Annotated in this window: 159 protein-coding genes, 2 tRNA genes, 1 other RNA gene, 1 pseudogene and 2 riboswitches (1 of these 165 only partly in view); of the genes and pseudogenes, 86 read left to right on the top strand and 77 right to left on the bottom strand. The window is 47.3% G+C overall.

Going from position 1 to position 180,582, the window contains the following annotated elements; all coding sequences use genetic code 11:
• Positions 1-206 precede the first annotated feature (206 nt).
• The 8 genes from PHG53_04000 to PHG53_03965 all read right to left on the bottom strand — a co-directional run bounded on the left by PHG53_04000 (position 207) and on the right by PHG53_03965 (position 9,878).
• Complete coding sequence (locus PHG53_04000) at positions 207-1,349, bottom strand: hypothetical protein (GenBank protein ID MDD5380788.1); 1,143 nt, start codon at positions 1,347-1,349, stop codon at positions 207-209.
• Between the two features lie 196 nt (positions 1,350-1,545).
• Entirely contained in the window at positions 1,546-2,631 is a 1,086-nt protein-coding gene (locus PHG53_03995; protein ID MDD5380787.1) for a hypothetical protein, read from the bottom strand.
• Positions 2,632-2,701: 70 nt separating this feature from the next.
• On the bottom strand, positions 2,702-3,772 hold the full coding sequence (locus PHG53_03990) for a hypothetical protein (protein ID MDD5380786.1): 1,071 nt from the start codon (positions 3,770-3,772) through the stop codon (positions 2,702-2,704).
• Between the two features lie 110 nt (positions 3,773-3,882).
• Positions 3,883-5,001, bottom strand: a complete 1,119-nt coding sequence (locus PHG53_03985) for a hypothetical protein (protein ID MDD5380785.1) — start codon at positions 4,999-5,001, stop codon at positions 3,883-3,885.
• A gap of 370 nt (positions 5,002-5,371) precedes the next feature.
• Positions 5,372-5,671: a hypothetical protein gene (locus PHG53_03980; GenBank protein MDD5380784.1), complete on the bottom strand. Its 300-nt coding sequence runs from the start codon at positions 5,669-5,671 to the stop codon at positions 5,372-5,374.
• A gap of 422 nt (positions 5,672-6,093) precedes the next feature.
• The gene (locus PHG53_03975) at positions 6,094-7,134 is read right to left on the bottom strand and encodes a hypothetical protein (GenBank protein ID MDD5380783.1); all 1,041 of its coding nucleotides are present in this window, start codon (positions 7,132-7,134) and stop codon (positions 6,094-6,096) included.
• Positions 7,135-7,192: 58 nt separating this feature from the next.
• Complete coding sequence (locus PHG53_03970) at positions 7,193-7,954, bottom strand: hypothetical protein (protein MDD5380782.1); 762 nt, start codon at positions 7,952-7,954, stop codon at positions 7,193-7,195.
• A 19-nt stretch (positions 7,955-7,973) separates the two neighbouring features.
• Positions 7,974-9,878, bottom strand: a complete 1,905-nt coding sequence (locus tag PHG53_03965) for a tetratricopeptide repeat protein (protein MDD5380781.1) — start codon at positions 9,876-9,878, stop codon at positions 7,974-7,976.
• Between the two features lie 423 nt (positions 9,879-10,301).
• Here PHG53_03965 and PHG53_03960 point away from each other — a divergent pair, with 423 nt between their 5' ends.
• The 5 genes from PHG53_03960 to PHG53_03940 are packed head-to-tail and all read left to right on the top strand — an operon-like array spanning position 10,302 to position 16,684.
• Entirely contained in the window at positions 10,302-11,720 is a 1,419-nt protein-coding gene (locus PHG53_03960) for an efflux RND transporter periplasmic adaptor subunit (protein ID MDD5380780.1), read from the top strand.
• Positions 11,701-12,459: an ABC transporter ATP-binding protein gene (locus PHG53_03955; protein ID MDD5380779.1), complete on the top strand. Its 759-nt coding sequence runs from the start codon at positions 11,701-11,703 to the stop codon at positions 12,457-12,459. Before PHG53_03960 ends, PHG53_03955 begins: the two co-directional genes overlap by 20 nt.
• A gap of 2 nt (positions 12,460-12,461) precedes the next feature.
• Complete coding sequence (locus tag PHG53_03950) at positions 12,462-13,757, top strand: ABC transporter permease (GenBank protein MDD5380778.1); 1,296 nt, start codon at positions 12,462-12,464, stop codon at positions 13,755-13,757.
• Complete coding sequence (locus PHG53_03945) at positions 13,750-15,057, top strand: ABC transporter permease (protein ID MDD5380777.1); 1,308 nt, start codon at positions 13,750-13,752, stop codon at positions 15,055-15,057. Before PHG53_03950 ends, PHG53_03945 begins: the two co-directional genes overlap by 8 nt.
• Positions 15,050-16,684, top strand: coding sequence for a TolC family protein (locus PHG53_03940; protein MDD5380776.1), 1,635 nt, complete (start codon positions 15,050-15,052; stop codon positions 16,682-16,684). Before PHG53_03945 ends, PHG53_03940 begins: the two co-directional genes overlap by 8 nt.
• A gap of 162 nt (positions 16,685-16,846) precedes the next feature.
• Here the strand turns inward: PHG53_03940 and PHG53_03935 are convergent, their stop codons facing one another.
• A complete protein-coding gene (locus PHG53_03935) occupies positions 16,847-17,650 on the bottom strand; it encodes a hypothetical protein (protein MDD5380775.1) in 804 nt (267 codons plus the stop codon).
• A 524-nt stretch (positions 17,651-18,174) separates the two neighbouring features.
• Between PHG53_03935 and PHG53_03930 the strand changes: the two genes are divergently transcribed.
• The 3 genes from PHG53_03930 (at position 18,175) to PHG53_03920 (ending at position 22,037) form a co-directional block, all read left to right on the top strand.
• Positions 18,175-18,849 (top strand): hypothetical protein, encoded by a 675-nt coding sequence (locus PHG53_03930; protein ID MDD5380774.1) that lies wholly within the window; start codon positions 18,175-18,177, stop codon positions 18,847-18,849.
• The gene (locus PHG53_03925) at positions 18,827-19,846 is read left to right on the top strand and encodes a phosphoadenosine phosphosulfate reductase family protein (protein MDD5380773.1); all 1,020 of its coding nucleotides are present in this window, start codon (positions 18,827-18,829) and stop codon (positions 19,844-19,846) included. Before PHG53_03930 ends, PHG53_03925 begins: the two co-directional genes overlap by 23 nt.
• Before the next feature lie 733 nt (positions 19,847-20,579).
• Positions 20,580-22,037 (top strand): bifunctional folylpolyglutamate synthase/dihydrofolate synthase, encoded by a 1,458-nt coding sequence (locus tag PHG53_03920; protein MDD5380772.1) that lies wholly within the window; start codon positions 20,580-20,582, stop codon positions 22,035-22,037.
• 67 nt (positions 22,038-22,104) lie between these two features.
• Here PHG53_03920 and PHG53_03915 read toward each other — a convergent pair whose 3' ends face one another.
• Complete coding sequence (locus tag PHG53_03915; protein MDD5380771.1) at positions 22,105-24,477, bottom strand: M56 family metallopeptidase; 2,373 nt, start codon at positions 24,475-24,477, stop codon at positions 22,105-22,107.
• A 36-nt stretch (positions 24,478-24,513) separates the two neighbouring features.
• Complete coding sequence (locus PHG53_03910; protein ID MDD5380770.1) at positions 24,514-24,903, bottom strand: BlaI/MecI/CopY family transcriptional regulator; 390 nt, start codon at positions 24,901-24,903, stop codon at positions 24,514-24,516.
• A gap of 165 nt (positions 24,904-25,068) precedes the next feature.
• Between PHG53_03910 and PHG53_03905 the strand changes: the two genes are divergently transcribed.
• From PHG53_03905 to PHG53_03850, 12 genes are all read left to right on the top strand, one after another.
• A tRNA-Leu gene (locus PHG53_03905) sits at positions 25,069-25,152 on the top strand.
• 148 nt (positions 25,153-25,300) lie between these two features.
• A complete protein-coding gene (locus tag PHG53_03900) occupies positions 25,301-26,149 on the top strand; it encodes a hypothetical protein (GenBank protein MDD5380769.1) in 849 nt (282 codons plus the stop codon).
• Between the two features lie 107 nt (positions 26,150-26,256).
• Positions 26,257-26,943, top strand: coding sequence for a hypothetical protein (locus PHG53_03895; protein ID MDD5380768.1), 687 nt, complete (start codon positions 26,257-26,259; stop codon positions 26,941-26,943).
• Positions 26,944-27,091: 148 nt separating this feature from the next.
• Complete coding sequence (gene ffh, locus PHG53_03890) at positions 27,092-28,519, top strand: signal recognition particle protein (protein MDD5380767.1); 1,428 nt, start codon at positions 27,092-27,094, stop codon at positions 28,517-28,519.
• 35 nt (positions 28,520-28,554) lie between these two features.
• The gene (locus PHG53_03885; protein MDD5380766.1) at positions 28,555-28,842 is read left to right on the top strand and encodes a hypothetical protein; all 288 of its coding nucleotides are present in this window, start codon (positions 28,555-28,557) and stop codon (positions 28,840-28,842) included.
• Between the two features lie 147 nt (positions 28,843-28,989).
• Complete coding sequence (rpsP, locus tag PHG53_03880) at positions 28,990-29,520, top strand: 30S ribosomal protein S16 (protein ID MDD5380765.1); 531 nt, start codon at positions 28,990-28,992, stop codon at positions 29,518-29,520.
• Between the two features lie 30 nt (positions 29,521-29,550).
• A complete protein-coding gene (gene trmD, locus PHG53_03875) occupies positions 29,551-30,288 on the top strand; it encodes a tRNA (guanosine(37)-N1)-methyltransferase TrmD (protein ID MDD5380764.1) in 738 nt (245 codons plus the stop codon).
• A 125-nt stretch (positions 30,289-30,413) separates the two neighbouring features.
• Positions 30,414-30,791, top strand: a complete 378-nt coding sequence (gene rplS / locus PHG53_03870; protein MDD5380763.1) for a 50S ribosomal protein L19 — start codon at positions 30,414-30,416, stop codon at positions 30,789-30,791.
• A 57-nt stretch (positions 30,792-30,848) separates the two neighbouring features.
• On the top strand, positions 30,849-31,247 hold the full coding sequence (locus PHG53_03865; GenBank protein ID MDD5380762.1) for a YraN family protein: 399 nt from the start codon (positions 30,849-30,851) through the stop codon (positions 31,245-31,247).
• Between the two features lie 3 nt (positions 31,248-31,250).
• Positions 31,251-32,021: a TatD family hydrolase gene (locus PHG53_03860; GenBank protein ID MDD5380761.1), complete on the top strand. Its 771-nt coding sequence runs from the start codon at positions 31,251-31,253 to the stop codon at positions 32,019-32,021.
• A 1,255-nt stretch (positions 32,022-33,276) separates the two neighbouring features.
• Positions 33,277-33,567, top strand: a complete 291-nt coding sequence (locus PHG53_03855) for a hypothetical protein (protein MDD5380760.1) — start codon at positions 33,277-33,279, stop codon at positions 33,565-33,567.
• Positions 33,568-33,583: 16 nt separating this feature from the next.
• Complete coding sequence (locus PHG53_03850; GenBank protein MDD5380759.1) at positions 33,584-34,117, top strand: hypothetical protein; 534 nt, start codon at positions 33,584-33,586, stop codon at positions 34,115-34,117.
• 58 nt (positions 34,118-34,175) lie between these two features.
• Here the strand turns inward: PHG53_03850 and PHG53_03845 are convergent, their stop codons facing one another.
• Positions 34,176-34,430 carry a hypothetical protein gene (locus PHG53_03845; protein ID MDD5380758.1) on the bottom strand — a complete coding sequence of 85 codons (255 nt, stop codon included), beginning with the start codon at positions 34,428-34,430 and terminating at the stop codon, positions 34,176-34,178.
• Between the two features lie 197 nt (positions 34,431-34,627).
• On the opposite strand from PHG53_03845, the gene PHG53_03840 reads away from it, so the two are divergent.
• From PHG53_03840 to rpoD, 3 genes are all read left to right on the top strand, one after another.
• A complete protein-coding gene (locus tag PHG53_03840) occupies positions 34,628-35,107 on the top strand; it encodes a hypothetical protein (protein ID MDD5380757.1) in 480 nt (159 codons plus the stop codon).
• A 305-nt stretch (positions 35,108-35,412) separates the two neighbouring features.
• A complete protein-coding gene (dnaG, locus tag PHG53_03835; GenBank protein MDD5380756.1) occupies positions 35,413-37,209 on the top strand; it encodes a DNA primase in 1,797 nt (598 codons plus the stop codon).
• Positions 37,210-37,327: 118 nt separating this feature from the next.
• Complete coding sequence (gene rpoD / locus PHG53_03830) at positions 37,328-39,019, top strand: RNA polymerase sigma factor RpoD (protein MDD5380755.1); 1,692 nt, start codon at positions 37,328-37,330, stop codon at positions 39,017-39,019.
• Positions 39,020-39,066: 47 nt separating this feature from the next.
• Here the strand turns inward: rpoD and PHG53_03825 are convergent, their stop codons facing one another.
• Positions 39,067-39,981, bottom strand: a complete 915-nt coding sequence (locus tag PHG53_03825) for a fumarylacetoacetate hydrolase family protein (protein MDD5380754.1) — start codon at positions 39,979-39,981, stop codon at positions 39,067-39,069.
• A 120-nt stretch (positions 39,982-40,101) separates the two neighbouring features.
• Between PHG53_03825 and PHG53_03820 the strand changes: the two genes are divergently transcribed.
• The 5 genes from PHG53_03820 to PHG53_03800 all read left to right on the top strand — a co-directional run bounded on the left by PHG53_03820 (position 40,102) and on the right by PHG53_03800 (position 45,286).
• Positions 40,102-40,857 carry a hypothetical protein gene (locus tag PHG53_03820; GenBank protein MDD5380753.1) on the top strand — a complete coding sequence of 252 codons (756 nt, stop codon included), beginning with the start codon at positions 40,102-40,104 and terminating at the stop codon, positions 40,855-40,857.
• A gap of 68 nt (positions 40,858-40,925) precedes the next feature.
• Positions 40,926-41,163, top strand: a riboswitch (cobalamin riboswitch).
• A gap of 224 nt (positions 41,164-41,387) precedes the next feature.
• On the top strand, positions 41,388-42,920 hold the full coding sequence (locus tag PHG53_03815) for a PQQ-binding-like beta-propeller repeat protein (GenBank protein MDD5380752.1): 1,533 nt from the start codon (positions 41,388-41,390) through the stop codon (positions 42,918-42,920).
• A complete protein-coding gene (locus PHG53_03810; protein MDD5380751.1) occupies positions 42,893-43,756 on the top strand; it encodes a type II secretion system protein in 864 nt (287 codons plus the stop codon). Before PHG53_03815 ends, PHG53_03810 begins: the two co-directional genes overlap by 28 nt.
• 35 nt (positions 43,757-43,791) lie before the next feature.
• On the top strand, positions 43,792-44,451 hold the full coding sequence (locus PHG53_03805) for a diphthine--ammonia ligase (protein ID MDD5380750.1): 660 nt from the start codon (positions 43,792-43,794) through the stop codon (positions 44,449-44,451).
• Between the two features lie 82 nt (positions 44,452-44,533).
• Entirely contained in the window at positions 44,534-45,286 is a 753-nt protein-coding gene (locus PHG53_03800) for a ComF family protein (GenBank protein ID MDD5380749.1), read from the top strand.
• A gap of 17 nt (positions 45,287-45,303) precedes the next feature.
• Here the strand turns inward: PHG53_03800 and PHG53_03795 are convergent, their stop codons facing one another.
• The 13 genes from PHG53_03795 to PHG53_03735 form a co-directional block, all read right to left on the bottom strand.
• Positions 45,304-46,062, bottom strand: a complete 759-nt coding sequence (locus tag PHG53_03795; protein ID MDD5380748.1) for an XRE family transcriptional regulator — start codon at positions 46,060-46,062, stop codon at positions 45,304-45,306.
• A gap of 78 nt (positions 46,063-46,140) precedes the next feature.
• Positions 46,141-47,217: a DUF362 domain-containing protein gene (locus PHG53_03790; protein MDD5380747.1), complete on the bottom strand. Its 1,077-nt coding sequence runs from the start codon at positions 47,215-47,217 to the stop codon at positions 46,141-46,143.
• A 60-nt stretch (positions 47,218-47,277) separates the two neighbouring features.
• The gene (locus tag PHG53_03785; protein MDD5380746.1) at positions 47,278-47,838 is read right to left on the bottom strand and encodes a manganese efflux pump MntP family protein; all 561 of its coding nucleotides are present in this window, start codon (positions 47,836-47,838) and stop codon (positions 47,278-47,280) included.
• Between the two features lie 33 nt (positions 47,839-47,871).
• Entirely contained in the window at positions 47,872-48,708 is an 837-nt protein-coding gene (locus PHG53_03780) for an Ada metal-binding domain-containing protein (protein MDD5380745.1), read from the bottom strand.
• A 43-nt stretch (positions 48,709-48,751) separates the two neighbouring features.
• Positions 48,752-49,060 (bottom strand): DUF1805 domain-containing protein, encoded by a 309-nt coding sequence (locus PHG53_03775; protein ID MDD5380744.1) that lies wholly within the window; start codon positions 49,058-49,060, stop codon positions 48,752-48,754.
• A gap of 14 nt (positions 49,061-49,074) precedes the next feature.
• Complete coding sequence (locus PHG53_03770) at positions 49,075-50,445, bottom strand: phosphomannomutase/phosphoglucomutase (GenBank protein MDD5380743.1); 1,371 nt, start codon at positions 50,443-50,445, stop codon at positions 49,075-49,077.
• 103 nt (positions 50,446-50,548) lie between these two features.
• A complete protein-coding gene (gene arsB / locus PHG53_03765) occupies positions 50,549-51,751 on the bottom strand; it encodes an ACR3 family arsenite efflux transporter (GenBank protein MDD5380742.1) in 1,203 nt (400 codons plus the stop codon).
• Between the two features lie 42 nt (positions 51,752-51,793).
• On the bottom strand, positions 51,794-52,495 hold the full coding sequence (locus PHG53_03760; GenBank protein MDD5380741.1) for a cytochrome c biogenesis protein CcdA: 702 nt from the start codon (positions 52,493-52,495) through the stop codon (positions 51,794-51,796).
• Entirely contained in the window at positions 52,492-52,788 is a 297-nt protein-coding gene (locus tag PHG53_03755) for a thioredoxin family protein (GenBank protein MDD5380740.1), read from the bottom strand. The genes PHG53_03760 and PHG53_03755 overlap by 4 nt, the downstream gene beginning before the upstream one ends.
• A gap of 149 nt (positions 52,789-52,937) precedes the next feature.
• The gene (locus PHG53_03750) at positions 52,938-53,258 is read right to left on the bottom strand and encodes a GIY-YIG nuclease family protein (protein MDD5380739.1); all 321 of its coding nucleotides are present in this window, start codon (positions 53,256-53,258) and stop codon (positions 52,938-52,940) included.
• Positions 53,255-53,488 (bottom strand): thioredoxin family protein, encoded by a 234-nt coding sequence (locus PHG53_03745; protein ID MDD5380738.1) that lies wholly within the window; start codon positions 53,486-53,488, stop codon positions 53,255-53,257. Before PHG53_03745 ends, PHG53_03750 begins: the two co-directional genes overlap by 4 nt.
• A gap of 11 nt (positions 53,489-53,499) precedes the next feature.
• Complete coding sequence (locus PHG53_03740; protein ID MDD5380737.1) at positions 53,500-54,807, bottom strand: permease; 1,308 nt, start codon at positions 54,805-54,807, stop codon at positions 53,500-53,502.
• Between the two features lie 23 nt (positions 54,808-54,830).
• Complete coding sequence (locus tag PHG53_03735; protein MDD5380736.1) at positions 54,831-55,160, bottom strand: metalloregulator ArsR/SmtB family transcription factor; 330 nt, start codon at positions 55,158-55,160, stop codon at positions 54,831-54,833.
• A gap of 250 nt (positions 55,161-55,410) precedes the next feature.
• On the opposite strand from PHG53_03735, the gene PHG53_03730 reads away from it, so the two are divergent.
• From PHG53_03730 to PHG53_03660, 15 genes are all read left to right on the top strand, one after another.
• Positions 55,411-56,547: an SDR family oxidoreductase gene (locus tag PHG53_03730; protein MDD5380735.1), complete on the top strand. Its 1,137-nt coding sequence runs from the start codon at positions 55,411-55,413 to the stop codon at positions 56,545-56,547.
• 150 nt (positions 56,548-56,697) lie between these two features.
• A complete protein-coding gene (gene pyk / locus PHG53_03725; GenBank protein MDD5380734.1) occupies positions 56,698-57,729 on the top strand; it encodes a pyruvate kinase in 1,032 nt (343 codons plus the stop codon).
• 183 nt (positions 57,730-57,912) lie between these two features.
• Positions 57,913-59,163: a tetratricopeptide repeat protein gene (locus tag PHG53_03720; GenBank protein ID MDD5380733.1), complete on the top strand. Its 1,251-nt coding sequence runs from the start codon at positions 57,913-57,915 to the stop codon at positions 59,161-59,163.
• A gap of 22 nt (positions 59,164-59,185) precedes the next feature.
• Positions 59,186-61,972: a cysteine peptidase family C39 domain-containing protein gene (locus PHG53_03715; GenBank protein ID MDD5380732.1), complete on the top strand. Its 2,787-nt coding sequence runs from the start codon at positions 59,186-59,188 to the stop codon at positions 61,970-61,972.
• A gap of 10 nt (positions 61,973-61,982) precedes the next feature.
• Positions 61,983-63,803, top strand: coding sequence for a hypothetical protein (locus PHG53_03710; protein MDD5380731.1), 1,821 nt, complete (start codon positions 61,983-61,985; stop codon positions 63,801-63,803).
• Positions 63,804-63,825: 22 nt separating this feature from the next.
• Entirely contained in the window at positions 63,826-64,305 is a 480-nt protein-coding gene (locus PHG53_03705) for a hypothetical protein (GenBank protein MDD5380730.1), read from the top strand.
• A gap of 109 nt (positions 64,306-64,414) precedes the next feature.
• Positions 64,415-65,101 carry an RHS repeat-associated core domain-containing protein gene (locus tag PHG53_03700; protein MDD5380729.1) on the top strand — a complete coding sequence of 229 codons (687 nt, stop codon included), beginning with the start codon at positions 64,415-64,417 and terminating at the stop codon, positions 65,099-65,101.
• A gap of 11 nt (positions 65,102-65,112) precedes the next feature.
• Complete coding sequence (locus PHG53_03695; protein MDD5380728.1) at positions 65,113-65,787, top strand: hypothetical protein; 675 nt, start codon at positions 65,113-65,115, stop codon at positions 65,785-65,787.
• A 56-nt stretch (positions 65,788-65,843) separates the two neighbouring features.
• A complete protein-coding gene (locus PHG53_03690) occupies positions 65,844-66,482 on the top strand; it encodes an RHS repeat-associated core domain-containing protein (GenBank protein MDD5380727.1) in 639 nt (212 codons plus the stop codon).
• Between the two features lie 319 nt (positions 66,483-66,801).
• Positions 66,802-67,365, top strand: a complete 564-nt coding sequence (locus tag PHG53_03685; protein ID MDD5380726.1) for an RHS repeat-associated core domain-containing protein — start codon at positions 66,802-66,804, stop codon at positions 67,363-67,365.
• Entirely contained in the window at positions 67,329-68,075 is a 747-nt protein-coding gene (locus PHG53_03680) for a hypothetical protein (protein MDD5380725.1), read from the top strand. The genes PHG53_03685 and PHG53_03680 overlap by 37 nt, the downstream gene beginning before the upstream one ends.
• A gap of 96 nt (positions 68,076-68,171) precedes the next feature.
• Positions 68,172-68,981, top strand: coding sequence for an RHS repeat-associated core domain-containing protein (locus PHG53_03675; protein MDD5380724.1), 810 nt, complete (start codon positions 68,172-68,174; stop codon positions 68,979-68,981).
• 322 nt (positions 68,982-69,303) lie between these two features.
• Complete coding sequence (locus tag PHG53_03670; protein MDD5380723.1) at positions 69,304-69,909, top strand: RHS repeat-associated core domain-containing protein; 606 nt, start codon at positions 69,304-69,306, stop codon at positions 69,907-69,909.
• 340 nt (positions 69,910-70,249) lie between these two features.
• Entirely contained in the window at positions 70,250-70,888 is a 639-nt protein-coding gene (locus tag PHG53_03665) for an RHS repeat-associated core domain-containing protein (protein MDD5380722.1), read from the top strand.
• A gap of 11 nt (positions 70,889-70,899) precedes the next feature.
• On the top strand, positions 70,900-71,091 hold the full coding sequence (locus PHG53_03660) for a hypothetical protein (protein MDD5380721.1): 192 nt from the start codon (positions 70,900-70,902) through the stop codon (positions 71,089-71,091).
• A 286-nt stretch (positions 71,092-71,377) separates the two neighbouring features.
• On the opposite strand, the gene rpoN is transcribed toward PHG53_03660, so the two are convergent.
• Both rpoN and recR read right to left on the bottom strand, forming a co-directional pair.
• A complete protein-coding gene (rpoN, locus tag PHG53_03655) occupies positions 71,378-72,838 on the bottom strand; it encodes an RNA polymerase factor sigma-54 (GenBank protein ID MDD5380720.1) in 1,461 nt (486 codons plus the stop codon).
• A 175-nt stretch (positions 72,839-73,013) separates the two neighbouring features.
• Complete coding sequence (gene recR / locus PHG53_03650) at positions 73,014-73,616, bottom strand: recombination mediator RecR (protein ID MDD5380719.1); 603 nt, start codon at positions 73,614-73,616, stop codon at positions 73,014-73,016.
• A 270-nt stretch (positions 73,617-73,886) separates the two neighbouring features.
• On the opposite strand from recR, the gene PHG53_03645 reads away from it, so the two are divergent.
• The 14 genes from PHG53_03645 to phoU (PHG53_03580) all read left to right on the top strand — a co-directional run bounded on the left by PHG53_03645 (position 73,887) and on the right by phoU (PHG53_03580) (position 86,446).
• Complete coding sequence (locus tag PHG53_03645; protein ID MDD5380718.1) at positions 73,887-74,591, top strand: response regulator transcription factor; 705 nt, start codon at positions 73,887-73,889, stop codon at positions 74,589-74,591.
• Between the two features lie 3 nt (positions 74,592-74,594).
• Positions 74,595-76,016 (top strand): ATP-binding protein, encoded by a 1,422-nt coding sequence (locus PHG53_03640; GenBank protein ID MDD5380717.1) that lies wholly within the window; start codon positions 74,595-74,597, stop codon positions 76,014-76,016.
• Between the two features lie 125 nt (positions 76,017-76,141).
• On the top strand, positions 76,142-77,428 hold the full coding sequence (locus PHG53_03635; GenBank protein ID MDD5380716.1) for a putative porin: 1,287 nt from the start codon (positions 76,142-76,144) through the stop codon (positions 77,426-77,428).
• Between the two features lie 34 nt (positions 77,429-77,462).
• A complete protein-coding gene (locus tag PHG53_03630; protein MDD5380715.1) occupies positions 77,463-78,347 on the top strand; it encodes a PstS family phosphate ABC transporter substrate-binding protein in 885 nt (294 codons plus the stop codon).
• Positions 78,344-79,216, top strand: a complete 873-nt coding sequence (gene pstC, locus PHG53_03625; protein MDD5380714.1) for a phosphate ABC transporter permease subunit PstC — start codon at positions 78,344-78,346, stop codon at positions 79,214-79,216. The genes PHG53_03630 and pstC (PHG53_03625) overlap by 4 nt, the downstream gene beginning before the upstream one ends.
• Positions 79,216-80,067, top strand: a complete 852-nt coding sequence (gene pstA, locus PHG53_03620) for a phosphate ABC transporter permease PstA (GenBank protein ID MDD5380713.1) — start codon at positions 79,216-79,218, stop codon at positions 80,065-80,067. Before pstC (PHG53_03625) ends, pstA (PHG53_03620) begins: the two co-directional genes overlap by 1 nt.
• On the top strand, positions 80,061-80,843 hold the full coding sequence (gene pstB, locus PHG53_03615) for a phosphate ABC transporter ATP-binding protein PstB (GenBank protein MDD5380712.1): 783 nt from the start codon (positions 80,061-80,063) through the stop codon (positions 80,841-80,843). The genes pstA (PHG53_03620) and pstB (PHG53_03615) overlap by 7 nt, the downstream gene beginning before the upstream one ends.
• Before the next feature lie 12 nt (positions 80,844-80,855).
• Positions 80,856-81,536: a phosphate signaling complex protein PhoU gene (gene phoU, locus PHG53_03610; protein MDD5380711.1), complete on the top strand. Its 681-nt coding sequence runs from the start codon at positions 80,856-80,858 to the stop codon at positions 81,534-81,536.
• Positions 81,537-81,666: 130 nt separating this feature from the next.
• Positions 81,667-82,551 carry a phosphate ABC transporter substrate-binding protein gene (locus PHG53_03605; GenBank protein MDD5380710.1) on the top strand — a complete coding sequence of 295 codons (885 nt, stop codon included), beginning with the start codon at positions 81,667-81,669 and terminating at the stop codon, positions 82,549-82,551.
• Positions 82,535-83,404 carry a phosphate ABC transporter permease subunit PstC gene (pstC, locus tag PHG53_03600; protein ID MDD5380709.1) on the top strand — a complete coding sequence of 290 codons (870 nt, stop codon included), beginning with the start codon at positions 82,535-82,537 and terminating at the stop codon, positions 83,402-83,404. The genes PHG53_03605 and pstC (PHG53_03600) overlap by 17 nt, the downstream gene beginning before the upstream one ends.
• On the top strand, positions 83,401-84,249 hold the full coding sequence (pstA, locus tag PHG53_03595) for a phosphate ABC transporter permease PstA (protein ID MDD5380708.1): 849 nt from the start codon (positions 83,401-83,403) through the stop codon (positions 84,247-84,249). Before pstC (PHG53_03600) ends, pstA (PHG53_03595) begins: the two co-directional genes overlap by 4 nt.
• Positions 84,243-84,998, top strand: coding sequence for a phosphate ABC transporter ATP-binding protein (locus PHG53_03590; protein MDD5380707.1), 756 nt, complete (start codon positions 84,243-84,245; stop codon positions 84,996-84,998). Before pstA (PHG53_03595) ends, PHG53_03590 begins: the two co-directional genes overlap by 7 nt.
• Positions 84,999-85,000: 2 nt before the next feature.
• Entirely contained in the window at positions 85,001-85,765 is a 765-nt protein-coding gene (pstB, locus tag PHG53_03585) for a phosphate ABC transporter ATP-binding protein PstB (GenBank protein ID MDD5380706.1), read from the top strand.
• Between the two features lie 18 nt (positions 85,766-85,783).
• Positions 85,784-86,446 (top strand): phosphate signaling complex protein PhoU, encoded by a 663-nt coding sequence (gene phoU, locus PHG53_03580; protein MDD5380705.1) that lies wholly within the window; start codon positions 85,784-85,786, stop codon positions 86,444-86,446.
• Positions 86,447-86,455: 9 nt separating this feature from the next.
• On the opposite strand, the gene dnaX is transcribed toward phoU (PHG53_03580), so the two are convergent.
• Together dnaX and ffs are read right to left on the bottom strand one after the other, a co-directional pair.
• The gene (gene dnaX / locus PHG53_03575; protein MDD5380704.1) at positions 86,456-88,126 is read right to left on the bottom strand and encodes a DNA polymerase III subunit gamma/tau; all 1,671 of its coding nucleotides are present in this window, start codon (positions 88,124-88,126) and stop codon (positions 86,456-86,458) included.
• A gap of 14 nt (positions 88,127-88,140) precedes the next feature.
• Positions 88,141-88,238, bottom strand: an RNA gene (ffs, locus tag PHG53_03570) — signal recognition particle sRNA small type.
• Positions 88,239-88,356: 118 nt separating this feature from the next.
• On the opposite strand from ffs, the gene PHG53_03565 reads away from it, so the two are divergent.
• Positions 88,357-88,539: a ferredoxin gene (locus PHG53_03565; protein MDD5380703.1), complete on the top strand. Its 183-nt coding sequence runs from the start codon at positions 88,357-88,359 to the stop codon at positions 88,537-88,539.
• Here PHG53_03565 and proC read toward each other — a convergent pair whose 3' ends face one another.
• On the bottom strand, positions 88,540-89,349 hold the full coding sequence (gene proC / locus PHG53_03560) for a pyrroline-5-carboxylate reductase (protein MDD5380702.1): 810 nt from the start codon (positions 89,347-89,349) through the stop codon (positions 88,540-88,542).
• A 440-nt stretch (positions 89,350-89,789) separates the two neighbouring features.
• On the opposite strand from proC, the gene PHG53_03555 reads away from it, so the two are divergent.
• Positions 89,790-91,877: a hypothetical protein gene (locus PHG53_03555; protein ID MDD5380701.1), complete on the top strand. Its 2,088-nt coding sequence runs from the start codon at positions 89,790-89,792 to the stop codon at positions 91,875-91,877.
• Positions 91,878-92,456: 579 nt separating this feature from the next.
• Here PHG53_03555 and PHG53_03550 read toward each other — a convergent pair.
• Positions 92,457-94,151, bottom strand: a complete 1,695-nt coding sequence (locus PHG53_03550) for a sigma-70 family RNA polymerase sigma factor (GenBank protein ID MDD5380700.1) — start codon at positions 94,149-94,151, stop codon at positions 92,457-92,459.
• A gap of 74 nt (positions 94,152-94,225) precedes the next feature.
• Positions 94,226-94,852 carry a corrinoid protein gene (locus tag PHG53_03545; GenBank protein ID MDD5380699.1) on the bottom strand — a complete coding sequence of 209 codons (627 nt, stop codon included), beginning with the start codon at positions 94,850-94,852 and terminating at the stop codon, positions 94,226-94,228.
• Between the two features lie 237 nt (positions 94,853-95,089).
• Here PHG53_03545 and PHG53_03540 point away from each other — a divergent pair, with 237 nt between their 5' ends.
• Together PHG53_03540 and PHG53_03535 are read left to right on the top strand one after the other, a co-directional pair.
• Entirely contained in the window at positions 95,090-97,186 is a 2,097-nt protein-coding gene (locus PHG53_03540) for an FAD-binding protein (protein MDD5380698.1), read from the top strand.
• Positions 97,187-97,189: 3 nt separating this feature from the next.
• The gene (locus PHG53_03535; protein ID MDD5380697.1) at positions 97,190-98,860 is read left to right on the top strand and encodes an electron-transfer flavoprotein:ubiquinone oxidoreductase; all 1,671 of its coding nucleotides are present in this window, start codon (positions 97,190-97,192) and stop codon (positions 98,858-98,860) included.
• Positions 98,861-98,921: 61 nt separating this feature from the next.
• Here PHG53_03535 and csrA read toward each other — a convergent pair whose 3' ends face one another.
• Together csrA and PHG53_03525 are read right to left on the bottom strand one after the other, a co-directional pair.
• The gene (csrA, locus tag PHG53_03530) at positions 98,922-99,113 is read right to left on the bottom strand and encodes a carbon storage regulator CsrA (protein ID MDD5380696.1); all 192 of its coding nucleotides are present in this window, start codon (positions 99,111-99,113) and stop codon (positions 98,922-98,924) included.
• Positions 99,114-99,408: 295 nt separating this feature from the next.
• Positions 99,409-100,365, bottom strand: coding sequence for a hypothetical protein (locus PHG53_03525; protein MDD5380695.1), 957 nt, complete (start codon positions 100,363-100,365; stop codon positions 99,409-99,411).
• Positions 100,366-100,522: 157 nt separating this feature from the next.
• Here PHG53_03525 and purD point away from each other — a divergent pair, with 157 nt between their 5' ends.
• Together purD and PHG53_03515 are read left to right on the top strand one after the other, a co-directional pair.
• Positions 100,523-101,800, top strand: a complete 1,278-nt coding sequence (gene purD / locus PHG53_03520; protein ID MDD5380694.1) for a phosphoribosylamine--glycine ligase — start codon at positions 100,523-100,525, stop codon at positions 101,798-101,800.
• Positions 101,801-101,838: 38 nt separating this feature from the next.
• A complete protein-coding gene (locus tag PHG53_03515; GenBank protein ID MDD5380693.1) occupies positions 101,839-104,919 on the top strand; it encodes a hypothetical protein in 3,081 nt (1,026 codons plus the stop codon).
• A gap of 81 nt (positions 104,920-105,000) precedes the next feature.
• Here PHG53_03515 and PHG53_03510 read toward each other — a convergent pair whose 3' ends face one another.
• On the bottom strand, positions 105,001-106,224 hold the full coding sequence (locus PHG53_03510) for a hypothetical protein (GenBank protein MDD5380692.1): 1,224 nt from the start codon (positions 106,222-106,224) through the stop codon (positions 105,001-105,003).
• A 163-nt stretch (positions 106,225-106,387) separates the two neighbouring features.
• Positions 106,388-107,575, bottom strand: a complete 1,188-nt coding sequence (locus PHG53_03505) for a rhomboid family intramembrane serine protease (GenBank protein ID MDD5380691.1) — start codon at positions 107,573-107,575, stop codon at positions 106,388-106,390.
• 320 nt (positions 107,576-107,895) lie between these two features.
• Here PHG53_03505 and PHG53_03500 point away from each other — a divergent pair, with 320 nt between their 5' ends.
• The 3 genes from PHG53_03500 to thiC all read left to right on the top strand — a co-directional run bounded on the left by PHG53_03500 (position 107,896) and on the right by thiC (position 112,131).
• A complete protein-coding gene (locus PHG53_03500) occupies positions 107,896-108,975 on the top strand; it encodes a Xaa-Pro peptidase family protein (protein MDD5380690.1) in 1,080 nt (359 codons plus the stop codon).
• 64 nt (positions 108,976-109,039) lie between these two features.
• On the top strand, positions 109,040-110,665 hold the full coding sequence (locus PHG53_03495) for a hypothetical protein (protein ID MDD5380689.1): 1,626 nt from the start codon (positions 109,040-109,042) through the stop codon (positions 110,663-110,665).
• Positions 110,666-110,736: 71 nt separating this feature from the next.
• Positions 110,737-110,836, top strand: a riboswitch (TPP riboswitch).
• Positions 110,827-112,131 (top strand): phosphomethylpyrimidine synthase ThiC, encoded by a 1,305-nt coding sequence (gene thiC / locus PHG53_03490; GenBank protein ID MDD5380688.1) that lies wholly within the window; start codon positions 110,827-110,829, stop codon positions 112,129-112,131. (Overlaps the previous riboswitch by 10 nt.)
• A 76-nt stretch (positions 112,132-112,207) precedes the next feature.
• On the opposite strand, the gene rho is transcribed toward thiC, so the two are convergent.
• Positions 112,208-113,326, bottom strand: coding sequence for a transcription termination factor Rho (rho, locus tag PHG53_03485; GenBank protein ID MDD5380687.1), 1,119 nt, complete (start codon positions 113,324-113,326; stop codon positions 112,208-112,210).
• A 521-nt stretch (positions 113,327-113,847) separates the two neighbouring features.
• Here rho and PHG53_03480 point away from each other — a divergent pair.
• Positions 113,848-114,558, top strand: a complete 711-nt coding sequence (locus PHG53_03480; protein ID MDD5380686.1) for an HNH endonuclease — start codon at positions 113,848-113,850, stop codon at positions 114,556-114,558.
• On the opposite strand, the gene PHG53_03475 is transcribed toward PHG53_03480, so the two are convergent.
• The 4 genes from PHG53_03475 to PHG53_03460 form a co-directional block, all read right to left on the bottom strand.
• Positions 114,539-114,787, bottom strand: a complete 249-nt coding sequence (locus PHG53_03475; protein MDD5380685.1) for a hypothetical protein — start codon at positions 114,785-114,787, stop codon at positions 114,539-114,541. The two genes, PHG53_03480 and PHG53_03475, sit on opposite strands and share 20 nt — an antisense overlap.
• Before the next feature lie 5 nt (positions 114,788-114,792).
• Complete coding sequence (locus PHG53_03470) at positions 114,793-115,038, bottom strand: hypothetical protein (protein ID MDD5380684.1); 246 nt, start codon at positions 115,036-115,038, stop codon at positions 114,793-114,795.
• A 666-nt stretch (positions 115,039-115,704) separates the two neighbouring features.
• Positions 115,705-116,802: an LptF/LptG family permease gene (locus PHG53_03465; protein MDD5380683.1), complete on the bottom strand. Its 1,098-nt coding sequence runs from the start codon at positions 116,800-116,802 to the stop codon at positions 115,705-115,707.
• A gap of 23 nt (positions 116,803-116,825) precedes the next feature.
• Positions 116,826-118,469, bottom strand: coding sequence for an LptF/LptG family permease (locus PHG53_03460; protein MDD5380682.1), 1,644 nt, complete (start codon positions 118,467-118,469; stop codon positions 116,826-116,828).
• Positions 118,470-118,703: 234 nt separating this feature from the next.
• Between PHG53_03460 and PHG53_03455 the strand changes: the two genes are divergently transcribed.
• The 3 genes from PHG53_03455 to efp all read left to right on the top strand — a co-directional run bounded on the left by PHG53_03455 (position 118,704) and on the right by efp (position 122,310).
• Positions 118,704-119,768 (top strand): trypsin-like peptidase domain-containing protein, encoded by a 1,065-nt coding sequence (locus PHG53_03455; GenBank protein MDD5380681.1) that lies wholly within the window; start codon positions 118,704-118,706, stop codon positions 119,766-119,768.
• Positions 119,769-119,821: 53 nt separating this feature from the next.
• The gene (locus PHG53_03450) at positions 119,822-121,660 is read left to right on the top strand and encodes a hypothetical protein (GenBank protein MDD5380680.1); all 1,839 of its coding nucleotides are present in this window, start codon (positions 119,822-119,824) and stop codon (positions 121,658-121,660) included.
• A gap of 92 nt (positions 121,661-121,752) precedes the next feature.
• Positions 121,753-122,310, top strand: a complete 558-nt coding sequence (efp, locus tag PHG53_03445; GenBank protein MDD5380679.1) for an elongation factor P — start codon at positions 121,753-121,755, stop codon at positions 122,308-122,310.
• 105 nt (positions 122,311-122,415) lie between these two features.
• Here efp and PHG53_03440 read toward each other — a convergent pair whose 3' ends face one another.
• The 8 genes from PHG53_03440 to PHG53_03405 form a co-directional block, all read right to left on the bottom strand.
• Positions 122,416-122,781, bottom strand: coding sequence for a NifB/NifX family molybdenum-iron cluster-binding protein (locus PHG53_03440; GenBank protein MDD5380678.1), 366 nt, complete (start codon positions 122,779-122,781; stop codon positions 122,416-122,418).
• Positions 122,778-123,254: a DUF134 domain-containing protein gene (locus PHG53_03435; protein ID MDD5380677.1), complete on the bottom strand. Its 477-nt coding sequence runs from the start codon at positions 123,252-123,254 to the stop codon at positions 122,778-122,780. Before PHG53_03435 ends, PHG53_03440 begins: the two co-directional genes overlap by 4 nt.
• Before the next feature lie 97 nt (positions 123,255-123,351).
• Positions 123,352-124,227: an ATP phosphoribosyltransferase gene (gene hisG, locus PHG53_03430; protein ID MDD5380676.1), complete on the bottom strand. Its 876-nt coding sequence runs from the start codon at positions 124,225-124,227 to the stop codon at positions 123,352-123,354.
• Positions 124,228-124,261: 34 nt separating this feature from the next.
• Positions 124,262-124,888 (bottom strand): hypothetical protein, encoded by a 627-nt coding sequence (locus PHG53_03425; protein ID MDD5380675.1) that lies wholly within the window; start codon positions 124,886-124,888, stop codon positions 124,262-124,264.
• A 45-nt stretch (positions 124,889-124,933) separates the two neighbouring features.
• Entirely contained in the window at positions 124,934-125,326 is a 393-nt protein-coding gene (gene rbfA, locus PHG53_03420; GenBank protein MDD5380674.1) for a 30S ribosome-binding factor RbfA, read from the bottom strand.
• A 35-nt stretch (positions 125,327-125,361) separates the two neighbouring features.
• Positions 125,362-127,929 carry a translation initiation factor IF-2 gene (infB, locus tag PHG53_03415; GenBank protein MDD5380673.1) on the bottom strand — a complete coding sequence of 856 codons (2,568 nt, stop codon included), beginning with the start codon at positions 127,927-127,929 and terminating at the stop codon, positions 125,362-125,364.
• 47 nt (positions 127,930-127,976) lie between these two features.
• Positions 127,977-129,248 carry a transcription termination factor NusA gene (gene nusA, locus PHG53_03410; protein ID MDD5380672.1) on the bottom strand — a complete coding sequence of 424 codons (1,272 nt, stop codon included), beginning with the start codon at positions 129,246-129,248 and terminating at the stop codon, positions 127,977-127,979.
• Between the two features lie 659 nt (positions 129,249-129,907).
• On the bottom strand, positions 129,908-132,631 hold the full coding sequence (locus PHG53_03405) for a lectin like domain-containing protein (GenBank protein ID MDD5380671.1): 2,724 nt from the start codon (positions 132,629-132,631) through the stop codon (positions 129,908-129,910).
• A gap of 763 nt (positions 132,632-133,394) precedes the next feature.
• On the opposite strand from PHG53_03405, the gene ppdK reads away from it, so the two are divergent.
• Both ppdK and PHG53_03395 read left to right on the top strand, forming a co-directional pair.
• Positions 133,395-136,115: a pyruvate, phosphate dikinase gene (gene ppdK, locus PHG53_03400; protein ID MDD5380670.1), complete on the top strand. Its 2,721-nt coding sequence runs from the start codon at positions 133,395-133,397 to the stop codon at positions 136,113-136,115.
• Positions 136,116-136,215: 100 nt separating this feature from the next.
• Positions 136,216-136,289, top strand: a tRNA-His gene (locus tag PHG53_03395).
• A gap of 105 nt (positions 136,290-136,394) precedes the next feature.
• On the opposite strand, the gene PHG53_03390 is transcribed toward PHG53_03395, so the two are convergent.
• The 10 genes from PHG53_03390 to PHG53_03345 all read right to left on the bottom strand — a co-directional run bounded on the left by PHG53_03390 (position 136,395) and on the right by PHG53_03345 (position 146,829).
• The gene (locus tag PHG53_03390; protein ID MDD5380669.1) at positions 136,395-136,943 is read right to left on the bottom strand and encodes a PEP-CTERM sorting domain-containing protein; all 549 of its coding nucleotides are present in this window, start codon (positions 136,941-136,943) and stop codon (positions 136,395-136,397) included.
• Between the two features lie 85 nt (positions 136,944-137,028).
• Complete coding sequence (locus PHG53_03385) at positions 137,029-137,712, bottom strand: PEP-CTERM sorting domain-containing protein (GenBank protein ID MDD5380668.1); 684 nt, start codon at positions 137,710-137,712, stop codon at positions 137,029-137,031.
• A gap of 21 nt (positions 137,713-137,733) precedes the next feature.
• The gene (locus PHG53_03380; GenBank protein ID MDD5380667.1) at positions 137,734-138,513 is read right to left on the bottom strand and encodes a PEP-CTERM sorting domain-containing protein; all 780 of its coding nucleotides are present in this window, start codon (positions 138,511-138,513) and stop codon (positions 137,734-137,736) included.
• Positions 138,514-138,542: 29 nt separating this feature from the next.
• Positions 138,543-139,244, bottom strand: coding sequence for a PEP-CTERM sorting domain-containing protein (locus PHG53_03375; GenBank protein MDD5380666.1), 702 nt, complete (start codon positions 139,242-139,244; stop codon positions 138,543-138,545).
• 81 nt (positions 139,245-139,325) lie between these two features.
• On the bottom strand, positions 139,326-140,129 hold the full coding sequence (locus tag PHG53_03370; protein MDD5380665.1) for a PEP-CTERM sorting domain-containing protein: 804 nt from the start codon (positions 140,127-140,129) through the stop codon (positions 139,326-139,328).
• Positions 140,130-140,145: 16 nt separating this feature from the next.
• Positions 140,146-140,931, bottom strand: coding sequence for a PEP-CTERM sorting domain-containing protein (locus PHG53_03365; GenBank protein MDD5380664.1), 786 nt, complete (start codon positions 140,929-140,931; stop codon positions 140,146-140,148).
• 53 nt (positions 140,932-140,984) lie between these two features.
• A complete protein-coding gene (locus tag PHG53_03360; protein ID MDD5380663.1) occupies positions 140,985-141,734 on the bottom strand; it encodes a PEP-CTERM sorting domain-containing protein in 750 nt (249 codons plus the stop codon).
• Positions 141,735-142,018: 284 nt separating this feature from the next.
• Entirely contained in the window at positions 142,019-142,450 is a 432-nt protein-coding gene (locus PHG53_03355) for a hypothetical protein (protein ID MDD5380662.1), read from the bottom strand.
• Positions 142,451-143,437: 987 nt separating this feature from the next.
• On the bottom strand, positions 143,438-144,505 hold the full coding sequence (locus tag PHG53_03350; protein MDD5380661.1) for a sigma-54 dependent transcriptional regulator: 1,068 nt from the start codon (positions 144,503-144,505) through the stop codon (positions 143,438-143,440).
• 443 nt (positions 144,506-144,948) lie between these two features.
• On the bottom strand, positions 144,949-146,829 hold the full coding sequence (locus PHG53_03345) for a phosphoenolpyruvate carboxykinase (GTP) (GenBank protein ID MDD5380660.1): 1,881 nt from the start codon (positions 146,827-146,829) through the stop codon (positions 144,949-144,951).
• A 214-nt stretch (positions 146,830-147,043) separates the two neighbouring features.
• On the opposite strand from PHG53_03345, the gene guaB reads away from it, so the two are divergent.
• The 7 genes from guaB (at position 147,044) to PHG53_03310 (ending at position 156,002) form a co-directional block, all read left to right on the top strand.
• Complete coding sequence (guaB, locus tag PHG53_03340) at positions 147,044-148,516, top strand: IMP dehydrogenase (protein MDD5380659.1); 1,473 nt, start codon at positions 147,044-147,046, stop codon at positions 148,514-148,516.
• A gap of 27 nt (positions 148,517-148,543) precedes the next feature.
• Complete coding sequence (guaA, locus tag PHG53_03335; protein ID MDD5380658.1) at positions 148,544-150,085, top strand: glutamine-hydrolyzing GMP synthase; 1,542 nt, start codon at positions 148,544-148,546, stop codon at positions 150,083-150,085.
• Positions 150,086-150,309: 224 nt separating this feature from the next.
• On the top strand, positions 150,310-151,530 hold the full coding sequence (locus PHG53_03330) for an aminotransferase class I/II-fold pyridoxal phosphate-dependent enzyme (GenBank protein ID MDD5380657.1): 1,221 nt from the start codon (positions 150,310-150,312) through the stop codon (positions 151,528-151,530).
• A gap of 498 nt (positions 151,531-152,028) precedes the next feature.
• Positions 152,029-152,667 carry a PEP-CTERM sorting domain-containing protein gene (locus PHG53_03325; protein ID MDD5380656.1) on the top strand — a complete coding sequence of 213 codons (639 nt, stop codon included), beginning with the start codon at positions 152,029-152,031 and terminating at the stop codon, positions 152,665-152,667.
• A gap of 135 nt (positions 152,668-152,802) precedes the next feature.
• Positions 152,803-153,453, top strand: a complete 651-nt coding sequence (locus tag PHG53_03320) for a PEP-CTERM sorting domain-containing protein (protein ID MDD5380655.1) — start codon at positions 152,803-152,805, stop codon at positions 153,451-153,453.
• A gap of 28 nt (positions 153,454-153,481) precedes the next feature.
• On the top strand, positions 153,482-154,087 hold the full coding sequence (locus PHG53_03315; protein ID MDD5380654.1) for a hypothetical protein: 606 nt from the start codon (positions 153,482-153,484) through the stop codon (positions 154,085-154,087).
• Between the two features lie 25 nt (positions 154,088-154,112).
• Entirely contained in the window at positions 154,113-156,002 is a 1,890-nt protein-coding gene (locus PHG53_03310; protein MDD5380653.1) for a peptidylprolyl isomerase, read from the top strand.
• Between the two features lie 139 nt (positions 156,003-156,141).
• Here PHG53_03310 and PHG53_03305 read toward each other — a convergent pair whose 3' ends face one another.
• From PHG53_03305 to PHG53_03265, 9 genes are all read right to left on the bottom strand, one after another.
• Positions 156,142-156,462, bottom strand: a complete 321-nt coding sequence (locus tag PHG53_03305) for a co-chaperone GroES (GenBank protein MDD5380652.1) — start codon at positions 156,460-156,462, stop codon at positions 156,142-156,144.
• Positions 156,463-156,562: 100 nt separating this feature from the next.
• Positions 156,563-158,932, bottom strand: a complete 2,370-nt coding sequence (gene topA, locus PHG53_03300; GenBank protein ID MDD5380651.1) for a type I DNA topoisomerase — start codon at positions 158,930-158,932, stop codon at positions 156,563-156,565.
• 197 nt (positions 158,933-159,129) lie between these two features.
• A complete protein-coding gene (locus tag PHG53_03295; protein MDD5380650.1) occupies positions 159,130-159,561 on the bottom strand; it encodes a hypothetical protein in 432 nt (143 codons plus the stop codon).
• A 58-nt stretch (positions 159,562-159,619) separates the two neighbouring features.
• Entirely contained in the window at positions 159,620-160,228 is a 609-nt protein-coding gene (locus PHG53_03290) for an XTP/dITP diphosphatase (GenBank protein MDD5380649.1), read from the bottom strand.
• Positions 160,229-160,243: 15 nt separating this feature from the next.
• A complete protein-coding gene (argF, locus tag PHG53_03285) occupies positions 160,244-161,155 on the bottom strand; it encodes an ornithine carbamoyltransferase (GenBank protein MDD5380648.1) in 912 nt (303 codons plus the stop codon).
• Positions 161,152-162,336: an aspartate aminotransferase family protein gene (locus tag PHG53_03280; protein ID MDD5380647.1), complete on the bottom strand. Its 1,185-nt coding sequence runs from the start codon at positions 162,334-162,336 to the stop codon at positions 161,152-161,154. Before PHG53_03280 ends, argF begins: the two co-directional genes overlap by 4 nt.
• A gap of 8 nt (positions 162,337-162,344) precedes the next feature.
• Positions 162,345-163,223 (bottom strand): acetylglutamate kinase, encoded by an 879-nt coding sequence (gene argB, locus PHG53_03275; GenBank protein ID MDD5380646.1) that lies wholly within the window; start codon positions 163,221-163,223, stop codon positions 162,345-162,347.
• A gap of 128 nt (positions 163,224-163,351) precedes the next feature.
• Complete coding sequence (rlmN, locus tag PHG53_03270; protein ID MDD5380645.1) at positions 163,352-164,383, bottom strand: 23S rRNA (adenine(2503)-C(2))-methyltransferase RlmN; 1,032 nt, start codon at positions 164,381-164,383, stop codon at positions 163,352-163,354.
• A 57-nt stretch (positions 164,384-164,440) separates the two neighbouring features.
• The gene (locus PHG53_03265) at positions 164,441-164,914 is read right to left on the bottom strand and encodes a MarR family transcriptional regulator (GenBank protein MDD5380644.1); all 474 of its coding nucleotides are present in this window, start codon (positions 164,912-164,914) and stop codon (positions 164,441-164,443) included.
• A 201-nt stretch (positions 164,915-165,115) separates the two neighbouring features.
• Between PHG53_03265 and PHG53_03260 the strand changes: the two genes are divergently transcribed.
• The 3 genes and pseudogenes from PHG53_03260 to PHG53_03250 all read left to right on the top strand — a co-directional run bounded on the left by PHG53_03260 (position 165,116) and on the right by PHG53_03250 (position 167,357).
• Entirely contained in the window at positions 165,116-165,868 is a 753-nt protein-coding gene (locus tag PHG53_03260; protein ID MDD5380643.1) for a glucose 1-dehydrogenase, read from the top strand.
• Between the two features lie 372 nt (positions 165,869-166,240).
• A complete protein-coding gene (locus PHG53_03255; GenBank protein MDD5380642.1) occupies positions 166,241-167,125 on the top strand; it encodes a PEP-CTERM sorting domain-containing protein in 885 nt (294 codons plus the stop codon).
• An 85-nt stretch (positions 167,126-167,210) separates the two neighbouring features.
• A pseudogene (locus tag PHG53_03250) lies at positions 167,211-167,357 on the top strand (SDR family oxidoreductase).
• Positions 167,358-167,418: 61 nt separating this feature from the next.
• On the opposite strand, the gene PHG53_03245 reads toward PHG53_03250, so the two are convergent.
• The gene (locus PHG53_03245) at positions 167,419-167,742 is read right to left on the bottom strand and encodes an FG-GAP repeat protein (protein MDD5380641.1); all 324 of its coding nucleotides are present in this window, start codon (positions 167,740-167,742) and stop codon (positions 167,419-167,421) included.
• A gap of 551 nt (positions 167,743-168,293) precedes the next feature.
• On the opposite strand from PHG53_03245, the gene PHG53_03240 reads away from it, so the two are divergent.
• From PHG53_03240 to PHG53_03225, 4 genes are all read left to right on the top strand, one after another.
• Positions 168,294-168,926, top strand: a complete 633-nt coding sequence (locus PHG53_03240; protein MDD5380640.1) for a PEP-CTERM sorting domain-containing protein — start codon at positions 168,294-168,296, stop codon at positions 168,924-168,926.
• Complete coding sequence (locus PHG53_03235; protein MDD5380639.1) at positions 168,923-169,546, top strand: PEP-CTERM sorting domain-containing protein; 624 nt, start codon at positions 168,923-168,925, stop codon at positions 169,544-169,546. The genes PHG53_03240 and PHG53_03235 overlap by 4 nt, the downstream gene beginning before the upstream one ends.
• Positions 169,547-170,025: 479 nt before the next feature.
• The gene (locus tag PHG53_03230; protein ID MDD5380638.1) at positions 170,026-171,234 is read left to right on the top strand and encodes an FtsW/RodA/SpoVE family cell cycle protein; all 1,209 of its coding nucleotides are present in this window, start codon (positions 170,026-170,028) and stop codon (positions 171,232-171,234) included.
• The gene (locus PHG53_03225) at positions 171,210-172,349 is read left to right on the top strand and encodes a UDP-N-acetylglucosamine--N-acetylmuramyl-(pentapeptide) pyrophosphoryl-undecaprenol N-acetylglucosamine transferase (protein MDD5380637.1); all 1,140 of its coding nucleotides are present in this window, start codon (positions 171,210-171,212) and stop codon (positions 172,347-172,349) included. The genes PHG53_03230 and PHG53_03225 overlap by 25 nt, the downstream gene beginning before the upstream one ends.
• Here PHG53_03225 and PHG53_03220 read toward each other — a convergent pair.
• The 7 genes from PHG53_03220 to PHG53_03190 all read right to left on the bottom strand — a co-directional run.
• Positions 172,346-174,658 carry an N-6 DNA methylase gene (locus tag PHG53_03220; protein ID MDD5380636.1) on the bottom strand — a complete coding sequence of 771 codons (2,313 nt, stop codon included), beginning with the start codon at positions 174,656-174,658 and terminating at the stop codon, positions 172,346-172,348. The genes PHG53_03225 and PHG53_03220 overlap by 4 nt on opposite strands.
• An 89-nt stretch (positions 174,659-174,747) precedes the next feature.
• Entirely contained in the window at positions 174,748-175,890 is a 1,143-nt protein-coding gene (locus tag PHG53_03215; GenBank protein ID MDD5380635.1) for a hypothetical protein, read from the bottom strand.
• Between the two features lie 675 nt (positions 175,891-176,565).
• Positions 176,566-176,928 carry a hypothetical protein gene (locus PHG53_03210; GenBank protein MDD5380634.1) on the bottom strand — a complete coding sequence of 121 codons (363 nt, stop codon included), beginning with the start codon at positions 176,926-176,928 and terminating at the stop codon, positions 176,566-176,568.
• Between the two features lie 21 nt (positions 176,929-176,949).
• On the bottom strand, positions 176,950-178,212 hold the full coding sequence (locus PHG53_03205; protein MDD5380633.1) for an ABC transporter permease: 1,263 nt from the start codon (positions 178,210-178,212) through the stop codon (positions 176,950-176,952).
• On the bottom strand, positions 178,212-179,123 hold the full coding sequence (locus tag PHG53_03200; GenBank protein MDD5380632.1) for an ABC transporter ATP-binding protein: 912 nt from the start codon (positions 179,121-179,123) through the stop codon (positions 178,212-178,214). The genes PHG53_03205 and PHG53_03200 overlap by 1 nt, the downstream gene beginning before the upstream one ends.
• 70 nt (positions 179,124-179,193) lie before the next feature.
• Complete coding sequence (locus PHG53_03195; GenBank protein MDD5380631.1) at positions 179,194-180,114, bottom strand: acyl-CoA thioester hydrolase/BAAT C-terminal domain-containing protein; 921 nt, start codon at positions 180,112-180,114, stop codon at positions 179,194-179,196.
• 24 nt (positions 180,115-180,138) lie between these two features.
• Positions 180,139-180,582 carry the end of a DUF4097 family beta strand repeat-containing protein gene (locus tag PHG53_03190; protein ID MDD5380630.1) on the bottom strand. It continues 453 nt past the right edge of the window, so only the last 444 of its 897 coding nucleotides appear in the window; its start codon lies beyond the right edge, outside the window — the gene reads right to left on this strand; the stop codon is at positions 180,139-180,141.

The raw sequence follows: 180,582 nt of genomic DNA, 5'->3' as shown, positions 1-180,582 counted from the left end.
CTGCGTCGAAGGATCATAGCATTGAGTACCACAACAAGACAAACCCTCGGGGCAACATTCTCCATCTCCCTCACATTTGTCTACACATTCACCATTTATACAGCATTTGGTAGGATTGCCGTCGCAGCCTTATTAACTTGTAAAAGTTTTCAGAAAACCTGAGCCAAGGGTGAAAACCTACCCCCTCTTTAACAACGGAGAATGAACTATTTGTTTACATCTGCGACAAAGACAAGATTGGCATCTTGGTACTTACATTCCTTGCCTGCGATTTCATCGATGAACTTGTCGCCATTTTGCAAGCCGAGATTTTTATATGTGAAAGTCTCTTCCAAGATAGTATCATTTATAAAAATGTTTTTAAAAACACCTTCTTCATGTTCACGCAGGCTAAAATCACTGTTAAAATCATATCTGTCTTTTGTATATCTTATAGGCACGTACACACCGTTAACCTTTTGATATTCCGTGCTTTTTCGCAACATTAATTTCCCGTCAGCGGTCATCATTTCCCTATCAATTATGTTGAAACCGGCTTTCTCGGAAAAAGTATTTATGAACCAGCCCTTCTTTATATTAAAAGCGTTTGTTTCAAATGGTTCATATATACGATATTGCAAATCGCCGGACAAAATCCGTTGCTCTGCCTTCATTTCTAATCCGCTAATTACGTATTTTCCTTTTTCTTCTATAATGTTCGCATCTTTAGGATATCCATTCCACGCTTGAGAATCGATATCGAATATATATCTTGGCAGATAATTAGGTTGGCGGCCTTGGTATAATGATCCATCTATCTTTGTTTTGACCGCCTTGCGCCGTGCAACTTCATCGTTTCTATTATATGCGTCTGGCTGGGCATTGTATTGATACTCTTTTGTTGTGATTTCGCTGCTGCTGCTTGGTAGTGACTTTGTTCCAAGGTCTTTATTAGTAGCCGGGTCGATATAACGTGACGGAGCTTCTCTGGAACGTTTTACATGCCACAGCCCCTTATCTAAGTCGCATTTAAATACTATTCTATTTTCAGTAATTTCTGCCACTTCATTAGGGCAGGAGCCATTGGCGTCTGTTGATGTCTCGAAGGTCTCCTTTGCAATGTCCCCTTTAAAGACATAATATCTTGAACAATCCAGTTCTCCCTGCCAGGTATGTATTTTCTCGAAGTTGGCTTGTGTGGTGGACGCCAGCATAGACAGGATTCTTGGAATTTTATTAGAGTCCACAGTTTTGAAGTCGGTATCGTCCGCATTCGAAAGACCGTTCAAAACGCAAGTCATTGCAAAAGATAAAACTATTAAAAAGCATTTTGTATTCTTAGCCATAACGTCAATTCTTCTCTTCTTCATTTTTTAACAGCTTGCTGTTGCGTCCTCCTGTTCGGCTCTCTTTCCATTTTACTTCGCGGCTTCGCCGTTGCGTAATACTAACGTTCCTCATTGCGGCCTACGGAAACAACAGCAGTTAGGGCATATCGGCAGCAACAACGCATCCATTTCATCCAGTCGCGAGTCGACAAACTATGCATTCGACGTCCATACAGTCTTATTTTGGGGATGGTTTTTTTACTAACTCAACGAGAGCGCCATTTTTGTATTCGAAATCCTTGTTTGTGATTTTATCTCTAACTTTGTCGCCGCTGTTCAGGTAGGTTAGTTCTGAAAATGTGTTGTCTGGAATAGGCATGTTGATTTGCTGATTTTCAATTGTGCAATCCTCTTGCCAGTCTAATCCGCCGTCCCTAAAATATACTGCTCCTTCCCATTTTTTTGGCAAGAACACATTTTGAACCTTGGTAAATTCAATTGTTTTTTTAGACCTCAATGAGCCGTCATCAAAATAGGTTTCAAAATATGTTTGGTTAAATCCCATTTCACTGCTAAAAATGTGCGTACTCAAAAGTTTCTTGCCAGAGTCGGAAATCTCTAAGCGATATGTTGTATTATCGCCCGCAACTCTCTTTTTTATGACCACGCCATAATGTTCGATGTCAGGTGTCTGAATATTTTGCAATATATTCCGTAATGCTCGCCAAAATGTTTTTTCACCAAAATAAAATACTTTTCTCGGGTCGAGTTTGTGGACACCACCGGGCGGTTCTTTCACCGCCATCCTGCTGGAGATTACTTTGTCTTTTGTCCCCCAGCTCGCAGCAGTTATTTCCGTTTTATAGTCGGATGTTATAAGAAAGATTCGCTCCCCTGGTCCCCAGTCCAACGGATAAATTTTGCTGTTCTTCGGGTCAAGATATGCAGGTGGTTCCGTTCGGTCGGACAAACTGGAAAAATGGTTGTTTGCGACATTAATTTTATATTCGGTTCTACTATTATGTATCACTTGAATTTCATCAGGCAGATTATTAGGGTCAACATCTTTGGATGCTTTTTTAAGCAATTCCCCTGCGAGTTCACCTCTAACTGAAGTGACACTTACATCTGTAATCCAGCCTTGCCAGGTTTTTATTTTTTCAAAATTGCCTTGGATAGAAGACGCTATTATAGATAAAATACCGGGAATCTCATTTGGCTCAACAATTGTGTAATCCCCACCATCTTCTCTTGCAGGACAATTCACGCTGCAAATCATTGCAATGGATAGAACTGCTAAAAAGCATCTTGCATTATTAGCCATGACTTTGCTCCTTTTCAAAGATTATACAAACTCGAATATTTTTTATATAAGACAAAACTTTGGAAATTTTCTAATTGCAAGAATCATTTTCTATTCTGGTTTCGCCTATCAGTGCCCCTCCAACCTCGCTGCATGAATAACACTTGTTCTGAGCAGGCTCAACGCCGTAGCAGTGATAAATGAGGCCATAGTAGGGAGGAATTGACCCCTCAACCAGATTTGTGCATATTGCACACGGTGTATAAAGAGCAGTTTTTATACACCGATACGTTCTTGAGCACCAATCCGTATCATCATGGCAGTCGCCCACACATCCTCGTGGATTACATATTTTTTCAGTAAACCCTGACCAAACCATTCTTGATGATGGAGGAGCGCATTCTCCTACCTCAGATGCGCAACTGCAACCAAGTTCCACACCCCAGCAATCTGTTGGGCCATCAACAATTTTGCATTTGGGTGTACATACCCCATCGCAGCATTTTTGGTTTGTGTCTCCGCCGCAGACTTCGCACACGTTCATGCTTAAACCCACATCGACACAACTTTCGCAGATAGCTGGGTCGCAGCCCCTCCAGCCGCAACATTCGTAGTTAATGTCAGTCACGTAGTATACTGGGGTGCTGTAACAGCATTTCTTCGTTGTTTTATCATAAACCTGCCCACCGCAGCAGCCCTGCGTCGCCTTGTTATAAACTTCTCCGCCGCAGCAGCCCTGCGTATCCTCATTATAGCAATGGCCGTTACAGCACTTCTCCACCGCAGGAGTACAGCAAGTATTACTACTTGTGCCGGGACAGCAGTCTTTCCTCTCAGCTACGCAGCAGGGGCCTCCACTGCCGCCGCACTTGTCTACGCATGCCCATGCAGGAATATCCGGACAGCACTTGTTAGGGTTCCCGCCGCAGAGCGCACAGCAATTGCAGCCCACGGTCACTAAGCATGAGTTGCCGCCGCAGCCTACGGGTACACAATCGTGCCAGTAAGTACTCCACTGCTTACAACAGGGACAAGAAGGAGAGCCGGCCATTGCCAGTCTGCCGAAGCCTCTGGCTTCGTAAGTAGCAATCATTGAAGTGGATATCCTCCCGTTGTTGCTGCCTTCTGCTCGGATACTCTTCCACTGGTATGCCTTCGGCATATCCGCTGTATGTTTCCTCGTTGCGGCCTCGGCAGCAACAACATATCTATTTCGTCCAGTGGCGAGCCGACAAACTACTTATTCGGCTCATTTATATCGGATTCCTTTTTTTATTTAGACTTGTCTGGTAAATCAGAGACGAAGACGAGATTGGCATCTTCGTATTTATATTCCTTGCCTGCGATTTTGTCGATGAACTCGTCTCCGTTTTTCAAGCCGAGATTTTTGTATGTGAAAATCTCTTCCGGGATAGTATCATTTATAAAAATATTTTTAAAAACACCCTCTTCATGGATTTGCAAACTAAAATCTCTGTTGTGATCATATGTGTCTTTTGTATCTCTTATAGGCACGTACACACCGTTAACTTTTTGATATTCCGTGCTTTTTCGCAACATTAATTTCCCGTCAGCGGTTATCCTTTCCGAATCAATTATGTTATAACCGGCTTTCTCGGAAAAAGTATTTATTAACCAGCCCTTGATATTAAGAGTGTTCATTATAAATGGTTCGTGTATTCGATATTGCAAATCGCCGGACAAAGTCCGTTGCTCTGCTTTCATTGTTAAGCCGCTATATTCGAATTTCCCTTTTTCTTCTGAAATCTTCGCATAGTTAGGATATCTATCCCACACTTGAGAATCGATATCAAATATATATCTTGGCAAATACTCAGGCTGGCGCCATTTGTATAACGGTTCTTCTTTTTTTGTTTTAACTGCCTTGCGCTGTGCAACTTCATCGTTTCTATTATATGCGTCTGGCTGGGCATTGTATTGATACTCTTTTGTTATGATTTCGCTGCTGCTGCTGGGTAGTGACTTTGTCCCAAGGTCTTTATTAGTCGCCGGGTCGATATAACGTGTCGGAGCTTCTCGGGAACGTTTTACATACCACAGCCCCTTATTTAAATCGCATTTGAATACTATTATAGCTTCAGTAATTTCTGCCACCTCATTAGGGCAGGGACCATTTGCATCTGTCATTGTCTCGAAGGTCTCTTTTGCAATGCCTCCTTTCAAGACATAATATCTTGAACAATCCAGTTCTCCCTGCCAAGTATGTATTTTCTCAAAGTTTTCTTTTGTTTGTTTTGATATGCTTCTTAGGATACCGGGAATTCTTTCTGGCACAACTGACTGGAATTCTTCACCTTGCGCTATTGCCAAACCATGCGCCGTAAAAATTAATGCGACACATATGCTTATTTTCGTTATCATATCTTTCATATTTATCCATACCCTTTCTTCTGTATTTTTATCTTAGTAATTTTTCACTGTCCACACTTTTTATTATATGGAGCATAAATATTTTCTACAGGATATTGTCCATGCATACATACATAACATACTCCTACCCCTTCTGGAGCTGCAAGGCAAAGAGAGCCATAACATGCCATTCCGGGAAGTTCCCATCGACTACACATAGTTCTTGTGTAGCATATAGGCCTAACGTCATCCTGACAATCTCCCGGACATCCCTGCTCTATGCAAGAATTAAAGGAATTGCCTGTATAATTTATTTTGTAATAACCATCACAACAAACATCGCACCGATACGGGCAATACACGGGTTCTCCGGTACACAAACCTTTATTTTCTAAAAGTTCACATTTCTTGACGCATGAGCCATCACAGCATTCATCACCCGCTCCGCATTTTGATATGCAGTTTCCCTCACCGTCGCATTCTTTGCAATCAGCAGAATCGCAAGATGATACACATTCGCCGTCCACACAAGTTTCGCAATCGGCCGGGTCGCATTTTGATATGCAGTTTCCCTCACCGTCGCATTTTTGGCATATTTCCGGCTTACACCTGCTTTCACAAGCGCCAGACGTTTTGTTACAATCCTCGCACTGATTCGGGTCGCAGCAGGAGCCGTAGCAGCATTTTTCATATAGGTTACATATATAATTTTTAGTTACGCCGGGGCAGCAGTTATGAGTTTTAATATTATAGCATGTGCCGCCGCAACAGCGCTGGTTAAGATCGCCGCCGCATTCTTTGCAGCCGCCGCCAACGCAGCTTAGACATTGGCCCTTCGGCACGCAGGAGTTACAGCAGCAGAATTTGTCAGGATTACCGCCGCATAATCGACAGCTGCCGCTCACGCAAGATTGGCAGGTGCCGCACTCTATTGATCTACACCGGTGCAAATACGGATCCCAATACTCGCAAGAAGGACAAGTAGGAGAACCAGCCATTGCCAGTATGCTGAAGCCAACTTTCCCTTATTAACTTGTAAAAGTTCTCAGAAAACCTCCGCCGAAGGCAAAGTCTCTCCTCTCTAGCACGAAGAACAAATTATTTAATCCGCCGTTATTTCGGCGGATTATTCGGCTCCGGGATTAAGGCGAGGTTCGCATCGACTACATAATTCTTGCCGGTAATTTTGTCTTCGACTCTGTAACCTTTGGGGAAAGGAACAGTAAATATGCTCTCATCAAAATTAGGATTGTTTGCAACGACATTAGAAGCGCGATAGACAAACCTCCGCCACGGTTCTCCATCTTGATAAGGCTTTGATACAGTAACAACTTCCACCGGCCACCATACGCCATGTGAAACCTCTTTCAATTTGGTTACTTTTACAAGTTTTATAAGCTCTTCGTGGTTGTCTGGGTACTTAGCGATAGATTTGTAACCTCGTAACGCAAATCCATGGGATGGGTCAAGCCAATATGTAACATCGTATAATCTTGACCTTATTTTAATGCACTCTGCCCCTTCAAATTCTTCAAAAGTAAATTCAAGTTCAGTTGCGGCCTCAGAATTAGGATCGCTGGCCAACTCAAAGCACTTAGAAAATTTATATATTTCGCCATCAAAAAAGGGCAACGACCAATGTGTTCCTGCGTCATATCCTATGCGTTTGGGTTTATCGGGGAGAATTTCTCCTTTTTTGGCTTGGACGTACCTTCCGTGTTGGCCATCAAAAGACATAGAGTATATCTCTTCTCCATATGGAGCTGAGCCGTTTATCCATTTAGTAACCTCTCTGTGCATATCGACTCTGACCTTACCTTTAGGTCCGCCATCAACCCAAGTAGTATATGATTTATAAATTGGCGTCCGCAGCCACGGCTCACATGGGTCGTAAAAATCGGCTTTCGTCTCCACCCATGACTCTGCATCAATTTTTATATTCTGCGGCTTTCTTTCAGCAACTTTGATTAGAGGTGCCAGCTCTTTGAGTTCCTGCACCGATAGGGCAGATTTTGGGTTCTCGCCTTTAAGAACTGACGATAAACTCAACAAAACGAGGGGAAAAAACAAGTTAAATATCAGCGTCCCACACAGGCGGAGTTTGATTGAAATAGGGTTAAATTGTTGGCTATCTGAAAAAACTCTATTGACCATAATGCATACCTTTCTTTTTTTACTAAAAAGTGGTTTTCCCAACTATATCTGTTATCGATTAATTGCACTTTTCATGGCTACCGCTTCCATATGTTGGCCCATCCTCATCAAAAGCGCACATACAACCGTAGAACCAGACGTTTCTACAGGTTGCTGCTCTATAAAAAGCACAATAGGGCTGTTCACTATCAACAACTTTGCTACAACCCGGAGCACAATCAGCGCATTTAGCGCTGGAAGTGTGTTCGTACACCACATCCCAAAGACAAGTTTTGCCTTCCTGGTCAGGAAAGCATCTGTGGTCATCTGGACTTTGACGTTGGCATCCTGCCTGTATATTAGGTGTGTCGTGTGGACAAGGAGCTCCGGTCGGATTACATTTATTTACACATGTACCATTATTGCAGCATTGGGTATCGGGGTCGCATTTTGATTTGCAGCGGCCGTGGCCATCGCATTCTTCACAATTTTCCGGCTTACACTTGCTGTCACAGGCATGGGTCGTGTAGTTGCAATCGTAGCAGTTATCATAATCACAAAAACACATGTCTTCTAAACATATCATATTCGCCCCACAATTAAATACGGGCCAACAACCATCTTGCCCGCAACCAGGAGGCGGCGGGGGTGGTGGTGGCGGAGGAGGTGGCGGTGGAGGTGGCGGTGGTGGTGGAGGTGGTGGAGGCGATGTACAGGCTTTCGCAATCTCGATGATATTGAATCCCCAGCTGATATCTTCCTGAGCAAAAAACTTAAATAGCCATGTGAAAAGCAAACTGATAGCCAGCACGAACATCAATATCCTCGTTTTTTTGTTCATAAGGCTTACATCCTTCCTTTTACCTTAATTTTTCAAGTTCGGCCTTTGCGGCCAGCGCATCGGGGTTATTCGGGTCATCCATTCTCATTATGAATTCCTCATAGAAACTTGCGGCTAAGTCTTTTTCGCCCATCTTTACATACCACCGACCCAATCCCAGCAAGGCACGTGCAATCGATTCTCTGTCGATTTTTGTTTCCTTTTCAATAACTGATAGCAAAGCCTGCTCTATTTGATAGTCCGCTTCTGATGTTGGAACAACACCCGATTCTGCTAATTTCTCATAAGAGCCGGCTATTAATATCTGGGCATAGTGAATGTACTCATAATCAGGCCAATCACTAATCATTTTCTGACAGGATTCCGCCGCCTTTGCATTTTCACCCAGTTGATAATCGCAGTATGCTATATAAAGATGCGCCTCCGGTAAGTCGGCAGCGGAATCTGGAAATGTTTTTTCTATCATTTCTGCTATCGATTTTGCATTTCGGAATCCCTCTTTCACCTGCTCATTAGTGCCTTCCTTCTGCTGTCGCGAACATGCCAGTTTATAGCGTGCTTTCAATGCTCTTTTAAGGACGTCTTTGAGCAAATTCGGATTGTCATTGAAATCATCAACTATTTTCTCAAGAGCCTCGCTGGCCTGGACTTGGTCCTGCGACAACACCAAAGACAAGGCATTTGCCTTTGAGAGACCTGTCTTTGCTTTGCTTGAGAAAGGACTATCAGGATAGTTTTGTATTATCTGCTGATAGAGACTTTTTGAGTCATTAAATCTGCCTTCCCAGTTGTATCTTTCAGCAATCCAGTAAAGCGACTCCGGCAAATCAGGATATTTAGGAAAATCTGCAATGAGTCTGCCAATGGCCTTGTCGGACATATCAAAAAGGGCTTCGGCCTGTGCAAGGTCTTCATTTTCCTTCGAAAGCCCCTGCTTGCTGCATTGTTCGCCTATTGCTAATACCGCCCTCGGCAAGTCAGGGTGGCCTTCAAAATCGGTAAATAGCTTATCGAAGGCTTTTTCGCCCTTTTCATATTCCTTACGACTAATAAGAGATAAAACTTCCGCCTTTGAAAAGCCCAATCTCGCCTTGTCCGCAAATGAACTGTCAGGGAAGTCTTCTATTATTTCCTGATGGATTCTCTCCGCCTCTCCGTACCTGTCTGCCCAGGCGTACCTTTCTGCAATCCAGTAAAGCGACTCGGGCAAGTCAGGGTGTTCGGGGAAATCCGCAACCATCTTGTCAAGGGCTTCTTCGGCACCATCGTAATCCTTCGACATAATGAGAGACTGAACGTTTGCCTTTGCAAAACCCAATTGCGCCCTGTCTGCATATTGGTTATCAGGGTAATTTTGAATTATTCGCTGATACGCGTCTTTTTCCTCTTCGTGTCTTTCCCAATACCCGAAAGCGCGCCCTATCCAGTATAGCTCATCTGCCAAATTAGGATGATTCTGGAAAGCGGCTACCATCTCATTAAGGGCCAGGTCTGCCGAATTGAAGTCTTGTACAACGACCAGAGACAAGACTTTTGTCTTTGCAATACCTAACTGTGCCTTACTTGCGAAGGGGCTGTCAGGGTAGTTTGTGATTATTTGCCGATAAACTTTCCCCGCACGTTCATATTTATCTTTATCTCTATCGGATGAGCCGTACCATCGGAAATTTTCCGCTATGTCATAAAGGGTCTCCGGCAGAGCTGAATTTGCGGGAAAATCAGCGAGCAGTTTCTGAGTTTGCGACTGGGCCTCGATGTAATTGCCATCCTTGATGAAGGAAATGATATTCGACTTTGCCTGCTCGACCCTGGCCGAGGTATCGGCGGAAACTTTGGCCACGGCCGCAGATAACAGAAGGCCGATGGCCGCAGATGCCAGCAGGACGACAAAGACTAAGGTTATAGAACGGTTTTTTTTAGACATAGGAATGACCTTTCATTAAAGGCGGGCGGATTGTGTCTGTGCTGCCGCTCATTATTAAGAACATTTATTTCCTCCAAAATCGCTTTCACATAAGTGTACCTGCCCCGGGTTATCTGTCAAGTGAAAAACGCAGGATTTTCAAAAAGTTTTCTTTACTTTTGCGTCAAAAACAGAAGAGGGTCTATTCAGAGTTTATCTGCCGAAACCAGAACCTGCGGCTTTTGTTTATCGTAGGCTGCTGTTTAGGGCGATAAAATCGTTATAAACGGACGAAAAGCGTGTTTTTGGCGAAAAAATCACCAAAAAAGGGCAAAACGGTAATAAAACGGTAACATTTGAGGTATAATATAAGGTTCATATCAAGGAAGGAATTTGCGGCCAAAAACAGGGAGGAAAGCGGGTTTTCACGTGAGAGGCAGTGTTGTGAAGAAAAGACGAAAGTGGATTATCATAATTGTTATTGCGGCGATTGTGCTTACAGTTGTCGGCGTAATGGTAAAAAAGCACCGCAACAAAAAGGACCCTGGCGAGGTGGTCCGGGTCGAAGAGGTAAAACGCGGAGAGCTTACGGAGGAAATCGGCGCCCTGTGCGAGATTGAGCCGAATGAAGTAGTCCAGCTCAGCGCAAGGGTATCTGCGCGAATCATTGATATGCCGTACGACGAGGGGGACATAGTTACCTGCGGCGACCCGAATGCCAATCCGCCAATACCGGCTTCACTTCTGATTAAGCTTGATGCTAAGGATATGGAGAGCCAGTTGCGAATAGCACAGGCAAGCCGGGATGCCCAGGAGGCACAGATAGAAGTGGAGAAGGAGAGGATTGAGGGATGCAAGGCCGATATTACGGCACTTGCGGCATCGTTAGAGCAGGCGGAAAATGACCTCAAAAGAAAGCAGGGGTTGTATGAGACGCATGACATCAGCAAGGCCGATTACGACCAGGTAAAATACAAGGTGGAGACGCTTCGCGCACAAAATGAGAGCTCCAAACACACCACGGAGGCGGCCCGGCGAAATTTGGTCGTATTGAGACATAATCTGGACGCAGCCGATGCGAGGATCGCAGAAGCGCAGGAGATGCTCAGCTACACAATTATAACGTCGCCGATAAACGGCGTGGTGACGCGCGTCAACGCAAAGGTGGGCGAAATGGTTATGACTGGGACGATGAACAATCCCGGAACGGTGATAATGGAGGTTTCAGACCTGTCGCATATGCTGGCGGTGGCCGAGATTGACGAGGCGGACGTAGGAAGCCTGGAGGTGGGGCAGGACGCGTCGGCGACCATACTGGCGTTCGGCAACACCGTGTTCACGGGTAAGGTCAAGGAAATAGCGCTCAAACACCGCATGAACAACACGGGAACAAGATACTACCGCACAGAGATACTTTTAGACAACGACCCGAACGTATCGAAGCTTTATACGGGGCTGACCGGGCACGTCGATATTAAGACGCGAAAACACGCGGACATTCTGAAAGTCCCCAGCCAGGCGATTCTGGCAAGACAGGTGGACGATTTGCCGCTGGATATACGGGACAAAAACAGCGAGGTGGACAAAAACAAGACGTTTGTAACGGTAGTTTATAAATTCGTGGATGGCAAAGCGGTCGTTGCGCCGGTAAAGATGGGCAGAAGCGACCTGATGTGTACGATTATCGAGTCAGGACTTAAGGAAGGCGACAAGGTCATTGTTGGGCCTTACAAGGCGCTGGAGAATCTGAAGCACGACCAGCCCGTACAGGATGAGCGCGAAGTTGAGGCCAAGAAGAAGGAAGAAGAAAAAAACAAAGCCGAGAAAGGCAAGAGTGACAGCAATGAGCCGGCGAGCAAGTGATAATAATGGAGTTATTATTCAGCTGCGGGGGGTGAAGCGGATTTACCGTGTAGGGGTGGACGAAATACACGCGCTTGACGGAGTGAATCTGGAAATTCGGGCAAACGAATACCTTGCGGTGATGGGCCATTCTGGTTCAGGCAAGAGCACCCTTATGAACGTTTTGGGATGCCTGGACAAACCCACCGAAGGCAGCTACAAGTTCGGCGGGGAAGATGTAACGGAGATGGAGGACTCGGGGCTGGCCAGGATACGCAATGAGCGGATTGGCTTTGTGTTTCAGTCATTCGAGCTTTTACCGCAAATGAACGCCATTAAAAACGTCGAGATTCCCCTGATATATTCGAGGTCGGGATGGCTCGGACGAGCAGCAAAGGCGAAGAAGTCTCTCCAGAGGGTAGGACTGGCGGACAGAGGGACACACAAGCCGAACCAGCTTTCGGGCGGAGAAAAACAGCGAGTGGCGATAGCGAGGGCGCTGGTATGTGAGCCGGATGTGCTTCTTGCCGATGAGCCGACCGGCAATCTGGACAGCAAGACGACAAAGAGCATAATGGAGCTTTTCGACCAGCTTTACCAGCAGGGACAGACGATAATTCTTGTAACGCACGAGGAGGACGTGGCCGGACACGCCAAGAGGATTGTCAGAATGAAGGACGGCAGGATTTGCAGCGATATGCCGATTGACCAGGATAGGGCCGCAAACGCTTCAGCCGGGGCAAAGTCGAAAGAGATATAAGTATGAAAAAGCTGCTGAGCGCACCGATACTTTTTTTACAGCTGCTTTACCAGAGCGGTTACCTGGCGGTTGGCCAGATATGGGCGAAGAAGACGCGTTCGATTCTGACAACAATAGGGATAGTGATAGGCGTAGCATCGATAACAACGGTAATATCGCTGCTCACCGGGCTTAAGACCCAGACTCTTGCGGATTTTGAGAAATGGGGCGCCAGAACTATCTGGATACGTCACCAGACGCCGAGTACCGGCCCCAAGCGAAACATAGATTGGTGGAATTTACGTTTTTGGCCGGAAGAATTCGAGGGCATAATGGATAGATGCAAGTCGCTTGTGAGGTTTTCACGAATTGCGCCTCGCGATTTTTATACTCCATTCGTAGTAAGGTACGGCGGCAAGGCGGTAGAAGGGGTGAATGTTACTGGAATAGAACCCGGCGCCGAGCAGATAGTGGATCGGCCGGTGATAATCGGCAGACCTTTCTCGAAGCTCGACGATAGTGAGGCACGACAGGTGTGCTTTATAGACGTGGCGCTGAGGGACAAGCTTGGTCTGGACAAAGACTGCACAGGCGAGGTGATATTGGTAGGCGGGAAAAGTTTCGTGATAATAGGGGTGGTGGATATAGTACCCGAACAGACGGCGAGATGGACAGGAGGCGGACAAGGTCTGGAGATGTTTATACCGTTCAGGACGTGTTTGAAATTAACCGGTGACAGACGTCCTCATATGTATGCTATGGCTGAGAGCATATCGACGGAATTGTCGGCGGAGTCGGAATCGGAGATAAAATTCTTTATGCGCCGGATGCGGAAGCCGCGGTTAGGCCCGGGAGAGCCGGACACGTTTACCGTTCAGTCAGTCCAGTCGAGAGTCGATCAATTCAATAGAATATCGACGATGATGACGCTGGTCGCAGGCGGCGTTGCCGGTATCTCGCTTCTGGTGGGCGGAATCGGGATTATGAATATTATGCTTGTTTCTGTTTCGGAGAGGACCAGAGAAATCGGGCTGCGCAAGGCAGTCGGCGCAAAGAAAAAAGCGATACTGACGCAGTTTCTCGTGGAGTCGCTTATCCTTTGCTTCTTCGGCGGGCTGATTGGGCTTGGGTTGGGTAAATTACTGACAATGGTTGTAGGCGCGATATCCAAAAACGAGGTGCTTGGGAGAGCGAATTTGCCGTTGTGGGCCATAGTGCTGTCTTTTAGTTTTTGCGGGATAGTGGGGATAATTTTTGGAATGATACCGGCAATAAAGGCGATGAGGCTGGACCCGATAGAGGCTTTGAGACATGAGTAGAGGAATATTGAAATATGTAATTGGTCTGCTGCTGGCGCCGATATTTTTTCTGCGGCTGCTGTATCAGAGCAGCTTCCTGGCAATAGGCCAGATATGGGCGAAGAAGGGACGGTCTGTTTTGACCACGACCGGGATTGTAATTGCCGTCGCTTCGATAACGGCTGTGATAGCGTCACTGACCGGTCTGAAGTCAAAGGTGCTTTCAGACCTCGAAACTTTCGGCGCAAAGACAATATGGGTGTGGTTCCAGAGACCTGATACCGGTCCTAAGAAGGACATAACGTGGTGGGAGCTTAGATTCTGGCCTGACGAGTTCGATGGGCTTTTGGAGCATTGTCCATCGGTAGCTAAGTATACCCGTATTTCGTCAGTGTACCACCGCCTGATTGGGCATTATGAGGAAAATTCGGTAGAGGGGGTGCAGCTTCTGGGTGTGGATGTGGGATGGGAGGAGATAGCGAACCGGCCGGTGATTATGGGCAGGCCTTTTTCGGAGATTGACCAGAGTGAAGGACGCTTTGTTTGTTACATAGAATCGAAATTGCGAGATGCGCTCAGAATGAACAGGGACTGCATAGGTGAAATGGTAACTGTAAGAGGACGGAGTTATATGGTTATCGGGGTGATAGAACCGCGACCTGACTTTGCGGTTATAGACGTGGGAAACAGAACCGAGGGTTACGAGATGTATATCCCCTACAATGCATTTTTGAAATTAGGCGACAAGCGGCCGCATATATATGTGATGGCAACGAGCAACTCACCGGAGGTTAGTGGAGAAGCGGTGACGGAAATAAAATTCTTTATGCGGCAGGCCCGAAGGCCCGCGTTGAGCCCCGGCGAGCCGGACACCTTCGGCGCCGAATCGATGCAATCAGCTATGCAGCAGTTCAACCAGCTTTCACAGGTGATAACGCTCGTGGCAGGCGGTGTCGTAGGTATATCGCTTATTGTCGGAGGGGTGGGGATTATGAATATTATGCTTGTCTCGGTATCGGAAAGAACAAGAGAGATAGGATTGCGGAAAGCGATTGGAGCTAAAAGAAGCGCGATACTGACGCAGTTTCTGGTGGAGTCGATTGTGCTGTGTTTCATCGGCGGAATAATCGGGCTGGGACTGGGAAAACTGCTGACGATGGGAATCTGCTCGATTAACAAGATGATGAATCTGTCCCACATTCCCTTGTGGGCGGTGGTGCTGTCGTTTGGTTTCTGCGGGATAGTAGGGATAACTTTCGGGATGTTCCCGGCGATAAAGGCGGCAAGATTAGACCCGATTGAGGCGTTGAGACATGAGTAGGAGCGTGGTGGTGAAAAGTTTTATTTTTGCGATTGTGCTGGGCGTGTCGGTTTTTCTGGCAGGGTGCGAGGAGTTTGCTGGCGAGGAGCAGTTCTACACTATAAAGCCTGCGCCTGAGCAAACTCGTCAGGTCCAGACGCTGAAATTAGCCCCGAAGCCCGATGGCAGCGAGCTGCTCCCGGATGTGAATATGCCCATCGAGGCCGATACGCCCCCGCGGAGCGAGGTTGGGCTGAGCCTGGAACAGTGCAGGGCGATGACGCTTGCGAATAATTTGGATTTGAAGGTCCAGTTGATAGCGCCTGCAATCGCGGCTCAGAAAGTAAGCGAGGAAGAGGCGAAGTTTGAAGCGTCGTTTTTCTCGAACCTCACTTACAGTGACACAAGGCAGCCGGGCCTGGCTCATACAGAGAGCACGAACGTTGACCTCGGAGTTGAGGTGCCGCTGCGGACCGGCGGGAAGCTGAAATTTGATGTTGCCGATGAATGGACCAGAACGGATTCCACAAGCTACTCTCCTGCGAGTTCGCTTTCGATAAGCCAGCCGCTGCTGCGCGATGCGGGCAAAAGGACAAACACCCATTCGATAAGGATACTCGAATACCAGAGGCAGATAACCGATGCGCAGACAAAGCTCGAGGTGATACGGGTTCTCGCCAACGCCGACCGCGGGTACTGGCGGCTTTATGCGGCAAGACGCGAGCTTGAAGTCCGCAAAAAAGAATACGAGCTTGCCCAGGCCCAGCTCAAGCAAACCCGGAGAATGGTCGAAGTGGGCGAAAGGGCGGAAGTCGAGGTCGTTCGTTCCGAGGCCGGTGTCGCGGAGCGCCTGCAGAATATCATCATCGCCGAAAATGAGCTGCGTAACAGGGAGCGCGAGCTGAAACAAATAATGAACGAATCGGGATTGACGATGGGTACTCCGACGGCGCTCGTGCCGACGACCGAGCCTGACCCTGTGCTTTATGAACTCGACAGGCCGCGATTGACGGCCATAGCCATAGAGAACCGGATGGAGATGCTCGAGCTGGAGCTGCAAATCGCGCAGGACATCAGTTCCGTCGATTATTACAAGAATCAGGCGCTGCCTCTTGTTACGCTGGATTATACGTATCGGCTCAACGGCCTCGGGGAAACAAGGAGCGATGCTTATGATATGATGACCGATATGAATTTCAGAGACCACGTAGGGGGGTTGAAAGTGGTGATTCCTCTGGGTAATGAAGCGGCTAAGAGCCGCGTGCTGCAGGCGGTCTATCAGAGAAGACAGCGCCTGCTCAGTAAGGAAAACCGCGGGACGTTGGTAGAAAAAGAGGTGCTCGCCGCTATCGACCAGCTCGATTCGAACTGGCAGAGCATCCTTGCCAGCCGTCAAAACGCAATTCTTGCCGGCAGGTTGTATGAAGCCGAGAAAAGACAATTCGAAGTCGGCATTCGCACCTCGACCGACGTCCTCGACGCCCAGGCGAAATTCGCCAACGCCCAAAGCTCCGAGATAAAATCCCTGACCGAATACCAGATAGCGCAGATTGACCTGGCTTACGCTACTGGAATGCTTTTAGGAGCGGACAAAGTCCGCTGGGAACCATCTGTCCCCTCCTCCGATACAAACTCGCCGTCGATATGAGCGAGCGGTCAATCTCGTTTAGCCCTGCCGCTTGCGGCAGGGGATTTCATTATTGGTTAGCCCTCAGCTTCGCTGGGGGTAATTGAATTACTTGTCCCGCCCCCTGCTCCGAATAAAAACTGCTCCGAATAAAAACAGAAATATCTTTTAAAATTTCAAACTTTATTTGAGGTAATGTTCTCTGAATTCATCGAAGCCCATCTCTCCCAGTTCCAGAATATACATAAGCTCGCCTGTATCAGAAAAATCAAGTCTTTCCTTTGGATTGTAATAGGCAAAAGCAGCTTTCCATACAGCTCCAAATTCAGGGTGTCCCGTTGCCGCCGCGATAAAAGCGTCATCACCGCCCCGCACATTAAGATAGGCATTCGCGTCCTTTAGCAGCACGTAATGTGTGTTCCTTCTTGTATATCTTAAAGCGGCCTCGGTTGTCTGCTTCTCGTTCCAGTCGCTGTGCTGGACGGTATGGATTCTCGCTGTCGTATCCACATTAGGCATTTGTTCGATGATTCTTGCGACGACAGCCGCCGTTAAATCGGACTGTCCGCCTTCCTTAATCCACACATCGCCTCCCGCCTCCAGCGTTCTGCCCCATCTGCTTGCCAGTTCGGCCACCACAGCTTCACGCCGGCTGTGAGCTGCAAGCCAGCCCCCGCAATCGTTCCATGCTGCATCCATAACAGCATCGGAGTTCTGGTTAAAATCTTTGCCGTTTTTACCATACGCTCCGGAGACAGCTATAACGTGCTCTGCTATCCACTTTTTTCCATAGATAGACTGAAGGATGGTCCTGTCCGCTGCTGCGCTGTGTCCATCGTCTCTGTCCGGTGCGTGGTCATAGTGAAGTGATAATATGTCTTTTGCCGGATTAAATGTCCATTGTTTGCTGTTACTCGATTTCTGCGCTGTGGCACAAGAGATGCTCATGAAAATACAAAAAACAAGTAGAGTAGTTCGTGTTATCATAATTATATACCCGCCTAATACCAAACCATCGACCACCACGCCAACAATTCTTTCAAAAAAAACTTGTCATCCCGACCGAAGCGGAGGGATCTGGCCTTCAATTTGTCATTGCGAGCGCATCGCGGCAATCTCTATTATATTTAGCCCCGTCACTTCGTCACGATGTCCTTTATCGGGACAATGACGGGGTCCTCGTCTATGTTTAGCCACCGGACTGTGCCGGGGGTTCTCCTTTTCGTTTAGCCCCCAAGCCACGCCTTGGGGGTGCTTGTCCCGCCTCCTGCTCGGATATTGTTTTTCTCGTATGCTTGCGCATACTCACTGTTCGTTTCCGACTCGCGGGCATCCGGCAGAACTGCGCCTTCCCCCTTACCACGAAAGAGTTGACATTGACATTCTATTTCCTCCCTGCTATACTGAATCCCTATGAAAAAGCGATTTCTCTTGTTATTTTGTACATATGAAATACAAAACGGGTTATAGCCAATACTTATTTGTGAAGAATCTTTTTATAGGGGAACCAAATGAGCATTAAAACACTTAGATTGCTTCGCTTGATAATTCCTGGATGCATGATTCTGGTCGTAATACTGACTGTTCAGAGTAAGGACTTATTAGAGTTGAGTAATAAACTTCAAGGTATTGACCTATCAAAAAAGAGCTTCATATTCTATATAATTCCTATTATATTAGGAGCTATATACCACCCAATTGGATTGCGAAATATCTTTTTCAAAAAACCTATAGAAACTATACAAAGAAACATACGACACAGGCTTGTATCTAAATTCGATAACCATCCAGATATATCATCTTATTCTAACGCACTTAAGGAAGACGACAATATAATTGAGATATTCTACGGATTTGTTGATACAAATCCATCATTAAAGGAGAAGTCGAACAACGTACGATTCAATGGTGTGTTTTTATCAAGTTTTGCTGATGCTTGTGTTATTAGTATTTTTGCTTTCCTCCTGTATTTAGCTCTATGTATATTTATTTTCAGCTATTACTATCTAACCTTGCTTGTTCTTTCTGTAATTATATTTGTTTTCTCTTACTTCTTATTATTGCCGAAGACTACAAACAAACACTTATATTATTCGAACTCTCAAATCGATTTCATTACAACTAATCTTCATGATGAACTTAGGTTGGCTTTAGGAAGACTTATTGAAAATAACTATGCACAGTAGTATGCACGCGAGAACCATCGCAAAGATTAAAGTTGAGTATATGAAAGAAACTTCTCCTTGGTTGTTGGCATATAGTGGAGGCAAGGATTCTTCTGCGGTATTAAACCTATTAGTGGAGGCCATGGCTAATACCACAGACCATCATAGGTTGGTTTATATTATCTTCTGTGATACTGGAGTAGAAAATCCTCTTGTTATTAGTTTTGTTAGATATGCTTTTAGGCAAGTTAATGATTTTTCTAAGCGAAATGGTCTACCTATATCAACTCACATACTTAGGCCAGAGAGGAAAAATCGTTTTTGGATAAAGGTAATTGGAAGGGGATGTCCTCCTCCAACAAATAGATTTAGATGGTGTACAGATAAACTTAGGGTGAACCCTGTACGAGATTTTTGTGCTAAGAACGAACTCACCAATGCAATTACAGTTCTTGGCATTCGGAAAGGTGAAAGCCATCAACGAGACCGCACTATAGAAAAATATATTAAGGGTAGAAACTACCTAAGATACTATGACTCATATCACCGCTTATACTATTGTCCGATATTCAACTATTCCTGTGCAGATGTCTGGAGTTGTTTATCGAACGGCTCTATTTTCGGCAGTAGATTTTATTCTAGACTTGCTAAAATATATGGTATAAACGGCAAATGCGAATATGACATGAGTAAATCCAATGGTTACAGAATGGGGTGTTGGGTTTGTACTGTTGTTCGAAAGGATAAATCTGCAGAAGACTTAATAAAACGAGGATACATTCAACTCGAACCTTACCTTCGATTCCGTGATTGGCTCAGCAGTTTTCGCGACAATCCCAGATACAGACGTAAGAAAAGACGTAACGGCATGAAAGGTCCGGGGCCAATTACAATTCAAGGACGTAAGATAATCCTCTCGAAATTAATTAAACTTCAGAACGAAGTTAAGACAAAACTGATAACTGATTCAGACTTGTCTTTCATATATAACGAATGGGAGCGAGATCGTAATGCATAATTGGAATTACTTAAAAGGTCGTATTGATTTTACTCCGCCATCGCTCCGTAAAAATTCAATATTATCGCCGCAAAAATCTCTTTTCCATTACCCCCCATTCTAACCCATTCACAAATTTCCCGCAATCTCAAAATGTCACCGTTAATTCAGACAACCCCCACTCAATTTTTAGTTTTGAATTTTTATCCGCCTCTGGCAGATTGTATATTGGTGATTGGAAATTATTTGAAATCCTGTCCCGAGCAAAGTCGAGGGATTGTCGCTTGTTTTTTGAAATTTTCCGCGACTTGTTCGCTTCGAACAATTTGCGCAGGGGGGTAAAAAATTCACTGCAATTTCTGACAATTTATGCGCATTTTGTCTCACTTTTGCGCGCATTTTTACCCATCTTTAGCAATTTCTACCACTTTCTACCCGCTTCAAAACGCCAACTTGCGCGTTTGATGCGAAAAATTGAACAAAAAAGGCCAAATAACAGTACTAAACAGAGTAAAAATCTACCCTGAAAAGCATCTTACTATAAGCAAGTCTAATTATATATTTAGCTTTGCTGATGGATAAATTTTCTGGAACGATAATTAGTATGGAATTGGTATTTTTATGTAACCTTTTTATCGGTCGTATGTTATGTGATGATTGGCCATTGTTTTACGCCCCGTAATTATACGGTTTTTGGCTTGTTTCGCATATTAAAATTGACTGATGTGATTATAACTGCTATTATGAATTTTTTATGCCAAAGTCAGTGAAAACAGCCGGAAAGAAACGGGCGAAGAAGCGCGCATCAAAAATCGCCAAAGTCGAATCCAAAAAGGCCTTTAAGAGCTACAAAGAGGCCATAAGCTACCTTTTTGCGCGGACAGACTACGAAAAGGAAACGGGTCTGCGGTATAACGTTACGACTTTTAGCCTCGACAGGATGGAAAAACTGCTTTCTCTGGTAGGCAAGCCGCACAAAAAAATCGCAACCGCCCATATAGCCGGCACAAAAGGAAAAGGCTCAACAGCGACAATGCTGGCGAAAATGTTAGAAGCGAATGATTATAATGTAGGTCTATACACATCTCCGCACGTGGTGCACCTCCATGAGCGGATTGCAGTCAATTCGAAAATGATTAGCGAGCGTGAAATGCTGGGCCTGATGAATCGCATTTATGCCCCTATAGAGAAGATGGCAAAGACGGAGGCCCCAACCTTCTTTGAGATAATGACGGCCTTGGCATTTATGTATTTTGCGGATATGAAGGTGGATATAGCCGTAATTGAAACCGGATTAGGCGGCCGATTGGACAGCACCAACGTAATTAAGCCTGAAGTGGTTGGCATAACAAGCTTGAGCATTGACCATCAGCAGCAGCTCGGCAAAACTCTCGACAGCATTGCCAAGGAGAAGGCCGGGATTTTCAAGCGCGGCGTTCCAGCAATAACTGTTCAACAGGAACCGGAGGCATTGGAGGTTTTAAAGTCGCATGCGACAGCCGTTAAGGCGCCTCTGAGTGTTGCGGGCCATGATATCGATTTCTCGTATCGGTTTGAAAATTCACGTGAGTACGGGCCTCATATGAGAGTCTGTCTTACAACGCCGACGAGCAGCTTCGAACACCTTCGTGTGCCGCTGCACGGTAAACATCAGGCCATCAACTGCGGTTTGGCGCTGGCTATGCTGGATAAACTTAAATCAATCGGCTACGAAATAGATAATGCAAAGGCGATTGAAGGGCTTGGAAAAGTCTGGTTAGCCGGTCGAATGGAGATGATTTGTGATGACCCGAGAATTATGATTGACGGCGCTCACAATGCCGCAAGCGTCCAGGCGCTGATACATGCGATAGGCCAGAATATTACTTACGATTCTATGGTGATAATCTTCGGCTGCAACAGCGACAAAGATGTTGTAGGGATGCTGGATAAATTGCAGTATGGAGCGGATAAGGTGATATTCACGCGTAGCAGCTCGGCGAAAGCGATGTCGCCGGACGATTTGGCGGATATGTATACCGAGATATGCGGCAAGATGTGCCAAAGCGCCACAAGTCTGGGTGAAGCTCTGCAGCTTGCAAGAAGCGCTGTGAGCAAAGAGGATTTGATTTGCATTACGGGCAGCTTCTACCTTATCGGGGATGCGAAGAAGCGTTTTGAGGGCCGCTTACCGGCAAACAGTCAAAGAAGTATGGCCCAAGCTACCGCCTGACCTGCTGCAAGCAGTATCCATCGTAAGTATTGCACTTCAGCTTCGCTCTTTTTCCCGTAGCGGTCTTTTATTTCGGTCTCTGCTGTGTAGAATGAAAAACTGCATTTTCTGCGATCTTCCCGTTTTTTACAATAATCCTCATAAATGCACGGTTGTTTGTCTCGTCCGATTCGGGAACACTTTGGTCTGTATCGAGAACCACAGCTATTTCATTTGAGCCCTCTTTCAGGGCGAAAGGCGAAGAACTTTCATTCCAAACGTCCCCGGGCTTTATGGGACCTGCTCCATGCCAGCCTGTCTGCGGTTTGCCATGCAGGTCGAGGTTGTTCGCAGGGTCACCTTGATAGAAATTCAGCCGGAAAGGAGGAGCTTCCTGCGAACCCTTGTTGCGAATAGCCACGGTAACGGTGTAAAGTCCGCCGGCCGGATAAGGGTTGATTCTGAAATCCTCAACGACAACATCGATTGTACCGGAAGCCGCTTTGCTTTTCTCTTCGACTTCAATCTGTGCATCGAATACCTGCGGGTTATCATACATCAGCCTCAATTTTTCAATCTGTGCTTTAGTCTCGTTGTACCGCTGTAATCTCTCATCTCTTATGGCCGCTCGCTGTTTATACTGTATGCGTGCAAGGTCGATCTCTCTTTTTCGTAGTGCAGCTTCGGTTCGCATTTTCTCTAGCGCGTCAAACTTGGCCTGCAACTCAACCAAAAGGTTTTCTGTATCTTTAAGATATTTCTGGTCTTGTTCAGTGTGCGTGCCAGCCTTAAGATTTTCCACCCTGGCTTTGACTTGGCTGATTTCCAGGGCACAATCATCCTGCTCCTTCTGCAGGCGATTTAGCCTTTCAACGATTGGAGGCGGATAATTGTGCTCTTCAAAGTCAGTGATAGCCCATCTGTCGCGGACCTCTCCTAACGCTCTTTCAGTCGCATCCAAATCCCTTTGAAAACGGTTTCGATGTTCATCAAGCACTACCAACTTTTCAAGAATCTCCTTTTTCTTTGCGTTTATATCCTGGGACTGCTGTTTTTTACCTTCGACAGTGTTCTGCGGACTATTTGAATGTTCAAGGTCGAAATCCAAGACTTTTTCTTTTTCTGAGCCTAAGAGCTTTGTGTACAGCAATTTGTTCTGTGTTTTATAGCCAGGCGCCTCGCATTTTATGTTGTGCTCTTCGTACCAGGTACTATAAGAGTAATAACCATTAGCATCGGTAGTAGTCCATTGTTTGCCTTCGGCGTATCGCTCATCACCTACTTTTGCGCCTGCAACCGGCCGGCCAGTATCGGCATCAGTAACAGTGCCTTTGATGACAAATTCAGGCGGCTTGGGTTTTGATTTTGCCATCGGCAGCAAGACTACAGCGAAGACAAAAAGTGCAATCAGGCCGAGGATTCCAAGCTTTGCGGATTTTGGTATTGGTCGGTTCAACATACGTTCAATCCTGCTTTTTAATGCGCTTTTTGATTCCACAACACCAATAAGACGCAGGGACAGTACCGGGCGGCTAAACGCCAGTTTTGCAACGTCCACGAGCGTTTGCGGATACTGTGGGGCGTTGGCACCCATAGCCACCAGAACGGCTTCATCAACGGCCTGCTCGCGAATCCTGCGGATTATGAAATTTGCCAGCCAGAGAAGGGGGTTGTAGAAATAAATAATCTGCAAAATGGTCTGTACCAGATTTATCCACAAATCGCCTCGCCTGATATGCGCAAGCTCGTGCAGAAAAACCATCCTAAGGCGGCTTGAGCCAAGAGTCGGGGCTAAATTCTGCGGCACCAAAATTACAGGCCTGAACAACCCGCATACAGCAGGGCTGGCGGTATTGGCAGATACCTTTAAACCGATTTTGCTTTTGGTTCCCATTTGTCCGCGGCAAAATTGAAAGGCATCATTCATCAATTGGGGGGGATTTTGGGACTGCGCGACAAGGCCGATAACAAAGACTGCTCGCTGCAGCAGTAATAATCCCATCGCCGCAACTACAGCGGCCCAAATCAAAAACACGATGCCCTGCCAGGAGAGCGGCGCCGGCGATACCAATAGTGTTGCGGCAACCGGCGGGCTTGTTACTATCGGCCTGACGTCTATTTGAGGCGTGACTGTTGCTGCTGCAACAGTTTTCATATTTATCATCTGCGGCAATTTTACAGATTCTGCCGGAGCGCTCATTTCGCTGAGCTTAACAGGTGCCAGTTTGTCACCGAACCAGGAGCCGAGACTTACGGGCGATGACAGGGTAGTCGGCAGAATCAGTTTTAGAAGCACCAGCATCCAGAGCCAATATCGAAAGACCGCCCGCACTTTTTTTCGCAGCAGACAATCAGCAAGAAGCAAAACCACTATTAAGATGCTGGACTGAACCAGCATCGGCAGAGCGAATTTAACAAATACAAGTCCGGCAGAATTAATTTGTTCTAAAATCGCATGCATAACAGGTTCTCCGCTTATTAAGATATTATTAGCCTTCTATTTTTTTGCTTCCACCCTTTTACTTTTTATTATTGTTTCCAGCTCGGCCAACTGGTCTTTAGAGAGCTTGTTGTTATCGAGCAGGAACTGCATCATCGGAGTGAGAGCGCCGTCGAAAGCCCTTTTTACCGCACGCATAATTTCGCTGTGCTGTGCTTCCTTCCTGGTGACAGCGGCGCTGTAGAGAATAAGGTTTCGAATTCTTTCAGTTTTGAGCAGCCCTTTGGCGACCATACGGTCCATCATTGTCTTGACAGTGCTGTAGGTCCAGGCCTTTTCGCTCTGGAGCACTTCCTGCACGGTCGGAGCCGCACAGGGCTGGTTGTCCCATACGGCCTGAATAATGGCCCATTCACCTTCAGTGAGGTCATATTTTTTCTTTGCCATAAAAAACTCCTTTTTCTTTAATTGTTACGAGCTTACTCTACAGTTGTAGAGATTGCAAGAAAAAAAATGAAAAATTTTTGAAAATTTTCAATTGTTTCGTCCAGCCTGGCAAATTATGACAAAACCTTGACTATCTGGCGAAAAAAGCTAATATAGATGTTTGTCGCGGATGTGGCGGAACTGGCAGACGCGCAGGCTTCAGGTGCCTGTGAGCTTACGCTCGTGGAGGTTCGACTCCTCTCATCCGCATTAGAATTGTCTTGTACATATTACGGGGGCGAACCTGGGCTTTTTCAGCAATTTACTCTTAATCTTTCGTCCTTCTAACGGAAATTGTACCTTTAGGCCGATAATTAAATGAGTAAAAGGTTTGTTCCGCTCCTATTGAGCCTAACAGGTGTGGGATTGTGTTTGCACGGCTTGTGAAGAGGATATGCTCGAAATTGCCCGACAATTAGAACGAATAGCAGTGTGGTTCAGCCCGATAGTTTTAATCGGGCCGGGATTACTATGCGTTCTGCTTGGCCTGTTTCTTTGGCTGGGCGGGCTGGGGTTCAAAAGGGTGCTGGCGGCAACTGTTGGCGCAGTCAGCGGCGGTATTTGTGGATTTTTTATAAGCGGCCGAAATATTGTGACAGCTACGGCTTTGGCGGCCCTGACAGCAGTTATCGCAATATGGCTTGAAAAGATATTCATCGCAATACTGGCCGGGGTTTTGGCGGCAATTCTCTGCTTTACCGTTTTGGCCAAGCCGAACAATGATATTGATGATGCAAGATATAATCTCGGATATGAATCGGAAAACATAAGAATGTCTCTCAACACTAAACTAAGTGTAGAGGTTGCGAAAAGATACATAGCAGATTTTGCCGCCGAGACAGGGCAGATTTTTTCGCAGATGCCGGCGTACAACTGGGCAATAATGGAGGTGGTTGCAGTATTTTTTTTGGCGGTCGGGTTTGCACGGCGGCGTTTAACTTTGGCTTTTTGCTGTGCGGTGCTGGGGACGATGTTTATTTTTGCAGGGATGATACTGCTATTATTGTATAAAGGCGCTGCGCCTGTCAGCAGGATTTGTCAAAACTGGTTGTTTTATCAGGGTGTTTTTGGAATAATGACCGCTTTTGGGATGGCGGAGCAGTTATTACTCTGTCAGCGCATTAAAGAAAGGTTGACAGGAAAAAAGGGAGAGAATAAAGACGGGAAAGAGTCTGAGAAAACATTGGAGTCTTGGCGAAATAGGTAGCCGAGACTCTGTTCTGCAAAAGAGTCGCAAAACGTGAATCAGTTACGATAAAGTTTGAAAGACCAGAAGAAGATTAATCCGCCGCAGGCGGATAAAGGAGAAAAATAATGGAGCCTTTAACAATTCTCGCCCAGGCAGCAGAAAGCTCATCGGAGCCGGTTTTTAGGGCGCAAACAGTTCTTGATGCCCTTTGGGGACAGATAATAACGTTGTCGTGGCTGCAGGCAGTTATCGCCATTTCGTTTGGGGTGGTGTATCTGCTTTACGGCTGGCGTATTTTCAAGTTGGTGGTTGTTATTTGCTTCGGGCTTGTGGGCTTATTTATCGGCATCGAAATCGGCGCTAGATTTGGTTCGGAGATTTTAGGCGGCGTAACCGGTCTTGTCGTTCTGGGCGGAGTCTCGATTCCTTTGATGCGATGGGCCGTCAGCCTGTTGGGAGCTATTGCCGGCGGTATCATAACTGGCGGCATCTGGTATGCCTTTGGGTTGCCGGAAAGGTATATGCCTGCAGGCGCGCTTATAGGCATTATTGCCGGCGGTATGATTTCGTTCATCGTTTTCAAAGATGCGGTCATGCTCTTTACGAGCTTTGGCGGCGGAATCCTTATTATAACAGGCCTGCTGGCGCTGGTTTATCGCTACGAGAGTATCCAGAACCCGCCGACTGCAGCCATGAAAGCAATGCTCTACAATCACCATTGGTTTTTGCCGGCATTGCTTATTGCGCCGACCATTATCGGCATAATAGTGCAAACCAAATTTCTTAAGACTTCCAAAACCTGGACTGTATAACTCTCTTCGCCCCTTGGCCGAGGCGGCAAGAGGATGGCGGGTTTTATTATTGCAAAGGCGTCTTAGGGTGCTTACAATCCTTGTTTTTGTGGCAGCTAATTGAAATTAGTAACCACAATCACTAATTAACAAAATCGAGCATCGAACTGTGTTTGAGTCATTAACTGAAAAGTTCAACTCTGTTTTCCGGTCACTGTCCGGCCGAGGCAGAATCACCGAAGCCAATATCTCGGACGCTATGCATAGTGTCCGCAAGGCGCTTCTGGAAGCGGACGTCCATTACAACGTGGTAAAGCAATTCTGCAAGGATGTTACCGCGGCGGCCATCGGCGCCGAGGTGATAAAGAGTCTCCATCCCGGTCAGGTTCTGATAAAAATCGTCAACGATAAACTGACCGAGTTGATGGGGCCGGTCGATAGCAAAATCTACTTTGTCTCGCCGGGCCCTACGATAATTATGTTAGCCGGGCTTCAGGGCTGCGGCAAGACTACCACCGCTGCAAAGTTAGCCAAATACCTGCTCGGCAAGGGCAAGAAGCCGCTTCTGGTGGCCGACGACCTTCGCAGGCCTGCCGCTATCGAGCAATTGGCCGTTTTAGGCCAGCAGATAAATACTGAGGTTTACAGGGAAGAGGGGCAGGATTCTGTCAGGGTTGCAAGGAATTCGATAAAACACGCGCAGCAAAACGGTTTTGACGTAGTGATTCTTGATACGGCGGGGCGGCTGCATATAGATGAGGAGATGATGAAGGAGGTGGCCGAGGTAGCCAAAGCGGTCAATCCGCACCAGATTTACCTGGTCTGCGATGCGATGACCGGGCAGGACGCCGTCAATTCTGCGAAAGAGTTTAATGAGCGTCTGGAGCTCGATGGTGTTATCCTTACGAAATTAGACGGCGACGCCCGCGGCGGAGCTGCGCTAAGCGTGAAGGCGGTTACTGGAAAACCCATCAAGTTCGTCGGGGTGGGTGAAAAGACGGACAAACTCGAAGAGTTTCATCCCGACCGGATGGCAGGCAGAATTCTCGGGATGGGCGATGTTGTAACGCTGGTGGAGAGGGCACAGGAGCAGTTTGAAGTAGAAGAAGCAGAAAAGCTGCAAAAGAAAATGGCCAAGGGCAGCTTCGGCTTCGATGATTTTCTCAAGCAGATGCAGGCCGTCAAGAAAATGGGCGGTATGAAAGATATGCTCAAAATGATGCCCGGGATGGGCGGTCAGGTTGATGATTTAGACTTCGATGAAAGCGAACTGCAGCAGATGGAGGGAATTGTGCATTCGATGACGGCTGCCGAGAGACGCGAGCCGGATATGATAGACTCATCGCGGCGAAGACGAATAGCGGCGGGGGCGGGGGTGGATGTTAATGATGTTTCAAAATTAGTGAAGACTTTTATGCGCAGCAGGGATATGATGAAGTCGCTTAGCGGCGGGAGCTTGGGCGGACTTAAAAGGCTTTTCTCGGGCGGGCTTAATATGGAGGCGCTGGGCGCCGCTATGTCATCGGGCAGAAAAATAAAACAGCGGTCAAAACGAAAAAGAACAATAATTCGAAGAGGAAAAAGAAAACGGCTGTAAAACAGAAAATAACGATTGAGCAGTACCTCGAAAAGGTGGCCAGATTCGCAGGCAGCGAATACGGCGAAATGATAAGGACCAAGTTCAGGGACGTCGAAGGCGGCAGCGAGCTGGCGATGCTGGCGGCGCCGACTATGGAAGAATTGGAACAGCTGAAAAGAGCGGTGGCGATAATGACTCCGGGCGAAAAACAAAACGCCGCCGAACTTACCGACGAGCAAATCCAGAAACTCGCGGCCGACGCACGAATCGACCCTGGGAATTTAGCCATTTTCATCAACGGTTTCACGCTTTATTGCAGAAACAGCCGGATTGGGCGTTAAAGATAAAATTCAGCCGGCACTTGAAAAAGATTGTCTATTCGTGTAAACTATCCGTCTTTGCCAGGCGGCTTATGGATTAAGTAAACTTGTTTCGCGAAGAGTGTAAGTAGCGAAAATTTATCATAATCGACGAAAGAAAGGGTAAAAATGGCGGTAAAACTGAGAATGATGCGAATGGGCCGGCGCAATCGGCCGTACTTTAGAATCAATGCGATTGATTCACGCAACCCGCGGGACGGGAAAATCATCGAAAAACTGGGGCACTACGACCCGATTGAAAAAGACCTGTCCAAGCAGATTGTGCTTAACATTGAGCGAGTCAAGTATTGGCTCGATAATGGGGCAATACCGTCAGATACGGTTTCGGAGATGCTGCTAAAGCTGGGCATCAAAACCAAATGCGCTGAAAAAAGGACTGTTCGTCGAGGCAGGGCCCGGGCCATAGCGCGTGCCAAAGGTGTGCCGTTCACAAAAGCTGAACGGGCCGCCTTGGAAAAAGCTGCCGCCGAAGCCGCAGAAAAAGCCAAAGCAGATGCCGAAGCAAAGGAAAAAGCCGACAAAGAAGCCAAAGCCAAGGCAGAAACAGAAGCCAAGGCAAAGACTGAAGCAGAAGCCAAAGCTAAAGAAGAGGCAAAACCCGAAGCTAAGCCGGAAGAAGAGCCGGAGAAGAAAGAGTAACCGGATTAAGTAAGCAGGGCCGACAGAGGGATGAGAATTGATATTCTTACACTTTTTCCGGAGATGTTCGAATCACCTCTTGGGCACTCGATATTAAAGAGGGCGCAGCAGGCGGGGATAGTTGATATCGCCCTGACCAATATCAGAGATTTCGCCGCCGACAGATACCGAAAGGTTGATGACAAGCCGTATGGCGGAGGGCCCGGTATGGTTATGATGCCCGGTCCGATTTTCGATTGCTTCGAACATGTCGAAAAGCTGTCGGCGGAAAAAGGCCGCGTAATTTTGCTTACGCCGCAGGGACAGAAATTTAACCAGGCAAAAGCAATCGAGCTAAGCAAAGAAAACCGGCTGATTTTTATTTCCGGCAGATACGAAGGATTCGATGAACGAATCCGCACCGGGCTGGGGGCCGAGCAAATCTCGATAGGCGACTATGTTCTTTCAGGCGGGGAGCTGGCGGCTATGGTAGTCATCGATGCGGTAGTCAGACTGCTGCCCGGAGCGGTGGGCGATGAAGATTGCCCCAAAGACGATTCGTTCGGCCAATCAGCCGACGGCGGGTTAGAGTATCCGCAATATACCAGACCCGAGGTTTTTCGCGAAATGAAGGTGCCTGAAATCCTTCTAAGCGGCGACCACGGCAAAATCGCCGAGTGGCGGCGCCAGCAGGGCCTCGAACGGACCAAAAAATGGCGTCCTGACCTGCTAAACGGCGGGAAATCCGCCTTTGGGCGAGACCTCGCTGAAGGCGGGAAGGAAATATAAAAAAACCCTTGCTCTAATTCCCGAATTCGGGTAAAATCCAGCGTTTTACGCTGGAGCGTGTGCAGGACTGAATTTTTAACCAATCCGCCGCAGGCGGACAATAAATAGAGATAAAAGGAAAACCAGTGAAAACGCAAATACTGGATGCTGTTGAAAGTAAAAGTCTCAAAAAGACTATACCGCAATTTGAGATAGGCGATATTGTGGATGTGCGGTGCAGAATCAAAGAAGGCGATAAAGAGCGCATACAGATATTCAGCGGCACAGTAATCGCCCGCAGAGGTCGCGGAATCAATGAAACATTCACGGTCCGGCGAATCGTAGATGAGGAGGGGGTAGAGCGGGTTTTCCCGATTCATTCGCCGAACGTGGTCGGTGTTCAGCCGGTCCGAAGCGGCAAAACAAGGCGGGCAAAATTGTATTACCTCCGCAAACGAACCGGCAAATCGGTCAAGCTGACTCAGAAGCCAGGCAAGCGCATAACTATCGACGAAGAAAAGTAGCTTTTTGCCGGCTGTCTTTAACGCTTTTTTCAATCTACCAATTATCAATAATCTATTATGATGGGTTGGCTGCTGAACAGGGGAAAACTGCTGGCTGACAGAGAAAAGCTCGGCAGATGGGGCGAGAAACGCTGCGAGAGCTTTCTGAAGAAAAAAGGTTTTAAGAAACTCACTCGAAATTATTCCTGCAGGGGCGGAGAAATTGATTTGGTTATGGTCGATGGCGATGGGGCTCTTGTCTTTGTCGAGGTAAAAACCAGGGCGGACGAGGACCTCACGCCGGCCGAGTCGGCTGTCACCTCCGCTAAAAAAGTAAGAATGAACAGGGCCGCACGATATTTTCTCGCAACTAACAAAATAGAAAACAGGCCCTTTCGATTCGACGTTGTCGCGATAGTGCTCGGCCGAAAGGGCAGGCCGGAGATAAGACATTACGAAAACGCATTTGTGCCGTAAACGATGAATCTGATTGATACACATTGTCATTTGACGTTCAAAGGGCTGGCTGAAGATGCTGCGATTGTTTTGGAGCGCAGCAGGGCAGCAGGTGTTACCGGCTGGATAACTGTCGGAACCGACCCGGAGCACAATCGAAAGGCAATCGAGCTTGCGGAGAAATTCGAGAATATGTATGCGGCTGTTGGGATTCATCCGCACGACGCGAGGACTGTAACAGCAGATACACTCAAAGAGCTGCGGGAGCTTGCTCAAAACAAAAAGGTTGTCGCCATTGGCGAGACGGGGCTGGATTACCATTACAATTTTTCGTCGCACGACGAGCAAAAAGATGTGTTTGCCGAGCACCTGAAAATTGCTGCTGAGATGAATTTGCCGGTTATTATCCATTGTCGAGAGGCCTTCGATGAAACAATAGAAGTTTTGAAGCAATTCGGAGATGGCAAAAAGGTAGTTTTTCATTGCTTCTCCGGCTCGGCGGAGCAGGCGGAAACTATTTTGGACAAAGGTTACTTCATATCTTTCACCGGCGTGGTTACCTTCGGGAATGCCGAAGCCATCCGGGAAGCCGCTCGAATCGTGCCGATAGACAGGTTGATGGTCGAGACTGATTGTCCGTATATGTCGCCTGAGCCGATGCGGAAGCAAAAGGTCAATGAGCCGGCCCTTATGGTTCATACCGCCAAGTGCTTGGCTGAATTGAAGGGGATGGATTTGGCCGATTTCGCAGAAGCCGTAACCGCCACGAGCAAAGCATTTTTCAGGTTGCCTTAAAATTGGGTTCGTTTGGGTTTGTTTTGAGTAGTTCATAGTTCGTGGTTCGTAGTTGTTAGTTGTTGTTGATACTAAAGTTATATTCATTTTAGGCATTTCGGAAATTGGGTTCGTTTTGCATAATTAATATCATTTTGATTGATTTTTCCGCTATAAATAGAAAATCTCCGCTGCCGAAATTTCAGCCACAGAGAAAAAAAGAGAAGTAAATTATAAACAGTATCAATTGGTTATTGGAAACCGCTCATTGGTTATTCCTTTCAAGAGAGACTTTCTCTCTACCCCCCGCTGCCCCCTTGTCTTCCCGTCGGAAGACAGGAAAGGGGGCAAGACGACGGGGGCTACGGGAATACGTCCCTTCGTAATTGGACGAACCTGCGCGTTTGATGCGAAAATTCGATTCCGCCTGAGGCGGATAAATCTCGTAAGTCGATGTGGGAAAAGGAGTAGAAAAAATTTTGAAAAAATGGATTTTGGGGTCTTAACCCCCTGCGCATTTGATTGATTTTTTAGCCACAGATGGACACAGATTAACACAGTTTTTAGACGCAGATTGCGCAGAGAACGCAGAGTTTTAGTCAGCTATGCGTTCTGCGGCAAGGCCTTTTCTCGAAACGAGCTTCTGTGAAAGGCCATTGCCTTGTCCGCCGAATTCCTTCAGACTTCGTTTAGAAGCTGACTAAAAAAGTATCAACTTGTCTTTAATTGATATGATTAACGCAGATATTTATATGGAAAAAGATAGAAATAATTTACGATTTAGCCGTTTTTGGTGCGCGGGTAGATGCGCATTTGATTGAAGTTTTATAGGTGGTGTCCTAACTTGAATTTTCTACTTTTTCATATTGTGAAAAACTTAAAATTTCCTCAATAGTCCAGATATGGTCTGTTTTTGTATGGTCAGTTTATTCATACTGGCCATTATGCTTGAGCTGTCAAGGAAAATCAGGAAGAAAACACAAAATTTTCGGAAGTAGGTACTTTTCCAAGACATAGATTCCCGCCGAGCTTGTTTGGTCACTTAATTGTGCGTAACCCCTTGTTATAACTAAAGTTGCGAACTTTACCTTCAAAATGAGTTTTTTTGCATTTTTTGCTTGACTTAAACCTTTACCTAACCTACTTTAAGCAAATTACTTATGTATTTTCTTGCAATCAGTCGAAGATACTATATAATAATAAGTGCGGTTTGAAGGGTTAAACATATAGTTGGCGTGTTTAGATATGCCGGAGTTTGAATTTAAGGAGGTATAGCATGGCTAAAGGTAAGAGTTATAATATACCTCCAGAAGTTTTGGGGAAAATTGCAGCCTGTAACCGCAAGCACGCTGAGCTTGTATACTTTGTTCACAAGAACCACATCAAAATCTTCAAAAAGAGAGAAGCGGAAAATAAGGATTATGTGGCAGTTATTCCAGAAAATGGCGGTCAACAACCTGCACTGAATTTCTTTGCTGAAAAAGGGGTGATGCTGGATTTTGCCCATGCCCAACCTGTATGTGTTGTTGATTATCGCTATTCGCATCGGATGATGTTAATGTACTAAAAGCGATAAAGACGATATGACAACAACGCATGGCTATTTTATCCAAGAACCTTATAGTCGGCCTATAGTCAGCGCTACTATTTGGCATGAGTGTATGGAATTTCCCGCTACGCTTGAGTTTCTTATTGATACAGGCGCAGACCACACACTTATTGTTCCTGATGATGAGCCGCGATTTAATATCCAAGAAGATCAACTTATCAAAGTACCAGATTTGGTGCATACGTTCGTTGGTCCAATTGAAATGCGCCAGTTAAATCACTGTAGTGTTATATTCATCGACAGGTTTGGCGAACCATATACAGTAGAGAATGTAGGTGTTTGTTTTCTGGCCCCGGATTTTAAGAAGAAAGTTCGGCCGCTAATGGGGAAAGGGACATATGTGAACGTCTTAGGTAGAGACGTATTGCACCAATTATCACTTGGATATTGCAAAAGGTCCGAGTATGTGTTTTTAACGGCGAATCGGACAGGTTATTTTGATGCTTTGTCTGATGTTTTCCCGAAACCGCCTGAATTTGATGAGACAGTAATTAGGTGGCTGGACTAAACTTGTTGTCCTGTTTTAGTTAACTACATTTACCACTCATATTATTTCATATTTATCGTTATTTATCCTTCTTAGTTTTTTGCCAGCGTGCATACGCTGCGTTTTTGGCAATCTCACTCCGCTTTTCTGCAGGCAGATTTAATGCTCTTGCCTTGCCACCTTTTAAGCCACCAAGTCGCCCCAAAAGCACAGCAGCAGGATTCTTGCCATCTTCAACTGCATCTTGCAATAATTTTTCAGCCGTTGCATTACCTACGATAGACGTTGCAAGCTGGTTTAAATCCAGACTATTTTTTCTTGACCGCTTAGGCATTTAACACAGTATATAAACACCCTATGAAATTGTCAATAAGCAAAATGCTTAAAATTTTTACACCCATCTTCACTTGTAAAGGAACGAGAAACTACGATATTAACCACTTGATAATAATAGCCACCGCTTTTATAATTTCCCAAAAGCCTAAAATGTAAAAACCCCATTGGTAAAATGTATAATCTGAGGGAGTTATAGTGGCTAAGAAGAAATTTTGGAAATATTTTTTTGCTGGGATAGCCGCAATAGCTGCTTTAGTTGGGACTGTGGATATAGTAATAAATTGGGGAGGTCGTCCTAAGCCCCAAATATTAGACGCCCAAAATTGTTTTATTGAAGTTTCTGCCAATACTGAGACAGTTTGGTTTGAATTATTAGTTAATAACGCAGGCGCAAAAAGCTGCTCTATAACTTCAATAGACCTGTTTTGGCCAGATGGACATAAGGCTGACCTTGAATATGAACCATCAACCCCTTTGCCCAAAACTATCTCAGCCGGTCTAACTGAACGCATTGTGGCATACGGATTTTGCCACAAAATGCACGGTTTCACCCCAGAACATAGAATAGAATTGCAACCAGACCAAAATTCAGTAGAGGCTGAAGCGGTAGCAAAATTCAATACAGGACAGAGTGTTAAAAAAAGTATTCCTTTTGCTGTTAGACGCCCCAATTGACCAAACAAATTATTTTTTTCAAATTGACCCACTACCTTGTTGTCTTATTTAGCCAAGTGTCTAAAGTTATCGGAAACGGCTTTAATAGTATTAAAAGCAGGGTTTTTGGGGGCAATTTGACTTTTTGCCAAATCGGACTATATTTAAGGTAGCCAACCATTATTAAGCGGAGCGAAATGGGCGGCGGTTTGGGATGAATCCCGCACCTTCGAGGGGCGGGATGAACTTCTCATCAGAGAATTCGGGCAGTCATCAGACCGAGGGTGAAAACGGTTTCCTTCATAAAGGACAGGCATTAGAAGAAGATGGCAGTATTTTTCGACCAGGGAGTAGTTAGTCAGGTCCAGCAGGCCAACGATATCGTTGACGTAATAAGCGAGCACGTGAATCTTGTGAAAAAGGGCAGAGAAATGGTGGGGCTGTGCCCATTCCACGATGACCACCGGCCGAGTATGAACGTCAACGCCGTCAAGCAGATATTCAAGTGCTTTGCCTGCGGGGTCGGCGGCGACGTGTTCAAATTCGTCCAGATGCGTGAAGGCCTGACTTTTTCCGGCGCGATAGAAAGACTGGCCGAGCGCGCAGGCATAAAACTACAACCCAGGGCGCAAGAGGCAAGATACAAGACACAAGACTTAGAGATTGACCCCAACATGTTAGCGAGGGTCAACGAGTGGGCTGCCAAATACTTCGAGGAAAATCTCCGCGATGAGAAGAAAGGCAAATTCGCGAGGGATTATCTTGCTCAAAGACAAATCACGCCTGACAGTATTAAAAAATGGCGGATTGGCGTAGCTGTCAATTCGCAGGACGATTTGCTTAAAGCCGCGACCGCAAGAAATATCCCTGTAAAGCTATTGGAGCAGGCGGGGCTTGTTGTTAAGCAGGGGGGCGGTCTCAGTGACAAGTTTGTCAATCGGTTAATGTTTACTATCACCGATGTGACGGGAAGGGTAATAGGCTTCGGAGGACGGATTTTCGAGGGAGAGGGCGCCAAGTATGTAAATTCGCCGACAACAGTCTTGTTCGACAAAAGCAATACGCTATACGGTCTCGAACAGGCACGGCACAAGATTGTCTCTACGGGGACAGCCGTTGTCGTCGAAGGTTACACCGACGTTATAATGGCGCACAGTAAAGGGTGCGACAACGTGGTTGCGGCTTTGGGCACCAGTTTTACGCCTGGGCAGGGGCGGATTCTGCGGCGATACGCGAAGAAAGCAGTTTTGATTTTCGACAGCGACACCGCGGGTATGGAAGCGGCGAACAGGGCGCTGGAGATTTGTCTGGCGCAGCATATAGATATCGCGATGGCTTCGGTGCCGGAGGGGAAGGACCCGTGCGATTTTCTTTCGACAGCCGGCAAAGAACGGTTCGAGAAATTGATAGACGAAGCAGTCGATGTTTTCCAGTTCAAATGGAACAGGTTAGCGGAAAGCTTCGACAGGGACGAGACCCTTGCCGGAAGAAAGTCGGCCGTCGAAGAGTTTTTACAGACGGTAGCGACGAGCTTATGTTCGGGCAATCTGACGGCGATAGAGCGCGGGCTGATAGTTAACCGGCTTTCGAAGATTACCGGCGCCAGCACCAAAGAGATAAACGACGAGCTGCACAAAAGAGTCGGCAGGGCGGCGAGGACCGCAAGCTACAACGTGGAAAACAAGAAGGTGCGAAGCGTGGATTTGGGCGATGGGTTATTTGCCATGGCGCAGCGGGAAATTCTCGAAGTGCTGCTGAATGAGCCGAAGCTGTTTGAGATTGTAAAACAAAAGATTACGGCCGAGGACTTCGATGTGCCGATGCTGAGGCGAACGGCGTCACTATTATTCGAAACACTAATCGCCAATTCTGAAACCAGCCTGGCGGAAATAATAGCCAGGACAGAATCGCCGGAAGCCAGCAGTCTCATAGTGGAGTTGGCACAATCAGGAGAGGCGAAAGGCAATTTCGAATCGCGCCTGGCCGGTGCGCTCGATGTGATAGGTCGGCACCTGGCACAGAAGAGAAAAAGCGAGATTAAAACAGTAGACGGACGAGAATATCTGCGAAGCGTTCATGAGAATACGGGTAAGCAAAACCTTCGCAGTACGGGAATGGTATAGTAGATAGAAGCTTTAATTTTATAGATTTTGTGTGAGGATATTAATTGTGGCAAGAAAAAGGATAAAAGCAAGCAAGCCGGACGCCCTTGAGGGAGACAAATTAACAGCGAGTTCAAAAATCAGAGATGCCGAACTGCAAATAAAAGCGATTACCGAAAAAGGCAAGCGAAAAGGATACCTTACTTACGAGGAAATGAACGAAGACTTGCCCGAGGACATGGTTAGTCCTGACCGTCTGGACACCTTATTGGCGGCGCTGGATGAAATGGGAATCAACATCATTGACGAAGCGGATGTGGAAAAGCACACAGGGGAGGAATTTGGAGCGCCGGAAAGCGAACATGAGGCTGTTAAAGAAGACCAGCTCAAAGCGGACGAGCTGCTGGAAAAACAGCTGGTCAGCGCGGAAGTCAGCAGGCGTATTGATGACCCCATAAGAACGTATCTGACCCAGATGGGCGAGATACCGCTGCTGACGCGGGAAAGCGAGATTTCGCTGGCGCGCAAGATAGAGCTGGCGCGCATGAGCTTTAGAAGAAAAATGCTGGAGTGCGATTATTGCGCCAGAGGCGCGGTGGATATACTCGAGCAGGTCTATGAGGGCATATTGAGCTTTGACAGAACAATGAAGATAAGTACCGCCGAGAACCTCGTCAGGCCTATAATAAGGAAACGGCTGCCCGGGAACGTTCAAACGGTAAATAAACTGCTGATAGTTAATCAAAGTTTGTTTAAGAGACACCTGCAGCACCAGTCCGACAACGGCAGCAGGAGCTTCGACAGGTCGGAGTTGAAACAGATATACAGAAACAGGCGCAAAATCGCAACGCTGCTGGAAGAGCTGAGTCTGCGAACGAGCAGAATTCAGCCGATGAAAAATAAGCTGCATGGCATCTGCCAAAAGATGCATCAATTAGAACGGGTTATCGCCAAAGGGCCCACCGGAGATATAACGGCTGAAGATATTAAAGCGGTGAATGAAGAGCTGGCCGGCCTGCAGGAATTGGCGATGGATACTCCGAATCAGCTCGATAAAAGACTGCGATCTATCGATAGAGTCTTCGAACAGTACGAACACGCCAAACGAACGCTTTCAAGCGCGAACCTGCGGCTGGTGGTTTCAATTGCCAAGAAGTATCGAAACCGCGGCTTGAGTTTTCTGGATATAATCCAGGAAGGCAATACCGGACTGATGAGGGCGGTTGATAAATACGAATACCGCAGGGGCTACAAATTCAGCACGTATGCCACGTGGTGGATTCGCCAGGCAATCACCCGTGCGATTGCCGACCATGCACGAACGATTCGCATCCCGGTGCATATGATAGAGACGATGAGCCGGCTGCGTACCGCCAACAAAACTCTGGTTCAGAAATTCGGCAGAGAGCCGACGATTGAAGAGCTTGCCCGTGAAGCCGAGATGAGCATAGATGAGACCAACAGGGTTGTGAAGATATCCAAACACCCAATCAGTCTTGACAGGCCTATAGGCGAAAGCGAAGACAGCTACTTCGGCGATTTTATAGAAGATGACGAGATTGATTCGCCGGTGGCCTCGGCTACGCAGGAGATGCTCAAAGACAGAATCGATATGATTCTGAAAACGCTTTCATATCGCGAACGCGAGATTATCAAGCTGCGATACGGAATCGGCGACGGTTACACCTATACTCTCGAGGAAGTGGGCAGAATTTTCAAGGTAACGCGCGAGCGGGTCAGGCAGGTTGAGGCGAAAGCCATAAGAAAACTGCAGCATCCTGTAAGGAGCCGCAGGCTCGAAGGTTTCCTCGACCACAAAGCAATAACATAAATAGCCTATAAGTCATTTGGTATGGTGGTTGAAAAAACCTGTTATTTTTATTGCGATAACGGTTCGTAGAATTCTTTTGGCTTTCGCCCCAGCGTATTGGTTAATGTGCCGAGCTTTTCGATTGTGCATTCGATTTTATCGTCTGATTTGAGAAAATTTCCGGTAGCCATTGCTACGCCGGCCGGTGTGCCGGTAGCTATAACGTCCCCAGGCACGAGAGTCATCAGATGACTTAGAAATGATACTATTTCATAAACGTTAAAAATCATTCCGGATGTATTTGCGTTCTGGCGGATTTCGCCGTTGACCTTGAGCGTCATTTGCAGGTTTTGAACATTTTCGACCTCGTCTGCGGTAAGCAAGAAAGGCCCCATCGGCAGAAAGCCGTCAGCCCATTTGCCGTTTAGCCAGTCATAAAATTCGTCCCAAGGCCGCTTTTTTCTGCCCTTTGCAAAAGTTACACTGCGGGCCGATACGTCGTTTACGATTGTGTAGCCGGCGATACATTCTTTTGCTTTCTGCGGATTTATACATTTCGCTTCTTTTCCGATGACCACGGCAAGCTCGATTTCATAATCTATTTGCTCGCTGTAAGCCGGCCAGGGGATTTCTTCGTTGTGGCCGATTACTACTGTCGGCGGCATAAGGAAGGGCCTGGTCGTAGCGTGTGGCGAATCCGATAGGCCGAGCGTAAGGCCGACCTCGGTGATGTGCTCGCTGTAGTTTCCAGCAAGCGCGAGGAGTTTGGACGGGTCAGGTATAGGCGCTAAAAGTTTTACTGCAGATGGGTCAATAAATTTTGTGCATTTGTCGATGATGGGCGGGATTTTTTTGATAGTTTCGTGGCCGCCGGCGATTATGCGTTTTACGCTTTGAAAATCGCCGGTTAAATCTACGATGCCTTCGTCAGTTATTGCCCCGGCGCAAACGGTTGAGTTTTTCTTAAATGTGATTAGTTTCATTTACCTGCCTTTTATGTTATCGTAATAAGGTAATGGTAGCAAAAATAACTTGAAATTGCAGCAGGAAAGTTTTTTAATGGTAACTGATGATTGGTAAGAGGTCTTTTGGGGATTTTGAAAATGACTTTAAAAGATTTCTGGTCAAAAACACGTAGCTGGTTAGAGACCCACAAGGCGGACTATCAGCCGGAGGTAGATGACCAAGGATTAATCAACCGGGACGCCGCATCGACAGGACCTGCTGCCGGAGAGAAACCCGCTGAAAGCAATCAGGTTTTGGTCAAAACGGTTCCCCAGGCGGATAAAACGCAATCACTTGAAAAACTACAAGCCGGTTTCGACAAACTCGTTGAGCAGCTGGAAGGTATCAATAATCATCTGAACCGCCAGGCCGCTCATAACGAAGAATTGATGAAGCATCTTGAACGATTGCCCAAACTGCTGGAGAGCTTTCCGGCCGTTGTGGAAAACCAAAAGCAACTGACAGAACAGCTGCTCGAGCAGTTAAAGACGACCACCATGATGGAGCAGGGGTTTGTTAGGACGGTAGAAAAAATTCCGACCGAAACCGCCAAGCAAACCGATGCCCTGATCGAGATTGACCATCAGCTCGCCGCTGCAGCCGATGTCGATGTGCAAATGGCCGAGAGTCTTAACAAGTTTAACGGGACGCTGGACAAGCTAAACCAGAGCACTGTCGGGCAGACCGAAGGCATTATGCAGATGAGCAGAACATTTGCCGCCAGCGACAGGTATCTCAAATATATCATTTCCAATCAGCGCAGAAGCTTTATCTGGGTCTTTACGATAGCGGTGGGGGTGTGCGCGGCGGCTATTTTGATACTGGCCGGTATTATTATTTATCTAAGGCGTTAAAAATTTTCATTTTTTGCTTGAAGACTATAAGACAGACTGGTAAAAGTCTAAAAATTGCTCTTTGAAAAGGAAATATCCTGACTGCAGGTTCTGAAGCTTTGTGCTTCGGGATAATCAAATGGGAACGCGGTTAAAGTCCGCGGCGGTCGCGCCGCTGTAAGCGTTTGTTCCCCCCATTTTTGCTTTCGCAAGAAAGCTTGGGGGGAAATCTGATAGGCATTATGCCACTATCCGCAATGTATGGATGGGAAGGAGCCTTTCGGTAGAACGCAAGTCAGAAAACCTGCCTGTGGTTAGTTACGCATTTTCGGTGTTCTCGCGATTTGGAGCACGGTGCATCTGTTTTTAATTTCAGATTTTATTGTTTGATTTCAGAACCGCCGTTTCCCTCGTGGGAACGGCGGTTTTTTTGTTGGCGCCCTCGCGGTTAGGGGTCGGACAGAAATGAAAGGAGAAAAAACAAAAAGCAAGAGCAGGATGGTTTTGAAAAGAAATTTACAACTTTTTTGAATTGAAGAAGGAGAAAAACTATGGCTTCGAGGAAAATAATAAGTTTGATTTTTGTGTTTGCAGCCGCAACAGGTGTGCAGGCCGGACCACAAGACTGGCCCGCCTATGCGCATACGATGAGTCGGCAGTCGATTGCGGTCGATGGCCCCAATACGATTGATAGCAATACCCTCAAATGGGACGCCTATATTGACCCTCAGGATCCGAATTATTATGTGGCTTTTGAAGATACTGCCCAGCCGATAATCTATAACGGCAAAGTTTATGCATACGCCGGAGTTGGCGAGTGGGATGAAGAGTTAGGAGTTAGGATAAAAACCCATAGTCAGATAATTGCTTATGATGCAAATTCAGGACAGGTTCTGTGGTGGACGGTGATTGATAAGGGGGAATTATCTTCTTGGTCGACACCCTGCATCGATGAAAAGCATAATACGGTGCTGATTGGCTCAGGAAATAAAGTATTTGCGCTCGACGCTCAGTCCGGCGTACAAAAATGGTCAACACCGTTGGATCAAAACGTTGTGAATGCATCTGTTTGCGTGGCGACCGATATTCCACACGCACGGGCATTTATCACAGATTACGCCCCTTTCGATGAAACAGGGAAACTTTATTGTATTAACTTAGATGAGAGTGGGCCTGGTAATCCCTACCAGCCGGGACAGATTGTCTGGTCTCAAGCATTAGGTTATACCTGTGGTAATACACCTGCATATAGGAATGGCGTTATTTATGTTGCAACCTTAGGTGAGAACTATCAAGGAACTATACGCGCTTATGATGCTACGCTTTCTTATCCTATGCAATTGTGGGGGTTCATAAATCCTGATTACGAGGGTTTTTGTGGCGGAGTAGTTGTTACGAAAGGAGGTTTCTTATACGCGGTGACTTACAATTTTTATCCGGAGGTGTCGGAGGATAATTCAACATTGTTTAAAATTAATTGTACTAACGGCAGTGTTATCTGGACTACAAAAATACAAGCAACGGACTGTGTACCTATTGTAGTGGGTGATAAAATATATATCTCTGGTGGGTATGGGTATCCAAAGATAGAAGCATATTATGACTATGGTGATACTGCAACTAAACTATGGGAAACAGATTCTGATTTATCCGTCGGCGGATGGGATAATCAACCTGTTTATGCAGACGGAAAACTATATATTGCAGGGACATCGTGGGAATATCTTCATCCAATGTATGACGAATTTTACATTCTAAATGTTACGTTAACACCAAATGACCCAAATTTCGTGGCTGCTTATTACAATTACTGGTGGTGCGGGGACAGTCGGGCAGTAACTTACGACAGTGTTTACGCAATAGGTTACGACGGCCTTTTCAAGTTTCATCAGCCGGCACTTTTAGGAGACATCAGTGACGATAATGTTGTGGACATGAGCGATTTGGTTGAATTTGTGGACGATTGGCTTTACAACGGCCCCGTTGGCGGGAGCCGGGCCGATTTAGACCTTGACGGCGACGTCGATTTTACGGATTTCTCGCTGCTGGCCAACGAATGGAGGAAAGAACTATCCGGCGAATAAAAGCATTTACGCTTGTTGAAGTTATTGTGGTCATGAGCATCATCGTGCTGCTGATGGCTGTTTTGCTTCCATCGCTTAGTCGAGCAAGAGGGCGGGCAAATGCGGTTGTTTGCACGAACAATTTAAGAAATCTTGGCATTGCTTTCGTGTGTTATGCCAACGATTACGATGATTATGCTATGCCAGCGAGGGTGCGACAAGCAAATACATATACATACTGGTGGGGCAGGGTGGAACCGGACGGGATTGACCACAAGGCAGGATTTGTCTGGCCGTATCTCCAAAGCGAGCTAAAGAAAAATAGCGTCTATGAGTGTCCCGCACAGCGATACGGCAGCTACGGACTCCAGGGTAAACCTCCAGGCGAACCGGATGACCCAAAGTGGATTACGAGCACTTATGGGTATAACGGATACTACCTGTGCCCACCTTTGAGCGGCTGGGACGAAGATATAAATATACGAAACCGACCATGGCAGAAAATTACAACGGTTATTAGTCCTAAAGATGTATTTGCCTTTGCAGACACTCTGATAGATATGTCGGGTTCGGGACAAACTTTTAACACTTTTCTTTTAGACCCGCCTTATAAGTATGTACCCCAAAACTACGGCAATTCGTGGCCAAAAAATCCTTGGCCGACGACCTGCTTCAGACATTACAACAAAACCAATGTTGTATTCGTTGATGGACACTGCGGGTCGATGGATTTGGAGGGGGCGGAATATGCCTCTCCGAAAGCGAAAATTGGTTCGGTCGGTAAAAATAATGCGCCGCATTATGTTCCCGATTACCGGCAGTGGCCGCAAGGACCGCGGAAAAGACGGAGGCGTTAAAAATACTCAGGCAAGGGAAAGAAAAAGGGGATTTTATGAACTGCATCTCATCGTGGAGCGGTGGCAAGGACAGCTGTTTGGCCTGCTATAAAGCAATGCTTGGAGGATACAGCATCTCCAGCCTCGTAAATTTCGTTTCCAGTGAATACAAAAGAGTAAGTTTTCACGGAACAGAAGCCGAATTAATTCAATTACAAGCTGAGGCAATCGGCATACCGCTGCTGCAAAAAGAAACGACGAAAGATGGGTATGAACAGGAATTTAAAGAGGCAATACGGAGTTTGAGCGGCAATGGTATAAAGGGAATGGTTTTTGGTGATATCTTTTTAGAGGGAAACAGAAGCTGGGTGAAGAGGGTTTGCAGTGAGCTGGGAATTGAGGCGCTTGAGCCGCTTTGGGGTAAGAGCTCTGAAGAGATTTTATCTGATTTTATCGATTCCGGTTTTGAAGCAGTTATAGTCAGCGCCCAATCGAGGTTCATCGGCCGGGAGTGGGTAGGGCGTCAGCCAGATAAAGATTTTATGGGATACCTTAAAGATAAAAACATCGATGTTTGCGGAGAAAACGGCGAATATCACACGTTGGTTATCGACGGCCCCATTTTTGACAAGAGGATAGAAATAACCGAGGGCAGGACAATCGGCAGGGATGGCTACTGGTTTTTGGATACTCGTAAGTATTGCCTTACTGGCTGACTTTCCGGCAACATCTGACTTTTCTCAACACGGAAACTTATCCTGACTTGCTGCGATTGATAAACCTTGTATAATCGTCGTCGTGGATAAGGGAAAAGCGAAACAGGCGGCGATTTTTGGGCTGCAGGGGTTGAATCATTTACTTTGGCCTGCGGTTTGTGTCAACTGCAAGCAGAGCATCTGTGAAACCGACAACGCTCTGTGTAAAGATTGCTGGGATGAGCTTCTGTTCTGCACGGCAGGCGATTACTGCCGGCGCTGCGGGCGGGATGCGGGCAGATTCGCTGTAGTTGACGGTGTTTGCCCTAATTGCCAGGGTGAGCAAATTCATTTCGATGGAATAGCCAGAAGCGGAGTCTACGGAGGCCCCTTACAGCAAATGATACTTTCCTTTAAGAATGGTCGGACGGAATTAGATTTGACCCTGGGCTTTTTAGTCGATTGTGCTTTGCAGGGAAGCAGCTTTACTGACGATATAGACTTTTTCGTTCCTGTTCCGCTGCACTGGACGAGACGGCTTCGGCGGGGGTTTAACCAATCTTTAATTTTAGCTAAGAACTTAGAGCGCTCTTCAGCTAAAATCAGCACAGAGCTTGTTCGGATTCGGCGGACAAAATATCAGCCGATAATGACAAGTCACGCTGCGCGTGCCAGAAATGTTGCCGGAGCTTTTGCAGTGCGCAGGGGACATAAATTTGAAGGCGCAAAAATTTGTCTTGTCGATGATATTAAAACAACCGGTGCAACATTAAGCGAATGTGCTAAGACATTGAAGTGTGCAGGGGCGTCGAAAGTGTTCGCATTGGTTCTGGCCGTCGCAGGGCAGAGCGTTTAGCGGTTGTAACAGGCCTGCTACAGTTTTTCGTATTTTATGATGGCGCGGTATAGACCGTCGATGCGTTTGCCGTCGATAATCATAGGCGGGTATTTTTCATTTCTCGGCTGGAGCCGCACATTGTCGTTCGGCTCGAAGAAAACACGCTTGAATGTCGTCTCGTGCGGCATCGCGAAACGAATGAAACAATCATCGCCGCTGTGCACCTCCGCAGCCGGAGAAAAAACAACGATGTCTCCTTCGCTGAACTTCGGCTCCATCGAATCGCCGATGACCCTCACCGCAAAAGCGTTGGTGTCGTGCAAATCCGGACAGCGGACATAATCATCGGCCACGCCCGCGGGATAATCCAAATCGTTGAACTCGGCGGGATAGCCGGCGGTAACTTTGTTTATCACCGGAATCAGTCGCCCGGCCGCCAGAGACGCCTTTTCGTTTTCCGCAAGAAATGTATCAACCTGGACCTGGTCGGTTTTTTTATGAACGATGTTTTTGATAAACTGCCGCAACTTCTGATTTTCCGCCTCGGCGGATTCATATCCCTGGCGAATATCAGGCGGCAAAGATTCCATATGAGCTATGTGCAGCAGCAGGCCCGGCTCAAACTCCAGGGTCTTTTCAAGTTTTGTCAGCAGCTCATCGCTGGGCGGATTATTTACCTTTCCAGTTTCGATAGTGGATAGATATGGTTTGGAAAACCCAACGCCTGCGCTGACATCATCCAGCGTAAGATGCAGTTGCTCCCGTTTTTTTCTTATTATCTGGCCTAATGACATAATGCCGATTATAGCGGCAATTTTACTAAATGCAAGAAAAAATTAGATAAATATTTAACAAAACACACTTTTTAGCTGCTAATCAAGCTCTACAAGCTCATAATTAGTGCTTCCGAGGCCGATGCGTTCAGCGTGCTCAATCTGGTGATGCGGGTTAAGTTTGGTGTAACCCGTTAATTGCGACAGTTCCTTTCCGCCTTTTTCTTCAATCAAGTCCAGCGCCGCCTTATCGATTGCGACCGGGTCGGTTGATGCGAGTATGCCGATGTCATCGACTATTTTAGGCATGTCCGGCGTTTCGAAACAATCGCAGTCTTTGGTAATCGACATTAGGAAACTAAAGAACACAGCTTTATTCTGTTTTCCTTTTAGCACCCCAAGCGCATGTTCGGCTATGCTTTTTTGCAACACTTCGCCTTCCTCGTGCCAGTCGTATTCGACGCCGCCGAACTTGCACACCGCCAAGCACTCGGCACAGCCGATGCATTTGTCCTGGTCTATGTGTGCTTTGATTTCGCCGAGAGTAATCGCGTCAGCCGGGCAGTGTTTAGCGCATTCTCCGCAGCGTGTGCATTTATCGCCGATAACAAGCGATAGCGCCGCGTGCTGCTGCATCTTGCCCCTGCGGCTCGCGCAGCCCATACCCAGCGTTTTTATTGCTGCCGCGGCGCAGGTGCCGAGATGACCGGTAAAATGTGCGACCGCAAGAATTGAGTGACACCATACTATATCCGATGCGATGTAAACCTCTTTGTTGATTTCGCAGTTGACCTCCACCGCCGTATCGGAGGTTCCGACTAATCCGCCCGCCACGATAAACGGTATCCCGAGTGTTTTTAAGTTGAAGTTGTGCTTGTCGGCGACTTTATAGTGCCCGATGGCATCGTGTCTCGGGCTGGGGTATAAAACATTGGTGTCCGTCAAAAACGGCCTCGTTTTCAGCTTGACCAGCTCCTTGACTAATCCCTTAATGCAGGGCGCCTTTATATGCGTGTTGTTGCCGTCCTCGCCGACGTGCACTTTGACTGCCGTAAAATCCTTTTCCGCAAAGCATCCTGCGAATTTGCCCGCATTGAATAGTTTTACAGCCTTTTTGGAAATCTCCTGTTCGCCGTCGCTAAGTGCCGCCTTGATAAAATAGACCCTGGAAGCCATAGATAAATCACCCTTTATAATCAGAAATATTTACGTTTTTAATCTGACTGCAATATATCTTTAAAACGCCAGATGTTCAAATAGAATTTTCACGCCGAGGCCGATGAGGACCAGTCCGCCGACGGCCTCGATTTTGTTCTCGAAAAAGTGTCCGAATTTTTTGCCGATTAAAACGCCGAGATATGAGAGCGCGAAGGTTACAAGGCCGATGATTATTACGGCTATTGTTATTGAAACCTGCAGAATCGAAAGCGTTATCCCAACGACCAGGGCGTCTATGCTGGTGGCGACGGACAGGGTCAGCAAAACCATGATGTTCTCCGGATTAAAATTCTCCTCCGCCTTGGTAATTTTGAATGATTCGTAAATCATTTTGACGCCGACTGCACTCAGAAGGGCGAAAGCTATCCAATGGTCGAAATCGGCGATATATTCCTTTATGCTTATACCGGCCAGGGAGCCGATTAGAGGCATAATTGCCTGAAAGCCGCCGAAGAAGATTGCTATGCGAAAAGCGTGCTTTATCTTTAACTGCTTATAGACCGAGCCGCTGACGATAGAAACCGCGAAGGCGTCCATCGCCAGGCCGACAGCTATAATTATAATGGTAAGTAACTGCATCTGCTGTTTGACCGCTTAATTTTGGCAGTGACCCTACGGGTTACATAACTTGCATGGTTTTTTGCCGGCACTTGTTGCTTCATCTCTGCTGCTGTAATAGACAAGATTTTCCGGTTTGATTCTCTTTATCCAGGCGCAACCGGACTTGTGGAAGATATTGCTGTTTTTTGATGCAGCATATTTGTATTCGGTCGGCTCGTCTCGCTGCGAAGCTGGCGTTGATTCGGCGGCCGGCTCAGCCTGTTCTTCCGCAGCTTCACTAATATCATTTGCATTGGAGCCGGAGTATCGTTTATTAAAAGGATTGGCTGCCGTATAAGCGTGAATAAACGCTTCGACCTGCTCTGAAACTGCGCTGGTGACGGCAGCAGGCATATCTTCTTCCGATACCGCCCGCATTGTCGGCTCGGTTTTCCACAAATCGGCTTTAATGGATCGTGAAACATCTTTTGTTAAATAGACTTTTTTAGCCAGCGATGTCTCAATATGAAATATGTACTGGTTCGACTCCTCAATCTTTAGCATATTTATCTCGATCCTCAGTTCCGGGATAGCTAAAGACCTCAAAACATGCTCTCGCTGAATTGCCTCGGCTACTTTGATGCCTGCCTTGCTGATTTTGTTGTTCACCGCCGCCTCAAGATTTGCCCAGACTAAGCCATCTTTGTTCGGCTCAGCATCTGGAGGAAGGATAACAATATACAATTTCCTTACACCTGCCAGGGTCGGATTAGGTTGAGCAATCAGCATGGGCTTATTTTCCGCCGGTGGCAGTTCGCCTCGCGAAGCGGGCTCGACCTCACCGAGAGCAGGAACGCATAAAATTCCAAGAATAATGGCTAAACTTAGATAACACTTTCCGGTTTTCATGATGTCCCTCTTTCTTTTATCCATGTTCGATTGTGGATAAATTTTACGCAATGAGCGCGAAAGCATCGGTAACGTCCATACCTTTGGTGATACCGAGGGCCTCGGCCTTTGCATTTACCTTTGTAATCTTGCGATTTGGAAAGCGTTCGAGCATTCCGATGGGGTTATCCGGCGTGCTCTCCACCAATGCCGCGGCGACGCCGTAGCGCTGGCAGGCATCGACATCGATTGCGGGACAAGCTAAAAAGCCCTTGGCCCCGGTTACGAGCAAAATGTTAAAGCCCGCCCATTTGGTCTGCACACCTTCCACCAGACCGTTGGGCGTCTGATATGTTTTTGTGTGGACTTCCATTGTCACCTCCCGTTTTATACCGGCTTGCCGAGCATGGCCTCAATCCTCGAAAGCTTTTCTTCGAGCACCTCTTTGCTCTTTGCCTCGACAGTCAGCCTGAGCAGCGGCTCGGTATTGCTCGGCCGACAATTAAACCACCAGTTTTTATACTGGATAGTTACCCCGTCCAGATTGTCGATTTGGCCGTCGCTGTATCTTTTCGCAAGCTCATCCATCTTCTCCTGCTTGTCTTCGACCTTGAAATTTATCTCGCCGCTGCTGTAGTATCTTCGCAACGGCCTGATAAGTTCGCTCACCGGCATATTTGCGGCGCTGACTATGTTTAATACGTGCACGAAGGTAATCATGCCAGAATCGGCGTAGAAATTATCGCGATAATAGAAGTGGCCGGAAAGCTCTCCGCCGAATACGGCGTGCGAATCACGCAGGGCCTTCTTCATAAAAGCATGCCCTACTCGTTCTCTTCGCGGCGTGCCGCCGTGTTTGAGAATTTCTTCTACAACCACCCAGCTGCTGCGCAAATCGTAAACAATCGCCGATTTCGGATTGCTCTTCAAAAAATACGATGCCATCAGGGCCGTCAATAAATCACAGCTGATATTTTTGCCTATCTGGTCGACCATCATCAGCCTGTCGGCGTCGCCGTCGAAGCAGATTCCGAAATCGCATTTATTTTTCTTTACCACAGCTTTTAATTCCGCCAGGTTTTCTTCAATCAGCGGATTCGGCTCGTGTTTGAATTGGCCGGTGTGCTCGAAGTTAATCTCAATTATTTTTATCGGCAAATCACCGAAAATCGCGGGCACCATTTTCCCGGCCATGCCGTTCGAAGCGTCAATCGCAATCTTCAGAGGCTTTAGATTGGGCCGAAGAAACTTCAGGACGTGATTTTTATATTCGCCGGTCAAATTACGTTCCTCTACTTTGCCTGTTGCTTTACCTTTTGTATGAATCAGGGCCATTGCGATGTGCTCTATATCTTTCAGGCCCGTATCGACGCCGACCGGCCTTGCCTGCGGTCCCGATACCTTAAAGCCGTTATACTTGGCAGGGTTATGCGAGGCTGTTACCTGCACGCCTCCGCAGGTGCCGAAATGATTGACCGCAAAATACATCTGCGGCGTATCAATCATTCCTATATCAATCACGTTTGCCCCGCAGGCCCTTATTCCTTCTATAAGCGAGGCCGCCAGGGCTTTGCTGTGCGTTCTCATATCGCGCCCGACGCACAGTGATTGAGAATTGGACTGTCCTCGCTCGTAACCGCTGAGCATTGACCGCAGAAACTGTGCCGAGGCGTAGCCAATCTTCCACGCATCATCTTCATTAAACTGGTCGGGATAAACGCCTCTTATATCGTATGCCTTGAAAATTGCCGGGTCCATTTACAACATTTCCTTAAACAATTTCACTTTCGTAATACTATACACCCCCGCGATTTGAAGTGTCAACAATGAATATAGGACAGCTTTAGCCGGGGTCGAATGCTCAAACAGTGGCGCCCTGACGCTCAGGAAACCATTTTTGGGTTTTAAGGCATATTTTTACAAGCATTAACATTACAGGCACTTCAATCAGAACGCCTACGACCGTTGCCAACGCGGCCCCTGAGGATAAACCGAATAACATAGTGGCGGTGGCTATCGCTACCTCGAAATGATTGGATGCGCCTATCATTGCCGACGGTGCTGCGTCCCTGTAATTAAATTTCCACAGTTTCGCGACAATATAACCTATCCAGAATATCAAATTGGTCTGAATAAACAGCGGTATCGCAATCCATAGTATTGTCAGCGGATTGGAAAGAATAATTTCGCCCTTGAATGAAAATAGCAGCACAAGAGTAATCAGTAAAGCTATAATCGTAATCGGCGTCAAAAAATGCAGAAATTTTTCGTCGAACCATTCCTGTCCTTTGTGGGCGATTATCCATTTTCGGGAAATGTACCCAGCGACAAGAGGCAAGGCGACATATATTGCTATCGAAAGGACCAATGCCTGCCACGGCACAGGCAGTCTGCCGACGCCCAAAAGAAAACCGCCGAGAAGTCCGTAAAGAAACAGCATTGAGAGGGAATTGATGGCCACCATAATCAGCGTATGGCCGTCATTGCCCTTTGCAAGATAACCCCATACCAATACCATTGCCGTGCACGGAGCAATACCCAGCAGGATGCAGCCTGCCAGATAACTTCGCCAAAGCGGAACTTCGAGAACTTTTATGCCGCCTTGCTCTATTACTTTGCCGACGCCGTAAGTTGCGCCGACCGGCAAATCAAGACCGAAAGGCATTTTAATAATGTCAACAGCATCGGGACCAATAAATCCCCTGAACAAAACGCCTAAAAACAATAATGCTATCGCGTACATTGTAAAAGGTTTGATTGCCCAGTTGACAAATAAGGTCAGCCCGACCGGCTTGATGCTTTTGCCCGCTTTCAAAACCTCGGCAAAATCTATCTTGACCATAATCGGGTACATCATAAAAAACAGGCACACCGCTATCGGAATAGATACCACCGGCGCTCCGCCGACATATATTGCCATACCGTCTAAATATTTCGCAAAACCCGGTGCAATTTTCCCGAGAACGATTCCGCCGGCTATGCAAAGAATTACCCACAGCGTCAGATATTTTTCAAAGACATTCAGGCCTTTTGCGTTTTTCGCCGTATTTACTTTTTCAGCCATTGTTTTAATCCCTGAGCAGCAATAGAGATATTCCCATCTTTATCAAGGAGCCGTGTAAATCAGATATAAACCGCCTAAAAGAACGAGAACGCCGCAGATTTTCTTCAGAATAACGGCCCCCTTCGAACGCTCGTTCCAGTTCATATAGTGCTCCACCAGTTCCGTTGATGTCCCCGCCAGCACGATTACCGAGCAGTGTCCGATTCCATAAACTACCAGCAGCATGATTCCATAAAGCAGATTCGTGTTTGCCAGTTTGAATGTAACGCCGAGCATCGGCGCCATATAAGCAAAAGTGCATGGGCCTATGGCAATACCAAAGACTAAGCCGAGAATAAACGCAGCCAGCGCTCCTTTACGTTTCATTCCGACCTGTCCCGGCCCCGACCACGGCATCGGAATCACATCGAGCAGATGAAGTCCGACAATAAAAAAGATTGCAGCCACAAAATAATTGCCGTATTTGCCGACGTTGCCCATCATTCGCCCCGCCGCCCCCGTAATAGCTCCGATGACCCCGATGGTGATAAGTATCCCCGCTGCGAATAAAGCGGATATGACAAACGCCCGTTTCGTTGATATTTTCCCCTGTTCATCGATAAATCCTACAATAAGCGGAATACTTGCCAGATGACAGGGACTAAGCAGAATACTCAAAACGCCCCAGATAAACGAGGCGGTTATAGCTATCGCCGGCGTGCCTTCGACTGCGTGTGTTAAATTGGTAAAAAGCTGCTGTATCATTTCACTTTTGTAAGTTCAACGCCAAACTCTTTCCATTTCCCGAGAATGTCCTCTTTCGAGAAGAATCCTTCGTGCCTGAAAAGCTCTTTGCCGGAAGCGTCATAAAATATCTGGGTCGGAATAATCGATATTTCGTACTCTTTGGCTTTGTCGGGATTTTTCCAGACATCTATAAATTCCACATTGATAGTCCCCGCGTAATCTTTCTTCATCTCCTCGAGTATCGGCGCCATCATCTTGCAGGGAATACATTTATCTGCCCCCAAATCAACCAGTCGCGGCAGCTTTTTCATTTCGCTTGGCTGTTGAGCCCGAACGGTTACAGTTTGAGGATTATTTACGGTAATTTGAGAATTTTTCTTCTTCATTACGACCATTGCCGATGCAGCGAGAAGTAGGACGATAATTATTTTTGGTAAATTTTTCACCCCGCACCTTCCTTTCATTCAACTTTTTTCAGGCTGGCTGCAATTCTCTTTTTTAATTGGCTATATGCTTTTCCAAAATGTTTTAAAGATTTTTCTCGCTTCTTGGCATCTTCCAGGGAGAGGTAGCTTTCATAATATATTAATGTCCACGGCAGATATTTCCTGGTGTATTCAGCAAGACCTGCATTGTGTTCTTCTAATCTGCGATTCAAATCCTTGGTATAGCCAATATACAAACTGTTATTTTTTAGACTCTTCAAAAGATATACTTGATACATCCCACTCCAATGTTTTGGGGCGGGATAAATTAAATACTTGGAAGGTGCGGGGTTCATCTGAGTATCTCCTTCAATTCTTCGACCGAAGTTACTTTACCGACAACTTTAACTTTGCCGTCAACCGCCAGTGCAGGCGTTATCATTACTCCGAATTTCATTATGTCGTTGATTTTTGTTATTTTTTCAAGCTCATATTCCAGGCCGAGTTCTTTAGCGGCTATTTCCGCGTTCTCCGCCAGCTTCTTGCATTTCGGACAGCCCGTCCCCAGTATCTGAATCTTTTTCATAACCGCTTTCCTTAGAAAAATGTCCCGAAAATCATCCCGACAATCGTTGACATCACAATTACGAGAATCGTAAAGACAATTGTTTTAACATCGCCTATTACCCTGCGAATGACGAGTATGCTGGGTAGTGACAGCGCCGGCCCGGCCAGCAGCAGCGCAAGCACAGGCCCTTTGTGCATACCCAGCCCCATAAGCGCCTGCGTAATAGGTATCTCGGTCAGCGTTGCGAAATACCAGAACACCCCGATGACACTGGCGACAAGATTACTTCTCAAACTATTGTCACCAACCCATTGAGCAACCTGCTTTTCAGGAATCAAAACGCTGATAAAACCTACGACAAAAACGCCCCCGTAAAGCAGCGGCACAAGCATCTTTGCAAAGTCCCATGTGTTCGACATCCACAGACGTAGCTCATCTTTTGCGAACCATCCCCACGCCATAAACAGCACCGCCAGCCCGCACGCCCCAGCCAGATACCAGCGAGTGTGATAAACCGTCATTACCCAGCTTGGACGGTCAGCCGTTTTTGCGATGTCGATTTTTGGCAAATTTAATTTGTCTCCGGCTTTCAGTTCGCCGAAATCCTCCTCAAGCTGAAAACGCACGGCATCTTTTGTTTCGTTCAGCACAACGGCGTTAAAAGTCCTGCCGTCGGTTATCGTTACAGTAACTTTGCCCGGATTGAACCAGTCGGAAAAAATAAGAAACAAAATCATCGTCGCCAGAAACAAACCGTTTTTCGCTATATGACGGGATGGTTTCGTCGGCTCGGGCATTTGCATCGCCGCGTCAATCTTGGCCTTCTCGGTTTTCCGAAATATCACCGCCATCAGCACGCCGATTACGACGGCAAAGACGATTGCACCGACGGCTCGCCACAGGCCGATGTCAAAACCCAACACACGGGCGGTCAAAAATATCGCAAGAACATTTATCGCTGGCCCCGAATATAGAAACGCCGTCGCAGGCCCGAGACCTGCGCCGAGTTGATATATCCCCGCGAACATAGGCAGAACACTGCACGAGCATACCGCTAACACGCACCCCGCCACCGATGCGACGCCGTATGCTAATACCGGATTTGCTTTTGGCCCCAGGTATCGCATCACCGATTCCTGCGACAGGAATGTGATAATTCCTCCCGCGATAAATAACGCCGGCACGATACACGCAAGAGTATGGTTACGTGCGTACCACTGAAGCAGCCGGAACGCCTCGTAAATCGCCTGCTGAATTTTTGGATTGCCCAGCGGCAAAAAATACGCGACAAGAAAAACGCTCACAAGTGCAGCTAAAATTTTAATCTCTCTTTTCATAAAAGACCTTTGTAAAAAGCCGATTAAAGCTCAGACAAAAGATTTTTGCTTTCCATGGCCTGTTCCTTTAGAACGCCCAATACACAGGTGAAGAAATCGAGCAGGCAGGGGCATTTAAGTCGGTAAATGACCTTCAGTCCTTCTTTCCGGCACTCCAGCACGCCTGCCCTGACCATCACCGAAAGGTGCCGCGATACGTTCGATTGCTCTGAGCCGATATGCTCTGCTATATCGCAAACACACTGTTCTCTGTCCTTCAAAAAATCCAAAATCGCTATCCGTAGCGGATGTGCTATAGCCTTGGCGACCTCCGCCTGCTTCTCGAATAGCATCTTTTTTTGCCTGTTTAACATAAAAAAACGCCAAAAAGTAATAACTATATGACTATATACTCATATAGTAATATACAGTTCAATTAAAAAATCAAAATTTTTTTTGGTCATTGATAAAAATCAGCCGTGTGTCCTTGATGATGTACAGGCGGAGAGTTTTTCAAAATTATAGTGGATAATACAGGTATAGGGTGTTATACTGCGAACCGAAACCACGGCAAATATGTCGGGGAATTAAAGGGAAACGCTTAAAAACCGGTGAAAAATTAAGATGAAAGATACTGTTTTATTTACCGGAATAACCGGTAACCTCGGAAGCTGGCTTGCCGTGGAAATGGCCCGGCATGGAAAGCGTATTCTGGCGCTGATGCGGGACCGGGACAGCGAAGCCGCAGCCGGGCGGCTCGATTGGGTACTCGATATTGCAGAGGGCAGAGAGCTTAAAGACAATATCGAGATAATCCATGGTGATATTTGCAGGGAAGGCCTTGGACTCAAGTCGGACGCGAAAAGTCTCAAACGAATTTCCAAAATCGTTCATTGTGCCGCGTGTACCAAATTCCTCGAAGATGACGGCAAGTCCCATCAAATGATGAACGTGCAGGGCACGCTCAACGTTCTGGAATTGGCCGGCAGGCTGTCTGTACCCTTGGTTCATGTCAGCAGCGCCTATATCGCCGGCAAACGAACCGGTATAGTGAAAGAAAATGAAATTGACGTCGGACAATCCTTTAATAACGTTTACGAAAACACAAAATGCAGGTCGGAAATGCTCGTCTACAACTGGGCCCAGCTGAATTCTATACCTGTTATTGTTCTGCGGCCGAGCATCGTTATGGGTGATTCGCAGTATGGCAGGACTGTGCATTTTGCCTCGTTGTACGATTATATGCGGGTTCTCGCTATGGTTATGCCGCGACTGGGGGACAGCTTTATACGTGTCATAACAGCTCCCGGCGTAACAAAAAATATCATACCCGTGGATTACTTTGCGAAAGTTTCTTCTCATATTATTGATCGCGGCATCGCCGGCACTTTCCACATCACTAACCCGCAGCCGTTGACTATGAAAGAATTCGGCAATATATTCTCCCGTCTCTTCGGGTCAAGTAATTACAAAATGGTAAAAGCGAATAGTTTTTCGAGGCGCAAGCCGAATGGAATCGAAAAGCTCATCCAAAGGGCTACTTCAGTTTATGACCCTTATATGCTGTCGGAACCTGTTTTTGATAGAACTAATACCGACGCAATCCTCGCCGGCAGCGACATACAATTACCGTTAATGGATTTGTCGTACTTTAAGAAAATTTTCGATTACGGCCTCTCGGTTAACTGGCACAGGGCAAAGAATCAGGCAAATAAACTCGCCGACGATACGTTTCCTGCAGAGGCCGGGGTAGCTGTTTAAATCCTGCCTGTCCCGAGCGCTGTCGAGGGAGTCGAAGTTTCGAACCATCCGCTGATTAACTAATCTCCTCTTCCGCGCTTGCCGGTATCGACAAAATGGCCGCATTCTGGTAAAATTGTTTCACTGCTTACAAAATTTACAGGAACAGAAATGCGCAGGACTAAAATAATCTGTACATTGGGGCCTTCCAGCAGCAAAGCCGCTGTCTTAAAAAAACTGGTTCTGGCCGGAATGAACGTCGCAAGGCTTAATTTCTCTCACGGAACCCACAAAACCCACAGGCAAAGCATCGATATTATCAGGCGGCTGAACAAAACCCGAAAAAACAAAATAAAAATCCTCCTGGACCTCGAGGGCTATCGAATCAGAGTCGGCCTGTTCAAAGGCCCAAGAAAAATGGTCGCCCTTGCGGCGGGCAGCATAGTGACCCTCATTAACAAACCGCAAACCGACAAAAAAAATGTTATCCCCTTCGACTACGAAGGCTCTCTGTCGGATATAAAAACCGGCTGTCATATCTTCATAGACGATGGCAATATCGCTCTTAAGGTCAAAGGCCGTGACAAAACCGGATTAAAAGCAGAAGTCATTGTCCCCGGCTTCGTAAAAGAGCACAAAGGCGTTAACATCCCCGACATCAATTTGAAATTCGACGGCCTCACCGACAAAGACAAAAACGACCTCCTCTTCGGCATAGCAAACAAGGTCGATTTCATCGCCCAGTCGTTTGTCCGAAGCAAAAAAGACATTCTCAGCGTCAGAGAATTTGTTAACCGCCGCAATTTTAATTGTCCCTTGATTGCCAAGATTGAGAACCGTCAGGGAATCGAAAATATCGACCAGATAATGGAAGCATCTGACGGCATTATGATTGCCCGCGGCGATATGGGCGTCTCTTTGCCGATTTACGAAGTCCCTGTGATGCAGAAGATGATTATAAAAAAATGCCTCCGCCGCAGCGCCTTTGTTATTACCGCCACTCAAATGCTCGAGAGCATGACCGAACACATCCGCCCGACGCGTGCTGAGGTAAGCGACATCGCCAACGCAATCATAGATGGTTCCGACTATGTAATGCTCTCCGCCGAAACCGCTGCCGGCAAACATCCCGTCGAAGCCGCGAAGATGACGAGCGATATAATCAGCTTTACCGAAAAATCCCTCAAGTCTAAGAAAATCTAACCCGCCCTCGACGCACTGCCGTTCCAATGCAAAAAAATATTTTGGAAATCCTGTAAAATTTCACTTGACAGATAAACCGGGACAGGTACACTGACACGCAAGTGATTCGGAGGCAATAAATGTGCTTAATAATAAGCGACAGTACAAACACAATTCGTCCGCCGTTAATGAAAGGTCATTTCTATGTCTAAAAAAAGCCATTCCATAGCCTTAGCTTTTATTATCTTGCTGGTATCTGTAGCCGTAGCCAAAGTCCCCGTCGATGCATCGGATAGGCTTGAGCAGGCAAAGTCAAATATCGTTTCACTTGTCAATGGGGGCAATTACACCCAGGCCCAGGCGCAAATTCAGAAATTGCTCGCCGGTTTCCCCAAAAACCAGGCCCTGCCACAGGCCCTTTACGAGATAGCGGAAAGATATCGATGGTCGGATAAATCGGATAAATATGAATGTGCGAAAGGCCTCTATCAGCAAATAATACAGAACTATCCTGACAGCTCCATCGTTAGTAAGGCAAATTTAGGTATCGCGAAGGTGAAAGTCCTCTCTCTTATTGTCGCCAGGGACTTCAATATGGCCAAAGAGGCCCTCGAGGAGCTTGTCGCCAATTTCTCAAGCCACCCGGATTTGCCGGAAGAGCTTTACTGGATCGGACGAGGATTTGGGTATTGGGACGGATACGAAGAGGAAAAAAGCACATATCAGCAAATAATACAGAACTATCCTGATAGCCCATTCGCAGTTAAAGCAAAGTTAGGTGTTTCAAGGGCAGCCGTCCAGTCTCTCATCGTGTCGCAGGACTACGATGGTGCCGAAAAAGCTTTTGCTAAGCTTGTTGCTGATTTCAAGGACCATCCGGATTTGCATGATACAATTTACTGGATTGCAGACAGATATGCCCGTTCGGGTAAGTATGAAAAAGCGAATATTCTCTATCAGTGGATAATACAGAACTATCCTGATAATTCGTCTGCCGTTGACAGGGCAAAGTTAGGCCTCTCAATGGCGAACATTCAGTCTCTAATAATGTCAGGAGGATACGATAGTGCTGAAGAGGCCATTGACAGACTAATTGTGGATTTCGCCGGACATCCGGATGTGGCAAATGTGGTTCGAAATATAGGGCTGTCATATTACGCCAAAGCTCGCCTGATGAATCTTGAAGGAGATGCCAACGGAGAAAAACTATTTTATAGAAAAGCTATAGAAGTTTGGGAACGTTTAATTTTTGAATTCCCCGATTCGGAGGTTGTTCCGAATGCCTACTTTTCTTCGGCGGTTTGTTATGCCCAGGAATTGGGGGAATATCAGAAAGGAATAGATTACTTCCAAAAGATTATCAATAACTGGCCTGATTTTGAAGATGCCCAGCAGGCTCAGCTGCTTATTGTAGAATATCGTATTAAAATGGAAAACAGTAAGAATGAGAAGTAAATAGAAATAAAGGAAGGATAAAATGAAAAGAATTTCCATTATTTTAATATTTTTCTCGTTGCAGTATCTGCCGGTTGCCCTGAACGCTGCTGAAAAATCATTGCCTCCTTCGCAGTGCGGTTGTGAGCTCAAAGAAGCATTAAAAAAAGGCGACTGGCGGAAAGCGTACGAATCCGCCGAAAATCTTATAAAAACATCTCCTGCTTCGCCTGAAGCCGGAGACGCTTACCTGTGGATGGGTTTATACCACAAATCTAAGCGTGATTTCTCCAAATCCACAAAGACTTATCAAAAAGCAGCGGAACTGTTTCCCAACACCTGGGTTTCTGCAGAAGCATCTGCCCGCACAGGTTGTAATTACTACAAACTGAATGATTACAAGAAAGCCTTAAAGTATTTCCGTAAGGCTGCGTCAGAAGCAAAAACCTGGCAGCAGAGAAAATACGCCTCCACGTGGGCAAAGTGGGTGAATCTTGCTTTAGCAGGAGGTGAGCGGCAGCTTGTCTCCAACTGTGCTACAAAATCCATTAATTACTATTTGACCTCACAAGGAGTAAAATTAGACAGGCGGAAACTTGCTTCGTCTATAACTTTAAAAGATGGTCTTGTTTCTCTTTCCGAAATCCTGAAATTCCTCAAAAAAGAAGATGTGAAACTTAAAGCGGTAAAATGCCCGCTTGATAGAATAGAGAACCTTCGGTTGCCGTTCGTGGCGGTAGTAAAACCTTCGCATCTGATAGTGATAAAAGATATTGAAGAGGATATCGATGGGAAAGTAATAGTTTACGACCCTGTTCTGGGTGAGATTTCCTATTATAAAAGAGAATTGGCCGATATATGGACAGATAAGGTTTTGGCGCTCTCAACTCCTTCTGGCAGGAAGTTCGCCAAACTTGCCAAAAAGGAGTTGAGTAACATTCTTCTGGGGACCTGCGATTGTTGTCCTGAACAGCCGATAACAGAGTGTGAAGGTGAATGTTGTGATAGAGCGGAAGCAGGCCCCGGTGCTGGCGGTGGTGGCGGCGGTTGTTGTTCTTATGGTTTTGGTTTCCCGCGAGTTACTGTCGATACCTCTGCTTTGGCTCTTATAGTAAGAGACACTCCTATTGGATATATCACTGCGATAGGAGAGGATGTGAAAGTTTCCCTCACCTTCAATTCCGACCTCTCGCATACCGGATATTTTGGAAATAGCTGGCATTCTAATCTGGAGACAAAAATAACAGAGAATCTTACCACAGTAACTGTTAGAAGAGCTGGAGGACACGATGATACCTTTACTTATTCAGGCGGATATTACAACCCGCCTGTCGGGGTAAGCAGAAAATTAACCAAAAATGGGAATGATACTTTTACTTTGGAATTCACGAAGAGCCACGAAAAATATCATTATGATACACATGCGAACGGCGGGAAAATTCTTGCTATGGAAGACCCGAATGGAAATATAGTGAGCTTCCAATACGACGCAAATGATAACCTTACTTCCATAACTGACGCGGTAGGCAGAATTACTGATATACAAACCGACGCCGCAGGAAGAATCACTCTGGTAAACGACCCGTTAGCCAGAGAAGCGACGTTTACATACGATGCCAACGGCAATCTCGCCCAAGTGGTGGATATGGCGGGAAATACATTTACCTACGCTTATGACAATCACAACAATATTACTTCTATCACCGGGCCGAAGGGCACCTACACGATTGAATACGCTGGTTTGGGAGAAATATGGGTGTCGGAGATAACCGACCCTAACGATAACTTATATCAATGTAACGGAGGTGCGGGAGGTCCCATCTATGTGATAGACCCAAGGGGAAACTCTACCTATTACACTCCAGACTCGAATACTTGCGTCGACTACTGCCCCTGGCCTTATTATGGAGATACCATAAAGATAGAAGATGATTCAGGAAATAATGTTTTATATACTTACGATGATAATCGTAACAAAATACAGGTAAGAGATAAAATGGGGCGTGTAACTTACTATACTTATGACACAAAGCATAATCTCCTCTCCAAAACCGACCCGTTAAATAATAGCTGGTCATACACCTACGATACGAAAAATAACCGGATTTCAGCCACTGACCCCAGAGGCAAAGTCACATCTTATGAATATGATAGTTTTAATAATCTCCTGTCTGTTACAGAGAAAGACCCTAACCAAACTGTTCTTTCTGTCATTTCCTATACTTATGATGGCAATGGCCTGGTTGCCTCGATGACAGATGCATTGGGAAATCCTGCTTTTTACGATTATGACCCCAACGGTAATCTCATCCAAACTACCGACCCTAACGGGAATATAACTACTTACACCTACGACGTTATCGGCAGAAAATTATCGATGACCAATGAAAATGGGGCTACTTCCTATGAATATGATAATTTAAACCGCGTAACAAAAATAACCCATCCTGATTCGAACTATATTCAATACACCTACAGTTGCTGCGGCTTAAGTCAGCGTAGGGACGAGAATGGAAATACAACCGATTACGAATATGACCCGTTAAACCGGCTCACCAAAGTAACAGATGCAAATGGAAATGATACCTCCTACACTTATGATAGAGCGGGCAATCTCGTATCCTTAAAAGATGCAAAGGGGAATACCACTACCTATACCTATGATAACTTAAATCGGCTGACTAAAGTAACCTATCCTCTTGGCGAATACGAATCCTACACCTACGATGCTGAAGGCAATATGCTGACCAGAAGAGACGGAAAAGGCCGTTTCACTTATTACACCTACGACAATATTAACCGCTTAACTCAGATAAAATATGAAAATTGAGGAGCTGTTTATGAAAAATAATCTTAAACTATCGAGAAGCTTCGTTATTTTATCTACGCTTGTGGTCTTGTTCGTATTTTCCGCCTCTGCCTGGGGCTGTCCTTGTCTTGAGTGCCGTTCGCCGTGCGGACCTTGTCAGTACTGTCATTGTGGCGTATGTTACAATTATTGTTTCTCCAGCCAATGTCGAACCTGTGTAAACGGCAGCTGCCAGTCAACATGCGTGTCTTCCAACTGCGAAGTATGTGATGGTCAGGGACACTGCATATCAAGCTGTGGCGCCGAGGAATTATGTGAAAATGGCGTGTGTGTTTCCAAGTGGCATTATATCAACTACACTTACGATGGCCTGGGCAACAGGACCTCGATGACAGACCCAGCCGGCACCACCTCTTACACCTACGATTATCTCAATAGATTGACCTCCGTTACCGACACGAACAATAAAACCGTAAACTATCAATATGACGCCGCCGGCAATAGAACGCAATTGACCGACCCCAACAGCGGTATTACCGTCTATGCCTATGACGAGCTTAATCGCCTCATAGAGGTCAATGCTCCTGCCGGTTTAACAGCTTACCGATATGACTCTTTAGGCAAGCTGACGCAGGCCGACTACCCCAACGGCAGCTATACGCTATACGCCTATGATTCGCAGAGGAATTGGCTCCTCTCTTTGGTAAACAAAGACTCAACAGGGGCGGTATTATCTTCTTTCAGCTATACGTACGACTATGCGGGCAATAGATTATCAGTATCAGAATACAGCGGCTCATCTGTAACCTATGAGTATGACGAAATCTATCAGCTCACTTCCGAAACCCGCACCGGCTCAAATGCCTACTCTATTTCCTACCAGTATGACGATGTAGGTAATAGGACCAGTATGGTTAAGGATGGAAATACAACCAGTTACACCTATAACAATAATAATCAGCTATTGACAGAAGCCGCCGGCGGCGCAACTATTACTTATGCTTACGACGGCTGCGGCAACCTCCAGACAAAAACCGCCGCCGGCAGCACTACAACCTGCTCCTGGGATTGGGCAAACCACCTTTTGTCCGTATCCGAGCCGGCCGGCAATACTCTTTATGAATATAATGGCGAGGGCGTAAGAATAAGCAAAACCCAAAACGGCGTAAAAACTAAATATATAAATGATGTGGCGTCGCCGCTTACTCAGGTGCTTATGGAAACCGATACCGCAGGCACAGTTCAGGCCGTCTATACCTACGGCGATGATTTAATCAGTATGAACAGAGCTGATGTAAATTCGTTCTATCATTATGATGGCTTGGGAAGCACACGGCAATTAACAGCAGACAATCAAGCAGTGGTTGCCTCCTACACCTATGATTCATTCGGCAGCGTAATCGCTTCTTCTGGCTCTGTAGCTAACGCCTACGGTTTCACGGGAGAGCAGCAGTTCAGTGAAGCAGACGATTTAGTATTCTTAAGAGCCAGATATTACAAGCCAAGTATTGGCAGGTTTATCTCCAAAGACCCGATTGGGTATGATGGTGGTATAAACTTGTATGCATACGTGAACAATAATCCTGTTAACCTTGTAGACCCGTCAGGTTTGAAGATGAAGAGTGCATGTCAAAAATGGAAAGAACAACTTGAGGAAACTGAAGGTTGTCCAGGCATGGCTTCCGACGCTTTTAATACCCAGGCCTGTATTGGTTGTTGCAACCAAAAGTTTTGGGAGTGCAAAATTACAAATCCCGGACTAATAGGATGGTTTAAGTGTGTGGCTAAGGATTGGGCTTGCCGTTCCCTTTGTGCATCATCGAAAGGAACGATGGGGCCAGGCATCTTCTAGTTAGGTGAAAGGAAACTGCCAAATGAGTTATAGTTACAAAAATATATTTACAGAAATTATTTCAATTATTATCGGTTCCGTATTGTGTATATGTATATTTATTCCTTTGTTTTTGACTCTTTCTTCAAGGGTTCAGCTTCTAATATCAACTGAATGGCTTCCTTATCCCTACCTGTGCATTTCGATATCTTGTTTATTAGACGTGTTAGGTTTTGGTATTTCGGGTTTTTTAACGGCTATTGTCATAAGTCTTATATCGAGAAGTAATCGGATAATTACAATAATAATAGTTAACCTGTTAGTAACTATTGCTACTATTATTCTCTTATCGAAAGCTATCCTTGTCGGAATTCCATGGTCCATCAAAAACCATTTCCAAGTTATCCTAGGATTTTCTTGGATTCTCCAGATGGCCTTACTTTGGGTATGCGCTTTTTTAGGAGCTTGGCTGATAGCGCATAGAAGAAGAAAGAAAATACTACCAACTCCTGCAGCAAATTAGAAATATGGTGGACGGCATGTCAAACAATAGTATTGTCATAATGGTGTACTGGTTCATGGTTTTTTCGAAGTTAAAATAAGCAGGATAAAACCAATTTGTTCAGGTGGTTATGGAAACCGATACCGCAGGCACAGTTCAGGCCGTCTATAATTACGGCAATGACTTAATAAGTATGAAGCGAGCGGATGTAAATTCGTTCTATCTTTATGACGGCCTCGGCTCCGTCAAACAGTTGACAGATGATAGTGAGACAGTGGTCGCTTCCTACACCTACGACTCCTTCGGCAGCTTAATCGCTTCTTCTGGTTCTATCACCAACGCCTATGGCTTCACAGGCGAACAGTTTGACAGTTCAAGCGAACTGCTTTATCTGAGGGCAAGATACTACAACCCCGCCGCAGGAAGATTTTTGAGCAGGGATCCGATAGGCTACGAAGGTGGTATAAACTTATATGCTTATGTGAGGAATAACCCGGTTAATTATACAGATCCCAAAGGCAAATGTCCGGCTCGAGATAAATGTATTGAAGATGCTTACGTGACATTTTCCTTATGTATGTCAATTGGAGAAGCCATTATAAAGGCGGCTGAAGATGGTTTTAAAGACTGTCTAAGTGATTGTGGTAAGCGGATGCCACCAATAGCAAAAGAAATATGTAAAGGTACATGTGTTGCGGTATGGGGTCCTCTTCTTGCTATTGCCTATGACGCTGGGCTCAGTTTCGAAGCAGGGTGCGAAATTGGGCTGGCGGCCGATTTGATGGATTGCTCACTTGTTCCATGTCCATGTCCATAAAGGAGACATATATGAAACGGAAAGAGCTATTTTCAGAACCAAGTAAATTTTTAGCAAGAATTTCGGCGATTCTGTCAGGATGCATAGGTTTGTATATAGTTTTTGCAATGGCATTCGCAATTTGGCACATGACTGATTCAAAGCAGGCTTTTTCGTTTTCCTTTTTAATTGTCACAATATTGATGGTTTTTACTGGGGTCTATTGCGTATATCTCGCGATTTATTCATGGCTACGGAGTTCTGCAAAAACCACCCTCAGGATATGGTTAATTACTATTTTTCTTCTTGGTTTCCTACTTTTGGGCACTATGTTCGAAAAACTCAGGTTACTTATGCCAGAGATGCCTTATGTTATACCGGTGAATTTGGTAATTTTGTTAGCCGCAATAATCATCGGTTGCTTATGTTGGATGTGTCGCAAAAATCTAGGCAGATGGTTTCAATTGTCTAAACCATTAGAGCAGAAACATCGAGAAACATTGGTTAAACAGTTTATAGGATATCTGGTTGCTATTTTATGGGTATCTTCTTCTGTTGCAATTATGGAACTGATGGGACATACCCATTCGCTTCGTGCTAAGATAGCAAGCATAATATTACTTTTGATCGCGTGGCAAGCTTATAAAATCACAACGCATCTGGTAATACGTGGACATCATACTGATCAGAAGGTAATAACTGATTAGACGATAATATTGCAAAAACTATGTACAGCCGCCTATTTTCGCTTGTTCAGGTATTAATGGAAACGACTGATACAAATTCAGTCTTGGCTGCTTATACTTATGGCGATGATTTAATCAGTATGAATAGAGCTGATGCGAATTCTTATTATCTCTGCGATGGCTTAGGAAGCACGAGACAATTGGCCGCTGACAACGAGTCCGTGGTTGCCTCGTATGATTATGATGCTTTTGGTAATGTAATTTCCTCTGTGGGCTCAGTTGTTAATCCCTATGGCTTCACCGGCGAGCAGCAATTTAACGAAGCAGACAGTTTAGTCTTTTTAAGAGCAAGGTATTACAAGCCAAGTATTGGCAGATTTATTTCAAAAGACCCAATTGGGTATGAGGGCGGAATAAATTTGTATGCATATGTAGAAAATGATCCTGTCAATTTCAGCGATCCATATGGCATAAGAAGGGAAAGACCATCAGGACCACCACGATGGAGACGGCGGGGCTATCCATCTCTTAGCGCGTGTATGGGAGATGCAATGACACCACTCTGTAGTTCGCTTTGGGCCGCGTTAGGAATGGGAGGAGTGGGTGCGGGTGGTATGTTCTGCCCCGCTGTTGGTATAGGCGGTGGTGCATGGGCGCTTTACTGTGCCGGCGAGGCGACGGGGGCCTATCTGTTCTGTACTGTTAAAGATGATTAAGGGTATAAACAAAAATGTGGAACATTAAGCGACCAAGAAGAAGCAAGTTGGAACAGGGACTCAGTTTGTTCACCGGCATTATGGTTGTTTTACTAAGCTATATTGGTTTTTCGGGGAGGGGGGAAAGCAAATTTATATTAGGTATAATCATCGGCTTGGTGGTTATTGCATTGGCGTTGTTTTATAAAACAAGCGATAAACAGCTTTCTCGCAGAGAATAGAGGGAAATTACAGACAGCCACCATTTTTTAATTTAGCATCTTTGATTTTCTTCTTGTTAAATTAGGCAACCTATACTTATGGCGATGATTTAATCAGTATGAAGCGAGCGGATGCGAATTCGTTTTATCTCCACGATGGCTTAGGAAGCACTAGACAATTGACAGCTAACAATGAGGCAGTTGTTGCCTCCTACACTTACGATTCCTTCGGCAGCTTAATCGCTTCCTCCGGCTCTGCCACCAACCCCTACGGCTTCACGGGAGAGCAGCAATTCAGCGAAGCAGACAATCTGGTCTATTTAAGAGCAAGATATTATTCGCCGCAAATCGGCAGGTTCATTAGCAGAGACCCGATTGGATACGTTGATGGTTTAAACTTGTATACATACGTAAAGAATAATTCGACAAATTATATTGACCCATCAGGCAAGCTACTATGGACTTGTTTCTGGTGTGGTTTCTACATGCATGTATATTATGACGCTTGTATGAAGATGAGACCTAAATGTTTAGATGAACCAGATGATCCATCATGCGGAAGTCTCGAGAAGGAACTTAAATGTGAATTGAAAAGAAGACGGTGGATCAAAATATGTATAGATATGATAAAAGAAGGTGCCCCAGAATGTCTAAAATGCGGTATAGATTCGTGGTTCCACTGAAAAAAGGAATTATTTTTGTAGCTATTATTGTACTAATAATCTTGCTGATCGCAGTAATAGCAGTAAGTAGGAGAAATTCAAATATAATAAACTTTACACAGGATCCCTTATGGGAGCAGTTTGCACGAAATAAAGGTTTTTTGAGTTCCGAGAAAACTTCTATTGAGAATTACGCAGAAGCTATCTCGTTGCTTAGCGTGCACGGAGTAAATGAAAATAATATTAGAGATGTGACTGATTTCAGAATAGACCGGTTTCTAGAACTAATCGTTGATGGTGCTAAGGGAGATTCATTAGACATTGAGGTCGGCCCCGTAGATACAGATGTTAATGTAAATGGGAAAAAGTATAATTTAGAGTCATTTATTTTGATTCCTAAGAGTTTACATTCTCTATCCAAATCATATTTAGAAAGTGATGTGAACCGTGAGCAATGTCTCCTTTTGGGTAGCGTATGCATTGCTATGGGTGTTCAGTTCTGTGACTACACAGACAAAACCACTCAATTAATTGGGCTTATATGTAAAAGAGAAGGGGTAGAGATTATAGATGATTATGCAAAAGCTGTTAAAGATGAAAAATTACAAATAACTGTTAGAGATATGAAACAGATACTTGAAAAAGAGAAGAAAGACATAGGAGAATTGAGGGAAAAGAAGAGCTTTTTTCCGAAATGCTTTTTCTCATGTCCTTTACAGCAAAAGAGTTAATGTTATATCGTATTGCACAATAAATCATACGTATGTACTGGTTCAGCGGTTTTATTTCGCTGAAATTGTATTGGTTTGGGGCTTTTCCGGCATTATATGAAAAGAGCTGATGTAAATTCTTACTACAACTACGATGGGTTGGGAAGTACGAGACAATTAACAGCTGACAATGAGGCCGTGGTTGCCTCCTACACTTACGATTCCTTCGGCAGCGTAATCGCTCAAACCGCTGGTGGAGGGATGGCGTCCAATGCTGCGGGAGGGAATAAATCAATCAACGAATCAGGAGTTTTGGTTTTGGCGTGTTTTGGTTTAGGTGCCGGCGTTGTTGCAATCAGGAAGAGAAAACAAGGATTAATCGCTTTATTTATTATACTGCTGCTTACAGGACAAATTCCGGTATCCAAAGCAATAGAGGTTGATGTGACCGGTAATCCTTATGGTTTTACCGGAGAGCAGCAATTCGGCGAAGCGAATGACCTTATTTTCTTAAGGGCCAGATATTACGCCCCATCCATTGGAAGATTTATCTCAAGAGATCCGATTCTTGCGCCAATAAAAGTGTGGGATAATTTCTTCTGGCTTTTGCCTCATTTGACGGGGAGTCCTCAAAAAACACACTCTTATGTGTATTGCAGTAATAATCCGGTAAACTATATTGATCCTGAGGGTATGGTGGCCGGTATCGGTGGGGTAATAATTATAGGTGGATTTATAATAATAGGAGGTATACTCGCGATTAACTGCTTTTCGAAAATTCCCAAATTTATGAGGAAGTTAAAAGAGTTAAAGAAAAGTAGAGATGCAGATGCATGCGACACTAAAGATGCATGGGATAAAGCTACTAAAACAAAAGAATTTAAAGACATGATAAAGGCGTGTGGAATACCTTGGTATATGGGGTGAGGGAAATGGGATACCAAGGTCTTGGGGCATGAATTTTCTTGTTTTAATATAGTTAATAGGAGTAGTGTAAGGTATGTTTTCAATCTATCTCATAGTATGGGTTATATTTTACTGTATATTAGGATTTATCATAATAATTTGGCCTGACAAGACAAAATATAAAATAAGTCAAGCATCAAGAGCTACTATTAGATGGTGGGGTGTTATTGTTTTTTGTGCTGGTTTGTGGCTTGCAGTTGCTGTCGTGCTTTTTAATTACGCTTTAACTCTTCCCAAATTACTAGGGCAATAAAAAAGCATAGAGTAAGCTTTTTCTCCCTTTATGAATATGAACAAAGCCGATGCGAATTCGTTTTATCTCTACGATGGTCTCGGCTCCGTCAAACAGCTCACAGATAGCAATGAGTCCGTGGTTGCCTCCTACACCTACGATTCCTTTGGCAATGTAATTTCCTCTGTGGGCTCTGTGGCTAATACGTATGGCTTCACCGGCCAGCAGCAATTCAACGAAGCAGACAGTTTAGTTTTCTTAAGAGCCAGATATTACAACCCATCCATCGGCAGATTTATCTCCAGAGATCCGATTTTAGTGCCAATACAAATGGGAGGTTATGTAGGATGGATTTTACCTCATTTGAATTTAATTCATCGACCACAATCTCTGCATCCTTATGTATATGTGCACAACAACCCCATTAACTTTGCGGATCCACGAGGGCTTGGTACTTGGAGTTGTATTAAGGATGCCCTAAAATGTAGCGATGTTGTCGATGTCATTGGGGTCATTGGCGTTGCGGCGCTTTACGTGTCTTGTGTGGCTGGATGTGGTTCAGTAACAGGGGGCGTGGGGGTTGGTCCGTGCCTCTTTGGCTGCCTAGCAGCTGTTGTCGGAGGATACGTAGCAGGATTGATACTTGCTTGTCTTTAAATAAGTTATACACGAAAGGTATGGATACTACCATAAAAAGGAAAGAACAAAATAACTCAGTGTTCGCTCGATTATGGAGAAGTAAATATCAAACATTGCATGGAACCGCGTGTTTCCTTCTAATATATTTATTGCTTCTGTATGTCGGAAGCAAGTTTTTTTTCGTTGCGGACACCCTATGTGAAGGTGAGAAAAAGTGGCCGTCTTTTTTAATCGTGGGTCTAATTATATTGGCGTCGTCAATCCTTAGTAAAATGTTACAGGATTGGTTACGCGAAAAAGGAAGTAACCACGATAAATGGAATAATGGGGTGTAGCGGTCAAGCAGGTTCAGGTATTGATGGAAACTGATGACGCGGGTATAATTCAGGCCGTTTATACCTACGGAAACGACTTAATAAGTATGAAGCGAGCAGATGCGAATTCGTTTTATCTCTACGATGGCTTAGGTAGCACGAGACAACTAACAGCCGACAATGAGGCAGTTGTTGCCTCCTACACTTACGATTCCTTCGGCAGCGTAATCGCCTCTTCTGGCTCTATCACCAACGCCTATGGCTTTACTGGAGAGCAACAATTTGCCGAAGCGGACAGTCTGGTCTTTTTGAGAGCAAGGTATTACAAGCCAAGTATCGGCAGGTTTATTAGCAAAGACCCGATAGGGTACAAAGATTCGATGAATCTATATCTATATTGTACAAATAATCCAGTTAACTGGATTGATCCAAGTGGATTAAAGATCAAAGCAGGGGGGCCAAGCGTTGCATGCATAGCTTGTATGGCTAGTGTAGCGCTTTCTTGTAGTGCGCTTTGTGCTAGTGAAGGTACATGGGATTGCGAGAGTGATACATTGAGTGATTGTGTGAATAAATGTATGTCTTTTGTTTTAGACCCGCGCAAAAGCTTAGGGCCTGATAGCCCTCCAGAAATTAAGGCAATTGTAATAGCTTGTGCGATAGCTTGTACCATTGGTATTTAGGAAATATTTTTATGAGTAGTGATACATTAGATACAATCTGTCGTATAGCAGCGGCAGTAAAATTTTTCGGATTAGGGATAATCGGCGGTTTGTATATATCAGATTCACAGTTTCGTTATACTTATTTATTAGTTTTCATATTTATATTCGCTGGTGAATGTACAAGAGTTTGGGCAAAAGGTCAGTTAATGAAGAAAAAATAAATAACTAACAAATAACCAGGGACAGCCGCCTATTTTTAATTTAGCATCTTTGCTTTTCTTCTTGTTAACTTAGGCAACCCACACTCAATTTTTTATTTTTGAATTTTGTATCTTGATGATTGGAAATTATTTGAAATCTCGTCCCGAGCAAAGTCGAGGGATTGCTGCTTGTTTTTTGCAATTTATTTCATTTTTTCTCTCTTTTTAGCATTTCTTACCATTTCCTACTAACTATGCGTATAACCCCTCCGTTGGCCTGTTTCGCCTGTAAATTCTTAATTCGCGGTTAGTATTTTTTCCTGAATCTCGCGGTTGGGATTTTGAGCAGTTTGCGATATTTTGCAACGGTTCTCCTGGCCAGATTATTAATCCCACCATCCGCCAGCTTTTTACGTATCTCATCGTCGCTTAAGGGTTTAGATTTATCTTCATCGTCTATAATCTGCTGCAGTTTCGCCCTTATTGCCTCCCAGCTGTGTTCCTGTCCCTCTGCGTCCTCCGTGCCCCCGCTAAAGAATTTCCGCAGCGGCAGTATCCCCCATTCGCACTGCACGTATTTCCCTGCCACAGCACGACTTACAGTCGCCAGATGCACGCCGACTTCATCGGCGACTTTCGACATCGGCAGCGGCTTAAGATACAGCTGGCCCTTTTCAAAAAACTCCCGCTGGTATTTTACTATCGACCGTGCAACCTTTAACAGCGTGTTCTTCCGCTGCTCTATCGCGTCTATTACCCACTGTGCGGAGCGGATATTATTTTGCAGGAATTGTTTTGTTTTTTCATTAACCTTGGCGTCTTTTACCATTTTTGTATAGTAACCGCTTATTTTCAAGGCCGGCAAACTGGAATCAGCCAATCGCACAGAATAATCGTCCGAATCATCCAGAGATTCTACTATTACATCAGCGGTAATGGGGTTATTTCGGTCTATCCCGATTTGCAGGCCTGGCGAGGTGTCGAGTTTGCTTATATGCTGAATGGCCCGATTAATGTCTTCGACGCTGCAATTCATTTTTTTTGCGATATTGGGCAGGCGATTTTCGAGCAGATCGTCCATATGCTCGGAAACCAGACGATGCTCGAAACTCATATCTTCGCCGCTTTGTGCCATTTGAATAAGCAGGCATTCCCGGATGTCGCGTGCGCCGACGCCCGGCGGCTCCAGCTTTTGCACAAGCGGCAGGGCCTGTTTCAAATCATCGAGAGTAAAATCGGCCTTGTCTTTATTGTGTAACTGCTCCAGCCGAACGGTCAGGTATCCTCTTTCATCGATATAATCTATGATTGCGCTGCCGGCTTTTTTTACTCCGTCGCTTGCTTCTACCATATGCCATTGCTCGGACAGGTGTTCGTGCAGCGATTGTGGCGGCGCAGCAGTATTATTTATCGCCTCGAGTTTTCTGTCCTGTTCATCGGGGTTTGCGCGACGGCGGAAGACCTCGCCCCGGCCCATATAGTCGCTGTAATCATCGTCAAGACCATCGAGGCGTTCGAAGTCCTTGACCTTATTGTTATCGGTGGCGACGACTAAATCTTTTTCGCCGATATCTTCCTGAGGCTGCTGGTCAACAGTGCCTGCACCATCTGGATTTGATGGTTCTTCCATTTCCAAAACAGGATTGCTGTTAAGCTCCTGCTCTATTCTTTCCTGAAGCGCAAGGATTGGAAGCTGGAGAATCTCCATCGATTGAATCATATGTGGAGCAAGCTTCATTTGCTGCTCCAGCCTCATATGTGTTTCCATCCCGAATTTCATATTTTTACCCGAAACTTCTTTTTTGCCCGCCGCAGGGCCTGCCCATATACTATAAAGTATACACAATTGCGGCCTTGGGAAATCTCCGGCTGCGTTTATTATACCAAAAATTTGTCAAAAAATTCATGTAATTTAGGGGGCAATATCTTTAGGAGATGGATTACTATAATTGCTGTCTGCCGATTATAGCGTCGGTAAGCATTTTACCGCTTGCATATTCGATTGTGCTTCCCGTTGGCAGCCCCCTTGCCAGACGGGTGATTTTCACGCCTGTATCTTTTAATAGCGAGCTTATATAAAGAGATGTGCCGTCGCCGGCCATATTGGGATTGGTCGCCATTATTATTTCTTTGACGTCGCCTTTGCGGACCCGTTTGACGAGCTGCTCGATAGTCAAATCTCCCGGCTCGACCCCGTCAAGCGGTGCGATATGGCCGCCGAGGACGTGATAAACCCATTTGCATGCGCCTGTTTTTTCCAAAGCTATTACGTCTTTCGGCTGTTCGACAACGCAGATAATACTGCTGTCGCGCCGCTGGTCGGAGCAGATTTCGCAGATTTTTCCCTCCGAATAGTTGTAGCAGATTTCGCATCGCTTAATCTTGTTCTTCACATCACGGATTGCATTGGCAAAAGCCATTGCTTCAGCGGGTTCTGCCTTTAGTATATGAAAAGCCAGCCGTTCCGCCGTCTTGGGCCCGACTCCCGGCAGCTTGCCGAATTCTTCTATCAGCCTATTCAGTGCTTCGGTATAAACAGTGCTCATAATGCGCTTACTATACCGCCTGCCGGAGTGAAATGTCAACGGTACTGTTATATGCGTATATGGTTGAAAACAGTCAAAAATTGTAGAAAAATGTATAGAAAAGTACAAAAAAAGTATAGAAACCGTCAAAATTTGTATCGGAACGGTCAAAAATTTCGGACATTTTTAATCGCGGAGAACATGGATTGTGCGGAAAGTTTTTAGACAGGACAACAAGATTTTTTGAGTCATAAATTTTACTTTGACGAGGATTGCCGGGGCAGGTAACGTATGAGCATAAACAAAGGGCAAAGCTTAATGAACAGAGGCAAAATACTAATAGTAGAAGATGACCGCGATATCGTAGAGATGGTCGAGTATAACCTGAAGCAGGAAGGATACACAGCAATCCACGCCTATAATGGTGAAAAAGGGATTGAACTGGCCGGGGATGCGAAACCTGACCTTATAATACTTGATTTGATGCTTCCTGCCATTGACGGCTTCGAGGTCTGTAAACTGCTTAAGCGGCAGCAGTCAACTTCACGTGTCCCCATCATTATTCTTAGTGCTAAATCCCGCGAGACCGACAAGGTGGTGGGGCTGGAACTTGGGGCCGATGATTATATTACCAAACCATTCAGTCCGAGAGAGCTGATTGCGAGGATAAGAGCTGTCCTGCGAAGGCATAAAGAACAACCGGCCGGAGAGATAAAAACAGGCCAGATAGTTATCGACAGCGTCGGACACAAGGTGCTGGTAAAGGGGCGGGAGGTGGAGCTTACCGCAACCGAATTTCGACTGCTGGAATGTCTGGCCCGGCGCCCGGGGGTAGTATTTTCGAGAGACCAGTTGTTAGACGCCGGCGGCACTGACGGGTCGATGGTTTATGACAGGACGGTAGATGCTCACATTAAATCACTGCGTAGGAAACTCGGAAGCGCGAAAGACCATATTGAGACGGTCAGAAGTGTTGGGTACAGATTCAAGGGCTGATAAATGAGAGTCAGGATAGTCTGGAAATTCTTCGCCGCGTTTGTCCTGTTGACAATTGTCACCGCTATTATTTTAAGCTCATTTCTTGTAATCCGGCTTGGTGATAACGTCGAATCCAAAATTTCGCAGAGATTGCAGAATAATACAATTCTGGCGGGCGAAATTTTCAAAAAGGCAATGCTTGAGGGAGATAACACTTATATTCAGCGCGAAGCGAAGAATCTCGCCGCAAATCTCAATCTTAGAATTACGGTAATAGACAAACAGGGGAAGGTGCTGGCCGATTCCGAAAGAGATGCCCGGTCTATGGAGAACCACGGGGACAGAACAGAGTTTGTTCAGGCGGTCAAAAAGGGTGTAGGTGAAAGCACGCGCTTCAGCCAGACGCTTAATTATCCTATGAAATACGTGGCAGTGCGTGTTAGTGACGGCGAAGAGGTCGTCGGAGTCGTTCGTATAGCGGTGCCTGAATCCGAAGTTCAGCTTGAGATGCACGAGCCATATAAGACGGTGATGCTCGGCACCGCCGCCGCAATTTGTATCGCGGCGATAATCGCATACGTTATGTCTTGCGGGATAAGCCGACCAATTCGGCAGATGAGAAGGGTCGCCGGGGCAGTTGCGAAGGGGCAGTTCGACAACAAAGCTATTGTAAAAAGCAACGACGAGCTTGGTGAGCTGGCCCAGTCACTAAATGCGATGTCGGACGAGCTGAAGCTGAAAATCGAACGTCTGAAGTATCTTGACACTGTTCGGACCGACTTTGTCGCCAATGTGTCACACGAACTGAAGACGCCCCTGACCTCCATCAGAGGATTCGTCGAGACGCTCGAAGACGGGGCGATTAACGACATCGATAATGCGAGGAGGTTTTTGGCGATTATCAAGAAACACACACAACGGCTTGGGAATATAATAGACGACCTGCTGCGTTTGAGCGAACTCGAATCGGGCGGCGGAATAGAAATGGTGGAGGTAGACCTTAAGGAGCTGATTGATGAGATAGTAATGGGGTTCGGACATTCACTGGCGGTCAAGCAGCAGAAGCTGTCAGCGGAGGCGCCTTCCGGCGACTTTACCATCAGGGGTGACAAGGACAGGCTTGAACAGGTCTTTGTTAATTTAATTGACAACGCGATAAAATACACGAAGGAGGGCGGCAAAATTAAAGTTCAACTTGCCCAAACTGACGATTCTGTGGTTGTTACCGTGGAGGACGACGGCATCGGCATACCAACAGAGGATGTCGAGCGGGTGTTCGAGAGATTTTACCGGGTTGATAAGGCCCGCTCACGCGAAATCGGGGGGACGGGACTGGGACTGAGCATCGCCAAGCACATAGTGTCGGCCCACAATGGGGGAATCTGCATCGAAAGCGAAGTCAACAAGGGAACAAAGGTCCTTGTAACACTTCCCAAGAAGTAAAAGAAAATTTCTTTTTTCATCAAGTTTTCACAAATCCTTCATATTTGCTTCACACTGACGGCATATAGTTTTAAGCAGTATACGCCGGTATACGCTATGAAGGTAACTGTATGTTTAAGGAGAAAATGATGAGGAAAGGAATAGCGCTGGCAATGTGGATGTTAGCTATGGTTTTCGGGGGAGCTGCAAGGGCTGATGATGTCAGCGAGCTGAAAGCTCAATTGGCCGAGCAGCAAAAATTGCTGCTGCAAATGCAGCAGCGAATTGAGCAGCTGGAAACAAGCCAAAAAGTTCAGGAACAAACAGTAGATGAAAAAATTACAAAGGCGGTGGATAGCAAGAAAATAGACGCCCTGCCGGATAGTCTTAAGTGGGTTGAAAACGTAAAAATCAACGGGGATTTGCGATACCGGCACGAATCCATCGATTCTCAGGCCAGTGGCAATTGGCGCAGAGGACAAAACCGGCACAGAATACGCGCCAGACTGGGGCTGGATGCAAAAATCAACGATGACTGGGACGCTTCATTCAGAATAGCCAGCGGCTCAGCAGACCCGGTTTCCACAAATCAATCATTGGAAGACGGTTTTTCAAGTAAAGCCATTTGGCTGGATTTGGCGTATTTTACCTGGCATCCGTCATCGAGAAAGGGGTTGAAAGTTTACGGCGGAAAGATGAAAAACCCGTTTTACAGAGCCGGTGACAATCAACTCATATGGGACGATGACTTGAATCCTGAAGGCATAGCTGCTTCTTATGAAACTCCCTTCGGCGAAAACAACAAGTTATATATCAACGGCGGCGGTTTCTGGGTGGATGAAAGTGCCAGCGGGGCGGATATATCATTGTTTGGCATCCAGAGTTATTTGAAACACACATTTGAAAATAAAAATTATTTAACCGGAGGAGCAAGTTATTACGGTTACAGCAGTACCAAAGGGCGGGGTGACCTCAAGAATACATGGGCGTCGACTTCGCACAGTTTTTTCGGCAATACTTCTTCAGGTGGTGAATTCGCAAGTGACTACGGTATTGTCGAAGGCTTCGGAGAATATGGTTTCACGATTATAGATAAGCCGGCAGCTGTTTACGGCAGCTATGTAAAAAACCTCGCTGCGTCGACATTGGAAGATACAGGATGGCTTATCGGCTGCAGATTCAACAAGGCAAAAGAGACCGGGACTTGGGAACTGCTGTATAACTATCGTGACCTCGAAGCGGATGCGGTGCTGGGTGCGTTCAGCGATTCCGATTTCATAGGCGGCGGAACCGGCGGTAGAGGACATTACTTTGGTTTCAAGTATCAGTTCGCTAAAAACCTGCAGGGCGGTTTAGGCTATTTCCTTAACAAAGTCGGCAGCAACAATGATGATTACAGAAGGCTGCAGGCAGATTTGGTTTTGAAATTTTAACAGACAAATCAATTTAATTTAGGAGAAATGCAAAATGAAGATGTATGAAAAAAATGAAACATCGGTAAACGAAGACATCACACTAATTATTATGGTGTGTATGATTATCGCAATGCTGTTTACCATCGTCCGGGGCGGTGAGAAAAAGTCAATCACCATAAAAGGCTCTGACACGATGGTGCATTTAGTCAGCAACTGGGCCGAGGAGTTTATGAAGATTAATCCCAAGACGGAAATTGCGGTAACAGGCGGCGGTTCGGGGACGGGGATTGCCGCATTGATAAACGGCACGACCGAAATCTGTGCGGCTTCGAGAGAGATGAAGAAAAAAGAAAAGCAGCAGGCCATGGAAAAAGGTACTGAAGTTAGAGAAGTTGTCGTGGCCAGAGACGGCATCGCGGTGGTGGTAAATCCAAAAAATACTGTAAAAGAGCTTAATGTCCAGCAGATTGCACAAATTTTTACCGGTGCATACACGAAGTGGAGCCAAATAGGCGGCAGCGACGAGGGGATTCTTGTGTTTTCCAGAGAGTCAAGCTCCGGGACCTACGCGTTCTTCCAGGAACATGTTCTAAAGAACAAAGACTATACACCCAAAGCAAAACTGATGCCTGCGACGTCGGCGATTATCGAGTCAGTTTCGACTGATGAAGGCGCGATTGGCTACGTCGGACTTGGTTATGCACTGGCGGCGGGGGACAAGGTCAAGATTGTGGCGGTCAAGGCGGACGCCAACTCTCCGGCTGTTATGCCTTCGGACGAGACCGTTATCAATGGAAAATACCCGATAGCCAGGCCATTGTATCTGTACGTCGGCACCAATGCGACTGCAGATGTAACGACCTTTGTTGATTTTTGCCTTAGCGATGCGGGGCAGGTGATAGTCAGAGAAGCGGGTTATGTGGCGATTAAGCGATGAGACGTTTATGTAAGGAAAAGATAATTGAATTGTTGCTCCAATGGACGGCTTCATTAAGCATAATAATCGTGATATGCATCTTTGTTTTTATTTTTAAGGAGGCCGTTCCATTTGCAAAGCACCCCGGATTGGGAGAGCTTTTCGGCACGCGGTGGATGCCGACCTCTCCGCAAAAGGAGTCATTCGGCCTTGTGCCTTTGATTACCGGCTCACTTGTGGTAACGGTACTCGCAATGCTGCTGACGATTCCGTTTGGGGTTGGTGCTGCGGTGTATATTTCAGAACTGGCATCGCCAATTGAACGGGAGATACTCAAACCATTTATCGAGGTACTGGCTGGTATCCCTTCGGTTGTCATAGGCTTCTTCGGTCTGATGGTGCTGGTACCGTTTGTGAAAAGCTGTTTTGGGTTGCCGACCGGACTGACGGCTTTTGCCGGAGCGGTACTGCTTGCGTTTATGGCGATACCGACTGTTACTTCGATTTCGGAAGATGCATTGAGAAGCGTACCGAGATCCTACAAGGAAGCATCTCTTGCGCTTGGCGCGAGCCGGCTGCGGACAATCTGGAGAGTAACTGTGCCTGCGGCGCTGCCGGGAATAATGGCGGCGGTGATGCTCGGAACAGGCAGGGTCATCGGCGAGACAATGGCGGTGATGATGGTTACAGGCAACGCGGCGATTATAACTTTTTGGCCTTTCGATTCGGTCAGAACGATGACGGCTACTATCGCGGCGGAGATGGGTGAGGTGGCCTTCGGCAGCGACCACTACAGTGCGTTGTTCTGCATTGGGATTGTTTTACTGGTTGCGACTTTTGTGCTGAATATGGCGGCACAAAAAGTGCTCAGCAAGTACAGGATGGGTTAATGGCTGGTAAATTTTCACAAAAAGTTTTGTGCTGGTTAATGCGGCTGACTGCCTACTTTGTGGTATTGGTGGTCGGGTTTATTGTCTTTGAGATTATCTGGCGCGGAGCGAGGGTGATTAGCTGGGAGTTTTTATTTAGTATGCCGCGGCGCAGCGGCGCAGAAGGCGGAATACTTCCGGCCATTATAGGGACATTCTTATTGGTGGCCGGAAGTATTGCCGCGGCGTTTCCGCTGGGCGTGGCGACAGCGATATATCTATCCGAATACGCCAGGCAAGGCAGGTTTACACGCGCCATTCGAGTGGCGATAGCAACATTGGCGGGCATCCCCTCGATAGTTTTCGGCTTGTTCGGGCTGGGACTATTCGTGATATTTTTCGGATGGGGCTGTTCGATAATGTCCGGCTGTGCGACGCTGGCGTGCATGATACTGCCCACGATTATAGTATCGAGTGAAGAGTCTCTGCGGGCCGTTCCGCAATCGTTAAGGGAAGGCAGTTTAGCTCTCGGCGCTACCAAGTGGCAGACAATATGGAGTAATGTCCTGCCGTACTCAATCGGCGGTATGCTCACTGGGACTATTCTCGCAATAGGCAGGGCTGCGGGCGAAACCGCCCCGATACTTCTGACGGTCGCGGCATTTTATCTGCCGAGGCTGCCCCGTTCGGCATTCGACCAGGTTATGGCGCTTCCATACCATCTTTACGTATTGGCGACGCAGCATCCGGACACGGAGGCGGTGCGGCCAAAGGCGTATGGAACGGCGCTGGTTCTGCTGATTTTAGTTCTCGGGGTCGGGTTGGCGGCAATTATTCTGCGGATTCGCGTAAGGAAAAAATACAAATGGTGATATGGAAGAACAACGGCGCAAGCGAGACGAAGATACACGTCGGCAACCTGGATTTTTATTACGGTATTACTCAGGCGCTGTTCGATATTACGATGGACATTCCATCTAAGCGAGTAACCGCTCTGATAGGTCCGTCCGGGTGCGGCAAATCTACGTTCCTTCGGACGCTGAATCGGATGAACGACATTATCGACGGCACGCGCCTTACGGGACAGGTTTTCATAGACGACGAAGATATATATGGCAGCGGTGCCGACGTCGTGAAACTGCGTAAAAGGGTTGGTATGGTCTTTCAAAAATCCAATCCATTTCCGAAGTCGCTTTTTGAGAATGTGGCATACGGGCCTCGCACTCATGGAATCAAAAATCACAAGCAGCTTGGTGAAATCGTGGAAAGAAGTTTGAAACGGGCTGCTTTATGGGATGAAGTAAAGGACCGTCTGAATGTCAGCGCGATGGATTTATCAGGCGGGCAACAGCAGCGGCTTTGCATCGCAAGGGCTTTGGCGATTGAGCCGGAAATACTTTTGATGGATGAGCCGGCTTCCGCCCTTGACCCAAAAGCCACCGCTAAAATCGAGGATTTGATTGACGAGCTTAGCGATGAGTACACGATAGTCATCGTAACGCATAATATGCAGCAAGCGGCCCGCGTATCCGATGTGACGGCGTTTTTTTATGAGGGACACCTTATCGAGATGGGACAGACCGAACTAGTTTTCACCAAACCGCAGCGGAAAAGAACCGAGGATTACATTACTGGCCGGTTCGGATAGAAAGGAAAACCTATGACGGTGCATATGCAGAAAGAAATTGAAAATCTCAAATCAAAACTGCTCGCACTGTGTGCGGCTGTCGAGAAGAGTTTGTGTTTGGCGGTTCAGTCGGTCAGGGAAAGGGATGCCGCCCTTGCCCGGAGCGTGATAGACGATGATGTGAATATAGACCAGATGGAAATTGATGTGGAGGAGGAATGTCTTAAGATTCTGGCTTTGCATCAGCCGGTTGCAATTGACCTTCGATTCATCGTTACCGCGCTGAAAATCAACAACGACCTTGAGCGTGTAGGCGACCTGGCGGTTAATATTGCCGAGCGAAGCGAGTTTCTTGCGGGCCGGGAACATGTAAGTGTGCCTTTTGATTTTGATACAATGGCCGAAAAGACACAGTGGATGGTAACGGAAAGTCTCGATTCGCTTGTTGATATGGACTGCAGGCGGGCCTATCAGGTTTGTGCAGCCGATGATGAAGTTGACGCCTTGAATCGAAAAATGTATCAGCAGGTTGAGGCAAGTATTGTGGCACACCCGTCGTGGACGAGGGAGTTGCTGCATTTGTTGTCAATTTCGAGACACCTTGAGCGCGTGGCTGACCACGCTACGAATATCGCGGAAGATGTTATCTATATGGTGGAAGGCAGAATAGTTCGGCACAAGACCGAGAATTACAAATCAGACGACCATCATTAATGACCGCTGCTATGGGGTGGTATCAACGCAGTTACAACCGGCCTGAGGTGATTCGCTTTTAAGATGCTTCGTTGAGAATTTAGTAAAACGCTTTGCAAAAAAAGCGGAGGGCGGTTAAAATTCCTGCATTATGAAAATCGGGCTGAAACTTACACTACTGTTATTGCCAATACTTTTCGCGGCGGGGTGCAGCGAAGACGTTCCTCCGGGTGAGCCGGTCGGCTTTATACAGGTCAAAGGGTCGGATACGGTTGTTAACGCCGCGCAGAAAGTCGCTGAGGAATTTATGAAGGACTATCCGCACGTTTTTGTTGCGGTAACCGGCGGCGGCAGCGGCGTCGGAATCGCATCACTGATAAACAAGACCTGCGACGTGGCAACTTGCTCACGCGAAATGAAGCCCAAAGAAATAGAAATGGCCGAAAAACGGAGCGTCTTTCCCAAAGAATTTACAGTCGCGCACGATGGCGTTGCGGTAATCGTGAACAAGGATAACCCCATCGATAAGCTGACGATTGAAGATTTGCACAGGATATTTACCGGCAAGGCCACAAACTGGAAAGAATTCGGCGGCAAAGACCTTCATATAGTAACGCTCTCTCGTGAAGTCAGCTCCGGCACACATATGTATTTCAAGGAAGAGGTCGTCCGGCTCGGCAAAAAAGACAACCGCGATGAATTCTCTCCGCAGACGCTGCTTTTGACCTCCTCGCAGGCGATTGTCGAAGAAGTCGCGGGAAATGAAGCGGCGATTGGATATTTAGGAATGGGCTATGTCTCTGACCGGACGAAGGCGCTGTTAGTGGCAAAGGCAGACCAATTTTATTCTCCCGATGTCGATAATGTAATCAAAAAGGCGTATCCGCTTTCGAGAGGACTTTATTTTTATACCAATGGTGAGCCGAACGGGGTCACCAAGCTGTTTATTGATTTTACGTTAGGCCCGAAAGGTCAGCAGCAATTCATAGAGACCGGCTTTGTGCCGATGGGAGCTACCGTTGCGCAGAAAGATTAGCGAATACATTATAGAATCGCTCATCAAGCTAAGCGGCTTTGTGGTCATCATTTTCGTATTTTTGATATTTCTGTTTCTGCTGCGGGATTCTTTATCTTTATTCAGAGTTTACAAGGTGGGGGAGTTCTTGTTCGGCAGGAACTGGCTGCCGATTTCCGAACCGCCCAAGTTTGGTATTGTGCCGCTTTTGCTCGGATCCATATACGTTACGGTCGGAGCCATCGTTATCTGTGTGCCTGTCGGCGTTGCAGCAGCTATGTTCATTGCAGAGGCCGCTCCGACATTTCTTAAGCATATCTTAAAATCGCTGATTGAGATTTTAGCTGCGATACCGAGCGTCGTGTTAGGATTCATCGGCATTATTTGGTTAAGCCCGTTTCTTAAGAATACTTTCCATTTAAATACCGGTATGTGCGGATTTACGGGCAGTCTCCTGTTGGCCTTTATGGCGCTGCCGACGATTATCAGCATATCCGAGGACGCCCTTGTCGGCGTGCCGAGGGCTTATAAGGAGGCGGCCTTCGGTCTCGGCGCAACGAGGTGGCAGGCACTGTGGCGGATTGTTCTGCCAGCGGCCTCGCCCGGCATTATCGCCGGCGTGATGCTCGGAATCGGCAGGGTCATCGGTGAGACAATGGTCGTAATGATGGTTACCGGCAATTCGCCTGTTATACCGACGTCTATCCTGCAGCCGTTGAGGACGCTTACAGCCACAATCGCCGGCGAAATGGGCGAGACCGTCAGCGGCTCCGAGCATTATTTCGCCCTTTTTGCCGTTGGTCTGGTGCTGTTTATAATAACTTTCATAATAAATTTTCTTGCGGATAGTTTCCTTCGGAGGGCAAGGGTATGAACGCCGCGAAGATTCGCGAAAAAATCGCCTTCTCTGTCCTTGGGTTGATTACGCTGCTCGTCGTCATACCGATTCTGATGATAATAGTGTACATAGTCAAAAACAGCCTCGGCGTTATAAGCTGGGAATTCATCACACAATCGCCACGCAACGGAATGAAAGAAGGCGGAATCTTTCCTGCGATAGTCGGAACCATTGTGCTGATAGTCGGCACAATGGTGTTTTCTTTGCCTTTGGGTGTGTTATCTGCGGTTTATCTGGTCGAATACGCGAGGGACAATTTTTTCACGCGTCTGATAAAACTATCTGTCGTAAATCTTTCAGGAATTCCATCGATTGTATATGGTCTTTTCGGGTTTACGCTGTTCGTTCTGTTTTTGAAGTTAGGCACATCGATACTGGCCGGCTCACTGACGCTGGCAATAATGAGTTTGCCTGTAATCATTACCGCAACCAAAGAGGCCCTTGAATCAGTACCGCTAAGCTTTAGAGAAATCAGCTTGTCCCTGGGGGCTACCAGGTGGCAGACCGTGCGGTATTGCGTATTGCCTTATGCGATACCGGGAATTTTGACCGGTACGGTTTTAAGTCTAAGCAGGGCGGCAGGAGAAACAGCCCCGATTCTCTTTACGGTTGCTGCGTTTTATCTGCCGCGTCTGCCGCGTTCGGTTTTCGACCAGGTTATGGCGCTGCCGTACCATCTTTATGTAATTGCCACGCAGGTGCCGAATATACCGGTTGGAATTAGTTTCGCCACGTGCTTTGTCCTTATAGCGATGGTGTTCCTGATGAATCTGGTGAGCATAATTCTTCGCGCACACTATAGAAAAAAGAAGCTATGGTAAAAAAGACGATAATAAAAACGGTGAATTTGAATTGCCGCTACGGCCAACTTCCGGTTTTAAAAGACCTGAACCTCGAAATCAACCGGAACGAGATTTTCGGGATTATTGGGCCTTCTAATAGCGGCAAAACTACTTTTTTGCGGGCATTGAACAGGCTTAATTATCTTAATATCTCGTATTCACAAAGCGGCGAAATCTTTTTCGCAGACCAGAACCTCAAAGACATAAGCGATAATATCTTGCGAAAAAAAATCGGCATTATTTTTGCCCTGCCCCAGGTGCTGCCTGTAAGCATTTATCACAATGTCGCATACGGCCCAAAAGTTCACGGCATCACCGACAAAGACACAATCAGTCAAATTGTCGAAGAGTCTTTGAAAAAGGCATATCTCTGGGAAGAGGTAAAGGACCGCCTTGACAGCCCGGCGATGAAATTATCCGGTGGGCAGCAGCAGCGGCTCTGTATAGCAAGGACACTTGCCGTCGAGCCGGATGTGATTCTCTATGATGAGCACTGCTCAGGCCTTGACCCCATCTCAACGGCAAAGATTGAAGATGCTATGCAGAAATTGAAGCAAGACTATACGCAGATATTAGTGACAAATAACACCAAACAGGCGGCACGTGTGAGTGAGCGATGTGCCTTCTTTTTGATGGGCGAGCTTGTTGAAACCGATGAGACGGCCAGACTCTTTACTGAACCGAGAGACAAACGTACAGATGATTATATAACCGGCAGATTCGGATAATTATGGAACTTGCACCAAAAGTAGAAACAATAGACCTGAATCTTCACTACGGCGATTTTCATGCGCTGCAGGACGTGAACATAAAGATTCCGGCGCAGAACATTACCGCTATGATAGGCCCGTCGGGCTGCGGGAAATCCACGCTGCTGCGATGCTTTAACAGGATGAACGACCTTATCGAGCATACCAAGGTTGATGGCAGCATAATCATTGACGAGCAGGATATTCTAAGCCTTGATGCAGACCTGATTTCGCTGCGCAGAAAAGTGGGAATGGTTTTTCAAAGGCCTAATGTCTTCGACCTGTCTATCTACAATAATCTCAGGTTCGGCCTGAGCATACATCGTATGATGAATAGAAAAGATGAGGTTATGCAGGCCATTCAGAACGGCCTCGAGCATGTCGGGCTTTGGCAGGAGCTTAAAGACAAACTCGGGAAAAATGCCCGCACACTTACGCTCGAACAGCAGCAGCGGCTGTGTATCGCCCGCGTGCTGATTTTAAAACCGGAGATAATCCTGCTCGATGAGCCGTGCTCGGCGCTGGACCCCGTCTCGACACTCAAAATAGAGGATTTGCTGCGGGTATTGAAACAGGAATATACGCTGGTAATTGTAACTCATAATATGCAGCAGGCCGCCCGTGTGTCGGATTACACTGGCTTTATGTATATGGGAAAACTTATTGAATTTGGAGACACGGGACAGGTTTTTACTAATCCCAAAAAAGAACTGACCGAAAACTATATAAGCGGCCATTTTGGCTAACTTAGGGAGACAATTAAAATGAGAGAAAGTTTCGAAAGACACATTAAAGGGCTTAATGAGCACGTTGTCGCGATGAGCGAGATGGTTGCTTCTGCAACCAGCCGGTCAATCAAAGCGCTTGAGACCCGCGATGTTAAAGAGGCCGAACAAATTGTCAAAGACGATTTGCTCATCAACAAGAAACGATGGCAGATTGAGGAAGAATGCATCAGTCTTATCGCCCTGCAGCAGCCGGTCGCCAGTGATTTGCGGGAAATAATAGCGGTCCTGAATGTTATAACCGACCTGGAGCGTATGGGCGATTATGCCGAAGGGATTGCCAAGATAGCGATTATGCTTAGCGGTGAGCCGCTCATCAGGCCGCTTATTTTCACTCCCCAAATGACTGAAAAGACCATCGATATGCTCCGGCGAAGTATTCAGGCCTTTGTCAAAAGAGACGCCAAAACCGCCGAGGCCATCTGCAACGAAGATGATGAAGTGGACAAACTCTACGACCAGTCCTATCACGACCTGCTGATGCGTATGATTAAAGACCCGACTGTGGTATCAAGGGCGACGCCTCTTATCTGGGCGGCGCACAATCTCGAACGAAGCGCAGACCGCGTCACCAATATCTGTGAACGAACTGTCTTCCTGGCTACGGGGATAATGCCGCAGGTGAATGTGTCAAAGTATTAAGGCCGATGCTCAGCCGTCCCGCTGGCCATCTTCGATGCCGGTGATAGTTGCATCGAGTCCCATCAGGATGGTTCTGACCGCCGGGTCGTTAATCAGTTCGGCTCTTTTTTGGCCGGTGGTCTTGGGCTGGTTTGCGGCGGGAGTTGTTTCCTTGGAGGCCGTTTCAAACTTCAATCGTACGTTCCCCCCGCAATGTTCGCTTAATAAAGATTGTATCTGTGTCACTCTGCCGTTACTTTCACACATTTTTTTCTGCATTTCAGCAGACCCCGGGAAAGTAATTGTTAACAGGCCCCCTTCGAATCGGCTCGGCTCAGCGGAAGTTAACAATCCTGCGGTGCTGTTGCCGAGTTTGGTAGAGATAATTTTTAAAATGTTTTGCCAATCACTTTTTATTGACTGTATGTCACTTGGCGCAGGCGAATCAATTTTCTTTTCTGTTACAGGCTCAGTTTGTTTCTCTGCGATAGTGTTTGTGGTGCTCGGATTAGCTATTTGCTTTTTTTTTATGGGCCCTGCGGCAGGGCCTGTGCCCTGACGAGTGGGGCTGCCTTTTAACTGCAAAAGAAGCTCATCGATGTTCAGGAAATGCTCGCTTAGGGCAAATCGCAGCAGCGAAGCGTCTAAAAGTGCCCTTGGCGTGTCGCTGCCTTTGAGTGTCCGGCGCAATCTTTCGAGTGTGGTTATATTGTAAACGAGGGCTGCGATGTCAAATTTTTCAGCTAACCTCCCGGCCTGCTGCCGCTGCTCGGCGGTCAAAACCAGAAGTTCGCTTTCTGCGCCTGCGGATTTTGCCACCATTAAATCCCGCATATAATCGACGAGTGAATCGGCAAGCTGCACTTCGCTTAACCCTGCGTTGATTAAATCCTCCGTCGCGGCAAGTGTGCCCGCTGCGTCGCTGTCGCCGATTTTGGCGATGAGGTTATAGATTTTTTCACTGTTCGGACATCCGAGGTATTCTTCGAGCAGGTCGGCGTTCAGTGGTTCGACGCCGGTGCTTATTAACCTGTCCAGCAGACTCAAGCCGTCTCTCATCGAACCGTTTGCCATTTTTGCTATGGGTAAAATTAAACTCTCTTCATATTTTATCTTTTCCTGTTCGAGTATGGATTTGAGCTGACCTGCGATTAGGTTTGGGTTTATATTGGTAAAATCGAATCTCTGGCAGCGGGACTGAATCGTGGGGATGACTTTGTTTGGCTCGGTGGTTGCGAAAATAAATTTAACGTGACTGGGCGGCTCTTCCAGTATCTTCAGCAGCGCGTTAAATGCCGACGTGCTGAGCATATGCACTTCGTCGATAATATAGATTTTAAATCTGCCGCGTGCAGGCCGGTAAATCGCGTTCTCCCGCAGTCTGCGGACCTCCTCGACGCCGTTGTTCGATGCGCCGTCGATTTCGATTACGTCGATATCTTCGCCGAGATTAATTGCGATACAGCTTTCGCATTTACAGCACGGCTCAATGGTAGGGGCCTCTGCGGACAGGCAATTGAGGGCTTTAGCGAGAATCCTCGCCATAGTTGTTTTGCCGACGCCGCGGGTTCCCGTGAAAAGATATGCGTGAGCGACCTTGCCGGTTTTTATGGCGTTTTTGAGCGTTTGCGAAATCGGATTCTGGCCGACGACGTCATCGAAGCTCTGCGAACGGTATTTACGTGCTAAAACAGTATACATTATAAATGACAAAAGGTGGCCGGGTTTGCCACGGCACTGCCAAATCCACGCTATGGCTGCTCGGTTCCCCGCCTGACCAGATTCGCGGGCTCGGCCTGCATGGGACCCGGCCAAAAAATTTATTATTGACTATTTTCTATTGACTATTTTTAATTTTGTTGCTTCCTTTTATGATAAGTGAATGGTATTCAATAATCAAGAGTTTCGAACTGATTTCAGGGGTATTTATAATGAAAGTCAGAATTGAAGATACGTGCACTTCCTGCGGATTATGCGTGGATACCTGCCCGGAGGTCTTTGAAATGGGGCCTGATATGGCAAAGGTGATTGTCGATGAGGTTCCAGCCGAATTCGAGGATGCCGTCCAGCAGGCCGCTGAAGAGTGCCCGGTCGAAGCGATTATCGTCGAATAGCTATCGCGAAAGCTGCCGGCTTCTGTCGCGGGCTTTTTTGATGGCTGAGTTAATCAGTGCGCCGAATTTGCCTTTCGCCAGCTCTTTTAGCGCAGCCTCGGTTGTGCCGCCCGGCGAGGTAACCTTCTGGCGCAGCTTCGCGGGACTTTCGCATCTGCCGTCAGCGTCAATCGCAAGTAAAGCAGCGCCTTTTGCGGTTTGGAGAACCAAATCCCTGACAATATCATCCGACAGTCCTAATTTGCCGCCGGCCTTTATCATTTCTTCCATTAAAAGAAAATAATAGGCTGGCCCGCTGCCGCTTACGGCTGTTACTGCATCGATTAGACTTTCATTAGAAACGACAACTACTTTTCCAACCGCTGAGAATACTGCCTTTGCCTTTTTGAGCATCGGTTTTGCTTTGTCGTTAGCAAATAGCGCGCTGGCTCCTTCGCCGATTAGGGCGGGCGTGTTCGGCATTGCGCGAACTATCGCAACATTACCGAGAACGCCTGCGATTCGGCTTACTTTTACCCCTGCCGCGATTGATATTACTAACTTCTTACCGCTGACCGCGCCTTTGATGCTTTCCAGTGCATCAGTCATATTCTGCGGCTTGACGCTCAAGACTATAATATCCGCTTTGCTTACAAGGTCGCGGTTTCCCCTGGTCTGCTTGACTTTGTATTTTTTGGCGAGTTGTTTCAAACGTCCCGGCCGGATGTCGCTTATGAATATATTGCCTGGTTTGTAAAGTCTCGCTGTGATTATGCCCTTTATCAGGGCTTCAGCCATATTTCCGCTGCCTATAAAGCCGATTCTTCCCATCGATTTGTCCTTTTTGAAATTATTCCCGAATATATAACTTTTATAAGTATAAAGCCAGATAGGGGCAATGGCAATGCTAATTAGTCGTTAGTCGCTGTGCCGGTAAGGCATCCTTTACGTGAGACCGCGGCAATTTCTTTCAAGTACTTTTTTAATGCGGTTTTTGCGATGGAAGGATGAGAGATGGATTTGGAAATCGGCCAAGCGGTAGTTACGAAATGTGAAATTTAAAAAAAGTATGAACCTGTCGCGAATTGAGAATACAAATGCCCGTTTTACTCAAAAAAACCCAGCTTTTGGCCTTTTCTGCTCTAAACGTCAAGTCGCCCACCATAGTCGGACAAGTACGATGTTCCTTTCCCATCCTAATTTGTATATTTTAGATTGACAAAGATAGTTTATCCTGCTTATCGTAAGTGATATTTGGCGAGGAAATAATTATGAAAAAATACAGCACTTTTCTATTCTGCCTTTTAACCTTTGTTCTCAAAGCATCATCGCAGATAAGTTTCGCAGAAGATCTGTCACATCAGCCTGTACCCGATTCCCGAAAGGCGTCGTTACAGCAGGTACTAACACACTACCCTTCGCATGTCGCAAAGGCTGGTGAATGGTTACGCGGTCAGCAAAATGACGTGACAGGCCTGCTCCGCAGCTACAATATGCCGGGCGACTGGAAAGCTTGGACATATGACCAGGCAATGGGCACAATAGCTCTATTGGCTGTTGGTGATGTTGATACTGCGAAGCAGTGCATCGATGGAATGCTTGCTGTCCGCCGTGATACCAATGATACGAATTGCCTGACTCACGTATGGGTTGACGGCTACAACTCATCTAATGGCAATGAAGAAGCAAATTCTATTGCTGTTGGCCCCAATGCTTGGATGGGCTTGGCCTTGTTGAGATTGTATCAGGTCACCATGGATAGCAATTATCTGTCGGCTGCAAAAGATGTGGCCAATTTCCTTCTCGAACGGCAGGCACAACATGGCTGTGCTGCCGGTTCGATCGCAGGCGGATACGACGAATTTTGCATCCCTTTCACTTGGACAAGCACCGAACATAACGCCGATGCCGTAGCGTTTTTAATTAGCTTGGCCGAAGTCACAGATGTAAACGCAGAAAATTATCGCGATGCGGCTGTCAGGGTCGCAGACTGGTTGGAAAGGGAAATGTGGGACCCAAGCCTCGGTTGTTATTATACCGGATACGCCGATTATAATCTGTGCACGATTAGTGACTTCCCCGAGCGACTCGACAGCCAGACGTGGACTCTGCTGGCTTTGCAGGTTCTGGCTGCTTATGATGACAATGAACCTAATATGTATAACGGCCTGCCGTGGATTGACCAGAATACCTGCCACGTCAATTACAATGACTGCAATCTCTCCGGCTTCGCTAAGGTAACGTTAGGACTGCGCGCGACCGAAAGCTTCTGGGTGGAAGGCACTGCTGGATATATCTTGGCTGCAGGTGCCTCCTGTCACAGTAAAGAAAATCAGAATCAAATGACCGGTTCATTAGACTGCCTGCAGGATACAAATGGAGCCGTTCCCTATTCTGTAGGCGTTACCTGTCCCGACATAAATCAGTATTTCGACCCCTGTGATATCATACTTGCCACTTTTGAAGGTCATCCCCACTGTCTCTTTGGACAGGTCGGTGTTTACGGCGACGGCGCGCCCGATTGGGTTGCTATTGAAAATGCCGGATATAGCCAGCCCTATACTTGGTATTATGAACCCGAAAAGCCGGGATACGACCCTAACAATGTCCACAATTGCTGGCAGTCATTCCGGCTGGTTAATGCTACTGAAATGTGTTTGACTCAAGATCTTAATTGGGCAAGCTTGGGTTTGGATATGGGGCCGGAGGTAAATGGCGTCATTACATATAGGGATGTAAGCGATTATGAAAAATTCGTCTTCTGGGCTAAGACCGAAGATAACAATGACAACAATATACAAGTTATATTTCGAGATGCCAATAGTCCTCAAGTAAGCTACTATCCGACTCCGCGATATCTGTCAACCGACTGGACAGAGCATCACGTTAATTTAGCCGAAATCAGTGGAGCGGACCTTAGTAAACTTGAGCACGTTGGATTTGGCTTTGGCAATAATACCGGCAACAGTCCCGGAACAATCATTTACCTTGACGACATTGGATTTACCGGTAGTAACACTATGACACCTCTTTCCAACGGTGCCGATATGCCGACGGCATTTCCGCAGCACTGGCCGTACGATAGCATCGCAGCTACTGCTTGGTTAATCCTCGTTGAGCTTCAGATAAATCCTTTTGCAGCTAATTCTGAAAGTCCTCTAAAGCCCTGTTTAACACCGTTAAGTGACCTCAATATAGATTGTTGGATCAACTTTTATGACCTCGCCATTCTCTGCAACCAGTGGCTTCAGGCCCCTGGTAGTCCCTCTGCAGATATTGCCCCGCCGACCGGTGATGGCATGGTCGACCTTCTGGACTTGGCTGTTGTCGCCAACCAGTGGCTCGAATACGGAAGTTGAAGCCTAATTTATTTGTGTTGCCTTCTGCTCGGATACTTTTTTACCTGTATGCCTTCGGCATACTTACTGTCCGTTTCCTCGTTGCGGTCTCCGGCAACACCGCGCAATCTGTGTCTAAAAAATCTCTGTGCTCTCTGCGGTTAGAATCAATCAAATGCGCAGGTAGGTAAAAGCAAAAATCCATTTTCCCCAAATTTTTTTTACTCCTTTTCTCCTATCGAGTTACGAGGGCCGAGCGGCGAGCGACGGCTAAATTTTTCGCATCAATCGCGCAAGTTCGTCCAATTATAGAAGGGACGTATTCTAAACATCCTGTCTCGCCGAAGTTTTAACGAAGGCGGATACAAAAGACGTGAAACAACAAAACACGGTTAATTTAGGCAGCTTTCATTTAAGCGATCAGTGTGAATCTGCGCAATCTGTGGTTAAAAGTCAATCAATCAAAACAACTAAATTATGCAAAACAAACCCAATTTTTTAAAAAGTAAAATGTTTATAACCTTATTGAAAACAAGAAATTACAGCGAAAAATGCAAATTGGACACTTGGTCAAAACAAACCCAAACAAAGCCAATTTTATCAGCCGGTCAGCAGCTCGAATTCTTTGATGCTCAGAGAATTCCGCAATTTCTGCAGGGCAGTCAATTCGAGCTGGCGGACGCGTTCCTTGGTCATACCGAGGTCATCGCCGATTTGCTGCAGGGTTTTTTTGTTCTTTCTTATCAGTGTGCCGACAAGGCCAAAGTGATTTATGATTATATACTGCTCCCGCTTGTCAAGCTCATCCTTGATAACCTGCACCAGGTTATGTCTCGCCCGTTCGACGGCGCCGAAGTCCGATTCAGCCGGCTTCAGGTAACGCTGAATGTTCGCCAGCGAGCCTGCTTTTTCCCGCGTGAGCTCGGTGCTTTTGCCGGAAACCTTCGCATACTCTTTGGCTATGTTCAGCGAGGCGGTCTTTCCGAATCGAACGTCCCTTGTATAGTCGAATTCTTCGACTGTTTTAATAAGCGCGAAATTGCCTTTGCTCACGAGGTCTTGGAAATTGACCTCACCGGCGGCGTGTTTGCCCGCGATGCTTACGACCAGCCGAAGATTTGCCTCTATGATAATTTTTTTGATAGCTTCTGCCTCGGCCAGATAGTGTTCTATTTTCCCCAGCCGGTCGCTGTGAACGTGCGTTGGCTTGATGCCTGCCCTTGTTTCAGAAGCCAGGTATTTCAGGTAGTTATACCTGCGGAACAGCTCGACCTCGCGCTGCCGGTTCAGAACAGGAGTGTTTCTCAACGCCTTGAGATACTCAGGCAAAAGAGACTTGTCGGCCAGTTCCAGCGGCTCAATGGTTTTGGCAGGCATAGGTTTTTCGATGCCGAGCGGCTTTGCGAGAAATTTTTCTTTGGCATTTTCATCAAGGAACTCGTCACTGGGGACAAATTCGATTTTCCTGGCCAGGAGTATCTTTGCCCTTTGCTGGTTTATAAGGCGATATACCGAGCTTCTACTCAGGCCGAAGCGGCTCATCAATTCTTTGATAGAACTGCCCTGTTTGAATAGTTTATAAATTTCAGCAACTTCGGCCGGGCTGATTACTTCGTGGTGTTTGCTGAAAATAGGGTTATCGGGATTGGCCTTTTCGTAATTTGAGAGGGTGTATCTTATGGTTTCGTGGGCCTTGCTGAGTTTGGTTGCTATTTGGTCTATGATTTGGTATCGGCTTAGCGAAGGCTTGGCTGCGAGCGCCCTGGCTTGTTTTATAATCTGTTGTTTTTCTTTCTCCGTCAGGCGCTGAAATTTTTTAGCTTTGGTGATGACGTCGGGATTATCGTTGAGGAATTTATCGACGGCGGACTGCAAAAAGCCGAGACGCTTTTGGCCATCGGGGAAAACAAATTTTCGCGCAACCAGTCCCCGTTTTCGCCAGCGATGAATTGTCTTTGTTGAGACCTCAAGGTTGGCGGCAAGGGCCTCGATGGTGTGGACGACCTGGTGCTGCTCATCGACGGCAAGGGCCAGGTGACTGCTCAGCTTGGTGATGAAAATCCTCAGGTCTTCTGCAAGCTCGTTGCCTTTGATGGGCGGCTGTTCCGGCAGGGCTTCCTTAGGGTAGAAACCGGTGATATTGAGACATACGAAATCGAAAGGGTATTCCTTGTCGGGTTTGATAATGGCAAGAAGTTTTTCGGCAGATTCGAGCTGTTTTCGAAGGTGTTTTTGTGGTGTGAAATGAAGCTGGACAAGCAATTGCGCTAAATTTTGGTTTTTTATCTGTCTCATATAACCAAGTGTCTATTTTACTAAATCGGGCGCAAAAAAACAGCCTTTTGCAAGGCTGTTTTGAATTTTGATAATTAATTAAGGAGTCTTTTGGCAACGTCGACAGCCGAAGCAGCATCGGGTGCGTAGCCGTCAGCGCCGATTTTGTCGGCGTAGCCCTGTGTTACAGGAGCGCCGCCTACAAGAAATTTGGCTTGAATACCGGCGGTTTTCATTGCCTTGAGGGTCTTATCAAGGGCTGGCAGTGTCGTTGTCAAAAGCGCGCTCATACCTATCAGCGGTGCGCCGCAGGCTTTGGCTTTCTCGACAAACACTTCAGGTTTAACGTCGATGCCTATGTCGATGACGTTAAACCCAGCGCCCTTTAGCATCATCGTGACAAGATTTTTGCCGATGTCATGCAGGTCGCCGACCACAGTTCCAATCATAAACTTTGCGATAGGCTCGACGCCGGCTTTTGCAAGCTCGGGCTCGAGGACTTCCGTCGCTGATTTCATAGCTCGGGCGCAAATGAGCACTTCGGGAATGTAAACCTCGTTTCTTTTGAAACGGCCGCCGACGACAGCCATACCCGCGATTAATCCGTTGTCGAGAACTTCTTTAGCAGTCATCCCCTCGCTTAGGGCGGCTTTGGTTAGAGATACGGCGGCGTTCTGGTCGCCTTTAATAATTGCGTCTGCCAATGCTTTCAAATCTGCCATTTCTGTTTGCCTCACAAAAATCGTTAATTTGCTTACATTCAGTTTTACAATAATTAAGGCCAATATTAGACAATATTTTGCGAGTTAAAACAAGCCATAAATTAAATTTTCCGGCTGCGCGTGCGATAACGGCGCAGAAAAGCGGATTTATACCATTTGCAAAAACCCCGGCCGGTGTTATATTTAGTCCTTTGTGCCGGTCGAAAACACGATGCGATAAACACGGTACGATATAATATGAGTAATTATATAGTTTTGACAAAACAGGTTCCGGACATAACGCAAATAACCGACAATGCGTTTGACCCTGAGACCGGAACGCTCATCAGGAGCCGCTTGGTCGGTGTAATCAACGAGCTGGACACGCAGGCGCTGGCTTTTGCGAACTATATGAAAACAACAAGCGGCGACGCTGACGGCAGAATCGTTGCCTTAACTATGGGGCCGCCGATGGCTGAAGAAGTTCTGCGATATACCCTCGCCCGGTGTGCCGATATGGCGGTGCTGTTGACCGACAAAGCTCTGGGCGGCGCCGATACGTGGGCGACGGCGAATCCACTGGCCTATGCAATCAGAAGGATAGCTAAAGACTTCTTCAATGGAAACGGCGATTATTATGTAGTTTGTGGGATGCAATCGGTGGATGGGGACACCGCTCAGGTACCTCCGCAGATTGCCGAGGAGCTGTCCCTGCCGTGCGTAGCCTACGCCACGAAAGCAGAATTCAGAAACGGCCGTTTTGAATTCACGCGGATTATCAGCGGCGGCAGTCAGGTTGTTGCCCCTAAAAAGCTGCCGGCGGTAATCACAGTTGCCAAATACGAGTATCCGCTGTTTGCGACGTTTGTAGGGACGCGGCGGGCAAACAGGATGAAAGTTGTGCAGTGGAGCGGCGATGACATCAAAGCGGCTTACATCGGCGCCAAAGGCTCAAAGACAAGCGTAATCCGGGTTTTCCCGCCGGGCAAAAGCACTAGAAAATGTAAGCAGCTCGGTGATGTAAAGACATTGGCTAAATTGCTTGTTGACAGCTTCAAAAGCGGCAGGGCAGAGCCTGACTTCGCCGGCAGCGGTCAAATGAGCCGCTATGTTTTGCCGAGCAGGCGGGTGGCCAGGTTCGGGAGAGACTTCGAGAGAACAAGAAAGGAAAACGAGGATTTTAAAATTTTATACCAGACGCTGATGGAATTAGGCGTTGGAAAAATCAGCCGGATTGATGAAAGCATTAAGGAAAAGATACTTGCTGTCGCAGGCGGGCATTTTCACAAGAAAGCGTTGGAAGATATGATAAACGGCCTGCAGTTAACCGAACCGAGTTTCGCCGGCGAGGTTTGGGTCGTCGCCGAGTATGATTTAGGGACACTGCATCCGGCGACGTTCGAGCTTATAGGCAAGGCTCGCGAGCTTGCGGACTCTTTAGAGACCAAAGTAGGCGTATGTTTAGCAGGGCAGCGGGTGGGACCGATGGCAAAAGAACTAATCGTCGCCGGTGCGGATAATATCTACGTTATCGAGGATGAGCTGTTGAGTGTATTTGACCCGAGCGCGTATTGCAAAGCTGTTGCCGATTGTATCAGCACGTACTGGCCTCAAATTGTCCTGTTTGCTGCGACAGCCCGCGGCAGAATGCTTGCGCCTATGGTTTCCTACAGGGTTGGCTGCGGACTTACCGCCGACTGTACTTCATTCGATATAAGGGACAGCTCACGAACAGGCCGCATAGCTATCCTTATGCAGACGAGGCCAGCGCTGGGCGGCAACGTTATGGCAACTATCTGTACGAAAGATTCAAAGTCTCAGATGGCTACGGTAAGACCGGGAGTTATGAAGAGAATTCCGCCTGATCAGTCAAGGACTGGTGAAGTCATCGAGCACAAAGTCAGACTTTGCGAGGACGATATTAACCTTGAAATTATAAAAACCGAGACGGGCGCCGGTGTCGCCAACTTTAATGTTGAGGTAATTGTCAGCGGCGGCAAAGGGATGCAAAGCAGGGACAACTACGAACGGCTTGTCGGCTCACTTTGTGATTGCCTCAGCGATAAGCTGGATACGTCGGTTGAAAGAGGCGCATCGCGTGCGGCGGTTGAGCAGGGCTTTATTGAACGCATACACCAGGTAGGGCAGACCGGCACGTCAGTCGGGCCGAAACTTTACATCGCGCTGGGAGTATCAGGCGCCATTCAGCATATGATAGGTGTTGCGAACGCAGGGACAATAATCGCCATTAACAGCGACCCGAACGCGCCGATATTTAAACAGTGCGATTACTATATGGTCGGCATCGCAGAAGATATAGTGCCGCAGTTAGTTCTGGCGTTAAAGGCCGAGTAAAAAATGTCAAACGATAAAGACTACAACAAGACAGATGTCCTGATAGTCGGCGCGGGGCCGGCGGGCCTGGCTTGCGCGATACGGCTAAAAGCGCAAAGGCCGAATATTGATGTTTGCGTAATAGAAAAGGCCGCCGATTTGGGCAATCACAATCTCTCCGGCGCGGCCTTGGAGGCTGAATCGCTGCATACGCTGCTGGATTCGGCAGTTCAGAGATGGCAGGATAGTGCCTCGGCGAAAGATGTATTGGCAAATAAGGTCAGCAGAGATGATGTGATGTTCTTTTTGGGAAAGAGAATATCGTTTAATATCTCACTTGCAATTAAGCTTGCCAAAATATTCAGGCTTGGCTTCGGCCAGATGATACATAAAGGCGATTACATTGTATCGGTAAGCAAGCTGACGAAATGGATGGGGCAGATTGCGAAAGAGCTCGGCGTCGAAGTGCTGACCGGCTTTGCGGCTGAAGACATAATTTTCAATGAATCGATACAGCAAGTAAAAGGCATCAAGCTTGTTAGTCAGGGGTTCGACAAAAGCGGGCAAAAGCAGCCTAATTTTATTGAGGGTGAAACGATAGACGCTGATTTCATTGTGCTTGCCGAGGGCTGCGACGGGTTGTTGACCGAAAAATTCATACAGAAAGCTGGTCTTAAAAGGCAATGTCCCCAACTTTATTCGGTTGGCGTCAAGGAGCTTATAAAGGTAAGCGGCGAGCAGTATAGCGAATTCACTTCCGGCCGTGTCGTTCACGCTATGGGCTATCCGTTATGGACGCCTGTTTTAGGCCCGGGAATGTTCGGCGGCGGAGTAATGTATCCTGCCGGGGATAATAATATTGCCGTTGGTATGATTGTCGGTGCCGACTGGAAATACTGCGATTTTAATCCGGAGGATGCGCTGACGAATTTCAAGAACCACAGTTTTGTAAAGCGGTTTATCGCCGGCGGGGTAGTATTGGAGGCCGGCGCAAAAATGATTCCCGAAGGCGGATACTACGCTATTCCGAGAGACCCGCAAACAGGTTCTATCGGCAAAGGCAATTGCATAATAGTCGGCGACAGCGCAGGCTTCGTGAACATGCTCAAAATCAAGGGGCTGCACAATGCTATTTGTTCAGGAATAGCGGCAGCAAAGGCTATCGCCGAAACGCGGGATTTATCCGAGATCGCAGCAGCCAGATATACCGAGTTAATCGATAGCTCGAATGTTGCCAAAGAGATGGCCTCGGCAAGAAACTTCCGCCAGACCGTCGCGAAGTTCGGGGCTTTGCTGGGGATGCCGATTTCTGTTCTTGGCGGGTTTTTACCAAAGTTTAAGATTGAAGAAGATTATAAGGCGATGACTGCTGCTCGATATAAATTAAAACCCGAACAGCAATTCGATAAAGACACCTTTACAGCAATGGCGGCGACAAGGCACCGCGAGGAGCAGCCCAGCCACCTTAAAATTTTAGATAGCATAGTCTGTCGGACGAAATGCACGCCTAAGTTCGAAAGCCCCTGCATTACATTTTGCCCCGCGGGAGTATATGAAACAGTACACGATGAGGTAAAGCCGGCCAATCCGTCAAATTGCGTGCACTGCAAAACCTGCCAGAGAAAATGTCCCTTCGACAATATCAGGTGGACTGTTCCGGAAGGCTCAGGCGGACCGCGTTATAAAAGGATGTGAAAAAAACAGGGGGAAAATAGTGCGAGATTTGATAACGACCCTTAGGCAGTGGTAAGTCTCGTTACGCCTGGGTCTTTTTTTGTTCGCTCTTTTCGCGCTGAATCGCTTCGTATACTTCCTTGCGATGAACAGGTATATCCTTCGGGGCCGCTATACCGAGACGAACCTTGTCCCCGCGGACATCTACAATGGTAATCTCGACGTCATCGCCAATCATAATCGATTCATCTTTTTGTCTGCTTAGAACCAACATTTTCAACTCCTTTTGTCGGCTGGTCTTACTATATTAACTTACGAAGAATACTGAAATCCTGTTCACCCCTCTGTTGGCCAAACACTTTTGTATGCTCTTGTCCTGAAGCGGCCAACAAACCTTTCGGTTCAACAGTATTTTCGGCTAATTTCGAGACCTGAAACAACCATTTTTGTTTTTTTTAGGCAGCCAGGATTAGTTATAGGACTCCGTGCACGTAACTGTATGAAATATATACACTTACCGTAAAGATGCGGCTTGAATAAAAAGATGTATTAAATTCATCCCCTCTTTTTTATGGGTGTTTTTGCCGGAAATTTACGCGGACAGCCAGCCAGTAGCCGGCGATTGAGCCTAACGTGCCAAAAGCCACCATTTGCAATGGCAAAATGGAAGTGACCGCCCAGGAGAAAAAAATCGGCGGGTAGTGTTCGACAAGATACTGCAACATGCTTTCTCTGGTGTAAGTAATAACTGCAAATCCGGTTACCAAAGCTGAAGCAACTATTGGCCAGATATAGCTGGCGTCGAGAAATTTCTTAACAAGAAAAGCTGCTATTCCAAACGAAACTAATACGGCAAAAACAATCTGGCCGACAGCCGGCTGAGCAATTACCGAACTTAATCTAAGGTCGGGTATCCTGATGTCTTGGGCGAATATCCCGATGCAAAATACAGCTATTAAGCAGGAGCAGATTACAGCGATTATACGATTGACGAGGGATGATGGACTAAAGTCGAAGGAGCCGGGGGCTACGGACGATTTGCGAGATACAAGATACTGTCCGAGCAGCACTCCGCCGAATCCGGCAGCGACAATAGCCAGCCAAAAAATCGGTTCCCATTTAAGCGTTGCAAACAGCGCCTGACGCTGGGCGAGGGTTGGGGCCAGCTGCATCAGTTCTGCCATATTGCCGCCGCGCACCGCCCAAATAGCAAGGCCGGCAGGTGCCGCCATGATGCCGATTTCCCGGCCGTTAGGCCAGGAAACAAAATAGCCGATAAAGCCGGCTAAAACCGCCAAACCCGCCAAAGCTGTTGCACTGCCGAAGGCCGGCACAGATATGACTCCGAACGGCTCTGCTGGCGTTCCTAAGGGAGCCAAAAAACCTATCAGGATAATACCGACCAGCAAGGCAGCGGTCACCTTCAGTTTCACAGGCCAGTTGACCTCTGAAAACATACCCATACCTGCGATAACGCCTGCAAGAGATGCTCCTATCTTGAAAACAAGCAGCCATGATAATTCCATAACTTAGCTTCCTTAATCGCCGAGATGGCTTATGCCACTACACCGGAAACAGGATAACACCTAAATGACTATTTATCAATAATCAACTTGAGCAAAACATCTGACTTTGGTAAATTGATATTTTAGCTCTAATAAGAATTTAATCCGAGGTTATTTTATGAACGTATTGTTAATCGGCAGCGGCGGACGTGAGCATGCTATCGCCTGGAAGCTTGCTCAATCGAAAAATTTAGACAAGCTCTATATCGCTCCGGGCAACCCAGGCACGGCTCAATGCGGGGAAAATATTCCTATCGGCGCCAATGATACCGGCAAGCTGGTGAACTTTGCCAAACAGAACAACGTTGCTCTTGTGGTGGTTGGGCCGGAAGACCCCCTTGCGGCAGGGGCGGTAGATGTGTTTGAAACAGCGGGGGTAAAAGCGTTCGGTCCCAGCGGAGGCGCCGCACAGCTTGAAGCTGACAAGGCGTTTTCAAAACAGATGATGCGCGCCAGCGCCATCTCCAGCGCAGAAGGGCAGGTCTTCGAGAGGTTTGCCGACGCCAAAGCATATATTGCAAGCAGGGACGCCCCGGTGGTGGTAAAAGCAGCGGGGCTTGCAAAGGGCAAAGGTGTCTTTGTCTGCGATGACCCTGCCGACGGCATCGTCGCGGCAGAAAAAATAATGTGCGGCAAAATATTCGGCACGGCAGGGGACAAAATCGTCGTCGAAGATAAACTGCTCGGCGAAGAGGCTTCTATACTGGCTTTCGTGGACGGCAAAAGTATTTACGTTATGGAGTCGTCGCAGGACCACAAAGCCATTGGTGATGGTGACACCGGTCCGAACACCGGAGGCATGGGCGCATACAGCCCTGCGCCGGTGGTTACTGATGCGATGATGGACAAAATAACACGCGAAATTCTTGTGCCGATAGTAGATGGTATGAATCGCAACGGCACGCCGTATAAAGGTGTGCTGTATGCGGGAGTTATGGTTACCGCAGGCGGACCGAGGGTGCTCGAATTTAATGTTCGTTTCGGCGACCCGGAAACCCAGCCGATTCTGATGCGGCTGAAAAGCGATTTGCTGGAGGTTATGCTGGCGGTTTGTGACGGCAGGCTGGATGAGGTTACACTCCAGTGGGACCCAAGGCCGGCTGTTTGTGTGGTCATTGCTGCGGGTGGTTACCCGGGAGAGTATGAAAAAGGGAAAATAATAACCGGCATAGCCCAGGCCGAACAGCTCGCCGATGTTGTCGTGTTCCACGCAGGTACTGCTGCAAAAGATGCAAGTATCGTTACCAGTGGCGGCAGAGTCTTGGGTGTGACTGCTATGGGGCAAACTATAGCAAAGGCAAAAGCAAGAGCGTATGAAGCCGTAGATAAGATAAAATTCGACGGCGCCTATTGCCGGCGGGATATTGCAGACAAAGCAATAAGAATGACGATATAGTCGGTAGAAAAACATGGAACTGTATATTGTACGCCTGAATGCTGCAGAAAATGCCGCAAAACTCGAACGAATCCGCTGAAAACGAAAAAAGCAAGAGAATTTTTCACCTCTGGCCTGTCAAAGTTCTGATTCTTCTCTTTTGTTTATGGCTTGTCTTTATACTGGCAGGCAAGGTTCTGTGTAAAATCGCCATCGCCCAGATTGCTGAGCTGACTAACACTAAAATTACAACCGAGTCGGTCAATTTTAGTATTAACGGCTCAGTTTTAATCAAGGGGCTTGTAATCAGGCCTGAACAGCGGAAAGAATACGAAGATACAATACTGAAAGCCAAAACTGTATATGCACGTTTTGGCATAGGCAGTCTGTTGTTATTACATCCTCGGTTGAAAAGAATAAGTGTTAAGGATTTTCTCTTCGATGCTCAGCACGATTTGGACACGGACCGGTGGAATATTGCCGCATTTAGAATCAAGCCGCCTAAAGGTGCCGCGGGGGAAATTCCCGTCATTAGACTCAAAAGGGGAACGCTCCAATACAGCAAAGTTTCAAACGGGCGGGTGAAAGCTGTTGCAGCGGTACCTATTGATGCAGGATTTGTCCCGGCCCGAAAAACTCAGGACGGCTGTAGGTTTAATATAACAACAGCTGATAGAGTCGATCGAGGCAAAAGTGTCCTGACCGGATTTTGGAGACCCGGCAGGATTACAATTACCGGCGGAATCTCATCGGCTGATATCCCCGCCTTTGAGAAGGCATGGACAATAAATGCTTTCGACGCCCAATTGAATTACGACCGCAGCGGCGCTTACTCACTGGAGTTCAAAGTAGAAGATTTGCACAGCAGACATACCTTCGCCGGTCCGGCTGCAGAATGCTCCTCTGCTTTTGCTGCTGATAAACGAGTGTTTTTGGGCAAACCCGGTCCCTTTACCGCCCTGCAAAGGTTTTTTAACAGTTACCGGCCATCCGGAACGGCTGCTATTGACCTCCAGGCCCATGGCAATTTAGAGCGACTAAGTGAAAGTGAGTTAGTCGGCAAAGTCTATTGCAAGGATATTTCCATCTGCTACCGCGGCTTTCCTTACGCCATAGAGCGCATGACCGGCCGGATAGACCTTACTGAAAAAGGCGTAGCCTTGAATAACCTGTGCGGCTGGCACGATAATACCGAGGTGGCTTTCAATGGTTGGTCTAAAGATTTTGGCCCGGATTGGAAATACCAAATCCGGATTACAAGTGACAATATGGCTTTAGATAATGACTTGTATGACGCATTAAGTGCGAAGCAGAAGAAATTCTGGTCAGCTTTCTCGCCGGCCGGTCTCGCGGCAATAGATTACAGGCTCAGCCGGCAGTCGCGAACAGACAAAAAAGGAACTTTGACGGCTGAACTGCTCGGCGGCGAAGCTGCATACCGTCAATTTCCTTATCCGTTAAAAAATCTTTCCGGAAAGTTGCTGTTTGCCGACGACAGTGTAATTGTTTCAGATGTAATTTCGCAGGTCAACGATTGCAAAATAACCTTGAATGGCAAAGTAACAGCTTGCAGCGCGGAACAGCCGGTATACGATATCTCAATCGAGGCAAAGGATGTCCCTCTGGATTCGACACTGTTTTCCAGCCTGTCGGAGGAAAAAAGTAGTTTTTACAACAGGCTTGATATGGATGGTATGGCCGATGCCGACATAAAGATTTTTACACCCGAACTTGTCGAAGCCGGACAGGATTTCGGCCCGACGAATTTCATCGCCGATGTCTCTCTTAAAAAAGCTTCTTTGTCCTGTGGATTTCTTGTTGGGAAAGCAGGCGGTTTTCCTCTGGTTATCTCTGGCATATCAGCGAAAACTATCATTACGTCTGATTTGATACAAATTGAAGATTTCACGGGCCGTTATAACCAGACTTCAGTTTCACTTGCCGGCCGAATCCGGCCAGGCGACGAAGCCAGCAAGCTATCCTATAGCTTGTTACTGCACGCCGAACAGATGGAGCTAAACGATGAGTTAATTTCTTTGATGCCGCAGCAGCTGAGAAAAATCATCTCCGAGCTGCAGCCGCAGGGAAAGGTGGACCTCACTGCCGATTTGAACAAAGCCGACAGCAATAGCAGCCCCGACTATAAGGTAACTGTAGATTGTTCTGGTAACAGCATTAACTTTGAGCCCGTAAACAATATCACTGGCAGGCTGACGATAACAAAGAACGTTATCACGCTGGAGGATATTGCCGCCACCGCCGTTCTCACTTCTGATAATACTCTGATGACGCCGGACATATCGACCGTAAAAATTAACGGTCGAATAACGCTGGCGGATGATGCCTTCAGCAACCGGCTTAAGATTTCAGCCGGTAACATCTCTTTTGCCGTAGATAGTCTCAAGGTTAAAGGCAAGTCCTTAACAGGGCTGAAGCTGGATACCAGCTACGACCCCGGCCGGAAAAGCTGGATAGCTGAAGATCTTGTTGCTGATTGTTACGGCGGCAAATTGGCGGGTAAATTCGAATTGAAACGCTCGGAAGAGGCAGATTTGGAATACCTGTTCCAGGCAGGCTTTGAAAATGTTGATTTGAAACAATTTCTTCTGGACACAAATTTCGAAGAAAAAGCTTCTGGCAGCGACCATACCAGCGGGAAAATGAGCGGTTTATTGAGTGTCGCCGGTCGGACCGGTGAAAGCTTGCCTTATATCGGCCGGTGCCGTCTCCTGATAACCGATATGCATGTCGGAACGCTGTCGCCGTTGGCAAAGCTGTTGTATGTATTAAAACTGACAGAGCCGGAAGATTTTGCCTTCAGGCAGATGGTTGTCGATTCATATATTAAGCACAATAGTCTCTTTTTTGAGCAGTTCGATTTATCCGGCAAAGCGGTTGCTTTTAACGGCTCAGGGTTGATAGACCTGCAAAGCTATGATGCTGACCTGATTCTTTTTGCACGGGGCCGCCGTCTTGCCACTGCTGAGCCTTCTATTTTACAGTCTCTGACTGAAGGACTCGGTCGCGCTGTTGTCCGAATGGAAGTCACCGGAAATGTTTATGACCCAAGTGTAACAACCACGCCTTTGCCTGTCTTGGAGGAGGCGGTGAACGTTTTTGTCGCGCCGCGCCGCCGTTAAAAATAAGCGGGATGGTCTTATCGTGCGCCTTATAAGACTAACGAAGCTGTATTTGCAGTAGTCGGCTAATTAGAATGCTGATTATTCCAGTTCGGTTATTTGAGTAAATCGTATCAGGGCGCCTTTGGTTTGCGGATGCGGCTCAACTGTCCCGATCAGTCCGACCTTTCGACCCTCAAATTTGCTTAAATCTATCTGTGATGCTGAACCTTCCGGCAAAGCGTAACAAATCGTTTGTCCGGAATCGTCGATTATACGGTAGTGTTTCAGCGATTCCTCAGAACCGTAAATTTTTGAAGTTCGAAATTGTCCTACTACTGTAAATTCTCCAAGTTCCGGAACTTTCGCTAACTCTGCGTCGCGGGCATTTTCTATTTGTTCACTCGTCTGCTGTAATTGTGAATCCTGAGACTGGACTTCCTTGTCCACTGCCACAGCCAGTTCGCAGCGCTCTATCTGCTTAAGCGCAAACTCCGCGTATTTTGCGGCCTTGCCGGCCTCTTTATTACCGGCTAGCTCAGTCATCGCTTTCTTAACCTCCGTATAATTCTGTTGGGCTATCGGCTTGGTCTGCTCGGCCTTGATTTGATCTGCCAGCGCGTAATACTCCTTTAGTTTTTGAGACTCGATTGGAGTAACAGAGGGAACAACCGCGACAGTATTAGCTTCGAGTTCGGTTTCTGCTTCGGCCTCCATTTTTGCTTCTTCGGGCTCGGTATTTGGTTTAACAATAACCTCAACCTCGCCGACAGCTCCGATAGGTTTGGTATACTGAGTAAGCACCCAAAGGTAGGCGCCGGTCGGCGGAGCAATTTTATAATAATCGTCCATCTCCTCGCCCATCAGCTCTACTTTATCGCCCTTGTTGAGTTCCAGCTGAACGGTCGTGGAGTGCATCGGTTTGAGCATGTCAGAGCCGGCATAGACGCGAACGGCACTGCCTGTAACTACACCCGTGCCGGAATTATCCGGCTCAACGCTAACGTACTGTTTTGAAATCCAGGAAAAAGTGCTGACCGGCGGAACTATGTGAGACCAGCTGTATTTGCTGGCGACTACCTTTACTCTGTCGCCGGTGTTAAGCTTGCCGCAGGGGTAGTAATTCGTACCAGGCCCGGAGCGAATATTGACATTATCCTCGGTTATCTCGGCAACGTAGGGGAAAGACAGCTCATTGATCTCCGGCTCATCGGTTGAAACAGACTCCTGAGGCGGATTAACGGTTTCCTGGGCAAAACAGGCAGATGGCAAGCTTATTAGGCAAACTAAAATAACGAGATAAATAAATTTGGTATGAGATTGCATTTTTCAGTCTCCCAAAAAAGTCCTTTTCTTAAAATAACTTAAACTATCCTATGGGCCTCAAATTAGCACCAGTCTCGGCTGTTGTCAACTTTTTTCTCGTTCAAATATCGCTCCGAATCACTATGGCCGATAGCAGGTAGGAAAATGGTGATAAACGCCTGTTCTATTTTTTTTGCAACTTGGCGAGCTCGTCGTTGCACATTTTAACCTGGCCGCTGTCGGACAGCTTTTGGGCTGCGGACTGCAGGTGCTTTATTGCCAGTTCTGGCTTCTGGAGATAGCGTGAATACAATATGCCCAGCATCAGCTCCACTTGCTCAACGTATTCGTAGTTGCTGTAGCGAGTTAAAAACTTTTCGTAGGCCTGTGCCGATTCAGCGTGTTTGCTCTCGCTGGTAAGCTGATTGGCAATATCCAGCAGTTGCTGTCTCGGCAGAATCTGCTCATTATCGAGCCCGACAAGCTCAAGATAAGCTTCAGCCGCGGCAGGCAGGTTGTGCTGAAGTATTCGGCCGGCTATTTCATTGCGGAGTTGCCTGGTTTTTTCCTCTTGCTGCTGCTGAGCGGCCGTTTTCTTGACCTCTTTTACATTTATTTCCCTGGCCGTTGTCAGGCCGGTAAAGGGGTCGTACCCCTCTGAGACAACATCGCGATAACGACGACGCTGATTCCATTGTTTTATCATCGACCATAAATCGAAACGACTGCTGCTTATCAAGCCGGTGGCGAGCATAACTAATATAGCTACAATGCCGAAAGCATATCCTGCCAGATGTGCACCGTATGCAATCGCATCAGGTGAGAATCTCGGCTCGACAATATTGTCCCAGACAATCAGCTTAAAGGCGATAAAGTATAATGCTGACAGTTCCATTGTCCCGATGAAGAAAAACCAGTATAAAACGGTGATTAACGTCTGCGGAAACAGAACCAGATAGGCGCCAGTTACAGCAGCCACAGCCCCGCTGGCGCCAAGGACGGGGTTGATATGAAAGAGTGTATGACCAACGCCGGCGAAAACCGCTCCCCCAAGATAAAGGCACAAATAATTGATGTGGCCGAGCTTGTCATTAACATTGTTGCCGAACAGATACAAAAAGAACATATTGCCGGCAATGTGCAGGATACCGCTGTGCAAAAAGGCATAGCTCACAAACTGCCACAAATATGGTCGAAGGGGGGTGAGCATAAATGGCACCGCCCAATCTCGCAGAACCTCCCCTGATCCTGTAATCGCACTTCTATGAGGCTGGTATGTTAGTAAAAAACATATCACGTTGACGATTATCAAGGCGTAATTCGCGTATGGTGTCCGCCATGGCCGAATACTTGTCCGAATGGGTAATATCATAATTTAACTACCAGTTTTAAAATTAAGTTCGAAAGTTGGGTTATTGTAATGGCAAGGAAAGGATGTGACAAGATATAAAAAAAGGACGGCAAAGCCGTCCCACCTGGAAAGATAGTTTATAAGTAATTTTCCCCTCACGGAAAGCATCAGCAGCCCGCACATCCATTTGCACTGCCCGGCTTCCCCCCAGCCGGTACCTTTCACACTAAAAGTATAAATACAAAACGGTGCAGAGCCAAATTTTAGAGCAAAAAAAACCTTTATTTTTTCCTAAAGTGATGTTAATCATTGTGGTTTAATAGAGTTGTGAGTAGTCCGAAATGGATGCCGGAATAATAAAAAAACGTATTAGGACGATTCGTTACCAGCTAAGGAAAAAGCGGATAAAATCCCTTCTCGTAACAAATCCTGCCAACGTCACTTATGCAACCGGCTTTTTAGGGGACGATAGCTCGGCACTGATTACCGATAGAGATGTTTTCCTCTTAACCGACAGCAGGTACACCGAACAGGCGAAGAATGAATGCCCTGCCTGCAGTATAATCGAACGGGATAAACCGATGGTTGAGGCGCTGGTGGAGTTGGCGAAAAAGCGGAAATTAGCACGGACAATAACCGTTGAAAAATACGTTTCTTTTGCTGTCTTCGAAAAGCTGAAAGCAAAAATCGGCGGCAGAGTCAGGACTGTTGCCGGTATCGTCGAAGAGTTGCGCAGCAGTAAAGACGGCAGCGAAATCGCATCAATTAAAAAAGCTGCGCAGATTGCGGCCGAAGCGCTCAGGAAAACTTTGAAATATGTAAGGACGAACGTAACTGAGAACGAATTGGCTGGTGCCCTGGATTTTGAAATTCGCAAAGCCGGTGCGAAAAACAGTTTCGAGACAATCGTCGCCTTTGGCCCGAATGCTTCGCGTCCCCATCATCAGCCGACCTCCAAAAAGCTCAAAAAAAATGATACGGTCCTCATCGATTTCGGCGTCAAATTCAAAGGATATTGCTGCGATATAACCAGATGTTTCATCGTTGGTAGGCCGAATCCGTTTTACAAAAAAGTCTTCACCGCCGTGCGGGAGGCGCAATCCGCCGCTATTAAAATGATAAAGCCCGGCGTCCAAGCAAAAAAGGTCGATGCCGCCGCCAGAGAGGTTGTTCGCAGAAGTGGTTTGCCCGTTTATGGCCACGGCACAGGCCACGGCCTCGGCTTGGAAATCCACGAACAGCCCTCCATTTCACCTAATAGCAAAGCTAAATTACAGCCGGGGATGGTTTTCACGATTGAGCCTGCCGTTTATATCCCGCGCAAACTCGGCGTACGAATTGAAGATGATGTCCTCGTAACCAAAACCGGCTGTAGGATACTGACTAAGACTGCCGGAAACAGCGGAAGCTTTAATCTTTGAGTTAAATCAGGTAAAATTGTTACAGATTCATATTAAAAGCGATCATTGCCGATGAGGGGCAGCGATGCCAGCAATTCAAACAAAGCGATATGACGAATTTGTAAGACCAGTTGCGCCATCGAATTATAAAATGGTGTGGATTGTGGTTTTGGTGGTTGGGCTTTTGCAGGGCTTATATTCGGTTGGGTTTATCGCAAAAACCAGTTTCGTTGTCGAAGGGCACAGGTATTTCTGTTTATTCGACGACGCAATGATTTCCATGCGATATGCGGCCAATTGGGCAGATGGACATGGCTTCGTATGGAACCCAGGCGAGCGGGTGGAAGGCTATACGACTTTTGGATGGACTTTTGTCATGGGGATTTGTCATCTGTTTCGACTGTCCCCAAGCTATACTTGTCTTTTAGTTCAGGTTCTCGGTGTTCCGATTCTGTGGGGATGTTTGATAAGTACGGCTTTGCTTGCTCGGTATTGCAAAGTTCCGCCGGTCTCGGCTTGCTGTGCGATTGTGCTGGCTGGAACTTTTTATAATCTGATTTTCTTCACGCTGTTTGGTATGGAAACGGGACTGCTGACGCTTCTGGTAACCCTTGCGATGGCAGACACTATCAAATACATATCTGAAGGAAGAGGGGGCATCAGGCCGGTTTTGTGGTTTGCGCCGGCAGCGCTGGTTCGTCCGGATGTTCTTGCTGTGATGTTGTTTGTTTTGTTATTTTTCTGGTTTTCAGTAAAAAAGGACCGGTTTCGATTGCTTATAGGTTTGCTTATCGTCGCTTTGGTGGTGGCTGCTCATTTTTTGTGGCGATACCGCTTCTACGGGCAATGGCTGCCTAACACATATTATCTCAAACTTACAGGTTGGTCACTTCCGGATCGGATTGCAGCCGGCATCAAACAAACGTTCTGGACGGTAGCGGTATTCGGCCTGCCTCTTTTGCTCGCCGCTATAGCGGTAATAAAGGACACAAAACGCTGGCATTTTCTGGTTCTCGGCAGTTTCGCTATCGCTGTTGTATATCAGGTATATGTTGGCGGGGATGCCTGGCCTTTGCATCGGTTCGTAATACCGTATAGTCTCGGCCTGTTTGTCTTGGCTGCGGAAGGTATTAACCGTATAGCAATATTACTTATAAATCGCAAAACAGACGCCCCGAAAACAGCCTTTCGTCTTGCTCTGACCGCTTTATGTGTAGTAGCGGTCAATGGTATAAACTGGGATCACTGCCTCTTGCTTGCGAGGCCGCAAACGACCGGTGGTGGTCGAATGGATGTCAGGGCTTTTCTTGCTGTTGAAAAAGTTGCTGACCCCAATGCCAGCGTCGCTGTCCGGCTTGCAGGCGTCTACCCCTATTTCTCCAGACGCTTGTGCTTTGACCTTTTGGGCAAGTGCGACCCTTATATTGCTCATCTGCCTGCCCATTCGGAGATCAGCCGTGCAGGTCACAATAAGTTCGACTATGCTTACTCTTTTGCTGCTCACAAGCCGGACATTGTTCTGCACACAATTACGACCGATGACGTATTTTATCGACACTATCGGCCTATCATCGTCGAAGCCGATGGTACAAAAATGGTCTTATATGTTCGCAAAGACAATCCTGTTTTTGATAAATATAAAACTCCCCCATGGCCTGAGGTTGAAAAGTGTTTCCTGGAGATGCAAAAGCAAACGAGCAGGGATTTTTAAGTCCTCTTCACGCAGGATAGCACACCGCGAAAGATTTCTTTGACTATAACACTCAATAAGATATAATAGACACAGTTCACTAGGGGTGGTCCGCATGTAGGCGGGTCTGAGAAAAAACCCTTGGAACCTGATCAGGATAAAACCTGCGTAGGAAAGTGATAATGACAACACAATTACAATTCGCAAAAGCTGGCAAAGTTACCGATGCAGTTAAATCGGTGGCCCGCGATGAAAATCTCGACGCCGAGCTCCTCCGTAAAGAAATCGCTGCTGGCCGGCTGGTAATACCCGCAAATTCGCTGCATATTAAAACTAATCTCAAGCCGGTCGGCATAGGCAGGGCACTTCGTACCAAGATAAATGCCAATATCGGCACAAGCAGCGTCAGCTCCTCTGTTGAAACCGAAATCGAAAAAATGAAAGTTGCGCTCGTTGCCGGTGCTGATGCGATTATGGATTTGAGCACAGGCGGCGACCTTGATGACACGCGCCAAAAGCTGCTCGCGCAATGCCCCGTCCCCTTCGGCACAGTGCCAATCTATCAGGTCATCCAGGGCAGAAACGTCGAGGACATAAATGAAAAAATAATTTTGCAGGCAATCGAAAAGCAGGCCGCTCAGGGCGTCGATTTTTTCACTATTCATGCAGGCCTGCTGAAAGAGCACCTGCCGCTGCTTGAAACCCGTATCGGCGGCATCGTAAGCCGCGGCGGTGCCCTGTTGGCCAAGTGGATGCTCTATCACAATAAACAAAATCCTCTTTATGAAATGTTTGATGAATTGTGCGCAATAATGGCCCAATACGATATCTGCTTTTCCCTCGGCGACGGCCTTCGCCCCGGCTGCATCGCAGACGCCACCGACAAGGCCCAAATCGCAGAATTAAAAACCATCGGCGAGCTTACCGCAAGGGCGCAGAAAGCCGGCTGTCAGGTTATGGTCGAAGGCCCAGGCCATGTCCCCTTTGACCAGATTCAATACAATATGGAACTCGAGCGCAAGCTTTGCAATGACGCTCCATTCTATGTCCTCGGCCCGCTTGTAACCGATATCGCCCCCGGCTATGACCACATCACTTCCGCAATCGGCGGGACCGCCGCCGCCTTTTATGGCGCATCGTTTCTTTGCTATGTCACTCCCAGAGAGCACCTCGGCCTGCCTAATGTCGATGATGTTCGCGCAGGCGTCATCGCCTCGAAAATCGCCGCCCACGCCGCCGACATCGCCAGAGGCCTAAAAGGCGCTGCCGAGCGCGACAAGAATTTGAGCGCTGCCAGATTTAACCTCGACTGGGAAACTCATATTGCCGAATCCATCGACCCCCAGACAGCCGGCCGAATGCACGACCAGGCCTGCAAGGAAACCGGCGAAGGTAAACTGCCGTCCGCCGATTACTGCTCGATGTGCGGAAGGCAGTGGTGCAGCGTCAGAATAAATAAGGAAATCCGAGACTCAATAAAAGGTTAGCCCCGTCATCTTGATGACTGGGTTCTCTATAATATTTAGCCTCTCGGTTTGCCGATGGGTTACCCGGCCTGATAAATCACCTTCCGGTCGCCATACTTTCCAAAAACACCTTATTATCCGGATACTTCTTAAGCAGTTTTAACATCGCATCGATACCGTCACGGTTGCTGTAACCCGACAGCACCCGCCGCAGCGTCACCAGCCCCCGCATATCGTCCTCATCGTAGAGCACCGCTTCCTTCCGTGTTCCGCTCGCAGCTATGTCAATCGCCGGAAATATCCTCGCCTCCGCCAGTTCTCTGTTCAAAATAATCTCACTGTTGCCCGTTCCTTTGAACTCTTCGAAGATAAGCTGGTCCATCCGCGAACCCGTATCTATCAGACAGGTAGCTATGACCGTAAGCGAGCCTCCGTTTTCAATATTGCGCGCCAGCCCGAACAATCGCCTCGGCACTTCCATAACCCCGGACTCCAGCCCGCCGCTCATCGTATGACCACGCGGTCCCTTTCGGCCGACCTGATTATTGAACGCCCTCGCCACGCGCGTCAGGCTGTCTATCAGCAAAACAACCTCTCTGCCGCACTCCAGTTCTATTTGCACATGCGCAAGGATAAACTCGATTAATTCGATATGTTGGGCCGTCTTGTTATCAATCGTGCTCGCTGCCACCTGCGCACCCGGTACCGCCCTGCGAAAAACAGTCACTTCCTCCGGCCGCTCATCCACCAGCAATACGATTGTTTTCGTCTGCGGACTGCACTGCCTGATTGCCTGCACCAGTTGTTCCAAAAGGACCGTCTTTCCTGCCTTCGGCGGAGATACTATCAACTGGCGCGTCCCCTTGCCTATCGGAGATATAAGGTCCACAATTCGCATGCTCTCCTGACCGCATCCGCCGAGGTCGAATCGCTCCTCCGGATTGATAGCTACAAGGTCGCCGAATCGCGGCCTGCCCGCGAAATCCTCCGGCTTCATCCCGCCTATCGATTCTATCGATACCAGCGTTACCTTGTCTTTCTTCCGCTCGACCTCGCCGACGACTTCAGCCCCTTCGATTAGGCGAAAACGCCGGACCAGTTCAGCCGCGACAATGACCTCAGCCGCACTGCGCTGATAGGGCCGCTCCAGCGTCCTGACAGCATACTGGTTTCCATTGATTCGTTTAGCTACCCCGCTGATAACATCGACAGACAAAATCCACCTCTGAATTTAAACTTTAATAATGGTAATTCACAAGACACCCGCATCATAACAGCTATCGAAGCAATTGAACAGCATCGAATGATTTTCGTTTAGCCGTCGCCGGCACGGCGACGGTGGTTAGCCCCGTCATCTTTTATCTCGCCGTAGCATTGGCAAAGGCGGATGATGACGGGGTTCGGTTAGCCCTGCCATCACTATGGCAGGGTTTATTGTCGGGGGTCGGTCATTGCGAACCCCGCGTCTTGCTGTCGCAAGACAGCAGCGGGGTGCAGCAATCTCAAAATATTTAGCCCCGCAATTTATTGCGCGGGTTACAGAGCCGCGCACGTAAGTAAGCGGTAAATTCCCTGCGAATTATCCTTTGAGAAATTTTGAAATTTTGTTAATCAGCTTTTCATGTTTTTTGATTTGACATTCCCAGACAACCAAAACTTTCCAGCCGAGTCGTTTGATATTTCGGTTGTCTATTGCCTGTTTCCTGCTACAATATTGCAGGTAAAAGGATTTTATAAATGGCATATAAAAGCATAATTTCTTATTCCGATATCGTAAAGCGAGAAGATATTATGCTCCAACGAGGAATGAACTTCCGAATCAAACACGGATACTCAATAATCCTAATGAGTGTAAGACGTGGTGCTCCATATAAAGACCGCTGGCATCCTGACACTGGCCTTCTCGAATATGAAGGACACGATGAACCAAAACAGACAGGCACCGACCCTAAGAAGAAAGACCAACCACTTAAAACATCTTCTGGTAATTTAACAGAAAATGGAAAATTTTTCCAAGCAGTTACTGGCTATAAAGATGGGAAACGAAAACCAGAATTAGTCCAAGTGTATGAAAAAATCTCAGTGGGCGTATGGTGTGATAGAGGAGGATATGAACTGATTGATGCTAAAGTTTTATCCGATGGCGGCCGAAAAGTTTGCAGATTTTTCCTAAGACCTGCAAAAGCTCCTTCTAAAAGCGAACCGTTTCTTAAAGTAACTCGTGCTATTCCGACACAGGTTAAAGTCGAGGTTTGGAAACGCGACCAAGGAAAGTGTGTTATTTGTGGTTGTAAAGATAATCTTCATTTCGATCACGAATTACCTTATTCAAAAGGCGGAAGTAGCATAACTGCTAAAAATGTTAGACTACTTTGCGCAAGACACAATTTAGCGAAATCTAATAAGATCATGTCTTTCGCTCCTTGGATTACTGTTCTTGTAGGGTAAGTTGTGTGTTTATCTCCTTTATAATTTCCTCGTAATATGTGGCAATATTTTTTGCTTCTTCGGCATCCGAACATTCTTCGATAATACAATATTCTTCAGTGTGACCAGTTTCCATATACTCTGCTGTGTATAACCAAATTTTTTGTCTTTCCCGCAGACCGTCAATAATTTGCCCAACCATCAACCTTGGCAATTTTAACGTAACTATCCTATCCTTTTTGATTCTCATAAATTTTATAATCCAAGTTCGCCATCTTCAATATTTGTAGCAATCGCAAGGGCAAGAGCATTCTTTAGTACAAAACTTCCATAATTTTGAACAATTGCGACCAATGTTTCAGCGCCCTGTATTGTCCAATCTCCGTCTACGCAAAGCAAATCTACGAGTTTATTCCAATCAATTTCATTATTTGTACCGGTCGCCTTTTCAACATAATATTGGTATTCAGCCCGAATCAATTTTGTACTAATATTTTTCATTCGAAATCCTTTCATTGATTATGTTAAGAGGTGCTACTTATAAATCGACTACCTAAAGGTAGCAATCTGGAGAATTTGTGGATAGTGCTGGAGTTTTTACGGGCATTGCAAAGAAATCAATCAAAAGCGCAGGTAGGTAAACAGTAAAATCGGAAAATCTTAAAAATTTTTACTCCTTTTCCTACATCGAGTTACGAGGGCCGAGACACGAGCGACGGCTATAATTTTCGCATCAATCGCGCAAGTTCCACCAATTATAGAGGCAGACGCTTCGTCGCCCCCGTCGTTTTACTTCGCAAAAGCGAAGTAGCGGGGGGGGAAAGTCTTTGTCGAAACAAAAACCCTTAAAGGAATTACCAATGAGCGGTTACCAATAACCAATTAATACTATTTACAATTTACTTCTCTGTGTTCTCTGTGGCTAAAACTGCGGACACGGAGATTTTCTATTTATAGCGGAAAAATCAATCAAAATGAATAAATTATGCAAAACGAACCCAATTTTTGAAATGCCTGAAATGCTTGTAACTTTAGTAAATACCGTGACTAACAACTACGAACCACGAACTACCAACTCGAAAAAACAAACCCAAACAAAGCCAATTTTACTCAGCCTTATGGCGGGTAAAATTGCCCTGAGCTTGTCGAAGGGCCTGTTATGACTAATCAAGTTTTCATAGAGTCGAGTTCGAGGATGGCGACGGGTGCGAAGATAAAGACGGGCAGCCAGGCCCAGAACTCGGGGATTACCCTATCGAAAATGGCCTCGACGGCAAGCATCTTGCAGATAAAGACCGTGACGAAACACGCTGATGTTGTAGCAAAGCTAATCATAATGGCTGACTTCATCGCCTTCGGGTCTCGGCAGACCAGAATCGGCAGGCTTATCATAAGCATCACAAGACTAATAATCGGGTCGGTAATACGAAAGTGCTTCTGACTGTAAAGCTGGGCGAGGTCTTTGACTTTTGTCCTTTGGGCCGCGAGAAGGGACAGCTGATGCGAGCTAAGCAGGGTTATATGCCGGGACCTGCGCATTACGGGGATATCTTTCGGAGTGATGCTGCTGGCGTAAGAGGCGATTGGCTTGGCGCCGATTTCGGAGCCTTTTTCGATAATCAGGCCGTTAATGAAATCCCACTTTTCGGTTTGGGGATTGTAAACCGCCTTGTCTGCGGATATCCGGCCGGTCACCTCCCAAACGGCGGAGTCGGCCTTCTTGCTGCGCAGGATGATAGTCGGCCTGTTCATCGTTGACGTTTTTACATAGAATTCTTCGGTGCAAATTAGTGAGCCGTTGTCGTCGTCGATAAACCATACATCGTATTTTTCCCGGCCCGGCAGGGCGTCCTGGCCGCGAACGAGCTTGTCGCTGAGGGGCGGGATTAAAAGTTCCTGGTCTATTACGAGCAGGCCGGTCAGCAGGAACGAGAGAATCACTATCGGCATAATCACGCGCTTCAAACTGACTCCCGAAGCCATCACGGCCACTAACTCGTTAAAGCGTATCATTTTGCCCAGCGAAAACGCGGCTGCGACAACGGTTATCATCCCGGCAAAATCACGAAAGTAAAGCAGACTGTGCAGGGCGTAAAAGCTGAGTACATTTCCGACTACCGCAAAGAAGCCGAGGTTGGCGTGCTCGGTAAATTCATCCAGGTTCACGAACAAATCGATAATTATTCGCAGGCCCATCAGCACGCAAAAGGCAATTATGTAGCCAATCAGAAAGTTCTTAGCGACGTATTTATCCAACAGTTTCATATTAATCTCGAATACTGTATTGTTTAATTTCTCAACAGCTTTCGGTACATTATCACGGCGACCACGGACAAAAAAATCACTGAAGCCCACATCAGCACTATGCCGGAGCTTACCTGTGTATAGGGGTTCTTGGTAATATTTTTGCCCATCATTATGCAAACTATCAGCACCACAGCAGGCAGTGAGCTTGCCCCAAAGGCGCTGAGGAGGTGTCCGCCTTTGAGGATGATACCCAAGCCGATACCAATCATCATCAGCGCCACACAGCCAATTCCGAATACCAGCCTGGAATGCAGCTCAGCCCTTATATCGGCCAATGTCCCCTGTATTTTTCTTTGAAGCCTGTTTTGCAGGGCATCCAGTTCGCTGCTCGGTCCATTCGGCAGCGCTGCTTTAATCGAATCGCGACTGACGGTTTTCAGGACATCGGCGGATACGAATTTGTCTGTTACGGTTTTTGGGAGAACCAGACCGCGAATGATAACACGCTGAGCCAAACCTTCGGAACCATCCACCAGCTGCCACGTCGGGCTGCGGATGTCCATTGTCAGGGTCGGTGCAAGTTTATCGCCTTCGATATGCAGTGAAGCCGTCGCACATCGAAGGGTCCGCAAAACTTTTTTGCTGAACGCATCGTGTTCAATGACCACGACTTTGCCGGACAACTGCACTTGTTCTTCGCCAATGACTTTGCATTGGTCTGCGGTGAACTCGACTAATTTCTCGCCGCTATGCAGCTTATAGAAACTGTTGGTATCTTCAGCAGTCTCTAAAGACGGGGAATTGCCTTCGGAAGCGACGGATATCTTTTTGGTAATGTCGTCAGCCAGCAGCTCTACGGTAAGTTGTGCGTAAGTATCGATGGCCAATTTCGCAATGGGGTCAAAGCTCATCAGGTCAAGGCGAATCTTCTTCATCTCGTCAATCTTTTTAAACTTTATGTCGTCGCCCATCAGTGGAGGAAACGGCATCGTCAGCGGCACCCGTTCGGCAGAGAAGGGCGACTCGCCTTCAAGACCCATTTGGTATGTGTTATAAGCCGTTATCCGTACTTCATTAAACCTCTCATGCGGGTCGAAGCTGAGTTCAGCCCTTTCGGCGGCGATGATTTTTTCTATTCTGGAATCTTTCGCCCCGACAACAATCACGCCTGAAAGCGTATTGTTCCACGAGTTGGCCAGGTCGGCGTAGATTCGGTAGCGTCCGTCCGGCGGCAGTTTATAGTAACCGCTGCGCTGGAGGTTTCGGAAGAGTATCTGTTTGGCGTCGGCCTTGAGAGATTTTTCCGCGCGTTGCACAAATGCCGGCATCACGTAGAAACTTAAAACCAGATTTGCAATCGACACAATAATCGCGAGAACCAGGCCTGGATAAACCAGAGTCAACAGGCTTACTCCGCCAGCTTTGCAGGCATCGAGTTCATTGTCACTGGCAAACCGTCCGTAAACCAGAGTCGCCGCAAATAGAGCAGCCATCGGCAATACGAAGGTCAGAGTAACGGGGAGAAAGTAGCCCATAAGGTGGACCACCTGCCGAGGTCCCACGCCGTATTCCTGAATCGGCCGCAGGACACTGCCGAGGCTAAGCATCAGCGTTAGGGCCACCGCCGACGGAACAAAAACCTTCAGAAGCTCACGAAATATATACCTGTGCAGTGTAAAAACCATCTTTTAGCAATCATTACTTATTCGCCGGTATTTTGTCATCCAGTTCCTCATTCTCAATAATAAAGAGCACTTTGCAACAAAATTCTCTAACCGCCGGTCAGTAAAGCTTTTTCCGCTAAATCCGTTTCGAGAAAAGGCCGATTGATTTTCTGTTTGCGTTAAAAGCAGATGAGCCCTATAATAACAGTTTGCGCTCGCGAAATCAGCCTAAAAGTATTAATTCAGGAGTGGTAAATGCTCAAGAATATAAGCCATAAATGCTTATGTGCTATTGTGCTGTTATGCATTTGTGCAGTTTCCCGGGCTGATACAGTCGTCCTAAAAGAAGGCCAAAGCCTAACCGGTGATATCCTTGCGGAAAAAGAAAACCAGCTGATAATAGATGTCGGAGCGGCCGTCCTTGCTATCCCGAAGGAAAAAATACTCGAATACCAATACTCGAATGCACTCAAGGCAGGGGATATCGATGTCAGCGGTTTGGATGTTAATGCCGGTGAACCGCAGCCCCGGGGCGATGGGAGCAGCCGATTGTATCACACCGCAAATCTGAAAAAAACAACCATCGAAAAATGCGTGGAAGCGTTCTCTGAAGCCGTCGTAACGGTCTCAAGCCCGGTTGGGATGGGCTCAGGTTTCTTTATCAATGAAGACGGATACCTGATAACCAATTATCACGTAATAGAAAAAGAGACAAAAATCGAAGTTGCTATGTTCCGAAAAATAAAGGGCGGCTTCGAGAAAAAGCCTTTCAAGAATATCAAAATAGAAGCAATTAATCCCTTTGTTGATCTCGCGTTATTAAAAGTCGAAGACCTTGGGGACATAAAGGTCAGATACGCATATCTTGGTGATATCGATAAAGTCAAGGTTGGCGAAAGGGTCTTCACGATCGGTAATCCGCTCGGTCTGGAGCGAACCGTCACCGACGGCGTCATCAGTACAGTAAACAGACCGTTCGAGGGCCTTGTTTATATCCAGACTAATGCTGATATTAATCCGGGTAATTCCGGTGGGCCGTTATTTAATCTCGCGGGCGAGGTCATCGGTGTCACCAATATGGGATATATATTCTTTGGCGGATTGGGTTTTGCCATACCGGTCGATTACGTAAAGCATTTCATAGATAACCGCGACGCCTTCGTATATGACAAGGACAATCCCAACACCGGCTTCAAATACATTCAGCCGGACCGAAGACGCAATAAAGCCGAGCCGAGATTTTTCGACCAGCCCGGACAAAATTCTGAAAAACAACAGTCCCCCAATACAGTCGAAGGCAAAGCTGACTCTCATCAATAATGAAGCGCATCTCGAATGAAACTTGAGATTATCGAAAGGTCTAAAGGTGAAATATGTCCCCAGGAACAGATAATAGTCGCATAAGGCGGAAATTCAATTGTGCCCTAATGGTTTTTTGCTGTTTTGTCCTCGGATTTTTGAATATTCCTGCTTCTGCCAAGTCCAAAGCCAAGGTACTGCCAAAGACAGCCAAGCTGCTTCCTCCAGAAACTATGCTGCTAATGGATATAGACGACTTTCAACAGTTAAAAACCCAATTTGAAAAAACCAGCTTTTATAAGTTTTACGCAGATCCGGCAATGGCAGCTTTTGTCGAAGACGCCAAGGTGAAATGGCACGAAAAAATCCAGAAATTAGATGACAACGACATCTTTAAGGCGCTTTTAAGTACGGATATATGGCCGGAGGGCAGAGTTGCCGCCGCTTTAGTGCTTAATGAACAGAGCAAAGATTTTAATGAGCCGCCTATTGTGATAATAACGCAGTGGGGCGAAGGAATCGATAAGATAAAAGAATCTGTAGACAAAATGCTCAAAAAGAATATCGAAGCCGGCGGACACCAGAAAAAAAGCGAGAAATACCGCGGTGTCCGTATTGAAATAACAATTGACGAAGCCTCTGCGACGCTAAATCACTGCTTTATCGGCGATTCTTTCATAGCCGCTACGGACATTGACATTCTTAAATTTGTCATCGCACATATCAAAGGTTCCGGCAGCCCGACGCTGGCCGATGATGGCGACTACAAAGCTGCCATGAAAACCGTCGGTCCTTATTACGACATCGATTTCTACATAAACATAAAACAAGTCATAAAGACAATGCTCGCCGAAGACCCGGCCGGCGAAGCGCGTAAATGGACGGCCGATCTGGGCATAGATAACGTTGCCGCCCTGGCCTGTTCAGCAGGCGTCGGCAGGAATCCGGGTAATTCAGCTACCACCAAAGTATTTCTCAAAATTAACGGCGCCAAAAAGGGAATTTGCAAGATGCTCGAGGCAGAATCGGCCGGTTACAACCTGCCTCGGTTTATTCCCGCATCGGCCTATTCGGTAACATTTTTCAATTTGAATATCAAAAAGGCATATGATGAGCTGTACAACATTGTCTACAATTTTAATCCCCAGTACGGAATGATGATGCAGATGCTGGATTTGCCGGACAGTCCCGACGGTGAGCCGGGATTGAAATTGAAAACCGATGTTATCAACCACCTCGGCTCGCAGATAGTAATAGCCCGGAGCGTCAACAAGCCATTCTCAAATACAACGCTGCCGACGGAACCTCTTGTAGCTTTGGCCATAGATGACCGCGAGGCAATCGAAAAATCTCTTTCTCTTCTTCACAGCAAAGTTTTAGCTGCGAATAATCCCGATGCAAGGCGTGAGCTTCTCGGCCACACCATTTATCTGTTAGGCCAGTCGGCCATGCCTTTTCTCACACCCGGGAGGACACCGATGCAGACCGGCTCCGGACCAGGCGCTCCGCAAACGCCCACATTGGCTTTTACAGTTAGTGATACTCATCTGATTTTCGCAAGCGAAGCTGCTGTTGAGCGGGCCATCCGCGCTTTGAGCAGCACCGAGACTTTATCAGTCGGCCAGGCAAAGTGGTTTGCTTCCGCCAAACAAGCCATTCCTTCGGCTGTTGGAATAGCGACTTTGGAGGATAACGCAGCGTCGGGCGAACTTTTCTGGTGGATGATAAAGCAAAACAAAGCTGACCAGACTTCAGCTAAATTTTGCCCGGCGGGAGTCAGCGAATTGGTTAATTTCGACCTATTACCATCGTTGGATGCAGTGCGTAAATATCTGGGACAATCCGCTTTTTACGGCATCAGCACGCCGGAAGGTTTCTTTTTCGAATTCAAAGATATCAGCCCGACCGAGTAATGATTGATTATTAAGGGTTGATTTTTTTTCGTTTTTCGGGTATTTTTCAGCGTTTATTAACGGCTAATTGAGAACCAAATGGGAAACTTGATATGAAGGCAAATGACTTACGAGTTGGTATGGCCGCCATTTTAGACGGAAAGCTTTATGTATGCGTCCAGGCAAAGCACGTAACGCCGGGTAACCTGCGAGCGTTCGTGCAGGCCAAGTTAAAATGCATCGCAGACGGCATCATAATCGAAAAACGTCTCCGCTCCACCGAGGAGCTGGAGCAGGCCTTTCTCGACCGGCGCGAGATGGAATATCTCTATTCCGACAGCTCCGGTCATATCCTTATGGATACACAGACCTACGACCAGACCACCGTCCCAGATGATTTAATCGGCGAATCGATAAAATTCTTCAAACCTAATACACCTGTAGTAACATTGGCGTGCGATGGTAAAGTTGTTACCATCGAGCTGCCCAAGGCGGTCGAATTGGCCGTTACAGAAACAGCGCCGATGCTAAAAGGCGCCACGGCAACGAATCAAATGAAAGAAGCTGTTCTTGAGACAGGCCTGAAAGTCCGCGTTCCCCCATTTATCAATGTCGGCGACGTTGTTCGTATCAGCACAGATGACGCCTCCTACCTTGCAAGAGCGAAATAACCCGCAAAAAATGACGGGCAAACTTTAATCTTGAAATACAAGGTCCCTGAAATGTCGGGACGGATGTTGTCCCTGTTGGGGTAGCTTTTATTGTAACAGTTCCTTTTAATGGCATCCGTTGTGACTGCAAGCATCTTCTAAGGTAATCTCTTTTAATTCATTTGCTTTGTATTTTCCGATTATCTCCAAGACTGTTGCTCCAGATGCTTTATATGCTTTGATACCCGCCCCGTTAAGCTTTTGTATAGCGCGCATTCCCATACCAGCACAAACTACCACATCTATCTGTTTGTCGGTTAAAACACTTATAGGATGACAGGCGCCATGTACATGATGTTGATTTGAATTTTCAATCGATTGGCTATCATCTTTTTCCGTATCATAGACAGTAAAATAGGGAGCACTTCCGAAATGGCTGTATACTTTCGCATCTTTGCCTGCATTTGTTTCTGTCGGGATACATATTCTCATACTGATAACCTCCCGCATCGTCTTCTGCCATAACCAGCACCGCCTCTTCTGGCATAACCCCTGTCTTCTGCAGCTCTGTGGATATTGGTGCTTTTGCACTGAGTACACTCTTTTGGTCTGCCTGTTCCATAAGGAACTTCCCATGTGTTGTTACAAACGTAGCACTTAAATTTTCTCATTTCTGCCATAGCGTATACACCTCCTTTTATTTTCAATGCCTTTCCATTTAACAACGCATCAGCTATCTTTTTGTGGGCTGAATTAACAATATTGCCGAATGTCTGGCGTGAAATATTCATCTTCGAAGCCGCGCTCTCTTGATAAATTCCTTCTAAATCTGCAAGGCGAATAGTCTCGAGTTCGTCCATAGTAAGGTTTATCTCTTCCAATCGAGTTACAGGTATGCCGCGAGGTTTAAAATAATCCGATTTTGGGTCGCAACAAATTCTTCTGCATTTAAAAGGCCGAGACATATAACTTTCCTATATTATTAGCATATGCCAATAATATAAGACATTCTAATATCTTTGTCAATTAAAATTTTAATTTTGTGCTATATTTTCAGCTTTTTTAGTGGATGACCTTATTTAGCGGATAGGTGATTATCCCGGATGCTCCGGCGCGTTTCAAAGCCGGGACCAGTGTCCTCTCGACCTTGTCGTCGATGACGACTTCTATCGCAATATAATCCTTGTCGGCCAAACTTGAAATTGTCGGGCTTTTCTCGGCAGGAAGAATCTTTAAGACTTTGTCGAGGGCGCTTTTCTTTATGTTCATTTTCAAGCCGACTTTGGTGCGGGCTTCGACAGCAGCATTGAGCAAAATGGCGATATTTTCTATTTTTTCCCGCTTGAATTTATCCTGCCAGGCTTTTTTATTTGCTATCAATCTTGTCGTAGAAGATATGACGGTATCTATCACCCGCAGATTATTCGCCACAAGTGAGGTCCCTGTTTCGGTAAGCTCCACTATCGCATCAACAAGGCGTGCCTTTACCTCCGTAGAACCCCAGCTGAATTCGACTTTTACGTCGATATTTTTATCTGCGAAATACTTCTCTGTTACCTTGACCAGCTCGGTTGCGACTATGCCTCCGCGCAAATCGGCCGGTTTTTTCACCTTTGACTCGTCCGGCACGGCCAATACCCATCTAGCCGGTTCGCTTGTAGCTTTGCTGTATGCAAGCTCAGCGACCGCTACTACATCTGATTTGTTTTCTGCTATCCAGTCGAAGCCAGTAATTCCGGCGTCGAGCTCGCCCCCGGCGACATATCTGCTCATCTCCTGTGCCCGCAGCATAGTTAGCCCGATTTGCTCATCATCTATGCGAGGCCGGAGATTTCTTTCGGATTCGACGATGTTGAAACCGGCCTTGCCGAAAAGTTCAACCGTCGCCTTTTGCAAACTGCCCGAGGGTATACCTAATTTTAATATCTTTTCTGACATCTCAAACAACGGTTCCTTCCTTTTAGCTTTTGTTTTATTTTTTCTTCTTACCCGCCTTGCGTGCTTCGCTCTCTCTCCGTAAAAGAGAATAAAACTCGTAGGCGTTTTCAGCCGAGACCTGCCTGGCCAAGAAGCCTTCTATTTCTTCCTCGTCGGCTTCCGCGTGTGCCAACTCGTTGCTTTTCAGATATTCTGCCATCTTTTTTGTGAGCGGGATTGCGTGTCCATGCAGAGACGTAAGCATACAATAATCGACCACAAAGCGGTTGACACCTTCTATTTTCTCGAGGAACGCTTTAGCCGGACGTTTACTCATCTTGCTCAATGCTTTTAAGCTGACCATATTATATTTGCTGAATACGGCCTTTAAAGCTGCAGTAAGCGCCGAAGCTATGTTTTTTGCAGCAGACACTTCCACCCCAATTGCTTCGGCGATTTCTTCTACCCGCGAAATACGCAGGTCGTTCCAGTCAACGAAATGCTCCGTAAGCTTATTAATCGCGGATTGCGCCGCCGGCTCGCTCAATTCCGAGCTAACGATGGCATAAACAAGGGCGTCCACCGGCTCTTCGTATGTGACTTTACGGACTGCCGGATGTTTATGTTTCAATGAACGGTACAGTTTCTGTACCTTTTTCGAATAGTTTTTACCGTTTTTCATAAAATTCCCTGTCGGTTTCGGCAGCTCGCGTTACGCAGCACGAGTTTACAACGGCTCTTGTTTTTCGTCAACCGAATCCCTCTTTTTCCGCTCACTTGCGGCCTGTTCTATCAATTTTATGGTTTCAAGCGTCTTCTTGAAATTCTCGTCCTTATGAAACCGCAAAACAGGACAGAATTTGCACTGCAGCGAACCTGCCAGCAGCGATTGTATTCGACTCCTGGCGTGCGTTATCGCCTCATAAGTTTTGTCCTGGGCGGTATCATTTTTGCCGAAGATGCTCAGATACACTTCCGCACTGCGCAAGTCGACAGCTACATCAACTCTCGTAACGCTCACAAAGCCCTCGATACGCGGGTCGTTAAGATGGTTGGCAATAGCGTCGCTGACCGCTTCTTTTATCGCTCGTGCCGCCTTTTCCTGCCTTCTTGTCGCCATTGTTTGGTCAAATGGTATAATTACTAATTACCAATTTAAAGGGTTCTTGCCACTTTAACGATTTCATAAAGGGCAAAAACATCATCGACCTTAATATCGTCGAATTTAGCTATCTTAATGCCGCACTCCAGGCCTGCCTTGACCTCGCGGGCATCATCTTTGAAATGCTTTAAGGACTCTATGGTCAGGTCGCTTCTGATTACGATATTATCACGTATCAGGCGAACTTTGGCACTTCTGGTCACGATACCATCGCTGACTAAACAACCTGCCACCGCGCCGAGCTTCGAAATTTTGAAAACAGTTCTTACCACGGCCCTGCCAACGGGCTCCTCTTTTTCCTCGGGTTTAAGCAGGCCGGCCATGGATTTTTGTAAATCTTCGGTTATGCGGTAGATTATATCGTAGAGTCTTATCTCAATGCCTCTGGTTTCTGCAATCTTGGCCACGCGTTCTTCAGGCACAACATTGAAGCCGATTATTATGGCGTTCGACGCCTCGGCAAGCAGACAATCGCCTTCTGTGATACCGCCCGGCGCCGCATGTAAAATCTTAACCTTTACCTCGTCGGTGCTCAGCTCAGATAAATATTTCGTCAAAACATCCACCGAACCTTGGACATCGGCACGAATGATAAGATTCAACTCGGCTATCTTGCCGGACTCTATGTGGCTGAATAAATTATCCAGCGTTACCTGTGTTCGTTTGGCCAGCGAGTTTTCCCGCGAGAGCATTTGGTTTTCCTCAGCGGCAGCTTTGGCCCTGTTGATATCATCCGTGACGTAAAATCTGTCGCCTGCCTGCGGTACATCGCTCAGACCTGCTATCTCCACCGGCATAGAGCTTGCAGCTGACTTTATCTTCTTGCCGTAGCCGTCTTTCAGGCTCTTCACTCTGCCGAAGGCGCAGCCGGCAAGCACCACATCGCCTTTGTTTAGTCGGCCTTCTTTAATTAAAAGAGTTGCCACAGGACCAAGCTGCGGTGACATCTTCGCCTCCACTACCCATCCGGTCGCAGGTACCGTGTTATCAGCCTTGAGGTCGAGTAATTCGGCTGTATAATCGAGGTGTTCGAGCAAATCGTTAATGCCGGTGCCGGTAACGGCACTGGTTTTTACAACTTCCGTATCTCCGCCCCATTCCACCGGTGTCAAACCCTGCTCAGACAGCTGCGCGTAAACGCGATTAAAATCGATGCCGGGCAAATCTATTTTATTTAATGCTACAATAATCGGAACGCCCGCTGCCTTGGCATGATGTATTGCCTCGATGGTTTGGGGCATCACTCCGTCCCCGGCGGCAACCGTCAGAACCACGACATCGGTCATATTTGCACCGCGTGCCCGCATCGCGGTGAACGCCTCATGACCTGGCGTGTCAAGGAATGTCACCTTCTTATCGTCCCAGCTGACCTGAGAGGCGCCGATATGCTGTGTAATACCGCCGGCCTCGCCGGCCGCTATCTTAGTCGTCCTGATTTTGTCCAGCAGGCTGGTCTTGCCGTGGTCAACATGGCCCAGCATAGCTGCCACCACCGAACGTTTTTCGAGATTATTTTTTTGCCTACCGTCAAATTCGGCCCGTATCTGCTCTTCCAGAGTTTTTTTGTGCTCTACAACCAATTCTGTGCCGAGCTCCAGAGCAACCAGTTCCGCAACTTCGGAGCTTATTACCTGATTGGCAGTGGCCATTACACCTTGCTGCATCAATTTAGTGATAATGTCTGCCGATTTTACCGCCAGTACAGAAGACAAATCCCTTACTGTAATCGGCTCGCTTATTGTCGCTTTTTTCGGTCTGCTGATTTCAACAGCTTTTGCGTGGGCCTTGGTAAGGATTTTGCGTGTCGGCCTTAATCGCAGACTTTCGCCGCCGGCCGCATCAAGCCGAGCTTGTCTTTCTTCAATGTCCCTCTGTCGCCATTTGCTGACTTTGAGCGGTTTTATGACTTTTACATCGTCATCACTGTGTCGACGTCCCTGCGTTCTCTCCTTGTGTCGTTTTGGCCCTCGTCCCTTTTCCTTCGGTGAAGCCACAATTGGCTCTTCCAGTTTCCCTTTGGTGTACATCAACGGCTCAGTAACAGGTGCATCGTATCTTGGTCTTGATTTTTGTCTTGGTCTCGGCGGTCCTAATGGTTCCGGCGCTTCGACCCGAACTACCTGCGGGCCGCTCAGTTTGGCTGGCTCGGGCTTTTCTAAAAGCGGGCCGGCAGGCAGTATGACCTCCGGCTCTTGTTCCTTGGGGGGCTCGACTGGTTTTACTTCTTCCGGTTTTACTTCTTCGATAACTGCTGTTTCCGCAGGTTTTTGCTCAGTTGCTTCAGGTTCTGCCTGGGCCTCGACTAGTTCGGGCTTCTTTCCTTTCTTTGTTACCCGTTTTTTCTTGAGCCGGACCTTTTTCAGGTCTACCTTCTCGGTCGTCTCAACCGTTGTGGCGTGTTCTCCTTCGCTGAACCACTCGCGAACAGTCGCCGTCAGACCTGCCGAAATCCAGGACATGTGGTTCTTAACGTCCAGCCCCTCATCCTGGCACTTCTTCACAATAGCAGTGCTTTTTACTCCAAGCTCCTTAGCCAGAATGTAAACTCTCGTGGCAGCCAAAAAAACTCCAATTCCTGAACAGTGAATTCAGGTTCTTTTTCAACCGGCTATTCGTTGTTTGTTACCGTTTGTTCATTATCTGTCGCTTCCAGCTCTTTGCCTAAGGCAGATTCATCATGCTGGTGGTCACTTTGCTTTTCCAGCAGGCTTTCCGCTTGTTTTTTCGGCTCAGCCGCCAAACGCCTAGCTTCTTCAGTTGCTGTTGCAATCAATTTCTCAGCTAAACCGGCATCAATACCCAGTTCGCTAACGAGGGGTTCTGCCCCGACATCTTCCAAATCCAGAACCGATATAACTCCGAGCGCTATCAGCTTATCGACTAGCGTATCATCACCTGCCGCAGTTTTGACGCAATTTGTCAAACGTTCGATGCCCTGATTGTACTCGTCAGGTGTTAGTATATCGATATCCCATCCCGTCAATCTTGCCGCCAGCCGGACGTTCTGCCCGTGCTTTCCGATAGCCAGGCTAAGCTGGTCCTCATCCACCACTACCGTTGCTCTTCCCAGCTCAAAACACAAAGCAATTTCGCTGACCTTTGCCGGCATCAAGCCATTGGAGATAAGCACCTGTGACGACTCGTTCCAGCGGACAATATCTATTTTCTCACCGCCAAGCTCGTCGACTATATTTTTTATTCTGCTGCCACGAACGCCAACGCACGCTCCAACCGGGTCAACCTTTTCATCGGACGAGGCAACTGCAACTTTGCTTCGATAGCCTGCTTCCCGCACCAGCGCACGTATTTCGATGATGTTTTCTGAAATTTCCGGCACCTCCAGCTCGAACAATTTTCGGATAAAATCCGGGTGCGTGCGTGACAGGATAATCTTGACCTGGCCTGAAGTTTCTTTCACATCAAGAATCAGACATCGAATCCTCTCGCCCGGGTGATGGCTCTGCCCCATTATTTGCTCGTTCTTGGGCATAAAGCCTTCGGCGCGGTGGTCTAAATTAACAATTAATGTTCCGCTTTCGTACCGGACAACAGAGCCGCTGACAATAGTTCCTTTTCGCTTGCTGAACTCGGTGTAGATGCTGTCTCTTTCATTGGCCTTTATTTTCTGAATCATCACCTGCTTGGCTGTCTGGGCGGGGATTCGACCAAGGTGTGTCATATCAATTTGGACTTTGTCCTTGAAAGCCGTTATTTCGCCTGTGGTGCGGTCGATGTGTACAGTTATTTCGCTTTCCGGCTCGCCGAACTGCTTCCTGACCGCTGATACCATAGCTTCTTCCAAATCAGCGAAAATGGATTCCCTGTCGATGTTCTTGTCGCGTGCTATATTGTCGACTATTCTTGTTATTTCCTGACTCATAGTTAGTTTCCTAATATTGTTCGCCCTACGCGTCTTCCTGCCGAAGGCGGAAAGCAGGGCGGTCCTTGCCAAAAAAAAGTGGAAACCTCAACAGCTTCCACTTCAAAAACAAACCCGAAACAAACAGAGGTTGTAGCTTACCTTATTACATCAACTGCCTCCAGTAACAGCAAACCTCACTCGTCTCCTGAAGTAGAAACGCCGATTTCCAGGCCACCATTTGCGCAAAGGCACAGCCGTACAGGTTGTTTAGTTCCCTGTGCAGCACTGTTCACTCATTCCTGTCAAAACCATTTTCTCACACCTTTACCCGCCTGCGGCGGTTTTAATTTGGCTCTGGTAGCCGTTAATCCTTACAATCAAACACCATATGATAATCGTCAAACGTCCTGCAGGCAATAGTTTTTTCACCAAATTCGCACAATTTTTGCCCGATTTTGGTCCCAAAAAATCGCAACTAACAGTCCAAAACCGTCCTTAAACTGTCAAAACCCCTCTCAAGATAGGTTTGCAGGTAAGATTTACCCTCCGTATTTCACGTGATTTTTACCCTTTGCCGGCAGGGGCGATGCCGGCAGGTTTATGCCTATGTAATTGGGAGAAACAAAAATCCCTCCCCTAAATTTTTGCCCTTGAATGATTATCAAGCTTTAACCAGCTTACGGGATGTTGCCTTCAAGCCAGTGTTGTGCAAATTCAGCGAAATCCAGGAAGTTAACAATATCATCCTCATCCTTGTAGAAATCACCTGGAAGATCTGGACCATCAAGCCAGTTTTCACTTATTATCCCAATATCACCAAAACCGATTGAGCCGTTACAATCAAGGTCGTAGATATTAGCGGCCTGGTAGTTCTGTTCCGTCTGGTTGGCAAGAACATCGGCATAGCTCCTCCAATTCGGGTCAAACGTATAATAGTTCTTGGTCGGCGTCACCGTCCCAGACCAGTTGTAATTCACCTGGACCTCATAGAAACCATTGACATCGGTCGTGTCCTGGCCGCCACCATTATTGGCATCGACCAGCACACCTTCCACAGGAACGTTACATTCATTCCGGATGTGGCCGGAAATAGTGTACTTTGCCCCAGTCACGTTTACATCATCGACATAAAAACCGGGGTAAGTATTGTATACATCGTCAATCGTCCGGAACCGAAAGCGAATCTGAATATTAGACCCTGCCATTGACGAAAGATCTAATGTTTTTGGAACCCAGCCACCGGAAGAGTCCTGAAGAGTTCCCGCAGTATTACTGAGATATTCTACGAAGTCACCACCGTTCTCCGAGACCTCCACTGAAGCTATGTCAAATTCTGAAAGCTGCTCTGTTTCGAGCATATAGTTAAATTCTAACAGGATAGCCGAGGCTCCGGCCAGACTGATTACGGGAGAAATTACTATCCCTTCAGTTTGTCCAGCGTCGTAGTTGCATGTGCTATTCTGGCCATAATAGAGCGAAGTCGGCGTAGAGTGGCCGGACAGGACGGAATTACAAATGGCAGTCAGATGCCACAATCCTGAACCATCGCCGAAGCTATTGTCTATGGTAAAACTGCCTAGGCCACTTTCGAAATCTTCGGAGAAAATAGTAAATCTTCCCGGATTAACCGTGATCGAAACAGTAGCAATATTCGAATCGCCGCCGTCAGGGGGCGTTCCCCCGTCATTTGCTTTGAATGTAAAATTGTCCGGGCCGGTATAATCGGTTGCAGGTGTATAAATGACCTGGTTGCCGTTGCTGGTGAGTGTGCAGGGGACAGCGATTATGCCGCCTGCACCTGGGTCAATCAGGCTGCCGTTAGTCGGCAGTGATGTAATAATATAACTTAAGACGCCCGGCGGATTGGGCAGACCGTCATCGATGGCCCGGAGTGTAATTGTTACCGGAGTATCCAATAAAGTTGAAACGTTAACATCTTCAGCAATGGGCGGGCTCGGAATGATGATTGCCAGTCCTTTGATGCATACGTTAGCATTCTCAAATCCGTCATAGGTCGTTAAGTCAGTGAACATCGCACCATTGGGACTTACGTAACTCTGCCCAGGACTGGCAGTGGCGCTCGAGGAATAGTCCGCAAAGTCCATTTCTACCGGAATAGGATAGTTATAGTCGGGAGTGGTGAACTTTACGACTGTCGAAAAATCATTGCCTGTCGTCAGGTTGATTGGCGGAGCCAGAGGGATTGTATGGTAGCCCGAATTAGTAAGTGTGCCGGAAACAGAACCCAAAAGGTCAGAAAATGTGCTGCCGTTGAAGTCGTCGTAAATGTAGATTATGTATGAAGTGGCATCGGCACCGGCATACAGGCCGACTGCCGTTAGCTGCTCGTTCGCAGTAGCGATAAAAATGTTGGCGGCCCAGGCGGTGGTAGTGCCATACCCCGCAGATGTTGTCCATCCCAGCGGGTCATATTGGTGGTTAGTCGTGTATGACTCGGTAGATACGGCATCGTAGAAAGCTGCCGAGTATTTGACAGCGACGCTGTCATAGTAAGAAATCCAGAAGTACCCGCTGTTACCCCAGCCAGTGCCCCAGCTATTCTTCACGAGCCAGGCGCCGCTACTTGGCGCACCGGTTACAGCTTTGTTATCATCCCAGCCGACAAGGGTCACGGCGTGGTTAGCACTGTTGCTGCCGTTATAATAATATGTGTGCTCGGATGAGTTGTAATATGCAGAACTCATGTACATCGTTACATACATACCACCGTATGTCATAAGAGCGTTTTTGATGTCACTGGCCGTGAAAAACCACAATACCCCTTCCAGGTATTTCCGACACGGGCCTCCCGGCGAGGGACGGTCATCATAGTCGTGGTAAGGGTCGTCGGCTTCACTAATCGGTCCTGACCAGCGAGCTAAATAAGCAGTGCTCATATCGGCATTACCACCATCACAAGGACCCCAGTCGAAACCGTGGTAGTTCTTCAGGTGGTTTTCAGAGAAGTCCCAAGTCTCTGCCGCGTTCTTCAGGAGACAACTTTCAAACGACCCATACGAGCCAAAAGCCCAACAGGAGCCACAATCTCCTTGATTTTTGACGGGAGTAACCCACCCATAATCCCTGAGGTCGTAGCTGGGCGGTAAACCTTCAAGTTGTGCAAGTACACGTGTCTGAGTTAGAAGATGAGACCTGTCAATTGGTGAAGGAATCAAGCCGAGTGTATCACGCAATTCGAGGTTAAAAGTAGCCGCCTTGCTTTGCCACCCAGTAAACTCCGGGTTGATAGGAGCAAGTGAAAGTAAAGCAGAGGAATTACCTGCCGCCAGTGAAATATTTGCTGATAGACATAGCAGTAAAAGCGCGCATTTGGCGATACCAAAGGTGTTAACTTGATTTCTTTGCCCTCTTTGGGAAAGATTCGCAATTTCCCCAAACATTGGCGATTCCATTTGGTGTGTCCTCTTTATATATGTGTGATCCTTGAGAATGGGGCTAAACCGCATACCATCGCAGGGAGTACCTGAGGACGGCATACGAATCAGCCCTTGCGAGTTGATAAACATCATCCTACTCCATAACTGGACGTCGTAGGTGGGTGCGATACGGCCTGCATCCGCCGCTTCCAAAGAATTTATGAACTTATCGGCGGATTAGCATATTTTATGCCGTTTGTCAAACAAAATCTTGCCTGTTCTTGAGCTATCCGAGGAACATCGTATACCTGTCGGCAGGAAATTCGCACCACCTAAAAAGCCTCACGGAGGAAATTTCAATCAAATGCGCAGGCCGGAGCGCAGGTCCCGAGCCTTGTCGAGGGAGCTCACCAACCTTAGTCAATTTGTCCTCCCAAGGACACCCCGATGACTTGTGGAGGAGATTTCAATCATTTGCGCATATAGGTAAAAAATTGTCGAATATTTCCGTATAGTTTTGGTACTGTTTTTGAATATTTCTGTATGGTTTTTGAACGTTTTCGAACGTTTCTTACATAAACTTGCGCGTTTGGTTCGAAAATCTGCACTTTTGATTGAAATTCTTACGCTTTTGCGAATAAATTCTTGTCCAGCGGAATCCTTGGCCACGGCGGATAAAAGATGGCAGGGCTAAACGCAGTAAAGTGTTGACATATCGGGTTCGGAGTAATATACTACTTGGTTTTTACAGCAGTGCATTAGACATAATGAAAGGAGATTTTCAGAAATGGCAGCGAAACAGGTTTATTTCTTCGGCGGCGGCAAAGCGGACGGCAACGCAAAAATGAAAGAGCTTCTGGGCGGCAAAGGTGCAAACCTTGCAGAGATGGCCAAGCTTGGCGTGCCGGTCCCTCCGGGGTTTACGATTACTACGGAAGTCTGCACTTATTACTATAAAAATAAAAAGAAAGACCCGAAGGGGCTTAAAGAGAAAGTGGAAGAATCGCTGAAGAGAGTAGAGAAACTGATGGGCAAGAAATTCGGCGATATCCAGAATCCGCTTTTGGTATCGGTTCGCTCGGGGGCACGTAAGTCGATGCCGGGAATGATGGAGACGGTATTGAATGTCGGCTTAACCGAAAAAACCATCCCTGGTTTGATAGAGCAGAGCGGCGGGAATACCCGCTTTGTTTACGATGCATACCGTCGGCTGATTATGATGTATGCCGATGTGGTAATGGAAAAGGCGGCAGGTATCGAGCCTAAGGACGAAGAAGGCATCCGCAAACAGATGGAAAAGATTATGGCGGATTTGAAAAAACGCAAGGGCTATAAAGGCGATACTGACATGACGGCCGATGATTTGAAACAGCTCTGCAATCAATTTAAAAAGAAAATCAAAGAAGTTTTAGGCAAGGATTTCCCTGACGAGCCGAACGAGCAATTATGGGGAGGCATTCACGCGGTATTTGCTTCATGGAACGGCAAACGAGCGGTAAGCTACCGGAAGATAGAAGGCATACCGGACGAATGGGGGACGGCGGTCAATGTTCAAACGATGGTGTTCGGCAATATGGGGACGGATTCGGCGACGGGCGTTGCGTTCACCCGCAATCCCGCAACAGGCGAGAACAAGTTCTACGGCGAATGGTTAGTCAATGCACAGGGTGAGGACGTAGTGGCAGGCACCCGCACTCCCAACCCGCTTAACGAGGCCACCAAGAGCGAGCAGAACAGGGAGCTGGTTTCGCTGGAAAAGGCAATGCCTAAGATTTACAAGCAGCTTGACGCAATTCAGAACAAGCTCGAAAGGCACTACCACGATATGCAGGACATTGAGTTTACCATCGAGAGGGGGCGGTTGTTTATGTTGCAGTGCCGAGTCGGCAAGCGCAACGGGCCAGCAGCGGTTCAAATGGCTGTTGATATGCTCAGAGAAAAGCTGATAAAGAAAGAAGAAGCGGTAATGCGTGTGACACCATCGCAGCTTGATGAACTGCTGCACCCGATAATTGACCCAAAAACGGAGAAGGAACATAAGCCGTTGGCCAAGGGTTTGCCTGCGGGGCCGGGCGGGGCGACGGGGCAAATCGTATTTTCCGCCGCCGATGCGGTCGAATGGAAAAAGCAAGGCAAGAAGGTAATACTTGTTCGTGAAGAAACCAATCCAGAAGACGTTGAGGGTATGCGGGCGGCAGAGGCGATTTTGACGGCCCGCGGCGGAATGACTTCGCACGCCGCACTGGTTGCCCGCGGCTGGGGCAAGTGCTGTATCGTGGGGTGCGGGGCTTTGCACGTCGATCACGCCAAAAAGGAAATCAAGGCCGACGAAAAGATATTGAAGGAAGGCGACTGGATTACGCTCAACGGCACCAAAGGCAATGTTTACGAAGGGCAACTGCCGATGATGGACGTTGGAGAAGAGAACAAGGTCCTCAACAGCTTCCTGAAGGTCTGTGATTCCGTAAGGAAGCTTGGGATACGCACTAACGCCGACACGCCGGAAGACGCACAAAGGGCAAGAGCGTTCGGGGCCGAGGGCATCGGCCTATTCAGGACCGAGCATATGTTCTACGGCAAAAGTTCCGACCAGCCGTTGTTTATCCTTCGCAAGATGATTGTTTCCAAAACCGTAGAGGAAAGAATAAAAGCGTTAGACGAATTATTCCCGTATGTTAAAAAAGACATCAAGGGAACATTAGAGGCGATGGATGGTTTGCCGGTAGTGATTCGGTTGCTTGACCCGCCGCTGCATGAGTTTGTGCCGCGGGACCCCGCCAAATTGCAGCAATTGGCCGGCGATTTGAATATAAGTCTGGAGGAACTGTCCAAACGTGCCAATGCTCTGCACGAATCGAACCCGATGATGGGACACAGAGGTGTGCGTTTGGGCGTTACTTATCCTGAAGTAAGCCGAATGCAGATTAAGGCGGTCTTCGAGGCGGCGGCTGAGCTTCTTAAAGCAGGAAAGAAGCCGTATCCGGAAATGATGATACCGGTGGTCTGCGATGTGAAAGAAATCAACGACCAGATGGTGATTGTGAAAGAAGTTTATCAGGAAGTTTTGGCTAAATTCGGCCTTAAGAAAATCAAGCATATGATTGGCACGATGATAGAAATACCGCGGGCGGCGATTGTGGCCGACGAGATAGCCGAGTCTGTGGAATTTTTCTCCTTCGGAACGAATGATATGACCCAGATGGGCTTCGGGTTTTCTCGCGACGATATAGGCGGATTTGTGCCGGCTTATCTCGAAAAGGGCATACTTCCGCAGGACCCGTTCCAGGCCCTCGACCAGAAGGGCATCGGCGAGCTGATAAAAATAGGCATTCAGCGAGGCCGCAAGACGCGAAAAACCCTTGAAGTCGGTATCTGTGGCGAGCACGGTGGTGAGCCGAGCAGCATCGATTTCTGTCACCGGGTCGGGATGAATTATGTTTCGTGTTCACCGTTCAGGGTGCCTATTGCGAGATTAGCTTCTGCGCAGGCGATGGTTACGAACGGTTAAACCGTAAATTTGCGAAAACACCTTAGGGCGCCTGTATGGGCGCCCTTTTTGTGACTATTGACAATCATCAGTAATCAGTGGACAATAGGTGGTTGATTTGGTGAAAGTAGCTCAGCTGGTTAGAGCACTGGATTGTGGATCCAGGGGTCGCGGGTTCGAATCCCGTCTTTCACCCTTTCCCTTCAAATACCGAAAGCCGACAGGGCTTGAATCAGCCCGGTCGGCTCGGCTACCAATATATATCAAACACGACTGCTTATTAATTAGCCGTGGCTATTTTTATTTCTTGTTAAATTTCCTGTTTCGACCAATCAGCAAACCGCCGAGGCCGAGGATAGCCATCGTTGCTGGCTCGGGGACAGCTGTGACCGTCGCTGTTCCGCCGCATCGGAAGCCTGTTACATCGTAGCCCCCGACTTGACCGAGAGTTACGTCAGTAATATTTGCGTAGCCATAACCGCCGGCGTCTACGCCGGCCAGGACGTGGGCGGTAAATATCCCTGGTTCTCCTAAATTGATGTCTAATACGACAAAGGGAAGTGCATATTCGGTACCGGAGCCGCTTTTGTCACTTTCAGGTATGTAGCCCAGTACGTCGTACCAGCCGCCGCCCACCTGCGCATCCGCATAGCTTAACGCCCAGCTATAATCGTACTGTGGCCAACCTGTGACAACATTTGTGGCTGAGGTCCAGGACGCATCTCCTGCGGGACTCTCTAATGCGAAATTCCATACTGCCGGATTTATGCCTGCGCCTGCGGCTCTTGCCGTCGAGGCAGGCACAGCTACCGTCGCAACCAGCAGGCAAATCAGAATCAATAGTTTCATTTTTAATCCTTCTTTTTATTCTGGTAATATTCCCGTTTTTGCTGCGGACCGCCCGCAGTCAACAATTATTCCTTTTAAATCAAACTTACACGCTCCGTTTTCTGCGAAGCAGACTCAAACCACCGAGGCCGAGCAGAGCAACCGTTGCCGGCTCGGGAGTGACAATAACATTGTCGAGCAGCAGGCCGGAATCGACATCATTATCTTCCACATGCATCACCCCAAAACCCAGGGTAAAAGTTCCGCTGGTTGTGAAGCCGTATGAAAACATAGCAAAGCCGGTTTCGTCGTTAAACGGGGTACTGGACGGAACGAACACCGAAAAAACCGCGTCCGCCAGGATATCTGCGTATCCGGTGGAGAGCGAGACGAACGCAAAATCACGGACATTGTCTCCCTCTTCCACCTCGTCCGTCAGGAAATTCCAATCGAACGTCAGCACATCACCCTCGCTGACCGTGATAGTTTGTTTGATTGCTGAACCTGCGGTCGCATCGTCGTCGAATAAGAAGCCATCCAGTGTTCCAACCGGAAGGCCAAGAAATGTCTCTATGGCGGAATCCGAAACTAAAGAACCACCCTCGCTGACCACCAACGCTTGATATGAACCTTTGGTAGGGCCGGCTCCATAAGCTGCAGTCTCGATGGAAGCGACGCCGATCGTGGTCCAGCCGGTAAAGTTTCCGGATTCGAATCCGCCATTGGTTAAGGCCGAGACGGTGTTGGGCGAGACCGACGAAATTAAGAAAATTGCACAGATAGCGGTCAATTTTTTCATCTGAAGTTCTCCTTATTTTATTTTTAGTTGCTGCTTCTTTTTGATAACGAGACTCAAAACGCCGAGGCCGAGCAGACAAATCGTTGCCGGTTCGGGGATTGCCGCCACTGCTTCGTTATATACCCAGGCGTCAAAAAGCCCTATCTCTCCTGCCTCAAACCATAGTGTTATTGTCAATGTGCCGTTGTCCGAATAGTTAATAACTTGGCCATCCGCCCAAAAGTTAAAGTTTTCGAGTTCTGCTATGTCTTCGACTTCATCATTCGTGTTTTCTTTCTTCAGCCATAACCCTGCTTCTGCAAAACCATACGTCCAGTTACCTGGATTCTCCGACCCTAAGTCCTGCGAAAGCCCGTAATCTGCTGAAAATGTTACCGAGCCGGACGAGTTTGCAATGAAGTCGCCCCAGCGATACGCATATGCATCAGCATATGCCCACGTTGTGGTAGTTTCATTTACAATCGCATACACCTCTTCGAATAATCTATCAGCATCGGTATAAGCATCACCGTATGCATGGTAAACCGAACCTGTTATCGAAGCGAAAGCGTCTGTGTCAACCCATCCCGATGCTGCGTCGTAATCCTCATCCCACGCTGTATCATCTTCTGCCCGGGTGTGTGACTCACTGCCTTTATCAAGCCACGTAATGTCTCCGGTTACAGTCAACGATGTCCAATCTATTGATGCCTGGCTTGTTGATGTTGAGAGCGGTCCGATATCGGCGTTAGCTGCGCTGACGGTCAGAGTCAGGCAGATAATTGTTATCGCTAAAATTTCAGTTTTTTTCATGGTTTTTCCAGTCAAAATTTAATTAACAATCATTCATTGTCCTTGTCTTGTGTTTTCTTTTTCCTGCTGCGAAGCAGACTTAAAGCGCCGAGGCCGAGCAGACAAATCGTTGCCGGCTCGGGGGCCGGTGCGGAAGTGGAAACTGCTGATGAAGTAAATGCCGCCGTGGCGGTAAATCCATCGTTCCAGTCAGTAGGGCCTGGCAGTTTCGCCTGATTAGCAAAACCGAAAGTAAATTGTTCCTCTGAAAGTGTGCCGGTGATTTTGGAACCTGTAATTGTTACGTTTTCAGCAACAAATATTTCGTCCCCTCCAAAGCTCTGCTGCCATACAAGACCACTATCAAATTCAATAACCACCAATGGGTCTGTGTTAGTGTCGTCTTCGTAAAAGCTAATCACGCCGGAACCAGTCTGACCAAATTTCTGACCCCATATAACATCTATGTCTGTTATGTTCACGTCAGTCATTTCAAACCACACATTTTCAAAAGCAGTACCGTTTTCAATGGTGTAATCGCTATAAGGGATTTCGAGGGTCAGACCTGTTTTTTCATCATCCCATCCGCCAGTGAATTTCATTTGCGTAAAATCCACGGTAAACAGCGGATTGTTGCTGTTTCTTGATGGGTCGGCAAACGTTGCTATCGTAAGACTGGCCTTGGCATTGGCCGGTATGAATTCGACAGAAAGAAACGTTAGTAAGATGAGTATTAAACAATGATTTTTCATACCTTTTCCTCTTTTTTTAGTTTCAAGGCCATTCTGCGGAGCACTATAAAGTGCTCCGCATTTTGGACCTTTCTTTTTTATTTATGCACGTTTCTTCCTGATAAGACTTAAAGCGCCAAGACCGAGCAACGCAACCGTTGCTGGCTCTGGCGTAATGACGAATGCCATATCCAGCGATTGTCCGGTGTAGGGGTCACATAACTCGTTCCATGGACCTCCGATCGTCCCGTTCGACCAGACGGCATCGTCATTCCAGTGGTCCAACGAGGTTTTCCATCCCATAGCGAAGGTCGCATTTAACTGCAGGGCCAGCCAGTAGACTTCGCCTTCCTTCTGCTCGAATGGGTCAGGGATATCGACGATGTTGAGTTGGTAGATGTTGTCGTGGTTATTGGCATACACCTCTTCGTTTCTGGGATTGTACCAGCCCTGGTCACCCGTACCGTACAAACGCGAACTTACACGCGGATCATCGATGCTAAATACCCATTCCCACAGCTTCTTATCCGGATGACTGAAAAGCGGACCATCATCGTCCGGGTCGGGGCTGTCCGAGTAGATTCTCACAACCCCACCCTGAAGAATAGCGCTATATTCATCGCCGAACACAGAATACCAGATGTGTATGTCTGAGACCGGACCGGTTCCCGTGCACAGCCAGTCGTCAGCCAACTCAGGGTCATTAGCTTGCACATCCCATCCGGTGGGGTCTGGCAGTTGTGGATAATGCATCTTATATGAGTCGCCCGGATTCCAATCTGCCAAGGCCGTGCCTGCGAAAAACAGCACACACAAGCTTGTTAAAATTAACTTTTTCATTTTAATTCTCCTTTCCGCATTAGTTGATATTGTTATTTTTTGCTGCGGATCGACCGCAGCCGACAATTATTCCTTTTCGAACTTACACGCTTCGTTTCCTGCGAATCAGACTCAAAGCACCAAGTCCCAGCAGGGCAACCGTTGCCGGTTCGGGGACGCCTGCGTACAGGTTATCGTAATAGACGGGCTGGCCGCTATACTCACTGTCGCCGTCCCACAGCCAGACCTTGTTGATATCCCCGCCGTCCCAGCTTGTGGTTTGAGTCATCGTGGCGCCGCCCGGTGCGGTCACGGTGATTAAAATCAAGGAGAAATCAGCATTGATATCGAATGCAATCTCGTAATAGTTCTGTGCTGCTGACGCTACGAAGGGTCCAAATAAACCACCGGGGCCAACAATCTGGAAGTTCGTGGCTCCATTCTTTAAGAAATTGACGCTGCGAAAGACAGCCGTACTGTCTTGTATCCAACCGCCGCGTCCCATAGAGACACCACCGAAAGAAGTGAAGTTATAAGGGTCGTTCTGCGACGGGTCCAGCATCACCGAGATGCGCTGAGCACCATCGGCCGAGGTCAGCGGCGTGGGCAGCATATAGACGGCAGCACCTTCCAAGTAGCCGTTCTGAAAGACTGTCAGGGCCTGCGAACCGTCGACACCGGCGCCGGCCACGACTTGGTACACGAGGTCGGATTTGGGGTCACCTGTTGCGGTATAACGGTCCGTCCATGGCGCCGGCGGCGTCGCGCCAGCAACATAGCCGGGACCATCGAAAGTGACCAGACCGGCCTGAACCGGCATGGCCGAGACCAATAATGCTGCTATGGCACACGCAACTACTAACCAGGTTGCATTTAATTTCTTCATCATTTTTCTCCTTATTTCCATTAAATTTTCAGTTTCTTTTATTACATTCTTTTTGTTTATTTTTTTCTGCGAATCAGACTCAACGCACCAAGGCCCAGCAGGGCAACCGTTGCCGGCTCGGGAACTAACTCGCCGCTATCGACCACGAAGTTGTCGAGGTAGGCGTCGCCGGAAGCCAGGGGTGTGCCATAGGCCCAGCCGCCTATATATGGTGAGACAGCGCTGCCGCCCCACGTATCCTGCAGCAAATCCGGGATGGTGACCCAGGCATCATCTGTCCAGTAGCCGGCATCGCTCAGGTATAATTCGTCTTTGCTCGCATCGTAAGATATATGCAGAGTTCCGAAATCTTCGGTCTTATCCTTCTCGCCTTTGCTGATTTCGGTGCCGTCTATAGTTACACCACAGTAAAAAAATGAGTGAGTGCCGCTCCCTTCGGCATCTCCATAGCCGGCCTCTATTACAACATAGTTATCCTCATCCTTGGCGAGACCAAGGTGAAGGGAAAAGTCAGCGTTCGGAAGTTCGGAAATGTGACTGAAATCTATCTTTAAGGAAAAGTCGTCCGTTGGCAGAAGCCCCCAGCCATTGGCGAAATAATCAGGGTCCGGATACGATGCTATTGAGCGCAGCTCCAGTCGCTGGTTGATTTCTTCCAGCCATACGAAATCATTCTCGCCATAGAGATTCCATAGAGATATGTCCCTTGAATTGTCATCGAAATTATCCGATGGTAATGCATAGACCGCAGGGGCCGTAAAAATCATCAATCCTGCTGCGACACAGATTGCGATTATCATTTTCATTTTAGTTTTCCTCGTCCCTCATTTGCCTTCCTTGTTTTATTGCGGACTGCCCGTAGCAGTTATTGTTATCACCCCGACAGGGATGTTAATTTTCTGCCGGACCCAGTAACCTCTCTTTAGGCCAGTTTTGGTTTTAGACTATTAAGGTTTATCAAGGTCCAGCTTGGGGGGAGAAAACTCCTCGCGAGCATTTATACTTATCACCCAGCCTGTGGCCTGGCCTTGCCTCTAAGGGGTGTATGCTCTCAATCGCACCCGGCAGTATCTTAGCGTCTGACCGGGGGCTACTTTGTAATTTTCTCTTTTTTGTGACGGCGGTTTTCAGCAGTGGATATTGCTTTTATGGAGGCAATGTCTTTGAGTCCGAGGATATTGGCGACGGTTTCACGGAAGAGCTCATCATCTGTATCATCGGTCAAAACCGCCGAGACACCGAGACTTCGAGCCGTGATTTCCTGTGTTTGGTCGCCGGCCTTTACGAAAGCTATCGTTGGAATCTCAGGCTTTACGGCTCGCAGATTCTTGAGAAATTGGCCGTCCTCCATATCATCCAGGTCCCACTTGCTGATAACACTGTCAACTTTTTCAGTTTTTAAAGAGCGAGCAGCCTTTATTCCAGACTGCATTGTTACCAATCGGATCGGCAGCTCTCGCAGTACTTCGTTCTTGCCGTCGAGGCCAACCGTTAACACGTTTGCTTGTACGAGAATAATCATGTGCGTTTCCTAAACTTATCTGTATCGTTATCACGGCTTGTATTGGGCCGTGTTTATCATCGTGCTGGGTTTGTTGTTAGATACGTCAAACCCAGCAAAGGAGGAGGAGAGAGAGTTCGTAACCCAAAAGTTATCTATCGTTAAAGTTTTCTCCTGCCATAAAGCTTTCTCCAGCCCTAAAGTTTTCTCCTGCCTTAGAGTTTTCACCTTCCGTAAATTTCTCACCAGCCCGTATCATCAAATCCAGCTTGAATGAGGAGATGATGAAGAATCACATCGGCTTCTTTTGTTTTCTTTTTATTCACTTGTAAAAAACACACTCATCTATCATTATCACCCCTAAAGGGTGTTTGTCATCGTGCTGGGTTTATTGTTAGGTTCCTCAAACCCAGCAAAAGAGGAGGAGAGAGAGTTTATAATTATCACCCAGACAAGGGTGTCAATTTCTGCCGGACCCGGTAACCTTACGGATTATCAAGGTCCAGCTTGGGGGGAGAAAACTCCTCGTGAGCATCAATCCGTCCCCGGGCGGATTATACTTATCACCCAACTTGCGGACTGGCCTTGCCGCTAAGGGGTGTCTGCTCTCAACTTTCTAATTTTTTCAAAGAGCTTATCTCTTTTGCATCTTCAGCTGCTTTGCTCTGTAGCACTGAACTTCATTAGAGCGAGCCGCGTGCCAGAGTTTTGTGTGATGAGAAAAAATTTCTTAAGTGCTTGTTATAACGGCAGCTATGTACTGCGAATTTTTTCCGGCTTTAAAAGTGTTTTTGGAAGTGAATCAACCGTTATGGTCGGCAAGCGGCGATAGTTTCTGCTGCAAGTTTTTATGTGCGGGTTAGTTGGCGGATAATCGACAGATCTGGTCGGTGGTGACCATATTGGTCGGTATGGTTAAAGTTGCAGCATCGGTCTCGTTTTGAGTGAATAAAAGAGCAGCTTTTATTTTTGAGTTTTTCTGTACGGAGATGACGGCAAAGCCCCGGTTCAGCTGCCAGGCTTTTGCTTTGTCTGCGGGAGAGAGATGTCTAACTTATCGATTAAGCGATTCAGACAGCGGCGCTCGATGCCGAGAATTTCTGCAGCAGCAATTTTGCGGCCCTTGGTAAATTCGAGCGTCTGTGTAATAATCTTGCGTTTTACCTCATCAAGGGTTGGCAAGTCGCGATTTGGATAAGCGGCTGAATCGGCTATTATAACTTCGAACGGCAGCACGGCCGGCTGAATTTCCTCACCCGTAGTCAGAACATAGGCACGTTCCATAGCGTTGGCAATCTCACGGACATTGCCGGGCCAGGCGTAATTCAGCAGAAGTTTTTTGGCCGTTTGGCTCAGGACTTTGGGGGGTTCACCGTAAAAGGTCGACTGATTTGCCAGAAAGTATTCAGCCAGCGGCAGGATATCTTCTTTACGCTGGCGGAGCGGCGGGACTTCGAGACTGACCACGTTCAGCCGATAGTACAGGTCGGCGCGGAATGTGCCTTCCTTGAGCATTTCACACAGGTTAACGTTGCTGGCACATAAAATGCGAACGTCAATGGGATAAGATTTTGTTGAGCCAAGCGGTGTTACGGCTCCCTCCTGGAGAACGCGCAACAACTTGGCCTGCAATTCGAGCGGGATTTCGCTTATTTCATCGAGAAAGACTGTGCCGCCATCAGCAGCCCTGAAGAAACCCAGCGTAGAGTCAACAGCACCGGTGAATGCGCCTCTTGCGTGGCCGAACAACTGACTCTCGAACAACTGGCCGGTCAGTGTAGTGCAGTCAACTGGGACAAAAACTTTCCCGGAGCGGTCGCTGGCATTGTGGATTTGCCGCGCTACCAGCTCCTTGCCTACGCCGGTCTCGCCGGTTATTATCACAGGACACTTTCGTGCAGCAATTGCTTCGATTGTTTCGAGAATCGAAGTGAGAGCGGCGGAGCTACCAACGAACTCAATCTCAGCACTTCGGTTCTTGCCGGATATGGAAAACCGTGAGCCCCTGTTTTTCAAAGGCTCGTTCGAGTTTGATGCCATTCCGTGCGATGTATCACCCTTGTTGTTTTGTATCATTTTAATCTTACAAAACTTTTCTGTGTGAGGGTAAAGTATCACCGTCACAGTAAAAATAACTGTTTAGAGTGAGATATACTCCCGAAGTGCGTATCAGGGGCATTCTCTCTCACTTCTCCAGACGGGGATTTTAACGTATTAAGGCGGAAAAATCAAGAAAATTATCGGACTGCCTTAAGTTTTTCTCTATATTTTGGATTTTTCCCGCCTTAAAGTCTTAGTCACAGTAAAGCAAAAAACACCCTTTTTATGCCGAAAACGAAGGTTTAATGTAGCAGTGTTAATCGGCTTAGAACCGTAAGTGCTTGATACCTATATAGTTATGAATTCCAGAAAATCGTGCTGATTCAGTTTTTTTGGAGCTATCTATAAACCTCATTTGAAATTCCTGCGTTCCCCGGCTCACTTCACAAAAACCTGTTAGGAATTTGTGAAGATATTTTCTATTTAGCCTTCAAATCGAGCGGCGAGATGTAATCACCGTGTTTTTCCCTTGCCGTTTCAAGACGCTGCTGCTGTTGGGCCAGAACCTTAAACAGTTCCGCTGGCGCATCGGTGACGTTTTGGTGATGGAACTTTTCCACTCGCTCCAGTCTGGCAAGATTCTCTGCAACGCGGATTGTAAACTGATTGATATAATCCCGCTGCGTGTAGTCTTTTCCGAGAACTTCCTTGAATAGTTTTTTGAGGTCTTCGTAGCATGGCAAGAATCCTGTTGGTGCTTGTATGCCGCCTGCCTCGCCGTGCACCCGAAGCTCCATCCACTTCACCCATACGTGTTTGTCGCTTACGCCGTTGACAAATTTGCCGTTTTTATCTCGCAGGAAATAATTTGCGCCGAACACGAGCGGAGGCTTTTTTAGCTTCTTTCCGAATTCAAGATTATTCCGGATATACTTGCCCAGCGGAATAGCTACAAAATCCTGGATGCTCATCAGGTTGATTTCGGGCACGCCTTCTTTACCGATAATTGTAAAAGTGGTCTCTGTCTCAAGCGAAGCGCCGTATGTAATAATCCCGTGCTCCCAATCGAAGCTCTGCTGGCAGGGCACGCATGCGCTGGCGTCGCGTCCGCCGTACATGACACCGGCCAGCTCTACTCCTTCGGGATTGTCCAGCTCAGGGTCACAGTTTTTCAGAACATTCAACGCTACGGTATAGCGGGCGTTCTTGTGTGCCAATGGGATTTCATTACCCTTTGCGTCCTTTTTACCTTTGTACCAGGCGCCCGAGAAGTTTTCACCATCAGCGGGAACTTCCTCACCCATACCGAGCCAGTAAGGAATTCCATCCTTTACCATCAAGTTTGAGAATATCACCTCACCCGGTTTTGTAAGCACTTCCCAAATCTCGGGGTCGCTCTTGGCGGTAACATTTTGGATGATGCCGAAGATGCCAGCCTCTGCGTTGGCAGCCATACAACGGCCATCGACTGCGCGGAAGTAAGCAATGTCGTCGCCGAGTATAGTTTCTCCCGGCAACATCGCCGTAGAGGTCTTGCCGCATCCGCTTGGAAACGCACCCGCGAGATAAGTTTTGCGTCCGCCCGGCCCGTGAACGCCCGTCAGGAACATATGTTCGACAAGCCAGCCCTCACGGTCGGCCTTGCGTATAGTCAGTCGCAATGCGAGTTTCTTCAGCCCTATCGTGTTGCCGCCGTATTGTGTGTTGACGCTGTAGACGGTGTCTGTAATGTAGTCAATGTAGATGCGCTTCTTGTCAGACTCAACGCTCACCATACGCTCATCCATCTTTCCGCATGAGTGCAGCGTGGCAAAAAAATGCGCCTTAGGTCCCAGTCGCTTGAATTCATTGTAGCCCGGCCGATATAACAGGTTCAGGCTGTGAGAAACATAGTATGAATCGGTGCACTCGACGCAGGGAATACTGAACTTGGAATTGTTGGGGCCGAGCGTCATAAAGCGGACAATCATTGTCCGATTCTTCATCGCTCCCTTGAGCAGACCGCGAATTTCCGCTAGTCCTTTTTCCCGTTCGACCTGATTAAGTGCTTTGCTAAGTGTGTCGGTCTTCGGAACAAGGTATTTAGTTACCTCTCTGTCGCGCCCTTGGTCCTCCATTCCGTCGAAGTGGACAGTGTGCCCTTTCATCTTTAAGGGTTTTTCTTCACCGAGTTCAACCGCGTGCCTGCGGCTATCTTCCAAATCTTCGGGCTCATCCGTGCAAACAAAGACCGAGGCTGGGCTGCAAAGCTCGATTGCGTCGGCCACAAATTCGTTCAGCTTCGGATTAGCAAGAGCGACGAGCTTTTCATAATTTTCAGCCGTTAATTTTTCTTTTAATAGTTTTTCGGTATCAGGCATACGTAATCGCTTCCTTACAACAGAATCAAGCTCAGAAAAGCCGAGGGATTGTAACCATCGGTGCGATGCATGTCAAACTATTTTTTGCTGGTTATTCGGCCGCAGCAGGGCACAAAAGACCGGGCAAGGCTAAAAATAGGTTTGACGACTGATTATAGCATTATTATATTGTTTAGTTTAATATAAAACAAAGCAGCGTAATTTGGAGAGAACAATGGACAAGAGTAAAATCGTCGCTGAAGGTATAACTTTCGATGATGTGCTGCTTATACCGGCCAAAAGCAATTTTGTGCCGGGCCAGGCCAAGACCAGCACGCGGCTTACCAACAATATCGCAATAAATATCCCGATTGTCTCTGCTGCTATGGATACCGTTACAGAATCGCAGTTGGCGATAGCGCTGGCACAGGAAGGCGGCATAGGCATCATTCACAAGAATTTGTCGATTGAATCACAAAAGCTGGAGGTCGCCAAGGTCAAACGCTCCGAGAACGGTGTGATTCTCAATCCCGTAACACTGACACCCGATGAGCCCGTCAAAAGGGCGTGGGATTTGATGAACGAACATAACGTCTCAGGTATTCCCATTGTCAAAGGCAAGAAACCAGTCGGCATTTTGACGCGGCGGGACCTGAAATTCCTGAAGGACTATGATGTCGAGATAAGCTCTGTGATGTCGAAAGATAATCTGGTTATCGGGCCGGCTGATACGACGCTTGAGCAGGCCAAGGAAATCCTGCAGAAGAACAAGGTTGAGAAGCTGCTTTTAGTCAACTCGAAAGGCGAACTGGCAGGCCTGATTACGATGAGGGACATCGACCGTGTTCAGCAATATCCGACAGCAGCAAGGGACAAACGCGGCAGACTGCTCGTAGGAGCGGCGGTCGGCGTGCAGGATTATGAGCGAATAGCAGCTTTGATAGAAGCAGAGGCCGATGTTATCGTTGTCGATACCGCCCACGGTCATTCGCAAAATGTTATCAGCACACTTGAGACAATCAAAAGTAAATATGATATCGATGTGATTGCGGGAAATATCGCAACAGCAGAGGCGGCCGAGGACTTGATAGCTGCCGGTGCAAACGCTCTCAAGGTCGGTATCGGCCCAGGAGCTATTTGTACTACTAGGGTAATTTCCGGAGCCGGTGTTCCGCAAGTAACTGCGATAATCAACTGTACTAAGGTGGCTGACAAATATAATATCCCCATCATTGCTGATGGAGGAATAAGATTATCCGGCGATATAACAAAGGCGATTGCCGCTGGTGCTTCGAGCGTGATGGTAGGGTCGCTGTTTGCAGGTCTGAAGGAAAGCCCGGGACAATTGGTTATCTATAAGGGCAGGCAATTCAAAGAATACAGGGGTATGGGCTCTTTAGGAGCGATGGTAAAAGGTTCTGCGGATAGATACGGCCAAAAGAGAACGACCGAAAGAGACAAACTTGTCCCCGAAGGCGTCGAGGGTCGAGTGCCGTATCGCGGAACACTTGACGATTTTGTTTATCAGCTCGTCGGCGGCCTCAAGGCGGGGATGGGATATTGCGGGGCGAAAAATATCGAAGAGCTTAGAAAAAACAGCCGCTTTGTCCGTGTAACTCACGCTTCCGTCAGTGAATCGCATCCGCATGATATACAGATAACTAAAGAAGCGCCGAACTATTCGGCAACCGTGCCTTTTGAGGACTAACGGTTTGCCAGACGCGATTAATAAATTATGACCCACGAGATGATAGCAATTCTTGACTTTGGCAGTCAGTACGGCCAGTTGATAGCAAGGCGGGTTCGGGAGCTTAATGTTTACTCGGAGATTTTTCGGGCGGACATACCGGCAAAAAAATTACAGCAGCTTCCCCTCAAAGGCCTGATACTCTCCGGTGGTCCAGCAAGCGTTTATAGCAAAGATGCTATTGAATGCGACCGCAAAATCTTCGAGCTTGGCCTGCCTATTTTGGGCATCTGTTACGGAATGCAGCTCGGATGTAAATTCCTCGGCGGACAAATTATTCCCGCACAGAAACGAGAGTTCGGAAGAACAACTCTGTCGATAATTGACAAAAGTGATTTGTTTGCAAATCTACCTGATTCAATCTCAGTCTGGGCCAGTCACGGCGACCAGGTGGGCGAATTAGGCGATGACTTCACCGTATTGGCCACCACAGAAACTTGTCCCTATGCTGCTGTAAGACATAAAAATAAAAATTTCTTCGGCGTTCAGTTTCATCCTGAAGTTGCGCACACGCCGCAGGGGCAGTCGATTTTGGAAAATTTCCTATATAATATCTGCCGATGCAGCGGCGACTGGAAAATGAGCGACTTTGTCGACAAAACAACCGAGGAAATTCGCCGGAAAGTCGGCGACGCGATGGTCATCTGCGGCCTCAGCGGCGGTGTGGATTCATCCGTTACTGCTTCGCTCGTACATAAAGCGATAGGTGACCAGCTTGTCTGCATTTTTGTCGATAACGGCATGCTTCGAAACAATGAACTCGAAAATGTTGTCGCAACCTTCAGAGACCACTTTCATATCGACTTGCGGGTACTAGACTGGTCCAAGCAATTTCTGAAGGGCTTGGCTGGCGTGACTGACCCTCAGCAAAAACGCCGCGTAATCGGCTCAGAATTCATCGAGGCCTTCAAATCCGAGGCGTCGAAGATTAAAAACGTAAGGTTCTTGGCTCAGGGAACTCTTTATCCTGACGTTATCGAGTCCGGTGCTAAAGACGGCAATCCCGCTGCCAACATAAAGCTCCACCATAATGTGGGCGCGCTGCCCAAGCAGCTCGGCTTTGAGCTTATTGAGCCGTTGCGGGATTTGTTTAAGGATGAAGTTCGCACCGTCGGCGAATATCTCGGTTTGCCCGCTGATTTAGTTTGGCGGCATCCTTTCCCGGGACCGGGCCTTGCGGTGAGAATTGTAGGTGAAGTAACCCCCCAAAGACTGCAGATTCTGCGCTCTGCCGATGAAATCTTAATAGATGAAATAAAATCGGCAGGACTGTACAGAAAAATATCACAGGCGTTAACAGTGCTTCTGCCTGTCTCGACCGTCGGCGTGATGGGTGATGAGCGAAGCTATGAGAACGTCATTGCTGTCAGGGCGGTTGAGACCCCTGATTTTATGACCGCTGATTTTTCCCATATCCCTTATGACGTGCTGGGTATAATATCCAACAGGATTATTAACGAGGTCCGCGGGGTCAATCGTGTTGTGTATGATATATCGAGTAAACCGCCGGCAACGATTGAATGGGAATAGCGGGCACGCCGCAAGCTCGTTTACCGTTGCTTAGATGCTGGCTGCTGTTTTCAATCCTGTTTTTTGGTTTTTATTTGACTATTCGTTCCTCCCGACCGTCTGCCGTTGCTTTTAGTTTCCTTCTGTCGGCTGAACTGAACAAATATGATTTGAAAATTCATTATTTTCGTGTAGACTATCCGATTGTATTAAGAATGCGCTTGTTGATTTAGCAGGTGAAGATTATGACAGAATTTAAGATTACCCCGGCACAGAGAATAACACGTTTGCCGCTATACCTTTTTGGGCGGTTAAACGCCTTGAAATTGGCCAAACGCCAGCAGGGTGCGGACATTATCGACCTTGGAATGGGTAATCCAACCGACCCTGCGCCGCAGATCGTCATTGACAAATTATGCGAAGCGGCCCGCGACCCACGCAACCACCGATACAGCGCTTCGAAAGGCATTAAAAACCTGCGCGGCGAGGTTGCCAAAAAGTACGCCCGGCTCTGGAATGTGGAGCTTGACCCAGAGACGGAAGTGCTGGCTTGCATCGGCTCAAAAGAAGGTTTCAGTCATATGTGCTTGGCGATGCTCGGGCCCGGCGACACAGCTATTGTTCCTGACCCGGCTTTCCCAATACACAATTACGCTGTGGCTTTGGCAGGAGCAAACGTCGTATCTGTTCCTCTGGGCAATGACGAAAAGTTTCTTAAGAATATTGCCGATGTTCTTGAGCGCCTGTATCCGAGGCCGAAGCTGCTGATTCTCAATTACCCTCACAACCCTACTGCAATGACCGTTGACGAGGGCTTTTTCGAGCCGGTTGTCGATTTGGCAAAACGGTTCGGAATAGCCATCATTCACGATTTTGCCTACGGTGAAACCTGTTTCGATGGCTATAAAGCGCCGAGTTTTCTTTCTGTCAAAGGGGCAAAAGATGTTGGAGTCGAGTTTATTACACTGAGTAAGCCCTATAATATGGCTGGCTTTCGAATCGGCTTCGTTGCAGGGAATAAAGATATGATTAACTACCTTGCGACGATAAAAGGCTACTATGATTATGGCATATTTCAGGCCATCCAGATTGCCGGAATCATCGCACTGCGGGAATGCACCAACGATATTATCGCTCAAAATCAGAAGTATCAGTCCCGGCGGGACGTCGTCTGTGATGGGTTAAGCAGGATCGGCTGGGAAGTCGAAAAACCGCGGGCTTCGATGTTTGTTTGGGCAAAAGTGCCGCAGGAACATTTAAAAGGCAGGGGCAGCATCGATTATGCAATGGACCTTATGGAGCATGCTGAGGTTGTAATCGCACCAGGCAGGGCTTTCGGAGAAAACGGCGAAAATTATATGCGAATAGCTCTTGTCGAAAACGAGCAGCGCCTCCGCCAGGCGGTTCGCAATATCAGTAGATTCGTCCGAGAAAAACCTGTAGGAAAAGCAGGCAGTGAAAGCTAAGCGGTAAGTCTCCCGCAAGGTGTATAATTACAGCCGGAAGCAAGTGACATATAGGCGCGAAGGTAAATTTCTGCAGGAGGAGCAGAATTTTTTTTGTTCTATACCGTCCCAAAATCACCCTTTTTGCCCCTTTTAAGCGGCATTTCAAGCCGATCAGCGACGGCTTATCACCCGTCGTCAAAAATTTCCCAAAAAAACCCTTGACTTTTGGTTGCTAATCTGGTTAAATAACATCAATCAATGCCAGCTTAGGGGGTGGCGAGAGAACTCACGAGTAAAAGTATTAACGTATTATTTTGTACCAACTTTTGTATTGTGTAAGGATACACACCTTTAAACGGGGGCAGGGAAAACTCACAGATGTAAGCGTTTAGTTTTGTAGTATTTAGTTGCAGTTTATGCAGCAGATGCAAAGCGTGACGCAATCGAATGTTTTGAAGTACGGGGCAATATCTGCTTCGCATTTCAGGTCCTGACAAAAGATAAGGAATGGTAAATATGTTAAAGGAAACTTTTAAAAATTTGCTGGTTGCGTTTATTGTCCTGCTGTTGTGCGGTTCAGCACAGGCAGTCGTTGTGACAATTGCTACCTTCGCCGACCCTGCGGTTAACAAGAATACGCCGTTGTTCACGGTCGATTTGGTTAATGACCTCATTACCGGCGGCTGGGATGACAGTAAAACAGGGCTGACTCTGCAGATTCCCTATTCCGGGAATATTTACACCAATGCTTTCTTCACGATGACCGACGTTAACTACTTTGGCGGTATCAACGGCGGTGACACGGCGGAAGGCGGAACGATTAAGTTCTTCGCAAACGGTCAAAGTACAAGCACGGCCCCGTTACTCCGGATCGTTTTTGGTTTGGGGCACGTGACGCCATTCAGTTTTGGGGCGATGGATATGTTTTTCATAGATGGTGTGACCATCACCGGTTCGGAAATTACTGGTTCCTTGACGAACGAAACTTTTGCGTTCAGCTTCAGTAACCTATCGCCGTTGAACGGGAGTTGGACCAATGGTTACACGGCAACGGCGTCGTTTACATCGTCAGCAGAAGCCCCAGATCCGGCAACAATCATATTGCTTGGCACGGCGGGTATCTGGGTTTTTACACGAAAAAAGAAGTCTGCTTAACCAGTTTTGGAGAAGCTGTGGAAGCAGGGAATACCGTTTTTTATTCGAAGTTAAAATGGGCAAAATCGGGGAAATGGGTAAATTAAGCATGGGTAATAAAACATTTTTGTGCGAGGAAATAAAGGAGCTATGGAGATGAAAAGAATCAAGATACTAAGTTTGTTGTTTGTTGCGGCATTACTTGTGCAGAATGCAGATGCAGCGTTGACGTACCTTCCGTACAGCTCACACTATCAGGGCACCTCATATTTCAGCTATTCCAGCGGAATAAACGGACGTGTAGAATTTGCCGTTTATGACACAGCGGGGCCGTATGGAAACGAATGGTCAGGCCCTACCGGCTTTGCAGTACCGGGGGCAGGCCGATACATTTATGCTTATCAGATTTTCAACGATGTCGGCAGCGTCCCAATCGAGTATTTTAAGATGTGGGCTGATGACTACCATGTGATGACTGTCGACGGTCAGGGTGCGCAGGATCCTCAGGAGGCTGACTATCTCTTCGGACTCGATTTTATAGAGCCAACCGACTCCGGTCTTAATAATACCGGGGACCAGGCATGGTGGGAATTCGATGGCGGTCTTTTAGTCGCCGGTGAGGATTCTTGGTTCTTGATATTCAGCAGCGCTCACAACTGGGTCGCAGGTAACTATTCGATGGAGCCTGTCAACGACGATGTTCCGTTTCCGAACCCGGAACCCTGCACATTAGCTCTGCTTGGTCTCGGCAGCACAATACTTTTTGCAAAACGAAAAAAATCGTACAGGGTTCATTCGAACAATTAAATTCATAACGAAAGCGTAGGGGGGATGAATGATGAGAAATCATTTTATATTTATTGGACGGCAGGGCGTATTGGTGGCCCTTGTATGTCTCTTGTGTGGTTTGTTTGGACAGGCTTATTGTCAGGACATTGCTTCGACAGGGACTGAGGGTACTGTACTTTTGATGCAGCAGCCGGATGTTCGTGCTGGCGCAGTAACTCCGGATGTGGGAGTTCATCGCGTTGACCTCGATTCAGAGGTTCTTTTGACCGCTGTTCCGAAACCGGGGTATTACTTCGTTTACTGGATAGGCGATGTCAGTGACCCGACTGAGATCAGCACCCTTATATATATGGATGCACCCAAAATCGTTGTTGCGGTCTTTGCACGGACTGACTTTGAGTTTTCGATTGATGAAACGCTGACGCTTGGCAACATCGGCGGCATGTATCCAAGCGCCGCCGATTATAGGAATACAGTTTATTCAGGTGGTGGTTCGAATATACCGCCTCCACCGCCGCCTCCACCGCCGCCGCCTCCACCGCCGCCGCCACCGCCGCCGGATGATTTTCCGGTCCCGACACCGGAGCCGGCAACAGCGATGTTGTTGGGGTTGGGTAGTCTCCTGTTAGTCAGACAAAGAGCAAAGAACTGATATTATCTATTGCGAGGAAGGTAGAATGAATAATATTAGAATGAAAAAGCTGGTTTTGGTTTTTATGTGGTTGGTTTTGGTCGTGCCCGTCTATGGCGAAGGACCGGTTGTTGAATTGGAAACCAACTTTGGCAATGTCGTAATCGAACTTTATGATGCCGACGCACCGGTGACAGTGGAAAACTTCCTGACGTATGTAAAATCGGGCTTCTATGACGGCCTGATTTTTCACCGCGTTATAGATAACTTTATGATACAGGGCGGCGGTTTTGATACGAGCTTGAACAGACCGGCTGTCTTAGACCCTATAATCAATGAAAGTAATAATGGTCTGAGCAATCTCCGCGGAACCATCGCAATGGCAAGAACTGATGACCCAAATTCTGCTACTTCACAATTTTATATAAACGTTGTGGACAACAATTTCCTGGATTATAACGATATCACTGATGTGGGATACTGTGTCTTTGGCCGGGTCATAAGCGATATGAATATCGTGGATAGAATCGGTCATTTGCCCACCGAGAACGGCGTAGCAGTGCCTGCCGGTGGAACCATGAATAATGTCCCGCGTCCGCCTGGGCCGGTTATTATATATAATGCTAAAATCCTTGGCGATTTCGACAAAGATTCTGATGTGGATTTTAGAGACTACGGCATCTTTGCCAACCAGTGGCTGGATAGCGGCTGCTCCGACCCGTTCAAAATTACCGATGGCAATGCAAACGACTGGTTTGGTTACTCTGTCGCTGTCGATGCAAACCATGCCATCATCGGCGCACCGGGGGATGGCGGCAACATAGGCGCTGCATATATTTTCGAACGGAATGATGGTATCTGGACCCAGAAGACCAAACTCACCGCCTTTGATGGCGGCGAAGTCGGTGATTACTTCGGCATCTCTGTTTCTATCAGTGCCAATTACGCAATTGTCGGCGCTGTGGGTGATGATGACTACATGGGTGCTGCGTATCTCTTTAAAAATAACGGTGGTAACTGGACGGTCTATGCGAAACTATTGCCATACGATGACGATATCGACGACCGGTTCGGCCAGTCCGTTGCTATCAGCGGAGATTGTGCCGTCGTCGGGGCCTGGCTCAATGATGCAGCAGGAGTAAATACCGGCTCTGCTTACGTGTTCTATCGTAACCAGGATGGCACAGACCAGTGGGGCCAGCAGGCCAGGCTGGAAGCAGCCGATGCCGTAAATCAGGATAGGTTCGGCTATTCTGTTGCCATCAATGGAGAATATATCATCGTAGGAGCGATTGGAGATGACCTCTTCAAGGGCTCGGCCTATATATTCAGATATAAAAATTCTGCCTGGACACAGCAGGCAAAGCTGACCGCTGATGATGGTTATCAATCAGACAAGTTTGGCACTTCTGTTTCTACCGATGGGTATTATGCGATTGTTGGAGCCCGTTTGAATGATGAAAAGGGCGAAGATACTGGTGCAGCATATATATTTGCACCTAACGCACTCGACCCCAATAACTGGGACCAGAAGACAAAGCTGACTGCCTCCGATGCCGCAGCCAACGATTATTTTGGCTGTTCGGTTGCTATTGGCGACGGTCACGCTCTCGTTGGCTCCTACGGCAACGATGACAGCGGCAGCAACACCGGCTCCGCTTATATATTTGAACCTAACGAAATTAATCCGGACAATTGGGTCCAGTCGGCAAAGCTGACCGCTTCTGATGCCAATGCCGGCGATTATTTTGGCTTCTCCGTTGCACTCGGAATGGGCCGGCAGACCATTATCGGAGCGTATGGTAATGATGACAACGGCAGCAACTCAGGCTCGGCTTATATACTTAAATTGTGTCCTGATGCTGACCTCGACGGAGATTGCATTGTAACATTGTATGACTTGGCTATCCTTACGGATAACTGGCTTTTGCACTGACCAACTTTGTAAAAAAGCAACTATTGAATTTATCCCCCCCTTCTTTAGCGGTTGACAAAACAACGCTGAAGAAGAAAAAAGCCGGAAGGCAAAAATCCCCTTCCGGCTTTATTTTTTTTATATTGTTCTGCTGTACTGGTTACGATTTCCTGAACACTGCCACGACGTTTTCGACCTCGACCACGAACAGCCGGTTATCGCCTTCAAAGTCGACTGGTATGGCGCCTTTGGGATTGAACAGCACCTTGTCATATTGGCGCAGCGGTATGTCCGGCGAGTTTTCGACCTCGGCGGAAATTGATACGATTCGGCCGGTTATCGTCGGGATTTCTATGTTGTCAGGCAGCTTGATGCCGCCTTTGGTTTCTTTCTTGTCCTCGTCCTTGCGAATCAGCACGCGCTTGCCTATCGGCTCAACCGTCTCGAACGTCTCTGTTTTTATTTGTTCTTTTTTGGCCATCTTGCTGTAGATTCTATAGGATAATTCGTTTCGAATGCAATAATTATACTGACTAAAAACTGATTTTGTTCACCGATTTTTGCACAAGCTGTTTTTACTCTTAATCGCTGTCTGATACTTTAACTTTTGTTTTTTTCCGCCCCAGGATTTGGTCGGTCTTTTCTGGTGTGTCCGGCGGCCACAATCCTTCCGCCTGCAGTTTTTGCAGGTTCTCCATCTGCTTAATGCTGACAATGGTTCTGCACCTCGGAAACCTGTTACATCCAAGAAAAGGCCCTTTTTTGCTTTCACGTACTACAAGCTCGCCTTCCTTGCACTTGTAGCATTTTATTCCCGTCGGCACAGCCGGTTTCTTCGGCGGAAGGATATTGCCCTCCTTGTCCAGCCGTAGGGTCGTTTTGCACTCCGGGTAATCGCTGCAGCCCAAAAATGGGCCGAACCGGCCTCGCCTTTCTATCATCGCCTTGCCGCACTTCGGGCATTTATGTTCGCTTTCCTTTTGTTCCAGCATCTTGCCGTCTTTGCCGCACGGGCACGCGAATTTGCATTCCGGGTAGCTTGAACAGCTCAGGAATTTGCCGTTTTTGCCGAACCGGTAAACAAGCTCCTTCCCGCAATCGGGGCATTTATATTCGCTGGGCGTGACCTCCGCTTTGGCATGTTTCATCTCCGCTGTTGCTGTTTTGAGGGTCTCCTTGAATGGGCCGTAAAACTCCTTCAGGACACCGAGCCAGTCTAAGTGCTGTTCTTCAATTTTGTCCAATTCCTCTTCCATATAACGCGTAAAGGCAATGTCCATTATCTTCGGGAAATATTCGTTTAGCTTGTCGGTGACTACTTCACCGAGGTCGGTCGCGAAAAACTTTTTATCTGTTTGCTCGACGTACTCTCGTTCTTGGATGGTACTGATAATAGAAGCGTAGGTGCTTGGCCTGCCGATGCCTTCCTTCTCAAGCGCCTTTACCAGCGATGCCTCTGTATATCGGGCGGGCGGTTTGGTGAAATGCTGCTCGGCCTTTATGTCCACCGCAGCCAAATCCTGGTTTTGCTTCAGGGCAGGCAGATGCTGCAGGTTCGACGGCGTTCCCCACATCCTGCTGAAACCGTCGAATATCATGACCCTGCCCGTTGCCCTGTACCCGCACCGGCCGGCCGATGTCTCTGCTGTAATGTCGAGAGTTGTCTGTTCCCACTTCGCCGAGGCCATCTGGCACGCTACGAATCGCCGCCAAACAATGTCATAGAGCTTATATTGTTCCTCTGTTAAAAACTGCTTTATGTCAGACGGTGTAAAATCAACGTCCGTCGGACGGATTGCTTCATGTGCCTGCTGCGCGCCTTTCTTCGAAGCGTAAAAATTCGCCTTCTCAGGCAGATACTTATCGCCGATATTCTTGTCGATATAATTGCGTACCTCTTGTACAGCTTCACCTGACAAATGCGTGCTGTCTGTTCGCATATATGTGATAAGCCCCAGATGCCCCATCGACCCCAAATCGATTCCTTCGTATAACTGCTGTGCCACCCGCATCGTTCTCTTCGTTGCAAAACCTAATTGATTCGCAGCCGTTTGCTGCAGTGTCGAAGTTATAAATGGAGCTGGCGGATGCGATACCGATTCCTTCTTCTCTACGGAGGCTACCTTGAACTTCGCGTCCTTTAACGCGCTGAATATTTTCTCCGCCTCTGCTTGTGTCGATGCCGTGAATTTCTCATCGCCGACCTTAATAAGGTCTGCTTTAAAAGCATTATGCTTTATTAACCATTCGTTTTGTTCCGCAATCGTGGGAGGTTTATCGTCCTCGGTTTTTGGCGTTACAAAATTTGCCCATTCCTGCCGGTAGTCCCCTTGTAAATCGGTGGTAAAAACCGCCGGTATAAGCCAGTATTCTTTTGGTTTGAAAGCTCGGATTTCCCTCTCTCTTTCGACGATAATTTTGACCGCGACCGATTGCACCCGTCCCGCCGATAAACCACGGGCGACTTTTTTCCACAGCAGGGGGCTTATCTGATAGCCGACTATCCGGTCGAGAATTCGCCGTGTCTGCTGAGCCATGACCTTGTCCATATCTATCCTGCCCGGCTCAGCAAAGGCCTGTTTTATCGCCGATTGTGTTATGGCATTGAAAATTACGCGGTAGGTCCTCTCCTCAGGCAACTTCAGAACCTGCGCAAGATGCCAGGCGATTGCTTCTCCCTCGCGGTCAAGGTCGGTCGCCAGATAAAGGTCTCCGCACCCTTTTGCCGCTGCCTTTAACGATGCTACTGTCTTTTTCCTGTTAGGTGTTATCTCGTAGGTCGGCTCAAAATTGTTCTCTATATCAACGTTTAGACCCTTCGAAGGCAGGTCTCTTACGTGCCCCATCGACGCCTTTACCTCGAAGCCGGAGCCGAGATATTTATTTATCGTCTTCGCCTTCGCAGGCGATTCCACAATCACTAATGCTTTTTTGTTGTTCGTTTTCGCCATAAGCAAAACGTTTAAGCCGCTAAATATCCTTTATCGTGTATTAATCGATGATTCCTTAACAAAATTTAGAAATGGACAAATACAAACAGATTGCAGAACTGTCAAGAAAAATCAACTTTCCCCCTTTTTCAGGATACTCTCTTTGAGTAAATATGGTTAAGGTCAGTTTTACTTTATGGTCTATTAATTATTTTCTCTCATTTATCCACTAACAAGTCATACTCATCACTGTATTTGATGTTTACAAGGATCCAGTCCGAGGATGCCTTATAAAAGTAAAACTCCCATGTAATAGGCATATGCTCGGTCTTAAGTATATAGACCAGCCGAACGATGCAATCTCCGTATTGTTGCTGTTTTACAAACTCATAACCCAATAACTTGCCGCGCGCATCAAGAGTTGTTTTTGTTTGTGATTTTAAAGCCTGAACCTCCTGCGGCTTGGCTTCCTTCAGAGATTCAGGAATAATTTCGTCATAGGATTTATCGATTTCCCCTTTGAGTACGCCTGCCAGAAATGTCTCCACTGTTTTCTTGCAATCTGGCTTTTTGGGAAAAGCTGCGCCGCAAAGCACTAAGCTCAGCACGGCAGCCATTACGATAACCATCACTGTTTTTGCATTTTTCATTCTCAGTCCCTTTCGTAATTGGTTTTTAAAGTATTTGCTTTTTGAGTATCGTTCTCTTTTATATCAATTTTGCTAATAAGGGTTTTAATTTTCGAATGGCGTTGCCGCGATGACTTATCGCATTTTTCTCTTCGCGGGTAAGTTGTGCAACACTTTTTCCCAATCTCGGCACGAAAAAAATCGGGTCATACCCGAAGCCGTTGGTTCCTGTTTCCTTTTCAGCTATACTGCCTTCGAGTTTTCCCTCCGTCTCAATCAGAATTTTTTCTGGGCTCGCAAGACACAGACAGCACACAAATCTCGCCGTCCTTTTTTCTTTTGGTGTTCCCTCAAGCAGCTTCAGCGCTTTAGCCATATTCTTATGGTCGAGAAGCGTCCTCTCTTTATCTTTCGCACCTGAAAACCTCGCGCTCCTCACCCCCGGCTGTCCCCCCAGTGCATCGACCACCAGCCCCGAATCATCCGCTATCGTCCACAGCCCTGTTTGCTTTGCGTATCCGGCAGCCTTCTTGCGTGCATTCTCTGCGAACGTTTCGCCGTCCTCTTTTAATTCATTTATGTTTGGAAAATCCGCCAGCCCCGCCCACTCGACATCCAAATCCAGCATCGCCCTCAGTTCCGCAATCTTCCCAGGATTCGTAGTCGCAACGAGAATTTTTTGTTTCATCGAATCAGTGTTTCGTCAGCTTATTAGTTTTTTGAGCAGTGCACGCTGAAAATGCAGGCGGTTTTCAGACTGGTCGAAAACAATCGAATTTTTCGACTCGACAACCTCATCGGTAATCTCAAGCCCGCGATACGCTGGCAGACAGTGCATAACCTTAACGCCGCTGCCTGCTAATTTGACCAGTTTGGCATCGACCTGAAAACCCTTGAAATCCTTGATGCGTTTTTTCTTTTCTTTCTCCTGCCCCATGCTCACCCACGTATCGGTGTAAATTATATCAGCCCCGCTAACGGCCTGCTTCGGGTCATTTACCTGCTCGACGCTGCCTGCCGATATCTGATTGGTTGTTTTGATTGTCTCAGCCTCAAGCTCATATCCTTTCGGTGCCGCGATAACTATTTTCATTTCGAGCTTAGCGCACGCAAACGCCAGCGACCGCGCCACGTTATTGCCGTCCCCGATGTATGCGACCTTGACGCCTTCGAGTCGCCCCAGATGCTCTTTTATCGTCAGCACGTCCGCCATCGCTTGGCACGGATGTGACCAGTCCGTTAGCGCATTTATCACCGGCACCGTCGCGAATTCTGCCAGCTCGATGACAACGCTGTGCTCGAACGTCCGCGCCATTATCCCATCCACATATCGGCTCAGCACCCGCGCCATATCTTTCACCGGCTCGCGCTTGCCGATACCGCCGATATCTTCCGGCTTGACATAAATCGCGCTGCCGCCGAGGTCCGTCATCGCGACACTAAAGCTGATTCGCGTCCGCAGGCTCGGCTTCTCGAAAAGCATCGCCAGCACCTTGCCCGTTAGGCAGGCGTCCCGCCCGCCGCCTTTGTACAATTTCTTCAGCTCCGCACTTTCATCTAACAGCTCTCGCAATTCCTCAGCAGAACATTTACTTATCGAGATAAAGTTTTTCATTTTCCGCTCTCGCTTAAAACCCCGTCGATAATATCGACCGTCTGGTCGATTTCTTCCTTCGTAACAATCATTGCCGGCATCATCCGCAGGACGCTCTCGTGGGTACAGTTTATCCGCAGCCCTTTCTCCAGGCATTTTTCGACTATTTCTTTTCCGGGGCCTTTCAATTGAATCCCAATCATCAAACCGATTCCGCGAACGTGGTCGATGATGAAATGTTTTTGTTTCAGCTCGTTGAGTTTCTCCTGTGCATACCGCCCCATATTGGCCGCGTTTTCCAGGAGATTGTCTTCTTCTATCGCCTCAATCACCGCAATCCCCGCCGCGCACGCCAGGCAGTTGCCGCCGAACGTCGATGCGTGTTTGCCCGGAACCAGCTTCGCCGCCAGCTCTTCTTTGGCCATCATCGCCCCTATCGCCACGCCGCCGCCAAGCGCCTTCGCCAGCGTCATTATGTCCGGCTCAACATCAAAATGCTGATATGCGAACCATTTCCCCGTCCGTCCCATTCCAGTTTGCACCTCATCGAGTATCATCACCGCGCCTTTTTCATCGCACAGCTGCCGAATCGCCTGCAGATACTCTTTCGTGGCGACGTTTATTCCGCCTTCGCCCTGAATCGGCTCGACCATAACCGCCGCGACCTCATCACTGAACACCGACTCCAGTGCCTTGATGTCATTGAACGGCACATAAGCAAACCCCGGCAGTAGCGGCAGAAAACCCTCGTGATATTTCGGCTGGGCCGTCGCCGTCACGGTCGCGAATGTCCGCCCGTGGAAGCTCCCTTCAGCCGTAATAAATTTATATTTCCCGCCGCCCGCGTATAGCCGGGCCAGTTTCAGCGCAGCTTCGTTTGCTTCAGCGCCGCTGTTGCAGAAAAAACTCTTGCCCCCGAACGCCCGCTCGCTCAGCATTTGTGCAAGCTGCCCCTGCTGTTCGGTGTAAAAGGTATTATCCATGTGCAGCAATTCCCCCGCCTGCTTGCGAATCGCCTCAACCACCTTCGGATGGCAGTGACCTATCCCACTGACCGCCCATCCTGGAAACATATCCAGTATTTTGTTCCCGTCCGCGTCAAAAAAGTAACACCCTTCGCCGCGGACAATAACACGGCGCAGCCGGCTGTAATTGCCGATAACATATTTATCAAACAAACTAATTGTTTCTTCCGTTGTCATAATTGCTCTCAATTCTTTATTATCTCCGTTCCAACACCCTTGTCTGTATAAATTTCCAACAGCAGCGAATGTTCAATTCGGCCGTCAATAATATGCGCCTTCTTTACTCCGGCGCCCAGTGCCATCAGGCACGCCTCGACCTTCGGCAGCATCGCGTCGCCGATAATGCCTGCGTCAATCATCTCCTTAATTTGTGCCTCATTAAGACTCGATATCGTGCTTTCAGGGTCATTGATGTCCTTTCGTACCCCGTGAGTATCGCTCACAACGACGAGCTTCTCGGCCCCGACCCCGCCGGCGACCTTGCCCGCCGCGCTGTCAGCGTTGACATTTAATCGCCCGCCTGCTCTGTCTTTCGCTGCCGACGCAATGACCGGTATTATCCCATCGGCACACAGCGTCTTCAACAGTTCCGAATTTACATCCGTGACATCGCCGACCAGTCCGAGGTCAATTTTACGTCCGTTCTCGCCGGCCAGTCGCAGCACCTCTGCAAACAACACGCAGCTGCTCAGCGTATGCAGTGCCATCACTTTGCAGTTCAGCTCTCCGAGCATATTGCATATCGGCGTGTTGACTTTATGCACAAGCGTATGCTCCACGATTGTCAGCGTCCGCTCGTCGGTATATCGTCGTCCCTGCACCCACGTCGCCTCGATGCCGACCTCGTCCATCGCCTTTGTAATCGCTTTTCCGCCGCCGTGCACGATAATCGGCCGAATCCCGACCGTCGCCATAAACGCTATGTCTGTCAGGAGCTTCTTCTGCAGACACGTCTCGTCGAGGATGCTCCCGCCCAGTTTCACGACCACGATTTTGCCGCGAAACCGCCCGATATATTCCATCGCCTCTATCAGGGCGTCAGCTTTTGTAATTGCTTCTTTCATCTAACCAACCTTCCTTAAATCCCGATCAAACAAACTGGCGAGTTTATGAATGCAAGTCTTAATAGTCAAGTGGTAATTTCTTTGCCATTTCTGCGAAGTTTATCTTCGGAAATTCTAAATTCTCAATTCTAAATTTTTCCTATCATATCCGCCCCCAATTGCCCGCACGCCGCCTTTATCTTCCGCCCCTTTTTAAAACGGATGGTTGTTTCAATACCGGCTTCTTCCAGCACTTGCGTAAACCGTTTTATTGTCTCCCTGTCGCTCGCTTCAAAAAGACAGTGCGGATGAGGATTGTACTCGATCAGGTTCACATTGCATTTCACCTGCCGAGCCAATTTAGCCAGCATTTGACCGTGCAGCTTGGAGTCATTTAACTTCTTTATCAGCACGTATTCGAATGTAACTCGCTCTCTCGTCTTCGCCTGGTAATCCTTCACCGCAGCAAACAGCTCTGCGATTGAATATTTTTTATTGATTGCCATAATCTTGTTTCGCAGCGCATCGACCGGCGCGTTCAAGGATATCGCCAGTCGCGGACGAATGTCCTCTCTCGCAAGTTTCCGGATGCCCTCAGCGTCTCCGCACGTGCTGACTGTTAAATGCCGGATGCCGATATTTTTTCCCTCCGGATGATTCAGTATCCGCACCGATTTCAAAACCGCCTCGTAATTCTGCAGCGGCTCACCCATCCCCATATAGACAACGTTGCTTATCCTTCCATTTTCTCCTTCGATGACATTCACCTGGTCGACTATCTCCGCCGCCGTAAGGTTTCTTCGGAATTTCAGCTTCGCGGTCGCGCAGAATGCGCAGTCCATCGAACACCCCGCCTGCGTTGAGACGCACAGCGTCTTGCGATTGCCGTCGGCTAAAAGCACCGTTTCGATTCGTTCGCCGTCGCTTAGCTCGAAAAGATATTTTTTGGTCCCCTCCGTATCGGCCAGCATCTGTTCCGTTTTCAGATGAGAAATATAGTAGCCCTGCTTCGCCAGCTCAGCTCGAAAGGCCTTGCTTAGTGGGCTTATATCCGATATTTCAGCGGCTCCCTTGCGGTGAATAAACGTGAAAATGTATTTGGCCAGATATTTCTTCTGGCCGGAATTTTCGACTATACTCTCGAGCTCGCCGAGCGTCTTGTTTTTCAGGTCCTTGTCCACAATTGTTACTAAACCACCGCCTGCCTAATAATGCTGGTTCGTTTTCCCTCCGGAGATTTACTGCCTTAAATTGCCTCTTACCTTTTCAAGCAGTGCCATTAGCTTTTTCTGTTCAGCTTGGCTGGCCTTGGACATTATCTGCTTTACCTGCTCCAGATAGAATGGTTCTGCCTTTGCGAATAGTTTTTCCCCTTGTGCGGTCAGTTTGATTATATTGGTGCGCCTGTCATCGCAAGCGCTGGTACGTATAACAAGCGATGCCTTTTCCATTCTGTCTATAAGCGTCGTGATATTGGCGCGGTTGACAAGCATCATATTACTTAATTGCGCCTGGCTCAGACCGCCTTCTTCGCCGGCTTGGTAGGCAATGAGCATCATAACATTAAACTGGATATCCGTTAGGCCGAAAGTCTTAAAAAACACATCAGCGTGTTTCTTGAGCAGGTTTGCCGTATAGTAGATGTTCAGCAAAGCTTCGTGTTCGGCTGTCTCGAATCCCTTTTTTAACTTCAATTCTTCTTTTAGCGGCATATTAAATTCTCTTCGGCTAAACTGTTAATATATAAACTATATACGTCGCAACTGATGGGCAATAGAAATCTCTCAATTTTCAAAGAATCTTTCTGGTGCCAAAAATCCTCAAAATCGCAGTTTCCGCCTGCGTCTTGACATCTGACCGCTATTTAAGGAAAATACACGGATAGGATTTGCAGAATTCTTTGGAGCATTATTATGTCGCAGAAATTGGCAGGAAAAATCGCACTAATCACCGGCGGCAGCAGCGGCCTCGGCCTCGCGACCGCCAAGCGATTCGTCGCCGAAGGCGCATTCGTCTTTATCACTGGCCGCCGTCAGGCCGAACTCGACGCCGCCGTAAAGGATATCGGCTCAAATGCCGTTGGCATACAGGGTGACGTCTCCAAACTCGCCGACCTCGACCGCCTCTTTGAAACCATCAAAAAGCAGAAAGGCCGCCTCGACATCCTCTTCGCCAACGTCGGCTGGGGCGAATTCGTCCCCCTCGGCGAAATCACCGAGGAGCATTTCGACAAGACCTTCGACATGAACGTCAAAGGTCTTCTCTTCACCGTTCAAAAAGCCCTTCCTCTGCTTCGCGATGGCTCTTCGATTGTTCTCAACGCCTCTATCGCTGCATCGACGGGTACACCCGCCTTCAGCGTCTATAGCGCAAGCAAGGCCGCCGTCCGTTCCTTTGCCCGATGTTGGGCGCTTGACCTCAAGTCTCGCAATATTCGCGTCAACGTCGTCAGCCCCGGACCGACCGATACGGCTGGCCTGCGCGCACTCGCGCCGACGGAAGAACAAATCCCTCAGTTCAAAGCCGACATCGCCGCCTCTATTCCACTCGGCCGAATCGGCGAGCCTGATGAGTTTGCCTCCGCCGTCCTCTTTCTCGCTTCCGGCGACAGCAGCTTCGTCAATGGCATCGAACTCTTCGTCGATGGCGGAATGGCTCAAATCTAAACAGCGTCACGCACCGTTAAAATGACTTTCGATTTGCTGTTGTTGTTGCAGGACTGTCTTTTTGAAATCCAATAAAAATTTCCCTTGACAGGGAGATGGGTGCTTCTGGTAGAATTACCGGTGAATTAAGCGAATTTGCGGATTCTTTAATATATATTCCACAAAGAAGAGGACTAACTACATCTCCAAAAAAAATCGTGTTAGACGGGCTTACGTAATATGGCGACGGTCGGCCGGTGTGTAACCGGCCGAATCCACACCCGCTGCTGAATTATGGATGCGTGTCTAATCACGGGAGGAAATTTTTTGGCTTTGTGGCCAAGAAAAGAAATGTTTTCCAACTTTTTAAAAGTGGGAAAGGAGAGGTGGATTATGTATAACAGGTTAATTGTTCTAAGCATTGCGTTAATTATAGTTTTGTTGAGCACACCGGCACCGGCATCACCAATAAGAGCGGATAATCCTTTGAAGGTTGACATTGATTGTTATGATGCACCTACGGAGAAGTACGGGTGGGAGCCTTGGTTATTTAGTAGGGACTGGACTGGACCGGTAACTAAGACTTTCGATATGGGAGGGTTGTCATGGGAGAATCCGGTAGTGGAATTTGACGTGTATAAATATCAGGTAGGGGCTCCGCCTATTCATGCTGGTATGGCACGTAACCGCAGCGGCGGTTGGGCTGGCATTACCGGAACGGGTGAGTATTCGCCGACCGGCTTGGGCTTTGGGATGAACTACGTGAGGTTCACATTCAGCAACTTGGACCCTGATACGACGTATGGTTTTTCTATTTGGGCCATGGAAGAAAGAAAAGTTTGGTCTTGTAACTCGGACAACCCGGATTCCAAATTCATAGCTTGGAGCCAAACCAATCCGATGGAATGGCTTCTCAGCCATGGTTACGATGGCAGCATTCCCGAAGAACCTCCTTATGGTGGCTATGGTCTGACTACACCCGGCACAGGGGGCTCCTATATGCCTTGTGGGCTATACAAAGAGTTATTGACCAAACCACCTGCCACTTTGATAGCTGAAGATGACGGCTGCCATCTTGGTGAAAACATTTGCAGGTCCGGTTTCAAGGCTACAACTGATGAATTCGGCGCTGTTACAGTCTACGGCTGGATTGACCCTCGGGATTGGTCAGGTTCTATGCACCTGCCTATTAACGGTTTCATGGTAATTCCTGAGCCGGCGACAATTGCTCTGTTAGGTTTGGGCCTTTTGGTTCTGCTGCGAAAACGAAGAAAATAAACTCCAACTTGTGTTGTTGGATAATGGGTCGTGAGTTTCTGCTCCCGGCCCTTTTTATTTTCTGTCCCAACGTTGTCTGTCCGCAATAGATGGTATTGCCGCCTCTATTCCCCTTGGCCGGATCGGCGAGCCCGATGAGTTTGCCTCCGCTGTCCTATTTCTCGCCTCCGGCGACAGTAGTTTCATCACCGGCATCGAACTCTTCGTCGATGGCGGAATGGCACAAATCTAACTATATTTTATCCCCCGTAGCTTTAGCGAACCAGAGCAGTATTTCCTTATATTACGGTTCGTCAAAAACCTTCCAGCCACTCTCCGCTCAATATGGCAAGATCTTTAAAATCAATAAAGCAATCACCATTTAAGTCTGAAGCCGGGCACCGTACCCTGCTGAACACATACGCCGAGCCGGATTCGTTTCCATTGTCGTCATCGTTGGCCGCCCCGGCAATGGCATAATCTCCGCTGATTGAAACCGAGCTGCCGAAAGCATCACCGGCTATGCCGTCCGAGGCGACCCATTTCGCCCATTCCGGCATCCACGCCTCCGCCGCGATCACACATACCGGCAAACACCAAATCACCGCAAAAATATAAAGATTTGTTTTTCGTCTCATTTTATCTCCTCCTGAAATTAGTTTAGTGATATTTATTGTCCCAAAATAAACCCCAAAAGTCAAGCAAAATATCTCCTGCCCGCATTACCTCGCCGGTTCACTTTAGGACCGCTTCACGACAATACCTCAACAGGGCATTATCTCGAGAAAACTGACAGGGAAAATCGCACTCATCACCGGCACAGAATTCTTCGTCGATGGCGGAATGGCTCAAATCTAAACGGGCAGTCGCGTTTTTGATTGACATCTGAGAAGCAAAATGATAATCTTAGTATATCGATAAGCAGCAGTTTGTCGCAAAATACTGCTGCGGCATTGTTAGATGGCTGCGTTGTGAAGTAGAGGAGGAGTAGGTGCTCAAAAAGGTGGTGTCTGCTTTGTGGGCGGTATTGTTTCCGCCCATCTGTTCCTGCGGCGTTATCACATCGTGGAACGTTCCTTACGTTTCCAAATACGCAACAACCGCGAATAAAATGTTTACACATTCGTCAGTTGCTTCACAGCCGAAGGATAAAAAAACATAATTACACTCTTCAGAAAGGAAAATAAACATGCTTAAAAGAATCGTCGTAATATTTGGTGTTGGCCTGATTTTATCCGCTGCCGTTCCGGGGCACGCGGCGGTAATTTACTCGACCATCCCGGTCAGTAATACTTTCAACCCGACCTATGCCTATGCTATAGGCGGCCCATCCAGCCCGTGGGGCGAGATAGATATCGGAGCGAGATTCACTGTCCCGAATGTAACTGACCTTTACGTTGACACAATCGACGTGGCATTAGACTCATACTCCGTATCAGCCGTTGTTGATGTGACAATTATGACGGATAATTTGGAAAGACCTGGAACAGTCCTTCAGACCGCCCAGTTGACGGCGCCTAATGACGCCGCCATAGTAACCGCCGACTTTGCAAATAGCTTGGTTTTAACTGTAGGCAGCAGTTATTGGGTTTGTGTTTCGGCGCAGTCGAACGGTCAGGTATTGTGGAAATATGCAGCGCCTGCTCTTACTGGCAACTGTCGCTTCAGCAATAACAATTGGCAAACGTCAGGTGGATACAGCGATATGCCCGCTTTCCGCATCAATGGTGTCCCCGAGCCGGCGACGTTACTTCTGCTTGGTTTTGGGGCGATTGGTATATTTCGAAGAAAAAACCATGGACTCCAGGAGGAGAAAATATGAATAAGTATGTTGCAGCTGTTATTGTTGTTATATCTTTCTTGGCTTGTACTGTCTCGTATGGTTCACCGGTGGTTGTCCTGGACCAGTCGCAGGAAACGTATGCCGGCGCCACAGGCGTATATGCGACGAATATTCCCATGCAGACCTTCACGCCGGGCATAAGCGGTAATCTTGACCACGTTGATTTGAGACTGGGTTCCGCCTATCCGACTGTTATTCCGGCTACCGTCTCTATAGTTGAGGTGACGATAGAGGGTGACCCCGTCATTAATTCCCTTGGCTCGGTTACTATTCCGGACATAGGGATGTATGGCGGCTGGACAACATTCGATTTCGCATCGCAGAGCATTTCCCTGACACAGGGCACACTTTACGGATTATACGTCGAAGCGGATGACCCGGATTATCACAGCCCGAATATTTCATGGTATTTTCAAAATACTACTAATCCTTACCCATCGGGCGGATTATGGCTGTTGCAGGACCCCGGCGGATGGCGGCTGTTCAATCTTTCAACCGACAACGCAGACGCGTGTTTCAGAACCTATATGACCCCGGAGCCAACTACAATCGCCCTGCTGGCGGTTGGCCTGTTCTTTATTAGAAAAACCAGAAACTAAAATCTGATTCATTTTTTCCCAAACTTGAAAAAATCGAAGCAATTGACAAGAGTCTTAGTTGTCAATTGCGAGTGTCTCGCCAGAACGCTTTCGGTAAGCTAACTTGAAAATCTTAGTTCGAGAGAGTTAATATTTCCAATCGTTCACCGGCAGAAAATCTTTATTAATTTAATCAACTGTTCGTTTCGAACAATTTGCGCAGGGGGGTAAAAAATTCCCTGCAATTTTCGACCATTTCTGCGCATTTTGTCTCACTTTTGCGTACATTTTTAGCAATCTTTTACAACTTTTTACCATTTTCTACCATTTTAAAACACGAACATGCGCGTTTGGTGCTATCCCATCTTTCCCAATCACCGCATCTTAACACTCCCCAATACGACAATTTTTGCTGTAATCAGCCCTTGCAAGCCGAAGATAAACTCTGAGAAACCCGCTCAGTTTGTATAACCGGTTTTATCTAACTACTTTATAATTAAGTGCTTACAACAACAAAAACTAATTCGCTCCACGAGTATATCGCAGCGGTCGTCGTTATCTTAATGGCCCTCGGCACGGTATTTGTCTTCTCCGCCGGCGTTAATGTCGGTCAGGACCTCGACTTACGAAGATTTTATGATTTTCCAGCCTTAAGACAAATCCTGTTTTTCCCCATTGCCTGCGTGATTCTTTATGCCGTCTCTTTCTTCAATTACCGCAGGCTCGCTTTAACCGCCGGCTGGCTTGAATCTCCGCTTCCCTATCTGTTAGTCATTAGTATAGCGCTGCTTATACTCGTTTTGTTTCCGCAGTTCGGCACAGAGATAAATCAGGCCCGCCGCTGGCTCAGAATCCCAGCCGGGCCGATTACTATAAGTTTTCAGCCTTCAGAGCTGGCAAAATGGGTGCTTATCTTTTTCATTGCTGCGTTTTGCGACAAGTTCAGCGATAGTATGCAGTTATACCGGCAAGTTTTTGTTCCGATTTGCCTTGTCATAGCCGTAGTAGCCGGATTAATAATCATCGAAGATTTCGGCACAGCGGTATTCGTATCGCTTTTGAGTTTTCTGATATTGATAATCGCCGGGGTAAAATGGTGGCATATTCTTACCCCCATACCATTCGCTGTTATTGCTTTTATCGCCGCTTTGCTCCGCTCACCTGCCAAGCTGCAGCGAATCATCGCTTTTCTGAGGCCGGAGGGATTGGCTGACTCGGCTGGTTATCAGGCCAACCAGTCGCTGATTGCGCTCGGCTCTGGCGGATTGTGGGGCAAAGGACTGGGCAAAGGTATTTGCAAATACGGCCATTTGCCGGAAGATACGACTGATTTTATCTTTGCTATCATAGGCGAAGAGCTCGGCTTCATTGGGACCGCGGTGATAATTTTGTTATTCATTATTTTTATTTGGCTGGGAATTCTGGTGGTTGTGCGGTGCCGTGACCGCTTCGGCCAATTATTAGCTGCCGGTATTGTTTTGGCGGTAGGCATCCAGGCGGCTCTGAACATCGGCGTGGTAACGGTTGTGCTGCCGACAAAGGGCATACCGCTGCCGTTTGTAAGCGCAGGCGGAACAAGTATGCTGCTGTCGGCAGTTGCCGTTGGAGTGCTGCTCAATATCGCTAAACAATCCGCCGAAGAGCCCGCTAAAGTCGCCGACGCTCCAAAGTTAGGCAAACAGTTATGGCAAAGGAGCGAGGAAGAATAATGGGAGAAAGATGTTTTTTCTTTGCCGGCGGGGGGACAGGGGGGCATATTTATCCCGCTCTTGCGATAGCGGAAAGAATAATCGCTCTCGAACCGAAAGCGAAGATACATTTTTTCTGCAGCAGCCGTGATATCGATTCGCAAATCCTTTCTGAAACCAGCTTCGAATTTACTGCCTTGCCGGCCTGCGGCTTTTCCATCAGGCCAAGTAAACTGGTCAGCTTTTGCACTTCGTTTCTGGATAGTTTCAAAATTGCCAAACGGGCATTTATTGAAAATGAAAATACTGTTGTAATCGGCATCGGCGGCTTTGTGTCGGCGCCGGTCTGTCTTGCCGCACATAGACTCAAAATTCCAGTTGTGCTTGTGAATGTCGATATCACGCCGGGAAGGTCGAATAAAGCAATAGCCCGCTGGGCAGATAAAATTTTCGTGCAGTTCGAAGATACTAAGCGATGCTTCGGCAAGAATGCGGCTAAGGTGGATGTTGTGGGTTGTCCGCTGCGAAGCGGCTTCGATAATCCGCAGCCGGAAAAGACAATAGAACAACTTGGTCTCGAAAAAGGCAAAAAGATTTTGCTTATAACCGGGGCATCGAGCGGCTCGGAGAATATTAACCAGGCCGTTAGTTCGCTTCTGGGGAATTTGGCAGGCTTCGCGGGCGATTGGCAAATCGTTCATTTGGCCGGACGCGCCAATTTCAAAAAGGTGCAGGAAAGATATGTCGGCGCGAAAACAGCGGCTAAGGTTGTGGATTATTTCGATGATATGCCGGACCTGTTGTCGGCTGCGGATTTGGTGGTCGGCAGAAGCGGGGCGGTCAGTGTGGCTGAATACGCAGCGGCCGGCGTGCCGAGTATTTGTATACCTTACCCGTATCATAAAGACAGGCACCAGTACTTGAACGCGGGCAAGCTCGTCGATGTCGGCGCCGCGGTTATAGTGGATGATGTGCCCCAGCGTGAAGATATGACCAGGCGGCTGTGGGCGGAGTTGGAAGAACTGATGAAAGACGGGGAAAAGCGAAAACAAATGGCGGAGCGCTGCAAGGCCGTCGCGAACAAACACGCCGCTTCCCAAATCGCAGAAAAACTGCTGCAAACAAATGTCGGCTAATAGTTTTTGGTTTTGATGCCATATAGATAACTGACTATATTGTCAATTGAGGATAGTGTGCTTATCCGATCCCTTTCATTGAGTTTTTCATTTAACAATTTGGCAGCAAGATCAACTACATCCTTAAACAACTGGTTATACTGACTATGTAATAAAGTAGGTATAGGAAAATTGCGAAGCGTACTGACTCGATAGGATCGCCAACCTGAACCTAAGGTTGGCATTCGATGTTGAGCCCAAGTCCAGAATACTTTGCTGTTGAGAACAGCAAGTAAAAAATAAGGGTTAACGATTTTTTCATCCGGCCGTATGAGTATGACGCTATTGTTACAGAAAAGATGTTGCCCCTGATCTAAGGCAAAACCGCCGCCGGAGTTAACTGCACTTGCAATAATCTTTGGGCTTCGTGTCACATCAGAAACGTGTTCACTGCGGAATGCATACCAAGGTTGATTATGTTTCAACTTTCTTGAACGGAGATAAGATTGACAGCATTTTAAGTACCTATATGTACAAGGAAATTTTACCCGTAGCTCGTCTTCAGCTATTAGGTTTCCGGCTTCGTCGTATGGGAATATGCACAGCGTTTTAGGTTTCGGAGTGGTATATTCCCTAATATGGCGGCCGCGTAATACTGGCCTTAAAATCGACGATTCCAACACAAATATATCATCCAGAAAACGACTCTCCGCTAATACCTTTTTTGAATCTAAATGATCAACATTTTTTAACAGGAATACTTTGTCTGCTCCTGTTGCCGTACCAAAACGGATCGAGATTGGCAACTTACCGAGTTGAATACCTACCGACTCAATTTTACCCAACAGATTCGCCTCACTTTCAGACTTCAAACTCCAATCTTCTGAAGCACACGCTGTAGCAGACAGTTCCCGAATCTGCAAAAATGCATTGCCATCCTGCTTACCAATTCCGCTTAATTTTCTGCGCAAGCCCCCTCTTCCTTTAACAAAAACGTGCCTTGTAGTATTCCTCTTGGTGGTTTTCTGGAGCATAATTGCAGCAATCTGAGCTGAGGCATTGGGATATAATTTATTGTCCTCGAATTCGATAATTTCACGGATAGCACATTTGTCTGTGATTAATTTGCGAAGTGCGCGACCACTTCCAGATCGCAAAAATGTGTTAGACACACTCATGCTTAAATGGCCCTGATCGACTAATAGTTTAATCGCTCTTTCGATAAAAAGCATATACAGGTCAAACTGTCCCTCTTTTGCCGTTTCATAACTCCGCTTATAACTGTTTACCTTTACAGCGTCCGATTTATAAAGTTCCTGCACCCGGACAAAGGGAGGGCCGCCGATGATTATGTGGTAGGCCTCGTTTTTTAAAGGCTGCTCCTCAAGGAAGTCCCTGCAAATGATATTCTCCACGAGGTTTGGTATCTTTAGGTTTCGAATATCATCATTGCTTATACCTTTGTGGATATAAAAATCCAAAACCGTTAGTAGAAGTAATTTATGTGTCCAGTGAACTGCGCATTCATCTATGTCTATGCCATGAATCATAGATTCAAGAAGTTCAAGGCTTTCCTGTAATGAAAGGCGAGATGATGTTCTGAACCACTCAAGTATAAAGCGAAAAGATGCTATTAAAAAAACTCCATAACCACAGGAAGGGTCAAAAATTCGCAAGTATTTAATCTGCTCTGGTGCTAATTTATGAAAAACCTTCCTAAGGGTATGGAACGCAATGTAATCTACTAGGGCAGCCGGAGTGTAATATATGCCTTTTCCATGGCGGCCTGAGCTTTTTTTGCAAACCGTTTTGTCTGCAACTGGATACTCTAAGCATAATTGGTGAAAGTCGCCCAAGAGAGTAATTAGTATTCGAGAACCATATAAGGTTTCGACAACTTCTGAGATATTATTTAAAGATGATAATTCCACATTTTTTAGAGGCTCTATCATCGGGCCTATCAAACTATTGGGACTAAATACTGCTTTGAGTAGTTTGCAAGATACTTGATTGTAAACCGCCTCACAGAGGTCAAAAGCGGTGGGTTTTTTAATAATTTTTAGAACTTCCTCAACAGTTGGAATCATCGTAGGATATGAACGCCCAACAAAGTCTATGAGCAGAATTGTGGAGAGAAACTCGTCGACCGACCGTTGGACATTTGTCTTATCTGTGTTCTTATCTGTATCACCTGTCCACATCCACAACAAATACTCTCGCCACTTTTGAAGATAAGCAAGGTGGCGTGCAACAATTCTATATGGTGGAGAAATCTGTTGTTCAAGTAAAGGCGGTAGAATAGCCCCAAATTCCAATAAAGAGTTAGCCACTTTTCTCCCTTTCTAAACTGGTTCAAAAATGAATTGACCTTATGTTCTTAGCTAATTTTAGATGTGTTCATGCAGATGATTATTTAACATCAGAGCACGCAGTTGCAGCAGCCGATAGAGTTCTGCATATCCAACGCCTTGAAGGTGTCAGCCTCTTCCATGCATAAACCGATCTGCAAATGGGGCTGCAGTTTTCTTGTCGTATCAACCAGGTATCTGTAGACTTCAATCCTTAATTCTATTGGGAAGCGAATTCGGCCATCTTTGGATTTGTTTTTTTCGAGCATACTTGAGATAGGATTATTCCTGCCCAATTTACGTTCGGTAAGTTGTAAAGCCCCTGAATAGCTGCAGATTTGCCCCAGGGTTATACGAGTAAGTGGTACCGACTCCAAAAGATTCTCTAAAAAGCGGGTGTATATATTTTGCCACCCATCAATAGGAATTATTGGCATTATCACGGCCCGCAAAGGATAGCCTGCATCTGCACATCTTCGCATTGCAGCAATTCTTTCGCTGGGAGATGGTACATTCGACTCAAAAACGGCGGAAATTTCAGAGGGATTTAAACTCCACGAAAGGATGGTCTGGCCTTGATGGTCAATGTCAAGAAGGTTGTCTACATTGGCGCTTTTAGTTAGCAGAATAAGTTTCGCATACTTCTGCTGAGCGAAAAAAGAAACCATCATACGCGAATATCCAGTGAGCGGGTCAAGTGCCAGCCCGTCTTGAAGTTTGCCTAAATAGAAAGCTGTGGGTTCAGATAACTTGGAAGCAACACCGGCAATCTGGCTAAGAATTTCGCCGATATTTACGAATATTTTTACTGTTGGTGAGAATTTTACGCCTGGTGTGCCTGCGAGATAGCAATACTGGCAATCGTAAGGGCAGAAACCGTATGGCGAAAAATGCCAGTAATTTGGACAGGCATTGCTATCTTCATCGCTGAATCTAAGAGCGCTTTTATGTACTCCGAATACTAACGTCTTTTTACCTTTGTAATGCGCCTCCATGGGATCGCAGCCGCCAATATCAAAGCGATTGTGGGGTATGTCAAATCTCTCAATAACCGGTGCTTTAGGATATAGACTGCAAATTGCCTGTATGAAATCGCGCTGTTGTGGGGTTTGACGACTGCCTTTTGTCAGCACTATTGAGTCAGGATTAAAATTAGGAGCCTGCTTTGGCTGATAATTCAGATATAAGGTCTCTGTTGCAAAAAGGTCTGTCATAGTTGAATTCTTATGCCCTAAACTTATATTATCAAGGCAAGAACGACTTTGTTATTCACTTACTTTTATGCTGTTTATCATATGTCCCCTGTTTGGGGATGGTATTATACTCGATAATCCCAATTATTTCAAGAGCTTTCTAGCGAGCAGTTGAGTTTTATTGAGATAATTTAAGCAGTTTATAATCGCAACTAAAGAATCAATCAAATGCGCAGGTACTCTTTTCCTAAAATCCATTTTTTTAAAAAAATTCTTACTCCTTTTCCTATATCGAGTTACTAGCGACTAACGACGAGCGACGATTACATTTTTCGCATCATTCGCGCAAGTCCCTCCAATTATATAAGGCGATACTTCGCCTACCCCCGTCGTTTTACTTCGCCTTTGCGAAGTAGCGGGGGGATAGTTTTGAAAGGAATTCCTAATGAGTGGTTACCAATAACCAAATTAATACTGTTTATAAGTTACTTCTCTTTTTTTTCTCTGTGCCCTCTGTGGCTGCACAGAGATTTTCTGCGCTGACCGGAAAAATCAATCAAAATGAAGTTAATTATGCGAAACGAACCCAATTTCCAAAATGCCAAAAACGAGCTTAACTCTTTGCTCGACAACAACTAACAACTACGAACCACGAACAATGAACTCACAAAAACGAACCCAAACGAAGCCAAATTTTTATCCGGTTGGAGTCTTTTTATGTCCGAATAAAAGTGCGCAAAATGCCCAGACGATGAACAATGGGATTAGCAGCGGCAGGAGGAAAGGAAGAGCAACAGCCACAAGTATAAGCCCCACCATCGCCAGAACGCCCAAAACGACAAGGCCGACGCCGGCGAAGACAAAAGCGAGGAGTATCGCGACAGAAAAGAGGATGACTATTGCCAACATCAATTTCCAAATTCCAATTGCCGGTGCGAGAGGGCCGGTGATGGGCTCTCCGTTTATAACGATAGACACATCAGTTGTTGAACTATATAACACCCATGCGAGCAATAAAATCATCAGGATTACTAAGATTGAAACCAGATTCTTTACCATTGTGCATCTCCTTTTTCAGATTTATTTATCCTGTCTTCGGAGGGAAACTACGCCGAGCAGGAAGGCGGCGGTTCCGATTGACAGTAAAATCAGGCAGGGGGTTACCATTTCCACGAGTGCGAAGTTGCGCCAGATGGCGCCTTCGATGGCGAAGATACTCCATTTAACGGGACTGATGTGGCTGAACGGTCGCAGCCATGACGGCATAAAAATAAGCGGCAACATAGCACCGCCGAGCATACCCATAATCATAAGTATGGACCATCCCGCTGCGCCGACGCTTTGCTCGGTGCGTCCCAATGTGCATATAAACATCATAAGGCCGACAAAGCATAACAGTGTGCAGGTTACCGCGAGGATAAAAAGCGGCAGGCTGCCTATCGGCATTTTGAAAATTGCCCTTGCAAGGGCATAGAGGGCGCAGGTCATCAGGGCACAAGTTATAAAGCACGCGAGGCCTTTACCTGCGAGAATATGAGCAAGTCCAATCGGGCCGACGCGCAAACGCTCAAAGGTTCCATTGGTGCGTTCCTTTACAATCGAAATCGCGAATGTTGATGTGCACATAAGAATTCCCCAGAGCAGGCATTGTGGAAACGTAATCTGGAATGATGCAGTTGGGCCTTCATGTTCTCTGTTTACATCCAGTTTAGCGAAGTTAAGCATTTCGCCGCCAAATCCTGACTTGTAGTCTTTCTCGTTCACATCTTTCAGCAGGGTGTCAAATGAGTCAAAGAAATTGGAGTATAGTGTAGCTTGTTTCGCATCATTTACATCTTTAACATCATCACGCCAGAGGCCAATCTGACTTCTCATCCAATTTCGGTCGGTGGATTTCTCGCCGAGGGCCTCAAATTGCGCCTTGGCGAGAAGCCCCTGAAGATAGCTGCTTTCCATCTTACGCGACGGGTCCGACGCTATCTCTATTTTCGGTTCATCACTATCAAGGAGTGCTTCGAGGCCGTCTCCGAAACCTTTTTTGACAACAACAGCTGCGGCTACTTTACCTTTTCTGACCTGCTCGACGGCCTGGTCACGGCCGGAGAGACTTATTTCCAATGCCTCGTAAGACTGCAGTTTTGATATGTAAGAGTTGGAAAACTCGGAGTTGTCCTCGTTAACTACGGCGATTTTCATCCCCGATGGTTCTTTGCCGGCGCCGGAATATACAGCGCCGAAAAACAGTGCGAACAGGGTAGGAAAAGCAAATACCCAGAAGATGTTGCTTTTATTGCTTATCAGTACTTTCAGGTCTTTGATGGCAAGGAAAAACACTTTCTTCATCAATCTCGAAGCCTCCGCCCGGTTAGGTTAAGAAAGACATCTTCAAGATTCGCGGTTTGGATTTTCAGCGATTGAAGATGTATTCCGCTGCGGTTGAGCATTGCCAGAGATTCCATCGGCCGGGGAGTCTCGAACCTGATTTTTGTTTCTTCAAACTGAATATTGCTGTTACCAACTAACTGCCTTATTTTGTCGAGGTCTGACGGGGGTTTTTCAAATTCAGCCTCAATATGAGACAGGCCTCCGTGTTTGGCGATAAGATTACGGACACTATCCATATCCAGAATTTTGCCGTAGTCAAGAATTGCCACCCTATCGCAAATACGCTCTGCTTCCTCCATATAGTGCGTGGTATAGATAATCGTTCTGCCCTGCTTTTTCATAGCTTCGATAGTATCGAAAATCGAATTGCGGGACTGCGGGTCGACTCCGACGGTAGGCTCATCGAGCAGCAGAAGGGGCGGCTCGTGCAAAAGGGAGCAGACCATATTAAGCCGGCGTTTCATTCCGCCGCTGTATTTGGAGACCTTATCTTTCCTTCGCTGCGTAAGGCCTGCTATTTCGAGGCAATTGCTGACTCGCTCTTTTAACCGCCGTCCGCTTAATCCGTATATCCTGCCGAAGAAGCGCAGATTATCTTCAGCAGAGAGTTCCTCGTATATCGCCAGGGTTTGCGGCACCATCCCCAAAGACAAACGCACCTCGACGAGAGTCGGGTTGGTTTTGCCATTTACTGTAACTACCCCGCTGTCTGGTTTCAGGAGTCCACAAAGCAGCCGAATGGTGGTTGTCTTTCCAGCTCCGTTGGGTCCGAGCAGGCCGAAGGTTTCGCCCCTTTTGACCTCGAAGCTCACATCGTCCAGGGCAACAGTTTTACTGTATCGCTTTTTTAGATTGCAGGCTTTAATCATTTGAAATCACCGAACTTAATAACATATTTTTCTTCAATTGTAAATTATTGTTGGGAAGTCATTTTGTTTTTTATCGAGCCGTTGTGTGTTTCGAGATAGAACTCGGGTAATAGGTTTCGAGAAAGCTGAATATTTTCTCCCAGCTTTCAGGTGCCTCTTGAATGACATTGTGCCCGGTGTTGTAGCTTAGGTGCTCGTAATAGTATGCATACCCCTTTTCTTTGAGTCTTTGCATCATGGACTCGGCCATCTTATAAGAAGGCCAAAGTTCGTCCCTTTTCCCGGAAACAAAAAGAATCGGCGTCTTTGCCTGCTCTATTTTAATCTCACCTTTGGCTGCCTGTGGGCCTGCTATGGCCTGGCTGTAAATCGGCAGGAACTTGCCTGTTCGCATCGCCCTGATTACCGTTTCTTTGCCGCTTACCATCGGTGCAAAAGGAATATCTTTTCCGCCGCGTGACCATGAAGATGTGGATTGTTCCTTGCCGCCGGGACCGCGTATTCCCCAGAATACATGCGAGCTCGGTGCAATTGCCACAACAGCTTTGATATTATGATTCGTTGTCGCCAGCAGCAGGGCGGCCTCGGTTCCCTTCGAACCTGCTATTATTCCCACGCCGTTCGGGTCCACCATCGGCTGTTTGCGCACCCACTCGATCGCATTGTCAAAATACTCCAGCGGGATACTCTGTAGTGTAGGCGGAAGGGCGTCCATGCCGAAGTATGCCAGGACAAGGACAGCGTATCCTCGCTGGATGAGCTCGTTGATTTTATCCGTCTGTTCACTCAGGGCCTTTCCGCCCTCGGCGCCTCCGAGCAGAATCAGCGGTCGCTGGTTCTCGGCATCTTTACAGAAGAAAAAGTCTCCCACTATGCCGTTTTCATTTACAGGTTTTTTCTGAACAGCTACCTCTGCGATGGCGGGAGACGGCGACATGGCGCCGAGCACGACGCAGAAGGCCAAGAGTAAAAACATTATTTGAGGTTTCATTTTTTTGACTGTTCTTCTCCAATTTTATTTTATATTTATCGAGCCGTTGTATGTTTCGAGATAGAGCTTGCCTTCGCCTTTACCTATTGTTCCGGTAAGTTTATTCTTAGTAACTTGTCCGCTTACAGTTATCGGCAAATCGGTATTTATCGAGCCGTTGTGCGTCGAAGCTTCGACTTTAGCCGACAAATTCAGCGGGGCGGTCAGGCTGACGCTGCCGTTGTGGCTGACCATCGACACATTGCATACCGGCGGGGCGGTTGCAGTGTAAAACGCCTTTGCGCTTCCGTTGTGAGTGCGAAGGTATGTATCGCCCGAGGCGTCTTCGCAAGTTATCGAGCCGTTATGTGTTTCGAGCTGTGTATTTCCAGCAACTTCTTTGCAAATTATTTCTCCGTTATGCGTTTTAAGTTCTGTTGTGCCGGATATTTTTTCCGCGGTAACCCTGCCGTTGTGTGTTGCACCTTT

This window comes from Phycisphaerae bacterium, assembly GCA_028714855.1.
In the GTDB taxonomy this organism is placed as follows: domain Bacteria; phylum Planctomycetota; class Phycisphaerae; order Sedimentisphaerales; family Anaerobacaceae; genus CAIYOL01.
The sequence above is the reverse complement of the archived record's forward strand: the minus strand, read 5'-3'. Positions and strand labels throughout refer to the sequence as shown.

What these genes read in the sequence shown, in the direction of transcription:
- PHG53_04000 (MDD5380788.1), bottom strand. Translation starts at nt 1,349, where the DNA reads ATGAAGAAGAGAAGAATTGACGTTATGGCTAAGAATACAAAATGCTTT.
- PHG53_03995 (MDD5380787.1), bottom strand. Translation starts at nt 2,631, where the DNA reads ATGGCTAATAATGCAAGATGCTTTTTAGCAGTTCTATCCATTGCAATG.
- PHG53_03990 (MDD5380786.1), bottom strand. Translation starts at nt 3,772, where the DNA reads ATGCCGAAGGCATACCAGTGGAAGAGTATCCGAGCAGAAGGCAGCAAC.
- PHG53_03985 (MDD5380785.1), bottom strand. Translation starts at nt 5,001, where the DNA reads ATGAAAGATATGATAACGAAAATAAGCATATGTGTCGCATTAATTTTT.
- PHG53_03980 (MDD5380784.1), bottom strand. Translation starts at nt 5,671, where the DNA reads ATGAAAAATGCTGCTACGGCTCCTGCTGCGACCCGAATCAGTGCGAGG.
- PHG53_03975 (MDD5380783.1), bottom strand. Translation starts at nt 7,134, where the DNA reads ATGGTCAATAGAGTTTTTTCAGATAGCCAACAATTTAACCCTATTTCA.
- PHG53_03970 (MDD5380782.1), bottom strand. Translation starts at nt 7,954, where the DNA reads ATGAACAAAAAAACGAGGATATTGATGTTCGTGCTGGCTATCAGTTTG.
- PHG53_03965 (MDD5380781.1), bottom strand. Translation starts at nt 9,878, where the DNA reads ATGTCTAAAAAAAACCGTTCTATAACCTTAGTCTTTGTCGTCCTGCTG.
- PHG53_03955 (MDD5380779.1), top strand. Translation starts at nt 11,701, where the DNA reads ATGAGCCGGCGAGCAAGTGATAATAATGGAGTTATTATTCAGCTGCGG.
- PHG53_03950 (MDD5380778.1), top strand. Translation starts at nt 12,462, where the DNA reads ATGAAAAAGCTGCTGAGCGCACCGATACTTTTTTTACAGCTGCTTTAC.
- PHG53_03945 (MDD5380777.1), top strand. Translation starts at nt 13,750, where the DNA reads ATGAGTAGAGGAATATTGAAATATGTAATTGGTCTGCTGCTGGCGCCG.
- PHG53_03940 (MDD5380776.1), top strand. Translation starts at nt 15,050, where the DNA reads ATGAGTAGGAGCGTGGTGGTGAAAAGTTTTATTTTTGCGATTGTGCTG.
- PHG53_03935 (MDD5380775.1), bottom strand. Translation starts at nt 17,650, where the DNA reads ATGATAACACGAACTACTCTACTTGTTTTTTGTATTTTCATGAGCATC.
- PHG53_03930 (MDD5380774.1), top strand. Translation starts at nt 18,175, where the DNA reads ATGAGCATTAAAACACTTAGATTGCTTCGCTTGATAATTCCTGGATGC.
- PHG53_03920 (MDD5380772.1), top strand. Translation starts at nt 20,580, where the DNA reads ATGCCAAAGTCAGTGAAAACAGCCGGAAAGAAACGGGCGAAGAAGCGC.
- PHG53_03915 (MDD5380771.1), bottom strand. Translation starts at nt 24,477, where the DNA reads ATGCATGCGATTTTAGAACAAATTAATTCTGCCGGACTTGTATTTGTT.
- PHG53_03910 (MDD5380770.1), bottom strand. Translation starts at nt 24,903, where the DNA reads ATGGCAAAGAAAAAATATGACCTCACTGAAGGTGAATGGGCCATTATT.
- PHG53_03895 (MDD5380768.1), top strand. Translation starts at nt 26,257, where the DNA reads ATGGAGCCTTTAACAATTCTCGCCCAGGCAGCAGAAAGCTCATCGGAG.
- rpsP (MDD5380765.1), top strand. Translation starts at nt 28,990, where the DNA reads ATGGCGGTAAAACTGAGAATGATGCGAATGGGCCGGCGCAATCGGCCG.
- trmD (MDD5380764.1), top strand. Translation starts at nt 29,551, where the DNA reads ATGAGAATTGATATTCTTACACTTTTTCCGGAGATGTTCGAATCACCT.
- PHG53_03865 (MDD5380762.1), top strand. Translation starts at nt 30,849, where the DNA reads ATGATGGGTTGGCTGCTGAACAGGGGAAAACTGCTGGCTGACAGAGAA.
- PHG53_03860 (MDD5380761.1), top strand. Translation starts at nt 31,251, where the DNA reads ATGAATCTGATTGATACACATTGTCATTTGACGTTCAAAGGGCTGGCT.
- PHG53_03855 (MDD5380760.1), top strand. Translation starts at nt 33,277, where the DNA reads ATGGCTAAAGGTAAGAGTTATAATATACCTCCAGAAGTTTTGGGGAAA.
- PHG53_03850 (MDD5380759.1), top strand. Translation starts at nt 33,584, where the DNA reads ATGACAACAACGCATGGCTATTTTATCCAAGAACCTTATAGTCGGCCT.
- PHG53_03845 (MDD5380758.1), bottom strand. Translation starts at nt 34,430, where the DNA reads ATGCCTAAGCGGTCAAGAAAAAATAGTCTGGATTTAAACCAGCTTGCA.
- dnaG (MDD5380756.1), top strand. Translation starts at nt 35,413, where the DNA reads ATGGCAGTATTTTTCGACCAGGGAGTAGTTAGTCAGGTCCAGCAGGCC.
- PHG53_03825 (MDD5380754.1), bottom strand. Translation starts at nt 39,981, where the DNA reads ATGAAACTAATCACATTTAAGAAAAACTCAACCGTTTGCGCCGGGGCA.
- PHG53_03820 (MDD5380753.1), top strand. Translation starts at nt 40,102, where the DNA reads ATGACTTTAAAAGATTTCTGGTCAAAAACACGTAGCTGGTTAGAGACC.
- PHG53_03815 (MDD5380752.1), top strand. Translation starts at nt 41,388, where the DNA reads ATGGCTTCGAGGAAAATAATAAGTTTGATTTTTGTGTTTGCAGCCGCA.
- PHG53_03810 (MDD5380751.1), top strand. Translation starts at nt 42,893, where the DNA reads ATGGAGGAAAGAACTATCCGGCGAATAAAAGCATTTACGCTTGTTGAA.
- PHG53_03805 (MDD5380750.1), top strand. Translation starts at nt 43,792, where the DNA reads ATGAACTGCATCTCATCGTGGAGCGGTGGCAAGGACAGCTGTTTGGCC.
- PHG53_03795 (MDD5380748.1), bottom strand. Translation starts at nt 46,062, where the DNA reads ATGTCATTAGGCCAGATAATAAGAAAAAAACGGGAGCAACTGCATCTT.
- PHG53_03790 (MDD5380747.1), bottom strand. Translation starts at nt 47,217, where the DNA reads ATGGCTTCCAGGGTCTATTTTATCAAGGCGGCACTTAGCGACGGCGAA.
- PHG53_03785 (MDD5380746.1), bottom strand. Translation starts at nt 47,838, where the DNA reads ATGCAGTTACTTACCATTATAATTATAGCTGTCGGCCTGGCGATGGAC.
- PHG53_03780 (MDD5380745.1), bottom strand. Translation starts at nt 48,708, where the DNA reads ATGAAAACCGGAAAGTGTTATCTAAGTTTAGCCATTATTCTTGGAATT.
- PHG53_03775 (MDD5380744.1), bottom strand. Translation starts at nt 49,060, where the DNA reads ATGGAAGTCCACACAAAAACATATCAGACGCCCAACGGTCTGGTGGAA.
- PHG53_03770 (MDD5380743.1), bottom strand. Translation starts at nt 50,445, where the DNA reads ATGGACCCGGCAATTTTCAAGGCATACGATATAAGAGGCGTTTATCCC.
- arsB (MDD5380742.1), bottom strand. Translation starts at nt 51,751, where the DNA reads ATGGCTGAAAAAGTAAATACGGCGAAAAACGCAAAAGGCCTGAATGTC.
- PHG53_03760 (MDD5380741.1), bottom strand. Translation starts at nt 52,495, where the DNA reads ATGATACAGCAGCTTTTTACCAATTTAACACACGCAGTCGAAGGCACG.
- PHG53_03755 (MDD5380740.1), bottom strand. Translation starts at nt 52,788, where the DNA reads ATGAAAAAGCTGCCGCGACTGGTTGATTTGGGGGCAGATAAATGTATT.
- PHG53_03750 (MDD5380739.1), bottom strand. Translation starts at nt 53,258, where the DNA reads ATGAACCCCGCACCTTCCAAGTATTTAATTTATCCCGCCCCAAAACAT.
- PHG53_03745 (MDD5380738.1), bottom strand. Translation starts at nt 53,488, where the DNA reads ATGAAAAAGATTCAGATACTGGGGACGGGCTGTCCGAAATGCAAGAAG.
- PHG53_03740 (MDD5380737.1), bottom strand. Translation starts at nt 54,807, where the DNA reads ATGAAAAGAGAGATTAAAATTTTAGCTGCACTTGTGAGCGTTTTTCTT.
- PHG53_03735 (MDD5380736.1), bottom strand. Translation starts at nt 55,160, where the DNA reads ATGTTAAACAGGCAAAAAAAGATGCTATTCGAGAAGCAGGCGGAGGTC.
- PHG53_03730 (MDD5380735.1), top strand. Translation starts at nt 55,411, where the DNA reads ATGAAAGATACTGTTTTATTTACCGGAATAACCGGTAACCTCGGAAGC.
- pyk (MDD5380734.1), top strand. Translation starts at nt 56,698, where the DNA reads ATGCGCAGGACTAAAATAATCTGTACATTGGGGCCTTCCAGCAGCAAA.
- PHG53_03720 (MDD5380733.1), top strand. Translation starts at nt 57,913, where the DNA reads ATGTCTAAAAAAAGCCATTCCATAGCCTTAGCTTTTATTATCTTGCTG.
- PHG53_03715 (MDD5380732.1), top strand. Translation starts at nt 59,186, where the DNA reads ATGAAAAGAATTTCCATTATTTTAATATTTTTCTCGTTGCAGTATCTG.
- PHG53_03710 (MDD5380731.1), top strand. Translation starts at nt 61,983, where the DNA reads ATGAAAAATAATCTTAAACTATCGAGAAGCTTCGTTATTTTATCTACG.
- PHG53_03705 (MDD5380730.1), top strand. Translation starts at nt 63,826, where the DNA reads ATGAGTTATAGTTACAAAAATATATTTACAGAAATTATTTCAATTATT.
- PHG53_03700 (MDD5380729.1), top strand. Translation starts at nt 64,415, where the DNA reads ATGGAAACCGATACCGCAGGCACAGTTCAGGCCGTCTATAATTACGGC.
- PHG53_03695 (MDD5380728.1), top strand. Translation starts at nt 65,113, where the DNA reads ATGAAACGGAAAGAGCTATTTTCAGAACCAAGTAAATTTTTAGCAAGA.
- PHG53_03690 (MDD5380727.1), top strand. Translation starts at nt 65,844, where the DNA reads ATGGAAACGACTGATACAAATTCAGTCTTGGCTGCTTATACTTATGGC.
- PHG53_03685 (MDD5380726.1), top strand. Translation starts at nt 66,802, where the DNA reads ATGAAGCGAGCGGATGCGAATTCGTTTTATCTCCACGATGGCTTAGGA.
- PHG53_03680 (MDD5380725.1), top strand. Translation starts at nt 67,329, where the DNA reads ATGTCTAAAATGCGGTATAGATTCGTGGTTCCACTGAAAAAAGGAATT.
- PHG53_03675 (MDD5380724.1), top strand. Translation starts at nt 68,172, where the DNA reads ATGAAAAGAGCTGATGTAAATTCTTACTACAACTACGATGGGTTGGGA.
- PHG53_03670 (MDD5380723.1), top strand. Translation starts at nt 69,304, where the DNA reads ATGAATATGAACAAAGCCGATGCGAATTCGTTTTATCTCTACGATGGT.
- PHG53_03665 (MDD5380722.1), top strand. Translation starts at nt 70,250, where the DNA reads ATGGAAACTGATGACGCGGGTATAATTCAGGCCGTTTATACCTACGGA.
- PHG53_03660 (MDD5380721.1), top strand. Translation starts at nt 70,900, where the DNA reads ATGAGTAGTGATACATTAGATACAATCTGTCGTATAGCAGCGGCAGTA.
- rpoN (MDD5380720.1), bottom strand. Translation starts at nt 72,838, where the DNA reads ATGGAAACACATATGAGGCTGGAGCAGCAAATGAAGCTTGCTCCACAT.
- recR (MDD5380719.1), bottom strand. Translation starts at nt 73,616, where the DNA reads ATGAGCACTGTTTATACCGAAGCACTGAATAGGCTGATAGAAGAATTC.
- PHG53_03645 (MDD5380718.1), top strand. Translation starts at nt 73,887, where the DNA reads ATGAGCATAAACAAAGGGCAAAGCTTAATGAACAGAGGCAAAATACTA.
- PHG53_03640 (MDD5380717.1), top strand. Translation starts at nt 74,595, where the DNA reads ATGAGAGTCAGGATAGTCTGGAAATTCTTCGCCGCGTTTGTCCTGTTG.
- PHG53_03635 (MDD5380716.1), top strand. Translation starts at nt 76,142, where the DNA reads ATGATGAGGAAAGGAATAGCGCTGGCAATGTGGATGTTAGCTATGGTT.
- PHG53_03630 (MDD5380715.1), top strand. Translation starts at nt 77,463, where the DNA reads ATGAAGATGTATGAAAAAAATGAAACATCGGTAAACGAAGACATCACA.
- pstC (MDD5380714.1), top strand. Translation starts at nt 78,344, where the DNA reads ATGAGACGTTTATGTAAGGAAAAGATAATTGAATTGTTGCTCCAATGG.
- pstA (MDD5380713.1), top strand. Translation starts at nt 79,216, where the DNA reads ATGGCTGGTAAATTTTCACAAAAAGTTTTGTGCTGGTTAATGCGGCTG.
- pstB (MDD5380712.1), top strand. Translation starts at nt 80,061, where the DNA reads ATGGTGATATGGAAGAACAACGGCGCAAGCGAGACGAAGATACACGTC.
- phoU (MDD5380711.1), top strand. Translation starts at nt 80,856, where the DNA reads ATGACGGTGCATATGCAGAAAGAAATTGAAAATCTCAAATCAAAACTG.
- PHG53_03605 (MDD5380710.1), top strand. Translation starts at nt 81,667, where the DNA reads ATGAAAATCGGGCTGAAACTTACACTACTGTTATTGCCAATACTTTTC.
- pstA (MDD5380708.1), top strand. Translation starts at nt 83,401, where the DNA reads ATGAACGCCGCGAAGATTCGCGAAAAAATCGCCTTCTCTGTCCTTGGG.
- PHG53_03590 (MDD5380707.1), top strand. Translation starts at nt 84,243, where the DNA reads ATGGTAAAAAAGACGATAATAAAAACGGTGAATTTGAATTGCCGCTAC.
- pstB (MDD5380706.1), top strand. Translation starts at nt 85,001, where the DNA reads ATGGAACTTGCACCAAAAGTAGAAACAATAGACCTGAATCTTCACTAC.
- phoU (MDD5380705.1), top strand. Translation starts at nt 85,784, where the DNA reads ATGAGAGAAAGTTTCGAAAGACACATTAAAGGGCTTAATGAGCACGTT.
- dnaX (MDD5380704.1), bottom strand. Translation starts at nt 88,126, where the DNA reads ATGTATACTGTTTTAGCACGTAAATACCGTTCGCAGAGCTTCGATGAC.
- PHG53_03565 (MDD5380703.1), top strand. Translation starts at nt 88,357, where the DNA reads ATGAAAGTCAGAATTGAAGATACGTGCACTTCCTGCGGATTATGCGTG.
- proC (MDD5380702.1), bottom strand. Translation starts at nt 89,349, where the DNA reads ATGGGAAGAATCGGCTTTATAGGCAGCGGAAATATGGCTGAAGCCCTG.
- PHG53_03555 (MDD5380701.1), top strand. Translation starts at nt 89,790, where the DNA reads ATGAAAAAATACAGCACTTTTCTATTCTGCCTTTTAACCTTTGTTCTC.
- PHG53_03550 (MDD5380700.1), bottom strand. Translation starts at nt 94,151, where the DNA reads ATGAGACAGATAAAAAACCAAAATTTAGCGCAATTGCTTGTCCAGCTT.
- PHG53_03545 (MDD5380699.1), bottom strand. Translation starts at nt 94,852, where the DNA reads ATGGCAGATTTGAAAGCATTGGCAGACGCAATTATTAAAGGCGACCAG.
- PHG53_03540 (MDD5380698.1), top strand. Translation starts at nt 95,090, where the DNA reads ATGAGTAATTATATAGTTTTGACAAAACAGGTTCCGGACATAACGCAA.
- PHG53_03535 (MDD5380697.1), top strand. Translation starts at nt 97,190, where the DNA reads ATGTCAAACGATAAAGACTACAACAAGACAGATGTCCTGATAGTCGGC.
- csrA (MDD5380696.1), bottom strand. Translation starts at nt 99,113, where the DNA reads ATGTTGGTTCTAAGCAGACAAAAAGATGAATCGATTATGATTGGCGAT.
- PHG53_03525 (MDD5380695.1), bottom strand. Translation starts at nt 100,365, where the DNA reads ATGGAATTATCATGGCTGCTTGTTTTCAAGATAGGAGCATCTCTTGCA.
- purD (MDD5380694.1), top strand. Translation starts at nt 100,523, where the DNA reads ATGAACGTATTGTTAATCGGCAGCGGCGGACGTGAGCATGCTATCGCC.
- PHG53_03515 (MDD5380693.1), top strand. Translation starts at nt 101,839, where the DNA reads ATGCTGCAGAAAATGCCGCAAAACTCGAACGAATCCGCTGAAAACGAA.
- PHG53_03510 (MDD5380692.1), bottom strand. Translation starts at nt 106,224, where the DNA reads ATGCAATCTCATACCAAATTTATTTATCTCGTTATTTTAGTTTGCCTA.
- PHG53_03505 (MDD5380691.1), bottom strand. Translation starts at nt 107,575, where the DNA reads ATGATATTACCCATTCGGACAAGTATTCGGCCATGGCGGACACCATAC.
- PHG53_03500 (MDD5380690.1), top strand. Translation starts at nt 107,896, where the DNA reads ATGGATGCCGGAATAATAAAAAAACGTATTAGGACGATTCGTTACCAG.
- PHG53_03495 (MDD5380689.1), top strand. Translation starts at nt 109,040, where the DNA reads ATGCCAGCAATTCAAACAAAGCGATATGACGAATTTGTAAGACCAGTT.
- thiC (MDD5380688.1), top strand. Translation starts at nt 110,827, where the DNA reads ATGACAACACAATTACAATTCGCAAAAGCTGGCAAAGTTACCGATGCA.
- PHG53_03480 (MDD5380686.1), top strand. Translation starts at nt 113,848, where the DNA reads ATGGCATATAAAAGCATAATTTCTTATTCCGATATCGTAAAGCGAGAA.
- PHG53_03475 (MDD5380685.1), bottom strand. Translation starts at nt 114,787, where the DNA reads ATGAGAATCAAAAAGGATAGGATAGTTACGTTAAAATTGCCAAGGTTG.
- PHG53_03470 (MDD5380684.1), bottom strand. Translation starts at nt 115,038, where the DNA reads ATGAAAAATATTAGTACAAAATTGATTCGGGCTGAATACCAATATTAT.
- PHG53_03465 (MDD5380683.1), bottom strand. Translation starts at nt 116,802, where the DNA reads ATGAAACTGTTGGATAAATACGTCGCTAAGAACTTTCTGATTGGCTAC.
- PHG53_03460 (MDD5380682.1), bottom strand. Translation starts at nt 118,469, where the DNA reads ATGGTTTTTACACTGCACAGGTATATATTTCGTGAGCTTCTGAAGGTT.
- PHG53_03455 (MDD5380681.1), top strand. Translation starts at nt 118,704, where the DNA reads ATGCTCAAGAATATAAGCCATAAATGCTTATGTGCTATTGTGCTGTTA.
- PHG53_03450 (MDD5380680.1), top strand. Translation starts at nt 119,822, where the DNA reads ATGTCCCCAGGAACAGATAATAGTCGCATAAGGCGGAAATTCAATTGT.
- efp (MDD5380679.1), top strand. Translation starts at nt 121,753, where the DNA reads ATGAAGGCAAATGACTTACGAGTTGGTATGGCCGCCATTTTAGACGGA.
- PHG53_03440 (MDD5380678.1), bottom strand. Translation starts at nt 122,781, where the DNA reads ATGAGAATATGTATCCCGACAGAAACAAATGCAGGCAAAGATGCGAAA.
- PHG53_03435 (MDD5380677.1), bottom strand. Translation starts at nt 123,254, where the DNA reads ATGTCTCGGCCTTTTAAATGCAGAAGAATTTGTTGCGACCCAAAATCG.
- hisG (MDD5380676.1), bottom strand. Translation starts at nt 124,227, where the DNA reads ATGTCAGAAAAGATATTAAAATTAGGTATACCCTCGGGCAGTTTGCAA.
- PHG53_03425 (MDD5380675.1), bottom strand. Translation starts at nt 124,888, where the DNA reads ATGAAAAACGGTAAAAACTATTCGAAAAAGGTACAGAAACTGTACCGT.
- rbfA (MDD5380674.1), bottom strand. Translation starts at nt 125,326, where the DNA reads ATGGCGACAAGAAGGCAGGAAAAGGCGGCACGAGCGATAAAAGAAGCG.
- nusA (MDD5380672.1), bottom strand. Translation starts at nt 129,248, where the DNA reads ATGAGTCAGGAAATAACAAGAATAGTCGACAATATAGCACGCGACAAG.
- PHG53_03405 (MDD5380671.1), bottom strand. Translation starts at nt 132,631, where the DNA reads ATGTTTGGGGAAATTGCGAATCTTTCCCAAAGAGGGCAAAGAAATCAA.
- ppdK (MDD5380670.1), top strand. Translation starts at nt 133,395, where the DNA reads ATGGCAGCGAAACAGGTTTATTTCTTCGGCGGCGGCAAAGCGGACGGC.
- PHG53_03390 (MDD5380669.1), bottom strand. Translation starts at nt 136,943, where the DNA reads ATGAAACTATTGATTCTGATTTGCCTGCTGGTTGCGACGGTAGCTGTG.
- PHG53_03380 (MDD5380667.1), bottom strand. Translation starts at nt 138,513, where the DNA reads ATGAAAAAAACTGAAATTTTAGCGATAACAATTATCTGCCTGACTCTG.
- PHG53_03375 (MDD5380666.1), bottom strand. Translation starts at nt 139,244, where the DNA reads ATGAAAAATCATTGTTTAATACTCATCTTACTAACGTTTCTTTCTGTC.
- PHG53_03365 (MDD5380664.1), bottom strand. Translation starts at nt 140,931, where the DNA reads ATGATGAAGAAATTAAATGCAACCTGGTTAGTAGTTGCGTGTGCCATA.
- PHG53_03360 (MDD5380663.1), bottom strand. Translation starts at nt 141,734, where the DNA reads ATGAAAATGATAATCGCAATCTGTGTCGCAGCAGGATTGATGATTTTT.
- PHG53_03355 (MDD5380662.1), bottom strand. Translation starts at nt 142,450, where the DNA reads ATGATTATTCTCGTACAAGCAAACGTGTTAACGGTTGGCCTCGACGGC.
- PHG53_03350 (MDD5380661.1), bottom strand. Translation starts at nt 144,505, where the DNA reads ATGATACAAAACAACAAGGGTGATACATCGCACGGAATGGCATCAAAC.
- PHG53_03345 (MDD5380660.1), bottom strand. Translation starts at nt 146,829, where the DNA reads ATGCCTGATACCGAAAAACTATTAAAAGAAAAATTAACGGCTGAAAAT.
- guaB (MDD5380659.1), top strand. Translation starts at nt 147,044, where the DNA reads ATGGACAAGAGTAAAATCGTCGCTGAAGGTATAACTTTCGATGATGTG.
- guaA (MDD5380658.1), top strand. Translation starts at nt 148,544, where the DNA reads ATGACCCACGAGATGATAGCAATTCTTGACTTTGGCAGTCAGTACGGC.
- PHG53_03330 (MDD5380657.1), top strand. Translation starts at nt 150,310, where the DNA reads ATGACAGAATTTAAGATTACCCCGGCACAGAGAATAACACGTTTGCCG.
- PHG53_03325 (MDD5380656.1), top strand. Translation starts at nt 152,029, where the DNA reads ATGTTAAAGGAAACTTTTAAAAATTTGCTGGTTGCGTTTATTGTCCTG.
- PHG53_03320 (MDD5380655.1), top strand. Translation starts at nt 152,803, where the DNA reads ATGAAAAGAATCAAGATACTAAGTTTGTTGTTTGTTGCGGCATTACTT.
- PHG53_03315 (MDD5380654.1), top strand. Translation starts at nt 153,482, where the DNA reads ATGATGAGAAATCATTTTATATTTATTGGACGGCAGGGCGTATTGGTG.
- PHG53_03310 (MDD5380653.1), top strand. Translation starts at nt 154,113, where the DNA reads ATGAATAATATTAGAATGAAAAAGCTGGTTTTGGTTTTTATGTGGTTG.
- PHG53_03305 (MDD5380652.1), bottom strand. Translation starts at nt 156,462, where the DNA reads ATGGCCAAAAAAGAACAAATAAAAACAGAGACGTTCGAGACGGTTGAG.
- topA (MDD5380651.1), bottom strand. Translation starts at nt 158,932, where the DNA reads ATGGCGAAAACGAACAACAAAAAAGCATTAGTGATTGTGGAATCGCCT.
- PHG53_03295 (MDD5380650.1), bottom strand. Translation starts at nt 159,561, where the DNA reads ATGAAAAATGCAAAAACAGTGATGGTTATCGTAATGGCTGCCGTGCTG.
- PHG53_03290 (MDD5380649.1), bottom strand. Translation starts at nt 160,228, where the DNA reads ATGAAACAAAAAATTCTCGTTGCGACTACGAATCCTGGGAAGATTGCG.
- argF (MDD5380648.1), bottom strand. Translation starts at nt 161,155, where the DNA reads ATGAAAAACTTTATCTCGATAAGTAAATGTTCTGCTGAGGAATTGCGA.
- PHG53_03280 (MDD5380647.1), bottom strand. Translation starts at nt 162,336, where the DNA reads ATGACAACGGAAGAAACAATTAGTTTGTTTGATAAATATGTTATCGGC.
- argB (MDD5380646.1), bottom strand. Translation starts at nt 163,223, where the DNA reads ATGAAAGAAGCAATTACAAAAGCTGACGCCCTGATAGAGGCGATGGAA.
- PHG53_03265 (MDD5380644.1), bottom strand. Translation starts at nt 164,914, where the DNA reads ATGCCGCTAAAAGAAGAATTGAAGTTAAAAAAGGGATTCGAGACAGCC.
- PHG53_03260 (MDD5380643.1), top strand. Translation starts at nt 165,116, where the DNA reads ATGTCGCAGAAATTGGCAGGAAAAATCGCACTAATCACCGGCGGCAGC.
- PHG53_03255 (MDD5380642.1), top strand. Translation starts at nt 166,241, where the DNA reads ATGTATAACAGGTTAATTGTTCTAAGCATTGCGTTAATTATAGTTTTG.
- PHG53_03245 (MDD5380641.1), bottom strand. Translation starts at nt 167,742, where the DNA reads ATGAGACGAAAAACAAATCTTTATATTTTTGCGGTGATTTGGTGTTTG.
- PHG53_03240 (MDD5380640.1), top strand. Translation starts at nt 168,294, where the DNA reads ATGCTTAAAAGAATCGTCGTAATATTTGGTGTTGGCCTGATTTTATCC.
- PHG53_03235 (MDD5380639.1), top strand. Translation starts at nt 168,923, where the DNA reads ATGAATAAGTATGTTGCAGCTGTTATTGTTGTTATATCTTTCTTGGCT.
- PHG53_03225 (MDD5380637.1), top strand. Translation starts at nt 171,210, where the DNA reads ATGGCAAAGGAGCGAGGAAGAATAATGGGAGAAAGATGTTTTTTCTTT.
- PHG53_03215 (MDD5380635.1), bottom strand. Translation starts at nt 175,890, where the DNA reads ATGACAGACCTTTTTGCAACAGAGACCTTATATCTGAATTATCAGCCA.
- PHG53_03210 (MDD5380634.1), bottom strand. Translation starts at nt 176,928, where the DNA reads ATGGTAAAGAATCTGGTTTCAATCTTAGTAATCCTGATGATTTTATTG.
- PHG53_03205 (MDD5380633.1), bottom strand. Translation starts at nt 178,212, where the DNA reads ATGAAGAAAGTGTTTTTCCTTGCCATCAAAGACCTGAAAGTACTGATA.
- PHG53_03200 (MDD5380632.1), bottom strand. Translation starts at nt 179,123, where the DNA reads ATGATTAAAGCCTGCAATCTAAAAAAGCGATACAGTAAAACTGTTGCC.
- PHG53_03195 (MDD5380631.1), bottom strand. Translation starts at nt 180,114, where the DNA reads ATGAAACCTCAAATAATGTTTTTACTCTTGGCCTTCTGCGTCGTGCTC.